Source organism: Acetobacter senegalensis, from assembly GCF_001499615.1.
GTDB lineage: Bacteria > Pseudomonadota > Alphaproteobacteria > Acetobacterales > Acetobacteraceae > Acetobacter > Acetobacter senegalensis.
This window is the reverse complement of sequence record NZ_LN606600.1, coordinates 2,436,114-2,666,799: the sequence shown is the minus strand read 5'-3', so window position 1 is coordinate 2,666,799 and position 230,686 is coordinate 2,436,114. Positions and strand designations below refer to the sequence as shown.

188 protein-coding genes, 3 tRNA genes, 16 pseudogenes and 1 riboswitch (1 of these 208 running past the window's edge) are annotated in these 230,686 nt (G+C 53.8%); of the genes and pseudogenes, 120 read left to right on the top strand and 87 right to left on the bottom strand.

Translation table 11 applies throughout. The features are described from left to right. A protein-coding gene (locus tag ASN_RS12495; protein ID WP_058988367.1) for a TonB-dependent receptor plug domain-containing protein crosses the window boundary here: on the top strand, positions 1-2,490 show its 3' portion. It extends 135 nt beyond the left edge of the window; the window shows 2,490 of its 2,625 coding nt (coding positions 136-2,625); the start codon falls outside the window, past its left edge; its stop codon occupies positions 2,488-2,490. Between the two features lie 330 nt (positions 2,491-2,820). Here ASN_RS12495 and ASN_RS12490 read toward each other — a convergent pair whose 3' ends face one another. Then, positions 2,821-3,720 (bottom strand): SDR family oxidoreductase, encoded by a 900-nt coding sequence (locus ASN_RS12490; protein ID WP_231948205.1) that lies wholly within the window; start codon positions 3,718-3,720, stop codon positions 2,821-2,823. 218 nt (positions 3,721-3,938) lie between these two features. Beyond that, positions 3,939-5,018, bottom strand: coding sequence for an IS5 family transposase (locus tag ASN_RS12485; RefSeq protein WP_058988266.1), 1,080 nt, complete (start codon positions 5,016-5,018; stop codon positions 3,939-3,941). A gap of 295 nt (positions 5,019-5,313) precedes the next feature. Here ASN_RS12485 and ASN_RS12480 point away from each other — a divergent pair, with 295 nt between their 5' ends. Both ASN_RS12480 and ASN_RS12475 read left to right on the top strand, forming a co-directional pair. After that, a complete protein-coding gene (locus ASN_RS12480) occupies positions 5,314-5,805 on the top strand; it encodes a MarR family winged helix-turn-helix transcriptional regulator (RefSeq protein ID WP_197603286.1) in 492 nt (163 codons plus the stop codon). Between the two features lie 13 nt (positions 5,806-5,818). After that, positions 5,819-8,047: an FUSC family protein gene (locus tag ASN_RS12475; RefSeq protein WP_058988365.1), complete on the top strand. Its 2,229-nt coding sequence runs from the start codon at positions 5,819-5,821 to the stop codon at positions 8,045-8,047. 11 nt (positions 8,048-8,058) lie between these two features. Here ASN_RS12475 and ASN_RS12470 read toward each other — a convergent pair whose 3' ends face one another. Beyond that, a complete protein-coding gene (locus ASN_RS12470) occupies positions 8,059-9,111 on the bottom strand; it encodes a glycosyltransferase family 61 protein (protein WP_058988364.1) in 1,053 nt (350 codons plus the stop codon). Positions 9,112-9,257: 146 nt separating this feature from the next. On the opposite strand from ASN_RS12470, the gene ASN_RS12465 reads away from it, so the two are divergent. Then, complete coding sequence (locus ASN_RS12465; protein WP_058988363.1) at positions 9,258-9,710, top strand: hypothetical protein; 453 nt, start codon at positions 9,258-9,260, stop codon at positions 9,708-9,710. Between the two features lie 186 nt (positions 9,711-9,896). Here ASN_RS12465 and ASN_RS12460 read toward each other — a convergent pair whose 3' ends face one another. After that, a complete protein-coding gene (locus ASN_RS12460) occupies positions 9,897-10,916 on the bottom strand; it encodes an enoyl-CoA hydratase/isomerase family protein (protein WP_058988362.1) in 1,020 nt (339 codons plus the stop codon). 60 nt (positions 10,917-10,976) lie between these two features. Between ASN_RS12460 and ASN_RS12455 the strand changes: the two genes are divergently transcribed. After that, the gene (locus ASN_RS12455; protein WP_039904848.1) at positions 10,977-11,471 is read left to right on the top strand and encodes a flavin reductase; all 495 of its coding nucleotides are present in this window, start codon (positions 10,977-10,979) and stop codon (positions 11,469-11,471) included. Between the two features lie 90 nt (positions 11,472-11,561). Next, complete coding sequence (locus ASN_RS20440; protein ID WP_254909380.1) at positions 11,562-11,693, top strand: hypothetical protein; 132 nt, start codon at positions 11,562-11,564, stop codon at positions 11,691-11,693. A 191-nt stretch (positions 11,694-11,884) separates the two neighbouring features. Here the strand turns inward: ASN_RS20440 and ASN_RS12450 are convergent, their stop codons facing one another. Genes ASN_RS12450 through ASN_RS12440 form a run of 3 tightly spaced genes read right to left on the bottom strand, consistent with a single transcriptional unit; the run spans position 11,885 to position 14,398 of the window. Beyond that, complete coding sequence (locus tag ASN_RS12450; protein WP_006559208.1) at positions 11,885-12,733, bottom strand: metal ABC transporter permease; 849 nt, start codon at positions 12,731-12,733, stop codon at positions 11,885-11,887. Beyond that, positions 12,726-13,538 (bottom strand): metal ABC transporter ATP-binding protein, encoded by an 813-nt coding sequence (locus ASN_RS12445; protein WP_058988361.1) that lies wholly within the window; start codon positions 13,536-13,538, stop codon positions 12,726-12,728. Before ASN_RS12445 ends, ASN_RS12450 begins: the two co-directional genes overlap by 8 nt. Then, on the bottom strand, positions 13,535-14,398 hold the full coding sequence (locus tag ASN_RS12440) for a metal ABC transporter solute-binding protein, Zn/Mn family (RefSeq protein ID WP_231948204.1): 864 nt from the start codon (positions 14,396-14,398) through the stop codon (positions 13,535-13,537). The genes ASN_RS12445 and ASN_RS12440 overlap by 4 nt, the downstream gene beginning before the upstream one ends. 346 nt (positions 14,399-14,744) lie before the next feature. Between ASN_RS12440 and ASN_RS12435 the strand changes: the two genes are divergently transcribed. Genes ASN_RS12435 through ASN_RS12425 form a run of 3 tightly spaced genes read left to right on the top strand, consistent with a single transcriptional unit; the run spans position 14,745 to position 16,951 of the window. Then, a complete protein-coding gene (locus ASN_RS12435) occupies positions 14,745-15,305 on the top strand; it encodes a Fur family transcriptional regulator (protein ID WP_058988359.1) in 561 nt (186 codons plus the stop codon). Between the two features lie 12 nt (positions 15,306-15,317). Beyond that, positions 15,318-15,917 (top strand): hypothetical protein, encoded by a 600-nt coding sequence (locus ASN_RS20260; RefSeq protein ID WP_231948203.1) that lies wholly within the window; start codon positions 15,318-15,320, stop codon positions 15,915-15,917. Between the two features lie 8 nt (positions 15,918-15,925). After that, positions 15,926-16,951, top strand: coding sequence for an asparaginase (locus tag ASN_RS12425; protein WP_058988358.1), 1,026 nt, complete (start codon positions 15,926-15,928; stop codon positions 16,949-16,951). A gap of 225 nt (positions 16,952-17,176) precedes the next feature. Here ASN_RS12425 and ASN_RS12420 read toward each other — a convergent pair whose 3' ends face one another. Continuing rightward, positions 17,177-17,851 (bottom strand): hypothetical protein, encoded by a 675-nt coding sequence (locus ASN_RS12420; RefSeq protein WP_058988357.1) that lies wholly within the window; start codon positions 17,849-17,851, stop codon positions 17,177-17,179. 303 nt (positions 17,852-18,154) lie between these two features. Here ASN_RS12420 and mtnA point away from each other — a divergent pair, with 303 nt between their 5' ends. The 3 genes from mtnA (at position 18,155) to ASN_RS12405 (ending at position 21,312) form a co-directional block, all read left to right on the top strand. Next, positions 18,155-19,249: an S-methyl-5-thioribose-1-phosphate isomerase gene (mtnA, locus tag ASN_RS12415; protein ID WP_058988356.1), complete on the top strand. Its 1,095-nt coding sequence runs from the start codon at positions 18,155-18,157 to the stop codon at positions 19,247-19,249. A 509-nt stretch (positions 19,250-19,758) separates the two neighbouring features. Next, entirely contained in the window at positions 19,759-20,253 is a 495-nt protein-coding gene (gene ybaK, locus ASN_RS12410) for a Cys-tRNA(Pro) deacylase (RefSeq protein ID WP_058988355.1), read from the top strand. A 159-nt stretch (positions 20,254-20,412) separates the two neighbouring features. After that, the gene (locus tag ASN_RS12405) at positions 20,413-21,312 is read left to right on the top strand and encodes a DUF2272 domain-containing protein (RefSeq protein WP_006558356.1); all 900 of its coding nucleotides are present in this window, start codon (positions 20,413-20,415) and stop codon (positions 21,310-21,312) included. 39 nt (positions 21,313-21,351) lie between these two features. On the opposite strand, the gene ASN_RS12400 is transcribed toward ASN_RS12405, so the two are convergent. Continuing rightward, positions 21,352-21,777 carry a rhodanese-like domain-containing protein gene (locus ASN_RS12400; protein ID WP_231948202.1) on the bottom strand — a complete coding sequence of 142 codons (426 nt, stop codon included), beginning with the start codon at positions 21,775-21,777 and terminating at the stop codon, positions 21,352-21,354. Between the two features lie 119 nt (positions 21,778-21,896). Here ASN_RS12400 and ASN_RS12395 point away from each other — a divergent pair, with 119 nt between their 5' ends. Continuing rightward, positions 21,897-22,937: a cysteine synthase A gene (locus ASN_RS12395; RefSeq protein WP_058988354.1), complete on the top strand. Its 1,041-nt coding sequence runs from the start codon at positions 21,897-21,899 to the stop codon at positions 22,935-22,937. 10 nt (positions 22,938-22,947) lie between these two features. Then, positions 22,948-23,532 (top strand): DUF3574 domain-containing protein, encoded by a 585-nt coding sequence (locus ASN_RS12390; RefSeq protein WP_167541316.1) that lies wholly within the window; start codon positions 22,948-22,950, stop codon positions 23,530-23,532. Positions 23,533-23,816: 284 nt separating this feature from the next. Here ASN_RS12390 and guaA read toward each other — a convergent pair whose 3' ends face one another. Further along, positions 23,817-25,400: a glutamine-hydrolyzing GMP synthase gene (gene guaA / locus ASN_RS12385; protein WP_457851328.1), complete on the bottom strand. Its 1,584-nt coding sequence runs from the start codon at positions 25,398-25,400 to the stop codon at positions 23,817-23,819. Positions 25,401-25,639: 239 nt separating this feature from the next. Here guaA and ASN_RS12380 point away from each other — a divergent pair, with 239 nt between their 5' ends. The 5 genes from ASN_RS12380 (at position 25,640) to ASN_RS12360 (ending at position 28,459) form a co-directional block, all read left to right on the top strand. Continuing rightward, a complete protein-coding gene (locus ASN_RS12380) occupies positions 25,640-26,107 on the top strand; it encodes a hypothetical protein (protein ID WP_099048312.1) in 468 nt (155 codons plus the stop codon). Positions 26,108-26,181: 74 nt separating this feature from the next. Further along, positions 26,182-26,258 (top strand) — tRNA-Arg (locus ASN_RS12375). 236 nt (positions 26,259-26,494) lie between these two features. Further along, positions 26,495-26,908, top strand: a complete 414-nt coding sequence (locus ASN_RS12370; protein WP_167541315.1) for a hypothetical protein — start codon at positions 26,495-26,497, stop codon at positions 26,906-26,908. 97 nt (positions 26,909-27,005) lie between these two features. Continuing rightward, positions 27,006-27,407, top strand: a complete 402-nt coding sequence (locus ASN_RS12365; RefSeq protein ID WP_006558347.1) for an Ivy family c-type lysozyme inhibitor — start codon at positions 27,006-27,008, stop codon at positions 27,405-27,407. 11 nt (positions 27,408-27,418) lie between these two features. Further along, on the top strand, positions 27,419-28,459 hold the full coding sequence (locus ASN_RS12360; protein ID WP_082666678.1) for an MBL fold metallo-hydrolase: 1,041 nt from the start codon (positions 27,419-27,421) through the stop codon (positions 28,457-28,459). A gap of 69 nt (positions 28,460-28,528) precedes the next feature. On the opposite strand, the gene ASN_RS12355 is transcribed toward ASN_RS12360, so the two are convergent. Next, entirely contained in the window at positions 28,529-29,911 is a 1,383-nt protein-coding gene (locus tag ASN_RS12355; protein WP_231948200.1) for a lytic transglycosylase domain-containing protein, read from the bottom strand. Between the two features lie 210 nt (positions 29,912-30,121). Between ASN_RS12355 and ASN_RS12350 the strand changes: the two genes are divergently transcribed. Further along, positions 30,122-31,720 (top strand): L-lactate permease, encoded by a 1,599-nt coding sequence (locus ASN_RS12350; RefSeq protein WP_058988350.1) that lies wholly within the window; start codon positions 30,122-30,124, stop codon positions 31,718-31,720. A 156-nt stretch (positions 31,721-31,876) separates the two neighbouring features. On the opposite strand, the gene ASN_RS12345 is transcribed toward ASN_RS12350, so the two are convergent. The 3 genes from ASN_RS12345 to ASN_RS12335 all read right to left on the bottom strand — a co-directional run bounded on the left by ASN_RS12345 (position 31,877) and on the right by ASN_RS12335 (position 33,880). Further along, entirely contained in the window at positions 31,877-32,179 is a 303-nt protein-coding gene (locus ASN_RS12345) for a putative quinol monooxygenase (RefSeq protein WP_006558342.1), read from the bottom strand. 177 nt (positions 32,180-32,356) lie between these two features. Then, positions 32,357-33,283 (bottom strand): TPM domain-containing protein, encoded by a 927-nt coding sequence (locus ASN_RS12340; protein WP_058988349.1) that lies wholly within the window; start codon positions 33,281-33,283, stop codon positions 32,357-32,359. Between the two features lie 3 nt (positions 33,284-33,286). After that, the gene (locus ASN_RS12335; RefSeq protein WP_035378161.1) at positions 33,287-33,880 is read right to left on the bottom strand and encodes a LemA family protein; all 594 of its coding nucleotides are present in this window, start codon (positions 33,878-33,880) and stop codon (positions 33,287-33,289) included. 239 nt (positions 33,881-34,119) lie between these two features. On the opposite strand from ASN_RS12335, the gene rfaD reads away from it, so the two are divergent. From rfaD to ASN_RS12310, 5 genes are read left to right on the top strand one after another with little or no spacing between them, the layout of a single operon-like run. After that, positions 34,120-35,100 carry an ADP-glyceromanno-heptose 6-epimerase gene (gene rfaD, locus ASN_RS12330; RefSeq protein ID WP_006558338.1) on the top strand — a complete coding sequence of 327 codons (981 nt, stop codon included), beginning with the start codon at positions 34,120-34,122 and terminating at the stop codon, positions 35,098-35,100. Positions 35,101-35,141: 41 nt separating this feature from the next. Then, positions 35,142-35,987: a prolipoprotein diacylglyceryl transferase gene (lgt, locus tag ASN_RS12325; RefSeq protein ID WP_006558337.1), complete on the top strand. Its 846-nt coding sequence runs from the start codon at positions 35,142-35,144 to the stop codon at positions 35,985-35,987. A gap of 11 nt (positions 35,988-35,998) precedes the next feature. After that, positions 35,999-37,027 (top strand): class I SAM-dependent methyltransferase, encoded by a 1,029-nt coding sequence (locus ASN_RS12320; RefSeq protein WP_058988348.1) that lies wholly within the window; start codon positions 35,999-36,001, stop codon positions 37,025-37,027. Then, a complete protein-coding gene (pgeF, locus tag ASN_RS12315; RefSeq protein WP_058988347.1) occupies positions 37,024-37,845 on the top strand; it encodes a peptidoglycan editing factor PgeF in 822 nt (273 codons plus the stop codon). Before ASN_RS12320 ends, pgeF begins: the two co-directional genes overlap by 4 nt. Beyond that, positions 37,842-38,783, top strand: coding sequence for a hypothetical protein (locus ASN_RS12310; RefSeq protein ID WP_058988346.1), 942 nt, complete (start codon positions 37,842-37,844; stop codon positions 38,781-38,783). Before pgeF ends, ASN_RS12310 begins: the two co-directional genes overlap by 4 nt. 357 nt (positions 38,784-39,140) lie before the next feature. Here ASN_RS12310 and ASN_RS12305 read toward each other — a convergent pair whose 3' ends face one another. Continuing rightward, entirely contained in the window at positions 39,141-40,565 is a 1,425-nt protein-coding gene (locus ASN_RS12305) for a transglycosylase SLT domain-containing protein (RefSeq protein ID WP_082666677.1), read from the bottom strand. A 192-nt stretch (positions 40,566-40,757) separates the two neighbouring features. Between ASN_RS12305 and ASN_RS12300 the strand changes: the two genes are divergently transcribed. Genes ASN_RS12300 through ASN_RS12290 form a run of 3 tightly spaced genes read left to right on the top strand, consistent with a single transcriptional unit; the run spans position 40,758 to position 42,832 of the window. Next, positions 40,758-41,648, top strand: a complete 891-nt coding sequence (locus tag ASN_RS12300) for an ABC transporter permease (protein WP_006558331.1) — start codon at positions 40,758-40,760, stop codon at positions 41,646-41,648. After that, positions 41,645-42,484 carry an ABC transporter ATP-binding protein gene (locus ASN_RS12295; protein WP_058988345.1) on the top strand — a complete coding sequence of 280 codons (840 nt, stop codon included), beginning with the start codon at positions 41,645-41,647 and terminating at the stop codon, positions 42,482-42,484. The genes ASN_RS12300 and ASN_RS12295 overlap by 4 nt, the downstream gene beginning before the upstream one ends. A gap of 12 nt (positions 42,485-42,496) precedes the next feature. Continuing rightward, entirely contained in the window at positions 42,497-42,832 is a 336-nt protein-coding gene (locus ASN_RS12290; RefSeq protein ID WP_058988344.1) for a YnfA family protein, read from the top strand. Positions 42,833-43,256: 424 nt separating this feature from the next. Here the strand turns inward: ASN_RS12290 and ASN_RS12285 are convergent, their stop codons facing one another. From ASN_RS12285 to ASN_RS12265, 5 genes are all read right to left on the bottom strand, one after another. Next, the gene (locus ASN_RS12285) at positions 43,257-44,612 is read right to left on the bottom strand and encodes an inorganic phosphate transporter (protein ID WP_058988343.1); all 1,356 of its coding nucleotides are present in this window, start codon (positions 44,610-44,612) and stop codon (positions 43,257-43,259) included. A gap of 339 nt (positions 44,613-44,951) precedes the next feature. Continuing rightward, positions 44,952-46,010 (bottom strand): transporter, encoded by a 1,059-nt coding sequence (locus tag ASN_RS12280; RefSeq protein WP_039904248.1) that lies wholly within the window; start codon positions 46,008-46,010, stop codon positions 44,952-44,954. 151 nt (positions 46,011-46,161) lie between these two features. Beyond that, on the bottom strand, positions 46,162-46,431 hold the full coding sequence (locus tag ASN_RS12275) for a hypothetical protein (RefSeq protein WP_058988342.1): 270 nt from the start codon (positions 46,429-46,431) through the stop codon (positions 46,162-46,164). Between the two features lie 175 nt (positions 46,432-46,606). Continuing rightward, positions 46,607-47,674 carry a histidinol-phosphate transaminase gene (hisC, locus tag ASN_RS12270; RefSeq protein ID WP_058988341.1) on the bottom strand — a complete coding sequence of 356 codons (1,068 nt, stop codon included), beginning with the start codon at positions 47,672-47,674 and terminating at the stop codon, positions 46,607-46,609. Positions 47,675-48,036: 362 nt separating this feature from the next. Beyond that, entirely contained in the window at positions 48,037-48,609 is a 573-nt protein-coding gene (locus tag ASN_RS12265) for an ankyrin repeat domain-containing protein (protein ID WP_082666676.1), read from the bottom strand. 578 nt (positions 48,610-49,187) lie between these two features. Here ASN_RS12265 and tkt point away from each other — a divergent pair. From tkt to ASN_RS20255, 8 genes and pseudogenes are all read left to right on the top strand, one after another. Beyond that, positions 49,188-51,290 (top strand): transketolase, encoded by a 2,103-nt coding sequence (gene tkt / locus ASN_RS12260; protein WP_058988340.1) that lies wholly within the window; start codon positions 49,188-49,190, stop codon positions 51,288-51,290. Between the two features lie 99 nt (positions 51,291-51,389). Next, entirely contained in the window at positions 51,390-54,245 is a 2,856-nt protein-coding gene (locus ASN_RS12255; protein WP_058988339.1) for a bifunctional transaldolase/phosoglucose isomerase, read from the top strand. Between the two features lie 23 nt (positions 54,246-54,268). Further along, the gene (gene gnd, locus ASN_RS12250) at positions 54,269-55,270 is read left to right on the top strand and encodes a phosphogluconate dehydrogenase (NAD(+)-dependent, decarboxylating) (protein WP_058988338.1); all 1,002 of its coding nucleotides are present in this window, start codon (positions 54,269-54,271) and stop codon (positions 55,268-55,270) included. Positions 55,271-55,370: 100 nt separating this feature from the next. Then, positions 55,371-56,276 carry a Cof-type HAD-IIB family hydrolase gene (locus tag ASN_RS12245; RefSeq protein ID WP_058988337.1) on the top strand — a complete coding sequence of 302 codons (906 nt, stop codon included), beginning with the start codon at positions 55,371-55,373 and terminating at the stop codon, positions 56,274-56,276. A gap of 4 nt (positions 56,277-56,280) precedes the next feature. Then, on the top strand, positions 56,281-57,099 hold the full coding sequence (locus ASN_RS12240) for a Cof-type HAD-IIB family hydrolase (protein WP_058988336.1): 819 nt from the start codon (positions 56,281-56,283) through the stop codon (positions 57,097-57,099). Positions 57,100-57,103: 4 nt separating this feature from the next. Continuing rightward, positions 57,104-57,844: a 6-phosphogluconolactonase gene (pgl, locus tag ASN_RS12235; protein WP_058988335.1), complete on the top strand. Its 741-nt coding sequence runs from the start codon at positions 57,104-57,106 to the stop codon at positions 57,842-57,844. Between the two features lie 31 nt (positions 57,845-57,875). Continuing rightward, positions 57,876-58,577: pseudogene (gene rpiA, locus ASN_RS12230) on the top strand (ribose-5-phosphate isomerase RpiA); the annotation flags it as partial. Positions 58,578-58,682: 105 nt separating this feature from the next. Further along, positions 58,683-59,165 carry a gluconokinase gene (locus tag ASN_RS20255; RefSeq protein ID WP_227004819.1) on the top strand — a complete coding sequence of 161 codons (483 nt, stop codon included), beginning with the start codon at positions 58,683-58,685 and terminating at the stop codon, positions 59,163-59,165. A gap of 32 nt (positions 59,166-59,197) precedes the next feature. Here the strand turns inward: ASN_RS20255 and ASN_RS12225 are convergent, their stop codons facing one another. Both ASN_RS12225 and ASN_RS12220 read right to left on the bottom strand, forming a co-directional pair. Continuing rightward, on the bottom strand, positions 59,198-59,425 hold the full coding sequence (locus ASN_RS12225; RefSeq protein WP_058988334.1) for a hypothetical protein: 228 nt from the start codon (positions 59,423-59,425) through the stop codon (positions 59,198-59,200). A gap of 183 nt (positions 59,426-59,608) precedes the next feature. Beyond that, positions 59,609-59,854, bottom strand: coding sequence for a hypothetical protein (locus tag ASN_RS12220; RefSeq protein WP_058988333.1), 246 nt, complete (start codon positions 59,852-59,854; stop codon positions 59,609-59,611). A 101-nt stretch (positions 59,855-59,955) separates the two neighbouring features. Here ASN_RS12220 and ASN_RS12215 point away from each other — a divergent pair, with 101 nt between their 5' ends. From ASN_RS12215 to ASN_RS12175, 8 genes and pseudogenes are all read left to right on the top strand, one after another. Then, positions 59,956-61,020, top strand: coding sequence for an ABC transporter substrate-binding protein (locus tag ASN_RS12215; RefSeq protein WP_231948199.1), 1,065 nt, complete (start codon positions 59,956-59,958; stop codon positions 61,018-61,020). Between the two features lie 322 nt (positions 61,021-61,342). Next, complete coding sequence (locus tag ASN_RS12205) at positions 61,343-63,112, top strand: chloride channel protein (RefSeq protein WP_058988331.1); 1,770 nt, start codon at positions 61,343-61,345, stop codon at positions 63,110-63,112. A 133-nt stretch (positions 63,113-63,245) separates the two neighbouring features. Beyond that, entirely contained in the window at positions 63,246-64,289 is a 1,044-nt protein-coding gene (locus tag ASN_RS12200; protein ID WP_197603285.1) for an NAD(P)H-quinone oxidoreductase, read from the top strand. 162 nt (positions 64,290-64,451) lie between these two features. Then, complete coding sequence (locus tag ASN_RS12195) at positions 64,452-65,135, top strand: YggS family pyridoxal phosphate-dependent enzyme (RefSeq protein ID WP_058988329.1); 684 nt, start codon at positions 64,452-64,454, stop codon at positions 65,133-65,135. Between the two features lie 95 nt (positions 65,136-65,230). Next, a complete protein-coding gene (locus ASN_RS12190) occupies positions 65,231-67,216 on the top strand; it encodes a potassium transporter Kup (RefSeq protein WP_058988328.1) in 1,986 nt (661 codons plus the stop codon). Beyond that, positions 67,213-68,373 (top strand): radical SAM family heme chaperone HemW, encoded by a 1,161-nt coding sequence (gene hemW, locus ASN_RS12185; RefSeq protein ID WP_058988327.1) that lies wholly within the window; start codon positions 67,213-67,215, stop codon positions 68,371-68,373. Before ASN_RS12190 ends, hemW begins: the two co-directional genes overlap by 4 nt. Positions 68,374-68,657: 284 nt before the next feature. Next, positions 68,658-69,769 (top strand): annotated as a pseudogene (locus ASN_RS12180) (nucleoside hydrolase). 104 nt (positions 69,770-69,873) lie between these two features. Beyond that, positions 69,874-70,299, top strand: a complete 426-nt coding sequence (locus ASN_RS12175) for a DUF1489 family protein (protein WP_058988326.1) — start codon at positions 69,874-69,876, stop codon at positions 70,297-70,299. Positions 70,300-70,508: 209 nt separating this feature from the next. Here ASN_RS12175 and ASN_RS12170 read toward each other — a convergent pair whose 3' ends face one another. Then, positions 70,509-73,250, bottom strand: a complete 2,742-nt coding sequence (locus ASN_RS12170; protein ID WP_082666675.1) for a TonB-dependent receptor domain-containing protein — start codon at positions 73,248-73,250, stop codon at positions 70,509-70,511. 616 nt (positions 73,251-73,866) lie between these two features. On the opposite strand from ASN_RS12170, the gene ASN_RS12165 reads away from it, so the two are divergent. Next, positions 73,867-76,017: a M3 family metallopeptidase gene (locus tag ASN_RS12165; protein WP_058988324.1), complete on the top strand. Its 2,151-nt coding sequence runs from the start codon at positions 73,867-73,869 to the stop codon at positions 76,015-76,017. A 767-nt stretch (positions 76,018-76,784) separates the two neighbouring features. Here ASN_RS12165 and ASN_RS12160 read toward each other — a convergent pair. Further along, positions 76,785-78,152: an Nramp family divalent metal transporter gene (locus ASN_RS12160; protein ID WP_058988323.1), complete on the bottom strand. Its 1,368-nt coding sequence runs from the start codon at positions 78,150-78,152 to the stop codon at positions 76,785-76,787. A gap of 212 nt (positions 78,153-78,364) precedes the next feature. On the opposite strand from ASN_RS12160, the gene mntR reads away from it, so the two are divergent. The 4 genes and pseudogenes from mntR (at position 78,365) to ASN_RS12135 (ending at position 81,906) form a co-directional block, all read left to right on the top strand. After that, on the top strand, positions 78,365-78,838 hold the full coding sequence (gene mntR / locus ASN_RS12155; RefSeq protein WP_058988322.1) for a manganese-binding transcriptional regulator MntR: 474 nt from the start codon (positions 78,365-78,367) through the stop codon (positions 78,836-78,838). Between the two features lie 461 nt (positions 78,839-79,299). Beyond that, a pseudogene (locus ASN_RS12145) lies at positions 79,300-80,393 on the top strand (IS5 family transposase). A 184-nt stretch (positions 80,394-80,577) separates the two neighbouring features. Next, positions 80,578-80,653: transfer RNA gene (locus tag ASN_RS12140), tRNA-Glu, on the top strand. A 143-nt stretch (positions 80,654-80,796) separates the two neighbouring features. Next, positions 80,797-81,906, top strand: coding sequence for an integrase (locus ASN_RS12135; protein WP_058988320.1), 1,110 nt, complete (start codon positions 80,797-80,799; stop codon positions 81,904-81,906). An 8-nt stretch (positions 81,907-81,914) separates the two neighbouring features. On the opposite strand, the gene ASN_RS12130 is transcribed toward ASN_RS12135, so the two are convergent. The 6 genes from ASN_RS12130 to ASN_RS19715 form a co-directional block, all read right to left on the bottom strand. Next, the gene (locus ASN_RS12130; RefSeq protein ID WP_058988319.1) at positions 81,915-82,256 is read right to left on the bottom strand and encodes a hypothetical protein; all 342 of its coding nucleotides are present in this window, start codon (positions 82,254-82,256) and stop codon (positions 81,915-81,917) included. Between the two features lie 334 nt (positions 82,257-82,590). Then, positions 82,591-83,226, bottom strand: a complete 636-nt coding sequence (locus ASN_RS12125) for a hypothetical protein (protein ID WP_058988318.1) — start codon at positions 83,224-83,226, stop codon at positions 82,591-82,593. Between the two features lie 86 nt (positions 83,227-83,312). Continuing rightward, positions 83,313-83,486: a hypothetical protein gene (locus ASN_RS12120; RefSeq protein ID WP_231948198.1), complete on the bottom strand. Its 174-nt coding sequence runs from the start codon at positions 83,484-83,486 to the stop codon at positions 83,313-83,315. Between the two features lie 306 nt (positions 83,487-83,792). Next, positions 83,793-84,149, bottom strand: coding sequence for a hypothetical protein (locus ASN_RS12115; RefSeq protein ID WP_157765179.1), 357 nt, complete (start codon positions 84,147-84,149; stop codon positions 83,793-83,795). A gap of 73 nt (positions 84,150-84,222) precedes the next feature. Next, a protein-coding gene (locus ASN_RS12110; protein WP_099048311.1) for an IS3 family transposase occupies positions 84,223-85,355 on the bottom strand; the annotation gives its coding sequence in 2 pieces (ribosomal slippage) (positions 84,223-85,118 and positions 85,118-85,355; 1,134 coding nt in all). Positions 85,356-85,359: 4 nt separating this feature from the next. Further along, the gene (locus ASN_RS19715) at positions 85,360-85,596 is read right to left on the bottom strand and encodes a hypothetical protein (protein ID WP_157765178.1); all 237 of its coding nucleotides are present in this window, start codon (positions 85,594-85,596) and stop codon (positions 85,360-85,362) included. A gap of 427 nt (positions 85,597-86,023) precedes the next feature. Between ASN_RS19715 and ASN_RS12090 the strand changes: the two genes are divergently transcribed. Beyond that, a protein-coding gene (locus tag ASN_RS12090) for an IS3 family transposase (protein WP_099048310.1) occupies positions 86,024-87,111 on the top strand; the annotation gives its coding sequence in 2 pieces (ribosomal slippage) (positions 86,024-86,285 and positions 86,285-87,111; 1,089 coding nt in all). A 40-nt stretch (positions 87,112-87,151) separates the two neighbouring features. Beyond that, positions 87,152-87,372 (top strand): annotated as a pseudogene (locus ASN_RS18955) (integrase core domain-containing protein); the annotation flags it as partial. Between the two features lie 68 nt (positions 87,373-87,440). On the opposite strand, the pseudogene ASN_RS20480 reads toward ASN_RS18955, so the two are convergent. The 8 genes and pseudogenes from ASN_RS20480 to ASN_RS12045 form a co-directional block, all read right to left on the bottom strand. After that, positions 87,441-88,327: pseudogene (locus ASN_RS20480) on the bottom strand (AEC family transporter). Positions 88,328-88,378: 51 nt separating this feature from the next. Continuing rightward, positions 88,379-89,257, bottom strand: coding sequence for a triphosphoribosyl-dephospho-CoA synthase CitG (gene citG / locus ASN_RS12075; RefSeq protein WP_025829309.1), 879 nt, complete (start codon positions 89,255-89,257; stop codon positions 88,379-88,381). Continuing rightward, entirely contained in the window at positions 89,254-89,811 is a 558-nt protein-coding gene (gene citX / locus ASN_RS12070; protein WP_025829311.1) for a citrate lyase holo-[acyl-carrier protein] synthase, read from the bottom strand. The genes citG and citX overlap by 4 nt, the downstream gene beginning before the upstream one ends. After that, positions 89,811-91,328 carry a citrate lyase subunit alpha gene (citF, locus tag ASN_RS12065; RefSeq protein WP_025829312.1) on the bottom strand — a complete coding sequence of 506 codons (1,518 nt, stop codon included), beginning with the start codon at positions 91,326-91,328 and terminating at the stop codon, positions 89,811-89,813. Before citF ends, citX begins: the two co-directional genes overlap by 1 nt. An 11-nt stretch (positions 91,329-91,339) precedes the next feature. Then, complete coding sequence (locus tag ASN_RS12060) at positions 91,340-92,188, bottom strand: aldolase/citrate lyase family protein (RefSeq protein WP_231888585.1); 849 nt, start codon at positions 92,186-92,188, stop codon at positions 91,340-91,342. Between the two features lie 14 nt (positions 92,189-92,202). Further along, a complete protein-coding gene (gene citD / locus ASN_RS12055) occupies positions 92,203-92,499 on the bottom strand; it encodes a citrate lyase acyl carrier protein (RefSeq protein WP_035374961.1) in 297 nt (98 codons plus the stop codon). Beyond that, positions 92,496-93,647, bottom strand: coding sequence for a [citrate (pro-3S)-lyase] ligase (citC, locus tag ASN_RS12050; protein WP_157765177.1), 1,152 nt, complete (start codon positions 93,645-93,647; stop codon positions 92,496-92,498). Before citC ends, citD begins: the two co-directional genes overlap by 4 nt. After that, positions 93,575-94,036: a lipocalin-like domain-containing protein gene (locus tag ASN_RS12045; protein WP_157765176.1), complete on the bottom strand. Its 462-nt coding sequence runs from the start codon at positions 94,034-94,036 to the stop codon at positions 93,575-93,577. The genes citC and ASN_RS12045 overlap by 73 nt, the downstream gene beginning before the upstream one ends. 161 nt (positions 94,037-94,197) lie before the next feature. On the opposite strand from ASN_RS12045, the gene ASN_RS12040 reads away from it, so the two are divergent. From ASN_RS12040 to ASN_RS12015, 4 genes and pseudogenes are all read left to right on the top strand, one after another. Then, on the top strand, positions 94,198-95,112 hold the full coding sequence (locus ASN_RS12040; RefSeq protein ID WP_025829317.1) for a LysR family transcriptional regulator: 915 nt from the start codon (positions 94,198-94,200) through the stop codon (positions 95,110-95,112). A 243-nt stretch (positions 95,113-95,355) separates the two neighbouring features. Further along, a pseudogene (locus ASN_RS12030) lies at positions 95,356-95,743 on the top strand (transposase); the annotation flags it as partial. Positions 95,744-95,804: 61 nt separating this feature from the next. Beyond that, positions 95,805-96,892, top strand: a protein-coding gene (locus tag ASN_RS12020; RefSeq protein ID WP_099048309.1) for an IS3 family transposase whose coding sequence is annotated in 2 segments (ribosomal slippage) — positions 95,805-96,066 and positions 96,066-96,892 — 1,089 coding nt in all. Because the reading frame shifts where the segments join, the coding sequence is not laid out codon by codon here. 109 nt (positions 96,893-97,001) lie between these two features. Next, positions 97,002-97,385, top strand: a pseudogene (locus ASN_RS12015) (integrase core domain-containing protein); the annotation flags it as partial. A gap of 637 nt (positions 97,386-98,022) precedes the next feature. Here ASN_RS12015 and ASN_RS12010 read toward each other — a convergent pair. Both ASN_RS12010 and ASN_RS12005 read right to left on the bottom strand, forming a co-directional pair. Next, a complete protein-coding gene (locus ASN_RS12010) occupies positions 98,023-98,448 on the bottom strand; it encodes a type II toxin-antitoxin system VapC family toxin (protein WP_058988310.1) in 426 nt (141 codons plus the stop codon). Next, a complete protein-coding gene (locus ASN_RS12005) occupies positions 98,445-98,687 on the bottom strand; it encodes a type II toxin-antitoxin system Phd/YefM family antitoxin (protein WP_058988309.1) in 243 nt (80 codons plus the stop codon). Before ASN_RS12005 ends, ASN_RS12010 begins: the two co-directional genes overlap by 4 nt. Positions 98,688-98,938: 251 nt before the next feature. On the opposite strand from ASN_RS12005, the gene ASN_RS19710 reads away from it, so the two are divergent. Together ASN_RS19710 and ASN_RS12000 are read left to right on the top strand one after the other, a co-directional pair. Beyond that, positions 98,939-99,023: transfer RNA gene (locus tag ASN_RS19710), tRNA-OTHER, on the top strand. A gap of 88 nt (positions 99,024-99,111) precedes the next feature. After that, positions 99,112-100,203: a site-specific integrase gene (locus ASN_RS12000; RefSeq protein ID WP_058988308.1), complete on the top strand. Its 1,092-nt coding sequence runs from the start codon at positions 99,112-99,114 to the stop codon at positions 100,201-100,203. A gap of 39 nt (positions 100,204-100,242) precedes the next feature. On the opposite strand, the gene ASN_RS11995 is transcribed toward ASN_RS12000, so the two are convergent. After that, a complete protein-coding gene (locus tag ASN_RS11995; RefSeq protein WP_231948197.1) occupies positions 100,243-100,641 on the bottom strand; it encodes a helix-turn-helix domain-containing protein in 399 nt (132 codons plus the stop codon). Positions 100,642-100,910: 269 nt separating this feature from the next. Here ASN_RS11995 and ASN_RS11990 point away from each other — a divergent pair, with 269 nt between their 5' ends. The 5 genes and pseudogenes from ASN_RS11990 to ASN_RS11970 all read left to right on the top strand — a co-directional run bounded on the left by ASN_RS11990 (position 100,911) and on the right by ASN_RS11970 (position 107,796). Continuing rightward, positions 100,911-102,287 carry an IS1182-like element ISGdi16 family transposase gene (locus tag ASN_RS11990; RefSeq protein ID WP_058988307.1) on the top strand — a complete coding sequence of 459 codons (1,377 nt, stop codon included), beginning with the start codon at positions 100,911-100,913 and terminating at the stop codon, positions 102,285-102,287. A 436-nt stretch (positions 102,288-102,723) separates the two neighbouring features. Next, complete coding sequence (locus ASN_RS11985) at positions 102,724-103,683, top strand: IS481 family transposase (protein WP_058988306.1); 960 nt, start codon at positions 102,724-102,726, stop codon at positions 103,681-103,683. After that, a pseudogene (locus tag ASN_RS11980) lies at positions 103,680-104,015 on the top strand (transposase); the annotation flags it as partial. The gene ASN_RS11985 and the pseudogene ASN_RS11980, both read left to right, overlap by 4 nt. A gap of 222 nt (positions 104,016-104,237) precedes the next feature. Further along, the gene (locus ASN_RS11975; RefSeq protein WP_058988304.1) at positions 104,238-106,673 is read left to right on the top strand and encodes a TonB-dependent receptor; all 2,436 of its coding nucleotides are present in this window, start codon (positions 104,238-104,240) and stop codon (positions 106,671-106,673) included. 10 nt (positions 106,674-106,683) lie between these two features. Next, positions 106,684-107,796, top strand: a complete 1,113-nt coding sequence (locus tag ASN_RS11970; protein WP_058988303.1) for a glycerophosphodiester phosphodiesterase — start codon at positions 106,684-106,686, stop codon at positions 107,794-107,796. A gap of 17 nt (positions 107,797-107,813) precedes the next feature. Here ASN_RS11970 and cobU read toward each other — a convergent pair whose 3' ends face one another. Beyond that, positions 107,814-108,365, bottom strand: coding sequence for a bifunctional adenosylcobinamide kinase/adenosylcobinamide-phosphate guanylyltransferase (gene cobU, locus ASN_RS11965; protein WP_231948196.1), 552 nt, complete (start codon positions 108,363-108,365; stop codon positions 107,814-107,816). A gap of 130 nt (positions 108,366-108,495) precedes the next feature. Here cobU and ASN_RS11960 point away from each other — a divergent pair, with 130 nt between their 5' ends. Both ASN_RS11960 and ASN_RS11955 read left to right on the top strand, forming a co-directional pair. Beyond that, positions 108,496-109,548 (top strand): IS110 family RNA-guided transposase, encoded by a 1,053-nt coding sequence (locus ASN_RS11960; protein WP_058988301.1) that lies wholly within the window; start codon positions 108,496-108,498, stop codon positions 109,546-109,548. A gap of 368 nt (positions 109,549-109,916) precedes the next feature. Further along, positions 109,917-111,530 carry an ISL3 family transposase gene (locus tag ASN_RS11955; protein WP_082666820.1) on the top strand — a complete coding sequence of 538 codons (1,614 nt, stop codon included), beginning with the start codon at positions 109,917-109,919 and terminating at the stop codon, positions 111,528-111,530. A gap of 310 nt (positions 111,531-111,840) precedes the next feature. Here the strand turns inward: ASN_RS11955 and ASN_RS11945 are convergent, their stop codons facing one another. Beyond that, on the bottom strand, positions 111,841-112,893 hold the full coding sequence (locus ASN_RS11945; RefSeq protein ID WP_058988301.1) for an IS110 family RNA-guided transposase: 1,053 nt from the start codon (positions 112,891-112,893) through the stop codon (positions 111,841-111,843). Positions 112,894-113,040: 147 nt separating this feature from the next. Continuing rightward, on the bottom strand, positions 113,041-114,012 hold the full coding sequence (locus tag ASN_RS11940) for a PDDEXK family nuclease (RefSeq protein ID WP_058988300.1): 972 nt from the start codon (positions 114,010-114,012) through the stop codon (positions 113,041-113,043). Positions 114,013-114,347: 335 nt separating this feature from the next. On the opposite strand from ASN_RS11940, the gene ASN_RS11935 reads away from it, so the two are divergent. The 3 genes from ASN_RS11935 to ASN_RS11920 all read left to right on the top strand — a co-directional run bounded on the left by ASN_RS11935 (position 114,348) and on the right by ASN_RS11920 (position 116,595). Beyond that, entirely contained in the window at positions 114,348-114,728 is a 381-nt protein-coding gene (locus ASN_RS11935) for a DUF4365 domain-containing protein (protein ID WP_058988299.1), read from the top strand. A gap of 45 nt (positions 114,729-114,773) precedes the next feature. Then, positions 114,774-116,125, top strand: a protein-coding gene (locus tag ASN_RS11925) for an IS3 family transposase (protein WP_099048284.1) whose coding sequence is annotated in 2 segments (ribosomal slippage) — positions 114,774-115,110 and positions 115,110-116,125 — 1,353 coding nt in all. Because the reading frame shifts where the segments join, the coding sequence is not laid out codon by codon here. 92 nt (positions 116,126-116,217) lie between these two features. Further along, positions 116,218-116,595 (top strand): LPD7 domain-containing protein, encoded by a 378-nt coding sequence (locus tag ASN_RS11920; RefSeq protein WP_058988298.1) that lies wholly within the window; start codon positions 116,218-116,220, stop codon positions 116,593-116,595. A 59-nt stretch (positions 116,596-116,654) separates the two neighbouring features. Here ASN_RS11920 and ASN_RS11915 read toward each other — a convergent pair. Further along, a protein-coding gene (locus tag ASN_RS11915) for an IS3 family transposase (RefSeq protein ID WP_407922313.1) occupies positions 116,655-117,859 on the bottom strand; the annotation gives its coding sequence in 2 pieces (ribosomal slippage) (positions 116,655-117,589 and positions 117,589-117,859; 1,206 coding nt in all). A gap of 67 nt (positions 117,860-117,926) precedes the next feature. On the opposite strand from ASN_RS11915, the gene tnpA reads away from it, so the two are divergent. The 3 genes from tnpA to tnpC (ASN_RS11895) all read left to right on the top strand — a co-directional run bounded on the left by tnpA (position 117,927) and on the right by tnpC (ASN_RS11895) (position 120,304). Further along, positions 117,927-118,286 carry an IS66-like element accessory protein TnpA gene (tnpA, locus tag ASN_RS19270; RefSeq protein ID WP_058986867.1) on the top strand — a complete coding sequence of 120 codons (360 nt, stop codon included), beginning with the start codon at positions 117,927-117,929 and terminating at the stop codon, positions 118,284-118,286. Continuing rightward, positions 118,283-118,630 carry an IS66 family insertion sequence element accessory protein TnpB gene (gene tnpB, locus ASN_RS11900; protein WP_010510701.1) on the top strand — a complete coding sequence of 116 codons (348 nt, stop codon included), beginning with the start codon at positions 118,283-118,285 and terminating at the stop codon, positions 118,628-118,630. The genes tnpA and tnpB overlap by 4 nt, the downstream gene beginning before the upstream one ends. Positions 118,631-118,693: 63 nt before the next feature. Then, complete coding sequence (tnpC, locus tag ASN_RS11895) at positions 118,694-120,304, top strand: IS66 family transposase (RefSeq protein ID WP_058986868.1); 1,611 nt, start codon at positions 118,694-118,696, stop codon at positions 120,302-120,304. A gap of 249 nt (positions 120,305-120,553) precedes the next feature. Here the strand turns inward: tnpC (ASN_RS11895) and ASN_RS11890 are convergent, their stop codons facing one another. Beyond that, positions 120,554-121,633: an IS5 family transposase gene (locus tag ASN_RS11890; protein ID WP_058988266.1), complete on the bottom strand. Its 1,080-nt coding sequence runs from the start codon at positions 121,631-121,633 to the stop codon at positions 120,554-120,556. A gap of 228 nt (positions 121,634-121,861) precedes the next feature. After that, positions 121,862-124,264 (bottom strand): TonB-dependent receptor, encoded by a 2,403-nt coding sequence (locus ASN_RS11885; RefSeq protein WP_082666669.1) that lies wholly within the window; start codon positions 124,262-124,264, stop codon positions 121,862-121,864. 295 nt (positions 124,265-124,559) lie between these two features. Here ASN_RS11885 and ASN_RS11880 point away from each other — a divergent pair, with 295 nt between their 5' ends. From ASN_RS11880 to ASN_RS19705, 4 genes are read left to right on the top strand one after another with little or no spacing between them, the layout of a single operon-like run. Further along, a complete protein-coding gene (locus tag ASN_RS11880; RefSeq protein ID WP_082666668.1) occupies positions 124,560-125,900 on the top strand; it encodes an aspartate aminotransferase family protein in 1,341 nt (446 codons plus the stop codon). Next, a complete protein-coding gene (locus ASN_RS18935) occupies positions 125,893-127,221 on the top strand; it encodes an amino acid permease (protein ID WP_082666667.1) in 1,329 nt (442 codons plus the stop codon). Before ASN_RS11880 ends, ASN_RS18935 begins: the two co-directional genes overlap by 8 nt. A gap of 1 nt (position 127,222) precedes the next feature. Next, positions 127,223-128,227: a C45 family autoproteolytic acyltransferase/hydolase gene (locus ASN_RS18930; protein ID WP_082666666.1), complete on the top strand. Its 1,005-nt coding sequence runs from the start codon at positions 127,223-127,225 to the stop codon at positions 128,225-128,227. A gap of 3 nt (positions 128,228-128,230) precedes the next feature. Continuing rightward, entirely contained in the window at positions 128,231-128,869 is a 639-nt protein-coding gene (locus ASN_RS19705; RefSeq protein WP_157765174.1) for an aspartate/glutamate racemase family protein, read from the top strand. 36 nt (positions 128,870-128,905) lie between these two features. On the opposite strand, the gene ASN_RS11875 is transcribed toward ASN_RS19705, so the two are convergent. Further along, entirely contained in the window at positions 128,906-129,787 is an 882-nt protein-coding gene (locus ASN_RS11875; RefSeq protein ID WP_058988296.1) for a MurR/RpiR family transcriptional regulator, read from the bottom strand. Between the two features lie 326 nt (positions 129,788-130,113). On the opposite strand from ASN_RS11875, the pseudogene ASN_RS18925 reads away from it, so the two are divergent. Both ASN_RS18925 and tnpC (ASN_RS20475) read left to right on the top strand, forming a co-directional pair. Beyond that, positions 130,114-130,359 (top strand): annotated as a pseudogene (locus ASN_RS18925) (transposase); the annotation flags it as partial. Between the two features lie 61 nt (positions 130,360-130,420). Next, positions 130,421-131,628: pseudogene (gene tnpC, locus ASN_RS20475) on the top strand (IS66 family transposase); the annotation flags it as partial. 68 nt (positions 131,629-131,696) lie between these two features. Here tnpC (ASN_RS20475) and ASN_RS11865 read toward each other — a convergent pair. Together ASN_RS11865 and ASN_RS19700 are read right to left on the bottom strand one after the other, a co-directional pair. Beyond that, entirely contained in the window at positions 131,697-132,776 is a 1,080-nt protein-coding gene (locus ASN_RS11865) for an IS5 family transposase (RefSeq protein ID WP_058988266.1), read from the bottom strand. Positions 132,777-132,989: 213 nt separating this feature from the next. After that, a pseudogene (locus tag ASN_RS19700) lies at positions 132,990-133,139 on the bottom strand (IS630 family transposase); the annotation flags it as partial. An 82-nt stretch (positions 133,140-133,221) separates the two neighbouring features. Here ASN_RS19700 and ASN_RS18920 point away from each other — a divergent pair. Further along, positions 133,222-133,968, top strand: a pseudogene (locus ASN_RS18920) (IS5 family transposase). A gap of 16 nt (positions 133,969-133,984) precedes the next feature. Here the strand turns inward: ASN_RS18920 and ASN_RS11845 are convergent. Both ASN_RS11845 and ASN_RS11840 read right to left on the bottom strand, forming a co-directional pair. Then, positions 133,985-134,882 (bottom strand): annotated as a pseudogene (locus tag ASN_RS11845) (IS630 family transposase); the annotation flags it as partial. A 9-nt stretch (positions 134,883-134,891) separates the two neighbouring features. Continuing rightward, positions 134,892-136,142, bottom strand: a complete 1,251-nt coding sequence (locus ASN_RS11840) for an acyl-CoA dehydrogenase family protein (RefSeq protein WP_197603284.1) — start codon at positions 136,140-136,142, stop codon at positions 134,892-134,894. Between the two features lie 248 nt (positions 136,143-136,390). On the opposite strand from ASN_RS11840, the pseudogene ASN_RS20235 reads away from it, so the two are divergent. From ASN_RS20235 to ASN_RS11800, 5 genes and pseudogenes are all read left to right on the top strand, one after another. Continuing rightward, a pseudogene (locus tag ASN_RS20235) lies at positions 136,391-137,156 on the top strand (IS630 family transposase); the annotation flags it as partial. A gap of 498 nt (positions 137,157-137,654) precedes the next feature. Continuing rightward, positions 137,655-138,803, top strand: coding sequence for a tyrosine-type recombinase/integrase (locus ASN_RS11825; protein WP_058989303.1), 1,149 nt, complete (start codon positions 137,655-137,657; stop codon positions 138,801-138,803). Between the two features lie 180 nt (positions 138,804-138,983). Then, on the top strand, positions 138,984-139,358 hold the full coding sequence (locus ASN_RS11820) for a helix-turn-helix transcriptional regulator (protein ID WP_157765172.1): 375 nt from the start codon (positions 138,984-138,986) through the stop codon (positions 139,356-139,358). A gap of 929 nt (positions 139,359-140,287) precedes the next feature. Beyond that, positions 140,288-141,375 (top strand): IS3 family transposase gene (locus tag ASN_RS11805; RefSeq protein WP_099048307.1). Its coding sequence is split into 2 segments (ribosomal slippage): positions 140,288-140,540 and positions 140,540-141,375, totalling 1,089 coding nucleotides; the frame shifts between segments, so codons are not numbered across the junction. Between the two features lie 76 nt (positions 141,376-141,451). Beyond that, a complete protein-coding gene (locus ASN_RS11800; RefSeq protein WP_058988291.1) occupies positions 141,452-142,342 on the top strand; it encodes a 3'-5' exonuclease in 891 nt (296 codons plus the stop codon). A gap of 173 nt (positions 142,343-142,515) precedes the next feature. On the opposite strand, the gene ASN_RS11795 is transcribed toward ASN_RS11800, so the two are convergent. Further along, entirely contained in the window at positions 142,516-143,409 is an 894-nt protein-coding gene (locus ASN_RS11795; protein WP_058988290.1) for a LysR family transcriptional regulator, read from the bottom strand. A gap of 150 nt (positions 143,410-143,559) precedes the next feature. On the opposite strand from ASN_RS11795, the gene ASN_RS11790 reads away from it, so the two are divergent. Continuing rightward, positions 143,560-144,543 carry an aldo/keto reductase gene (locus ASN_RS11790; protein ID WP_058988289.1) on the top strand — a complete coding sequence of 328 codons (984 nt, stop codon included), beginning with the start codon at positions 143,560-143,562 and terminating at the stop codon, positions 144,541-144,543. A 24-nt stretch (positions 144,544-144,567) separates the two neighbouring features. Beyond that, positions 144,568-145,428, top strand: coding sequence for an aldo/keto reductase (locus ASN_RS11785; RefSeq protein WP_058988288.1), 861 nt, complete (start codon positions 144,568-144,570; stop codon positions 145,426-145,428). A gap of 232 nt (positions 145,429-145,660) precedes the next feature. Here ASN_RS11785 and ASN_RS11780 read toward each other — a convergent pair whose 3' ends face one another. Further along, positions 145,661-147,079, bottom strand: a complete 1,419-nt coding sequence (locus ASN_RS11780) for a DHA2 family efflux MFS transporter permease subunit (RefSeq protein WP_058988287.1) — start codon at positions 147,077-147,079, stop codon at positions 145,661-145,663. 48 nt (positions 147,080-147,127) lie between these two features. After that, complete coding sequence (locus ASN_RS11775; RefSeq protein ID WP_042061681.1) at positions 147,128-147,694, bottom strand: hydrolase; 567 nt, start codon at positions 147,692-147,694, stop codon at positions 147,128-147,130. A gap of 108 nt (positions 147,695-147,802) precedes the next feature. On the opposite strand from ASN_RS11775, the gene ASN_RS11770 reads away from it, so the two are divergent. Together ASN_RS11770 and ASN_RS11765 are read left to right on the top strand one after the other, a co-directional pair. Then, a complete protein-coding gene (locus ASN_RS11770) occupies positions 147,803-148,459 on the top strand; it encodes a TetR/AcrR family transcriptional regulator (RefSeq protein ID WP_042061684.1) in 657 nt (218 codons plus the stop codon). 299 nt (positions 148,460-148,758) lie between these two features. Further along, entirely contained in the window at positions 148,759-149,559 is an 801-nt protein-coding gene (locus ASN_RS11765; protein WP_058988286.1) for a hypothetical protein, read from the top strand. Positions 149,560-149,971: 412 nt separating this feature from the next. On the opposite strand, the gene ASN_RS11760 is transcribed toward ASN_RS11765, so the two are convergent. Next, positions 149,972-150,334, bottom strand: coding sequence for a winged helix-turn-helix transcriptional regulator (locus ASN_RS11760; RefSeq protein WP_007284623.1), 363 nt, complete (start codon positions 150,332-150,334; stop codon positions 149,972-149,974). 130 nt (positions 150,335-150,464) lie between these two features. Here ASN_RS11760 and ASN_RS11755 point away from each other — a divergent pair, with 130 nt between their 5' ends. Further along, positions 150,465-151,316 carry an NAD(P)H-binding protein gene (locus tag ASN_RS11755; protein ID WP_231948193.1) on the top strand — a complete coding sequence of 284 codons (852 nt, stop codon included), beginning with the start codon at positions 150,465-150,467 and terminating at the stop codon, positions 151,314-151,316. 288 nt (positions 151,317-151,604) lie between these two features. On the opposite strand, the gene ASN_RS11750 is transcribed toward ASN_RS11755, so the two are convergent. Beyond that, a complete protein-coding gene (locus ASN_RS11750; RefSeq protein ID WP_231948517.1) occupies positions 151,605-151,970 on the bottom strand; it encodes a winged helix-turn-helix transcriptional regulator in 366 nt (121 codons plus the stop codon). Between ASN_RS11750 and ASN_RS20230 the strand changes: the two genes are divergently transcribed. Together ASN_RS20230 and ASN_RS11745 are read left to right on the top strand one after the other, a co-directional pair. Beyond that, the gene (locus ASN_RS20230; protein WP_231948534.1) at positions 151,914-152,099 is read left to right on the top strand and encodes a hypothetical protein; all 186 of its coding nucleotides are present in this window, start codon (positions 151,914-151,916) and stop codon (positions 152,097-152,099) included. The two genes, ASN_RS11750 and ASN_RS20230, sit on opposite strands and share 57 nt — an antisense overlap. A gap of 24 nt (positions 152,100-152,123) precedes the next feature. After that, positions 152,124-153,050 (top strand): aromatic alcohol reductase, encoded by a 927-nt coding sequence (locus tag ASN_RS11745; RefSeq protein WP_058988284.1) that lies wholly within the window; start codon positions 152,124-152,126, stop codon positions 153,048-153,050. 76 nt (positions 153,051-153,126) lie between these two features. Here ASN_RS11745 and ASN_RS11740 read toward each other — a convergent pair whose 3' ends face one another. Further along, complete coding sequence (locus ASN_RS11740) at positions 153,127-153,531, bottom strand: Rrf2 family transcriptional regulator (protein WP_058988283.1); 405 nt, start codon at positions 153,529-153,531, stop codon at positions 153,127-153,129. 151 nt (positions 153,532-153,682) lie between these two features. Here ASN_RS11740 and ASN_RS11735 point away from each other — a divergent pair, with 151 nt between their 5' ends. Continuing rightward, a complete protein-coding gene (locus ASN_RS11735; RefSeq protein ID WP_048845217.1) occupies positions 153,683-154,165 on the top strand; it encodes a DUF2938 family protein in 483 nt (160 codons plus the stop codon). Positions 154,166-154,184: 19 nt separating this feature from the next. On the opposite strand, the gene ASN_RS11730 is transcribed toward ASN_RS11735, so the two are convergent. Further along, positions 154,185-155,099 carry a helix-turn-helix domain-containing protein gene (locus tag ASN_RS11730; RefSeq protein ID WP_058988282.1) on the bottom strand — a complete coding sequence of 305 codons (915 nt, stop codon included), beginning with the start codon at positions 155,097-155,099 and terminating at the stop codon, positions 154,185-154,187. 149 nt (positions 155,100-155,248) lie between these two features. On the opposite strand from ASN_RS11730, the gene ASN_RS11725 reads away from it, so the two are divergent. After that, positions 155,249-155,995, top strand: a complete 747-nt coding sequence (locus ASN_RS11725; RefSeq protein WP_041240784.1) for an SDR family oxidoreductase — start codon at positions 155,249-155,251, stop codon at positions 155,993-155,995. A gap of 40 nt (positions 155,996-156,035) precedes the next feature. Here ASN_RS11725 and ASN_RS11720 read toward each other — a convergent pair whose 3' ends face one another. Continuing rightward, on the bottom strand, positions 156,036-156,947 hold the full coding sequence (locus ASN_RS11720; protein ID WP_058988281.1) for a LysR family transcriptional regulator: 912 nt from the start codon (positions 156,945-156,947) through the stop codon (positions 156,036-156,038). Positions 156,948-157,080: 133 nt separating this feature from the next. Then, positions 157,081-158,432 (bottom strand): IS3 family transposase gene (locus tag ASN_RS11715; RefSeq protein ID WP_099048284.1). Its coding sequence is split into 2 segments (ribosomal slippage): positions 157,081-158,096 and positions 158,096-158,432, totalling 1,353 coding nucleotides; the frame shifts between segments, so codons are not numbered across the junction. Positions 158,433-158,502: 70 nt separating this feature from the next. On the opposite strand from ASN_RS11715, the gene ASN_RS11705 reads away from it, so the two are divergent. From ASN_RS11705 to ASN_RS11685, 4 genes are all read left to right on the top strand, one after another. Next, positions 158,503-159,969, top strand: a complete 1,467-nt coding sequence (locus ASN_RS11705) for an amidase (RefSeq protein WP_082666659.1) — start codon at positions 158,503-158,505, stop codon at positions 159,967-159,969. After that, the gene (locus tag ASN_RS11700; protein ID WP_058988279.1) at positions 159,953-161,380 is read left to right on the top strand and encodes an amidohydrolase; all 1,428 of its coding nucleotides are present in this window, start codon (positions 159,953-159,955) and stop codon (positions 161,378-161,380) included. Before ASN_RS11705 ends, ASN_RS11700 begins: the two co-directional genes overlap by 17 nt. A 46-nt stretch (positions 161,381-161,426) precedes the next feature. Further along, entirely contained in the window at positions 161,427-162,812 is a 1,386-nt protein-coding gene (locus tag ASN_RS11695) for a GntP family permease (RefSeq protein WP_058988278.1), read from the top strand. Continuing rightward, positions 162,700-164,051 (top strand): IS3 family transposase gene (locus ASN_RS11685; RefSeq protein ID WP_099048284.1). Its coding sequence is split into 2 segments (ribosomal slippage): positions 162,700-163,036 and positions 163,036-164,051, totalling 1,353 coding nucleotides; the frame shifts between segments, so codons are not numbered across the junction. The genes ASN_RS11695 and ASN_RS11685 overlap by 113 nt, the downstream gene beginning before the upstream one ends. 30 nt (positions 164,052-164,081) lie before the next feature. Here ASN_RS11685 and ASN_RS11680 read toward each other — a convergent pair. The 4 genes from ASN_RS11680 to ASN_RS11665 form a co-directional block, all read right to left on the bottom strand. Beyond that, the gene (locus tag ASN_RS11680) at positions 164,082-164,786 is read right to left on the bottom strand and encodes a TonB-dependent receptor plug domain-containing protein (protein ID WP_231948192.1); all 705 of its coding nucleotides are present in this window, start codon (positions 164,784-164,786) and stop codon (positions 164,082-164,084) included. 833 nt (positions 164,787-165,619) lie between these two features. Next, positions 165,620-166,870, bottom strand: a complete 1,251-nt coding sequence (locus tag ASN_RS11675; protein WP_058988277.1) for a M20 family metallo-hydrolase — start codon at positions 166,868-166,870, stop codon at positions 165,620-165,622. A gap of 85 nt (positions 166,871-166,955) precedes the next feature. Then, entirely contained in the window at positions 166,956-167,897 is a 942-nt protein-coding gene (locus ASN_RS11670; protein WP_058988276.1) for a 2-hydroxyacid dehydrogenase, read from the bottom strand. 143 nt (positions 167,898-168,040) lie between these two features. Continuing rightward, positions 168,041-168,913: a dimethylarginine dimethylaminohydrolase family protein gene (locus ASN_RS11665; protein ID WP_058988275.1), complete on the bottom strand. Its 873-nt coding sequence runs from the start codon at positions 168,911-168,913 to the stop codon at positions 168,041-168,043. Positions 168,914-169,340: 427 nt separating this feature from the next. Between ASN_RS11665 and ASN_RS11660 the strand changes: the two genes are divergently transcribed. The 7 genes from ASN_RS11660 to ASN_RS11635 all read left to right on the top strand — a co-directional run bounded on the left by ASN_RS11660 (position 169,341) and on the right by ASN_RS11635 (position 175,882). After that, on the top strand, positions 169,341-170,321 hold the full coding sequence (locus ASN_RS11660; protein WP_058988274.1) for a LysR family transcriptional regulator: 981 nt from the start codon (positions 169,341-169,343) through the stop codon (positions 170,319-170,321). Continuing rightward, a complete protein-coding gene (locus ASN_RS11655) occupies positions 170,321-172,033 on the top strand; it encodes an ABC transporter substrate-binding protein/permease (RefSeq protein WP_231948191.1) in 1,713 nt (570 codons plus the stop codon). The genes ASN_RS11660 and ASN_RS11655 overlap by 1 nt, the downstream gene beginning before the upstream one ends. Before the next feature lie 64 nt (positions 172,034-172,097). After that, complete coding sequence (locus ASN_RS11650) at positions 172,098-172,823, top strand: amino acid ABC transporter ATP-binding protein (protein ID WP_058989300.1); 726 nt, start codon at positions 172,098-172,100, stop codon at positions 172,821-172,823. 134 nt (positions 172,824-172,957) lie between these two features. Next, a complete protein-coding gene (locus ASN_RS19695) occupies positions 172,958-173,176 on the top strand; it encodes a hypothetical protein (RefSeq protein WP_157765171.1) in 219 nt (72 codons plus the stop codon). After that, positions 173,166-174,017: a sugar phosphate isomerase/epimerase family protein gene (locus ASN_RS11645; RefSeq protein ID WP_058988273.1), complete on the top strand. Its 852-nt coding sequence runs from the start codon at positions 173,166-173,168 to the stop codon at positions 174,015-174,017. The genes ASN_RS19695 and ASN_RS11645 overlap by 11 nt, the downstream gene beginning before the upstream one ends. Positions 174,018-174,031: 14 nt before the next feature. Beyond that, positions 174,032-175,096: an isopenicillin N synthase family dioxygenase gene (locus ASN_RS11640; RefSeq protein ID WP_058988272.1), complete on the top strand. Its 1,065-nt coding sequence runs from the start codon at positions 174,032-174,034 to the stop codon at positions 175,094-175,096. A gap of 39 nt (positions 175,097-175,135) precedes the next feature. Beyond that, positions 175,136-175,882, top strand: a complete 747-nt coding sequence (locus tag ASN_RS11635; protein WP_006559020.1) for a class II aldolase/adducin family protein — start codon at positions 175,136-175,138, stop codon at positions 175,880-175,882. 262 nt (positions 175,883-176,144) lie between these two features. Here the strand turns inward: ASN_RS11635 and ASN_RS11630 are convergent, their stop codons facing one another. Continuing rightward, complete coding sequence (locus ASN_RS11630; protein WP_058988271.1) at positions 176,145-176,981, bottom strand: phytanoyl-CoA dioxygenase family protein; 837 nt, start codon at positions 176,979-176,981, stop codon at positions 176,145-176,147. A gap of 238 nt (positions 176,982-177,219) precedes the next feature. Between ASN_RS11630 and ASN_RS11625 the strand changes: the two genes are divergently transcribed. Then, positions 177,220-179,541 (top strand): TonB-dependent receptor, encoded by a 2,322-nt coding sequence (locus tag ASN_RS11625; RefSeq protein ID WP_082666658.1) that lies wholly within the window; start codon positions 177,220-177,222, stop codon positions 179,539-179,541. Between the two features lie 247 nt (positions 179,542-179,788). Here the strand turns inward: ASN_RS11625 and ASN_RS11620 are convergent, their stop codons facing one another. The 6 genes and pseudogenes from ASN_RS11620 to ASN_RS11595 form a co-directional block, all read right to left on the bottom strand. Then, entirely contained in the window at positions 179,789-180,397 is a 609-nt protein-coding gene (locus ASN_RS11620; RefSeq protein ID WP_157765170.1) for a DUF4405 domain-containing protein, read from the bottom strand. A gap of 40 nt (positions 180,398-180,437) precedes the next feature. Further along, positions 180,438-181,148, bottom strand: a complete 711-nt coding sequence (locus ASN_RS11615) for a tetratricopeptide repeat protein (protein WP_058988269.1) — start codon at positions 181,146-181,148, stop codon at positions 180,438-180,440. Continuing rightward, a complete protein-coding gene (locus tag ASN_RS11610; protein WP_058988268.1) occupies positions 181,148-183,439 on the bottom strand; it encodes a TonB-dependent receptor in 2,292 nt (763 codons plus the stop codon). The genes ASN_RS11615 and ASN_RS11610 overlap by 1 nt, the downstream gene beginning before the upstream one ends. Before the next feature lie 145 nt (positions 183,440-183,584). Next, positions 183,585-184,268 (bottom strand): Fe2+-dependent dioxygenase, encoded by a 684-nt coding sequence (locus tag ASN_RS11605; protein ID WP_039904696.1) that lies wholly within the window; start codon positions 184,266-184,268, stop codon positions 183,585-183,587. A gap of 435 nt (positions 184,269-184,703) precedes the next feature. Beyond that, a pseudogene (locus ASN_RS11600) lies at positions 184,704-185,302 on the bottom strand (IS5 family transposase); the annotation flags it as partial. A 134-nt stretch (positions 185,303-185,436) separates the two neighbouring features. Continuing rightward, a complete protein-coding gene (locus ASN_RS11595) occupies positions 185,437-186,516 on the bottom strand; it encodes an IS5 family transposase (RefSeq protein ID WP_058988266.1) in 1,080 nt (359 codons plus the stop codon). Between the two features lie 486 nt (positions 186,517-187,002). On the opposite strand from ASN_RS11595, the gene ASN_RS11590 reads away from it, so the two are divergent. Then, the gene (locus ASN_RS11590) at positions 187,003-188,484 is read left to right on the top strand and encodes a phosphomannomutase (protein WP_058988265.1); all 1,482 of its coding nucleotides are present in this window, start codon (positions 187,003-187,005) and stop codon (positions 188,482-188,484) included. A 63-nt stretch (positions 188,485-188,547) separates the two neighbouring features. Here the strand turns inward: ASN_RS11590 and ASN_RS11585 are convergent, their stop codons facing one another. The 4 genes from ASN_RS11585 to ASN_RS11565 all read right to left on the bottom strand — a co-directional run bounded on the left by ASN_RS11585 (position 188,548) and on the right by ASN_RS11565 (position 193,722). After that, positions 188,548-189,996, bottom strand: coding sequence for a hypothetical protein (locus ASN_RS11585; RefSeq protein WP_231948190.1), 1,449 nt, complete (start codon positions 189,994-189,996; stop codon positions 188,548-188,550). Positions 189,997-190,060: 64 nt separating this feature from the next. Beyond that, complete coding sequence (locus tag ASN_RS11580) at positions 190,061-190,834, bottom strand: glycosyltransferase (RefSeq protein WP_231948189.1); 774 nt, start codon at positions 190,832-190,834, stop codon at positions 190,061-190,063. Between the two features lie 275 nt (positions 190,835-191,109). Continuing rightward, a protein-coding gene (locus tag ASN_RS11575; protein WP_099048284.1) for an IS3 family transposase occupies positions 191,110-192,461 on the bottom strand; the annotation gives its coding sequence in 2 pieces (ribosomal slippage) (positions 191,110-192,125 and positions 192,125-192,461; 1,353 coding nt in all). 298 nt (positions 192,462-192,759) lie between these two features. Beyond that, entirely contained in the window at positions 192,760-193,722 is a 963-nt protein-coding gene (locus ASN_RS11565) for a hypothetical protein (protein WP_058988263.1), read from the bottom strand. A gap of 97 nt (positions 193,723-193,819) precedes the next feature. Between ASN_RS11565 and ASN_RS19975 the strand changes: the two genes are divergently transcribed. The 6 genes from ASN_RS19975 to ASN_RS11540 all read left to right on the top strand — a co-directional run bounded on the left by ASN_RS19975 (position 193,820) and on the right by ASN_RS11540 (position 200,725). Next, entirely contained in the window at positions 193,820-193,999 is a 180-nt protein-coding gene (locus ASN_RS19975; RefSeq protein WP_167541312.1) for a hypothetical protein, read from the top strand. A 164-nt stretch (positions 194,000-194,163) separates the two neighbouring features. Beyond that, the gene (locus ASN_RS11555) at positions 194,164-195,852 is read left to right on the top strand and encodes a Na+/H+ antiporter (RefSeq protein ID WP_006557999.1); all 1,689 of its coding nucleotides are present in this window, start codon (positions 194,164-194,166) and stop codon (positions 195,850-195,852) included. Between the two features lie 175 nt (positions 195,853-196,027). After that, a complete protein-coding gene (locus ASN_RS19690) occupies positions 196,028-196,174 on the top strand; it encodes a hypothetical protein (RefSeq protein ID WP_006557998.1) in 147 nt (48 codons plus the stop codon). A gap of 23 nt (positions 196,175-196,197) precedes the next feature. After that, on the top strand, positions 196,198-198,654 hold the full coding sequence (locus ASN_RS11550; RefSeq protein ID WP_006557997.1) for a membrane-bound PQQ-dependent dehydrogenase, glucose/quinate/shikimate family: 2,457 nt from the start codon (positions 196,198-196,200) through the stop codon (positions 198,652-198,654). Positions 198,655-198,719: 65 nt separating this feature from the next. Further along, positions 198,720-199,610: a transporter gene (locus tag ASN_RS11545; protein ID WP_006557996.1), complete on the top strand. Its 891-nt coding sequence runs from the start codon at positions 198,720-198,722 to the stop codon at positions 199,608-199,610. Positions 199,611-199,753: 143 nt separating this feature from the next. Next, complete coding sequence (locus tag ASN_RS11540; protein WP_058988261.1) at positions 199,754-200,725, top strand: helix-turn-helix domain-containing protein; 972 nt, start codon at positions 199,754-199,756, stop codon at positions 200,723-200,725. Here ASN_RS11540 and ASN_RS11535 read toward each other — a convergent pair. Genes ASN_RS11535 through ASN_RS11520 form a run of 4 tightly spaced genes read right to left on the bottom strand, consistent with a single transcriptional unit; the run spans position 200,709 to position 208,056 of the window. Further along, positions 200,709-201,728: a bifunctional enoyl-CoA hydratase/phosphate acetyltransferase gene (locus ASN_RS11535; RefSeq protein WP_058988260.1), complete on the bottom strand. Its 1,020-nt coding sequence runs from the start codon at positions 201,726-201,728 to the stop codon at positions 200,709-200,711. The two genes, ASN_RS11540 and ASN_RS11535, sit on opposite strands and share 17 nt — an antisense overlap. A gap of 21 nt (positions 201,729-201,749) precedes the next feature. Then, complete coding sequence (locus tag ASN_RS11530; protein ID WP_058988259.1) at positions 201,750-202,751, bottom strand: dihydroorotate dehydrogenase-like protein; 1,002 nt, start codon at positions 202,749-202,751, stop codon at positions 201,750-201,752. 23 nt (positions 202,752-202,774) lie between these two features. After that, on the bottom strand, positions 202,775-206,350 hold the full coding sequence (gene nifJ, locus ASN_RS11525; RefSeq protein ID WP_058988258.1) for a pyruvate:ferredoxin (flavodoxin) oxidoreductase: 3,576 nt from the start codon (positions 206,348-206,350) through the stop codon (positions 202,775-202,777). 14 nt (positions 206,351-206,364) lie between these two features. Then, on the bottom strand, positions 206,365-208,056 hold the full coding sequence (locus ASN_RS11520; protein WP_231948515.1) for an NAD(P)-binding protein: 1,692 nt from the start codon (positions 208,054-208,056) through the stop codon (positions 206,365-206,367). A gap of 453 nt (positions 208,057-208,509) precedes the next feature. Here ASN_RS11520 and ASN_RS11515 point away from each other — a divergent pair, with 453 nt between their 5' ends. Then, entirely contained in the window at positions 208,510-209,184 is a 675-nt protein-coding gene (locus ASN_RS11515) for a TetR/AcrR family transcriptional regulator (RefSeq protein WP_006557990.1), read from the top strand. Positions 209,185-209,218: 34 nt separating this feature from the next. On the opposite strand, the gene ASN_RS11510 is transcribed toward ASN_RS11515, so the two are convergent. The 4 genes from ASN_RS11510 to ASN_RS11495 are packed head-to-tail and all read right to left on the bottom strand — an operon-like array spanning position 209,219 to position 213,913. After that, positions 209,219-209,977: an ABC transporter ATP-binding protein gene (locus tag ASN_RS11510; RefSeq protein ID WP_058988257.1), complete on the bottom strand. Its 759-nt coding sequence runs from the start codon at positions 209,975-209,977 to the stop codon at positions 209,219-209,221. After that, positions 209,977-210,981 (bottom strand): FecCD family ABC transporter permease, encoded by a 1,005-nt coding sequence (locus ASN_RS11505; RefSeq protein WP_058988256.1) that lies wholly within the window; start codon positions 210,979-210,981, stop codon positions 209,977-209,979. The genes ASN_RS11510 and ASN_RS11505 overlap by 1 nt, the downstream gene beginning before the upstream one ends. After that, positions 210,978-211,826 carry an ABC transporter substrate-binding protein gene (locus tag ASN_RS11500; RefSeq protein ID WP_058988255.1) on the bottom strand — a complete coding sequence of 283 codons (849 nt, stop codon included), beginning with the start codon at positions 211,824-211,826 and terminating at the stop codon, positions 210,978-210,980. Before ASN_RS11500 ends, ASN_RS11505 begins: the two co-directional genes overlap by 4 nt. Beyond that, positions 211,826-213,913: a TonB-dependent receptor plug domain-containing protein gene (locus tag ASN_RS11495; RefSeq protein ID WP_167541338.1), complete on the bottom strand. Its 2,088-nt coding sequence runs from the start codon at positions 213,911-213,913 to the stop codon at positions 211,826-211,828. Before ASN_RS11495 ends, ASN_RS11500 begins: the two co-directional genes overlap by 1 nt. Positions 213,914-214,038: 125 nt before the next feature. Further along, positions 214,039-214,265: riboswitch (cobalamin riboswitch) on the bottom strand. Positions 214,266-214,413: 148 nt separating this feature from the next. Between ASN_RS11495 and zigA the strand changes: the two genes are divergently transcribed. The 3 genes and pseudogenes from zigA (at position 214,414) to ASN_RS11480 (ending at position 217,731) form a co-directional block, all read left to right on the top strand. Then, on the top strand, positions 214,414-215,628 hold the full coding sequence (gene zigA / locus ASN_RS11490; RefSeq protein WP_058988253.1) for a zinc metallochaperone GTPase ZigA: 1,215 nt from the start codon (positions 214,414-214,416) through the stop codon (positions 215,626-215,628). An 11-nt stretch (positions 215,629-215,639) separates the two neighbouring features. After that, positions 215,640-216,014 (top strand): annotated as a pseudogene (locus ASN_RS11485) (DUF6525 family protein); the annotation flags it as partial. A gap of 193 nt (positions 216,015-216,207) precedes the next feature. After that, positions 216,208-217,731: an adenosine deaminase family protein gene (locus ASN_RS11480; protein WP_058988252.1), complete on the top strand. Its 1,524-nt coding sequence runs from the start codon at positions 216,208-216,210 to the stop codon at positions 217,729-217,731. A gap of 84 nt (positions 217,732-217,815) precedes the next feature. Here the strand turns inward: ASN_RS11480 and ASN_RS11475 are convergent, their stop codons facing one another. Together ASN_RS11475 and ASN_RS11470 are read right to left on the bottom strand one after the other, a co-directional pair. Further along, a complete protein-coding gene (locus ASN_RS11475) occupies positions 217,816-219,894 on the bottom strand; it encodes a phosphocholine-specific phospholipase C (protein WP_058988251.1) in 2,079 nt (692 codons plus the stop codon). Positions 219,895-219,960: 66 nt separating this feature from the next. Beyond that, on the bottom strand, positions 219,961-222,387 hold the full coding sequence (locus tag ASN_RS11470; protein WP_082666817.1) for a TonB-dependent receptor: 2,427 nt from the start codon (positions 222,385-222,387) through the stop codon (positions 219,961-219,963). Between the two features lie 316 nt (positions 222,388-222,703). Between ASN_RS11470 and ASN_RS11465 the strand changes: the two genes are divergently transcribed. From ASN_RS11465 to ASN_RS11445, 5 genes are all read left to right on the top strand, one after another. Continuing rightward, positions 222,704-223,603 carry a S1/P1 nuclease gene (locus ASN_RS11465; RefSeq protein ID WP_058988250.1) on the top strand — a complete coding sequence of 300 codons (900 nt, stop codon included), beginning with the start codon at positions 222,704-222,706 and terminating at the stop codon, positions 223,601-223,603. 253 nt (positions 223,604-223,856) lie between these two features. Further along, entirely contained in the window at positions 223,857-224,231 is a 375-nt protein-coding gene (locus ASN_RS11460) for a hypothetical protein (RefSeq protein ID WP_058988249.1), read from the top strand. Between the two features lie 78 nt (positions 224,232-224,309). After that, positions 224,310-226,103, top strand: a complete 1,794-nt coding sequence (locus tag ASN_RS11455; RefSeq protein WP_058988248.1) for a copper resistance system multicopper oxidase — start codon at positions 224,310-224,312, stop codon at positions 226,101-226,103. Further along, complete coding sequence (locus ASN_RS11450; protein ID WP_058988247.1) at positions 226,100-226,879, top strand: copper resistance protein B; 780 nt, start codon at positions 226,100-226,102, stop codon at positions 226,877-226,879. The genes ASN_RS11455 and ASN_RS11450 overlap by 4 nt, the downstream gene beginning before the upstream one ends. A 29-nt stretch (positions 226,880-226,908) precedes the next feature. Beyond that, entirely contained in the window at positions 226,909-227,193 is a 285-nt protein-coding gene (locus ASN_RS11445; protein WP_058988246.1) for a hypothetical protein, read from the top strand. A gap of 156 nt (positions 227,194-227,349) precedes the next feature. Here ASN_RS11445 and ASN_RS11440 read toward each other — a convergent pair whose 3' ends face one another. Then, positions 227,350-227,697 carry a metal-sensitive transcriptional regulator gene (locus tag ASN_RS11440; protein WP_099048306.1) on the bottom strand — a complete coding sequence of 116 codons (348 nt, stop codon included), beginning with the start codon at positions 227,695-227,697 and terminating at the stop codon, positions 227,350-227,352. A 477-nt stretch (positions 227,698-228,174) separates the two neighbouring features. Here ASN_RS11440 and ASN_RS11435 point away from each other — a divergent pair, with 477 nt between their 5' ends. Continuing rightward, complete coding sequence (locus ASN_RS11435) at positions 228,175-230,553, top strand: heavy metal translocating P-type ATPase (RefSeq protein ID WP_058988245.1); 2,379 nt, start codon at positions 228,175-228,177, stop codon at positions 230,551-230,553. Positions 230,554-230,686: the final 133 nt, after the last annotated feature.

Below are 230,686 nucleotides of genomic sequence, written 5' to 3'. Positions count from 1 at the left end.
GATATTCCCCATACAGCCGGGGCGGCAACCGCCACCCGTGCAGCGGTGCCTGCCAGATCTTTGCCACGCCCAAGCCACCGGGTGTCAGATTCTGGTGAAAATGTGATTGTTACTGGCACACACTCGGAAAATCGTCATGCACGGCAGAGCATGAGCCCGGTTAAGGTGGTGAGCAGTGCAGTATTGCGTCGGTCCGGGCAGATGAACCTGGCAGATGCGTTGACCCGCACTTATGCGTCCGTCAACGTGGAAACCATGGGGACAGATGCCGCAGCCCTTGTTTCTTCCATTCATATGCGTGGCCTGAGCTCCAACCAGGTGCTGGTTCTGGTGGATGGAAAACGTCGGCATACAACAACAACGTTTACGGCTACCTCTGGTCCGAACTTTGGGACGACCGGCGTTGATCTCAACATGATCCCGGCCAATATGATTGATCATATTGAAGTGCTGGAAGATGGGGCCGCAGCCATGTATGGCTCTGACGCCATTGCCGGGGTGATCAACATTATTACCAAAAAGCAGGATCATGGCCTGAATGTTTCTGCCCAGACAGGGGCCAATGCTTATAACGGGGATGGCTGGCAGTATCAGTTCAATGCCGATGGCGGCATGAAACTGGGGAATGATGGCTACCTGCATCTTTCCGGCCAGATGTACCATACGGATCATATGGTGCCCAAGAATGTGCGCGATCATCGTCTGGTAGGGGAACAACCAGCGGATCACGATGTGGCCTCTTATGTCAGCACCGGGGCGCATATTCCTGCAACATCCAACAAAGTGCTGAGCACAGCGGAAGAAACGCGGGAAAGCTTTGGTCTGGACTGGGGTAAGCCGCTGAATGAAAACGTGATGTTCTATGGCAGCATCACTTACGCGCACCGTCATGCTGAAACGTATCAGAACTATCGCGTGCCAGACGTTGGGGGCGGGGTTGCGCTTTCCTACTGGCCGTGGGGCTTCACGCCGATTGAAACCGCGGAAGAAAATGATTACGCGGCAACCGTCGGGGCCAAGGGCGATCATCTTTTCGGGTTCCAGTGGGATGTTTCTTCCACTTATGGCGCGGATTACAACAAGGTTGGGAACAAGAACACCGTTAATACCGGGGTTCTACAGTCCACCTGTTCGACCGACCCGAATGCTGGCGCAAGTTATTCTCCCGTAGGGTGTGGGTCCAGCCCAACGGATGTCCGGGCTGAAAGCTTCAATATGGCGCAGTGGACAAACAACCTTGACCTGCGGCGCAATTTCAAGATTGCCGATACAGTCCCCATGGTGCTGGCGTTTGGTGGTGAGCACCGAATGGAATCCTACCAGATCTGGGCTGGCAATCCCTATTCCTATGCGCTGGGGGGCACGCAGGGTTTTGCAGGTCTGGCCCCGCAGAACGCGGGCAAGTGGTATCGTAACATCTGGGCTGCTTACGTGGATGGTGATTTCCATCTTCTCAAGAACTGGGAACTGGATTTTGCAGGGCGGTTTGAACACTACACAGACGTAGGCAATACGGAAAACGGCAAGGTTTCTACACGGTATGACATTACCAAACGCATTGCCGTGCGTGGTACAATCAGCACCGGTTTCCGCGCCCCCACGCTGGCTGAAGAGCACTACAGCGCCATGAACGTTTCCCCCAACGGGGCTTCCGGTTTGCTGGCGGCTGATTCTGCAGCGGCGCGTAGCCTTGGCGCACCTGGGCTGAAGCCGGAACGTTCAACCAACGTATCTGGCGGGATTGTGGTTGAGCCAGTTCGTGGCTTCCATGTGGAAGTGGATGTTTATCAGATCAATATTCGTGACCGCATTGTGCAGGGTGGAACAGTGAGCGGCCTGTCTGCTGTCTCGGCCATTCAGTCCATGGGCTTTACGCCCCCGGCGAATGATGCGTCACTGGACAATATTCAGGCCTATTATCTGTCAAACGGTGCCAGCACCCGTACGCAGGGGTTGGATATCAACGCGGACTACACGTTCCGCATGGGGAAATATGGCACCCTGACAACAACCATGGCGTTGGACCTCAACCGCACACGCCTGCATCATAACGGTCTGGGCACCAATGGGGAGGAACTGCTGAACGCCCAGAATATCGGTTACATCACCACAGCTTATCCGCGCAGCAAGATCATTCTGAATGCCTTCTACACGGTCGGAAACTGGGATGTGAATATTCGCCAGACCCGTTACGGTGAAACCACAAACATGCTCCAGTATCAGGATTGGGGGCCAAAGGCGCTGCAATATAGTGTGACCGATTTCTACCAGTTCAAAAATTCGCCCCGCTGGCTGACAGATCTGGAAATTGGGTATCGGGTCAACAAGAACTGGCATGTGGCAGTAGGTGGCAACAACCTGTTCAATATCCGCCCCCGGCGCGTGCCGCAAAGTGTGAACTACCTTGGTGCCTACATCTATGATCAGTCATCCTCTCAGGTGCCAATGACAGGTGGTTATTACTACGGACGCGTGAACGCGACGTTCTAAAGGGTTCTTACTTGAAGCGGCTGATAAAAGCCGCTTCTTTTCAGAGGATGGTGTCAGGAAACACTTTGAAGACCATTTTTTGAAAACCCGTTTATCGTGCAGGATAAAAGAAAGGCCATCTCTGTTAACGGAGATGGCCTTTTTTTGTGACCCTTTGCACAGCCCGTAAAGAGGGGATGGCGTGGGGTCATTGAAACCGGCAAGACAGGTTTGAGATCTTGGCGCAAGGATAACAGGATAAAAGCCGTTTCCTTCCCGTGGAGGAAACGGCTGGATTGCGTTTGCAGGCTTTTAAAGCTGCTTCATCCACGTAAGGGGCAATTTCTGGGGTTAGGGGAGGCCCACACCGCCATTTGCACCCACAACCTGGCCAGTGAGGTAGCTGCTCTCACTGGATGCCAGCATCACATAGACCGGGGCGAGTTCTACTGGCTGGCCCGGGCGCTTCATGGGAACAGTTTCACCAAATTTCTCGACATTTTCCATGGTCTGGCCACCACTGACCTGAAGGGCCGTCCAGAATGGACCGGGTGCTATGGCGTTCACCCGGATACCTTTTTCAACCAGTTGCTTGGCGAGCCCTTTGGCAAAATTGGAGATGCCTGCCTTTGTAATTGAATAGTCCAGAATATTAACTGAGGGCTCGTACGCATTGGTGGAGGAAGTGAAGATCATGGTTGAGCCCGGCTTCATGAGGGGAATGGCCGCTTTGCTGAGGCAGAACAGCGCGTAAAGATTGGTTTTGAGTGTCCAGTCGAACGCTTCGGTTGTCACATCCAGAATGCTGTCATGTGTTTGTTGGCGTCCGGCACAATTGACGAAGATATCCAGCCCACCAAGCTCTTCAGCGGCCCGCTTTACCAGATCCTGACAGAATTTTTCGTCACGCAGATCCCCGGGCAGTGCGACGAATTTGCGCCCTTCCTTGCGCACCAGTTCTGCCACTTCTTTGGCGTCCGCTTCTTCTTGCGGCAGATAGTTGATGGCGACATCCGCACCTTCGCGTGCGTAAGCAATGGCTGCGGCGCGGCCTAGACCGGAATCTCCGCCTGTAATCAGCGCTTTGCGTCCGGCAAGGCGTCCGCTGCCTTTATAGCTCTTTTCCCCGTGGTCTGGCAGTGGCGTCATTTTGGATGCAAGGCCGGGCCATTCCTGTGGTTGTGCCTTGAACGGTGCATGTGGATACAGGGAGCGCGGGTCTTCCAGCGGGGTATTGGAGGCATTGGGCATGGAAGCTCCTGTTTTCTGGGATGGCGCGGCAGAAGTGGAAAATGGCAAGGATGATGCCCCGGCAGCGGCTGCAATGCCGGCAACCTGGAGGGATCGAAGAACCGTCAATTGATGTGCGTGGCCCGTGATTTCTGGCTTTTGGCGATTTGATTGACGGTTTTTGCGATGGCATCCGGTCTGCGTTTTGAGCAGATTGGGCGCTGTTATCCGCTTGATAGCTACGCTGTGGTGCTGATCCGCTGCAGGAAGAGGAAGCGGCGCATGTTGTAGACGATATTGGCCAGGCCGATCCTCATGGTGGCTCGACTGATACCGACAGTCCGGACAAACAGCCCCGTCTGTGACTTCTGATCGGCAAAGACATGCTCGACACGCGAGCGGATGACCGACTTTCCAGCATTTGATTTCTGGATATGCCGGGGCATAGGCTTGAGATGCGGCTTTTTGCGATGAACCTTGGAAACAAATCCCTGCTTTTCCATGAAGTCTTCGTTGGCTTTTGAGCGATAGGCCGTGTCAGCCCAGACACTTGAGGCCGTATTGGTTTTATCCAGCAGCCCCTCTCTCAATCTCGCGCCATCACTGGCGGCGGCATGCGTTGTTTTCCATTTCCGGATGAACCGGTATTTCCGATCGATGGAAACATGCGATTTATAGCCAAAGAACGGGATGGCGAGATCACTGGATGGCATGGTTCCATCATCCTGCAGCTTCGCTTTGGTGAACTTTAGCGTCCAGCGCGCATGACGATCCTTGTGCGACAGCTTTGACGGCTTGTCCTGCCAGTCTTCAGGAATACGTCCTTCCCGAAGATCGGCTTTCTCTGCGTTGGTGTTCCGCTGCTTTGGAGCCGCTACCAGTGTGGCATCCAGGATCTGGCCGGACATCGGCAAATACCCGGCGTTGCGCAGGGTCGCATCAAAGCGGTTGAACAGCCCATCGATCGCACCCGCCTGGGTCAGACGCTCGCGAAACAGCCAGACCGTTTTGGCATCCGGCACCCGATCTGAAAGTCCCAGCCCAAGGAAACGCATAAAGGAGAGGCGATCGTTGATCAGATATTCCGTCCGCTCATCAGACAAATTGTTGAGCGTCTGGATCACCAGAATTTTGAACATCAGCACCGGATCAAATGGCGGTCGTCCGCCTTTGCTTCCGTCAGAATACGCCAGAACCTTCTCCAGGTCAGGGCGGAAGACTTCAAAATCCACAGTCCGGGAAAATGCTTCGAGCTGATCACCAAGCCCGCTCAGCCGGGCAAGCCGCTCTTCAACGTCAAAAAATCCCGCCTGCTTCATGATCCATACTCCAATCAACGCAAGGAAAATGGAATCACAGAGCAGACCTCAATACCAGAGGGTTTTTCGAACCCTCCAGATAATAGGCATCACAGGCCCTTATGCATTCTGCGTAAGGGCCTTTTCTATTGAAAGAGCAGTTTCAGTAAATGCACCCAACCAAACCCGCAGAGAACCGGATCGGGTAGTTCCCCCATAGCCTGACGAGAGGAAGATGCCAGCCTGTTGACCGCTCCGGCAGTTCTGATATATTCGTTTCAATATATTTTTCATGTCAAATATATTGATGCTAACAATGGAGCACCCCATGGAAGCCCTGCGTGGCCTTTCCGCCATTGATGAAACGCGTTTTCAGGACATGGCGCTGACATTTCGTGTCATGCGGCTGGCGGCAATATGGCGCACAAGGCTGGAACGCGCCCTGCGCCCACACGGCATGACTGTGGCACTCATGCGCCCCATGGCGTATCTGATGATGATGCCCGATGGCGCAACCCAGCGAGATCTGGCAAGCGCCATGGATACAGATTGTTCTGCTTTGGTGCGGGTGCTGGACCTTCTGGAAAAAGAGGGGTTGGTTTCCCGCCACACCGATCAGGAAGACCGGCGGGCAAAACGGCTTACCCTGACCGCAAAAGGCCAGAAAAAATGCGTGCTGTTCCATGAGGTTTCAGCACAGGTAGAACAAACCATCACTCAAGGCCTCCCCAAAGCGGATATCCGCAGCCTTATCCGCCAGCTTGACCAGATTCTGGACACCTGTTCCGCATTACCTGACCTTGCATGAAAACCGTCGCACCATGACAGACACACTTTCCGCACTGCTGCGCCCTTGCTTTCCCGCCATTTTTACGAATGATGAGCGCTGGCGCGCAACGCTGGCCACCGCTGCCTATACAGCACGTGTTTTTCTGGCGATCGGGATTGCCCTGTTTCTGGCATTCACCTTTCAGCTTCAATCCCCCATGAGCGCCGCCACAACCGTTCTGATTGTCGCTAACCCCACTGTTGGGGCCATGGTTTCCAAAAGCATGTGGCGTGTCATTGGTACGATTATTGGGGCAAGCATCAGCGTGGGTGTCATGGCGGCATTCGTGCAGTCTCCGGTGCTATATTATGCAGCACTCGCCTTTTTTGTGGGGCTGGCCTGTATGGTGGCCACATTCCTGCGGCTGTTCCGGGCCTACGCGGCTGTTCTGACCGGCTATACCATTGTTATTGTGTCCTCCCCTGCCTTTGCCAATCCGGACTCCATTTTTCTGGCAGCCATGGGGCGTCTCTCTGCCGTAACCACCGGGGTTGTGGTCACAGCCTTTGTGTTCATGGTGACATCACCCCGTAAACCTTCTCAGGTTCTGGTTACACTGGGTGATGTCTTCCGAGAAACGGTACGCCATGCGCTCTCTTTCCATTCGGCAGAAAGCAATCGGTCTTCTCCGGCTCAGGCGGCGGAAGCTATGGAAGATCAGATGCCGGGGTTGGAAAATACATCTTCCACCCCCGCCTTTCGGGGCCTACCCCAACCTTTGTATGACAGCCGGGGTCGCCTGCTGGCCCGCATGACGGGCCTTGGCCCCGCCATTGAATATGCTGCTGCGGATGATCGGGACATGCAGGCACGTGTCAGACGTCTTCGCATCGGCCTGAGCCGCCTGACAGGCCTGATTGTAACCTACCATCCCTACTGGCTCAATCTGTCTCTGGCCAATGGGGCCTCATGCCAGGTGCATCAGGAAGTTGCTGAAACCCTGAAGACTATTCTGGATCTGACAGAACAGCCCGGATGGCAGGACAACCCCAAACCTGTTTCAGACTGCATTCACGCCACGTTGGAAAAACTGGATCTTCTGGAACGCCAGAACCCCACCCCCACTGTTCTGGCCTCGCTCGACAACACGCGCGATGTGCTGGTGCATCTGGACATGGCGTTGCATGACATTACAACCCGCCGCCCCGGCCGCAGATCTGTCAAAATGGCAACCTATCTGGAATGGCCCATGGCAATGCGTAACGGCGCACGCGGCATGTTCATTGCCCTGCTGGCTGGCATGTTGTGGTATGTTCTCCACTGGAGTGCGGGACCAATGCTGATGCTGTACGTTGTGGCGGCATCAAGCCTGCTTTCCACCACGCCTTCAGCCGCAAAAACCAGCCCACTGATGGCCGTGGGCACCGCGCTTGCCATCCCGGCCAGTTTCCTCTGCCATGTTGTGGGCCTGCCAAGAATAGATGGCTACCCCCTGTTGTGGATGACAGTCTGCCTCTTCCTGCTGCCGGGCGTATGGCTGCAATTCCACCCCCGCTACAGCATCGGGGCATTCGGCTATGCCGTTTTCTTCACCATGATGCTGTCTGTCACCAATCCCATTGTCTATGATGACATGACACTGACCAATAACTGGATGACTATGGCCGCAGCCTGTGTGTTGCTGGTTCTGGTGTTCCGGGTCATTCTTCCGGCTGACCACAGGCTAGATGCCGCGCGGCTTGTCTCCTCTCTCACACGCAGTGTGCAGCAGCTTGCCGCCGCACCGCAAAACCGGCCCATTCTGTGGGTGGTGTGGGAAAGCCTGCAATTACAGAAAATTGCCCGTCTTATGATGCGGCTTTCTTTTCTTGATGAAAGCGTTGACCGCAAGGGCTATACGGACGCCGCATTCGCTGCAATTTCCCTTGGGCGGCTGATTGTGCGTCTGCGTTGGAACGCCGGGCATACTGTTCTGGCTCCCTCAGCGCATGATGCTCTGCTTGATGCCCTGAAATCTTTCAAAACCCTTCACCACGCACCAGAGCAGACTGCCGCAGAACTTCTGAAAACGGCACACCACATCAGCGCCATTCCGCACCCGGAAGCGGCCTGTCTGGCGCGAGAGCGTGTTGTATCCTGTCTGGAGCAGGCAGCCTATATCATCACATCCGTTCCGGGCTTCTTCCATCGGTATGGCCCCTTGCAGCTTTCCCGTGACATTCCCGGTGCCAATGCTGGCGTAACAGCGGTAGTGCCGCACCATAATCCGGTGTTCGGGTAAAGGGTCCGCAATTACCCTTCAAGAAGAGCGGCAAGTTGGGCGGCCATGATGGAGAAAGGTGCATCCCACCGGGTTGTCTCCGCATCCATCATCTGCCCTCGCAGTTCATGATACTCCAGACCACGCAGCCCGGCGATAAAGGCAAAAAACGTATCCGGCATGGTGGCGGGAGCCAGCGTTATCACCTTGGCACCCGGCGGGCAGAACAGGATATTGGTCATGCCAGCCCCCATCACCCCCACAACACATTCCGCATTTTTGAAAAGCTGAATCTGCTCCAGAAACGTTAGACCTGCCGGATCGACCACCCGAAAACCGTGACGGTGCAGCAAAGCAAGAAGGTTTTCCTCCTGCACGACACATCGCGGGCTACCGGGCCGCGCCACATACAGACGTTGCGGTGCAATCTGTGGAACAGCCTCACGCATTATGTCCGTTTTGGCAAAAGCCAGTGGCGACATGTAAACACCGTGATCAGTCAGTCCCTCAACAATGCTCAGTTCCTTGAAAAAACACACGGCCTGATTATCCAACGCCAAAAACTGATGCGGCCGGGCGGATGACAGCACAATGGAATCCCGTATCACATGGGTCATGGCGTGGTCTGCGTGCGGGACAACCAGAAGCTCCGGCGTCATGAACTGTTCCGCCAACCATAATCTGGGCAGCAGTTCCACCAGCCAGTGCCCATAATTATGGTCCCCCCGTTTCCGCAACAGTAAACTTGACGCGGTGACTTCAGGAACATCTTGCGCGCATCGAACACGCTCAAAAGCCCGCTCACATTCGTCCGGACTATGTTGGGTTATGGTCTGGGTGATCAGCTTCCTGTCATGCGTAAAAACAAGACCTTCCTCGGTCACGTACACATCAAACAGTTTGGTCAGGGTTACAGACCGTTCCGGATGCGTCCCTGTCAGCCAGCCTGCACGCATGGCTTCCAGCACCGGTTTTGGCACCAGATGAAGATTCTGCACACGCGGAACCGGCTGAACAAAACTGGGAGAGGTAACGGTTGCCACCTCATGCCGGTGCACACTTTGCAGATCCCTATATTCTAACACGCCGTGTTTCCTGCCTCATTCTTTCCCCCACAGTAAGACAGGGCGGCCCACTTCCCAACACCCCTCATCGCAGGCATCGAGATTGACGTAGTTAAATATTTTGTAGAGACTCAATTAAGAGTTTATTAACGAGTTTTATGACGGAGATGATCCCTTACGCTCTACTTTCCCGTGCTCTGGGTTACGATATTTTTGCTGCGGAAGAGGAAAATGTCTCAGTTCCTCACACTCTGCTGCTGTTCCTGCTGCAAGAATATGTGGCGCATGCCCCTTTTGACGAGGCGAGTTATCTGACAGCAAACCCGGATGTTGCCGCCGCAGTGGCAAGAGGAGATTTCAGCTCCGGCCGCCAGCACTTTCTCCAGCGCGGTTATCAGGAAGAACGTGAAGGACACCAGCCTGCTTTTTCTGAAGGCTGGTATTTGCAACAGAATCCGGATGTCGCCATCGCCGTGCAACTGGGAGACTGGCCTTCTGGCCAGGCTCATTATCAGGCCCACGGCAAAACGGAATGGCGCAGCCCTTCACCAGAGACGCAGCCTGCATACGCTCGGTGGCAATCCCTTTTTTCAACCAGTGCTGCCAGCCGAAACAGGTGATCCTTTTTTAAGGCACCCCACTGGCGCAGGAAAGGAGGAAGGTCGGCTGTCCGGGCCAATATGCCAACAGCAAGCTGGCATAACCGCCTCTTTTGCCCCGGAACTTCCTGCCACCTGCTCCCTGCTCCCTGCTCCCTGCTGCGGGCACTTCAAAACGCGGCCAACGAAAAACAGGAACGTCCGTCCTCAGTTCCGAAAACAGGCCTGAACCTCATCCAGATTGACTTCTGCCAGAGTGCCCGGGGTCCAACGTGGCTGATTATCCCGGTCTATCAGGCGCGCACGCACGCCTTCTACAAAATCTGCTCGGCGGATAAGGTGGTTGACCAAGGTCACTTCCTGCTGAAAGGCTTCGGTCAGGGAGGAGAGGTTCCGCGCCCGATGCCACGCTTCCCACGCCAGTTGTACGGAGAACGGGCAGGCGCATGAGAGCGCCAGCAGATCCTGCCGCGCTTCTTCCGTCCCACTTTCCGCCAGATTGCGCACTGCATGGGCCAAATCTGGCGCATCGTAACAGGCGTCCATCTCCTGAACATTGGCTAACTGAGGCAATGGGGGAACAAGGGCGAACACCTCTGCCGCAGACCGTGTTTCAAGCAGACCCAGCAAATCAGGCAGACTATCGGCAGGCACAAGCCGATCAGCAAAACCGATCATGACCGCCCCCACGCCATTCATGCGGTTGCCCGTAACGGCCAGCCTCAAACCGGAAAAGCCGGGCGCGCGGCTGAGAATCCAGGACCCTCCGGCATCCGGGGTCAGACCTATGCCGGTTTCAGGCATGGCCACAACAGAACGGTCGGTTACAATCCGGTAGCGCGTATGCCCGCCCAGGCCAATGCCGCCGCCCATGGCAATTCCGTCCATGAAGGAAATGGTTGGTTTGGGGTAGGCCGCAATCTGTTGCATGACCTGGTAAACACGGTTCATCTGCCGGAAGGCTTCATCCGCCCCTTCCATCTGGATCAGTTCACAGATTTTTTTCAGATCTCCGCCCGCACAAAACGCACGGGGAGCAGACCCTTCCAGCACTACATGCTGAACAGATGCATCGTCCAGCCAGGCCTCCAGCACGCGGGCAATGCCCTCTGCCATCTCCAGATCTACCGCATTCAATCGGTTGGGACGATCAAGGATAATACGGCCCATATGGCCTGCACGCCGTGTTTTGACAGTGGGGGTGCCTGAAAGAACGTCTTCAGTCATTGCTTTCCTTCTTTATTCATGCACAAAACACTCAGTCTGAACATGTTTGAAGGAGAGCAGATGTTGGCTCTGGAGACCAGCGCCTTCCGCGATGCCATGGCCAAACTTGGAGCGGCTGTGAACATTGTGACCACAGGAACGCAGGCACACCCGGTTGGTTTTACAGCATCAGCCGTGTGTTCTGTCACGGATACGCCTCCCACACTGTTGGTTTGCCTGAAACGGGAAAGCCGGGCACGCCCGGCCTTTACGGAAGGCGGACCGTTGTGCGTCAATGTGCTCTCTGCTGCCCAGCAGGCGTTATCCAGCCATTTTTCCGGCCCCACCACAATGGAAGACCGCTTTGCCGTAGGGCATTGGACCACACTGGCAACTGGTGCTCCGGTTCTGGAAGAAGCAGTTGCTACGTTTGACTGCCGCATCAGTCAGATTGTGGAAGTAGGCACCCATAGCGTCATGTTCGGGATTGTTGAGGCCCTGCGCATCAACCAGCATGTGGGCGGCCTAGTGTATTTCAACCGCGCCTATCACTCTCTGCCCCACACTGCTTCCTGATACCAGACAGCAGCCTCCGTTTTTTATTGATTTACCCTTTTGCTGGCCTCTTAAATACCCTTCACCAGCAAACAGGCAGGAGTGTTTTCCATGGCCCCGCCGCCTAAAAAAGATTTGTCAGACGTTCCGGTTATTACCCTTAAGGCGTTGATCCTCATCCATGTGGGGCTTGCCATCTTCCTGCTGTTCTGGGGTTGGCTGGACTGGTCCCTGCCGCAGTAAGAGACTGATCACAATCCTGCTAGGCCTGTTGGGCGAGACGTTTTCAGCGCCCGGCCTCAGGTATCGGGGGCCGGTTATGGCTCCCTTTTGCCATCAGGTTTTCAAATTGCATTTTTTTCAAGCGCCAGACACTTTCTGGCAGCCTCAAACTGCTGACTGACCACGCAGAACTCTACCGCAAAACCAGACTGTCAGACCTCGTTCAGATCAAGCGATGAGGCGTTGCTGAGGCGCTTTGCCTCAACCCTCCGGCTCACCCAGGATGCTACGGGGGCCGCCAGCAGAAACCCTGCCCCACCCAGCACAGAGATCCAGAAAGAGGTGGGGTAATCCGTCTGCCAGGACAGCATCAACCCACCCCACGCTTCCATCACTGCCAACCCGGCTGCACCCAAAAGGCCCACCAGAGGGGGCAATCCCAGGCGGAGAATGGTTGCGGCTGGCGCAACCATAAGCGTGAAAACCAGCAGCACTCCGGTAATCTGGGCGCACTCTGCCGTCGCAATAGCAACAAGCGCCAGAAACAGCACATCCAGCACAGCGATATGCACCCCTTTGGCTTCAGCCAGTTCTGGTTGCAGGGAGGCGAACAGAAGCGGGCGCGCCATGATTCCCAGCGCCAGCAGGCATCCGCCACTCAACGCGGCCAGCCAGCCGAGCATGGAAGAACTTATGCCCAGAATGTCCCCAAACAGCAGGGCCGTGGCTGCGCTGGCAGAATGGGTCAGAAAATGCAGGAACAATGCCCCCGCACCCATGGCGACCGACAGCACAAGCCCGATCATGACATCACGCCCTGCCACCCTGTCACCGGCCAAGCCCATTAGAACACCTGCACCCAACGCCCCCGCACTCAGGCCGGTAAGCGGCGAGAAGCCTAACAGCAGTGCTCCCGTAGCCCCTGCAAACCCAACATGCGAGAGAGCATGGCTGGCAAATGTCTGACCACGCAGAACCAGAAACCAGCCCACCGGGCCGCAGACCACGGCCACCAGAAAAGCAGCCAGAAAGGCCGTGCGCATGAAATCATACTCAAGCATGCGCGTGTCCTCCCAGACAGTCGTGAGGTTGCAGAATGGCACCGCCGCCCTCAGCCACGACAAAGACACGGCCCCCTGCCCGCACCACATCTACCGGCGCACCGTAAAGCGCCGTCAGCGCCTCGGTGGTCAGAACGTCTTCAACCTTGCCCAGCAGCGCCTTGCCACGAGCCAGATACAGCACATGGTCCATCAGCCCCAGCAACGGGTTGATATCATGAGCAGACATCAGAACCGTCATGTTACGGGACCGCGAGAGCGTATGGATTCTGACCGCTGTCTCCCGCATGCGGGCCGGGTCCAGACTGGCCAGCGGCTCATCCAGCAACAGCAGGGAGGGATCATCAAGAAGGGTTTGCGCCAGCAGCAGCCTTTGCCTCTGCCCACCTGAAAGGACAGCAACAGGTTTGCGGGCCAGATCAAGCGCATCCACCGCTTCCAGCGCCGCCTGCACGGCCTCTCGCCCCTTTCTGCCACACCAGGGCAAGCCCCAATGTTGCCCGCGCCGGGCAGCCGCAACCATGCTCCAGCCGCTTAACTGCCCTCCTATCAGCTTGCGCATCTGAGGCATGTACCCAACTGTGCTGTTGCCGCGCTTTACCGGCGCGCCATTTACACACAACACGCCCTGCCGCGCAGGCTCCAACCCCAAAAGCCCCCGGAACAAGGTTGTCTTGCCCGCGCCATTGGCCCCCAGAACCCCCACAAAGCTGCCTTTCGGCACGCTGAAGCTCACATCATTCAGAACAATCCGCCCACCACGCGCCAGCGTGACATGGGAAAGATCAAGAGCCGGGACACTCACGGTTCTTGCCCAAACGCCTGCGCTACCTGCGTCACCGTGTGCTGAACCCATGTCTGCCAATGTTGATCTGGTGGCATGATCTCCAGCACGGGCAAGACCGGTATTTTCTCCTGCCGCGCCTGCGCAATCAGGCGCTGGACGGAGGGCCTGTCAGCCTGTGCATTATAAGCCACCAACCGGACATGATGCTGGCTGATGTCCCGCTCAAACGCCGCAACGGCAGAAGCTGGAGGTTCAACGTCATTCATGATGGCCTGCTGAAAAGCCTGCTGCGTCATATGGAGACCAAGGCTGTCTGCCAAGGGCGTGAACACCGGTTCCGTTGCGGCCACCGGCTGCCCGACTGTTTTGGACCGCACTTCGACAACCTGCTGACGCACCTGATCCACTGCGGCAAGAAGCGTTTTCCCCCGCGCCTCGTAAGCCTGCGCGTGGGCTGGATCAACCTGCTGACACACCACAACAAACCGCCCCACGAAAGACGCCACGGCTGCCAGATTATACCAGAGATGAACGTTATCTCCCTCGTGCCAGCCGCTCCATCCATCAGCCCGCACTATGGGGACCTGTTTTCCCCCACGCGCCTGCGCCAGCCGATCTATCCATGCATCATACCCGGCCCCATTGGCCACAATAAGGGTGGCGTCATGCACCAGACGCCCTTCTGCCGGCCCGGGCTCATAAAGGTGGGGGTCCAAGGCCGGAGATGCGAGGATGGAATGAACATGCATGTCGGGCTCGGCCACCTGCGCAGCAAGATCCCCCCATGTATTTTCCGCTGCAACAACAATCGGGGCCTCAGCAGCCCGAACAGCCCCCATACAGGCGCATGCGGCAATAAGGCAGGAGAAAACTGACACGGCAAAACGCATAAAACAGACTCACACCCCAAATTCCGCCGCGCGAAAGACGCTCCGGCTCCAGCAAAGGCACCAAAAATCGGCCTACCGCGAAGCTGACAAGGCTCTCTTTTCGCGCCTGCCGAACATCTGATCCGCCCCGAAAGCCCTTGCCTTGCAGGTTCAGACACGCCACATCCCCGTTCACCACAATTCTTTACATTGCCCGCAGATATGTCGTGGTGAGCAGTTCTTATCAGCTTATGTGATAATATAACATACCTTTTCCCACCCGAAACCTTCTCTTCCGTACGCTTTGCCTTCCCTGTGCTGCATGGCTAAGATACGGGCAGAACGGATCGTAATCATGAAATCTGCCACTCAGTCTGCCCTTGTTTTTCCTGAAACACTCTCCCCCGCTACGCAGGCTCTGCTGGACAGGGCTGATGCCCTGTGCACACGGCAGGGCGCACGCCTGACACAGCAGCGCCGGGAAATTCTGGGGCTGATCCTGAGCGTGAATGCCCCCGTAGGGGCTTATGATCTACTGGAACAGATAAAAACGCCTGACCGCAGACCCGCTCCGCCTACAGTCTATCGGGCGCTGGATTTTCTGCTCGAACACGGGCTTATTCACCGCATTGAACGACTGTCAGCTTTTGTGCCCTGCACGCACCTTCTGCACGATGACCACGCAGCAGGCTGCAATCATGACCATGATCAGGACAGCATCTGCCTGCACACAGCCCAGTTCCTGATCTGCCGGTCCTGCAAAAGTGTGATTGAAATCACCAACCCCAGTATTCTGGATGCCGTTCGCACAACCTGCCGGGAGCAGGGATTTGTCATTCAAAGCTCGTCCATAGAAATTGAAGGCCTTTGCGCGCACTGTGCCGCACACCGCAAAACGCCTGCTCACCAGCATTAGTAACGGCGTTACTTGCCAAAACGGACACCTTCCGGCGCACCACGCCGCTCTCCCTCCCGGCAGCGCCAGTTCAAATTGCCTGTTGACCTTCCTGAACAGAAACCTGCGTCCTCATCTACTGAACCACGATCCCACCGTAAAAATAGCACGCAACAGACAAAGGTTTCGGCGCAGGATACCCCCGCTCCCCCTGCCAGCCCGCAGACTGACCTGTTTTCCTATCCCTTCCCGCCGCCGCCAGTGCCACCACGCACGCATTTTACGGCGGAGGAATTACGGCTCTCTTATACCCCGCCACAGAGTTTCACACCCCACACAGCACCGGATAGCTGGCTTTATTTCGTGACTGACCGTGAAGAGACCCACCATCTTCTGCATTCAGGTCTCCACCTGACCAGAAAAGCCCCACTTTTGCTGACAGAACGCAATGGCGTTTGTGCGTGGCTGGAGAAAATGGCAGAAGACCCGGCGGGGCCTGCTGCTTTCCCCTGCGTTCTGCGCTTACGCCGTACAATGGTGGCAGACATGCTGGAGCCAGACCCTGATCATAGCGCCGAATTTTCAGCAGAGTGCTATCTGCTAAGCGGCGCCACACACGAACAGAACAGGTAAAATCTGCAATGCCTCACGATGTGCTTTTGGCTGAAGCAACCCGCGGTAACCGGGTGGAATCCCGTCACTATGGCGCTGCCGTGGTTGTGGACGCCGCCGGAAAAACCGTTTTTGCCGCAGGGGATGTGGAGACCGCCATCTACCCCCGCTCCACCGTCAAAGCATTGCAGGCTCTGCCGCTGCTGACAGAAGGTGCCGCCGACAAATACGCTCTGGGGCCGGATGCTCTGGCCCTGGCCTGCGCATCCCACCAGGGTGAGCCAGCCCATATTGCCGTTGCCACTGAAATGCTGGCCCGCACGGGGCGCGATGCCACATCTCTGGAATGCGGCACCCACTGGCCGTTGGACGCCCGCGCAGCACGCGCTCTGGCGGCCAGCGGAGAGCAGGCGTGTGCGCTGCATAATTGCTGTTCAGGTAAGCATGCAGGCTTCGTCTGCCTGTCCTGCGCAACTGGGCATGATCCGGAGCATTACATCCGGCCAGAGCACCCCGTCATGCAAACAGTCGCCAGGACGCTGGAAGATGTAACAGGCGTTCCTCATACAGACGCCAACCGCGGCACGGATGGCTGCGCCATTCCCACATGGGCCATTCCTCTTCGCGCTCTGGCATTGGCTTACGCACGGTTTGCAACAGGCCAGAACCTGAATACGGACAGAGCGCAGGCTGCCGCCCAGTTACGATCCGCCATAGCCGCCAACCCGTTCATGATTGCCGGAACCAACCAGTTCGATACGCGCGTCATGCAAGATCTTGCGCCGCGAGTTTTCACCAAAATGGGTGCAGAAGGCGTGATGGTTGCCATGCTTCCTGAAAAAGGTCTTGGTATTGCCATCAAGTGCCGGGATGGCGGAGTGCGGGCGGCTGAAGCAACGGCTGCGGCCCTCATTGCCCGTTTTGGTAACGAAAGCAGTCCGGTGCTGACGCACTTCATGCGTCAAACCTTGAAAAACTGGAACGGGCAGAGTGTGGGTGAGTTCAGGGTTTCAGCAACACTGGCGGAAGACTGTTATCCATCTATAGCCTCATAACCTCCGCGTGTTTTTCTTTTGTTCTCGTTTGCATTTTTCAAAGCTGATACAAAAATAGCCCAGCGTTCTTCCCTGAGCCAATCACTCACCAAGGCCACCTGCGCGCACTGGTCTGCTTCCGCTACCCCTTGCGGAAGCGCCAGACAAGACACCATAAAAAAGGCCGAGGACCATAATGGTTCCCCGGCCTTGCTTTTTTCTGAACCGTTTTAAACGCTGAAAAACTTACGCCTTGCGCGCACGCGGCTTGCGGGCGGCTGTTGTTTTACGGGCGCGCGTTCCTTTGGTTGAGGTCGCTTTCTCCGTCTCGGCAGCTTCAGCAGCCAGACGATCATAGCGTTTCTGACGGCGCGTTTCCTGCACAATACGCAGCTTTTCAACTGCGGACAAACGCACTTTTTCTTCAGCCGGTGCTGCTTTTTTCGCACGCGCCTTTACAGGAGCCTCAGCAACAGGTTTTGCCACCTTGCGCTTGGCCTTGACCGGAGCAACCTCGGCAACTGCTGCGGCTTTCGGGCGACGGCCACGGGGTGCAGGCGTTACAACAACAGCTTCGACCTCAGCCGCCTTGCGGCGCGTTGTACGGGGGGCTGCCACAGGCTCTGCCACCTTGCGGGAGACGCGCTTTGTCGCTTTGGGCTTTTCTTCGCTCACAGCCGGAGCTTTTTTCACTGCAGCCGCTTTTGTTTCCTTGACGGCACGCGCAGGCTTGGCAGGTGCTGCAGGCACCTTCAGCGCCTTGCGGCGGGTCTTGGGAGCTTCCGCTTTAGCCACAATCTCTTCCTCAACCACATCTTTTTTTACGGCTGCTGCACGGGTGCGGCGTGCTGTAGCGGGCGCGGCGCGGGTTGCTGCAACTTTGGCGCGGGGGGCGGCGCGGCGCTTTTTCATCTCACTCATTCAGAACTCCTGTAATTCTACATTTTCAAAAATACAAGAACATACAAGCATGTTCCTCAAGACTACTTCTCCTGACACTTTCAGGGACACCTTGAAAAACAGGCTTCTGCACTTGGAACTTCAGCCCTTCATAACAAAAACGCCCAAAAATGCAAAAAATACTTTCGGCTTTCAAGAATAGTCATGACAGACATTACTTTCCCTTCATATCTTCCCACCGCCTTGCGGTTGAGAGACGGTAGCCTAGATTGGAAAGGATGCTTATTATCCATCTTGTTTGCTCCGAACCCTCAGGTGATACACATGAAAATTGCTGGCACTTCATACCGCAGCGTATGGGTGGATGAAAAAGATAGCTGGTCCATCCATATTTTTGATCAGACCCGCCTTCCCTTTTCTCTGGACATCCTGCAACTCACCACACCGGAAGACGTTGCACATGCCATCCGCACAATGCAGGTGCGCGGTGCACCGCTTATTGGTGCGGTGGCTGCCTATGGGCTGGCGCTTGCGCTCAGGCAGAACAGTTCCGATAGCGCCATGGAGGAACAGGCAAGTCTTCTGGCCGCAACACGCCCAACCGCCATCAACCTGCGCTGGGCTATTGAGCGTATGCTGTCTCATCTGCGTCCGTTATCACCTGACCAGCGCGTACAGGCCGCCTATGCTGAAGCAGGCCGCATCTGTGATGAAGACGCCGCACAGAATGAAGCCATTGGCCGCCACGGTCTTTCCCTGATTCAGGAGATTGCAAAAAACCGTCCGCCTGGCACACGCATTAACCTTCTGACACATTGCAACGCGGGCTGGATTGCAACGGTGGACTGGGGTACGGCTCTGGCCCCTATTTACATGGCGCATGATGCCGGGCTGAACGTGCATGTGTGGGTTGATGAAACACGCCCACGGAATCAGGGGGCTGCCCTGACAGCATGGGAGCTGGGCAGCCATGGCGTGCCGCATACCGTTATTGCAGACAATGCTGGCGGCCACCTGATGCAACATGGGCAGGTTGATCTGGTTATTGTCGGCACGGATCGCGTAACCCGCACTGGAGATGTTGCCAACAAGATTGGAACATATCTGAAAGCACTGGCAGCGCAGGATAACAGTGTGCCGTTCTGGGTGGCTCTGCCTTCCACCACCATTGACTGGACTGTTGGTGATGGCGTCCGAGAAATTCCCATTGAAGAACGTGCGGCTTCCGAGATTACGCATGTAGCGGGCCGCGCTGACGACGGCAGCCTGACAAAAGTGCAGATTACGCCAGATGGAAGTTCCGCCGCCAACCCTGCTTTTGATGTCACGCCCGCACGGCTTGTAACTGGCCTGATTACTGAACGCGGTGTCTGCCCGGCAACGGAAAGCGGCCTGCGTGGTCTGTTCCCGGAACAATAACACGTTCGTTTCCAACGCAGGCGGAACAGCAAGCCGCCTGCGCGCCACAAACCTTCCCCAAAGCAGAATGATCCGCGCAAAAGAATTGTGGGTTTCTTGATTTTCCTCTGACCACGCTCTGCTTTTCTTTCTGTTTCATATCCCGCAGAAAGATGAGAGGTCTGTTTTGAGGCAAATATCCGCCCGGACCGGGAAAACAGTTCTGGCGGCTTCTATTTGTAGCATTTCAGACATTTACGCGCCCCACTATGACTATAGTTAGGGCAGCTCCCTTTGATAAAACAAGAACATTTTGAGAACATACGATAAAAGCAGCTATTTTTCGTATTCTCGTGACCATCCTTTCGCACCATTCCATCCCTCCGAATAATGCACCGCCATTGCCCGCATGGCTTTGTGCATATGCCTATGCGCATCTCTTTTCTTGACGGGCCAAAGCCGCAGCCTGATAAGCAAAACGTGATTTTTTACGGTTCCGTACCGTCGAAGCATTCTGAAAGGACTGCGCGATGTCAGAGACAGCTATTGATACACCTTCAACCCGTTTTCTGACGGCGCACGGTATTGCCTATACTGTGCATGACTATGAGTATGTCTCCGAACCCGGTAAAATTGGCATACAGGCCGCCGCAGGGATCGGAATTGATCAGGAAAAGGTCTTCAAGACCCTGATGGTCGAAATCGATAAAAAGCAGATTGTCTGTGCGGTTATCCCCGTTCATCAGAAAATGAACCTCAAAAAGGTTGCTGCCCTGTTTGGGGGCAAGAATGCCCGCATGCTCAACGCGGAAAAGGCCGAAGCCCTCACCGGCTTTCAGGTGGGTGGCATCAGCCCCTTTGGGGCACGCACACAGGTGCCTGTTGTCTTTGAAAACGCAGCCTTGAAGCAGGATGTGATGTACATCAATGGCGGCGGCCGCGGCATTGTTGTCGGGCTTTCCCCCAAGGACGCCATTGCCTGCGTTAACGGACAGACGGCTGATCTGACGGTGAACGCGACCTGAAGGCATTGCCCTGAGCTTGACGAAAAGGGGGAGGAAAATTGCGCCCCCTCTTTTCGCTGATAGCGGAGCGGCTTATGGATAGGATCGGGGCTCTGCTGGTAAGGAGGGCTCCATGCACGCTTCGGGCCATCCGGGGCGACGTGTCTGAATGGAGACGAGATGTCACGTAAGCTCTCTGTTGCCCTGCTGGCGCCTCTGTGCCTGGCAGCCTGCGCTACCCAATCCACAGTGCCGGGTGCCACGCCCACCGCAAACGGGCAGAATACTGCTTCAGGGAGTGCTTACGGGTATTCCAGCCACGTTCCAGATTTTGCCACCCGTAATTTCGAGCCTTTCAATCGGCAGGATCTCGTGGCCATCGCCATGCGTGAATGGCGGCTGTTCGGTAGCCCGGTGAATGATGATGATCCGGAAGATCGCCCCGAACCCCAGACTGCTGCCGTCAAACCTGAACGCGCTCCCGGCCTGTGGGAACGGGTTGGTGAATATTGGTGGATCGGCATGGAGCCGGACACACCAGAAGCCTCATGGACCGGCAAGCACGACAATAATGGCCAGCTCACAAATTTTGTGCAGGATGGCAATTATGCGTGGTCGGCCGCCTTTATCTCCTATGTTATGCGGGTTTCCGGCGCCAACAGCCGCTTTCCCTACTCCCAGAATCATTCAACCTATATCAATGCGGCAGCTTCCGGGCAGTCTCCCATCCTGCGAGCGCATGATCCGGCCAGCTACACCCCCAAGCTGGGAGACCTGATCTGCGTTGCCCGTGGACGCGCCAAAACCATGGTCCGGTTTTCCAGCCTCCCTACCTCTTACGGCTTTCCCGCCCATTGTGGGTATGTCGTGGCAACCGGTCAGAACGGTCAGCCTTTTGGCAGGCAACTGAGCATTATTGGCGGCAATATTGACGACGCCGTTGCCCTGACCCACGTGCCGACAGATACGCAGGGCCGCATCTCCTCCCCTTCCGGCCAGAGCTATGACACGCGCTACCCATGGTGCGCCGTGCTGGAAGTGCTCTTTGACGCAGAAGCCGAACCAGACGCCGGCATGTAACCGGAAGCGCAGGACCGACCCCTGCGCATGGACTGAACCTTAGTTCTGCCGCCATGGCAGGGCTGAGGCTTTCCAACCCGCAGTAGAACCGCGGTAGCCATGGATATCTAATGGCCCCTCAAACCCATCCGCCACATTATAGACCGTCCGGTAACCCGCCTGCCGCGCAACCTGCGCCGCAGAGAGGCTCCGCACGCCTGACCGGCAAATGAAATAGACAGGCGCGTCTTTTCTGACGCCCACCTGCTCCAAATCTTCCGCAAAGCGCGCATTTGGCGTTCCATCCAGATCCTGCCAACTGACCAACACCAGTCTTTGGCCAAGTGATGCCAGATCAGGCACCCCCACCAGTTGCCATTCCGCCATGGTTCTCACATCCACCAGTACGGCCTGATCATTCTTTTCGAGTTCTGCCCACACATACTGGGGTGAGACATCTTCAATCATCGTGGTATCCTGTTTCATGACATGGTGGACTCTGCCTCCGTCTGCTCAGGCCTGCTCCTTCATGAAAGGAGAAGCAGAACCGCCTGACACCAGAGAAAAGGAAGCGGGGTCCGTTGATAAAGAGAAGGTGCAACTGGATGACTGAAAGCGCAATTCCCGCCTCCCTTCCCGGCTGGGAATCACCCTCCGCAGATATGCCCGCAGCCGTTGGTGGCACACCACTGGTCCGGCTGCGCAAGGCATCGGACGCTACGGGATGCGACATTTACGGCAAGGCCGAATTCATGAACCCTGGTGGGTCCGTGAAAGACCGCGCTGCCCTTGCCATTATTGAAGATGCTGAACGCCGGGGCATTCTGAAACCCGGCGGCACCTTGGTAGAAGGCACAGCGGGGAATACAGGCATTGGGCTGACACTGGTTGCCAACGCGCGCGGGTATCGCTGCATTATTGTGATGCCGGAAACCCAGAGCCGTGAAAAAATTGATTTTCTGCGCATGATCGGCGCAGACCTGCGGCTGGTTCCGGCCAAACCGTATAAAGATCCGGGCAATTATGTGCACGTCTCCCGCCGTCTGGCAGAAGAAGGCGGATATGTGTGGGCCAACCAGTTCGACAACCTTGCCAACCGTGAAGGGCATCGCCTGACCACCGCCCCGGAAATCTGGCATCAACTGGACGGTAAAGTGGATGCGTTCACCTGCGCCTGCGGCACAGGCGGCACACTGGCAGGTACTGCCATAGGGCTGCATGAGGCCGCAAAAAAGGCGGGAGTCAAAGCGCCCCATATCGTGCTGGCAGACCCTGAAGGCTCTGGTCTGTATGGATGGGTCAAAAACAATGATCTTTCCGTAACCGGGTCCTCCATCACGGAAGGCATCGGTCAATCACGGGTCACGGGTAATCTGGAAGGCGCGCCGATTGATGATGCAGAGCGTATTCCTGACCCCGAAGCACTTGAAATTATATACAGCCTGCTGATTGACGAAGGGCTTTCTGTTGGTGGGTCATCCGGCATCAATGTGGCTGCCGCCATTCGCACGGCACGCAAACTGGGTCCGGGCCACACGATTGTGACTATCCTGTGTGACGGTGGCGCGCGTTATCAGTCCAAACTGTTCAACCCGGAATTTCTGCGCGGCAAAGATCTGCCCGTAGCACCGTGGCTTGATAAATAAAGGATAGACTGTGCCTGCCAGATTCAGATCAGATTTACTCCCTCATCTTCTGGCAGGGAGCACCATGTTGGTCATGTTGAGCGCCTGCACCGGAGAAAACGCTCAGCATGATCCTACACTTCATAACCCCCACCACACGCTCTCCACCCAGCTTGGCGGACACTCTTTCCATCCCCCCAACACAACACCGGACGTTTTTTTAGCAACATCCAAAAACGCTGAGCAGGAAATCCAGACACGGTCAGACGTATGCAGGGCCCTGACAGCAGAGCCAACGCTGACGATTACCCTCATGTTTGGCCTGAAGCGCCCTCATGGGGTGGATATCACGCCACATGAATGGCAGGATTTTGTAGAAACCACCATCACGCCCCGTTTCCCGTCCGGACTTTCAGTTCTTCCCGTTGAAGGCCAGTGGCAGGACAGAGTGACAGGAAAAATCGGGCAGGAACCATCCCGCTTTGTCCTGATTGCAGCGCCACCTTCCACCCCTCATCTGGCCCAGAAACTTACGGATATCCGCTCCAGCTATCAGCGCCGGTTTGATCAGCAAGCCGTTGGCGTAACCATAACGCCCTCCTGCTCCGCCTTTTAAATATGAGAGGCTTTTTGCTTTAAAAACTGCGCCACATTACAGAAACGACCGAGATTTTAACGCAAAGCTTGCCGACAATGCCAAGCAAGCAGACGCCGGAACCACATTCTCTGGTCTGTCCGGCTCAAAGCCCACCCGCATGCCGAGCCCGTTTCTGAAACCAAAACACCACGTTTCTAAGCCCAAAACAAAAAACGGCTTGCCAGATCGTTCCGTCTGGCAAGCCGCATAAGCTCAATCCTGAACCAGATCGACCAAAAGCCGCCTGGAAAAGGCGTGTGCTTTTATTCCCATTCAATCGTGCCGGGCGGTTTGGACGTAATATCATACGTGACACGGTTGATACCGCGCACTTCGTTGACGATACGGCTCGCCACCCGGTTCAGGAAGCCCATGTCAAACGGATAGACATCCGCCGTCATGCCATCCGTGCTGGTCACAGCGCGCAGAGCACAGGCTTGGTCGTATGTGCGGCCATCGCCCATCACCCCTACAGTGCGCACGGGGAGCAACACGGCAAATGCCTGCCAGATGGCATCATACAACCCTGCCGCACGGATTTCTTCCAGGAAGACAGAATCCACACGCCGGAGCAGATCCAGCTTTTCACGCGTGATGTTGCCCGGAATCCGGATAGCAAGCCCTGGCCCAGGGAAGGGGTGCCGCCCGACGATGGTTTCAGGAATATCAAGTTCACGGCCCAGTTCGCGCACTTCATCCTTGAACAGTTCACGCAGGGGTTCCACCAGTTGCATGTTCATGCGTTCCGGTAGGCCGCCCACATTATGATGGGATTTGATGGTGACGGACGGACCACCCGTAAAGCTGACACTTTCAATCACGTCCGGATAAAGCGTGCCCTGCGCCAGGAACTGCGCACCACCCAGTTTGACAGCCTCTTCTTCAAACACTTCCACAAACAGGCGACCAATGGTCTTGCGTTTGATTTCAGGGTCCGTCACGCCATCCAGCGCGTTCAGGAACAGATCAGACGCATCCCGATGCACAAGCTGAATGTTGAAACGGCCACGGAAGGTTTCTACCACTTCCTCGGCTTCACCCGCGCGCAGCATGCCGTGATCAACAAAAATGCAGGTAAGCTGGTCGCCAATGGCTTCATGGATCAGCACAGCAGCAACGGACGAATCCACCCCGCCGGAAAGACCGCAGATAACGCGGCCACTGCCCACCTGTTCACGGATGCGGGCTATTTCCATGTCGCGGAAACCAGCCATGGTCCATGTGCCAGTGCAACCCGCCACATTATGGGTGAAGTTCCGCAACAACGCAGCACCATGAGGCGTATGCACCACCTCCGGATGGAACTGCACGCCATATAGGCGGCGGCCTTCATCAGCGATAACGGCAAAAGGTGCGCCTTCGCTAACCGCCACAATGCGGAAGCCGGGGGGCAGTTCCGTTACACGGTCACCGTGGCTCATCCACACCTGTTCACGGCCGCCGCGCGCCCACGCACCACGGAACAGCGCGCAATCTTCAAGAATATCGACAAAGGCGCGGCCAAATTCGCGGTGGTCGGAACTTTCAACCTGCCCGCCCAGTTGCAGACACATGGCCTGCTGACCGTAACAGATTCCCAGAACCGGAATGGCCATATCAAACACCACTTCCGGAATACGAGGGGCATCCGGGCTGAGGACACTGGCAGGGCCGCCGGAGAGAATAATGCCACGCGGTGCAAAAGCACGAATACGCTCAGCATCTGCGGTAAAAGGCCAGATTTCGCAATACACGCCACTCTCACGCACGCGGCGGGCAATAAGCTGTGTCACCTGACTGCCAAAATCCAGAATCAGAATACGGTCCTGATGCAGAGTTTCATCCAGTTTGGCGGTGGCAGCGGGCATGGTGTTCTCAACAGGCATGAGCTACTGGTCTTTCTGGTCAGCGCCTGAACGGCTTTTCAGGTAAAAAACAACCGCCCTGGCGCAAGGCAGTTGCGTGCTAAACAGCGGATATAAAGCGGCGCAGGCGTGCCGTCACCCTATAAATAAGCATTTCGCCTGCCAATCAGCCTTCCTGCCCTGGCGGTGGCGCGTCTTGCGCCACGGGCGCTTCCGCCTCACATCATAACCACAACAGGAGTGTGTTCATGATAACAGATGCGTCCAAACACCGTTCTCCCTTGCCCCATAGCCGGAAATCCTTTGCCACCCTGGCCACCGGCCTTACGGTGGTCGCGGCCCTGTGCGGTGCAGCAGCACCAGCGGCGGATGATCCGTATGGAGACTGGGTCGGCACTCTGGTGAAGGACCAGGGCCATAATTGCCCGGTCAACGGCACATCCCTGCTCCAGATCCAGCCCAAACGCATGATTTTCACGCCAGAGATGGGGTCACTGGTTCTGCGTGGCAAACCAGACAAGGCAAAGCAGCATTATCATGCCCAGCTTGTGATGGAAGACGCAAACCACAAGCCGCTCCCCATGGTTTTTGAAGCGCATCCGGTGGGGGACACGTTTGAAGGCGTGTACGGCACACCGGAATGCCGGGCCCATATCACGCTGAAAAGGCCGGAAAGCCGCAGCTGGAAAAACTTCCTCGGGAACGACTGATAAAAAAAATCATAAAAATTTCAAAAGGGGGGTTGCCAGCCCCCCCATATCTCGACTAGAAACCGCCTCACGGCGCACCCGTAGCTCAACTGGATAGAGCACCAGACTACGAATCTGGGGGTTAGAGGTTCGAGTCCTTTCGGGTGCGCCAGAATTTTCCCGCAAAATTCAAAAATGGCGTTTCAGGCAAACATTCTTCAATAATGTCTCCTTCCGCAGCAGACTGATCTCTGTTGTCAGCCTTCTGCCTCTCGCTATCTCCAAAATGAAAATCTGGACGGAATATTTGCCGCATCCGCTCCATCGGGCATACTCTCCCACAATGTGGGCTGGAGACCTGTCTCCTGAGCCCGGTTGCCTGATGTGAATGGAAGTTACCGCGCCCTGATGAGACAGAACGCAACGGCATACACCGTGGCATGCCTGCTCCTGACAAACTGCCACAGCGTCGCCCATAAGGCCCGGACGGATCTTATCGGGCTAACCCGCCCCGAACTTCTCTCCTGTGCAGGCGTTCCTGATGCAGCCGAAACACGGGATGGCCAGGAAGTGCTTGTATGGAAACAGGATCAGAATGTGGATGGCGGGGTTTCCGTCAGCACGCCTTTCCTGATTGGTGTTTCAATCGCTGGTCGAGGCACATGCCATTTTGTGGCCACCCTGCGGGATGGAAAAGTCAGCCGTGTCTCCTACACTGGCCCGTCCCAGACCCTTTACGGCCCCCTCGCTGCCTGTGAACCGCTGATCCGGGATTGCGAACATTATGCACAGACAGAACGAACCCCTGCCGCACCCGGATAGCAGGGCCCGCATTGTAGTATTCAGGCACGTTCTTCACGAATGCAGATCATATTTTCTGCTGCAACACGCGGGCCAAACCAGAAAAAGGACCAACACCATGCGCTGCCTCAAGATCACCCTTCTGACGCTTTGCCTCGCCACACCGGCACTGGCCCAGAACGGTACCTACACAGCGGAACTGGCTCACGGTCCGAAATTCGCCAAGGCCTATCAGAAAATGGCTCAGCTTCCCGCATGGGTCACTGGTAAGGATGTTGTCTCTGTTCCCACCAAAGCCATAACTCTTTCAGGCCATTCCTATACTGTAGGGCATTTATGCAAACCGCACGATTGCGGGGATAATCAACTGGATATTGTCTTCGCGGATGACGGAAAAGCCACATGGGGCTTACTCTCCCGCACATATGGCAAAACCCTGTATCAGATGCCACTGGGCGAGCCGGAACCTGCCATTCTGGATGCCCTGCAAGCCTCCTACCGTAGCAACAATCCAAACTGAGCCTGTTTTCCATGTCTTTTACAAAAAGCATTGCCTGCTTGCTTGGGGTCGCTCTGGCAGGGAATGCTTTTTGGGCACAACCTTCCTGGTCAGAAAACGCTCCTTCCCCTGCATCTGCACGCACGGGGTTTGATATTCTGGTTCTGGGTGCGCGCGGTGGTGTGCAGGACGGCAATCTTTCAGCCTACATGATCAGCCCGCACGGTGACCATCGCGCAATCCTGTGTGATGCCGGAACAGTTGTAAATGGGCTAAATGAAGCGGATCATCTTGGAAAATTAACCGATTTTTCCAAATCCAACCAAACAGAACTCACACCTGCCGGTTATGTGCTGCATCATGTTATTCAGGGTTATCTGATCAGCCACGCCCATCTCGACCATATTGCCGGTCTTGCCATCAGCGCGCCGGATGATACGCCCAAACCGCTTTACGCCCTTCAATCTACCTTGGATGATCTGAGCCAGTATGTATTTAACTGGCACATATGGCCTAATTTTTCAGACCATGGGAACGCCCCATTTCTAAAAACCTATACATATCAGCCATTGATACCGACACATTCTCAGCCCCTGCAAAACACCGCAATGAACGTCACAGCATGGCCGCTCAGCCATGGCCCCGTCACATCCACTGCATTTTTGATAAAATCTGGCTCGGACGCCCTTCTCTATCTGGGTGATACAGGCCCAGACCCCGTAGAAAAAACACATAAACTTCAAACACTATGGCGTGCAGTGGCCTCGGATGTTCAGAAACATCAGTTGAAGGCCATTATTATGGAAGCCTCTTATGATAACAGCCGTCCAGACAATGTTCTTTTTGGGCATCTGACACCCCATTGGGTGTTGAAAAGCTTACATGATCTGGCACAGGAAACAGGAGACGCCACCAGCCTGCAGGGGCTGACCGTGGTGATTAGCCATATCAAATACACCCTGAACACAGGTGCAAAGATACAGGAAACCATAAAGCGGCAACTCGATACCGAGAATGATCTGGGTGTCAACTTTGTTATTGCAGAACAGGGCTTACGCCTGCATGTGCATTAAACGTTGCTGATTTTCTTAACCTTGCGTGCAACGTCTCTTTTGAAACCTGTGTTTCTCAACTACGCGTCGTCAGCTTTTTCTGACTGGAATACACGGAACAGACTCAGATTGCAGGATCTGACAGACACCCGCTGGCCCTTGCGTATTTTCGGCAACCAACTGCGCACGGTAGAACGATCTTCCTGAAACCTGAACAGAAGCAACCTTTGGCGTGGCCTTCAATGCACGGGAAGCCAGTACCCGTGTGCCCTGATCTGCAACCCGTCTGGCCTCCGCATAAGAAGAAAATGCTCCTACCTGCACCATGGATGCCGTTCCGCTTCCAAGCGTGCCTGTGCTGGAAAAATCTGCTTTCTGCCTGACTGATGGCAGAGCCAGAACATGCGCAGGATGTCCTATGCTACCAGAGCCAGTTTTGGGCGCAGTCCCATAGGGCACAAATGCCACCGCAGGCTGAAGACGGGCCGTAGCCTCCCGCCTCTGCTCCGCCAACGCAGCGGCTCGCCCTTCTGTTCCTGCCTGATTGGCAGAAGCCGTAAGCGATGCAGTTACAATCTGTGCCCGATCGGCTTGGGCGGGAAACGCTGCCTGATCTGGCGCAGTCTCTTCTGCAACCAGAACCGGTGCAGCCGTATTAGGCACAGGATCAGGATGCGGCGTATCCCTGTCCATCAGGCAGGGACCTGTTGGATCATAGGCTGCGTTAGGATCACGCAGACAGCCATCGGCTGTACGGGTAAGGTCCGCACGGGCATAGAACGCATCAGGTTCCGTGCTCGTGGCACCAGTCTCACTTGCTGGCACAGGGGCCCATTGCCCTCTTACAGCAACACCACCGCCCAGATTGGGCGTGATGGCTGCAACGTAATTGACTGTTTCATCCGGCAAGGGGCGGCCTGAATTGAGATAGGCATCTACCCTGTCCGGCCCCGCATTATAGGCAGCCAGAAAACCCGGTGCGCCGTACCGATCATACATCAGACGAATATAAGCCGCTCCCGCCCGAATATTGTCTCGTGGATCGTACGGGTCAGAACCCAGACCGTACTGGCTCTGCATATCCGCATAGGTTGCGGGCATAAGCTGCATCAGCCCCATTGCCCCTGCCCCGGATGTTGTCAAATCTCCATTCAGATACTGCTTTCCACCCGATTCCTGATGCATGACGGCACGAATCCATGTTTCGGGAATGGAAAACCGCCGGGCCGCATCCTGAATATACGGCCCCCATGGATCACTGGCAGGCCCGGGTGGGCGGTACGTTGGAGAAGATGGGCGCGCCACAAAGCCTCTTGAAGCCCACGCTTGAGAAACTGACTGATACAGACTGTAAGACGCCGCATATCCCCGCACAGGCACCATGGTCGCACAGACCAGAAGGGCCAACGCACCAGCTATCCGCCTCTCTTTCGGCGCGCCTGCAATTCCTTTTTTCTCTGTCGGCCTGTGCATTATCATACACCATTTTTATGTCTGCTTTATGCAGGCTATCTGTGTTGGCTGATCTTTCCGGCAAATTTTCGGCAGCCAGCACGCCATAGCGTCATACTAACCCTGCATGGTGTATCACACAGAAACGTGACGTTACCTTTATTGCATACCAGCCATTATACTGTGCGACCTTCCTCGTGCAGGAAGCAACACTGCCTTGAAGAGACGCTTATGTTTACCCAGCCTCTTGTGCCTGTTGGGAACAATCTTGTTCTCTCTTTTCTTCTTGCTGCCTCGCCTATTATCGTCACGCTTATTTTAATGGGTGTTTTACGCCGCCCGGCATGGCAAGCCACCCTTGGGGGGCTGATTATTGGCCTTGTCATGGCTGTTGCCGTGTGGGGCATTCCGTCATCACTGGCGTTTGCAAGCGTCAGCAATGGCATGGTGTTTTCCATCCTGCCTGTCATGTGGATTGCACTCAGTGCCCTGTTCCTGTTCAACATTGCCATCCAGACAGGCCGGTTTGATGCCTTTCGCATGTGGATCATCACCCACCTGCCCAATGACAGACGCATTATGCTGGTTGTTCTGGGCTTCTGCTTCAGCGCGGCACTTGAAGGCGTGGCGGGATTTGGCACGCCGGTCGCCATCACCAGCGCCCTGCTGATCATGCTTGGCTTCCCCGCGCTGGAAGCCCTGACATATGTGCTGATTTTCAATTCCGCGCCGGTCGCCTTTGGCGGGCTGGGCATCCCCATTACGGTTTTGGCGTCCATTACCGGCCTGCCTGCCACCACTCTGGGCAGCACCATCGGCCTACAGCTTGCGCCGTTTGCGTGCCTGATCCCGTTTTACGTAATGGCGCTTTATGCTGGCTGGCGTTCCGTCAAGCAGTTGTGGCCCGTTCTGCTTGTGGCTGGCGGTAGTTTTGCCGTCACCATGGTGGTTGTCTCTACATGGATCACCTACAGCCTGAGCAACGTGCTGTCTTCCAGCATTTCTCTGGTGGCCACCATTCTGTTCCTCAAATTCTGGCAGCCCGTGCCTGATCCGGCCTACGCTGTTGATGAAGCCTATCTGGCGCAGGCCCCGGCCCAGACAGGACACTGGAGCGGACCACACTGGCAGGGCTGGATTCCGTGGATTGTTGTCGTTCTGGTTGTGATCGTGTGGGATTCCCTCCACATCGCCAAGATTGGGGCAACACCTGTGCACTGGCCGGGGCTGGACCAGCAGGTCTTTATCTCCCTCTATCAAAAACCCTACGCAGCCGTGTGGAACTTTGAGCCTCTGGGCACCGGCACGGCCATTCTGGTTTCTGCGTTGCTGACGGCACTGATCACCCGCATTTCTCCCCAGAAATTCTGGGCTGCACTAAAAACAACCGCCAGACAGGGGTGGTTGGCGGTTATCACCGTAGCGCTCACCATCGGGCTGGCCTTCCTGATGAATTACTCGGGCATGACCTACACACTCGGCTATGCCGTAGCCTCCACCGGTATCCTCTTTCCCTTTGTTTCCGTTTTTCTGGGATGGATCGCCGTTTTTCTTACGGGGAGCGATACCTCTGGCAACGCGCTCTTTGGCAACCTGCAGGTTGCTGCGGCGCACCAGCTTTCTCTGGACCCCGTGCTGTTCGCCTCAGCCAACTCGGCCGGGGGTGTTATGGGTAAAATGATTTCACCCCAGAACATCACCACTGGCGTGGCTGTCACCTCCCTCAAAGGGCAGGAGGGCGTAGTCCTGGCCCGTACCTTCAAGCACAGTATTTTCCTTACGCTGCTGATGGGCCTTGTGGTTGTTTTTCAGCAATACGTTCTGCATTAGCCCGTACCTGCGGCTGGTAGAACCCAACTAAACGGCACAAAAAAACCGGGCACAGCCTTGTGGCTATGCCCGGTTTGAGAGTGGCTTCACAGCCCCGGCCCGGTAGAAACAAAGGCTAGACCTTCTCCTGCCGTCCCATTCCGCCCTCTGCTTTTATTATTCGGCTACCAACGGTTGCAGAATGCGCAAGGAGATCGGTTCAGCTACGCTGTCTTTAATGCTCTCGGCCAATGTCTTGAAATGCGGCGTTTCCATATGGTCCTGCAACGCCTGCCGGCTGGCCCAACGTTCAATAAAGACAAAGGTCTGCGGATCATCCAGATCACGATTGGGAACGTACTGAATGTTGGTCGCTTCTGCGCGTGACGCCGGAACACAGGCTGCCATGGCATCCGCCACAATTTTTTCCTGACCCTTCTTGGCCTTGACCACAGCCACGACGGTAATTTCCTGAGACATCGTTTTCCCCTGTTCTTGCAACCTAGTCTGATCATGGCAGACCCGTTGGTCTGATGGTCCTTTACGGCCCCAGAACCACCTCACCCGCCTTCTTCTGCTGAGATATCAAATACCTATCGGCCAGCTACGCCCTGTATATTACGGGCAAGCCAGCCAGATCACCACCGCACTGTGCTCTCACCAGCTATCCCGTGCGCCGCCCCCGCCGGAATCCCCTCCGCCGGGCCGGAATGGATCAGATGGCCCGCTGCCTCCTCCACCGCCGCCACGGCGGCCCCCGCCGCTTTGCAAAAACGCAGAGAGAAGGTTGAGCCCTATATTCAACGCCAGAGACCAACCCGGGCTGGGTTGACGGTTTTCCGGCGGCACATATCCACCCGGATACCGCATGGCCCGCTTTCTGGCGCGGCGCATCATGATGAAGGGCAGCACAACAAACAGGCCAATCACCACAACCAGCCCCACAAGCGCTTCCACCGCATCTGTTGACGGATCAACCTGCGATGCCGCACTCACACTGGCAGGGTTGGATGGTTCGGCATGGACCAGAATATCTGCCAGCGCATCCACTATTCCGTTCAGCGCCTGCGCATACTGGCCCGCTTGAAGGGCTGGCCGGGCGGCGCGGAGAATGTCGGAACTCTGAAGGTCCGTCAGAACGCCTTCCAGTCCGTATCCCACTTCTATGCGGGACTGACGGTCCGGAATATCCAGAACAATCAGAACACCATTATCTTCGCCCTTGCGGCCCAACCCCGTGGCGTGGAAGGCCTCATTCGCATAACTATCAATATCATCCACATGCCCCGGCAGAGAGACGGCAATCTGCGGATGGCCGGGAAGTGTCTGGGAGAGCGAAAACAGCTTGTGGGTCAACGCCTCCGCATCCTGCGCGGAAAGCACCTGCTGCGGATCATTCACCCATTGGCTTAATGGAGCGGCGTCCTGCGCCTGTGCTGGCAGCAAGGATAAAACCCCCGCTACCGAGAGAACGCACAGCGCCAGAGCAACGCGGAACACGCCGCATAAAATACGCACAGGCCGGAGCACGGCATCACGGGATATGGAAACCTGCAACATGGCCTGCGCCCTACTGAACAGCACGGATCAGTGCTTGGAGAAATCAACCACCGGCGGTGTCTGCGCTGCCGGAGAAGCTTCATAATAAACGCGGGTATGGTAGCCCAGAATGCCAGCCAGCAGATTACCGGGGAAACGCGCTACTGTCTGGTTATAGGCCAGAATGGCCTGCTGCAGCCGCTGACGTGCAACGGTAATGCGGTTCTGTGAGCCTTCAAGCTGCACCATCAGGCGGGTAAAATCCTGATTAGCCTGCAACTGGGGGGACTGTTCCACCACAGCGTTGATGGCCTTGATTTCCTGTGCGTTCCGGGTCTGGGCCTCCAGAATTTTTTCCTGCAGGGTTTTGTCATCCACAGTGCGCGGATCAATCTTATTCAGCGCGGTCTCACCCGTGCGGGCCCCCGCATAGTCTGTCAGCGTGTCATGCTCATGCGTGGCATAGCCCTTTACCGTATTCACCAGATTGGGAATCAGGTCAGACTGACGCTGCACTTCGTTCTGCAACTGCCCCATCTGTTCCTGCACGCGCTGATCCGCGCTCATGAACCGGTTATAACTTGTTCCAAATATAAAAATCAGACCGACGATGAGAATCGCGGGAACAAGAAGCTTCTTCATCAAGAAATCCTTTAGAAACAGAGGAGGCACACCCGAGTACAGAGCCATGTAAAGCCCGGTGATGCCCCCATTCCGCTCTTCATTAAGGCAAAAACCGCTCAAACGCCTCCCAATTCTGACTATCCTTGCCTATTGGCCCACCCTGATGCAGGCACACCACAGCGGTTGGGAAGCCAAAAACAGGCCTGGCCCCCTTGGCAGCTTGGAGCGTGAGAGAGACCCCTTTATACTCCGCCGCCATGATTATCATCACCGGTGGCGCCGGTTTCATTGGCTCCTGTCTTCAGGCTGCTCTCGCCAAGCGAGGGCAGGATACTCTTGTTGTGGATTGGCTGGGCTCCGACCTCAAATGGCGGAATCTGGCCCGGCACGCCCCCGCGCGGCTCATTCCCCCGGAAGAGCTTGACGCTTTTCTGGAAACCAACCCCAAAGTGGACGCCGTGTTCCATATGGGAGCGATCAGTGAAACCACCGCGCGGGATGCGGATCTGGTGTGGCGCACCAACATCGCCCTTTCCCGCCGCCTCTGGCACTGGTGTGCGCGCAATAACACCCGCTTCATCTATGCCTCCTCCGCTGCCACCTATGGCGCGGCAGACAGGCCGGAACTGTTTTCGGATGACCCCGCCAAGCTGAACACGCTTGAACCGCTGAACCTGTACGGGTGGTCCAAGCATGTCTTTGACCAACACGTCATGAAAGCACTGAAGCAGCGTGCTCCCCGGCCTCCGCAATGGGCGGGGCTGAAGTTCTTCAACGTTTATGGCCCTAACGAATACCACAAAGGCAAGATGATCTCTGTGGTGAAGGTGAAGTATGATGAGGTGATGGCCGGAAACCCGGCCCGCCTGTTCCGCTCTGATCGCCCGGACATTGCCAATGGTGCGCAGGCGCGTGATTTCATCTGGGTGGAAGATGTGGTGAAGGTCATGCTCTGGCTGTATGACAACCCCGCCGTTTGCGGCCTGTTCAACTGCGGCAGCGGCACGGCGCGCACCTATCTGGATCTGGCCCACGCCGTGTGTGATGCGGCTGGTGTTGCCCGCAAGGTGGAGTTCATAGACATGCCGGAAAGTCTGCGCGGACAGTATCAGTCCTACACACAGGCGGACCTTACGCGCCTGCGCGCTGCAGGCTATACGGAGGCGTTTACACCCCTTGAAGAGGGAATCCGCCGGTACGTGCAGGACTATCTGGCCACCGGCAATCCGTACCTGTAACGCCTGCCCTTCCTCCTCAGCCTTACTGGATCATCCTCTGCATGCTGCCTGTTCTTCTCTTTCCCCAGTTTGACCCTGTACTGGTGCATCTGGGGCCGCTTACCATCCGCTGGTATGCTCTCTCCTATATTGCAGGCATCGTGCTGGGCATCGCCCTGCTTCGGCGGCTCGTCAGGCTGGCGCCCCGAGCGGGCACAGCAGAACAGGCTGACGATTTTCTAGGGTGGGTCACCCTTGGCGTGCTGTTGGGCGGACGGCTCGGCTATATCCTCTTCTACCAGCCGGGCTATTACCTCACGCATCCTCTCGCCATTCTCAAAGTCTGGCAGGGTGGCATGTCCTTCCATGGTGGAGCACTTGGCGTGATTATCGCGATGGCGCTGTTTACCTGGTACAATCGCATCAATTTTCTTGCCTTTGCTGACCGCGTTACGGTGGCCGTGCCAATCGGGCTGGGGCTGGGCCGGATTGCCAACTTCATCAATGGCGAACTCTGGGGGCGGGAAGCGCCAGCCAGCCTGCCCTGGGCCATGATTTTTCCGGATGCCGGGGGCATTCCCCGCCATCCCTCCGAACTGTATGAAGCGCTGACAGAAGGGCTGCTGCTGTTTCTGGTCATGTTCGCAGCTTCTCGCAAACAGAGCCTGCGCGAACGCCCCGGCTTTCTGGCCGGACTGTTTCTTGTGGGTTACGGCTGTGCCCGCAGTTTCTGCGAATTTTTCCGTGAACCAGATTCCTTTCTCGGCTTCCTGCCAGGCGGGCTGACCATGGGGCAATTGCTGTGCATTCCCATGATTATCGCTGGTGGTGCGCTGATCATGCATGCCCGCCGCAGCCCCGTTTATGCAGGTTTGCCGCTTACGGATGCTGAAACCGCTGAATCCTGAGACTGCGAACCATGCCTCCCCTCCCCCCCGAAGCCGAACGGCTGGATGTGTTCATGGCGCGCGCCAATGCCCGCTATTACGCAACGCACCCCTTGCTATCGGACTTCATCACTGCGCCTGAAATCTCGCAGGTCTTCGGGGAACTTCTGGGGGCATGGGCCGCCATGGTCTGGATCAGCATGGGCCGCCCGAACCGCATCATTCTTGCAGAAGCAGGACCCGGGCGCGGCACGTTAATGGCGGACGCCCTACGGTTGATTTCCAAGCAGGTGCCAGCTTTTGCCCAGTCCCTTGAGGTGCATCTGATTGAAACCTCGCCGCTGATGCGGAAAGCTCAGCAGGCCGCCTTGGCACGCTACACGCACCCCACCTGGCATGACACGCTGGAAAGCCTGCCTGACGGACCGATGATCCTGCTGGCCAATGAATTTCTCGATGCCCTCCCCATCCGCCAGTTTGAACACAACCCCAAGAACGGCTGGCAGGAACGCTATGTACAAGGTGCATCGTTCTGCCTGGCTCCCTGCCCCCCACCAGTTCTGCCAGACGGCCGAACATTAGAAGACAACAGCGTGGTGGAGGTTTGTGAACCTGCCCTCGCTGTGGCCCAGATGCTCGGCCAGCGCTTCTGCCACACACCGGGAGCAGCTCTGTTTCTTGATTACGGCCATTCTTCCAGCCTGACCGGAGACTCCCTGCAGGCATTGCGGCATGCTCGCCCGGCCCACCCCCTTGAAGCCGCCGGGGAAGCCGACCTGACCGCCCATGTTGATTTCACAGCTTTTGCCGCACAAGCAAAGCAAGCGGGTGCTCAAACTTACGGGGCGGTCACACAAGGGACGTTTTTACGTGCTTTAGGGCTGATGAAACGGACCGAACAGCTTGCAACCCATGCCAGCGAGGAAGACGCCGCCATGCTTCGCAGTGGTGCACAACGCTTGGCGGCACCGGAAAAAATGGGGCACCTTTTCCGCGTTCTGGCGCTCACCAGCCCCACCCTGCCTGCGCCTCCCGGCTTTATGAAAGGACCGGCTGCATGACCTCCGGCATCCGCCCCAGCACCTCTCAGCCTTCTGGCACTAAGCCTTCCCCTTTGACCAGCCCCTTGCTGTCCGGCACGCGGCACGGGTTTTTTACGCGTGAAGGCGGGGTCTCCACCGGCCCCTATGCCAGCCTTAACTGCTCAACCCGCGCGGGGGATGATCCGGCCAATCTGGCGGAAAACCGCCGCCGTGTTGCGCAGTGGATCGGTGTATCCGCAGACAATCTGCTCGGCGTTACGCAGGTTCACGGCAAGCGCGTTATCACGGTAACTGAGCCCTGGCCGTTTGGAGCGGGAGAAGAAGCTGATGCCATGGTCACCACACGCCCGGATGTTGCGCTAGGCACCATAACCGCAGATTGCGCTCCCGTGCTGTTTGCCTCCGCCGATGGTCGTGTGGTGGGGGCAGCCCATGCCGGATGGCGTGGTGCATTGGCCGGAGTTCTTGAAGCAACCCTGAACGCCATGCAGGATCTGGGCGCAACCCCGACAGACATACGGGCCGTAGTTGGCCCCTGCATTGTGCAGGAAAGCTATGAAACAGGCGAGGACATGCACCACGCCATTGTTTCCGCTGACCCACAGGCTGCCCGTTTTTTTGCGCCGGGCCAGCGCCCTAACCATTACCAGTTTGATCTGGCCGGATGGTGCGTGTTCCGGCTTGAACGTGCAGGCATTGGCCATGCCGCTGCTCTGGGTGTTGATACCATGCGTGATGACAAACGCTTTTTCAGCCACCGGAGACGTACACTGGCTGGTGGCGGGCCTATCGGCCACCAGATTTCCGTTATTGCACCAGGAGTCCTGAACGGATGACATCTTTCTTGCGTCAGACAGCCCTTCCTCTCTCTGCTCTGCTTTTGCTGGCTGGCTGTCTGGATGTCCCTCATCCGTTTTCCAACCCGGGGAAAGAAGCCAAGCAGCTTGCGGCGAATGCTCCGCCTTCCCGTCTGGATATTCCTACCCCTGCGGACTCTCTTCTCCCCAATGATGGCGCGCAGGTGTGGGCCAAGGATCTGGCAACAGAACTGCTGCAACAGACCATTCCCGCCATGGCCCAACCGGTACGCAAGGGGGACTGGTGGCTAAAAGTGCGGGCGGAAATGCGCGGCGATCAAGTTGTACCTGTTTATATGGTCATGACCCCCAAAAACGAGATCCGCGCAACGCAGGAAGGCGCACCTGTGCCCGCGCAACAATGGTCAACAGCCGATGCCCAGATGCTGAACCTTGTGGCAGCGGATGCCGCCCCCCGCATTGCTTCTGTCCTGACCGGCATTCAGGCGGACGACATGGAAAAAGACCCGCATAGCCTGAAGCATCGTGCCGCACGGGTTTATTTTACCGGAGTTACCGGCGCACCGGGGGATGGTGATATCTCCCTCTCCCGCGCGTTCGCCGCATCCTTCCGCAATACGCCAGACACGTTGCAGAACTCACCTGAAAATGCGGATTTCACGGTGAAGGGACACGTCAAGCTCACACCTGGCCCCACAGGCACCACAGGCCACCCGCAAGATCACATTGAGATTGTGTGGCAGGTTTTGGATAAAGCAGGCAAGGAAGCCGGTGCCGCCACCCAGTTGCATGATATCGATGCTCATTCTCTGGACCAGTATTGGGGCGATGTCGCGGTAGTGGCCGCGCAGGAAGCCGCTGCTGCGGTGGACCAGATTATTGACCGCTATTCAGGCAGGGAAAACGCGCCCTTGCCAGCAGGAACTCCAAAATCCAAAAATCAGGACAAGAAATAAGACTCTCACCCATCACGGTCGAACTGTGGAGCATAAAGCCGCCACCATGCTCCACGGTCGGCGTTCCCGGCAGTTTGCCCTCATCAAGACTGCCGCTGCTCCGCCCCTCGCCTTTGGCAAGCGATATTTCCTGTCCGGCATCTCCCCTTGCTCCGCTTGAGCCATGCTCCATTCCCAAAAAATGGAATAAGTCATCAGGTCAGTCCACTTGATCGGTGCAGGACCATAAAAAAGCCTGTCAGGTGATCTGACAGGCTTTTCAAGACGTCTGACCTAAAAGGTAGGTATCTCTTTAAACACCATAAGGGGCGTTGGCTTTTCGCTCTGCCTCTCTTCTTCGAACTGGCCCGAAAAATTTCAGGACCGGGAAGACGGAGAAACCACCACACACCCGCTTAGACGACGGCACGCCGCAACCGCATCTTCATGCGAAAGATTTGTGAGCCGCGCACGGTAAAGACGGCTTTTGTTCACCTGCACCGCCGCCACCTGCGCCTTGGCCCCAGAGAGCGAGGCGTTTGCACGTGTTCTCGCCTGCCCTGTGGCCTGCTGAGCCATGGATGCTGATCCAAATGCGCCCACTTGAATGGCCCAGTCCCGCGCCGCGGCTGTACGGGCTTTGCGGGTCAACAAAGGAGCCGGTTCGGCCATGGCTGGCGTGACCAGATGAAAATTATGGCTGCTCTGCGGGGCAGAAGGCGCTGGCGTAGAGGCCGCTACGCGCACAACATGCGCTGGGGCCGCCTCTTCCTGCTCAGGGTCCGCAATGGGGTTATCGACAGGTTCGGAAGAATCGACCGCCTGAGCCACCTGAACCGGCTCGGACTCTGTTGCGGCTGCGCCCGCTCCCAGCCGTTTGGCCCATGCGGCGCTTACATCATTCCGGGCAGTGGCTGCTGCAATGCTGGACCCCGAATGCCCAACTGGATGCCAGTCCGCCCCATAGGAAGGCGTTACAGGCGGATTACCATCACTGGCGGCTTCCGCCACCTGTACTGGCTGCGTGCTGGCAGCACTTCCACCCTGTCGGCGGGCCCATGCCGTGCGCACGGCACTTGTTTCAGGATTGGTCTGCACAGGCTGATAGGCAAGGGCCATGGAATCGTGGCTGGCGACCAGAATATCTGCCTGAGACCGATTGGACGGAGAAATCCCGACAATCTTGCGCCCGATGGAGGCCACATAATTGCGGGTCTCACGCGGCAGAGTACGGTTGCGCGTCAAAAAATCTTCAAGCCGACCCGGCCCCGCATTGTAGGCGGCCAGAAACCCGGGAGACCCGTAGATATCATACATCTGCCGCAGATAAGCCGTTCCCGCCATGATGTTGTCATGCGGTTCATAGGGGTCATCCCCCAGATTGTAGGCGTAACGCATTTCATCATAGGTGGGTGGCATCAACTGCATCAGCCCCATGGCACCGGGAACCGATGTAACAAACTGACCGTTATGGAACAGGCGGCCTCCTGATTCCTGCTGCATTACAGCCCGAACCCAGGCTTCCGGCACGTCAAACCGTTTGGCGGCCTCCTGAATATACGGCCCCCACGGATCTTCCGGCGGACCGGGTGGCGCATAATAGGACCGCGCATGCGCCCGGTATTGGGCAGCTTCCTCGGCTACCGGCATGGACGGAGCATCACCAGGGCGGGGCTGGCCCGCGCACGCCGCCAGCAAGGCCAGAAGCCCAAGTGCTGGAGATGTGCTGAGAACACGACGCAGCATTCTGCCACTGCGCCGGGCCAGAAAAGCGCCGGAACAGAAAGATGGCCTGGATGTCATGGATTATATCCGCCCTGCCTGAAAGACGAGGAGCACCGGCCGACCCGGAAACCCTCCTGAAAGTGTTTGGAAAAAATCTTTTTTAAATGTTTATAACGCCATTCTTTTCCATGCAACACGTCATGCGCACAGAGCATAGGGCGTAAGAGCCGAGAGTTGCAGGCATAAGCCTGATCGGATAGGCGAGAAGGCATGATGGTCAGTTCCTCCCCCCCTGAGCAGACATTCGGAGCAGATCTTTCTGCCCCTGCCCCACACAACTCTGGAGAACCAGAGAAATGGGGCGTGAAAAAATCCCGCATTCTGCTTGCCTGCCAGGATATTGCAGATGCATGTGCTCTGTGGCGTCTGGCAACAACGCTGGGGTGGCTGGATGTCCGGCTGCAATATAGCGGCTCAACCTTCGGGCCTTTCTGGCTCACGCTTACAACAGCGGTTATGGTTGGTGCCATGGGGGTTATCTATTCTCAGCTTTTTCATCTAAACATTCACGATTACCTGCCCTACATCTCAATTTCGCTGATTCTGTGGCAGAATGGGCTCTCCACGCTTATTCAGGAAAGCTGCAATACGTTCACCAACGCAGCCAATACACTGCGCTCTGTCACAATGCCGTATACCGTGCAGGCTTTGCGCACCACCATCCGCTGCGGCATCATGTTCAGCTATACTGTTGTTGTGCCGGTGGGGGTCTTCATCATGATGGGGGTCTGGCCGGGTGTCACCATGCTCCTTGCCCTCCCGGCCCTTGCCTTATGGCTTCTGGACTGTGTGGCTTTTTGCCTGCTTCTGGGGTCGGTCTGCGCACGCTTTCGGGATATTCCACCTATTGTGGGCAGCCTTCTTCAGATCCTGTTTTACGTGACACCCATCATTTGGGAGCCCAAGCAGATTGGCGCTGCAGCATGGTGGCTTTATCTGAACCCCTTCTATTCGCTGCTGGAAATCGTGCGCAGACCCTTTCTGGGTCAGCTGCCCAGCGGAATGGCATGGATAATCGCCCTTGCCGCCAGCGTGCTGCTGTGCCTGCTGGCACTGTTCACATTCTCCCGCTCCCGCAACAGGCTGGCATTCTGGGTATGAGCACATCTCCTCTTGAGGCGCGGCGCGTACCCCGCGGCACATCCCGCATTGATATTGATCACCTCTCCCTTGATTTTCCCATTTTTCATGGGGGAGCACGTTCCCTCAAGAAAATGCTGTTCAAGCGGGGAAAGTCCATTCTGAACCACGCCACCGGCCCCCGTACCGGCGGCCAGGTGCAGATGAGGCCAGGGGAAAGCGGTACGGTTTACGTGCAGGCGCTGGAAGATGTCTCACTGCATATCCGCGCAGGGGAACGCGTGGGGCTGATTGGCCATAACGGGGCTGGAAAATCCACCCTGCTGCGTGTTCTGGCCAGCATCTACATGCCTGATGCCCCGAATGTGCACATTCATGGTCAGGTTGCGGCTCTGCTGGATGTCAATTCCGGAATGAACCAGGAACTGACAGGGCGGGAGAACATCACCCTGATGGGCCGTCACAAGGGAATGACAACCGCGCAGATCAAACAGTTGGAGCAGGATGTAGAAGCCTTTGCCCAACTTGAAACCTTTATGGATCTGCCGGTTCGCCTTTATTCCACCGGCATGCGCATTCGGCTGGGGTTTGGGATTGCCACCACCATGACCCCGCAAATCCTGCTGATGGATGAATGGTTCATGGCAGGCGATGCCCATTTTCAGAAACGGGCTGAAGAACGTCTCGCCACCGTGGTAAACGGCACCGATATTCTGGTCATCACCTCCCATGCGCTGGATGTGCTGGAAAAATGGTGTACCCGGCTAGTGTGGATGGAAGCAGGCCGCATCCATATGGATGGTCCGACCCAAGACGTCATGCAGGCTTATCGCGCGTCTGCCGCCCCTCCAGCCTGAAAGACGGGTTTGATGCTGCTCCTGAAACCTCTGGTTATTTATCTGGCAGCAGGTTTTGCCGAAATTGCCGGGTGTTTTGCCGTCTGGCTGTGGCTCAAGGAGGGCCGTTCCGTCTGGCTTCTGGTTCCGGGGCTGTTGAGCCTTATCCTGTTTGCCACACTCCTCACCCGTATCGATTCAGACAGCGCAGGCCGCGCCTATGCCGCTTACGGCGGTGTCTATATCACCGCTTCCCTGCTGTGGATGCGGCTGGTGGAAGGCAGAAGCCCGGACAGGTGGGAAATACTGGGTGCGCTGATCTGCCTGGGGGGCGCCCTGATGATCCTTCTGGCTCCCCGCAGCGCGTAACGCTCTCTCTGCCCGCGCTTTTCAAATTTGAACGCTTTTCCGGACACTTGACCTGCTGAGGCTTCTTACCTCTGCACACCTGTTCGCCGTCTTTCCGAGATGGAAGCCCCATCGGCCGGAGGAATGAGGGCCTCTTTTGTCCTCTCGTGGTGGCCGTTTAAAAAATCAGCATGTGATAACAGGCAGGTGTTCTTTGAGCCAAAAGGTAAGCTTGAAGGCACGAGACAGGGCCATCGACACGGAATTCCAACGTATTAGTATTAGCCTCAGCCCCTCCCGTGCTTAAACAATGCGCCTTTCAAAACAGTCTCTTCCCTAAAATGCAGTAACGTGACGACCGCTTCCGGCAAGAAAAAACCCTGCCTGACAAAGTCAGACAGGGTTCCAAAATGCAGTCATTGCACCTGTGCAGGCACGCCTGTTCTTACATGCTCATGACATAAAACAGAGAAGCTGCAATCGCGATGGTAATGGGCAATGTGAAAATCCACGCCAGCGCAATTTTGGTCAGCATGGCCGGGTTGATGCCGCTTCCTGAACCTATCATGGTGCCAGCAATACCAGCCGTGATAATGTGCGTGGTTGATACGGGCAGGCCAGTATAACCAGCCGTGGCGATCAGACCTGCACCCACCAGTTCTGCCGAAGCGCCCTGTGCCGGTGTAAGATGGGTGTTGCCAATTTTCTCACCCAACGTATGGACGATACGTTTGTAGCCGATCATCGTGCCCAGACCGAGGCACAGCGCGCTGAGCAGACGCACCCACCAAGGGGCATATTCCACAGTGGGGCGCAGGGTAGCACTGATATCCTTGGCTGTTTTCTTATCAGCAGCAGAGGCATCCGGATTGTTGGTCACGGCTTTCAGGCCAGCAATAACCTCGTAAATATCAGCCCGCAGCATGGAAGGAATAACCTTTGCAGGGTCCGTGTTCTGCAAACGGTTGGCTGAAAGCACAGCTTCATCACGCAGGCCATCATGATCGTACTTGTCGATCAGCGGAGCAGCAATGACGGCCTGAGGCGCGATCTGGGCAATATGCGGTGCCGCATTGGGGCTGAGCGCAAAGGTAGCGGGCAGAATACCGATAATGGTCAACATGATCAGGCCGATACTTTTCTGACCATCATTGCTGCCGTGGGAGAAGCTGACACCCGTGCAGGTCAGGATCAGCAGACCACGCACAAATTTATGCGGCGGCTTTTCACCCTGCGGCGGCTGATACAGTTCCGGGTCCTTTATCACCAGTTTCATGAGGGTGTAGAGCAGCCCGGCCCCCACCAACCCAAGAATGGGGGAAATTGCCAGCGCCCGCAGCACTTTCCAGATCTGGGACCAGTCAACACTGTTGCCCAATCCACGGGCATGCAGAAACGCATCCCCAATCGCCACACCAATCAGAGCGCCAATGACGCAGTGTGAACTGGAATTGGGAATACCAAACCACCAGGTAAACAGGTTCCACGCCAGCGCCGTGCCAAACAGGGCGATCAGCATGGGCACGGCGGGGTCACCGTTAGGGGGCGAGAGCACGTCTGCGGGAAGCAGTTCAACAAGGCCGTAAGCCACGCTGATACCGCCAGCCAACACCCCGATGAAGTTCATGAGGCCAGACCAGAGCACGGCCTGCTTGGGCTTGAGGGAATGCGTGTAAATAACCGTTGCAACGGCATTGGCCGTATCATGAAAGCCGTTAACAAATTCAAAAACACAGACCAACAGGAAACAGATGGTCAGTGCCAGAAGGGAAAGCACCGAGTACGGAGCAAAATGGAGCATGGGAACCACGAGCTGAGTTGCGATGCCCGTATTAAACGCGGAATACCGCGCATTTCACCTGTACCACCCGGTATTTCATAAAAGATTAACCGACCCTTTACCTCTCGGTCAGCAGAACATTCCCTGTCTCAAAACACCTGATTTGCAGTCTCAAAAGAAAAAAAACGATTTTTCTTCTTTTGTCAGAAGTGATTATCAGGTTTCCGATACGTTCTCTCCCTGAGAACATCGCATATGTCAGCATTCCCCTGACATGCGTGCGGAACCACTGGTCGCAAGCCCGCGTTTAGCAGACACGCAGCACTGTGAAGCGCACGAATCCGTGCGCTGGCGTCCTGATCAGAGCAGCTTTGTCACCTTGAGAACCAGCCAGGTGCCAAGCATGATGATGAAGCACAGCCCTCCGGCCTCCACCGTGCCCCAGGATCCATCGGTCAGGAACATGCCGCCCGTATTCATGCCGAAAAAGCCGGTTACAAACGTGGCAGGCAGCATCAATGTTGTGCCAACGGACACGATATACAGCCGACGGTTGGTTTCTTCCGCCTGATTGGACGTCAGTTCGTCCTGAAGGGAGCGGGCACGGTCCTGCAACGCCAGAAGGTCATCCAGCGCAGCATGAACCTGCCGTTGGGAACGGTCACGCAGGTCATCCTCTGCCCATTCCGGCAGCTCAAGTTCTTCATCACGAAAAATACGGTCAACAGGAGCCAGAACGCGCCGCAGTTCCGTCGAGCGCCGTCTGACAAGACCAAGAAGCCCGCTCATACGTCCCAGGTCCGTATCCCGGTCCAGCATCAGCAGAACATCTTCCGCCCGGTCTAACTGATCATCCAGTCGGGCAAAATCACGGCGCAACGTATCGGCAAATTCCAGCAGGGCTCGGTCAACCAGATTGGCCGGAGAACGCGGCACAAGCCCACGCTGCAATTCATGATACACCACCCCCAGCGCAGGGATGGGATGCCTGCGGGTAGTGATCAGCAAATCAGGCTGAAGCGCAAACCGCCATGTGCTGACATTGCGGTCATCATCCGTGGTGGTGTCATCAAACGCGGGTAGCGCGCCGAACACCGTTTCCTCTTCATTGTCCAGACGGATGCTGCGTTCCAGATTGGTGAGAACCTGCCGCACTTCTTCCGGCAGGGAGGGAATACTTTCGATCTGTGCGCGGGAGAGGGTATGGACAATATCAAAATGGAACCATGCCCAGCCTTCCATGGCTGCAATTTCAGGCGGGAAAACGCCCGTTGCCAGCCTATGGGAAACCACATCCCGGTCAAGCTCCAGAGGCTCCTGTCCTGCCCGGCAGAAAATGGCCCAGATCAGGCCATCACGCAGCAAAGTGCCGCCTTCTGAGAGAAAGTCAGGCATAGCGGACGAGGTGGTTCCGGCCATCACTCTACTCCTACTTCCCGAAATGATGACCTTTGCTCCCGAGACGACTGAACTGCTTTCTGAAAAACCAGTCCAGCCTGCCTTTGCAGAGTCGCCAGCTACATATCACGAGGTGGCGGGGTTACAAAATGGCTGTACCCCGCCCGGCCTCTTATTTTCCCCGCATAGGCCGGCGCCCCTGCGGCGCTCCCGTCCCCTGACGAGGGGCAGAAGCTTTCTTGGCAGATTTCAAGACCGGAGCCGCGCTGATTTCCGCTTCAAGCTGGGCAATACGCTTCCGCACGCTCTCCTTCAGGGCCGGAGAGGTGTGAGACTTCATGCCCGCCAGAGTTTCCTTGAGATCGCGCAGCTGTTTCTGCTTTTCAGCCAGATTGCGCCGAATGGGCTGGTTGTCAGAAAGCTGACCATGAAAGGCACGCATGGGGGTAAACTCCATCTCTCAAACACGCCCTTATGTGGCACCACACCACACAGAGCACACAAATAACGAGCTTCCTCTCCCGCTTTTGGCAAAGGGGAGAAAAAACATCCTGATTATTGATACAGAAAACACGCCCGACCGCCGGAGCCTGATCTGGCCGACGGTAAAAGCGTGCTCAGGTATTGCGGTGCAGGATATCCCGCAAGGCAGAGAGCAGCATAGCGCACTGCTGGTCTGTCCCAACCGTAATACGCAACCACGATGATGTGCGCGGACCACGCAAGTGGCGAACAATTATGGCGCGCTCCCGCAGGGCCGCCGCCAGTTGCACCGCATCACGATCAGCATGGTGAGCATAAACAAAATTGGCTTGTGAAGGCAAGACGTCAAACCCCAGCCCCTGCAAGCCTGAGGTCAAACTGGTGCGGGACGCAATAACCTTCTGAACGGACTGCTCAAACCACGCTTCATCTTCAACGGAAGCCGTTGCACCCGCCTGCGCAATGCGGTCAAGCGGGTAGGAATTAAAGCTGTCCTTGACGCGCACCAGCGCTTCAATCAGGTCCGGCTGACCGAATGCAAACCCCACGCGCGCACCAGCCAGAGCCCGAGACTTGGAGAACGTCTGCACCACCAGAAGATTGGGATAGTCTTTCACCAAGGTTACAGCGCTTTCCGCACCAAAATCCACATAGGCTTCATCCACCAGCACAACGCGGTCAGGATGCATGGCCAACAAGGCCTTGATATCATCAAGCCCCAGAGCAACCCCGGTAGGCGCATTGGGGTTGGCCAGGACAACGCCACTGCATGATCCGGTGTAATCCTGCACCCGAACGCGCATGTCTTCCGTCAGCGGCACAAGCCGGTATGGCAGGGAATAGAGACCACAATAAACTTTGTAGAAACTGTAGGTCACATCCGCAAACAGCAGCGGGTCCCCATGCGCGAACAACGCCTGAAACGCATGTGCCAGCACCTCATCAGACCCGTTCCCGACAAACACATACTCGGGCGGCAACCCAACACGCTTCCCCAGCGCCGTGCGCAGGGCCAGACATTCCGGGTCAGGATACAGGCGCATGCTCTCATCCGCTGAGGCCCGCATGGCCTCCAACGCACGCGGAGACGGACCATAGGGAGATTCATTGGTGTTCAGCTTGATCAGATCAGCCAGTTTTGGCTGCTCACCCGGCACATAGGGCGTCAGACTATGGACAAGGGGGCTCCAGAAACGGCTCATGCTGAACTATCCGCAAAAAAAAGAGGCGACCCGAAAGTGGCCGCCCTTTCCCCTACCTGATGCTGCCCTGACTGAAAACCCTGCCAATCAAGAAGCAGATCCCTCCGCCCTATATCCTACGCGGAATGGGCTCTGTTACGCCTGACGCTACTCTGATCACGCACAGACGCTGCCGGAAAATCTGCGACACAGGCATGAGGAAGAATTTTGCAGAACCTAAAAAAGCAGTTTTAAAGATCTACACGACCCATAGGGACAAAACCCTCAGTATTCAGCTACGGAACCTCCGCCAGACCAGCCTGACGGCTATTCCAAACTGACGGACGATCTTTTCAATCCGCGTCTCGACACGCCCAGTTCCGTCAGGAGGCTGCGCGTGTTTCCTGTTTCATCAGGCCTGCAAGCACGGTGTTCCCCTGCCTGCGCGCAAGATCCTGCGCGTTCAGCCCTTCTCCATCACGGCGGGTTGGGCAGGCGCCTGCTTTCAGCAGCAGCTTGGCCATGTCATCCCGCCCGAACATTACGGCAAACATCAGCGGCGTACGGCCAACACTATTGGGCACATCGACCCCGGCCCCTGCTTCCAGCAGAAGGCGCGCGATCGGCAGATTGCCTTTAAAGGCCACCCCAGCCAGTGCAGTTGCCCCTTTTTCATCTTGCAGGTCAGGCTTGGCTCCGCCTTTCAGCAAGGCTGAAACAGCATCTATATTGCCGTTGTAAGCCGCCAGAATAAGGGGCGTATATCCTTTTTCAGCGCGCAGGTTGGGGTCCATTCCGGCTTCAAGAAAACTTGCCAGAAGTTCTGCATCCCCTTCACGCGCGGCGTTAATGAACAAGGCTTCAATCTGCTGTTGTGTAAACCCACTTGCCGCTGCCTCTGCGCCTGCGGACATGGAGTCCTGCAAACGGGGGTCCTGAGAAGAAACCTCTGTCATGACCAACCTCCGGTTAAAGTGTTTGCGGGTTGCAAAACAAGCGCGCAGTCAGCGACGCACACCAAGGTAAGATTGCACCGCGTATAAAACTCTATAACGCAAACGCACCATCCTGTGCAGCGTTTCCTTCCCGCAGAGCAGATTACACTCTCGCGAGTATGATGCGTCGCGCCTCATCAGACCGTCATCACGGGTTTGTGATAACATCCCCCTCTGCTCAATCTTCCCTCACCTGATCAGGCTATCCGCCCCAACAAAGGCACCAAGCTCCCATTAAAGAGGGCTCCCCTAGTTTTCTTCCGCGCACCACCTAGGTTCAGATGCAGAAAAATAACGGCCCCATGCCCTGAGTTCTCATGCAGCCCGCAGGTTTTTCGGGCGTTACATCAGAAGACCATTCCGCATTTTATGTCCCTGCTTCATCAGGATTGCGCCTGCTCTCTTGCCGAGCAACACCTGACCGTGTGAATGTGCGGAGCCTTGAGGAGCCAGCAGCCGCTTTTTGTTCTATAAAGCGGTGTACGGGCTCCAGAATATTTTGCGGGCCGGAAGAAGCCCACTCTGGAGGATAGGTTAGCATGCGTGCCTTATTTCCCACCCCTCTCCGCGCACCAGACGGTGCGGAAGCCGGCGGGACGGCCAGTCTCGATAACCTGTGCATCAACACCATCCGCACCCTTTCCATGGATGCTGTGCAGAAAGCCAATTCCGGGCACCCGGGCACAGCCATGGCCTTGGCTCCTGTTGCCTATACCCTGTGGCAGGATGTGCTGAATTACGATCCAGCAGACCCGCTGTGGCCGAACCGTGACCGCTTTGTGCTGTCCATCGGCCATGCATCCATGCTGATCTATTCCCTCATTTATCTGGCCGGGGTTCGGCAGGTCAAACAGGGCAAGGTCACCAACGCCCCCGCCCTGACGGTGGAAGACCTTGAGCAGTTCCGCCAGCTTGATTCCAAAACACCCGGGCATCCGGAATACGGCCACACCACGGGCGTTGAAACCACAACCGGCCCGCTGGGTCAGGGTTGTGGCAATTCGGTGGGTATGGCCATGGCCGAGAAATGGCTGGCCGCGCGCTACAACAAGCCGGGTTTTGAGCTATTCAACCACCATGTCTATACCCTGTGTGGGGATGGCGACATGATGGAAGGAATCTCCAGCGAGGCCGCCTCAACCGCCGGACATCTGAAACTGGGCAACCTGATCTGGATGTACGATGCCAACCGTATCTCCATTGAAGGGTCCACCGATATCGCCCTGACAGAAAATGTGGGTGAACGGTTTGCCGCCTATGGCTGGCAGGTGCTGGAACTGAAGGATGCGAACGATACCGCAGCCCTGAAAGACCTTCTGGCCAAAGCCAAAGCGGAGACAACCCGCCCCACCTTTATCCTTATACATTCTGTTATTGCCTGGGGCGCACCGCATAAGGCTGGCACGGCCGCAGCCCATGGCGAGCCGCTGGGTGTGGAAGAAATTCGGGAAACCAAGAAAGCCTACGGCTGGCCAGAAGACAAAAGCTTCTATGTGCCTGATGGCGTTCTGCCCCACATGCAGCAGGGCCTTGGCGCACGTGGCGCAACCGCCCGCGCAGCGTGGGAAAAACTGTTCGCGGCTTACCGCAAGGATTACCCGGAACTGGCCGCTGAACTGGATGGTATTTTCGGCGGCACCCTGCCGGAGGGCTGGGATGCAGACATCCCGACCTATGAGGCCAGCGAAAAAGGCGTTGCCTCGCGCGCCAGCTCTGGTGAAGTGCTGAACGCCGTGGCGGGTCGCCTGCCGTGGCTGCTGGGTGGCTCTGCTGACCTTGCCCCCTCCACCAAAACCCTTCTCAAAGGCGAGCAAAGCTTCCAGCCCAAGGAATGGAACGGCTCCTATGCAGGGCGGAACCTCCATTTCGGTGTGCGTGAACACGCCATGGGGGCCATTGTAAACGGCATGGCCCTCTATGGTCTGCGTCCGTTCTGCGCCGGGTTCCTGATTTTCTCTGATTACATGAAGGCACCCATCCGTCTGGCGTCCCTCATGCAGCAGCCGGTCACGTATGTCTTCACCCATGATTCCATCGGGGTGGGTGAAGACGGGCCAACCCATCAGCCAATCGAACAGCTTGTGCAGCTTCGTGCCACACCGGGCATGACCACCATCCGCCCCGGTGATGCAAATGAAGTTGCGGAAGCGTGGCGCTTTCTGATTGCCAAGCAGGATGGCCCGGTCGCTCTGGCACTCAGCCGCCAAAACCTGCCTACGCTGGATCGCAGCCGTTACGCTCCGGCCTCCGGCGTTGCGAAAGGCGCTTATGTGCTGGCAGACAGCAAGGAAACACCCAAGGTGATCCTGATTGCCTCGGGCAGTGAACTGTCTCTGGCTGTCTCTGCCTATGAAGCCCTGAGCAAAGACGGCATTCCGGCCCGCGTGGTCTCCATGCCAAGCTGGGAACTGTTTGAAGCCCAGCCACAATCCTACCGTGATAGCGTGCTACCGCCTTCCATAACGGGCCGTGTCGCCATTGAAGCTGCCTCCCCTATCGGGTGGGACCGCTACACTGGCTTCAGGGGGGAGATCATTGCCATGCACGGATTTGGGGCCTCCGCCCCGGCGGGCAAACTGATGGCAAAGTTCGGCTTTACACCAGAAGCCGTTCTGGAAGCCGCGCGCCGTCAGGCCCGTTAAAGCCGGGCGTGGTTCCACCACGCGCCATACAGAATGCACGTAGAATGCGCTCCTGCCCGCCATTTCAGGCGGGAGCGCAGCAGAGAAGGGACGTTACGCATGACTGCTTCACACACTCAGGTGGCAAACCCGCTACAGGCTCTGGCAGCGGTTCAACAGTCTCCATGGCTGGACTTCATCCGCCGCTCCTTTGTGGAAGATGGGTCTCTGGCACGTCTGGTGCAGACTGATGATGTGCGTGGCGTGACGTCCAACCCGGCCATCTTCCAGAAAGCCATGGGAGAAGGCACGGAATACGACCCCCAGATCAAAACCATTCTGGCGGAAGAAATCGTCTCCCCCGGTGAGCTGTATGAAAAACTCGCCGTGCAGGACATCAAGAAGGCCGCCCATGTTCTGGCCCCGGTTTATGAGCAGACCAAGCGGCGAGATGGCTTTGTAAGCCTTGAAGTCTCCCCCTATCTCGCACGGGACGAAAAAGCCACGGCCCATGAAGCAGCCCGCCTGTGGGCCGATGTGGCCGAACCCAATCTGATGATCAAGATTCCGGCCACACCGGAAAGCATCCCCGCCATTCGGGAAACCATCGCAGCGGGCATCAATGTCAACGTAACGCTCATTTTTGCGCTTTCCGCCTACAAAGCAGTGGTGGATGCATGGCTCTCCGGGTTGGAAGACCTGCATAAAAAAGGAGGAGACATCTCCCGTGTGGCCTCCGTGGCCTCGTTCTTTGTCAGCCGCATTGACGGCAAGATTGATGCGGAAATAGACCGCCGCGTCAAAGCCGGAGATGCGGAAGCCGAGGCCCTGAAGGCCCTGCGTGGCAAGGTGGCCATCGCCAACGCCAAACTGGCTTACGTGTATTGGCAGGAAATTATCCAGACCCCGCGCTGGAAAACGCTGGAAGCAGCCGGTGCACAGCCACAGCGCCTGTTGTGGGCGTCTACCGGCACCAAGGATAAGGCTTACAGCGATGTGCTGTATGTAGACAGCCTGATCGGCCCGCACACGGTTAACACCCTGCCCCCCGCCACCATGGATGCCTTCCGTGATCATGGTACGGTCAAGGAAACCCTGGGCACCGGAATTGATGCCGCACGCCACGTTCTGGCGGAAGCTGAACGGCTTGGCCTGAACCTGGATGGCGTTACGCGCATTCTGGTTGATGAAGGTGTGACCTCCTTTGCAGAGGCTTTTGATGGTCTTCTGGGGTCTGTGGCCACCAAGCAGAAGGCCCTGCTGGGTGAGAAGCTGACGGACATCAAGACAGCCCTTCCGGCAGACCTCGAAAATGCCGTGCAAAAAGGTCTGAAAGACTGGTGCAAGGATGGCACTATCCGCAAACTGTGGAACAAGGATGCCTCCGTCTGGACCGGCGGTGAGGAAGCCAAATGGCTGAAATGGCTGGACACGGTTGATGAACGCCTTGCCCACGTTGCCGAACTGGAAAGCTTTCAGGCTGAAGTCAAAGCCCGTGGTTTCAAACAGGTTCTGCTGATGGGCATGGGCGGCTCAAGCCTTGGTCCGGAAGTGCTGGCGGAAACATTCGGCAAGCATGAAGGCTTTGGCCACCTGTATGTGCTGGACAGCACGGACCCGCAGCAGGTTGCGACCTACGCCAAGAAGATTGACCCGGCCAATACGCTGTTCATCGTTGCCTCCAAATCTGGCGGCACGCTTGAACCCAACATCATGCTGGCCTATTTTCATGACCTCGCCAAAAAGGCGCTGGGCGAGAAAGTTGGCAGCCATTTTGTCGCGATTACAGACCCCGGCTCCAAGCTGGAAGCCCTTGCCAAGAAAGAAGGTTTCTGGAAAATTTTTGCTGGCGAACCGCAGATTGGTGGCCGGTATTCCGTGCTCTCCAATTTCGGTCTGGTTCCCGCCGCAGCCTCTGGCATTCCGGTCAAACTGTTTCTGGAAGACGCTCTGCGCGGCGTGCGCATGAGCGATGCCAGCGTGCCCCCTGCCCAGAACCCCGGCGTATTGCTTGGCACCATTCTGGGCGTTGCCGCAACGCAGTTCGGGCATGACAAACTGACCGTTATCGCCACACCGCAGATTGCCGATTTTGGCGCCTGGCTGGAACAGCTTGTGGCGGAATCCACCGGCAAGCACGGCAAGGGCATTATCCCCATTGATGAAGAAACACTGGGCGGCCCCAAACGCTATGGCACGGATCGTCTGTTTGTTTACCTGCGTCTGGCACCAGAACACCGGCATGAGCAGGATGAAGCCATTGCCACGTTGATTGACGCCGGGCAGCCGGTAGTGAACATCACGTTGCACAGCAAACGCCAGATTGCGCAGGAATTCTTCCGGTGGGAACTGGCTACTGCGGTCGCAGGCGCGTTTCTGGGCATTGATCCGTTTGACCAGCCGGATGTGGAAGCCAGCAAGGTTGAAACCCGCAAGCTGACCGATGCCTACAACAAAACCGGCAAACTACCTGCCGAACAGCCTTTTGCGGAACACGGCCCGTTTGCTTTCTTTGCAGACAAGACCAATGCCGCTGCCCTGAAAGGCGATAGCGCTGAAGCCATTCTGAAGGCCCATTTCGATCGTGTGAAAGCCGGGGATTATGTCGCCCTGCTGGCCTATATCGAACGGGACGCCGCAACGCGGGAATGGATTCAGCACACACGCCTGAAAATCCGTGACGCCAAAACCGTAGCAACAGCGGCCGAGTTTGGTCCCCGTTTTCTGCACTCCACCGGGCAGGCCTACAAAGGCGGCCCCAACACCGGCGTTTTCCTGCAAATTACAGCCGATGATGCCCATGACCTGCCGGTTCCTGGCGAGAACTACTCCTTCGGGGTTGTCAAAGCGGCTCAGGCGCGGGGAGATTTTGATGTGCTGGCCGAACGTGGTCGCCGGGCTCTGCGCGTGCATATTCGGGGCAGCCTGAAAGACGGTCTGGCCGAACTGGCCAAAGCCGTGCACCAAGCAGTCTGATAACAGAACAGAAGGAACGCAGCATGCAGATCGGCATCGTCGGGCTTGGTAGAATGGGCGGCAATATTGCCGTCCGCCTGACACGACACGGGCATGACGTGGTGGTGTATGATCGTGACACCTCCGCCGTGGAAAAAATTGTGGCCCGAGCAGAAGCTGGGCGTGCCACAGCAGCCAGCAATCTGGCCGACGTGGTGGCCAAGCTGAACGGCCCGAAAAAGATTGTCTGGTCCATGCTGCCTGCTGGCGAGATTACGGAAGAAACCGTGATGTCTCTGTGCGGCCTGCTACAGCGCGGCGATATCGTGATTGATGGGGGCAACACCTATTACAAGGACGATATCCGCCGCGCCAAAGTTCTGGGTGAAAAAGGCATTGATTATATTGATGTCGGCACGTCCGGCGGCGTGTGGGGTCTGGAACGCGGCTATTGCATGATGTATGGCGGCCCCAAGGCCGCAGCCGACCATATTGATCCGATCCTTGCCGCACTGGCACCCGGAATTGGCGATATTCCGCGCACCCCCGGCCGTGACGAAGGGGAAAACCTCGATCCTCGGGCTGAGCAGGGTTATCTGTATTGTGGCCCGGCGGGATCAGGCCATTTTGTCAAAATGGTTCATAACGGCATTGAATACGGCATGATGCAGGCCTTTGCAGAAGGGTTTGACGTCATGTACCGCAAGGATTCTCCACTTCTGGCTGAAGACGAACGTTTCTCTCTGAACATGGCGGATATTGCTGAAGTCTGGCGCCGTGGAAGTGTCGTCTCCTCCTGGCTGCTTGACCTCACGGCGCAAGCCATGACCAAAAATGGTGAACTTTCCGAATTCTCCGGGGAAGTGAATGATTCCGGCGAAGGCCGCTGGACCATTGAAGCCGCTATTGAGGAATCTGTGCCCGTGCCGGTCATGACGGCAGCCCTCTTTACCCGTTTCCGCTCACGCTCCGGCAATACCTACGCGGAAAAAGTGTTGTCTGCCATGCGCTTCGGCTTTGGTGGCCATGTTGAAACCAAAGACTAACGCGGTATTTTAACGGCATCCTTTACCGGTGCGGCTTTCCTTTCAGCCTGACAGGCAAAGCCGCACCCTATTTTCTGATGTGATCGGGAGTTGAAGCTGCATGATGGTTAACGAAAACGCCCGTCAGGCTGCCCTCCCGCCCCCGGCATCCCGCATCAAACTTGTGGTGTCCGATATGGACGGCACATTGCTCACGCCAGAAAAACAGGTCACGCACCACAGCATCGCGGCGATCAAAGCCTTGAACGAGGCTGGCGTTCCAGTCTGTCTTGTCAGCAGCCGTCCGCCCAATGGCATGGAAATGTATTTTGAAGTGCTGGGCATTGATACACCCTATGGCGCGCTGAATGGCGGCACCATTTTCAACGCCGACCGCACCATTCGCTCCCAGCTTTCTCTCGACCCGGAAGCCGTGCAGGAAGCGCTGGACATGCTGAAAGTGCATCACATTGATGCATGGCTGTTCCGTGGCCATGAATGGCTGGTGGAAAACGAAACAGGGGCTTATGTGGAGCCCGAAAAACGCGCCATTCACATGCAGCCGCATATTGTGTCCTCATTCGCCGGCTCCCTGAACGGAATTGGCAAAATCACCGGCTCCAGCGCAGATTACGAGGCACTTGAACGGCAGGAACTGGAAATTGGCTCCCTGCTGGAAGGCCGCGCCAGCGTTGCCCGGTCCAGTTCATGGTTTCTGGACATAACCCCATCCGACGCCAACAAGGGCCACGCCCTGCGTCAGCTTGCGGCCTTCTACGGTATTTCCCCATCGGAAGTGGCATGCATCGGGGACATGAACAACGATATCCCCATGCTGAAACTGGCCGGTCTGGCCATCGCCATGGGGCAGGCAACGGACCATGTGCGCTCGCACGCGCATTTCGTGACCGACAGCAACGATCACGACGGCTGGGCCAAGGCCATGGAGCAACTGGTCCTGCCGCGCGTGGAAAAACCCACGTCCGACAAAACAGCCCCTGAGGCCACTACTCCCCACGGAGCCTGACATCATGGCCACCCCCCAGCATGATATCCGTCTTGTGCTGGCGGATGTCGATGGTACGCTGGTCACGCGGGAAAAAATCCTGACGCCGCGTGCCATTCGGGCCGTTCATGCGCTGCGGGAGAAGAATATCATTTTCGCCATTACCTCCGGCAGACCTCCGCGAGGAATGGAAATGCTGGTGCAGCCCCTAGCACTTTCCGCCCCTTTGGCCGGGTTCAATGGCGGCATGATGGTACATCCGGACCTCAGCCTGATTGAGGCCCTCCGCCTGCCCCGCAGCACTGCGCAAAAAACATTGGACCTGTTGAAAGACCATCAGGTTCCCGCCTGGATTTACACCAGCACGGAATGGCTGGTGCCTGATGCCCATGGCCCGCATGTGGCGCGGGAAGAATGGACCGTGAAGTTCTCCCCGCGTGAAACACAGGATCTTGACGCAGCGCTTGATGATGTCGTGAAAATTACCGGCGTGAGTGATGATGCGGCTCTGATGCAGTCAGTAGCGAGCACATTGCAGCGAGAACTGGGAACAGAAGCCTCCGCCGCGCTTTCTCAGCCCTACTATGTTGACATCACTCACCCGCACGCCAACAAGGGCGGCGTTGTGCATACACTTGAACGGCTGCTGGGCGTTCCGGCCACCGCCATGCTGACAGTGGGTGATCAACCCAATGATGTGCTGATGTTCCGTGCCAGTGGCGTATCCATTGCCATGGGGCAGGCCACAGAAGACGTGAAGGCAAGTGCCACATGGACAACCGCATCCTCTGAGGAGGAAGGGTTCGCCCGAGGCATAGAGCGCTTTGTGCTAGGAGAGGACTAAAACCATGGCAGGACAGGATACTCGGACAGGAAGTGTGAGTGTTTTTGCAGACCGGGAGGAAGCCACACGGCATCTGGCAGACTGGCTGCTGCAACTTGCCACGGAAAAAACCGAAGGCCCTTTCGCCATCGCCCTTTCAGGAGGCAGTACGCCACAAAGCCTGTATAGCCTGATGGCGACCGAACCCTATGCCAGCCGTTTTCCATGGGCGCGGATGCAGTTCTTTCTGGGCGATGACCGTTTCCTGCCGCATGACCATGAGGACAGCAATTTCGGCATGATGCAGCGCCTGCTCTTCTCGCGCGTGCCAGTCCCCGCCGAAAACCTGCACCCCATGCCCGGCATTGGCACAGCCGAAGATGCCGCCCGCTCTTATGAAACGCGATTGAAGCAGTTCTATGGGGCAGACACGTTTGAAGCAGATCGTCCGCTCTTTGACGTCAACCTGCTTGGCTTGGGCAGCGATGGTCATACCGCCTCCCTCTTTCCGGGCCAGCCGGTTCTGAAGGAACAGACAGCCTGGGTTGCCACCTGTGTGCCGCCTGCTGCCCCTTATACCCGCATCACCCTCACCTATCCGGCCATTCATGCAAGCCGCCATGTGGTGTTTCTGGTAGAAGGCGCAGGCAAGAAAGAAGCTGTTGCCAAAGTGCGTGCGCAAGACCCCTCCTGCCCGGCCAGCGCCATTACTGCTATGGGGGACCTGCGCTGGGTGCTGGACCGCGCCGCCAGCCCTGACGCATAACGAGACAAAGAAGAAAAACTAGGAAAACGCCATGACCGGAACGCAACTTGATCCTGCCGCACAGTTCAAACAGCAGGCTGCCATCAGGGCAGCTTCCCTGGTGCAGGATGGCATGGCCGTAGGCCTGGGCACAGGATCAACAGCGGTCTTTGTTGTAGCGGAACTTGGCCGCCGTATGCGGGAGGAAGGGTTGCGCATCTGCGCCATTCCAACCTCTGACGCCACAGAAGCGCAGGCCCGCGAGGAAGGGATTCCTCTTACCGATTTTGGCCGACACCCTGATCTGGACATTGCCATTGATGGCGCGGATGAAATCGAACCCGGCACATTAAATCTGGTCAAGGGCCGCGGCGGTGCGTTGCTGCGTGAAAAAATTGTGGCTTCTGCTGCCCGCCAGTTTGTGGTTGTGGCCGACAACAGCAAATATGTGGACCATCTGGGCACACTCTGCCCCGTTCCTGTTGAGGTTGTGCCGTTTGGATGGGAAAGTGCCGCCGCCCGGCTTGCGCGCCTTGGCGCACAGGTGGCACCCCGCAAAAAACGGGATGGCTCCTTCTATCTGACAGATGAAAAAAATCTGATCATGGATTGTGTGTTCGGTCGCATTGAAGACCCCGATACGCTGAGCCAGAACATTTACAATATTGTGGGCGTTATTGAGCACGGCCTGTTTCTCCACATGGCCACCCAGACCATTACAGCCGGGCCAGAAGGCATTCGCATTCTGCATCCCGGCGAGAGATCTGCCGCACAGTTAAGCAGCGAAATTCTGGGCAGCCAGCAGGTTCTACCCACCCAACCGGCGGCAGAAGGCATCAAGAAGCATCTTCTGGTCATCATGGGGGTATCCGGCTGCGGCAAAACCACAGTCGCTGAAGGGCTGCGCAATGAACTGGGCTGGCCGTTTCAGGAAGGAGACGCCCTACACCCCTCCGCCAATGTGCAGAAAATGGCCGCAGGCATTCCTTTGAATGATGAGGATCGCTGGCCGTGGCTGGAACGTTGCCACGCATGGCTGGCGCAATGTGAGCAGAACGGAACAGGCGGCATTCTGACATGCTCCGCCCTCAAACGCTCCTACCGTGATGTGCTCCGGCGGGAGGGGCTGAATCCGTTGTTTATCTATCTGCATGTCGATCAAGCCGTTCTGGCCCAGCGCCTGCAAACACGCACCGGGCATTACATGCCGGCCAGCCTGCTTCCCAGCCAGTTGCAAACACTGGAACCCCCGGCAGCCGATGAACACGCCATCAGCGTATCCGTAGCCACCCCGCCGCCCCAGACTATTGCGGAAATTCTCTCAAAACTGAAAAGTCTTTAAAACTTTAAAAGAAGTAAGGCTGACTGACAGCCTTACACCATCACTGTTCGGTTACGCCGCCAGGTGTCTTCCAGGGCATCGGCGGGGTCCATATGCTCATCACTCCATGCGCCATCGGTATCCGGCGCATGAGCAAGGGCTCGCCATACCGCCGTCCCTGTCTGGCGCTCCAGCTTGATTACCCATGATGGTGGAATACGGCTGAGAAGACGTTCAATTTTTTGGCCTGATGTCAGCGGTTTTGCATAATTATGGCCCATGGCGTTGCCTCGGTCTTTGTTTGGTGCTGCTTCTGGTTCAAAAACCCTGCCAAATCTGCAAGGCCAGCTAAGGCAGTATGCATGCCCTCTTGCGCAGGAAAAGGGGGCTCAAAGCACATCTGGGTCTTGGCAACGATCTAGGGGCAATGATCATGACACCTCTGAAATACGCGCGCTGTCGACTCACGAGGCACTATCGTCCGTAGCGGAACGGTGCGGGCCAACTCCATTCCGACATGATGGCTTCTTATAGGGCTGACCTGTCAGGGCGTTGATGCGAACACTCCTCGGTTTCTTTGCTGTGGTGTCCGGCACCACATAACAGGCCACTCCTTCTGCCTGACGCGCCTGAGCAAAACGCCTAGCGTGAGAAAGCTGAGCCGCCTGATACAGCACCTTATCTCCCAACATCACTTTGTGCTGGCGCATGCTTTACTCTCCTTTTACCGGGCAACAGTCTGGTGGTGCCGCACATTGCACCCCGCCGCACCATATTCTATAATATATACTTAAATCTTATTGAGGTTCGTATGCGCGCCCTTCCGCTCTCAGGCTCTAAAAACCGCCGTTCTTTTCTTCTGGCTGGCCTGTTGGGCACGGCACTGGCTGGCGTCCTCCTTTCTCCTCTTTCTGCCCATTCCGCGCAGGCCCGTACTGTTGTGGATATGAGCGGCACCCCCGTTGAGATCAAGGATAACCCCACCGCCATTGCTGATCTGTGGTTTGCGCATAATGAGCTTCTGGTCATGTTGGGGGCTGCGGACAAAATCAAGGTGACTGCGGAAAAACCGTCAGACCGCCCTTGGTTATTCAAAATCGCACCAGTGTTGCTGAAAGCCGAAACCGGTGTCCACCCGGATACGGTCAATCCGGAAGACCTTCTCGCCCGCCATATTGATCTGGTCATCGTGCCCCAGCGTGGGCAGGCGGATGCCTTGCGCAAACTGGGGCTGCCAACTCTGCACGCGCAATACACCACCGTGCCCCAGATGCTCCAGTCTATTGACATGACTGCCGAAGCTCTCGGCACCCAGCAGGCCCGTGAGGTCGCGGGCGTCTATCGGCAGAAAATGGACGCCCTCATCACCCTGCTGCACAGCCGGGTTGCCAAACTGCCAGCCGCAAGCCGCCCACGGGTGCTGCATATCGCCACTCTGAACCCGCTCCAGATAGATGGCCAGAACACCATGATTGATACATGGATCAAAGCAGCGGGAGGGGAAAACGCAGCTACTGTCTCCGGCAACCATCGCCCCACCACGTTTGAGCAGATTGCAACCTGGAATCCGGATATCGTTATTGTAGGACCAACGGTGGGAGAACTTGATGCCTCTTCCCCCTTCCGTTCCCTTCCGGCTTTTCAGAAAGGGAAATGGGTTCGTAATCCACAAGGCGTCTTTCCGTGGGACCGGTACGGGTGTGAAGAACTGCTTCAGTTGGAATGGGCGGCCAAGCTGTTCCATCCCGCAGAATTTGCTGATCTGGATATGCGGCAGGATCTCCGCAATTTCTATCAGACCTTCTTCCATTACGCTCTGACGGATGATGACATCACCCGGATTCTGGCCGCCCAACCGCCAGCATCCACGCCCTGAAGCGCGTCCTCTTTTCTCCTTTTCTTTCCATGCTGAATGAACGCTTCTGAACCGGCAGCATTCTTCCGGTTCAGCTTTTGGTTTTCAACCGCAAAGGAACGAAAACCGGTTGATTATCTGTCAGGATGAGCCTGACATGCGGCTTTTTTCACATTCTCACAGCCCGCAGCCGGAATATTTTTAAAATATCACTCAATTCAGAGCATATCTCGCGCTATCAGGCCGATATGCGCAAAAAACCTTTGCTCCTCTGCCCCAAAACAGGCACCGTCATCCTCGTGACACAGTGGATGGACCTTCACCAGCCAGTCCTGCCGCAACCATGACGGGCTTTCTGGGCCACATACGCACCCACGCCACCCTGCCCGGTTTTCTGGCAGCGGTCAGAGCACTTGTGCGCACGGATACCCTCTGGCTGGTTGCCCTCGCCGCCGTTGTCGGCCTTCTGGCGGGGGGAACTGTCAGCCTTATGACAGCCGCCACCTTTCTGGCACACCATTTACTGGCGCCCGGATCAAACCGCCTTTCCGGGCTGACATCTATCATGCCCGCGCGTGCCCTGCTGGTGCCAAGCCTTGGCGGCCTGCTGCTGGGGCTGGGGGGATATGCGCTTGCCCGCAAAACACGGTTCAGACCGGTAGACCCCGTGGAAGCCAATGCTTTGCATGGGGGGCGCATGTCCCTGCGTGACAGTCTGATCGTAGGTGCGCAGACCGTGCTGTCCAACGGTTGCGGTGCTTCCCTTGGGCTGGAAGCCGGATTCAGCCAGCTTGGCGCCGCCTTCGGGTCTCGCCTTGGCCGCCAGTTACGCATGCATCGGGCGGATGTACGCCTGTTGGTCGGATGCGGCGCTGCTGGCGCGATCGGCGCGGCGTTTGATGCTCCTCTGGCTGGCTCGTTCTATGCTTTTGAGCTGATTATCGGTTCCTACACCTTTACGGCCTTGGCCCCAGTGGCACTTGCCGCAGTGGTCGCCATTGGTGTGGTGCATCTGACCGGTATGGTGCTGCCACCCGTCAGCGTACTGACGCCTCCCGCCATTCCACCCCTGGCCTATCTTCCCATCACGTTGCTCGGGGCCGTGGCCGCACTGGTCGCTGTTGCGCTTATGAAAGGCGTCACCCTTACAGAACGCGCCCTGCACGCCCTGCCCGTTCCCATCTGGCTACGGCCCGCCATCGGAGGGCTGCTGGTTGGGCTGCTGGCGCTTATCTCCCCCTCCGTGCTGTCCTCCGGGCACATGGCCATGCGCTCCAGCCTGAGCGACACTCCTCCCTTTCTGATAGCGCTCGGCCTGTTAGGGCTTAAGGCGCTGGCATCCGCCATTTCCATCGGGTCAGGTTTCCGGGGTGGGCTGTTTTTTGCTTCGCTGTATCTTGGCGTGCTCACGGGCGCTGTTTTTGCCGGGATTATCTCCCCTCTCATCACGCTGCCGGTTTCGGTCTGTGCCGTGGTCGGAATGTGCGCTCTGGCGGTCGCTGTCATCGGCGGCCCCATGACCATGATCTTTCTGGCGCTGGAAACAACAGGCAGCCTGCCGCTGACAAGCGCCGTCATGGTCTCGGCCATTGTCTCTTCCATCACTGTAAGGCGTACGTTTGGCTATTCCTTCGCCACATGGCGTTTCCATCTGCGAGGGGAAAATATCCGCTCCGGGGTCGATATCGGGTGGATGCGCAGCCTGACCGTGGAGCGGATGATGCGCACGGAAGTGGTAACGTTCCCTGCCAGCGAGACTGTTGCCGGGGCACGCCTGGCTTTTCCCTCCCATACGCCGCGTTACATCATTCTGCGTGACGAACAGGGCCACTATAAAGGGCTGGTGGAAAACGTTTCCTTCCACGCCACCCGCTACACAGACATGACCCCCCTGCTGGATCTGGTTCCGGCGGATGATGAAGCGCTTCTGCCAGAAACATCTCTTTCCGCCGCTCTGGCCTGTTTCGAGCGCACCAGCCGCCCGGCCTGCGCTGTCATCAACCAGAAGAAACAGGTGCTCGGCCTGCTGAGCGAGCGCTATGTCCTGCGCCGCTATGCGGAAGAACTGGAACGCACCCGCCGCGAACTGGCGGGAGAGAAATACAGACCCTGAGCCTTGCGGAAAGGCTCACTCTCTGCGCTTTCGCCTCACCTCCCTATCCGAGACGTGAAGCCCCCGGCCCTTTTGGTTTGAAACAAAATAAGGCTTGATGCGCTTCCTGCTCTGTTCAACCGGTAGGCATATCATGACCGTTTCAACCAACACGCACCCGTCAGGCACGATGAAAGCCGTCTGTTTTACAGAACCCGGCGCGCCCGACGTCATGCAGATTGAAACACTCCCCATTCCACAGCCTGGGCGGGGGGAGGTTCTGGTGCGCGTAATCGCCGCAGGTGTTAACCGCCCGGATATCATGCAACGGAAAGGGCTGTACCCCCCTCCGCCGGGAGCCAACCCGCGCCTGGGCCTGGAAATTGCAGGCGAAGTTGTTTCCTGCGGTACAGCCTTGGCAGATCAGACCATGCCCGCCATAGGCAGCAAAGTGTGTGCTCTGGCCAATGGCGGTGGCTATGCGGAATATTGCCTTGTGCCCGCAGGCCAATGCCTGCCATGGCCGGACGGGTTTGACGCCGTGCAGGCCGCCGCTCTGCCAGAAACATTTTTCACGGTGTGGTCCAACCTCTTCATGCCCGCCCCCATCTCCAAAGGGGAGAAGGTGCTTATCCACGGTGGTTCAAGCGGAATCGGCACCACAGCCATCCAGCTTGTCAAAGCATTTGGGGGCATTCCTTACGTCACCGCAGGCACAGCCGAGAAATGCGCCCTGTGCGAAACGCTGGGTGCCACCGCCATTAACTACAAGGACGAAGACTTTGCCGAGCGCCTGCGTGAGCTGACGGAAGGCAAAGGCGTTAACCTCATTCTGGATATGATTGGCGGCGCCTATCTGGACCGCAATCTCCGCTCTCTTGCCGTGGATGGCAAGCTGGTGATCATCGCCCTGCAGGGGGGAGCCAAAGCGGAAAAAGCGGATCTTGCCCGGATCATGACCCGGCGGCTGATTGTTACGGGCAGCACCTTGCGGGCGCGCGATATCACCACCAAAAGCCGTATTGCGCGCCAACTTGAAGAACAGGCCTGGCCGCTGCTGGCAAACGGTACCATTCGCCCCATTATCCATGCCACTTTTCCGTTCACGGATGTCGTCAAGGCCCATCAGGAAATGGAAAGTGGGCAGCATTCCGGCAAAATCATTCTCACATTCGATCCTCTGCCCAAACCTGAATAACAGTCTCTCAGCACAGCCACGGAGAGGGAGGGTGCCCTTCTCGGCCATTGTCGGCTAAAGTGGCAAAAGAAGGACGCGCCCGCCTTTTCCTTGCCCATTTTCCAGATGGTCAGGGAAGATGGAGCACGGCCTTATCCTTGTTGTTTGAGAAGCTTTGTTTTTATGGCCCCATCATCCTCCCTTGCGGACAGGCTTGAACATGTCCGCGCCAGTATTGACGCCGCCGCGCGCAATGCCGGGCGAGACCCCGCCTCCGTAACACTGGTGGCTGTTTCCAAATTCCATCCCGCCAGCAGCATTCAAGATGCCATAGCGGCGGGCCAACGCGTTTTTGGTGAAAACCGGGTGCAGGAAGCAGCCGCCAAGTTTCCGCCATTGCGGGAAGAGACGCCTGATCTGCGCCTCCATCTGATTGGAGGCCTGCAAACCAACAAGGCGCGCGATGCTGTGCGGTTGGCGGACATGATTGAAAGTCTGGACCGCCCTGCCCTGGCCGATGCTCTGGCCCATGCGGCAGAAACCGTGGGCCGCCTGCCTGACCTTCTGATTGAAGTAAACACGGGCGATGAACCACAGAAATTCGGCGTCCCGCGTGAGGACGCTGATGCGTTTATCCGCACCTGCCGCCAGCGTTTTGGAAACAAACTGCGGGGATTGATGTGCATTCCCCCGGCGCAGGAAGACCCCACACCCCACTTCCAGCTTCTCCGCAGCATGGCGCACGAACATGGCCTGCCTGTGCTCTCCATGGGTATGTCCGCTGATTATCCTGTGGCCATTGCACAGGGGGCAACCATGGTCCGGGTGGGAACTGCCATTTTTGGCCCCCGCCCGGCTTCCCCCTGACGGATATCCAGTGATGACTTGCCTCTTTATGGAAACCCGCCTTATGCAGACCGCCGGGAGTGACCTCCCACGCGCCACGTGGAGCCAGAACTGACATGACCGATCCAACCAGCACACCCGCCGGGGCCGATTCCGGTAAATCCACGCAGCCCCATGCGGCCGAGCAGCCAGCGCCACGTCATATTACCGAATTTGATGCGGACCAACCACAACACACCGCCGCCCCCGTAGGGTTTGCTGCTCTTCTGGGCGTGCTGGGCGTGGTGTATGGCGATATCGGCACCAGCCCGCTCTACGCCTTCCGCTCCACTGTGGAAGTCATCTCCGGCCATCACTCCGTTGCACCGTGGGAGATCATGGGCGTCGCCAGTCTAATTTTCTGGACGCTCATCCTCATCGTGACGGTCAAATATGTCCTGCTCATCATGCGGGCCGACCATAATGGAGAGGGCGGTATTCTTGCCATCACCTCTCTCGCCCAGCGCGTGGCCACCAGCACCAAGGTCAGAACCGCATTGGGGCTGGTTGGTATTGTCGGGGCCTGTCTGTTCTTTGGGGATGGCATCATTACTCCTGCCATCTCGGTGCTCTCCGCCATTGAAGGGGTGGAGGTCAGTGTTCCGGCGGCACATGATTTTGTCATCCCCCTCGCCATCATCGTCATTATAAGCCTGTTCAGTGTCCAGTGGATCGGCACAGGCAAAGTTGGGGCCATATTCGGGCCTGTGATGCTGCTATGGTTTGGCACTCTGGGCGTTCTGGGGCTGCTGGAAATCCTGCATCACCCGGCCATTCTCATGGCGCTTTCCCCCACCTATGCGCTGGAGTTCGTCTTTTATCACGGCAAGCTTTCCTTCCTTGCCCTAGGGTCCGTGGTGCTGTGCGTAACCGGGGCGGAAGCCCTGTATGCCGATATGGGGCATTTTGGCCGTGCGCCCATCCGTTATGCGTGGCTGTTTTTTGTACTGCCCATGCTGGTGCTGAACTATTTCGGGCAGGCGGCGCTGGTCATTTCCGACCCCAAAGCGTTGGTAAACCCGTTCTTCCTGCTGTGCCCGCACTGGATGCAGGCCCCCATGATCGTGCTGTCCACACTGGCAACGGTTATTGCCAGCCAGGCCGGTATTTCTGGTGGGTTCTCCATCTGCCGTCAGCTTATCCAGCTTGGTTACATGCCGCGGCTGCGCATTACCCACACCAATGCGGAAGAAGAAGGCCAGATCTACCTGCCAGACTTCAACCGCTTTCTGGCAGTGGGAGCCGTGCTTCTGGTTGTAGCCTTCCGTAGTTCTGATGCGCTGGCCTCAGCTTACGGCATCGCTGTTACCGGCACCTTCATTTGCACCTCCATTCTGGCCATTGTGGTCTTCCGCCGCCACTTCAAGTGGTCACGCTACAAAGTCGCCGCCGTGTTCGGCAGCTTCCTGCTGCTTGACCTCACCTTCTTTTCCGCCAACGCGCTCAAAATTCCAGATGGTGGCTGGGTGCCGGTCTTACTGGGCTGTGTTCTGACCCTGATGATGACCACATGGAAAAAAGGACGCGGCCTGATTGTCAGCCGTCAACGGCAGGACAGTCTGCCTATGGGCTCCTTTATTGCGCGGCTGCCCCAGTCCCGCATTATCCGCGTGCCCGGCATGGCCGTGTTCATGACAGGCACGCCGGACTTTGTGCCCCCGTGCCTGCTGCACAATCTGCGGCATAACAAGATCCTGCATGACCATGTGCTGTTTGTGACCGTGCAGAACCTTGATCAGCCGGAAGCAGACCGAGGCCACCGTGTTTCTGTTGAAGAACTGGCTCCCAACATCTACCGCGTGATCCTGCGTTACGGGTTTATGGAAATGCCCAATATCCCGCGGGCACTGGAAGATCTGAAGGCCAATGGCGTGGATTTTGACGCCCTCCAGGCCTCCTATTTCACGTCACGCGAACTCATCACCCGGTCTTCCGTGCCGCGCCTGTCCCACTGGCGCATGTCCCTGTTCATGTTCATGGCGCGCAATTCCACATCCAGCATGGAGTTCTTCCGCATCCCGCCTGATCGCGTGGTGCAGTTGGGCGTCAAGGTGGCTATCTGACCCAGTCCACCGAACCCCTTGCGCTCTACATCCACTGGCCATTCTGTCTGGCCAAGTGCCCGTACTGTGATTTCAACTCACACGTACGGGAAAGGATGCCGGAAGCCCGCTTTGCTCAAGCGCTGCGCACAGAACTCGCGCACGATGCCGCACGCCTTGGCCGTCGCAAACTCGGCTCCATCTTCTTTGGCGGAGGCACGCCATCCCTGATGGCGCCGGAGAGCGTGGCGGCCCTGATAGAAGACGCCACCAGCCTGTTTGAACCCCTGCCGAACATGGAAATCACACTGGAGGCCAACCCCACCAGTGTGGAAGCAAGCCGCCTGAACGCCTTCCGTCAGGCAGGCGTCAACCGGGTTTCTCTGGGCATACAGGCGCTGGATGATGCATCACTCCAGTTTCTAGGGCGGCAACATTCCGCCCGGCAGGCACTCGCCGCACTGGAAACAGCCCGCACCCTGTTCCCGCGCATCACGTTTGATCTGATCTACGCTCGCCCCAGCCAATCTCTGGCAGACTGGAAAGCCGAACTGGATACCGCCCTGCAGCTAGTGGCGGACCATGTTTCTCTCTACCAACTGACCATCGAACCCGGCACCAAATTTGAAGCCTTATATCGCACCGGTGCCTTTACCCTGCCAGATGAAGACCAGGCCGCCGCCTTATATGAGGAAACCGCAACCGTCACTGGCCGCCATGGGCTCGCCGGGTATGAGGTCTCCAATTATGCAAAGCCGGGCAGTGAAAGCCGCCATAACCTGACATACTGGCGCTACGGAGATTATCTGGGGCTTGGCCCCGGCGCACACGGGCGCGTCACGCAAGGCACGGACCTGTTCGCCACCCGCCGCCACCGCGCCCCGGAACCATGGGCTGATCTGGTAGAACGCACAGGCACCGGCCAGACCTCTCAGGAAGCCCTCGTGCCATTGGAACGGGCGCGTGAAATGCTGCTGATGGGCCTACGTGTCAGCGAGGGTCTGACACTTCCCCGCTTTGAAGCGCGCACAGGCCTGACACTGGAACAGGCCACAGACCCAACCATTCTGGCCGCCGCTATTGAAGAAGAGTATCTGCAACGCAGCGCCACAACCCTACGCGCTACGCCGGAAGGCCGCCTGCGGCTGGAAGCCCTTCTGCACGCGCTGGTGCTGTAAAAAGTTCCAAGGGCTCAAGAAAACCACCACACATCTTTTTACAAAGCCAGACGCACCCCGCGCCTCCTGCCCCTCAGGCGCGGCTATGACCAGCCTCTTCCTGATCATGCTTTCCTGCACCCAGATCAGCCTCTATCCCCACTCACGCTATGAGACGAGCCGGGCTTCCGCGCTTTTTTGCCGCCTTTCTCGTGATACTGCTTTTGATGCCCCTCCACATCTCTCTATAGTGCGTCTCGGTTCTCTCCGGAGGGCTGCCATTCTTCTCAAAACCGAGGCTCCGCATGCGTTCGCCCTCTTTCTTTCGTCGTTCAGCTCTGCGGTTGACAACCGCCCTTGCAACAGCACTGGCCCTGCTCTCCACAGCGCAGCCCCATGCCCACGCCGAGGGAACGCAGGAGCCCGCCCTTGTCATTGAAGATAATGATTTTCTGGGGCCGGGTGGGTCAGATATCCAGTCTGTCATCCCCCTGTTGGCCAACCCGCACATCAAGGTGCTGGGTTTTACTGTCAGCACAGGAGATGACTGGGAAAACGCAGAGTCCGCACATCTGCGGCGCTTTCTGGAAATTGCCAACAAAAGCGAGATTCCGGTCGCGGATGGCGCAGTCTATCCTCTAATCAACAGCGTTCCGCTCATGAAACTGCGTGAACAGCAGTTCGGTCGTATTCCGTGGAAAGGCGCGTGGGGCGGCCTGGGCTCCATGGACAAAGTACCCGACACACAGCCGGATCTCCCAAAACTGGCTGAAGGCGCACCCAAAACGCCTGCCGCGGCAGAAAGCGCCGCCCTGTTCATGATTCGCATGGTGCATGAACATCCGCATCAGGTTACCATTCTTGAGGCAGGGCCCATGACCAATCTGGCGCTTGCCATTCGGCTTGACCCCTCTTTTGCCGCCACCGCCAAACAGCTTGTTTTATGGGTGGGCTGCTGGACACCAACATGATGTCCATTACCGGCAACGCGGATTTCGCTTCTGATTTCAATATGATTTTTGACCCGGAAGCAGCCCATATTACCCTGACCGCGCCATGGGCTTCCATCACCGTGGTGGGCAATATCTCGAACGATGTGATGATGACCAAAGATTACATGGCCAAAATTACCAAAAAGGCCACACCTGTTACCGGCTACCTGAGCAAATACTACTCCCCCTTACCCATGTGGGATGAAATGGCAGCCGCGATTACCGCAGACCCTTCTCTGGTGCAGCAGTCCGTCAAAGCCTACATGGATATTGATATCAGCAAGGGTATCCACTATGGCCACGCCCATGTCTGGCCCAAGGATCTCGCCCCACGCACCATGCATGTGCGCGAAGTAACCATTGTGCAGAAAATTGATGCAGAGCGCTTCCTGACCAGCTTTGTGCAACAGGCGCAATCTCTCTAATACACCCGACACACCCCTCCCTCCGCTGTCTTGATAAAAAGACAGCGGAGCATGACTGCAAAATCGGAATGTTCCTTGGTCCCGGTTTGTTCTAGACTAAGACCATGCTTAACCTGATCAAACTTGTTGTGGGTGTCAGTTCACTGGAAGAGTTGATAGAGCGGCAGAAAAAGCCGCTCAACAGCCGCCTCCACCCGGAGCACGGCGCTCTGCCGGTAGTTCATACCCGCTCCTACCCCCGCCGTGCCGCCGACATTCTGGAAGGTGGCTCTCTCTATCGGGTTATCAGCGGCCTTATCCAATGCCGCCAGCGCGTCTTGGATATTCAGACAGAAACGCGTCCCGATGGCACTCAGGGCACTCTTTTTCTGCTTTCTCCAGAAATCATCCGCGTGGAACCCCGCGCCCTGCGCCCCTTTCAGGGCTGGCGGTATCTGGAAAGCAAAGACGCGCCCAAAGACCTGACAGCATCCCAGATCTCCAACCTACCACCACACCTGCAAAAAGAGCTTACGCTGCTGGGGCTTTAAAAGCTTTAAGAATAATGAACTCATCTTACCCGAAGCGAGAGAGGTAAAAACAAGCAGTATACTCTCTGCTGTCTATATTGGTTCGATGATGAGAGGATAGAAGCGAGCGTCTATCCTGTGTGATCAAAATTCTCGATCACACAAAAAGATATTTTAAAATCACAATAAAAAACCTAAACCTCCCGGCTTTTCAGCCGGGAGGTCATAGGTCAGAAATTCATGCCTGCCTGCAAAAGAAAGGTGCGGCCTGCATACCAACCACCATAAGTAGAGTCATTACTGTTACTTGACGTATTAACAAGGAAGGGAGGCTGCTTGTCCGTCAGGTTCTGAATCTCGAACTGGAAGTTCCAGCGTTTCAGGTTGTAGTTGAATGTCAGATCCTGCAGCACCATTGAGGGTGTGCTGACACGACCGTAACCATCAGCCTTATGAATGGTATAGGTGCCGTCATTCCAGTGCATGCCGCTGATATACTGCATCATGTACGTTACACTGAAGTTGTTATGATGCCAGCTCAATGTTGCGTAGTCACGTACTGTTGGGTTGGAAGTGCCCTGAGACTGATAAGTAATGGACCCAAGATAGTTATAATGGGGGCCACCAGGTGTCATCTGCTGCTTAAAGCTTACAAGGCGCTGGAAATTATTCTCAACCATAAACCAGTCAGCCTCTGAAACCCGGAAGCGATAGCTCAGGTCCCAATCCACACCGCTGGTCGTCATGCTACCCAAGTTAGCATTCAATGCAGAAACCGTATTGATCTGACCGTTGGACAAACGGGTAATATTATTACACATGCTGGGGTCACTACCCGTGTAGCAGCTATCAAGCACATACTGTGTGCTCAGTGCGCTAATGGTATGAGACACATTGTAATGCCAGAAAGATGCACTGGTGCTCAAACCCGGGATCCAATGTGGCGTAAAGGTAGCACCAAATGTGTAGGTACGGCCAGTTTCAGGCTGGAGCTTGGAGTTGCCACCATTGAGAGTTGGCACCTGACCTGAGCCAGACTGCTGGAAAGTAGATGGGTTAATGCCCCTATTCATGCAGTTTGCCATAACAGCAGCCTGACGACCGCCGTAAGTGGTGATCTGCGACATATCGCACGGATCATTTGCGCCGTTATAGCTCATGAGCGTGCCGCCATACAGCTCAGACACACTTGGCTGACGGAAGGACGTACCCAATGTACCGCGGAAAGCAACATCACGCACTGGCGCCCAGTTTATACCGGCTTTCCAGTTATAGGTGCTGCCAAAGGTATTGTAGCTGGAATAACGGCCCTGACCATCAACAGAAAGGTTTTTGGCAAATGGCACGTTGTGCAATAGGGTCAGGTTACCTTCAAGGTACGCTTCTGACACGTTAAAACCGCCGCCTGTTGGCAGAACAGTATTGGTTAGAGAACCACCCGACGCAATAAGCGGGTCCGGATGGTAGCTCATTTGCTCGCCACGATGTTCCATACCAAGAGCGATACCAAGATCACCACCGCCCTTATAAGGCATTTTCACAACGTGGTCGTTATGAATGCGTGCGTTAAAGTCACGCATGGTGTACTGTGAATGATCGTGTTCCGTGTAGTTGGCATATTTTGCTGCTTCTGGAGACAGCGCAGCCAATGCGCTTGACTGCACGCAACCAGTATAACCAACGCATGAATTCGGGTTATACATTAGGTCCGAGCCGGAATCACCAGGGGTTACGGCATCAAGGCCCCATTCGCGCAGCAGTTTAGAGTAGTCACCCACACCAGAGGTCTGAAAGCTGGACATGGTGGAACCAAAGGTAAAGGACGCATCATACATCCAGTTCGCAATGATCTCTCCACTGGCACCGACTTTGGCGGTCAGGCTGTCCACAGCCGTTTCGGTTTTACGGTTACCAAACTCAGCCATACGGCGGTACATCTGGAGTTCCTCACCAGACGTGTTTCCAGGATAATTTTCTGGGATCCAAATAGCACTTGGCAACGTAGAAGGCGCCACACTACCCATTGCAGGCATAGGGGCCATCTGGGTCCAAGAGGTTTTGTGGCTGTACATAACGTTAGAGTACAGCGTGAAGTGCTTGTTGAAGTCATAATGGGCATCACCCATCAGGCTTCCGTTCTGCGTATTATTCAGCAGAGACGTGTCTTTGTTGTAATTGTAACGGTTAGCCGCGCTATACGGCACCAAACCACCTTGGTTGTTGCTGTTCCACGTATCGCTACCAAAGTAAGTACCACGAGTTGAAATGATAGACCCGTAGCTGACACTGGCAGGATCGGCTGGATCGTTTGACTGCGGATTACGGGACCAAGCGCGATCTTTCATCATCACGCCACCTTGGGTGTCGTACTGCCCCATAATGGTGATGTTGCCGCGGTCATGGTCAAAATTCCAGCCTTTGTAGCCAGAAATCAGACCTGTACGATTATCGCCGCGCTGCGTGATGTTGCCACGCACGTTAATGCCGCCGGTGTTGATATTATGGCGCATCTTGATGTTAATAACGCCGGAAACAGCGTCAGCACCATACAATTCAGAACCACCATCTTTCAGGATCTCAATAGACTGAATCGCCATAACAGGAATGGTGTTCATGTCTACGCAGGAGCCGCCGCTCATGCCGGTCTGAGTTACGCGCTTGCCATCAATCAGGACCAAAACACGACTGCTGCCAAGGTTGCGCAAATCTGTACAAGACACCCCATCGCCACCGTTGGTATCCGCATTGCCTAGACCGCTGGAACCAATGGAAGGCATCCGCTGCAGGAAGTCCCCTACGTTCGTGATACCAGTCTGCTGAATATCTTTTGAACTGATAATCTGCACGGGATTAGGGCTAGTATTACGCCCCTGCCGCAGGAAAGAACCTGTAACCGTTACAGCTTCAGTACCGCCCGCTGCGCTATCTGCAGTACGAGCCTGCTGGATTGTTTTAGAAGAAGAGGGGACCACCTTTGACGGGGCTACTTTCTTCGCAGTCAATTTTTTAGGTGTAGAAGCCGACGTCGCTGTGCTGTCAGACTGAGCAGTAGCAGTCGTAGCCGCATTCACTGCACTGGGCAAACCAGCTACCAGAACGGGCAAAACGTAGAGCAAAGAGAAGGAAAGCGAACTCCCCTTCTTCCTACGATGTCCATGTATCATTCAAAACAGTCCCGAAACTTAAAGGTTAAATGCTTTTTAAAAAGCGGTGCCCCTATTAAGAGGCAATTTCCCAATCGGTCGATCCCAAAATTCCGGGTGTGCAATATTTTGCTCAAGAAATGCTGCATTTTTGACACAGTTTTCGTCATCGCAATGCATAGCTATAGGGAATTCATGCACTCTATTCATGTCTCGAGAAGCATCTAACGCTCGAAATAGAGTGTGCAGAGCGTCTTTATTCAATTTTTCTGCTTTTTGCGAGGCCCAAAAGGCCTGATTCTCTCCGTTCTTTTATCCTGTATCATAAAAGACACAGGGCTGCCTTGACACCCTTGTTTCTGCCCCATAACCCGGAGGAAGCATGCCTTGGAATGACTGACGTTATACCGGATTGACCAAGGGTCCGGGCCTCAAGGAGAACAGTATGATCCGCCGTTCCTGGCTGTCCGCCATGACAGCCGCCACCTGCCTGACAGGCTGGACTTTCACTGCGAATGCCGCCCCCCTACCGGCCTCAAATCCGTTCGCGGCAGAAAGCCCCCTCCCCTACCATGCCCCTCCCTTTAATCTGATCAAGGATTCAGATTACCAACCCGCGTTTGAACAGGGCATGGTGGAACAGGCGGAAGAAATAAACCGCATCGCCAACAACCCGGAAGCCGCAAGCTTTGAAAACACCATTGCCGCCATGGAGCGCTCCGGGCGGTTGCTTGACCGGGTGAATGAAGCTTTTAGCGGTGTGTACTCCGCCAACACAAATCCGACTCTGGACAAAGTGCAGGAAATCATTGGGCCCAAGCTCTCTGCACATGAGGACAGTATTTACCTCAACCCCAAACTGTTCGCCCGCGTACAATATCTGCACGCACGGCAGGACGCGCTGGGCCTGAATGCCGAACAAAAGCAGGTGCTGGATGTCTATTATCAGGCCTTCATCCACGCAGGTGCTCAGCTTTCTGATGCAGACAAAGCCAAACTGCGCGATCTGAACACCCGGCTTTCCAAGCTGGAAACACTCTTCCAGCAAAAGCTTCTGGCAGCCACAAAAGCCGCCGCTCTGGTTGTTTCAGACAAAGCCAAACTGGCAGGGCTTGATGATGCTGCCCTGACCAATGCCCTGAACGCCGCCAAAGACCGCAAGCTAACGGACAAATGGCTCCTGCCCCTACAGAACACCACGCAGCAACCTCAACTGGCAGCGCTGACAGACCGGGAAACGCGTCAGGCACTGTTCGAGCAATCCTGGAACCGTGCAGAAAAGGGTGGTGAGAACGACACCCGTGAAACCATCGCCACGCTGGCGCAACTGCGCGCGCAAAAGGCGGCTCTGTTCGGCTACCCGAATTACGCCAGCTATGTTCTTTTTGACCAGATGGCCAAAACGCCAGAAGCCGTTCACAGCTTCATTTCACAGATCGTTCCTGCCCTTGCCACAGAGCAAAAACGGGAAGTCCGTGACCTGCAAAGCCTGATAGAGCGAAGCACCCCCAAGGGCAGCACGTCTTTCCAGCTCAAGCCTTGGGATTGGTCTTACTATGCAGACCAACTCCGCAAGGAAAAGTTCAACTTTGATGAAAATCAGGTCAAACCATATTTTGAACTGAATACTGTACTTCAGGATGGTGTTTTCTTTGCCGCTAACCGTCTATACGGTATTACTTTCAAACGCCGCACGGATATTCCCGTCTATAATCCCGATGTGATGGTTTTTGAAGTTTTTGACAAAGATGGTTCGGCACTGGGGCTGATCTATTTTGATTACTTCCAGCGTGACAATAAAAATGGCGGCGCCTGGATGTCCAACTTTGTTGGCCAGTCCACTCTGCTAGGCACAAAGCCGGTTGTCTATAACGTCGCCAACTTTGCCAAACCAGCCACAGGCCAGCCTGCCCTCATCTCGTTTGATGATGTCACAACCATGTTTCATGAATTCGGGCATGCGCTGCATGGGCTGTTTGCCAGCCAGACTTACCCGATTGTCTCGGGCACATCCGTGGCACGAGACTTTGTGGAATTCCCCTCCCAGTTCAATGAACACTGGGCACTGGATGCCACAGTGCTGAACCACTACGCCCGCCATTACAAGACAGGGGCGGCCATGCCCGCCACCCTCGTTGCGCAGTTAAAAAAGGCCGCAAAATTCAATCAGGGTTACAAGTTTGGTGAAGTTGTGAGCGCAGCGGAACTGGATATGGACTGGCACAGCCTAAGCGCTTCAGCGCCCAAACAGGATGTGGATACGTTTGAAAAAACAGCCCTTGCCAAGATGGGCTTGGATACAGAAAACGTTCCTCCCCGTTACCGCTCCAGCTACTTCCTGCATATCTGGGCTAACGGTTATTCCGCAGGCTATTACGCCTATCTGTGGACAGAAATGCTGGATGACGACACATTCGCATGGTTTGAAAAGCACGGTGGTCTGACACGCCAGAACGGTCAACGCTTCCGTGACATGATCCTCTCTCGTGGCCATACGCAGGACTACGGCCCCATGTTCCGCGCTTTCTATGGCAAAGATCCTGATATTGGCCCCATGCTGGCCTCTCGCGGTCTGGCTGACGACACTCAAAAATAGTTCACACACACAACAAGGCGGTCATTGCAACTCCGGTTGCAAGACCGCCTTTCCTGTATAAGGGCCATAGCAAAATCGGATCTGGCCAAGCGTCATATCGCATTGCTCATAAAGGCCTGATTGCATTTTTGTCAGACTTCGCCCTGTGTACGGAGCCTGACAAAAAGAAACAGCCCCAAGGCTGATCTTGCAAACACGAAATACACCTGACTGTTTTATCACTGCCTGCCCAGAATAGGGTTGTTGGCAGAAAACAGGCTGCCCCAGAGAAAAGTGGCACGTCCGTATAGGGACGTTACGCAAAATATCTTCGGCATAAGCGGGTATCCCGGCACCCATTATCAAAAGCAAATGTGCGAGCAACAAAAAGTCCCACGGGTTCCAACGTAACAAGATGCTGTTCATTCCCCAGCATACTCTGCTCTTTCGGCCGAAACAGGTCTCTTCCCAAACAACCATCCGCCTCGGCTCCGTACAAAAAACAGCCTCATCATAGGATCATAAGCTGCCTGACTATCCAGCTCCCCGCCCGACAAAGCGCAAACGGTGGGTGTAACCCGTTCAGAAGCAGAAGGCTGGATTCTCATGACCGACACACTACCGGTCACACAGACACACAACAAAAACGCGTGGCCTACGCCTGAGCTACTGATGAAACCACCTGCATATCTTTCAAAGAAGCCCCAATTACAAAATAGCGGCCGCTACGGTTTCTGATGGACGCAACACAGCCCCCTTTGCAGAAGAAACCCAAAAGGATGGAGCACCTAGAAAATCGTGTCGTACAGCAGCTTGAAGTTAAGAAGTAAGATAAGCGATGCAACAACCCAGGAGAGAACGGCACTTTTACGGGAGATAACAAACTCCCCCATTTTTCTCCGGTCAGAAACGAACATGACCAGCGGAATAACCGCAAAAGGCAGTTGCATGGACAGAATAACCTGACTGAGCAGCAGCAGTTCTCCTACCCCCTTGCTACCGTACAGAGATGTCACCACAATCACCGGAACAATCGCCAGCCCCCGCGTCAATAAACGGCGCGCCCAATGCGGAATATGCAGGCGCAGAAAGCCTTCCATAATGATCTGGCCAGCCAATGTGCCGGTTATGGTGGAGTTGGTCCCTGCGGCAAGAAGAGCGACTGCAAAAAGGGTAGACGCAATTCCAAGCCCCAGAATGGGGGAAAGAAGCCGATAGGCATCCTCAATTTCCGCAACATCCTGATGGCCCGTCGTATGAAAGGCAGCAGCAGCGACAATCAGTATTGAAGCGTTAATAAAAAGGGCAAGCATCAGCGCTATGGTGCTATCCCATGTTGCCCAGCGAATGGCCTCACGCCGCCCGGAAGATGTACGTTCGAACGCACGCGTCTGCACAATGGAGGAATGGAGGTAAAGATTATGGGGCATGACTGTCGCCCCAATAATACCAATAGCAATATAAAGCATGCGGCTATTGATCACGATCTGCGAAGACGGCAGAAACCCTTTCATTATTCCAGCCAATGGTGGAGCCGCCGCCACAACCTGCACCGCAAAGCAGATGGCAATAATGCTCAAAAGTCCGATGATAAAGGCTTCCAGATAGCGAAAGCCACGGTTCATCAGAAACAGGACAATAAAGGCATCCAGCACAGAAATAACGGCACCCCCCACCAAGGGAATACCAAAAAGCAATTGCAGGGCCACAGCCGTACCAATGACCTCTGCCAGATCACACGCTATGATCGCCAGTTCACATGCCAGCCACAAGACAGTATTCAGGCCGGGTGGAAAATGGTCGCGGCAGGCTTGCGCCAGATCACGGCCCGTCGCAATCCCCAACCGTGCAGACAAAGCCTGAAGCAGAATAGCCATCAGGTTGGACAGCATGATCACAGCCAGCAGCGTGTAGCCAAACTGCGCGCCACCTTGCAGATCTGTCGCCCAGTTTCCCGGATCCATATACCCGACGGAAACCATATAGCCCGGCCCCACAAATGCCAGAAAACGCCGGAACCAGGACGCATTTTCCCCCGGCAGCCGCACACTGGCAAAAACTTCAGGCAGGCTACTGCTATCGGCTTCAGTAGGCCTAGCAAAACGCCAGCCAGATTTTTCTGAAGCAACACAATTGGGAGGAGAGGAGTTAGACATAATGACAGACTAGAGCTTAACTCGCTATGATATGCAATATGCTATATTAAAAAGTATTGGCAAAGCACCATCAAAATGACGTCACATCTCCTTCAGCTTGATATTCCATGCGTGATAAATTATTCTCTCGGGAATAATGATGGACAGGCTGTCTCTCAACGTTCTCCGGCGTCCGTCCTCCACAGACTAAGATCAATAGGCCGCAACACCGTATGAATTCATTCGATATTCTCCCCGATGCAGAAACACATTCGGAAGGATTTCGCGCCAACCGCGCAGCAAGGCAGAATGTTCTGGTAGAAGACTACGTAGAACTGATTGCCGACCTTCTGGATGAAGGCCAGGAAGCCCGGCAGGTCGATCTGGCTGAACGTCTTGGTGTTTCCCAACCAACAGTCGCCAAAATGCTCACTCGCCTTACAGATGAAGGGTTTGTCGCCCGTAAGCCATACCGAGGCATCTTTCTCACGCCTACCGGCCGAATACTGGCGGAAGAAGTCCGCAACCGTCATCGTATTGTTGAAGCATTCCTCCTCGCACTTGGTGTAAGTCCTGAAAACGCACGCATTGATGCAGAAGGCTTGGAACATTATGTGGGAGCAGAAACTCTTGCTGCATTCCAGACAGCCATTAACGCTGGTCTTAGCAAGTTCATGACAAACGCCCGAAACAAGGGGCCATTATAAAATAAGCCCCGTTTCTCTGCTTACTTAAGCGATCCCCAATCGACCAGACAAAACATCTTTCCATCCCCAAAAGACCATCTCCTGCACCTCCCTCTTACAATGCCAGCAGGTTACATTTTCATTATGTCGTATCGTCCAGGCGTGATGAACAACAGCATCAGCCGCCGCAAATTGGTCGACATACCTCGGGTCATAGTGTGACCGATCTTCTGTCCAGAAAAAATATTGCAAACCTTCCGAAATCATCAGAAAAATTTTCATCCATATTTATTTTAAATAATAATTCAAATTCACAAAAATATAACGCTTATTATTTACACATAATCATATCCCTTTAAATATACATAATATTACCCCCCATCACCGTCTCAGAACCATCACGTGGAGGGTTCAAAAAACCCTCTGGTTTTGGGTCTTTCTCTGTGATTCCCTCTCTTGTGTGATGACTGGAGGAGTGGCTCATGACGCAGTCTGGTTTCTTTGATGTTGAAGAGCGGCTTGCTCGGTTGAGTGGGCTTGGTGACCAACTTGAAGCGTTTTCCCGTACTGTCGAGTTTGAGGTGTTCCGTCCGGAGCTGAACAAGGCGTTGGCCTATTCAGGCGGAAGCAAAGGCGGTCGTCCTCCGTTTGATCCAGTGCTGATGTTCAAAATTCTGGTCATCCAGACGCTGAACAACCTGTCGGACGAACGGACAGAATACCTGATCAATGACCGTCTTTCCTTCATGCGTTTCCTTGGTCTGGGACTGTCTGAGCGCATGCCTGATGCCAAGACCGTGTGGCTGTTTCGTGAGCGTCTGACACAGGCGGGAGCAATTGATGTTTTGTTCAACCGCTTTGATGCGATCCTGCGGAATGCCGGTTATCTGCCGATGTCAGGCCAGTCCTGGGCGCTACGCTGGTAGCGGCCCCAAAGCAGCGCAATACCAATGGGGAGAAGGCCGATCTGCGGGAAGGACGGATCCCACAGGATTGGCGGGACAAGCCTTCAAAGCTGTCCCATAAAGATCGTCATGCACGCTGGACCCTGAAATTCACCAAGGCAAAGCGTCAGGATGACGGGACGATCCCGTCTACGGATCTCGCCATCCCTTTCTTTGGCTATAAATCGCATAGTTCCATCGACCGAAAGTTTCGGCTGATCCGCAAATGGAAGACGACGGATGCCGCCGCCAGCGATGGTGTCAGACTACGTGAGGGGCTTCTTGATCACAGCAATACGGCGTCTGATGTCTGGGCAGATACAGCCTACCGCTCAAAAGCCAATGAGGATTTCATGGAAAAGCATGGCTTTGTCTCGAAGGTTCACAGGAAAAAGCCTTATCTCAAGCCCTTGCCACGACATATCCAGAAATCGAATGCAGGAAAGTCCGTTATCCGGTCGCGTGTCGAACATGTTTTTGCCGATCAGAAAGCGCAGACAGGACTGTTCATACGAACCGTAGGCATAACGCGAGCCACCATGAGGATCGGGCTGGCCAATATCGTCTATAATATGCGCCGCTTTCTCCTCCTGGAGCGGATTAACGCCGCCGCGTCGCAATCCAGAGCATGAGACTTTCACTCTGCTCAAAACGCAGAGTGAAAATCAGGTCAACAAACCAGCAAGCAACACGCAAAAAAAGAACCAATTAACGGTTCTTCGATCCCTCCACCTCTCCTATTTCTGACAAAAACCACACAAGACGGCTTGACGACCGTTTCAAACATCTCTAGATCAAAGCCCAACGCAGCCTCCAGTCCCGTTCGTCTAGAGGCCTAGGACACCGCCCTTTCACGGCGGCAACACGGGTTCGAATCCCGTACGGGACGCCAATCTTTCCAATGACTTAGAGTTTTGGTCGCGGAATGATTGACTGCTTTTGGGCCCACCTTGGGCCCATCGCCAAAAAAGACGATAAGCGCATGGTCCCAATGGGCCCATGAAAAGGCTATGCTGGGCCCAAGCGAGGCTCACCATGAAAGATCGAATCACTTCTGCTAAAATTGATCCAGCGACAGGGCGTCCGCTCCCTGCCGGAGTTGAATATCGCGGCAAGGGCCAGTATCGAGCCCGCAAGCGCATTGCAGGCGGAGAGCGGATCCATCAAACCTTCACCTCGGCCAAACTGGCCCGACGCTGGCTGGACACGACGTCCGCCAAGCTGGAACTCGGACAGTTTGAGGACACGCGACCGCTGGAACGTCAGACAGTCCGCGAACTGGTCGACCGTTATGTGCGCGAAGAGATGCAGACCCGGGAGAATGATCGCAAAGGTCACATCCCCGCCATCCTTCAGGACGAGATCGCACAACTGCCACTGGTCGATCTGACCCCGACGGCAGTCCGTGGTTTCCGGGATCGGCTGGCTGAAAAATACAGCGCCGCAACGGTGGTCAAACGCCTCAACCTGCTCGCTGCGATCTGCCAGCATGCGATCGCGGAGTGGGACCTGCCCTTTTCAAAAAACCCGGCTGCCGCAACGGCAGTCAAGCGGCCCGCTGGCGCGGACAAGAAGCGCAACCGTCGTCTGATTGGCGATGAATACGACCGCCTGCTGGAAGCCATGGCAACATCGCCCTGGCCTGATGATGTAACCTTCGTCCAGTTTGCCATTGAACAAGGCACCCGACGGGAGGAAGCCCTGACACTCCGCTGGCGTGACATTGACTTTGATCGTCACGCCTTGTCCTTGGGAAAAACGAAAACCATGCATCGCGCCATCGAACGTGGCCCGGAAATCCGTCCCCTGACACCCGGTGCGGCCCGCCTGCTGCGGACTCTTCAGGCACAACGCAAATCCAGCCGGCCCGGAGATCTCGTCTTTGATATTGGGAGCAAAGATGCTTTTTCGGTCCGGTTCGGACGTATGACGAAGAAAGCTGGCCTTCGGGATCTCACCTTCCATGACCTTCGACATGAGGCGACGAGCCGCCTCGCAAAGATTTACACGAACCCGCTCGAACTCCGCCGCGTGACGGGTCACAAAGATATCAAGTCTCTGGACCGGTACTATCAACCCCACACGGAAGATCTTGCCGCCAAAGCCATCGCATATGAAAAGCGTAACTTTGCCGACAAGGACTAGCGTTTCCGTCAGGCTGTCAGGAAGGACAGCCTGACCAGAACCACAAGCAGTAGGGCCGCGATCACAAGCCAGAAACTGAAATCCGGACTGAAGAGCAAACTCTCCCCGCGCCCCCGCCGCTTTTTCCGGAGCTGCTTTCTCTCTGTTTCCAGAATCTTCCTCGCAATAAAATCATCCAGATCCTCTATACGAAAACACCGGACCCGGCCAATTTTCAACGACCGAATTCCCAGCGTCTCATGCTGGTTCCGCAACGTTCCTTCAGCGATGCCGATATACGCCGCAGCAGCCGCGTAACGTAACGACCCACGAGACTCTATTGCGACAGTTTTTCTTTTAGCCGCTGACATGATGATGCTCCGGTTTTGGGAAACCGATTGAACATCGGATCCGGCGAGGCAGTGCTTTCAGATCTCCGTCATCCGCTGTTGTTCCGGACATTGTCACAACCTCCATGAAGGGAAGCTGACTTCACTCGATGCTCGGGGCTTGAGCCTCGAATCATGCGCCAGTTTCCCTGTTACAATCAGGGTATGAGACATTCCTGAAACAGCAAGACGGTTTTTTCGCGATTTTTGACACCGTTCGGTTCCTCGCCGGATACCAAAACTGATGTCTTGCGCTACCATTCCTGGCGCGGGAGCTCCAGTTCCGGTCGTCCCACGCCTCAGACATCGGTCCTTCTTAGAGCGACATCTCTTTGTCACGCCCGTCGTCAGCGATCCGGTCCACCAGAGACTGGCAGAGTGCCTTCAGGTCTTCCGGGCGCGCCAAAAGATCGAGAAAGATGCAGACTGGGGTGATGCCAACACGGCGGTAGAAGGCTTCACGCCGCTCGAAGCGCTCCAATCCCCGCAACTCGTGGTCGTTCCGGGTAATGCGGTTGGGTCCACAGGAACCAATGACCTCGATAAAGCAGGCAGCACTTCTCCTGCGCAATGTCAGGTCCGCCTTCTCCGCCCCGACGTCAGCCATAATCGGCTGATGGAGATCGATTTCCATATCCTCGTGCTTCAAGGACTCAAGGATCTGGTAAACGACACGTTCGGGAAGGGATTCCAAGATCTTGCCGTTGGAAGCCATCTTCCCTGTCGGTGGCAGATCAGGCCAGCGAGCCCTCGCTTGGGCATCGACGCGGGCCCAGTCCCGCTGACCAGACTCACCGATGAAGACCAGATGCTGGCCGGCCGGCCCGAGATACCGGCAGATGGCCTCACTCGGTGGGGCACCGAGAGCACGAGCAAGGTCCCGATAGGTGATCAGATCAGCTTCAGTGGGGTGAAAACGGGAGGGCGTAGCGTCTTCTGAAGAGCGAAACATTCTTTATTTTCCTAATGAAACGAGAACAGGCGCGATTTGAGCGCGCCTGTTAAGGGAAGAAGGGGATATGAGTGAGGAGGAGAGCGTCAGTCGCAGCCGGAGCTTTCGCCATCCAGAATCTTGCTGGTCACGCACCGGACCTTGCGACCGATCATGCGCGTCAGAATGACGACGCCCTCCAAGATACGGTCGTCCGTATTGCCTTCGAGCGATTGGCTTATGGCAAAGTCAAGCAGCCGGTGCAGGGCCACGAGCTGCATAAGATCCGCCTCCACTACAGAAGAAGTAGTTGTATGATCAGACATTGATTTTCTCGTTTACAAGTATTGCGGGACGAGGAACCCACACGCAAAAAACCGATACCAGATCGGATAAGAACAAAATCCTTTGGGGAATTTAGGGTGTGAGACCTCAAAGCCTGGGAAAAATCAGGATCAGATCACACAATAAAAACAGACCAAGAAATACTACACCGTTAACTCTGCCAGAGCGCGCAAGACTCGTTTCTGAAAAATACCAGCTTAAGCCGTTATAGATTCGAACTGATCGTATCAGTCTGAAAAGCGTTACTGTTTTTTGGAGCGCTGGCGTGCCCGCTTCCGCGCGGCCGCGACCTGGGTGTTCTTTGCAACGTCCGTCCGCTGGGCTTCAGACATCAGGGCGGCGATCACACGGCTTCGTACACTGGCATCCGTCCCCTCGATGCGCCTGCCGGCAATACCAGCCTTTTCGTCGAGGATCGTGTTGATGTTGGCGAGTTTTTCAATCAGCACCTTTGCCACATATTCATCCAGATTCTGCCTGTCCGGCATATGCGCCAGCAGAGTGATGATGTGATAGCCTTTCGCCGTCTGACCTGCCCGGTGTCCGCGATCCTCAGCCTGATGCATCGCCGCCGGCACCCAGTCGAGTTCCACAAACACACAGGTATCAGCACGATGGAGAGTCAGAGCCTCACTGGACTTGTAACGGTTTTGTGCCGGTATGTAATTTCTTTTACGCGGCTTTGGCCTCGAAAGCGAGTGGGCTGATACTCCCGAGATAGGAGTGGCGCCGTCGCGAGTTATAGAAGCCGTTGATGTATTGAAAGATGGCGGCTGTTGCCTGACGCCGTGTTGGCCAACATTGTCTCCAAAGCATTTCAGCCTTCAGGCTCTTGAAAAAGGTCTCGACCACGGCGTTGTCATAGCAGTTTCCCTTGCCGGACATGGACGGTATCATCCTGTATTTGGTCAGTTTCTTCTGAAAATCATGGGAGCAATATTGGCTGCCGCGATCAGAATGGAAAATACAGCCAGATGGTGGGTTGCGTAGACGCATCGCCATATCGAGTGCCCTGATAGCGATATCCTTTTTCATCCGGTTACTGGCGGCCCAACCGATAACGCGGCGGCTAAACAGGTCAATGACGACGGCAAGGTAAAGCCAGCCTTCACTGGTCCAGATATAACTGATGTCGCCCGCCCATTTGCGATTGGGGGCATCGGCCATGAAGGCGCGGTCCAGAATATTGTCAGCAAAACCAAGAGAATGCCGACTATCGGTCGTGACTTTGTGCCGACGTGTCCGTACGGGACGAATACCGTTGGCTTTCATCAGTCGTCCCACACGGCGTTCACCAACAGCAAGCCCTGCTTCCTTGAGTTCCATGGTCATCCGCGGACGGCCATAGGTCCGGTTGCTCAGGGCATAATGCTCGCGGATATGCGCCAGAACCTTCAGATCGGTGCGCTGGCGCTCGCACATGGGCCGGGAAACCCATGCGCGGTAGCCACGCGTCGAGACCTGCAGAACCCGACACAGATCGGCGATAGGCCAACGGTCACGATGTGCCCTGATAAACGCAAACCTCACGTCTTTTGGCTCGCGAAGAACTGCGTGGCTTTTTTTAATATTTCCCTCTCCTCCCGCAGGACACGGTTTTCCAGGCGAAGACGTTCATTTTCCCGGATGAGGTCCGTCGACGCTTCAGGCACTGTTAGATCAGTCGACCGATACTGCGAAATCCAGTGGCTCAGCGTTGATTTGCCAATCCCCAGATCCGCCGCAACCCGTGTCCTGGACAAACCGCTGCTCAGCGCGATCCTGACCGCCTCGCGTCGAAACTCTTCTGTCTGCTTCATTGCCATGGTCTCATGCCTTTCCTGTTGAAAGCTTTAAACGCTCAGTCAACCGGCACAAAACCGTTACAAGTCCAGTCTCAATGACATGGGCTTCCCGCCGTCGGTCCGTGCGGTCTCCCGGTCGCATACGCCAGTTTTTCTCAGCAAGAAGGCAGCGGAACGTCTTCAGGTCATTTCCGGACTGTTCCCAAAACGCCATGATCTCGCGTCTGGCAGTGGGGAGATCAAAACCCTGACGTTCTGTCATCCGCCTCGCTTCTGACGTATAGGCGGCGACAGGAGGTGATGTTTTCTCAGTCGGAATCAGGGCTTCAACTTTTCTGGCAGCGTCATGCTCACCACCCTCTTTAAGAGCTTTGACGATAGCTTTGTCATGCCTACTCGGCACCAAAGCGTGCCCCAGCTTTATCTCAGTCAGACGGGCCAGTTTCTCCAACCTAACCCATGAAAACTTGCTGCTGAGAACGTGAGAATTCTGCTACTCGGGAAGCAGGAGATGGCCATGGGTTTTTCCGTCTTTCTGATGAATCACGAAGGTGGTTCGTTCGGGATCAGCCCCAAGCTCCTCGCAGATGTCTCCTGCAAAGTCAGAGAGCTGCTGGTCCGGTAATCCCCCCATAAAAAGAGTGGCTTTTGAATGAGAATTTTCTCAGCGTGAGGATGAGGAGATTCTGATGAAGAGTGATCGCTTTACGGACGCCCAGATTATGGGCGTGATCCGCCAGGCTGAGGGCGGCGTCTCTGTTCCTGACCTGTGCCGGGAGCACGGGATCAGCAACGCCACGTTTTACCGATGGCGCGCGAAATATGGCGGCATGGATGCGTCAATGATCAGTCAGATGAAGGCTCTGGAAGAGGAGAACCGTCGGCTGAAGCGGATGTATGCGGATCTGAGCATGCAGACGGATATCCTGAAGGAGGCTTTGGGAAAAAAATGAAGCGGCCAGCCCAGCGCCGGGAACTGGCCGCACAGGCTGTGGCGCATCACGGGGTCAGCATTGCGCTGGCCTGCCGGATTTTTGGGATATCGGAGACCTGCTTTCGCTATCGTCCACGACTGGCGGCGGAGAACGACAGGATTGCCGATCTTCTGGTAGGACTGACCCAGGTTCACAGGAGATGGGGATTTGGCCTGTGTTTCCTGTATCTGCGCAATGTGCAGGGACGTGTCTGGAATCATAAGCGGGTTTATCGGATCTATCGGGAACTGGAACTCAACCTGCGGATTAAATCCCGCAGGCGCCTGGTTCGCGAAAAGCCCGAAAAGCTGTCGGTCCCAGCACTTCCCAACGAAGTCTGGTCCATGGATTTCATGGCGGACAGACTTTTGGATGGACGTGCTTTTCGGCTCCTGAACATTCTGGATGATTTCAATCGTGAAGGACTGGCGATTGAGGTTGATTTTTCCCTGCCGGCCTGTCGGGTTGTCCGCTGTCTGGAGCAGGTTATGGAGTGGCGCGGCAGGCCCGAGGCTATCCGAATGGACAATGGCCCTGAATATGTCAGTCATACGTTGGTTTCATGGGCCGAAAAGCAGGGGATTACCCTGATCTATACACAACCGGGCAATCCGCAGCAGAACGCCTATATTGAACGCTACAACAGGACTGTCCGGCAGGAATGGCTGGAGCAGCATCTGTTTGAAAGCATCCAGGACGTACAGGAAGTCGCAACACAATGGCTCTGGACATATAACCATGACAGACCCAACATGGGGAACGGCGGGTTCACACCCGCTCAGAAACTAAAAGTAGCTGCCTGAATTCTCAGTCAGAACCCCACTAAAAAAGGGGGGATTACCGCTGAAATACGAATGCATCTACCTGCACGCGTTCGAGACCGGATCGGAGCTACGGACCGCGCTTGCCGGATGGATTGTGCATTACAACGGACAGCGGCTTCATTCAGCATTGGCTGGACGTAAGCCCGATAAGGCGTATCATGACGTGCCGCCGCCCTCTGGTCCGGGGGGTTAACCCCGGACCAGAGGGCCAACAGCGGCGCCGTCAGAATGGCAGCATAACAACAACCGGGTTATAGCTTATTCAACCCAAAAACTGTCCGAATACCTCTGGACGCTACAGAAGATCTTCAGGATGTCAGCGCGATCAGAGCGCCCATACTAAAAACAGCGGCGATGGTGGAGAAAAACACCGTAGATGCGGCCTCACGCTCCCCCTTTTTAATTTGACTCGATAGAATCACGATGACAGAGGCCGACGGCATCGCAAATGTCAGAACGACTTCCCGCAGATAAAACGGCGACAGATGCGCCACGAGTGCAAGGCCCCAAGCACCGAGTGGCACGACAACGTTTCTGATCACAACCGACGTGATGACCATTCTGTTCAACACAGGTTTCATCAGGCACAATAAAATACCGGCGGAAAACATTGCGGTTCCCCCAGTCGTTTTACCGAGCATGATCAAGGAAGTGTCCAAAAGCTTTGGGACGGGCACGCCGGACAGAACCCAGAAAAATGCCAGAAGCGGCGCGAGGACGACTGGCTGCTTGAAGGCCTGCTTGAGATGCGAGGTCCATCCTCCCTCACCTCCGAGCGTCTCCCTATTATCGCTGGCCAGAAGAAAAAAACAATTGGTATCAAGACAACATTAATGGTCAGGCTTGCCAAAGACACGGCGAGCGCGCTTTTTTCACCAAATAGAAAACCCAATACAGCCGAACCAACGAATGGAACTGAAGGGTTTCCAACGGCAAGTGCCTGAAGCGTGCTCAAGGAGACGGAGCGCTTGAAGACAAAGCGCGAAAGCCAGTACGTCAGCAGAAAGCTGACAATCATCCAGCCAATAATAATTGCCGCAAAGCTACCAGAATTGAGAATTTGCTGACGGTCAATTTTGGAAATACCGACAAACAGATCCATCGGCAGTGCGAATTTCAGTACCATTCGGTTGAGAGCGGTTGCTTGATCGCGATTGAACATACCACAGGCGGCACCCAAGTATCCCAACGCCATGGAGAGGACCACAGGGAAGACAGCCCCACAAATAGTCTCTAACATACGACCTCACATTTTTGAAAAAGCTGCCTCAACATCCGTCAAGAAAAACAACACCGACAAAAGATCGGCGCTTCCACCCGGGCTAATATTTTTATCAATAAATATCTTATTTATATTAAAAACATTTTCAAAAAAAACCTCATCATCAATAGAAGATGGAATATTCAACACCTTTTCTGCACATTTTCTGGAGAAATCAAGCCCAGCCAGACCCGCTCTGGAGATAATATTTGTATCTCCATTTTTGGATATCAGAGTCAGCAATGCGACAAGGTCTGCGCGACCGGATGGGCCATGTTCGGAAAGAGCCGAGAGATAAGCAGGCAGCGCATATGTCCGAACAGTGACAAAACCAGATTCCGCCTCTCCTCTAGCCCCGGCCAATCCGTATCGTCGATAAATCTTCTCGCCCGCCGTCGCACTGGATGTGTTGCCCTGGCATCCGAAATCATTCAAGACGATATCCTTAGAGATATACGCGACTTCTGTGCAGATTCGTTCAATGCTCAGTTCTTGCCCACCAGCCACGACTCTCCCGACAGCCCCACACAGGAGGCCGAGAGAGAAAATACTCCCCTTATGTGTATTAATCCCGCCTGTTTTCTGAAACATACGCCGTTCGCACGCGAGACCAGTCGCGCGCAGAGCCGACAGTGTCCGATCAGCCGGTTGAAAGGCCGTTTCACATCCCTGCTGATAGAAACGCTCTAAAAAGGGCGAAATTGCTTCGATACTACACAGGAAAAGTGGGTAATCCATATCACGGTGGGCACCGCTATCATGGCGATCGACGAGACCGGGCTTGGGGGTCAGATCAATCTCTCTGACCAAAGCTTTTCGCGCTATCTCCGAGACTCTCTCGCCGATTGTCATGACGGCGGTCATACCGATACGCCCTCTTCATAGAGGGATAGAATCCGCTTCATACTGGTCTCCAGAACCGGCAAGGGGTGCTGACGGTTGCGTGCACAGAAATGTGCGTTTTCCTGGCAGGCTAAGCATCGCCGCGCTGGCAGGCCAAACTGCTCCCGCGACAGAACATTCATGCCTGGCTCGATCACATCCAGATCCCACAGCCGCCCGAGCGGATGCGTATCTTCGAGGTTCACGGCGATCTGCTTCAGCGCCTCGGATTCGATCCCTCTGACGACACAGAGCGCCTCCGGTCCTGCTGCCGAATGTGAGAAACGCTGCGTATCGATCCTCAGACCAGCACCGTCACACGCCGCATGGAGTGTCGTCACTCCGACATGAAACACTTTATCGATCAATAGAGACGATTTGACCGGACCCGGAGACACGATCGTCAGCGAAATCAGAGGACACTCACAGTCCTCCAGCAGGAGATACTGCCTGTACGCGCGCGCTTCCCTTGCCGCCAGCAGGGCAGAAAATGGGACAGAGCCATCCGCCAACGCATCAGGCCGATCTCTCGTCATTATCGGGCCACCTGGCGCACCACATCCATGACACTGCCATCACGATACCGTACGACCGCAACGATCTTGTCCGTGTAGGCGATCGGTTCCGGCTTGCCGGCGCGGCTGATGGCGAGATCTTTCAGTTCCTCGATACTCAAGACCGGAAGCTTCGCGTCGCGGAGACGTTTTTCGAGAGCTTGATTATTGGGATTCACCGCTATTCCGTGGTCAGTTACAACGACATCCACGGTGCTGCCCGGAGTCACGACCGTATTGACATGCTCGACTACACACGGCATCCGCGACCTGAGCAACGGCGTCACGATAACCGTCAAATTGGCTGCAGCGGCAACATCGCAATGACCACCTGACGCACCACGCAGCACTCCATCAGAGCCTGTCAGCACATTGACATTGAAATCGATATCAACCTCCAACGCACTCAGCAACACGACGTCGACACGATCGACATAAGCGCCCTTGGATGATGAATTCGCATATTCATTCGCCGAAATCTCGCAATGTGCAGCATTCTCTCTCAATGACTGTGCTGCGGTCACATCAAACGACTGCACGTCTGCAATCGCGCCGATCATGCCTTTGTTCAGCAGATCCACGATGGGGCCCGTCACGCCACCCAAGGCAAAACTCGCTTTGATATTTTTTTCGACCATCTTTTCCCCGAGAAAGATGGTCGTTGCGGTAGCGGCTCCTCCTGATCCTGTCTGCATGGAAAAGCCGGTTTTGAACGATCCTGAATGCTCGATTACAGAGGCGGCGATACGGGCCAGAAGCAAGTCGCGGGGGTTCTTCGTCAACCGTGCAGCCCCAACGCTGATCAGAGACGGATCGCCCACCTCGTCCACCGTGACGACCGCATCTACCTGATCCTGGGAAAGGCTGGCGGGATAGTTCGGAAAATCCACCAGTTCCTGAGCCATCGCGATAACATACCGCGCGTGCGCAGCATCCACCTTGGCATAGCCGAGCGAACCACAACTCAGTTCGCCATGACTGCCATTCGCGTTGCCAAACTCATCGGATGACGCCACCCCGAGGAATGCAACATCAATGGAAATTTCGCCCGTTTGAATCAGATGAACACGGCCGCCATGAGAATGAACCTGCACCGGCACATCCATCAAACCTTTGGAAACAGCCTCGCCCAGTTCACCTCGCAAGCCCGATGTAAAGATTTTAGCGATCACGCCGGAGCGGATATACTCAACCAGGCCATCATGGCAGTTCAGCAAAGAACTTGGTGCAATCGTCAGATTTTTAAAACCGAGATCGGATAACGTCTTGATGACATGCATCAAAACCTTATCGCCCTCCCGGAAGGCGTGATGAAAGGACACCGTACTGCCATCCCGCAAACCCGACGTACGAATTGCCTCTTCAAGAGACGGAAAAAGCTTTCTGTGGCGCTTCGTGGACGGGCTCGCGAGTTGCGGCGATTTCGCAAATACACCTTCAAATTCTGGAAGGTTATTTCTGGAAGCGTATTCTGCGGTGCACTGTTGATTGTATGACATTGAACCCTCCCTCACGAGTGATCGGATAGAAGAATGACGCGCTGAGCCTCGTGAATAACCGGCGGATCAATCATTTTTCCATCAAGGGAAACGACGCCCAGATTTTTTTCTTCGGCGTCTTTCGCAGCCTGAATGACCTTCCGGGCGTGATCGACCTCGCCCGTCGTTGGGGCATAGGCCTTATGGAGAAGCTCAATCTGGCGCGGATGAATGAGGGACTTTCCATTAAAACCAAGATTTTTGGCAATGGCGACCTCTCTCAGGAATCCCTCTTCATCATTGACGTTTCCATAAGCAACATCGAATGCATCGATTTTTGCAGCGCGCGCAGCATGCAACACGGCCGCACGTGCATAGAACAATTCGGGTTCACTTCCGGAGCTCCGCGATGTCTGCATATCCACCAGGTAGTCAAATCCCGCAAGGGCAATGGCGATCATGCGGGGCGTACATGATGCAATAGAAACTGCATTGACGACACCACATGCAGATTCGATAGCTGCCATGATTTTCGTATCACCTATGGGACGACCACAAGATTTTTCTATATTTTCAATACGATTTTCAATTTCTTTTACGTCGGCAACGCTTTCCGTCTTGGGCAGACGGATGACCTCGACACCGCCGCGGACAGCCATGTCAAGATCATCTTCCCAGAACGGAGTTTCGACACCATTGATGCGTACGACAGTTTCGATGCCACCGTAGAGGTTGGCTTTCAGCGTATTGAAAACCAGAAGGCGCGCCGTATCCTTCTCGGCCAGGCTGACGGCATCTTCCAGATCGAACATGACGGAATCAGGTCGATAAATATAGGAATTGGAGAGCATTCCAGCGCTGTCACCCGGAATGAACATCATGCTCCGGCGCAATCTCATGACACAACCTCGAAATTCACTTTATTTTCTCCTGCGGCCCGAAAGACAGCAGCCTGGACACGAGCCCGAATGACACAATCCAGAGCTCCCTGATCCTTCACATCGACAGCAACTCCAGTTACGCCGAGCTTTTCCAGCGTCTCTGTCACAAGCTGTCGGATGGCCGCACCGTACTGTTTTTCAACTTTGCTCTGAAGCATGAGTTGAACCTCATTTCCGTCATCAGGAGAAACCACGACTAGGATGTCACTCGACTCCAACGTACCGGCTATTCCTCGTTGCTTGATCTTCATGATGATGCATCCTTCTTTTTGTCCGAACTCATGAAATTCTGCTTGATAAAAGCAAACGTTGAACATGGCACCAGAGACCGGACAGATTCATATTGATGTTCTTTAATCAGCTCTCTAACGCGGGACGCTGAAACAACTTTGCCATCACATTTTATTCTTACAATTTCTTCAAGCTGTATTGATTTCTGCACGCATAACGATTCTGAAAGATATTTTTTCAAAACTCTATTATACATTCGAGTCGTTTTATCCAGCGGCTCGGTACCAACATATCTGACAGTGATACCGAGCGCCGGACCAATATACTGGCGAAACATCAGTGCATCGACGGCAGAAGCCTGCTGGTTTACCTGATCATCATCTTTAAGAAAATACTGGGGAAATGTAACGTGAGAGACGATATAGTCGGAGCCCTCATGGATGATGACGTTCGCAATATCGCAAAGCCCTTCTCGTACAAGATTGAGGCGATCCTGGTATGAGAAATAAGACACATCTTCCTTGACCAGAAAGACATGCACCCAATCACACTCCCTGCATGCCCTTTCGACCAGATAACGATGCCCGTTCGTAAACGGGTTGGCATTCATGACGACACTACCGACCCGACCACCTTCTTTCTTTTTTCTGGAAAGATTTTCCAGATAATCGGACAGTCTGTTTCTATTATACTCCATGAATGTGACAGCCCCTGGAATCTCCACCAGGGGGGAAAAGCCCCACCCACGAAACTTTTTAGAGTTTTCTTGTTTTGTATAAAGAAACAGATCGTCGTACCGTGCCTCGAGTCCCTGCTTGACGATCTCGGTACCGACTTTGAGACTTAACTCCGTACCCCGATATTTCTTATCGACGCATACACATTTAATAACATTTTCATCAAGCCCGGCGCTGGCAACAATTCGTCCGTCGTCCAGGCTTGTTGCCAGCACGAATTTTTTGATCGCCCTATCTATTTTCAATTCATTCTCAAGCAGAAACCGTTCGATGTCGAGCCAGAGGAATTTAAGATCCATCCCATTGACCACGCGCAATTTCGCATCGGTGAAGAGGGACCGTGTTGCGAGTGACAACATCACTGCGCGCGAGCGAACCTGATGATGCTGCGTGACATCTGATCTTTCGCCCAGTTTGGCATCTTGCGCCACGGTGTCACAACCTGTGCGTCGTTACCCGTGATCGTGACCGTACGACGCTGCTCGGTTCCGACCCATTCCGGGGCCCACGCCGTCTGTACACTGGTTACCCACTGATTGCCTTCGATCCTGTAACGCCCGATATAGGCGACAAGGGTGCTCATCAGATGAGCGCGCTCTTCGTCTGTCGTGGCAGCCTCACGTCCGGTCCCTTCAAGATTGAAAGCAACCCAACCATCTTTAGTGAAAATGACTCGTCCTCGCGGATGGTCTCCCATGGCATCGATAAATTCGCCGGTTGCCTGCAACTCCACTTGATACGAAACCAGCGTCCAGGTTCCCACGATCTCTTGTGCCAGTGCTTTTTCCTGCTCAGGCTTGACCTGTAGCGCGACGCTCATCTTCGATGTCCCATCAATTTTTCTCAAGCTGGATCATATTCAGAACGAGTCGCTTGGCCACCGGCTTTGGGCGCAAATAACTATTGCGTGTGATACAAGTATTTTTTGTGTCATCATCCTATAAGGACAATGCGACTACGACCCGCTTCAGGAACAGAAACATGGCTTTGGACGATCTGACGGATGTCGCTTTTTTCATGCATCTGGTTAATGCCGGCGGTGTAACGGCTACAGGCAAGCGACTGGGTGCCTCTCCGGCGGCCGTTTCCCGAAGGCTGAGGCGACTGGAGGCACGGCTGGATATCGCTCTCGTCATACGCAATACACGGCACTTTCATCTCAGTGACGCCGGGCAATTATATTATGATGGTGGAAAAAAAATCGTTGAAGAAACCGATCGGCTTGAGGCCGAAGTGATCCAATCGGATCAACTCCTCCAAGGGGCGCTCAGCATCGGGGCCCCCCTCGAATTCGGGCGAAACAAGCTGGCGCCGTTCATTGCGGACTTTCATGAGAAATACCATGGCCTTCAGCTTAATCTTGCTGTTGCTTCCGAAGGATCTTACGATTTTGCCGATTATCTCGACATCATCATTCGTGTCGGCTTGCCGGAAGCGACCGGCACGATCGTTACGAAAATCGCCTCAACTGTCCGGGTGCTCTGCGCATCCCCTGAATATATCATAAAAAACGGCGAGCCACGCACACCGAACGAATTACGTCAGCATACCTGCCTTTGCCTGAGACGTTACAAAACCATGGAAGTGATCAATCAGTGGGTTCTGGAAAACAAAGAGCATTCTCACGTTCTCACCGTCACGCCTTCGCTCAGCAGTACAAACGCGGAAATCATCCACGACTGGGCTTTATCGGGCAAAGGCATTGCATATAAACTCTTATGCGATGCACATGAAAATCTACAGAATGGCAGCCTTGTACGCATTCTGCCGGAATATCAGGGCGAAGCGATATCCCTCTATGCCGTTCTTCCATCTAGGAGCCACATCAAGAAGAGCGTGCGCTTGCTCCTTGACGAGTTGAAAAAATACATAAAAAAATCGATGGTTTTCGACTGAAATCCAGAAAATCATTTATTTTTCGTCAGATTTTAATATCCGGCATAGCGACCCGGCCGATGGAACGTTGCCACGCCCCCGCTGATGGCGGACAGCCCGACATGAGCGAGGTCGATGGTCAGGGTAGAGAGCCCCAGGATAAAGCAATCGATCCCGATTTGGACCTGGAGGGTTCGAAAAACTCTCTGGTTTTGATAATGCCTTTGTGATTTCATTTCCCCTGAGTTGATTGGGGTATGGATCATGAAACAGCCCGTTTTTTTGATGTTGAAGAGCAACTTGCCCGGCTGAGCGGGCTTAGTGACCAACTCGAAGCGTTTTCCCGAACTGTGGATTTTGAAGTGTTCCGCCCGGATCTGGAGCAAGCTTTGGCCTATTCGGACGGGAGCAAAAGCGGACGCCCCCGTTTGATCCGATACTGATGTTCAAAATTCTGATGATCCAGACGCTGAACAATTTGTCCGACGAACGGATGGAGTATCTGATCAACGACCGTCTGTCGTTCATGCGTTTTCTGGGATTGGGGCTGTCGGACCATGTGCCTGATGCCAAAACGGTGTAGCTGTTCCGTGAACGCCTGACACAGGCAGGGGCCATTGAAAGACTGTTTGAGCGCTTTGATGCGGTAATCCCCCATAAAAAGAGTGGCGTTTGAATGAGAATTTTCTCAACGTGAGGATGAGGAGATTCTGATGAAGAGTGATCGCTTTACGGACGCCCAGATCATGGGCGTGATCCGCCAGGCTGAAGGTGGCGTCTCGGTTCCTGACCTGTGCCGGGAGCATGGGATCAGCAACGCGACGTTTTACCGGTGGCGCGCGAAATATGGCGGCATGGATGCCTCGATGATCAGTCAGATGAAGGCTCTGGAAGAAGAGAACCGTCGGCTGAAGCGGATGTATGCGGATCTGAGCATGCAGACGGATATCCTGAAGGAAGCCCTGGGAAAAAAATGAAGCGGCCAGCCCAGCGCCGGGAACTGGCCGCACAGGCTGTGGCGCATCACGGGGTCAGCATTGCGCTGGCCTGTCGGATTTTTGGGATATCCGAGACCTGCTTTCGCTATCGTCCACGACTGGCAGCGGAGAACGACAGGATTGCCGATCTTCTGGTGGGACTGACCCAGGCTCACAGGAGATGGGGATTTGGCCTGTGTTTTCTGTATCTGCGTAACGTGCAGGGACAGGTCTGGAATCATAAGCGGGTTTATCGGATTTATCGGGAACTGGAACTCAACCTGCGGATTAAACCCCGCAGGCGTCTGGTTCGCGAAAAGCCTGAAAAGCTGTCGGTTCCGCTCCTTCCCAACACGGTCTGGTCCATGGATTTTATGGCGGACAGACTTTTGGATGGACGCGCTTTTCGGCTCCTGAACATTCTGGATGACTTCAATCGTGAAGGACTGGCGATAGAGGTCGATTTTTCCCTGCCGGCCTGTCGGGTTGTCCGCTGTCTGGAGCAGGTTATGGAGTGGCGTGGCAGGCCAGAGGCTATCCGAATGGACAATGGCCCGGAATATGTCAGTCATACGTTGGTTTCATGGGCCGAAAAGAAGGGGATTACCCTGATCTATACGCAACCGGGTAATCCGCAGCAGAACGCCTATATTGAACGCTACAACAGGACTGTCCGGCAGGAATGGCTGGAGCAGCATCTGTTTGAAAGCATTCAGGACGTACAGGAGGTCGCAACACAATGGCTCTGGACATATAACAATGACAGACCCAACATGGGGAACGGCGGGTTCACGCCCGTCCAGAAACTAAAAGCAGCTGCCTGAATTCTCAGTCAGAACCCCACTAAAAATGGGGGGATTACCCTGCTTAAAAAAAGCATGATCGGGGATGGGGAGACCCCGCATGAGATATATGGCTTCGGAAAAGCTCGAGATCAGACACCGGCCGCGACTGCTCTCCGATAACGGCCCCTGTTATGTTGCTGACGAACTCGCGAAATGGCTAAATCAGAACAGCATGGATCATGTGCGTGGCGCTCCCAATCATCCCCAGACACAGGGAAAGATCGAGCGTTGGCACCAGACGCTCAAGAACCGCGTGCTTCTTGAGCATTATTATCTGCATGGAGATCTCGAAAGCCAGATCAAGGCATTCGTCGAAAACTATAATCAGCGCCGCTATCACGAGAGCCTCAATAATCTCACGCCGGCCGATGTCTGGTTCGGACGGGGGCAGACAATCCTGCTCGAACGTGAGCGCATCAAAAGAGCTACCATCCAGAAACGACGCTTGCTTCATCAGCAGCGCGCCGCCTAAACATCATAATCAGATGGGCCAGACCCTCCGTTATCTCACACCATCCATAGTCCCAAATCTTTCGACGACGGACACAAAAGTAAGCTTGTGTGTCACAATATTTGCTTCCCTTAAAAACCTTAACCGATTTCACACAAAGTCTTACATAAGCATTCAGAATATTGTTTGGAAACAATATGTTACGGATTGTACGATTTACTTCAGTGGGTTTGAGCCCCGCAGTTCGTACGCCTCAACACATTGATTTTATTAAAAAATTATTCCGATTTTGCTATGAGAATCTAAAGCCATCGCAACCCAATGACTCTGATGCCTATCTGCTCGGAGTCATGCCATCGAATCTAACCTGCTGGGACAGCGCTTCTCCGCAACCGCCATCAATAAGAAATGGACGGTGGATATCACATGCTACATCAATTATTTTTACAATTCGTAGAAGCTACATTCCACACTCCGATAGGAAAGTCCTCTGGATCATGATGGATGCCATCTTGTGAACGTCACTCCATCATCCCAAAGAGAATTCCTTATCTGGAAGCTGTGGCCTTAATATTGACGCTGGAGCGTAGATCCCGATAAACATTCTCATTTCCGAACAGGAAAGAAATATCAGTGCTACAGCTACGGCCAATTTCGATTACAGCAGCATAGTTGCCAGACCGACCTGCGGGCCTGCATCGGCAAGGCGGCGATCCAGAGTGCACAGTGTCACGCCCTGATCCGCACAAACCGCCAAATGAAGGGCATCTCCGGCCCGCAGACCCAGAGCATACTGGTCTGAAAACCTTGCCGCCGTCCGGAAATTCTGACTAGTCACTGGCAACACCCCGATACTGTCAGCACACAGACGTGTGAACATGGCCAGGCTATTCGCGCGATCGGTAACGGTAATTTGCCCCGTTCGAAGCTTGATCGACAGCGCAGAGGAAAATTCCGTCACGACCCAATCGCTGATGAAAAGATCTTCAGGTGTCTGAGCGCCAAGCCAGTCCTGCATCCGGGAAGTTTCCCGCTCATTGGTAAGGGCCGCCACCAGAACCGATGTATCAATATAGACGCTCAATATCTCGCCTCGTCACGCATGTCGCGGACAGCGGTTGCGGCAGACTCTGTTTGCAGCGTCATAGCGTCGGTCAGTGAGCGCAGAGCACTCACGACAATCCGTTTACGCACGGGCTCAGGTTTTACGAGTTGCGCAACCACCTTGCCGCGACGCAGAATACGGACGGACTCTCCATCCTTTGCCAGGTCGACCAGACGACTGAGATGAGCTTTAGCCTCCACCAGATTGACGGTCTGCATCGTAGACTCCGAACCATGAAACTGGTCACATTATAGCGTAAAACAGTCGGCATGCCTATTAGAATATGTATGTGGTGGTAAGCGATGGGCCTCTCTCACACCCTCAAATGAGGTAGCGCCAACTCACAGAGATGTCGTTAGATACCCCAAAAGAGCGGTAACTTCCTGGGCCCAGCTTGGGCCCACCCTGATGTGATATCCAGTTGTATCTAGTGACAGTCAATGATATTAAATATCCTGCTATCAACAAGTTAAATGGGATGACCCAGTCAGTTAGCCACTACTTATCGCCCTTTCACGGCGGCAACACGGGTTCGAATCCCGTACGGGACACCAAGTTTTTCAAAGACTTGCAGCAGGTTAATCTGAAAATCGTTGATTTTTGAGCCAATCCCGAGCCAAACTGGGAGAGGATCGAATAACGATGACCAAATCACCAAAAGAGACCCTCAAAGACCCTGTAACAGGGAAACCGTTGCCCAAGGGCGTCTGGTATCGTGGCCCCGGCCAGTATCAGGCCCGCAGGATGGTGAACGGCAAACGTCACCGCGAAACCTTCGCGTCAGCCAGTCTTGCCCGCCGCTGGCTCCAGGACGTAAGCGCCAAGGCGCATGTGGGCCAGCTTGAGCCACCCGCACGCAAGAGAAACCAGATTACTTTTGGCGAACTCTTTGAGCGCTTCGGCCGGGAGCGCATGACAGAACGCGATGCTGATCGTATGGGCCATCTTCCGGCCCTTCTTGGGTCCAACATTGCCTCATTGAAAATCGACAAATGGACCAATGGGGATGTCCGGGACTTTCGTGACGCCATGCTGGCAGCGGGACTGGCCAAGGGGACCGTCGTCAAACGCCTGAACATGATTGCGGCCATCATCGAATACGCCAACTCGGAATGGGACACGACCATCCTCAATCATGCTTCCGCCAAACGGACCAAACGACCCGAAGGAGCAGATCGCAAGAGAAACCGGAGATTAAAGGATGGCGAAGAAGACGAACTTCTGCGGGCCGCCTCTCAGCCCGATGGAGTTTTCAAGCATTACCCTGATGTGGTGTGGCTCATCAGGTGGTCAATCGAGCAAGGCTGCCGGCTGGGGGAATCCCTCAGTCTGCGCTGGCAGGATATTGATTTTCGTAGACAGACCATTTCCCTCGCCCGCGTGAAGAGCGACCGGCATAGAGAAGAACTTGGTCCCGAGATCCGCCCCATGACCAAGGGCGCACAACGCGTCCTCATGGAAAAGCGGGCCACCATGGAAAAGGTGCCTGACCGAAAAGACATTGTCTTTTCGGTCGGAGAGAGAAAAATCTTTTCTGTCCTGTTCGGTCGCATGACCCGGCAGGCCGGAATTCAGGACCTGACCTTTCATGACTTGCGTCATGAGGCGACATCGCGTCTGGCCCGCTATCTGAACCCGATTGAACTGACCCGGGTCACGGGTCATCGCGACTTAAAATCATTAAATCGCTACTACCAGCCCGTGCCCGGAGATATTGCAGACAAGACACGGTAGCTGCCAGTCAGGATGACCAGAAACAGCCAGACCGCGTTTTTACTGAAAGCTTACGACGCTGGTGAAGAGGAAGACTGCCAACGCCAGAGCCATCACGGAGAAGAGAAACAGATCAGGATACGGGCAGGTCAACACCAGTGCACCCCGTCCGCGCTGACGGCGACGACGTTTTTCAAAGCGTTCGGTTTCAAAAAGCTTTTCTTCAATAAAGCGATCAAGATCTTCCTGGCGAAACAGCCGCATGCTGCCGATCTTGATGGACCGTGGGCCAACCCGCAGCGAGACCCAGTTGGCCAGCGTTCCTTTAGCGATCCCGAGGTAATCCGCTGCCTCCTGATAGCGCATCAATCCCCGCCTTACGTAGGCGGAGATACGTTGTGAGCCTGATGTCTGTTCCAGACGATCCGGTTGAGGCAAGCGTTGTGCATTTCGTGACATGATGACCCTCTGACATGGCCAGATCCGTGACACCCACGAATCACTTTCTCCTTTAATGATAACCCACAAATTTGAAACCACCAGCGATGGATGGAAACTGGCTGAGAATGATACCCCAATTTTCTGAGCCAAAAATGCTTACATCAAGCGCTGCGTCTCCTTCTGAAATAATCGCTCAGGAAAGGCCGTAATGGGGGGATAGTGTTGAAAAAGTCGCGCTTGCTTTGAGAGTGAAGCACTGATTCACTCTTCGCAGGAGGAACCTGCAAATGATGGGTGATCGAACGAAAATACAGGAGGCACTGTTCTACGAGTTCCGTCTTGAAGATCATGTGCCAGCTGGCCACCTTTTGCGTTCAATTGATCGCTTTGTCGATCTGGACGGCCTGCGTGAGCATCTTCGCCCATTTTACAGCGGCACGGGGCGGCCTTCAATTGATCCCGAGCTGATCATCAGGATGTTAATCGTTGGCTACGTGATGGGTATTCGGTCCGAGCGACGGCTATGTGAAGAAGTCCATCTTAACCTGGCCTACCGGTGGTTCTGTGGCCTTGGTCTCAACGGCCCTGTGCCTGATCATTCGACATTCTCGAAAAACCGGCACGGACGCTTCCGGGAGAGTGATCTGCTTCGCCAAATGTTCGAAATGACCGTCCGGCAGTGCATCGCCAAGGGACTGGTGGGCGGTGAAGGCTTTGCGGTCGATGCCAGCACGATCAAGGCCGACGCTAATCGGCAGCGCAGTGTTCCGAGCCCAGACAAGCTGCCAATCGAGGCAGCCCATCGTGCTGTGCGGGAGTATTTCTCGGTGCTGGACGATGCTGCATTTGGGTCTGCTACGCCCGTACAACCAAAATATATCTCTCCGGTCGATCCTGCGGCACGTTGGAACGCTGCAAGCGGTGGCCTTGCTTATTATGCCTACTGCACAAATTACCTCATCGACCTTAAATCGGCTGTCATCATGGATGTAGAAACCACGACAGCCATCCGGCAGGCCGAGGTTACGGCGCAACGCAGAATGATAGAGCGTACGCAGGAAACATTTGGAATATGGCCCGAAAGGCTTGCTGCGGATACAGCTTATGGATCCGCTGAAAATCTTGCGTGGCTGGTTCATGAGCGTGGCATCGAACCTCACATTCCGGTCTTCGACAAATCTGCCCGGCAGGACGGGACTTTCGAACGTCGAGATTTCACATATGACCACGTGCACGATCTTTACATCTGTCCTGGAGGACAGGAACTGAAGCAGCAGTGGCGCAAGATCAACTCGGATCAACCAAATGCCTCTCCCGACAACCTACTTCGATACCGTTCGTCGAAACTGGCGTGCGACGTATGCACTCTCAAACCAAAATGCTGCCCCAATCAGCCCAATCGTAAGGTTCTGCGCTCTATTCATGAAGGCGCTCGTGATATGGCCCGCGACATTGCTTTAACCGACGCCTATATTATCTCCAGACGAGAACGAAAGAAGGTCGAAATGCTGTTTGCTCACCTCAAGCGCATTTTGAAGATCGATCGGTTGAGGCTCAGAGGACCAAACGGTGCCCGTGATGAGTTCCATCTCGCCGCAGCTGCCCAAAATCTCCGCAAAATGGCGAAACTGATACCTCCCGGAGCGCCTGCCTTATCCACCTGAGGCAAGAAAGCTGCACTTATGTCGAAGTAGCTTGGCAACACTTTCACTCTTCACCATGAGTTTTTCAACACTATGGGGGGGGAGCGGAATGTCCGGTATCGGGAAGCGATAGCCTAAAGTAGCCATTCGCAGTGCTCACGTTCATGACGGCAGCCGACCAGATATCACCGTCCAGCAGATCGCGACGGCGTCCTAAAGCCGATCACCTCAGCCTCGCACACCGGGCTTTCCATCGGAATAGACAGGCCGCATCAATGCTGCCAAATTCGTTAGATGCAGCTCAATCCGATCCACGTTACCGTATTCAAACTTCTTGAAGGCCGACTCTTCCGCATACCTGGCTATCAACGATCCTATTCCTGGGGCCGGCATCAGCGGGCTGTTTAGTCCCGTTGTTTGATGGGGTATTATTTTCACGCGAGTGGAAGGAAGCCTTATGGGACAGATACGTCATGGCAGCGCCACGACCACGCACGCCGTGCGAGCAGCAATACAGCGATCGCAGGCTTCGCTCGCGACGCTGAGCAAGGAGTTCGGGGTTAACCCGAAAACAGTTGCAAAGTGGCGGAAGCGTCAAACGGTTGAGGATCAGAAGACAGGTCCCAAAGAGCCGCGATCCACGGTTCTGTCCGAGACGGACGAAGCGATGATCGTGGCGTTTCGCCGGCATACGTTGCTGCCGCTGGATGACTGCCTTTATGCCCTGCAGGCCAGCATTCCCCATCTGACACGCTCGGCCCTGCATCGTTGCCTGCAGCGCCACGGGATATCCCGGCTTCCGGATATCGAGGGAGACAAGCCCAGACGACAACGTTTCAAACGCTATCCCATCGGCTTTTTTCACATCGATATTGCCGAGGTCCAAACTGCTGAAGGCAAGCTGTATCTCTTCGTCGCCATCGATCGGACCAGCAAGTTCGCTGTCACACAACTGGTTGAGAAAGCCGATCGGAAGACCGCCTGGGAATTCCTCGAATATCTCCTGAGCATCATTCCTTACCGGATCCATACCATTCTGACCGATAACGGCATCCAGTTCGCTGACCAGCCCCGCAATCGCAATACGGCGTGGTCGCGTCCAATGCGCTTCGACATGATCTGCGAAGCCCACGGGATCGAACACCGTCTGACAAAACCCAACCATCCCTGGACGAACGGTCAGGTTGAACGGATGAACCGGACAATCAAGGAAGCAACTGTCAAACGCTTCCATTACGACAGTCATGAGCAGTTGAGGACACACCTCAGCGACTTCATGGCAGCCTATAATTTCGGGCGAAGACTCAAGACCCTCAGTGGCCTTACCCCTTACGAATACGTCTGCAAAATCTGGACTTCAGAGCCAGAAAGATTCATCATTAATCCAACCCATCAAATCCCGGGACTAAACACCTAGCCCCAGGACAGGCTCATGAACTGCCACAGGCGCCAGCCATGCTTGACAGCCTTCCCGCCGTTCCCCTGTGGGTCGTTGCAGACAAGGGCTACGCGTCGGATGCCTTCCGTGAGCGTATCTGGGACATGGGAGCCCGACCGGCCATTCCCGCGAAACGACGCGATGCACCTGTTGCCTGCCCCAAATGGGCCTATCGGTGCCGGCATCTCGTGGAAAACCTCTGGGCTCGCCTCAAGGAGTGGCGCGCTGTCGCAACCAGATACGAAAAAACAGCGGCGTCATTCCTTGCCGTCATACACATCGCTGCTGCTGCAGACTGGATCAAGTGCTAACAGACCCTAATTGAGCTTTCATAAAGAAAATTAAAATTTGTTCATGAGATGATGTGATCTTTTAACTCCTGAAAATAAGGCCAAGCCGCTCTACCTTGCACCTTTTATTTCATAAAATAGATTTTAGAAAATTTGCAACAAAACTGTCACACCAATTTCAGGCACTGTCTCCTAAGAGACCGTGCTGGGACCCACCGACTTTTTTAGGATTGTTTTATCTCCATGCGCCTTTTCCCTGTGTCTCGTCGGGCCGCCCTGTGGCTCTTCTGCTCCCCTCTGGCCTTTTCAACCGGATATGCTGCGCCGGTTTCTAAAAACCATAGAGAAGTAAAGCCAGCTTCTGTCAAAATTATTCCTGCAAATGGAACGCGTGGCGCTACGAGGCGGACAGTGAAAACATCCGGCCCGGCACATGCCAAGGAATCAGAACAGATTATTGCAACTGCCCGCCACAGCCGATCTGAACAGACGGTAGGTCATGCGGAAATGCAACGCATTCTGCCGGGGATCAACCCGCTCAAAGCGTTGGAAATTCTGCCGGGTGTTGTGTTTAACAACGCTGACCCATGGGGAAATAACGAACAGAACTCCTCTCTGTTCATTCATGGTTTTGCACAAAACCAGCTTGGCTACACACTGGACGGCGTACCACTGGGTGCCCAGGATTACGGCAACTTTAACGGCCTGAGCCCCCAGCGGGCTGCAATCAGTGAAAATATCGGCTCGGCTTCCGTGGCGACAGGCGCGGGTGCGTTGGGTACTGCGTCCACCAGTAACCTGGGCGGCACGTTGCAGTTCACCACGCAAGACCCGTTACACCATGCAGGAGGTCAGCTCAATCAGACCTTTGGTAGCTGGTCCACCTTCCGCACTTTTGCCCGGGTTGATACCGGGGATTTGGGCCACGGTAACTCTGCCTATGTCTCATGGGGCCGTCAGGATGCGCGGGCGTGGGATTTTGCTGGCCATCAGGGGGGTAATCAAGTCAACGCCAAGTTTGTGCATGAAGACGAGAAAAACAAAGTCAGCGTGTTTTTTGACTGGGCGCAGAAGGTTGAACCGAACGAAGACGGCATTGTCATGCCGAATGGCGGCTCCCTCTATGTTCGCCCGTTCATGTATCCCAACCTGTCTGAAGCTATAAATTACTACAACAACTCTTCAGCTTACAAAAATGCTGGCCTGAACTACCGGAATTATTATTCTGCAGCCCAGCGTGAAGACTTTTTGATGTATGCCAAATGGTCTCATGATTTCACTAAAAATCTGAAATGGGACACACAGATCTATTACCATCATGATCTGGGTGAAGGCGTTGTCGCTGGCCCTATTACTGCAGCAGGCCTGCCTGCTCTGTTTTCCTCCTACTTCCCCAGCCAGAGTTCTGCCCAGCTCTCCAACGTCTTCGGTGGCTCTGGGATCGCGACCCGCACCACGGAATATTGGGATAATCGTGGCGGGATTATGACCAACCTGCATTATCATATTGGGCATCACACCATTGAGCTTGGTGGCTGGTACGAGCGCAACAACAACACGCAGGCACGTCGCTGGTATCCGTTTGACGCAAGCAACCCCACAACTCCATATGATCGTCAACAGAACGCGTTAATTGACCAGTACACCAACAATTTTTATACCAACACTTGGACAACGCATCTGCAGGACACATGGCAGGTCAGTAAAAACTTTACGCTGAATGCCGGGTTTAAGTCCGAACTGGTTTATACCAACGGTACGCTGCCTGTAGCCGGCCTACCGGGCTCTCTCTCTCCTAAAACCGCTATTACGGTCCCCGGTGGCACCATTGCGACCGCCAAGCCGTTCCTGCCAGCGTTTGGTGCGCTGTGGAATATTACAAAACATGAACAGTGGTTTGCCAATATTCAGGAAAATATGCGCTCATTTGAAGCCGCAGGCTATGGTAACGCTACCCCATGGGGTGTGACCAGCCAGCAGGCGTTTGATGAATTCCGCAAGCATGGCAAGCCGGAAACATCATGGACCTATGAAACGGGCTTCCGCACCAACCGCCGCCTGAATGCTGGCCCACTGACCAACATTAGCGGCCAGCTTGAATATTACCACGTGCATTTCTCAAACCGTCTGCTGGCTGTTGCAACAACGCAGACGCTCTCTTCCATTGTGGGTAGTGCCACGACACTGACCAACGTGGGCTCTGTCTCCACAGACGGGATGGACTTCTCCTTCACCGCGCAGTTTGGGCCGCACTTCTCGTTCTACAACGCGCTGTCCTACAACAAATCGATTTACAACGATAACTACATGAACGGCACGACTGCGGTACACACCGCAGGCAAAAATGTGGCCGGTGTGCCGAACTGGACGGAAAAATTCGTGGCCTCCACACGCTGGGGCAATTTTGACGCGCAGTTTGTTGGGGATGTGGTGGGTAAACGCTACACGACCTTCACCAATGATCTCCATGCCAGTGCTTATGCGCTCTTCAGCCTGAATGCTGGGTATGACTTTACTGGTATTCCGCACATCCGATCTCTACGTGTGCAAGGGAACATTACCAACCTGACAAATGAAAAAGGTTGGTCTACGCTGAACACCAACAACGCCTCCAGCCAGTATACGGCATTCCCCATTGCGCCACGGATGTATTTCCTGACGCTGAGCACCACGTTCTAAGGTTGTTCTGATGCAGCGTTTTTCTCGCCGTTCCGTTCTGCTTGCCTCCTGCGCCGCAGCGTTATGCGGCGGTGTGCGGCGGGCGGGTGCGGCACCCTCCATCGCCCCGCGCCCTCTGGTGTTTGCACACCGGGGGGCATCCGCCCAGCGGCCGGAACATACTCTGGCATCCTACGCAAAAGCCATTGCTGATGGAGCAGATTTTGTCGAGCCAGATTTGGTGCTGACCAAAGATGGTGTGATGGTCTGCCGCCATGAAACCAACATTGCCGAGACAACGGACGTAGCCCAGCGGCCAGAATTTGCCAGCCGCAAGCGCACCGCGACCATTGATGGCAGAACGGTAACCGGCTGGTTTACGACTGACTTTACCCTTGCAGAACTCAAAACCCTGCGGGCCAAGGAACGCCTAGCCACCCTGCGCGTACACAATACGCGCTATGATGGGCATTTTGACATTCCCACCTTTGAGGAAATGATTGATTTTGTGGCAGCGGAATCTGCCGCACGGGGGCGGGTTTTAGGGCTTATTCCTGAAATCAAACATTCCACGCATTTCCATGCGCTGGGGTTTGACCCGGAAGCTCTGTTCCTGCACACTATTGCCGCGCACGATTACACCCGCACAGCACCGCTGGAAGTGCAGTCTTTTGAGACCGGGAACCTCCAGCGCATTGGTGCGGATGTCCGCGCTATCAACACACAAGCACGGCTGATACTGCTGATGGGTGAACGGACGAATATCCCGCCGGACCTCGCGGCCAAAGGACAAAAAACCACCTTTGGTGACTTGATGACCCCGGCAGGCCTAAAAGACGTGCGGCGTTATGCAGATGTCATCGGGCCATCTCTGACAGACCTGATCCCGCGTGATGCACAGGGGGCATGGCTTACGCCGTCTTCTCTGGTGGATGATGCTCATGCGGCAGGCCTTCTGGTGCATGCTTATACCTGCCGCCCGGAAAACTATTTTCTGCCGCGCCAGTTACGCAATGCGGACGGGGCTACGGCCCGCAATGTGGCGGGGTCTGTTGCAGAAATCCGCCGGTATCTGGATATGGGTCTGGACGGGTTCTTTACGGATGACCCAGCCATTGGCCGCATGGCGGTTGACCAGATCTGACAGAATACGCCGCCGGTCTAGCCCGCCGGTGGTGCCTTTAAGACCAGCGGCAACCCTGCCGCAATAAACAGGACCTGCCCCACCTGTGCTGCCAGACGCTGGTGGAGGAGGCCTGCTTCATCCCGAAATTGTCTGGCGAGTTTGTGTTCCGGCACGATCCCCAGACCGACCTCGTTCCCTACCAGCACAGTCGGTGCGCGACGTTCCTCCAGAGCGGCAAGAAGCGCCTGCGTGGCCTCTGGAATATTCCGCTCTGCCAGCAACAGGTTGGTCAGCCACAGGGTCAGGCAGTCCAGCAGCACCGGGCGGCTGGCATGAGCGCGTAGAACATCGGCTACGGCAAAAGGTTCTTCTTCCGTACACCACCCCTCCGGCCGACTGGCACGATGGTGGGCAATACGCTCCTGCATTTCCGCATCAAACGCACGCCCTGTGGCCAGATAAACCCATGGAAGCGGCAGGGCCGTTATCAGCGCCTCAGCGTAACGGCTTTTGCCGGAGCGCGCGCCCCCCAGCACCAGCGTTGTGCCGGGCAAGCCCACAAGCGGGGAAGCTTCGCTTTCCTGCACCGCTGTCCTTACAGCGAGAGGCTCTGAAGAGTGCTGGTTGTTGATTTTCACTGAGAACTGATGGTGTGGACGGCTCGCAGCGGTCCTGAGAGGATACTGAAGAGCTGAGTGTCCAGTGGAGGAAACCATCATGTCCCAGTTGATCCGTATCGGCATGGATACGTCGAAAAAAGTGTTCCAGCTTCATGGCGTGGATGCCGATGAGCGGGTTGTTCTGAGCCGGAAACTGAGCCGACATCAGATGATCCGGTTTTTCGCGAACCTTCCGCCCACAGTAATTGGCATTGAAGCCTGTGGAGCGTCCCATCACTGGGCCAGAACCCTTGGTGCACTTGGCCACGAGGTGCGGCTGATGGCGCCACAGCTTGTCAAACCCTACGTCAGACGCAGCAAGAATGATGCGGCAGATGCCGAGGCCCTCTGTGAGGCGATGAGCCGGCCGACCATGCGTTTTGTACCTGTCAAAACCGTTGGGCAGCAGGCAGCCCTCATGCTTGTCGGCATGCGGGAGCGGCTCATTGGCAGGCGGACCCAGCTGGCCAATTCCATTCGGGGCTATGCCGCAGAATTTGGAGTGACCGCCCCTGTGGGTCTCTCCCGTGTGGCCCCGTTCCTTCAGCAGATTGCGTCTGAAGAAACGCTGCCACCTCTAGCACGTGATCTGTTTGCGCAGATGGCAGAAGAGTATGAAGGTCTGATGGAACAGATCAGGGATCTCGATAAAAAGCTGGCCACATGGCATCGAAGTCAGGAGGTGAGCCGCAGGCTGTCCGGAATTCCGGGCATCGGTCCTCTGGCTGCTGCTCTTCTGCTCATGAAGGCGCCGGATCCGCACCTGTTCCGCTCAGGGCGGGATTTCGCGGCGTGGATAGGCCTCACTCCTCGTGATCATTCCTCAGGTGGCAAGGTCAGGCATGGCGGGATCACCAGGGCTGGAGACAGCCGCCTGAGAAGCACGCTGGTGGTTGGCGCGACCACCGTGCTCCGGCATGTCAGGCAGAACGGACAGAGCCGTCTCGCCACGCCGTGGCTTCTCAGTCTTCTGAGCAGAAAGAAGCCGAAACCCGCTGCTGTGGCTCTGGCCAACAGGATGGCACGCATTGCATGGAAGCTGATGACCAGCGGCGAAACATATCGCAAACCGATGGATGCTGTTGCGCTGGCAGCGGCAGCCGCCTGCTGACGAGATTGGCCAACACGATGCACGGAAAAAGAACGTGATCGTGTGAGCCGATACCGCAGTCCTGCAAAGAGGAGATGGGGAGATCGTTCGATCTGAATGGAAGACACTCCGCAAGAGCCCGTGGTTTTCAAAAACCGCAGAACTGAATGGAACTTCCATCGCAGAAACCATCTTGGTCAGCAGTCTGAACACTGCAAAAACAGGCCGGACATATGGGTGCAAACGACACGGTCACACCGCTATTTTCCCCTTGCAAGACAGAGCCGTCCACATATGGGTTCTTCCGCACTTTTCGTGATGGGTATCTTGTACTGAGGTTCCGGAACTGGGAAATCCAGAAAGTCGTTCCCTTTCATGGATATTCCCCAGTGTCACGCCTTCGGTCTCTTGATCTTCCCCGTTCCCTCGTCGTTCGTCGTGTTGTTGCACTGGACAACAGAGTGGAGATCGAAGTCGGTCTGCGAAAGCGGAGTGCAGTGTGTCCGGACTGTCAGTGCCCGACACAACGCATTCACAGTTTCTATCAGAGAAAACTTGCGGATCTTCCATGGCAGGGCCGTCCAGCCACGCTGATCGTTTCTGTGCCGCGCTTTTTCTGCCAGACGATGCTTTGTCCACGTCGGACGTTTGTCATGCCCCTTGAGGGGATAACCGTGCGTCATGGCAGACAGACCACACGTCTTACCGATCTTCATTATTATATCGCCCATACCCTGGGCGGTTCCGCTGGTGCGCGAATGACCGTGCGCCTGTGTTGCCCCATCAGCGCCGATACTCTTGTCCGCCGTCTTCTCTCACGTGCGCAGAACACCACAAAAGGCACGGCCCGTACACGTGTGGTGGGGGTGGATGACTGGGCATGGCGGCGGGGACATCACTATGGAACGATTGTGGTCGATCTTGAGAAAAATGATGTCATTGACCTCCTGCCAGATCGGGACGCTGATACCCTTGCCCGATGGCTGCAGGTTCACCCCGGTATTGAAATCATTGCCAGAGACCGTGCCGGTGCTTATGCAGACGGATGCCGCAGAGGCGCACCATCCGCTCTTCAGGTGACAGACCGCTGGCATCTGCTGAAGAACCTGTCAGACGCTTTTGTCAGCATTCTGGACCGTTTTACGACGACTGTCAGGACCCTGACACGACAGCTGAACATATCAACGATAGTAAGCAAAATATCTGAAACAATCAGAACGCATCCAGAAGAGGCGCAGGCGGTCGTCAGGTCAGCCTCTGGAGAACGACGTGACATTCTTTTCAAGGAAGCTCTTGCCCTGAAAGCAGCGGGACACAGCATTCAGGCTATCGCCACAACGATCGGGGTAGAGAGAAAAACCGTGCGGCGCTGGTTTCAGCAGGGCCATGCACCACCATGGAAAAGGACGGTTCCGCCACGCAGCATACTCGTGCCTTACACAGCCCACCTGGAAAAGAGATGGTCCGAAGGATGTCGCAATAGTCGTCAGCTATGGCGGGAACTCCTGGAGCAGGGCTTTGCAGGACAATATGGCACCGTCTGGAAATGGGTGGTAACGCGACAGGGATGTTCCGCGAAACCCGTTTCTTCCGCGCATGTCGCTCCACCTTTGGGACGCAGACTTGCGCGGCTTCTCCTTGCAGATGATCCGTTATCTGCCGGACAGGAGGGACTGCTGGTTCCTGCCCTTCTGGAAGCCGAACCGCACCTTGCCGTCACACTCTGCTGGCTCAGGAAAATGCAGGCCCTGCTCTGTAAAAAGGGAGACACAGGCACGGAAGGCGATCTGAAGGCTTTGCTCAAAGAAGGAAAGACGACGCTGCTGTCACGTCTAATTCCCGCGCTTGAACGGGATGCGGCTGCCATTAAAGCGTCTCTCGTCACACCATGGACAACCAGCCCGGTTGAAGGACAGATCAGCCGACTGAAAATGATCAAACGCACCATGTTCGGAAGAGCGGGCTTTGAACTTCTCAGGGCCCGTGTCCTCAAGCCCGCATAATCAAAAACATCATCACGAAAAGTGCGGAAGAACCCATATGTGGACGGCTCTGTCTTGCAAGGGGAAAATAGCGGTGTGACCGTGTCGTTTGCACCCATATGTCCGGCCTGTTTTTGCAGTGTTCAGACTGCTGACCAAGATGGTTTCTGCGATGGAAGTTCCATTCAGTTCTGCGGTTTTTGAAAACCACGGGCTCTTGCGGAGTGTCTTCCATTCAGATCGAACGATCTCCCCATCTCCTCTTTGCAGGACTGCGGTATCGGCTCACACGATCACGTTCTTTTTCCGTGCATCGTGTTGGCCAATCTCGTCAGCAGGCGGCTGCCGCTGCCAGCGCAACAGCATCCATCGGTTTGCGATATGTTTCGCCGCTGGTCATCAGCTTCCATGCAATGCGTGCCATCCTGTTGGCCAGAGCCACAGCAGCGGGTTTCGGCTTCTTTCTGCTCAGAAGACTGAGAAGCCACGGCGTGGCGAGACGGCTCTGTCCGTTCTGCCTGACATGCCGGAGCACGGTGGTCGCGCCAACCACCAGCGTGCTTCTCAGGCGGCTGTCTCCAGCCCTGGTGATCCCGCCATGCCTGACCTTGCCACCTGAGGAATGATCACGAGGAGTGAGGCCTATCCACGCCGCGAAATCCCGCCCTGAGCGGAACAGGTGCGGATCCGGCGCCTTCATGAGCAGAAGAGCAGCAGCCAGAGGACCGATGCCCGGAATTCCGGACAGCCTGCGGCTCACCTCCTGACTTCGATGCCATGTGGCCAGCTTTTTATCGAGATCCCTGATCTGTTCCATCAGACCTTCATACTCTTCTGCCATCTGCGCAAACAGATCACGTGCTAGAGGTGGCAGCGTTTCTTCAGACGCAATCTGCTGAAGGAACGGGGCCACACGGGAGAGACCCACAGGGGCGGTCACTCCAAATTCTGCGGCATAGCCCCGAATGGAATTGGCCAGCTGGGTCCGCCTGCCAATGAGCCGCTCCCGCATGCCGACAAGCATGAGGGCTGCCTGCTGCCCAACGGTTTTGACAGGTACAAAACGCATGGTCGGCCGGCTCATCGCCTCACAGAGGGCCTCGGCATCTGCCGCATCATTCTTGCTGCGTCTGACGTAGGGTTTGACAAGCTGTGGCGCCATCAGCCGCACCTCGTGGCCAAGTGCACCAAGGGTTCTGGCCCAGTGATGGGACGCTCCACAGGCTTCAATGCCAATTACTGTGGGCGGAAGGTTCGCGAAAAACCGGATCATCTGATGTCGGCTCAGTTTCCGGCTCAGAACAACCCGCTCATCGGCATCCACGCCATGAAGCTGGAACACTTTTTTCGACGTATCCATGCCGATACGGATCAACTGGGACATGATGGTTTCCTCCACTGGACACTCAGCTCTTCAGTATCCTCTCAGGACCGCTGCGAGCCGTCCACACCATCAGTTCTCAGTGAAAATCAACACAGTGTTGTCAGATGAGTGTAGAAAGTCGGATTTCAGCATCCTTACATGAAAAAATTAGAAAGAGACATCTTCCATATCCCATGACGAGGTCGGTGGGAGAGCGCCCTTTGGAAGCGGTAGGTTTGTCACCACGAACAAATTCAAGATGTCGTCGCGATCCATGAACATGACTTGAGAGCGCTTACTAGCGTCGAGTTTGTTACCGATCCAATTACGCGCTTGCTTTGTTATTTCGCCGCCTGCGACGATGAATGCATGATCAACGAGGACACGTCGGCTGGTCTCTGGGTCAAAAATTTCGTGTCCAAGCATCATTGTGAGCTGAGTATAGATCTCGGCGACATTGCGAGTGCTGATGCCCGAAGCATCAAGCTTTCCTTTTTTGGCCTGAATGCCAAAATATAATACGTGAAGCGTGGGCAGAGTGTATTTCATCCATACATCTTTGCCGTATTCGAGTGCTTTATCTTTATGACCCGCGGCTGTGATGCGATGAAAGCCGAGTTGCCGGAATAACGGAATAAGGACATCCTCGATCAGTTCGTCTTCGGAGCAGCGATTGAGGTATCCAATGAGCTGATCACGACGCTGCAGCTCGGATGGAGTAAAAGGCCGGTGAGGATTGGCTATCTGTGCGATAGTATTGGTCGCGATATGTTTGATCTGACCGATGCCATGCTCATCATAAAATGCGCTCCACCCCTCTCGCGCGAGAACGGTATTGAGGGATGCTAAAGCGAGGCTGCGTTCAGCATCGTCATTTACGCCTTCACTTCGGTCGAGCAAGCGTCTAATCACATGCACGAATGGATCAGGCATAGCGATGGGTGATGCGCTTGGCATTGCCAAGATTTCCGCGATCTTTTCAGCGGCCCAAATCGAGCGTGTTTCACCTTGGTGCACATATTCGAGGTCACAATCCTCAAAGAATTCTGTGATATACTTGCTGGAGCGGTAATGGAAATGCTCGGCATCCCCTACCACCATTTGAGCGAACTCTCGTAGATTGCGCGGTTTCCATTTCATTAGAAGAATATAGCCTGACAGTAGATTGCAATGCACCCACCTTCGTCACTGCTACACTACAATGTCTGCTTACAGGATGATTTTACTTAAGAAAGCACGTCTGCAATGAAGGCGATAGCCGCTTGTCTGCTCATGTATTGCTGAGCAGACAGGCAGATCAGGGGGACAGCAGAATGTCGGCTCTCGGGATGAAGCGACAAGAAAGCTAACATTTTCGTCTGCTCCTCTTAAGGTCCCTCGCAGAACTTCTACGAAATCTATACTCAACGCAGTGTGATTCAACCCTCGAATCGGTAATAACCGTATGGGGAATCTAAAAACTGGAAGTCTGGACCATGCCGAGAAACTACGCGACCGAACGAAAGGGCATTGCCGCTATTCAGTCCAAGTTGGCGGAACTTGAATTAATTTGGCGAGAAACTTCGACCGGAGATTTTGGCATCGACGGGCACATAGAGTTTCTTGACGAAAACAGCGAACCGACCGGTATGATGGTAGGTGTTCAAGTGAAATCAGGACAGTCGTATTTTCGTGGTGAAACGGACGACACCGTGCCCTACACCGCAAACGACAAACACCAGAAATATTGGGAGCATTATCCTGTGCCCGTGCTCCTCATTCTTTATCACCCTGATCGTAAGGAAACTTTGTGGGTAGATGCCCGTCAGGAGTTTCTGTCCGCCGTCAGGATCTATGGGACGAAATTGGTGAATTGAATAATGGAGGATTTCTGGCTCATCGTAACGACGAAGGAGTGAAGTATGAGCCAGAAATCCTTGCCGGAGACGACATCGGGGGAACGGTTGATCCGCGATATCCGCCGGGCGACGCGTCGGCAGTATTCGGCGGAAGAGAAGATCCGCATTGTGCTTGATGGCCTGCGGGGCGAGAGCAGCATAGCTGAGCTGTGCCGCCGTGAAGGTATTGCCGAAAGCCTGTATTATTCCTGGTCGAAGGAGTTTCTTGAAGCCGGGAAGAAACGACTTGCGGGCGATACGGCGCGTAACGCCACAACCAGTGAAGTCCGTCATCTGCGTGACGAGGCGCGGGCCCTGAAAGAGGTCGTGGCCGAGCAGACACTGGAACTGCGCCTGCTTAAAAAAAGCATGATCGGGGCTGGGGGAGACCCCGCATGAGATATATGGCTTCGGAAAAGCTCGAGATCATCCGCCTTGTCGAGCAATCAGCCCTGCCGGTTCGGCAGGTTCTCGGCAAGATTGGTATCCCGCGTTCAACCTTTCACCGCTGGTGCGATCTCTATCGGACGGGCGGCCCGGAAGCCCTGGCGGACAAACCCTCTGGACCCAATCGGATATGGAACCGCATCGCGGACGATATCCGTGCACAGATCATTGATCTGGCGCTGGAGACGCCGGAACTGTCGCCTCGTGAAATTGCCGTGCGGTTCACCGACGAGCAGGGCTATTTCGTCTCGGAAGCCTCGGTCTATCGCCTGCTCAAGGCCCATGACCTGATCACCAGTCCGAAATTCATCGTCATCAAGGCGGCGGAGAGCTTCCATACAAAAACAACAGCGCCGAACCAGCTCTGGCAGACGGATTTCACCTATCTCAAGGTTATCGGATGGGGATGGTTCTATCTGTCGACCATCCTTGATGATTTCTCACGCTACATCATCGCCTGGAAGTTGTGCACGACCATGGCCGCATCCGATGTGACGCAAACGCTGGAACTCGCCTTGCAGGCATCAGGGCTTCATCAAGCCACGGTCAGACACCGGCCGCGACTGCTCTCCGATAACGGCCCCTGTTATGTTGCTGACGAACTCGCGAAATGGCTAAATCAGAACAGCATCGATCATGTGCGTGGCGCTCCCAACCATCCCCAGACACAGGGGAAGATCGAACGTTGGCACCAGACGCTCAAGAACCGCGTGCTTCTTGAGCATTATTATCTGCCTGGAGATCTCGAAAGCCAGATCGAGGCATTCGTCGAAAACTATAATCAGCGCCGCTATCACGAGAGCCTCAACAATCTCACGCCGGCAGATGTCTGGTTCGGACGGGGGCAGACAATCCTGCTCGAACGTGAGCGCATCAAAAGAGCTACCATCCAGAAACGACGCTTGCTTCATCAGCAGCGTGCCGCCTAAACATCATAATCAGATGGGCCAGACCCTCCGTTATTTCACACCATCCATAGTCCCAAATCTTTCGACGACGGACACCGGGCTTCAGGTCTGTCGTGCGGGGAGCCTATGTCCATTATTGCAGACTTACCGATCCAGAACATATTGCCTTTTCCGATCGTGGCGATCGGATCGATGTCTGCGACACCACAGATCGGGAAATCATCCTGGCATCCTTGCAACTAGCAGCCAGCAGATGGGGTCAAGTCAAAATTACCGGGACCGATGAGTTCAAAGCGCGCGTTGTGGACCTTGCCGTTGAGTACGGCTTTCGGTTGAAGAACGAGGATCTTCGCCAGACCGTCGAAAAAAAACGGAAAGAGGCAGAAAAACTCAAAATTTCAGCGCGAAAGGAAAGAGAAGAAAAAGAAGGGCAGTCCTCCTCCACAAAACGCTCACTCTCCCATAAATCTTCACAGCAGTTTGAACGATGACAAAAAGAGGTGGACCCGTCTGTTCGGACAGTTTTTGGGTTTGAATAAGCTATACCCGGTTATTGGTATGCCGCCATTCTGACGGCGTTGCTGTTGGCCCTCTGGTCCTGGGTTACCCCCGGACCAGAGGTCGTCGGCGCGCCATGATACGCCTCATCGGGCGTGCGTCCAGCCAGTACCGTATGCGGTCGCCTTTCGTTACAATGGGCGATCCACCTGCCAAGCCCGGCCCTCAGCTCTGATCCGGTCTCGAATGCGTGCAGGTAGACGCATTCGTATTTCAGCGACCGCCACAGACGCTCAATGAACACGTTGTCCAGCCAGCGCCCACGTCCATCCATGCTGATGCGGATCTGACGCTCTTCCAGGAGCCCGGTGAAACGGGGCGTCGTAAACTGCGACCCTTGGTCAGTATTGAAAATTTCCGGGGCGCCATAGCGCGTAAAGGCATCCTGTAGCGCCTCGATACAGAACTCCGTGTCCATCGTGTTCGACAGACGCCAGGACAGCACCTTGCGCGTGAACCAGTCCATGATCGCCACAAGGTATAGGAAGCCCTTGCGCATCGAGATGTAGGTGATGTCTGAGCACCAGACCTGATTGGGACGATCAATGACCAGATCCCGCAGCAGATACGGATATTTCCGATGCTCCGGATGGGGCACACTCGTGCACGGCTTCTGGTAGATCGCCCGCAGACCCATAATCGCCATGAGCCGCCGGACACGCTTGCGCCCCACTTCATGTCCGAGGCAGCGCAGATGCCATGTCATCTGCCGCGAGCCATAATACGGCGTTTCCAGGAACTGAGCGTCGATCAGCCGCATCAACGCCAGATTGGCCTCGTTCTGTAGCACAGGCCGATAGTACACGCCCGACCGGTTGAGTTGTAGCAGCGTGCATTGCCGGATGATCGGCAGACGCGCTCGCTTCGGGTCAATCATCTGCCGCCTCTGATCACGCCCAACCGAGCAGAGGCATCGCGTAAAAAATCCCGTTCCACGAGAAGCTCGCCTATCTTCGCGTGCAGTTTCTCCACATCAGCCGGACTGACCGGAGGCTCAGACACCCTCTTTCCGGAAAAGGTCGCTGCCATCCCCTCGATCGCCTGCCGTTTCCATTGAGCGATCATCGTCTGATGCACGCCATGTTTCGACGCCAGTTCCGCCAGCGTCAGTTCGCTACGGATCGCTTCCAAGGCAACCCGTGATTTGAACTCCGCTGCATATCTCTTGTAACCGGCCGTTTGAGGCCGCCTTATGATTAAAGATTGTGACTGGTAACTTACCGTCGTTAACGACGTCGTTATTGACGTCATTTGAGAGGTAAGAATGGCCCAGGAAATCCTGATTGGTGTTGAACGCCGTCGCCGCTGGTCGGATGAACGCAAACTGGCGATACTGTCTGAAGTTGGTGTGGATGGAGCGAGTGTATCGGATGTGGCACGTCGGCATGACCTGACCCGCCAACACCTTTACCAATGGCGGAGTTCATTCCGTCAAAGACTATCTTCGCCAGATCAGTCTGTGGCGTTTATTCCTGTTGCTTCAGTGACGACACCTGCTGTGACATCTGGCGGTGGACCTGACGAACTGGCCATAGTGCTGCGCAATGGCCGTAGTATCAGGGTGACGGGACATCCTGCCGAAGATCTTCTGGCCCGGGTCATCCAGATTGCGGAGACGGCATGATTGGCGTGGGCAACGGCGTGCGTGTCTATCTGGCCTGCGGGGTGACCGATATGCGCAAGGGCATATCGGGTCTGGCAGCACTGGCACAGGACGTGCTGCGTCAGAACCCGACATCAGGGGCGCTCTTTGCTTTTCGTGGTCGCCGTGGCGACAGGATCAAGCTTCTGATGTGGGACGGTCAGGGGTTCTGTCTTTATTACAAGGTGCTTGAGAAGGGACGTTTTCCATGGCCGTCTCCGGCAGAGGGCGTTGCACGCCTGACGACAGCACAGATGGCCATGCTGTGGGAAGGCATGGAGTGGAGACGCCCTTCCTGGTCTGCACCACCGTCTCGCGTAGCCTGATTTTTATGGCGTGATCGTGTAGAACCTTTTGAATTTTCTTAGATTTTCTGCTATTTTTTCATAATGACGCCTGCACCCGTGGTCCTGCCTGATGATCCGGATATCCTGAGGGAAATGATTGTTTCCCTGCAGACCGAAGTGGCCCGGCTTTCTGCGTCGGCCCGTGCGTATGAGGCTCTTGTCCAGTCTCTCAAAATCCGGATCGCACGCCTTCAGAAACAGAAATTCGGGGCCAGTTCAGAAAAGATAGACCGTGAGATTGAACAGCTCGAACTGCTCCTTGAAGATGTAAAAATCGCCATCGCGGCAGCCGATCCTTCTCCTGATATCAGGGAGCATGATGTCAGCGATGATGCAGTCTCTCCCCCACGGCAGCGTGGCAAACCACAGGTTTCTGACACGACACCACGGGAGCGTATTGTTCTCGACCCGGGTGAGGCCTGTCCTGCCTGTGGCGGTCCTCTGCGTCTTGTAGGCGAAGATGTCACCGAAATACTGGACTTTATTGCGGCAAAACTGAAAGTTGTCGAAACGGCACGGCTGAAGAAATCCTGCCGCCATTGCGAAACGATGGTGCAGCCTGAAGCACCGTCGCGCCCTGTTCCACGGGGGATGGCTGGCCCCGGGCTTCTGGCCCATATCCTGGTCTCGAAATTCGATGACCATATCCCGCTTTATCGTCAGAACGAGATCTTTGCCCGTCAGGGTGTGGACATTCCCCGTTCAACCCTGATCGACTGGTGTGGTCAGGCCGTTGCCGTTCTGCGTCCTCTCACAGATCTGATCCGTCAGGATGTCGTAAAGGCAGACCTGCTGCATGCCGATGATACACCCATCCAGGTTCTTGATTCCCGTCTGCGCCAGGCTGGGAAACCACGTGGTGTGAAGGAAGGGCGGATCTGGACCTATCTGCGCGATCCCCGCCCCTGGGGCGGGAGTGATCCGCCCGCCGTGGCCTACTGGTTCTCTCCCGATCGCAAGGGGATCAATCCCCAGACCCATCTGGCACAGTTCCGGGGCATTCTGCAGGCTGACGCCTACGCGGGGTTCAGGGATCTGTATAAACCCGATGCAACGGGAACCGTGCATGTGCGCGAAGCGGCCTGCTGGGCTCATCTCCGCAGGGCCTTCCATGATGTCTGGAAGGGCAGTGATTCGACAATCGCAAGGGAAGCACTCGAGCAGATCGGGGAACTCTACGATATCGAGCGGCAGCTCACCGGGTCTCCTGCTCCGTATCGTCTGGCTGTCCGACAGGAAAAAAGCCGCCCTCGTGTCACAGCATTCCACGCATGGTGCGAAACACAGCTCGCCCGTATCCCTGGCAAGGGGGAACTGGCAAAAGCAATCCGTTATGCGCTCAACCGGTGGGCAGCCTTTACCCTCTTCCTCGAAGATGGTCGTGTTGCCATCGACAACAATCCTGCCGAACGGGCCATACGACCGGTATGCGTCGGGCGGAAAAACTATCTGTTTGCCGGTTCAGACGCCGGGGGCGACAACATCGCTGATGCCATGACGCTTATCGAAAGCGCAAAACTTTCAGGCCTCAACCCGCACGATTACCTCGCCGATGTTCTCGCCCGCATCAACGAACACAAGATCAACCGCCTCCACGAATTGTTGCCATGGAACTGGCAACCCGCGAATACGCTTCACAAAAAGGCCGCATAATCAAGGCGGCACAGAACGGCCGGTTACTATCTCTTGCGCGTAACCTTGCCCATAAAACCCGTCCTCTTTCAGGTCGGATTATAGCTTAGACACCTGTCCGAAGAACGGGGTCCACCTGGAGGGATCGAAGAACCGTCAATTGATGTGCGTGGCCCGTGATTTCTGGCTTTTGGCGATTTGATTGACGGTTTTTGCGATGGCATCCGGTCTGCGTTTTGAGCAGATTGGGCGCTGTTATCCGCTTGATAGCTACGCTGTGGTGCTGATCCGCTGCAGGAAGAGGAAGCGGCGCATGTTGTAGACGATATTGGCCAGGCCGATCCTCATGGTGGCTCGACTGATACCGACAGTCCGGACAAACAGCCCCGTCTGTGACTTCTGATCGGCAAAGACATGCTCGACACGCGAGCGGATGACCGACTTTCCAGCATTTGATTTCTGGATATGCCGGGGCATAGGCTTGAGATGCGGCTTTTTGCGATGAACCTTGGAAACAAATCCCTGCTTTTCCATGAAGTCTTCGTTGGCTTTTGAGCGATAGGCCGTGTCAGCCCAGACACTTGAGGCCGTATTGGTTTTATCCAGCAGCCCCTCTCTCAATCTCGCGCCATCACTGGCGGCGGCATGCGTTGTTTTCCATTTCCGGATGAACCGGTATTTCCGATCGATGGAAACATGCGATTTATAGCCAAAGAACGGGATGGCGAGATCACTGGATGGCATGGTTCCATCATCCTGCAGCTTCGCTTTGGTGAACTTTAGCGTCCAGCGCGCATGACGATCCTTGTGCGACAGCTTTGACGGCTTGTCCTGCCAGTCTTCAGGAATACGTCCTTCCCGAAGATCGGCTTTCTCTGCGTTGGTGTTCCGCTGCTTTGGAGCCGCTACCAGTGTGGCATCCAGGATCTGGCCGGACATCGGCAAATACCCGGCGTTGCGCAGGGTCGCATCAAAGCGGTTGAACAGCCCATCGATCGCACCCGCCTGGGTCAGACGCTCGCGAAACAGCCAGACCGTTTTGGCATCCGGCACCCGATCTGAAAGTCCCAGCCCAAGGAAACGCATAAAGGAGAGGCGATCGTTGATCAGATATTCCGTCCGCTCATCAGACAAATTGTTGAGCGTCTGGATCACCAGAATTTTGAACATCAGCACCGGATCAAATGGCGGTCGTCCGCCTTTGCTTCCGTCAGAATACGCCAGAACCTTCTCCAGGTCAGGGCGGAAGACTTCAAAATCCACAGTCCGGGAAAATGCTTCGAGCTGATCACCAAGCCCGCTCAGCCGGGCAAGCCGCTCTTCAACGTCAAAAAATCCCGCCTGCTTCATGATCCATACTCCAATCAACGCAAGGAAAATGGAATCACAGAGCAGACCTCAATACCAGAGGGTTTTTCGAACCCTCCACCTCTCTATGATAGCAATAGATGATAAAAGAAAAGACGGCTTATGAGACATAATAGCTCTCAAAAGCCGCCTTCAAACGTTAGTTGATCTCTTTTATTTCTAATCGTGTTACAAAATAAATAAGAGCATACAAGCGCGAGATAGAGAATTTTAGAAGTCAATTCGTAAAGCGCCAAAGAACATTCTTGGTGCGCCAGGAAGCAAGGATTGTGTAGTCAAGGCACCAGACGAGATACTCATTGGGTTCCCGCTTTCGCCCATCGTAGAAATGTATTTTGTGTTAGTCAGATTAGAAATATCAAAAGAAAGTTCGATATTTTCTACTCCTTTAGGAAGTTTTATAATTCCGCCGCGAGGTGCTCCAAGCTTGTATTTAATGCCCATATTAGTCATCCAATACGATGGAACTTTGACGTCGCCTACGTAGGAGTAGTTTCTTGATCCCATGTATTCAGCATCAATATGTGCCATTACGGCACCGTAGGTATAAGACATGCTAGAATTATACATAAAATGTGGATAATTGACGACTTGCTTTCCTTTGGTCGCATAAACACTACCGCCGTCAGACATATTCTGGTCATATGTTGCATGATTGTAACTTATTGAATTAGAAATATGGAAATTCTCAAAAGGTGTAATTGTCAGTCCTGCATCTACGCCATTCATGGTCACACCACCGACATTCGAAACAGTCGAGATCGGGTTGATAAGAGAACCAGCTGTAATTTGTTGTAGCCGATTATTGAAGTTGGTTCTGTAGGCGTAAACAGAGGCAGCTATGAGTTTATCTGTATAGCGATAACCTACGGCATATGTCCATGCAGTTTCAGGCTTGAAAGAGTTCTTACCGAGGTCAAAGGCGGTTTGCGAAATGGCAAATGGAGAATTAGATAAATGATAGCCCGATTGCGCATAAGTATGCATATTTTCGGAAATATCAAAAAATAATTCGTGATTCTTCAAGAATCTCCAGTCTGCTCCAATATGAGGTAAAAATGCTTTTGCAGACGTAAGGCTTTCGCTACTGGTAATAGTGGATCCTGCACCATAATAACCCTGATTGATGTAACCGTCTCCTACCCGTGTAGTGCTTAAAATTGACTTGAAACCAAAATGTAATGCTAGATTCTTAATAGGTTTATAGGTGTCGTTCACAAATGCTGTCATAGTATTTGTGCTATAATTTTGGTTATATATTTTCGCAAAGGGGCTACGCCACCACACACGCCCATTTGGTACGCTTCCTTCGATAACTCCATTTGTAACTAATGGCATAGAATAGGCATACATAGGGGAAAGATATGTATTATTTTCATACCAAACGCCTGCGCCAATCTGATTTTTAGCCACATCGTAGTGAATGGCGGAAAGAATGCCAAACCTTCGAATAGCCGGCTGCTTTGAAAGTTCGCTCAAAGGTGCACCATTCGGAGAAGGAAAATAAGGTGTAGTCCAATGTGTTTGGTTTGTTTCTCCATGTCCGTAAGCTGTTGTAGACCATGTCAGATTATGAGCAAGGTTGATGTCTGCTTTTGCTCCGCCAAAATAATCAGATGAGCTTGTGGCGCCATCATAATAAGAAGCATCAGCAGGATCGGAAAGTTTGTTATAACCGGCTGGGTAGTTACCAAGAGCCGCCTGATATGCAGCAAGATAACCGCTTGCTTTGCCATTGTAGTAGTTTGAGACTCTTTGGCCTAATTTACTGATAATTTCCGGTGAAAGATCCTGATAACCATCGTTATGAAGGTCACTCCAATCAAAGAAAACCGACAGTTTACCTCTTCGGCCCAGGGGTTGGACTAATTTGGCATTAAGTTGCTGCATGAAGTTCTCACCGCCTCCTCGCCAATAGCGATTATCATTTCTCATATATGATACAAAAAACTTCGTTCCCGAAGAATTAAGGCGACCGCTATCGAAACGTGCAAACGTGTGATAAAGTCCATATGATCCAAAACCTTGTCGTAACGTACCGCCAAGCTTGTCTTTTGGGTCAACGGAATGATAACTGAGTGATCCTCCTAAATTACTGGTCGAGGCAATTTCTTCCGCCCCGGCAGATTGGGAGACGTCAATTCTTTCAACATTTTCTGAAGATACTGCCGTGATTGGATTGAGACCGTTATAGTTACGGTAAGTTACTTCTCCTAAGGGCATACCATCTAATGTCATGCCTAACTCTTGTTGCTGGAAGCCATGCATAAACACCTGGCTAGACCAAACATCTACACCTTGAGCATCAGCTGATTGATACATAATGCCGGGTAGTCGTGCTAAAGCTTTTAAAGGGTTAGATCCTGGAGGCTGTTCTGCAATTCTATTCTGCCCGAGCGAAACAATTGTCCCATGCACTCTTCGGGCACCACTGACGGATAGACTTTCCTCTTGGGCTGCGAGACTACTTGATGCATGTCTTTTTGCAGATATTTTCCTTAGTTGTGGTGAAGCTGGTTTATATTTTTCACTTTTTGCATACGCATATGAAAAACTAAGGACTGTCGACGTAACAAGCATAGCTGAGAAAAAAAATTTCTTTTGTATTTTCATTTCTTTATATGCCTAACCTCTTCTAACGATCACATTAGAAAACATGATCATTGCCATTCCGATATCAAAATATTTAAGGAGGCTGGCATCAGGAGTCAATACATATGTTGCATTTCTATAAAAAAATGATACGAGTGTTTCATGTTCGATTTTGTATGCCCCACCAGGGCGTGCTGCATAGTTTAGGAGAGAAAAAATGATGAACTTTGTAATAATATAAATATTAAACGCAACAGACAATAAAGTTAAGACTATGCAATGACTCGCGCTGCATAGTAAAAATAAGGAATTAGTTATGACTTATTTATTTCACCGCTCTTTAAACAACACACCTCCTGCCATTGTCGGTGGATTAGGAATAAATCTATGGGATAGTGCAGGTAATACTTATATCGATGCTTCTGGAGGTGCTGCTGTGTCATGCCTAGGTCACGGTCATCCAGCAGTTATCGCTGCCATAAAAAAACAGGTCGACGAAATCGCCTATGCACATACGGGTTTTTTTACATCGGAACCAGCTGAAAAGCTTGCTGCAAATTTAGTCCAATCAGCTCCGAATGGACTTAATCATGTTTTATTGGTGAGCGGTGGTTCCGAAGCGGTTGAAGCAGCAATTAAAATGGCACGTCAGTATTATATTGAGAAAGGATATCCTCAGCGTTACAACATCATAGCAAGAAAGCAAAGCTACCACGGAAACACACTAGGCGCTCTTGCTACGGGAGGAAACATTCCCCGACGTGAAAATTTCTTACCTTTATTGATACAAACGCATCATATAGATCCCTGCTTTTATTTTCGATACAGTTATGATCAAGAAGACGAGGCATGTTATGCAGAGCGAGCAGCAAGATCTCTAGAAAACAAGATTCTTGAACTGGGACCGGAAACTGTTATGGCATTCGTTGCAGAAACAGTTGTTGGTGCAACAAGTGGCGCAGTACCTGCTGTTCTAGATTATTTCAAAAAAATACGCGAGATTTGTGACAGATATGGAATCCTCTTGATTTTAGACGAGGTTATGTGTGGCATGGGCCGCACTGGCTATCAGTGGGCATTCGAAGCTGAAGGAATACAACCTGATATTTGCACTATTGCGAAAGGTCTGGGCGGTGGCTATCAGCCGATCGGAGCAGTGATCGCGACTGATGAAATTTACGACGCAATGAAGCTTGGGTCGGGTAGTTTTCAGCACGGGCACACTTACATGGCGCACCCTACTGCAGCAGCCGCAGCTTTAGCCGTTCAAGAAACAATCCAGCGGGAGAATTTGCTTTCAGCAGTGAAGGAAAGGGGAGATTATTTTGCGCAAATGCTCCGTAATTCTTTAGAAGATCTTGACTGTGTGGGAGACATCCGGGGAAGGGGTCTTCTATGGGGAGTGGAGTTAGTTCAAAATAAAAAAGACGGTAACCGCCCATTTTCTCCGTCAGTAAATTTGGCTACAAAATTAAAAAAAACAGCCTTTAAAAATGGATTAATAATATACCCAAATAGTGGAACCATAAATGGAAGAGACGGCGATCATATATTGCTAGCCCCTCCATTTATAATTAGTCATAATGAAATTGATAACGTTATTGCAATTTTAAAAAATAGCATAAAAGAGACAATGATGGATATTGATAATGTATGATAACGATCCTCCTCATGGAAACGAATTATCTTCGAATTTACAATCAAAACATGTTGTCATGATTGCGCTAGGAGGCGTAATTGGAGCCGGCTTCTTCGTAGGTTCATCAACGGCAATTGCCCAAGCTGGGCCTATTGTGTTGCTAGCTTATGCTGTCGCAGGTATTCTGGTTTTTTTTGTGAACGTTATGATGAAGGATCTAGCTTTATATTTTCCCGGAAAACAGTCTTTTCTTGGTCACATTGAGCTTACATTAGGAGGAAGAGCAGCTTTTCTCGCTGCATGGAGTTACTGGCTTATATGGGTAACAGTCGTTGCGATAGAAGCAATCGCGATGGCAAATATTTTAAGTGTCTTTATTGATTTTCCGAAAACGCCTATAGAGTTAACTTTTATTTTTATTATTACGGTAATGAACTGTTTATCCGTGGAAAATTATGGATTTTTAGAGTATGTGTTATCATTTATTAAAATAGCCGCAATTCTATTGTTTTTAATTATATGTATGGGATATGTCTGTAACGATTTTTCTATTGTTAAGAAAAATTTGCTGGTGTCGCAGGGTATAGCGCCGAATGGTTGGATTTCAATGGTTTGTGCGATTCCTACAATCGTATTTTCCATGGGGGGAAGCGAAATTGCGACAATAGCTGCAGTTGAATCCGGTGAAGACCGCAAGTCAATTTCAAATAGTATAAAATCAGTTGCATTAAGAATAGGAGGTTTATATCTGACATCTATTGTTTTTATTATTATCTGCATTCCATGGACTTCTATAAAATCTGGTCATTCTCCGTTTTTAGAAGTTCTGAAACAAATTGGCATTCCCTATGCGCAAATATTAATGGCATGTGTAATATTTATAGCTGCTCTTTCAGCGTTGAATTCAGGTGTGTATGTAACATCTCGTGTTCTGCATAATCTTGCTGTATCAGGAAATTCTTTAAAATATTTTGAAAAAACATCTGATAAAAATAAAATACCATTACGTGCTCTTATTTTTTCTTCGCTAACTTCGTCTATTATACTTTTAAGTAGTTTTTTTTCTTATTCCGAAATATTTTCTGTTCTCATGAGAGCAACAGGAATTTTCACAATATTTAATTATTTCCTTATAGCACTGGCAGCAAGGAAAATAAAAAATAATAATTATTATGCCTATTTTTCTATTTTTTTATTATGTTCTATTTTATTTTTTATGTCTTTAGTTGAAGACATGCGCGGCGATATACTTATTGGTTTAATCGCTTATTCTATAATACTCTTTATGTTGTTTATTAAAGAGCGAGTTGTAACCGCAAATAATATCCGGAGATCATGACATGTCGTCAATCATTCATAAGAAAATACAAGGCTCCCACTTTGAGATTGGACTGCAACTGGGTACAATTGGTAGAGATACTGTTCAGTCATACCTTATTAATTCGCCAAATTGGAAATTCCTTATGAATTTTCGTAAGGATCCAAGAGTGGCAGATATTCAAAGACAAGTAGAATATCATTTCCCTGAATATTATCAGGAATTAAAAGGTATGGCTGATGCCTGCGACGTTTCTTTAAACGATCTTTTCTTATGGAATTGTCGAGGAGATATTTTTCCAATATCTGGAGATGGTTGTACGACTGTTCAGGTTCCAGGAACCACTAAATTGGTGGCGCATAACGAAGATGGGGATCCTAATTTATATTTGGGGTGCGCGTATGTAACTGTCTCTCTGCCACAGGGAAATTCGTTCACCTGTTTTGTATATCCTGGTTCCATTCCTGGACACACATTTGGCGTCAATAATTTTAAACTAGTATCGACAATCAATAATATTCGTTCGCAAGAAATTGGAACAGGCATTCCAAGAATGATAATTACAAGAGCTATTCTTGATTGTTCTAATATAGAAAATGCTCTTAAACTATTGAAAAAATATTCTAGAGCTGGTGCTTTTCATATGACTCTTTCAACGCCTGTAGATAAACACATAAAAAGCGTTGAATTTACGCATACACAATCATCTTCAAGAGAAATCAATTCTACATCAGTCCACTCTAATCATCTCATACATGAAAAAATGTTTCGGTTGCCTCAAATCATTACAGCATCTTCGTACATCAGACAAAAGAAATCAGAAAATATAATTCGGAGTTCTTTTAATAATCCCTTAGATGTGCTCTGGAATAACTCTGATGCGGACTTTCCCACGTTTAGATCCTGTCCTGACGATCCTGATTTTGAGAATACTCTGTCTACAGCTGTTTTCGATATAGGTGATCGGAATGTAAATTTTCGTTTTTATGACAGAGATAAAAAAGAAGCACTCAACGGAGTAATATAAAAAATGAGCAAAATACATAAAATAAGAAAAATTGCTTTAATTCATGCTATGACAGCATCTAAATTACCCATAGAAAAAGCTTTTAAAACAGAATGGCCTGAAGTTTTAACTTTTAATATATTAGATGATAGTCTTCCTACAGATATTAGTAATATAAATAAAATTATTGATCTTAAATTTCTTTCATTGGTTGAATATTGTATTAAGAGCAAGGCAGATGCTGCTCTTTTTACATGTTCAGCATTTGAAAGTTCAATTGCACTATGTAAACGTGTCTACTCAGATTTTCCTATTTTCGGTCCATATGAGGGAGCACTACCACTCACCAAATCATATGGAAAAAAAATTGCTATTCTAGCTTCTTTTGAACCTACTCTTGAATCATTACCCCGATTATTTTCTCCAGACTACCAAATTGAGAAAATTTATGTAAAAGGCGCCCTACAAGCATTGAGGGAGGGCAATATATCTCTTCATAATCAGATCATCGGGCAAACTGTTGAAAAAATAAAAAATGTAGATGCTATATTACTAGCTCAATATAGCATGGCGTCTGCGAAAAAAGATGCCTCGGAATTAACAAATATACCTATAATTACAACACCAGAGAGTAATGTTTCTTTTATACGTAAGACTTTATAAATATTGCTTCTCTCTAATTTTATAAATTAAAAAGTCTTAACCTTTTTTATCTGATACAAATGTTGAGAGTTTTGATAGGCGTTTTTCTGTTTCGTGGAGTTGCTTCAAAGTGTCTTCGCCTCCTATTGCAAAAGAGGCAGACACGAGTGCTTGGACAATGGCAAATGCACCGGTCAGACTAGGGAAAAACCCAGGACTTTGTGCTGGGCTAAAAAGAAGGACGTGACATGCTCCTTCTGTAATAGGTGCAGCTAAACTGTCGACTATTGCAATAATCTTACAGCCTATGGATTGAGCCATTCGAGCTGTTCCCACGATTGATCTAGAATATGGAGCAAAGCTGATAAGAATAATTGTGTCTTCTTGCTCAATCGCTCCCATGTCGAGGTCTTCCGGTGTTCCGGCACCAATTAGACGAATATCTTTGGGTCTAAACAAACGAAGTTGGTAGTGCAGAGATTGAGCAATGGCGTGGCAGGAACGAAAACCGGCGAGCCAAATCCGTGGTGCTTGCATAATCTGCTTAGCTGCGCGGTCGATAGAAACAGGATCTAGCTGCTGGACTGCCACAGTATCGGCTAATAAAACCTCTCGAGCAATTTCAGCACTGAAAGAAATTTCGCCATGTTCATTTCTTTTTGAAGGATACTGTAATCGACTTGAAAAAGGTGCTGCGATATTAGCTCGTTCATATTCGATTAAATCTTCTCGTAAGGCCTCCCACCCTGTGTAGTTGACTGCACGTGCTAGCCTTGTAAATGTTGCTGGGCTAATGGCAGCAGCTGCTGCGATCTCACGCATTGAATGCGTTACAACATCGTACTGGTTATTTATGACATATCGTGCGGCAGCTTGCAGCCGTGTTGAAAGATTAGGCAAGTCCATACGAATGCAATCAATAGGGTTTTTTTTGATCATAATTCACGCATTTCATAAAAAATATACTTTATCAAACTAAAAACTAAATATTATTCAAGCCCATTTGGTTAGGGTGCCACAGGAAAAAACTCTTTCAAATGAAATTTACATTTAGCTCATCAAGACGTCAAGAACAATTGGCAACTTTGAAGTGTAGATTTTATCGAGAAAAAAATCTACTTCTATAATATAAATATATTGGATAAAAATATTTATATTGGAATCATTCTAACTGTTTTTCTTCATCCTAACGTGCCCCTCTTTTTGTATCCACTCAAAAGGAGAGTTCCCGTTTTTTATGTCTTAGGGTTGATGGGGCAAGTGTATCGGATGTGGCACGTCGACATGACCTGACCCGCGAACATCTTTACCAGTGGAGGACATCATTCCGTCAAAGACTATCTTCCCCAGATCAGTCTGTGGCGTTTGTTCCTGTTGCTTCATTGACGACACCTACTGTGGCATCTGGCGGTAATCCTGCCGAAGATCTTCTGGCCCGGTTCATCCGGATTGTGGAGACGGCACGATTGGCGTGGGCAACGGCATGCGTGTCTATCTGGCCTGCGGCGTGACCGATATGCGCAAGGTCATATGGTAATCCCCCCACTAAAAATGGGGGGATTACCATATCTCCAGCTCGAACTACTTCTTGATGATGTGAAAATCGCCATTGCGGCAGCCGATCCTTCTCCTGATCTCTGGGAGCATGAGGTCAGCGATGGTGAGGCCTGTCCCATCTGTGACGGCCCCCTGCGCCTCGTTGGTGAAGATGTCGCCGGAATACTGAACTTTATTGTGGCAAAACTGAAAATTGTCGAAACGGCACGACTGAAGAAATCCTGCCGTCAGTGCGAAACAATGGTGCAGCCTGAAGCACCATCGCGCCCTGTCCCACGGGGGATGGCTGGCCCCAGGCTTCTGGCCCATATCCTGGTCTCAAAATTCGATGACCACATTCCGCGTTATCGTCAGAACGAGATTTTTGCCCGTCAGGGTTTGGACATTCCCCGTTTAACCCTGATCGACTAGTGTGGTCAGGCCGTTGCCGTTCTGCGTCCTCTGACAGATCTGATCCGTCAGGATGTCGTAAAGGCAGATCTGCTGCATGCTGATGATACACCCATCCAGATTCTTGATCCCTGTCTGCGTCAGGCTGGGAAACCATGGGGGGTGAAGGAGGGGCGGATCTGGACCTCTCTGCGCGATCCCCGCCCATAGGGCGTGAGTGATCCGCCCGCCGGTTTCTCTCTCGATCGCAAGGGGATCAATCCCAGACCCATCTGGCACAGCTCCAGGGCATTCCACAGGCTGATGCCTAAGCCGGGTTCAGGGATCTGTATAAACCCGATGAAACCGGCACCGTGCGCGTGCGCGAAGCGGCCTGCTGGGCTCATCTGCGTCGAGCATTCCACGCATGGTGCGAAACACAGCTTGCCCGCATCCCCGGGAAGAGGAAACTGGCAAAAGCAATTCGTTATGTGCTCAACCGATGGATAGACTTTACCCTGTTCCTCGAAGATAGTCGTGTCGCCATTGATAACAATCCTGCCGAACGCGCCATACGGCCCGTGTGCATGGGGCGGAAAAACTATCTGTTTGCCTGGTCCTACACTGGTGGCGATAATATCGCTGACGCCATGACGCTTATCGAAAGAGCAAAACTCTCCGGGCTTAACCCGCACGATTACCTTGCCGATGTTCTGGCCTTTATCAACGAGCACAAAATCAACCAGCTCCACGGACTGTTGCCATGGAACTGGAAACCCGTGACATATCTGGGGGGATCGAAGAACCGTCAATTGATGTGCGTGGCCCGTGATTTCTGGCTTTTGGCGATTTGATTGACGGTTTTTGCGATGGCATCCGGTCTGCGTTTTGAGCAGATTGGGCGCTGTTATCCGCTTGATAGCTACGCTGTGGTGCTGATCCGCTGCAGGAAGAGGAAGCGGCGCATGTTGTAGACGATATTGGCCAGGCCGATCCTCATGGTGGCTCGACTGATACCGACAGTCCGGACAAACAGCCCCGTCTGTGACTTCTGATCGGCAAAGACATGCTCGACACGCGAGCGGATGACCGACTTTCCAGCATTTGATTTCTGGATATGCCGGGGCATAGGCTTGAGATGCGGCTTTTTGCGATGAACCTTGGAAACAAATCCCTGCTTTTCCATGAAGTCTTCGTTGGCTTTTGAGCGATAGGCCGTGTCAGCCCAGACACTTGAGGCCGTATTGGTTTTATCCAGCAGCCCCTCTCTCAATCTCGCGCCATCACTGGCGGCGGCATGCGTTGTTTTCCATTTCCGGATGAACCGGTATTTCCGATCGATGGAAACATGCGATTTATAGCCAAAGAACGGGATGGCGAGATCACTGGATGGCATGGTTCCATCATCCTGCAGCTTCGCTTTGGTGAACTTTAGCGTCCAGCGCGCATGACGATCCTTGTGCGACAGCTTTGACGGCTTGTCCTGCCAGTCTTCAGGAATACGTCCTTCCCGAAGATCGGCTTTCTCTGCGTTGGTGTTCCGCTGCTTTGGAGCCGCTACCAGTGTGGCATCCAGGATCTGGCCGGACATCGGCAAATACCCGGCGTTGCGCAGGGTCGCATCAAAGCGGTTGAACAGCCCATCGATCGCACCCGCCTGGGTCAGACGCTCGCGAAACAGCCAGACCGTTTTGGCATCCGGCACCCGATCTGAAAGTCCCAGCCCAAGGAAACGCATAAAGGAGAGGCGATCGTTGATCAGATATTCCGTCCGCTCATCAGACAAATTGTTGAGCGTCTGGATCACCAGAATTTTGAACATCAGCACCGGATCAAATGGCGGTCGTCCGCCTTTGCTTCCGTCAGAATACGCCAGAACCTTCTCCAGGTCAGGGCGGAAGACTTCAAAATCCACAGTCCGGGAAAATGCTTCGAGCTGATCACCAAGCCCGCTCAGCCGGGCAAGCCGCTCTTCAACGTCAAAAAATCCCGCCTGCTTCATGATCCATACTCCAATCAACGCAAGGAAAATGGAATCACAGAGCAGACCTCAATACCAGAGGGTTTTTCGAACCCTCCACTTGTAACGGTTTTGTGCCGGTTGAGTGAGCGTTTACAGCATTCAACAGGAAAGGCATGAGACCATGGGATTGAAGCAGACAGAAGAGTTTCGCCGCGAGGCGATCAGGACCGCACTTATACCAGTTTGTCTTTGCTATAACCTATGAGTCCAGTCCCGTAATCCGAGAGACATGCTTCTCCATGGCTGGTCGATAAGATGGTTCCGTGCGTGACAGCAGATATCGATGATATCGTTATAGGTTTTGAAAATTCTGTTTGAGAGCCATGTGTTACGCATGAACTGCCTAGGGCCAATCGACATTCAGGATTCCCAAATAGGCTAATCGCTGCTTCATAGGTCTCCGTGTTGATGGGGAGAGCGTGCGATGGGGATCAAGCGATACGAATTGAGCACAGCGCAGTGGGAGCAGATCAGGGTTCTGTTGCCTGGGAAAGCGAGTGATCCTGGGCGGACTGGATCGGATAACCGTTTGTTCGTAAACGGATGTTTATGGGTATTGCGATCCGGCGCCCACTGGTGCGACCTGCCTGAACGCTATGGAAACTGGAAGACGGTCCACCGGCGCTTTAGTCGTTGGTGCCATGCGGGCGTGTGGGAGCGGGTATTCACTGCGCTGACCGCCGATCGTGACAACGCGTACCTGATGATCGATAGCACCATTGTCCGTGCCCACCAGCACGCGGCGACCGGAAAAAGGGGGCGCAAAATCAGGCGCTGGGGCGTTCCCGAGGTGGATTAACCACCAAGATCGACATGCTGGCCGACGCCCTGGGTCGACCGTTACAGTTCATTATCACCGGCAGTCAGGTTCATGACGCCACCCAGGCATCTGCATTGCTCGAAGGCCAGACTGCGCGCCGATAAGGCTTATGACAGCAATGGGTTCCGTGAAAAGATTGCTGTCATGAACGCAGAGGCTGTCATTCCGTCAAAACGGAACCGTAAGGCGTTCATCCCGCACGACCAGGCTCTTTACAAAGACCGGAACCGTATAGAGCGATGCTTCAATCGCCTCAAACATTTTCGTCGTTTCGCAACGCGCTACGATCGCAGAACCATCCATTTCACAGGCTTCATCTATCTCGCAGCAGCCATGATCTGGATCGCTTGAATGTCGATTAGCCCTAGACGTTTTCAACCGGATTAAGTTCAGGAGAGCGCAGCGGCATAATGGTGATGTTCGCGGGAACCGTCAGTTTCAGACTGGTATGCCATGCGGCCTGATCAAGGATGAGGACAGCATGACTTTGCGATGCAACAACCTGAGCGATTTCCTGCAGGTGGACATTCATGGCATGGATGTTGCAGGAGGGGAGAACAAGAGCCGCCCCTTTCCCCTGAGCGGGGCAGATGGCCCCGAAAATCCAGGCAGATCTTGTCCGCAGATCGGCTGTTACACGGGGGCGGGTACCACGCTTCGCCAGCGCCGTGTCAGCTTTGTTTTCTGGCCGATCCTCGCTTCGTCCGCCCACCACAGTTCGATATCTTTCCCGGAATGACGGGCCCTGATGGCAGCAAGGGCGTCAGGGAGGTTTTTTTTAAAATGCTCTGGACATCCGGGTTCTGATCATCCTGTCGGGGACGTGCCGTCAGCAGACGAAAACCCTCACTCCGAACAATCCTGCTCAACCAGGATACTGACAGGCTGACCCCCATGTTCTTCATGCAGCCACGCGCACAGATCATGCAATCGCCAGCGCACCATGAGCAGCAGGAATGGGACCTTCTTCAAACCGCTATGCCAGAGCCTCCATGACGGAAGGCGTGATGCGGCGGGCAGCACCCCCACCATGACGATCAATCAGACCCGCAGGTCCGTGCGCGTTAAAGCGCAGAACCCAGTCCCGAACGATCTGTCGGTCCGTTCCCTGCAAGACGGGCCGCTTCACCAAGCGTCGACCCGTCATAAATCACCGCGAGCGCCAGAAGGCGCCGGAACTGGGCCGCGTGTCTGCTTCGTCGGGCAAAACTACGCACCCTCGCAGCGTCATAATCCTCGCGAAGTGCAATAGCCTTGCTCTTCAGGGATACCTTTCAAGGATAAGAAAAATCAGGTGAAGTTCCTGAAAATAGTGCGCCAGAAGCTTCAAAAATACTGTCGTTTAAGGACGCATGCTGAGTTACGACCATTGTGTCACGTACAATATGCTGGAGACGGTTTTCACGATGTATTGCAGACATTCCGACAACACGATACACATTCTGAACCACTCTGGCGCCGGTATGCGCTGCATGCGCCGCGCTCAGGCGCAGAAGATTGCTCTGGTGCTGACTGACTGGGTCCCCCTTCAAAACAGTCTCCCAAGCATTTCGTGAAGCATCATAAAAGAAAAGACGGGCACTCCGCAGTTCAGCTTCCCCGTGCGCTAACGCACTCCGAAAATAAGCCCGATCACCTAAACCAGACACACCGGGCACCGTGCGGAACCTTCTGGACGAAGCGATCGCATCATCAAGCGCCGCACGGGCCAGACCAAGGCTACAGGCCGCATGTACTTCGGCTTGATATGCCAGAACAGGATAACGAAAAAGAGGCTCATCAATAGTCGCTTTGGCACCGCGAAGACAAGTCCATTCATTGCTAACAAATTTGTCAATGACCTGTGTGTCGTGACTACCGGTACCCTGCATACCCACGACGTTCCAATTCGGGATAATCTCAACTTCATTTGCCGGACAAACAGCTATAATCGGCTGAGAACTTATTAGAGTATTTGTATCTACAGCGTCCCCTTTAAGACCTACTCCAATCCAATCCGCGCCCATACAACCGCTGGCAAATTTCCATCTACCACTGACCATCCAGCCACCAGGCACCGCATGAGCCTTCTGCAAAGGATAAAGACCACCTGAAAATATTTGATCCGGACTGTTTACATATATTTTTCGCTGAGTATCAACCGGCAACGCAGCCAGATAGGTATTGGCAGAACCAAAGCCCGCCACCCATGCCGCAGAGCCATCTACTGTGGCGATTTTTTCTACCAACTGAAGGAATTTTGCTGGCTCCAGCGCGCTTCCACCAAACAGTTTCGGTGTACTGGCTCTGAATATGCCAACACCTTTCATTAACGCGATGATGTCCAGAGGAATATGAGAAAGTATTTCGAAATCAGCACGCCGGGCAGCAATTGCATCCAGAAGTTGCTCCATTGTTGGCGGTGTCAATGAGGCTGAAATGGTAGAGGCCTTTGACACAGTCATTTTAAAAACCTTTCTATTATTTCTTATGGTATTGTATTGATACAGCGGGAATATTCCGTATATCAAATGAATATGCATCATTCATAAAATGCACTGGAATAATACAACGCCATTTGGCAGTTTTGGAGGAGGCTTGGCTGCTGCCACGATCACGCATGGACGTGTCCCGGTATAATTCCGGACCATGGTTATCTGTTGAGCGGCCTTGCGCTCGTGGGCCAGAGGACTTTTTCCACTGATACTAATTTGTTGTGGCTGTGACTCATTGGGGTACCCAAAAGGGTAGAAATGTGATTCACCGGATACCATTATTGAAGGAAGGTATCCTGATGGGCAAGGCTATTGCACTTCGCGAGGATTATGACGCTGCGAGGGTGCGTAGTTTTGCCCGACGAAGCAGACACGCGGCCCAGTTCCGGCGCCTTCTGGCGCTCGCGGTGATTTATGACGGGTCGACGCTTGGTGAAGCGGCCCGTCTTGCAGGGAACGGACCGACAGATCGTTCGGGACTGGGTTCTGCGCTTTAACGCGCACGGACCTGCGGGTCTGATTGATCGTCATGGTGGGGGTGCTGCCCGCCGCATCACGCCTTCCGTCATGGAGGCTCTGGCATAGCGGTTTGAAGAAGGTCCCATTCCTGCTGCTCATGGTGCGCTGGCGATTGCATGATCTGTGCGCGTGGCTGCATGAAGAACATGGGGGTCAGCCTGTCAGTATCCTGGTTGAGCAGGATTGTTCGGAGTGAGGGTTTTCGTCTGCTGACGGCACGTCCCCGACAGGATGATCAGAACCCGGATGTCCAGAGCATTTTAAAAAAAACCTCCCTGACGCCCTTGCTGCCATCAGGGCCCGTCATTCCGGGAAAGATATCGAACTGTGGTGGGCGGACGAAGCGAGGATCGGCCAGAAAACAAAGCTGACACGGCGCTGGCGAAGCGTGGTACCCGCCCCCGTGTAACAGCCGATCTGCGGACAAGATCTGCCTGGATTTTCGGGGCCATCTGCCCCGCTCAGGGGAAAGGGGCGGCTCTTGTTCTCCCCTCCTGCAACATCCATGCCATGAATGTCCACCTGCAGGAAACCACTGTAGTCATTTATGAATATGACCTCACTGCGAGAGAATGCTAGTGATCCGAGACCACCCGCAATTCTAATCAATTTATTCAGAACGCATCCCGGAAGCGTCATTCCTCAAGGGACACAGCATCACGATAAACGCTCTTTCCCCCTCAAATGAGGCAGCGTCAATTTACAAAATATGAGTTAGAGAACCAAAGAGGGCGGCAACTACTTGGGCCCAATATGGGCCCACCCTGATGTGATATCCAGTTGTATCCAGTGACAGTCAGTGATATTAAATTCCCTGTTATCAACAATTTAAACGGAATAGCCCAGCCATTTAGCCACTACTTATCGCCCTTTCACGGCGGCAACACGGGTTCGAATCCCGTACGGGACACCATTGTTTTCATTGGCTTTTTTGGCGAAACTCTTCCAAAAAATATTAGTTTTTGCACCATTTTTGCACCATCGCGAGGAACGTCGTAGTATCTTCTCATGGTGGAAGATATCAACACGCCAGCAGGTGATGTCATGAGCGGGCGCACGGACCCCGCCACAGGCAAGGCTTTACCGCGCGGTGTGAGCTATCGTGGCCCCAAACAATACATGACCCGTAAGGTGGTCGATGGTCGCCGGGTGCAGCAGACTTTTTCTACTGCGGCACAGGCCCGACGCTGGCTCAATGAAACAGCCGCCAAAGCAGAGCTTGGCCAGTTCACAGATACACGCCCTCTCGACAAGATGACGATTGGCACACTGGTTGAACGGTATCGCGAGGAGTGCATGGCCGATCGGAAAGCCGACAGGATCGGGCATATCCCAGCCATTCTGCGCGACACCGCCCTCTCTTCGGTACGGTTATCGAAATTCTCAGCCGCAGACGTCCGTGGCTTCCGTGAACACATGACAGCGGCCGGATATGCAGCCGCGACTGTGGTGAAACGCCTTAATCTTTTGGCCTCTATTCTTCAGCATGCCATCTCGGAATGGGATATCGCCATCGTCAATCATGCGTCTGGCCGCGTTGTAAAACGACCCGAGGGGGCTGACAAAAAGCGGAACCGACGCCTCAAGGAAAATCGGGACTCTTCCCTCCCTGGAGAATTTGAACGCCTAATTGAAGCCGTCAGCGCCTCCCCTCACCCGGATGATGTCTGGCTTGTGCGATGGTCGATCGAGCAGGGCACACGCCGGGGCGAAGCCCTCCAGCTTCGCTGGGGCGACATTGACCTTCAGCGTCGCACCCTGAAGCTGGGCGGCGAAAGCGGAAAGACCAAGACGCATCGTCATCAGGAGGAGCACGGGCCAGAGATACGCCCCCTCACACCGGGCGCACGCCGCCTCCTGATCGAGAAGCTTGCAACACTTCCTCATCAGCCCAAACCAACACAACTCCTCTTTGATGTCGGGACTGAAGCAGCGTTCAGTGTTCGATATGGCCGTATGGTGCGAGAGGCCGGGCTGAAAGATCTGACCTTTCACGACCTGAGACATGAAGCAACCAGCCGGTTAGCAAAATTGCTGCCCAATCCGCTCGACCTCAAACGCGTGACTGGTCATCGCGATCTGAAATCACTGGATCGCTATTACCAGCCCGCTCCTGAAGACATCAGTCGTCAGATTGAGGAGGCTGAACGTGTGTTGGGTATGCTGTCAGAAGAGAAGCAGCGGAAAGACTGAGGTCTCTTCATCTCCCGTCAGTTCCCCGTCGCTTCATCAGAAAATGAAATGAAAAATCAGAGAAAGAATTTTCTTTCTCTGATCTCTCATCCTGTGCTATCAGGTTTTCACGGTTCAACACCGTTCTTCTCCCCAAAAAAACAATCTGAAATCTTGTATCTTTTGGGGAGTCCTGCATCCTTGGCCCAATCACCCGTCACGCCTAAAGTTTTGCGCTATCGCGATGCCGCAACCTATCTGGGCATTAGCCATGGTCGATTACGGAATCTGGTCAGCGAAGGACGTGGTCCAGCTTCCGTAACCTATGGCAAACGGGACAGGGCTTTTCCAATTGCCGCTCTGGATGCGTTTATCGACCAGCGGACCACTGGCTATCAACCCGCTACGCCAGAACCCATCACGGTCAAACGTCGACCAGGCCGTCCCCGCAAGACCGAACAACGCAGTCAGAAACAAATGGCGCATTGGACCGCAGTCATGATGGCACTGTTCATGACCTATCTTCTTTGGGCCTATGGTTTTCTTGGTCTTGCAACAGGTTTCATGACAAACTGAGAACCATTAAAAAAACAGCACTCCTCGCTTTTGCCCGCGAGAAAACAAGCCTGTCATATCCGGAAGGTTCTGTTCGCTCTCTGGTTACAATACAGATGCATCAGATATTCTGACGATCACCAAAATGTACACTGAAGATAACTTCCGCTTACGTCTCTACGGAATTCAGAAACACCGGCCTCTCTTTCTTCATTGAAGTGCCTATCTCCAATTTCGGGGTACGGGAGCCAATTTTAACCTGACCTTTTCCCAACATAAACGGCACCTGAACAAGCCAACGCAGGTCACCCTTCATTCCTTTCGCCATCTGGTTTCAACAACGCTCAGAAATCAGGAAAGTCACATTCGAGAGCTTTGGCTTCATGACCTGTTAGGCCGTGAAGCCACCCATAACAGCCAGGACACAACCCAAAGAAAGATTCACCTTCGCTCAACCGAACACCTCTTTCCAATCAATGTATGACAGGAAATCGGTCGCTTAATTCAAGGCCCAACAGCGTGACGTCGGCACATTCTGATCTGTCTGGGGATTAGGTGCAGTTAACACACACAACACCGTCTGCTTACGCCCTTCTATTGTTAAAAGAACCCCTTGCCCCGAATAGTCCGTCGTGCTGATGACCTTGAAGCCCTTGTTCAATAACTCGGTCAAAGACATCGGGAGCGGTTTCAACATCGTGGGAACCGCTAAAGGACTATAGGGAGATTTCACACCTGATTGTGGCAACCAGTCCCCCGATGACTGGGCAAAACAACCAACAGGCCCTAAAAGACCAAGAGCTGTCGCGAGGATAAAACTGGCTTTTCGCATGAGACTTTTCCCTTCTAATGCTGCCATAGCCTGTAACGGACTGTCTCCTGGTAATCCCCCCATAAAAAGAGTGGCTTTTGAATGAGAATTTTCTCAGCGTGAGGATGAGGAGATTCTGATGAAGAGTGATCGCTTTACGGACGCCCAGATTATGGGCGTGATCCGCCAGGCTGAGGGCGGCGTCTCTGTTCCTGACCTGTGCCGGGAGCACGGGATCAGCAACGCCACGTTTTACCGATGGCGCGCGAAATATGGCGGCATGGATGCGTCAATGATCAGTCAGATGAAGGCTCTGGAAGAGGAGAACCGTCGGCTGAAGCGGATGTATGCGGATCTGAGCATGCAGACGGATATCCTGAAGGAGGCTTTGGGAAAAAAATGAAGCGGCCAGCCCAGCGCCGGGAACTGGCCGCACAGGCTGTGGCGCATCACGGGGTCAGCATTGCGCTGGCCTGTCGGATTTTTGGGATATCCGAGACCTGCTTTCGCTATCGTCCACGACTGGCAGCGGAGAACGACAGGATTGCCGATCTTCTGGTGGGACTGACCCAAGCTCACAGGAGATGGGGATTTGGTCTGTGTTTCCTGTATCTGCGCAATGTGCAGGGACAGCTCTGGAATCATAAGCGGGTTTATCGGATCTATCGGGAACTGGAACTCAACCTGCGGATTAAACCCCGCAAGCGTCTGGTTCGCGAAAAGCCTGAAAAGCTGTCGGTTCCGGCCCTTCCCAACACGGTCTGGTCCATGGACTTCATGGCGGACAGACTTTTGGATGGACGCGCTTTTCGGCTTCTGAACATTCTGGATGACTTCAATCGTGAAGGACTGGCGATTGAGGTTGATTTTTCCTTACCCGCCTGCCGGGTTGTTCGCTGTCTGGAACAGGTTATGGAGTGGCGCGGCAGGCCCGAGGCTATCCGAATGGACAATGGCCCTGAATATGTCAGTCATACGGTGGTTTCATGGGCCGAAAAGAAGGGGATTACCCTGATCTATACGCAACCGGGCAATCCGCAGCAGAACGCCTATATCGAACGCTACAACAGGACTGTCCGGCAGGAATGGCTGGAGCAGCATCTATTTGAAAGCATTCAGGACGTGCAGGAAGTCGCAACACAATGGCTCTGGACATATAACCATGACAGACCCAACATGGGGAACGGCGGGTTCACACCCGCCCAGAAACTAAAAGCAACTGTCTAAATTCTCAGTCAGAACCCCACTAAAAAAGGGGAGATTACCTCCTGTCTATCATACCAGACTGTAAGGGAGAACTTCTGTGAAACACGCGCCTTTGGAAGCCCAAGCACGCACCTTGGAAGCCACGGGCGCTTACCGGGTCTTACGTCGTATCGCGCCCCTTCCGCTTGAGACGCAGGGGCCACGTGATCACACCCGTATAGGCCTTTTTCTGGATCTGGAAACGACCGGCCTCGACCCGGCCTGTCATGAAATCATCGAATTCGGGATGGTGCCGTTTGTCTATACGCTGGATGGCCGCATTCTCGGCACCTTACCAGCCTTCAATCGTCTGAGAGAGCCTTCCCACCCCATCCCTCCCGAAATAACCGCCCTCACCGGCATCACACAGGAGATGGTTGCAGGTAAAACCATAGCCCCTGAAGAGGTCGCCCAGTTCGCGACGCAGGCAGCCCTCATCGTTGCCCATAATGCCAGATTTGACAGGCTGTTTGCCGAACGCTTCTGGGAGGGGTTTTCCACAGTGCCCTGGGCCTGCTCCATGGAAGATGTGCCCTGGCAGGCAGAAGGCTTTGAAGGGCGCAGCCTTGGCTATCTCGTCATGCAGGCCGGATGGTTTTTTGATGGACACCGGGCCGCCGATGATTGTCTGGCTGGTGTTACCCTGCTCACCACACGTCTGCCTAAAACACAGACCCTAGCCCTCTCCGCCCTGCTTCAGGAAGCGCGGCAACCCCGCTGGCAGATCTGGGCAGAAAATGCGCCCTTTGATCTCAAAGAGAAACTCAAGGCCCGTGGCTACCGCTGGAATGACGGCACCGATGGTCGCCCCAAAGCGTGGTTTACGGAAGTGCCACAAGCCCAAAAAGAAGACGAACTGCATTTCCTGAAAACGGAAATCTATCTTCGTGAGGTCGCTCTACTCACCCGTGAAATTACCGCATGGGATCGTTTCTCACACCGCGCCTGAAACACACCTTTCCATTCTCATCCTCCCTTACTCTTCGGCATGACAACAGCAGACTGACGGCAATCGCCTACATCTCGGTCATTTGAGCGTTTATAGTGGTTGCCCGAAAGCGGACATTGTTACGCGAAGCGCGACAGACGGAACGTGGGACTGTCGTCTCTGACAAAGCTTATTCATCCCTTGTAACGCAAAGCATCCAGAACAAGGCTAAATGCTGGCGAGGGCTGACGCCTGCTTGGGTAATATAGATAATAGCCGTCGAATGGCTCGCACCACTCTTCAAGAATTCGCACCAGGCTTCCGGAAGAAAGGTGATCTTTGACATGATCCTCAAGCATGAAAGCAATGCCGTGCCCGGTGAGGGCGGCTTCCATAATCAGATTGATATCATTGAACACAAGCTGTCCTCGTGTTTTAACCCGGATATCTTTGCCATCGCGCTCAAACTCCCAAGCGTATAATCCACCAGCAGTCGGCAAGCGCAGATTGATGCAGTTATGTTGCGCCAGATCGTACGGCGTTTCCGGAATGCTCTTTCCGCTCAGATATGATGGGGAGACCACAGCAGCCATCCGAAGACGTGGGCTGATTGGTATCGCAATCATGTCCTGCTCCAGTCTTTCTCCAAGCCTTATCCCGGCGTCATATCGTTCAGCCACGATGTCGACGAGGCCTCCTTCGATATTGATTTCTACATTGATGTCAGGATTTTCGGCAGTGAGACGATCAATAGCTGGCCAGAGCACTGCGCGCGCCGCATGAGCACTTGCTGTGATCCGAATGTTACCAGCCGGGCGGTCCCGCAACTCGGTCAGAGCGGCAAGCTTCTGATCAATCTCCTCAAGGGCAGGACGTAGTGTTTCTATAAGGCGCTCACCAGCCAATGTAGGTGCGACACTCCTGGTTGTACGTGTAAGGAGCCGGAGGCCCAATCTGGCTTCGAGCCGCCGAAGAGAATGACTGAGCGCAGATTGTGAAATGCCAAGCTTGCCTGCGGCCTTGGTAAAACTGCCTTCATCAGCAACTGCCATGAACATAGCCAGACTTCCAAGCTCTTCACGCCGCATTATGCTCAGGCCTTCTCACAGGTTTCATGACTAAAAGTCATAGACCCAAGAAATTTACCTTGTCTAATCGATTTATAAGTCTGGGCTTATGATTGGCGTGTTCAGAGCCTTGGCAGACGCCCAAGGATAAAACACGCGGGATCAAGAAACATGCAGAAACGTCTGTTAGGCCAGAGTGGTCTGGAAGTATCAGCGCTTGGGTTCGGCTGCATGGGCCTGAGCTATGGCTATGGCCCTGCCACCGATCGCAAGGATGCTATTGCCCTGATCCGCGCAGCATATGAACGTGGGGTCACTTTCTTCGATACTGCCGAAGCTTATGGACCTGGCATTAATGAAGAAGTAGTTGGGGAGGCGCTAGAGCCGGTTCGTGATCAGGTCGTGATTGCCACCAAGTTTGGTTTTGTAAACGGCGTGCCAGCACAGGGATTGGATAGTCGGCCGGAGCGTATTCGACAGGTTGCAGATGAAGCCCTGAAGCGCCTGCGGACTGACAGAATTGATCTCTTTTACCAACATCGCGTCGATCCAAACGTGCCGGTCGAAGATGTTGCCGGAACGGTGAAAGACCTTATCGCAGCAGGCAAGGTCAAGCATTTTGGCATGTCTGAAGCCGGGACGGATTCAATCCGTCGTGCACACGCCGTACAGCCGGTTGCCGCTCTCCAGAGTGAATATTCGATGTTCTGGCGCGAACCTGAACTGGAAATCCTGCCGCTTCTTGAGGAACTGGGTATCGGCTTCGTGCCATTTGCGCCTCTTGGCAAAGGATTTCTGACTGGAAAACTCGACCCGAAAACCGTGTTTCCCAAGGATGATTTCCGCAGCACCGTTCCTCGTTTCCAGGCTGAGGCACTGGCCGCGAACCAGGCTCTTGTTGATCTTGTCAAAGCCATCGCATCTGAAAAATCCTGCACGCCTGCGCAGATCGCCTTGGCGTGGCTTTTGGCTCAGAAGCCCTGGATTGTTCCCATCCCCGGTACAACCAAACTTCACCGCCTAGAAGAAAATCTGGGAGGGGCTGATGTCATTCTGACGCAGGATGATCTGGCCCGCATTGAACGGTCCCTCAATGACATCCCGCTTCAAGGGGCTCGTTATCCTGCTTCATATCAGAACCTGATCAATCGCTGAGCCACGACCGCGGAGAGAATAGTTATGACAATCACCACTCCTGCCGTGATGCTGAACAATGGGATCCACATGCCCTCTCTTGGCTTCGGCGTATTTCAGGTTCCTGACCCTGCCGAGTGTGAACGCAGTGTTCGGGACGCCATTGATGTCGGTTATCGGCTTCTCGATACAGCAACGTCCTATGGCAACGAGGAAGCAGTCGGTCATGCGATTCGCAACCACGGGATCGACCGTAGCGATTTATTCGTCACTACCAAACTTTGGATTGAAGATGCTAGCTATGAGGGAGCCAAGGCTGCTTTTGAGCGCTCGTTGAACAAACTTCAGACGGACTATCTCGATCTCTGGTTGATCCATCAACCATACGGGGACGTCTATGGGGCATGGCGCGCAATGGAAGAACTGTATCGTGCGGGCCGTATCCGCGCGATCGGCGTCAGCAACTTCTATCCTGACCGACTGGTGGATTTCGTGCTGCACAACGAAATCCCACCAGCGATCAATCAGATTGAGCTCCATCCTTTTCATCAACAGGACGATGCGCTGAAAATCCTGAAGCAATACGATGTTCAGGCGGAAGCCTGGGGACCGTTTGCAGAGGGACGAAACGGACTGTTCTCGAATGATCTGCTTCAGTCAATTGCGCAGAAGCATGGCAAGACCATCGCTCAGGTTGTGCTGCATTGGTTGAACCAGCGCGGAATTGTCGCAATCCCCAAGTCAGTACGCAAAGAACGTATGGCCGAAAACTTCGCTATTTTCGACTTTATGTTGGACGATGCTGATGTTGAGGCAATTGCCACGCTTGACCAGAAAGCCAGCAGTTTCTTCGATCACCGCGATCCGGAGAAAGTCCGCTGGCTGGGGACAAGAAGTTTAGGGTGAGAAGTATCGTCTCAGGGGTGTCTGTGTGAATTGAGATTGTTGCGGATCTTATTCAAATCAAGTGAATGTTTTTTCGATCCATACGAGTTAAAGGGAATGTCCTGGTATCGACAATTTCGCCTACATGTCGGACAATCCGAAACACAAACGAATGACCGCAAAGCGGACGATGCAGGCCCATCTTGCCTGGGTGATTTTTATTTTCTCAGGCGAGTATCAATGCCCGCCAGATTCAGTTCGATCCGAACTGGCGTTTCTTTTCCGAAGGCCTGATGAAGCGCGTGGCGAGCAACAGAGTACCATGAAATAACGCGAGCAATCCAAATGTTTCGGCATAAGCCTCTGACACGACATGAGACGGAGCGACTGTCGCAAGCCGCCACCCAAGGAATGTGGCGCACGCTGTAATCAATGTCGGCCCTCCGATCCTTTGCATGATGTTCAGCGCAGTTGTCGCCATCGGAATATCCGCGCGGGCGATCGAAGCGTATCCCGCGCTCATCGCCGGAATGCCGACGGCACCCCCGCCGCCGCCACGCAGCAACAATGCTATGCTCAGCAGGGCAACGTTCAGACCGCTATAGGCAAGCACCACCAAAATCACTGTTCCGACCAACGAGATAAGAGCCCCGCAACCGGTCAGATCGCGCGCGTCAAACCGGTCACTCAGACGCCCAATGAGCGGATAGACGCACATCATCCCCAGACCCAGGGGTGCCATGAACAGGCCCGTCCGCTCGGGCGAGACACCGCAGGAGTGGATCAGCCATATGGGTAGAAGCATCTGACCAGCGAACGATACCCCGTTCGTCAGAAACATGATGATCGCCGACACCGAAAAGGCAGGCGCACGCAGCAGGCGCAGGTCGATCAGCGCGTCATCACCCTTGCGTCGCGCGGATCGGACATACAGGACGAACAGCACGAGGGAGGCGCCTAAGGTCGCCTGTCCATAAGGCCGGGCGACATGATCCATGCCGTAAAGAAACGAGACGAGAGCGGGCGCGAGAAATCCTAGCCCTGTCAGGTCAAGTGGACGGGGGCGCTCGTCATGCCGATCGTCAGGGAGAAACAGAACGGCAAGGGCAAAAGCCGCAAGCCCGACCGGCACATTGAGAAGAAAGATCCATCGCCAGGACGCGATGGAGAGAATGGCACCGGCGACGACGGGTCCAAGAAGCGGCGCGAGCAGAACAGGTGCCGTCATCGCGCTCGCGACCCTCGGCATCTGTCGGCCCGCCACACGAGCTACCGTCATCTGAGCCATAGGGGCGAGCAGTCCGCCCGCCATGCCTTGCAGCAGACGGAATACGATCAGGGACGGCGCAGACCACGCTAGTGCGCACAGGCCTGATGTCAGCGTGAAGGCACCGAAGCACCATAAATAGACCGCTCGCCCCCCGAGGCGGCTTACGAGCCATCCATTCAGTGGCAACGTCAGGGCGAGCGCCAGCAGATAGCCGCTGACCACCCATTGAATGTGTGAAAACGGAGCGTGCAGGGTCGCGACGAGATCTGGTAGCGACACATTGACGATCGTGGCGTCCAGTTGCGCCATGAAAGATCCGACCGCCGCGACGCTCACGATTTTCCAGGTGCCCGGAGGCAGTTGATCCGGGTCTAAGGCTGGCAACGACGTTCTGGCGTTCATGAATGATCTCGCGGGAAACCGTGAGACGCGCAGACATGAGCCATGCGTTTACGCATCCAGCGCGATCGCGTCGCTCGTCGTCACCCGGCCAAGACGGGGAAAAATCTCTTCGCAGGCAAAGCGCTGCATCTCTTCGGTGAATGTGGACATGACATCCTCGACGAGCACGACGTTATATCCGTGCTCATGCGCCGCTCTGGCGGTAGATTCCACACCCAGATTGGTGGCGATTCCACCGACCACGATGGTCGTGATCCCGCGTCGCCGCAGTTGGAGGTCAAGATCCGTGCCGTAGAAGGCACCCCACTGCCGTTTCGTGATGCGCAGATCGGTTGGTTCGGCAAGCCCGTCGACCAGTTCCATCCAGTCGGGTGCAAAACCGCCTGGCGGCGAAAAGGAGCGATCGACGACCGTATGCACCGCGTCCGCAAAGTCCAGCGCGAACGCGACGTTGACCAGAATGACCGGAGCGCCGGCAGTTCGGAAACGCGCCGTGAGTTCTTTCGATCGCTCAACAATCAAAGCACCCGGTGTCGGAGCCAGGGGAAGCCCCGTAATGCCCTTCTGGAGATCGATCAGGACAAGAGCCGTCTTGGTGGCTTGAAGCGAAATCATGGAGAAACATCCCTGTCGGCGTTAGAACCGCCATCCCGAACCATTGTCCGGAACACGCGGTAACGTTAGTAAGTTGAGTAGACACTCAAGCAGGAGAATTATTTGAGGATGGACTCAAATTCGTCAAGGGGTAAAAGAACGTCTCTTCAGCCGCTGCGTGCGGCTGGGCGTCAGCGCGTTGAGGAATTGCTGGAGGCCGCGTCTGATCTCATGGCGGAACGAGGGTACGAGGCCACGACCATGGCGGAGATCGCCGCGCGCGCCGGGGCGAAGATCGGCTCACTCTATCGTTTCTTTCCAAACAAGGAGGCGGTCGCGGACGCTTTGGTGCAGCGGCATATCGCCGTTCTGGAAGACGAATACGCGGCACTCGCCAAACGTGCCGCCACGCTGTCGCCCGAAGCATTGGCGGACGTCCTGATCGAGTTGCTTGTCACGCTTTATCCTCGCGTGAAATCCCTGTCCGCGCTGATGGAGGCCCGGACCGACAGGATGGAGATTCGCGAACGTGCACGAGGACATGCGATAGCTGGAATTGCGGCTGCGTTGCGTGTCTGTGCACCAGGGTTGGGTGAGATGCTGGCGAAAGACATTTCTGCGGTCGTTCTGAACACTATGAAAGTGTTGCGCGGTATGCTCTCGAAGGACGCGCCCACGATGCCAGGTGCGCCTGACGAATTGCGGCGGATGCACCGTCTTTATCTCGCGGACCGGCTGGAGCCGTTTCGGCGCACTTTAGACAGTATAACGGAGGCGGAGCCATAATTTCGCGGATTGGTGCAGTATTCGCCCCACGACCTAAGAGCCTTGGCGCTGTCCCGGAGAGCGAGATGTCATGGCAGCTTATGCCTCCATGCCGGCTATACAGCCGTTAAGGTTGTTCGCCTGAAAACGGACTTTATTACAAGGTTGATTTTGGGGAACCAAAATTAATCCTTGTGTCCACAGGAATTACGCGGTCGTGTATGATACAAATACCAAGAAACCCGCATGTGATGCAAAGTCGTGTGTGCAGGCCAACTTTGCGTTACGCAGATATAAATTGAGATAGTAAGATTAAGATAATGAGTGTTCCTTACATTGCAACATCGGAAGAACGTGCTCTGCATCAAGCAATCAGTAATCTTACGTTGAAAATTGCACGTCCTCTAATTCGATATAATGACAAAAAATCCTGGCCAAAACTGCTATCAGGAGGATCGTGTTTTATCTTACGCTTTGATTGCGGGTTAATTGGCGTGACTGCGAATCATGTTGTTGAGGTATTTGAGGCAGATAGAGAAGAAAACGTAAGCAACACATGCCTGCTCAGGACTGTTCGTTTCGATCTTCTGAACAAGATTATTGACCGGAATACAGATCTCGATATTGCAACATTTTCGGTCACCGAAAATGAATTGGCTGAAAGTGAAGCGCAGGCGCTGGATTGTCGTGGCGCGAACTGGCCGCCCCCAAAGCCTCTTGAGAGCGCCCCTATCAGCTTTGGCGGCTTTCCGGAAGAATGTGCAATACCGTCACTGCCAACCAACGCTGTGTTTGCCGGATTTGTATCACTTACCTATGTGCAAGATATAACCCAGCGCGAAATTATTGCGACCTATGACTCGAACCGAGATAGTCGAGTTATAATTGATGAACGCTTACCAGATGTCGGGGCCAATCTTAGTGGTTGCAGCGGTGGTCCGGTAATTGTGCATTATGAACGCAATATGACTCATCACTATTGTCCGGTTGGTATGATAATAGTCGGAGCAAAAGGAGAGGGCACCGGCTTGATGGCAGGATGGGATATGTATCGTTTTCGTCGCATCCATTTTATTCAGCCCGACGGTTCAATCCTCATCCAGCCTAGTAACAGTTTCTGAACCAATCGGATTTTCGCGAAACGTCCGCTTTTTTTGCCCAACTCACCTGACAGCGGACTGTCCGCGTACCCCCTCCCGATCTGCCTGTCTGCTCAATGAATGGCAGCAGACAGCCTGTAGCCGCCTTCATCCTCGACATACAAGGCGCGATAAAGATTTCCAAAACCGGACATGTGCGCGTGGCAAGTCCGACATACTCGCGTATGCCGTCACCGTTGTTCCCGTCTGCCAGTAATTTCCGCTCATGTGCCTCACGATGCTGCGCATATTGGTAATTATACTGTAGCAAAATGAACCGACATCTCTGGACAAACACCTGAGCGAGCGCATGGTTAAGTGGTTCAACTTGATGGAATGATGCCCCGCATGCGCCGCTGATTGACGGCGCGCTTCATCACACCTCAACGCCAGTTCAGTCCTGCGCGGCACGACGATCAAATGCGGCGCGGGCCTGTTCAAGGGCGGGACGGTTCTCGCGTGCCCAACTTGCCAGGGCTGCCAGAGGTCCTGTCAGGCTTTGCCCCAATGGGGTCAGACAGTACTCAACCTTCGGCGGGACGGTAGCATAGGCTTTGCGAGCCACCAGTCCATCGCGTTCGAGCCCGCGCAGAGTGATGGTCAGCATCCGGTGCGAGATGCCGGGGATGCGGTGCTTCAACGCATTGAAACGATGGGTGCCTTCTGAGAGATGGCCACAGACCATGACCGTCCACTTGTCGCCAATGCGTGCAATCACCTCTGCTAGTCCGCGACATTCAGCTTCTACATTTTCCATTGCTACTCCTTGGGGCGACAGGAACCTGGGTGTTCTTGACGCATGAATTCATGCGTACTTGTTAGCTTATAGGAACAAATTTATCCTAAAGAACCATAAATAACCATGGAATCTGATGATGAAAATAGGTGTGAGCGGTGCCAGCGGCCAGCTCGGTAGCGCAGTTGTTCAGGCGTTGGCGGAAACGGTTGCGGCCGAAAACTTGGTGGCGATTTCGCGCACCCCCAACACCGATCGAAACTACGCAGGTCGCTTAGGAGACTACGACCAATCCGAGACATTGGTGGCGGCCTACCAGGGCCTGGATCGCCTGTTGTTGATTCCTGGGGCTGATCTGCGGCCGGGGATTCGTTCGCGCCAGATGTTGGCGGCCGTGGATGCCGCTGCACAGGCCGAGGTCGGTCACGTCTTCCTGTTGTCGGCAACCGGGACGCAGCGTGAGGGGGAGTCCGCCGTTGGGGCGGCGTATTGGCACAGTGAGCAGGCGTTGATCAAGAGCGCGATCCCCGCATGGACGATACTGCGTATGAGCTATTTTTCCGAGACGCTGGTCGAAGAGGTGCGGATGTCTTTGACGGCAGGCGGGCTTGCGATGCTTGAGGACAGCCGCGTCAGTTTCGTTTCGCGCGGCGACGTGGCCAAAGCTGCCGCCGCCGCATTGACCAGCGAGGGCCACGAGGGCGCCATATATCAGCTGACAGGCTCTGAAGCCCTGCGTGGCGAAGCGGTCTGCAGACTGGTCGGGCAGCAGATCCAGCGGCCCTTTGCCTTGAACGTTATGCCCGCCGAGGTGTTGCGAGCCGGGTTGCTCAAAGCGGGTCTGCCTGACGTGGTTGCCGATGCCGTGGTATCGATGAAGGCGCGGCAGGCGCGTGGCGCCTACGACATCGTCAGCGGTGACATCGTGCGTTTGACCGGAGGCACGCCGTGTTCCCTAGCCGAAATTCTGGCGAGTATCGCAGGAGGACTGGGGCAGTCGTAGCACCGCACTTGCTGGGTGCTTTGCTGCGCCATTCGACGGAGGTCCGCGCCACCGGTGCAAGTAGGCTTGGAATTGCGGGTACATGACCACGCTGGTGGCGTAGTTCAACAGGAGGTCAGGTCCAACTGGATGTCGGCGTTGCAGGGCACTCGACCAGATGGCTTTCCAGGGCGATGGCGTCCGGGGCGGCTAGCAACTGTGTTTGAGCGGCCTCTCGTCACAATCACCAACGCTATCCTCAAAAGCGGAGTGCCATGGCGCATTAGCTCCGCCGCTTAAACACTGTTGCTAATTCAGACCGTCACGAGGCTCAACGAAAGTGCTATTCCTCTCATTGTCGAACCGATCGCGTGCCGTTCTGAATGCAGGAGCGTTGTCAACAATCCACCGCCAAAGTGGCATCATTCCTACGAGAAGGCCTTTTCCTAAAGGAGTGAGAGTATAATCCACTCGTGGCGGGACCTCACCATAATCATGGCGAATAATGAGACCGTCGCGTTCTAACTGACGAAGAGAGCGCGTCAACATACGCTGCGTAACCCCATCAAGCCGTCGCGCCAGTTCAGCATGCCGCAGTGTGCCAGCGACACCGAGAAGATGGACAATACCGAGAGACCATCTGTTGCCGGCATGCGCAAGTACTTCTCGCTTCAACCCGCCATCATCGTCACTGAGAGCGTCGCAGGCAGCCTGCGACTGAGCCATCACGGCATCGAAGTCCAGATTATCGAACGGTATCACTCGTGTACCTTCTTCGCTTTCCCGCATCGCGTCTTATTTTAACTTCATAACCAGAAGGAATTCCTGATGCCAGCGATGAAGACCCCTGTCATTGAAACCCTTGTCATCGGCGCCGGAGAGCTTGGTCAGGCCGTCATCACCGGCCTGCTTGAACAGAAACCGGAATGCGCCCGATCGATCAGCGTTCTTCTCAGACCATCAAGCGGAAGCACCAGGACGGATATTGCGCGACAATTAAAGCAAAAAGGCCTGCAGATCGTTTATGCTGATCTTGCGACGGAAACGGTGGAGGACCTCTCCGTCCTCTTCGCCAAGTTCAATACGATTATATGTTGTACCGGGTTTGTTGGTGGTCCCGGTACACAGCGTAAAATTACCAGTGCCGTCCTGAAGGCTGGGGTGGACTGTTATGTGCCGTGGCAGTTTGGTGTCGATTACGATGTTGTTGGACGTGGCAGCGGGCAGCCAGTATTTGATGAGCAATCAGACGTAAGGGACATGCTGCGCGGTCAATCTGCGACCCGATGGATAATCGTTTCGACAGGAATTTTCACCAGCTTTCTGTTTGAGCCAGCTTTCGGTTTGGTGGATCTTCAAGGTGCCAAGGTTCGCGCACTCGGCAGTTGGGATAACCGCCTGACCGTGACCACTTCCGAAGATATAGGACGACTTACAGCGAGCATCCTCGCCCATAAACCGCCGATCCAGAACGAGGTGGTTTACGTTGCCGGGGATACGTTTTCCTACGCTCAGCTCGCCGGAAAGATGGAGCACTATCTCAGCCGCCCTGTCACTCGGGAGTTGTGGGAAATCGACTGGCTACGCGCAGAAGTCGCTGCACACCCTGACGATGGAATACGGAAATACCGTCTTGCTTTCGCACGCGATACGGGCGTGGCTTGGGACAAGGTTCGGACTTTTAACGCTTTACAGGGCATTGAGGTGACCGACGCCATAGCCTGGCTAAAACACCAGCAACGTCATGTAGCGTAAACATCTCACTGTTTGCGACATCTGAATTCCGGGAGACACAAGGTCTGCATCAATCCTAGCCATTCGCCCCCTTAGTTTACTTGCAGAGCGTCGCCGGAGCATGCCGTTCTGCTAGCCTCTGATGGAAGTCAGCATGAAGTGCTGCAAGTGTAATCTGGCCAAAACGCGCGAGAAGTTGGGCCTTAACATCCGCAAGGACGCCACTCATGGCGTGGTTAACGGCTTCTTCGACAAGGCACTCAGTCTCCACACTCCGGTTCCCTATGGCGAATAATCTTGGAGCATCAAGAGCCTCGTAAATATCTTGCAGCGTTACCTGATCCAACTGGCATGAAAGCGTCCACCCGCCGCCATGTCCTTTTTCGGAGTGTACATATCCATGCTCACGCAGACCGCCCATAAGACGTCGCACAACCACGGGGTTGGTGTTAAGGGCGCGAGCCAGAGCTTCTGACGTCATGGGACCACCTGCTTCTGCCATATGCAGGAGTACGTGGAGCACACAGGATAATCTGTTATCTTGTCTCATGTAACTTCATGTGTTGCTAGAGTGTAATTTCGTCAGTATATCATGAAACTCGAAAAGTGACATGAAAGTGCGTGCGAACACTCTTACTTCGAGGACATGCTGTATGAATTTGCTCGAAATTCTGACAGTCGGCGTCGTGGCGACTGCTGCATCCGATATCTGGCAACAGGCCCAGAAACCATTGACTGGAATTCCTGCAGCCAACTGGCCTGTCACCGGCCGCTGGGTCATAGGGTGGCGCGATGGCAGGATCTATGACCCAATGATTGGAAAAAGACCCTCCCTGAAAGGAGAGGCACCTGTCGGCTGGGCATTTCATTATCTGATTGGTGCTGTTTATGCCGCACTGTACCTCAGTTTTGTGGTGGTTATAGCAAAGACAGTCCCCACACTGCTAAATGGTCTACTCTTCGGACTTGTTACCCTTTTAGCCCCTTTTCTGTTTATGAAACCTGCTCTGGGCGGCGGTTTTTTCGGGCTTAGAGCCCCCAATCCTGAAAAAGGACTATTCCTCAGTATAAGCGCTCATGCTGTCTTTGGAATGGGATTGTATTTAGGTGAACTTTTTTACCAAGGTCTTTTCTAAAACATTATTCATATCGTGATTATAGTTTTCTATAATCACGAGGACTGACACCTGTCACTCTGCGGAAGACCTGAGCAAAGTGACTTGGATTGTTGTATCCGATCTCCAAAGCAATCTCGATAATGGAAAGATTGGTCTTACGAAGCATTTCTGATGCTTTCTGGACGCGGCGCTGCATGAACCAATCAGAGGGGGTTTGTCCCGTGGTTGTACGGAATGAGCGACTGGTGTGAAAACGGCTCATGCCACACAAAGCAGCAAGACAATCCAAATCGAATGGTTCAGCCAGATGTGCTTCCATATGATCAAGAACTCTACGCAGTTTCCATGTGGGCAAGAGAGTGGATCGTCGCTTTATCTTAGCTCTGGCATCAGCATACTGTCTTAAAAGATGAACTGTCAGACTTTCCAGAAGGCCAATTACAAATAAGGGATTTGCAATAACGGAAGATTGCATTTCAGCTATCAGGCCACTCAAAATTCCTGATATGAAAGCATCTTCCCCGCCCGAAACATCCCGCATTCGAATACGGGATGAATTCAGATTTAATGACATGGCAGCTCGATCGACAAGCTCAAGTCCAAGATAAAGATGCAACACTTCAAAACAAGTGCCTCCCTTGCCCTGCCAACGCATCAGATAGGGTGTGTCCGTCTGCGTGAGGTAAAATGTTCCTGCTCTTGCCTTGCTCTGTTCCCAAGGCCCTGTCAGCTCACGCTCTTCGACATTTGCTTCTCCGCGGATAACCCAGACAAGCAAGGGTTCTGCGACGGCAGGCACAAGAATTTCGTCTTCTTGTACCGGGCGAGTGAATATCTGGACGTCAACATCCTTCCAGACATCCCCATCACTTTGCGCGACTTTCTCCCCGGGCAGAAGTTGCTCCAGTGTCAAACTGGCAGCACGCCGAGAAGGAAGGCAGGATAAAACCATCCGCTACACTCTCTCATTTCCATGCGCGACTATCTATAGCGCAAAATCGCAATAGTTTCAGCAAGAAGCCAAGCGAGATATCTTCTGGCATAATTTACACCTCCTTCGACAATTAAGGCCGATTGAAGGCTCGTCGTGTGGAGAAGATTATGAATATTGCAGGAAAAATTGCTCTGGTGACCGGAGCATCCAGTGGCATTGGTGCGGCAACAGCGCGCAAACTTGCAGCAGAAGGAATGACAGTCGGCCTGGCGGCACGTCGTCATGATCGCCTGGAGACGCTTGTTAGTGAAATTACCAAGGCTGGCGGTCGAGCCATTCCTCTGGTGACGGACGTTACTGATCTTGTCTCGTGTCAAGAAGCGGCAAAGAGCTTGATCGCCCAATTTGGAAGGATTGATGTTCTGGTCAACAATGCGGGCCTGATGCCCCTATCCAGCGTTGACAGCCTGAAAGTGGACGAATGGCAGCAGATGGTGGACGTCAATATATCTGGTGTTCTTAATGCAACGGCAGCCGTTCTTCCGCAGATGATCGCACAGCATTCGGGCCATATTTTCAACATGTCCTCGATTGCAGGCCGGAAAGTCTTTACGGGTCTCGCCGTTTATTGTGCCACCAAGGCTGCGGTGACAGCGTTTTCAGACGGCCTAAGAATGGAGATCGGACCAAAGCATAATATCCGCGTTACCTGCATTCAGCCGGGAGCCGTAAAATCAGAGCTTTACGATCACATTACAGATGCTGATTACCGCAAACAGATGGATGACCTTGCAGCGTCCATGACCTTTCTCGAGGGCGAGGACATAGCAGACAGTATCCTTTTTGCTCTGAAATCACCTGCACGTATGGATGTTGCAGAACTGTTTGTTCTTCCGACTGAACAGGGATGGTGAACAGGAACTGATTGCCAACTGAGCTTAGGAGTCAGGCACCCTACCGTCGAAAAGAGGCTTCAGGCTGGAAAGCCTCTTGAAGCTCGGTCACAAAGACCCGCAGCTTTGGTGTCATAACCGGACCTGCGTTATAGAGCAGGTGCACGGGCCTGTCCGGAACTTTCCACCTGGGCATAAGCCGGACAAGCCGTTTGCTTTTAATATCTGGAAGCAGAGCCTGCTCATATCCCACCAGAATACCATCGCCAGCAAGTGCTGCAGAATGCAGAACACTTGAATCATTACTGATTATCCTCCCGGAAACGGTGACTGGCCGCGTAACGCTGCCTTGAGAAAAGTGCCAGGTCGTTACAGGGCCGCCGGAATTTTCATACACGAGACACTCGTGGCGCATCAGATCTTCGGGCTGCTCTGGAAAACCGTGTTTTTCCAGATAGGTTTGAGCTGCACAGATGACCCGACGATAGGCCGTCAAAGGGCGACTGACCACTGTAAGGTCCGTCTCAAGTTCACCAATTCGGATCACAGCCTCATGACAGTCCATTGTGGGGTGAATCAGTTGGTCTGTCAGTGACAAATGGACTTGAATTTCTGGATATCTTTTCTGAAAATTGTGAACAAATGGCAGCAATACTGTTCGCCCGAAAGTGACGGGTACACTGACAGATAATGTACCGCGGGGTGTGCCAAGCGTATTGGCTGCCAGACTGTCAGCTCGTTCAGCAGCCTGCAGAACAAGCCGACATTGCTCGCAATAGAGCCGTCCTGTTTCAGTCAGACTTTGCCGACGTGTCGTTCGATGCAACAGACGTGCACCAAGGTGATGCTCCAGAGCCTCTATATGCTTGGCCACCATCTGCGGCGACAAAGTCAGATGCTGGGAGGCCGCAGCAAAAGATCCCAATTCCACAACCTTGATAAAAATCTTCATGCTGGTTAACCGGTCAAGCATTCACCATCCTCAGTTGTGACTGATGTCTTGTATCGACAATTTATCCAGCGAAAAAGAGGTGTCCGTCGTCGAAAGATTTGGGACTATGGATGGTGTGAAATAACGGAGGGTCTGGCCCATCTGATTATGATGTTTAGGCGGCACGCTGCTGATGAAGCAAGCGTCGTTTCTGGATGGTAGCTCTTTTGATGCGCTCACGTTCGAGCAGGATTGTCTGCCCCCGTCCGAACCAGACATCTGCCGGCGTGAGATTGTTGAGGCTCTCGTGATAGCGGCGCTGATTATAGTTTTCGACGAATGCCTCGATCTGGCTTTCGAGATCTCCAGGCAGATAATAATGCTCAAGAAGCACGCGGTTCTTGAGCGTCTGGTGCCAACGTTCGATCTTCCCCTGTGTCTGGGGATGGTTGGGAGCGCCACGCACATGATCGATGCTGTTCTGATTTAGCCATTTCGCGAGTTCGTCAGCAACATAACAGGGGCCGTTATCGGAGAGCAGTCGCGGCCGGTGTCTGACCGTGGCTTGATGAAGCCCTGATGCCTGCAAGGCGAGTTCCAGCGTTTGCGTCACATCGGATGCGGCCATGGTCGTGCACAACTTCCAGGCGATGATGTAGCGTGAGAAATCATCAAGGATGGTCGACAGATAGAACCATCCCCATCCGATAACCTTGAGATAGGTGAAATCCGTCTGCCAGAGCTGGTTCGGCGCTGTTGTTTTTGTATGGAAGCTCTCCGCCGCCTTGATGACGATGAATTTCGGACTGGTGATCAGGTCATGGGCCTTGAGCAGGCGATAGACCGAGGCTTCCGAGACGAAATAGCCCTGCTCGTCGGTGAACCGCACGGCAATTTCACGAGGCGACAGTTCCGGCGTCTCCAGCGCCAGATCAATGATCTGTGCACGGATATCGTCCGCGATGCGGTTCCATATCCGATTGGGTCCAGAGGGTTTGTCCGCCAGGGCTTCCGGGCCGCCCGTCCGATAGAGATCGCACCAGCGGTGAAAGGTTGAACGCGGGATACCAATCTTGCCGAGAACCTGCCGAACCGGCAGGGCTGATTGCTCGACAAGGCGGATGATCTCGAGCTTTTCCGAAGCCATATATCTCATGCGGGGTCTCCCCCAGCCCCGATCATGCTTTTTTTAAGCAGGCGCAGTTCCAGTGTCTGCTCGGCCACGACCTCTTTCAGGGCCCGCGCCTCGTCACGCAGATGACGGACTTCACTGGTTGTGGCGTTACGCGCCGTATCGCCCGCAAGTCGTTTCTTCCCGGCTTCAAGAAACTCCTTCGACCAGGAATAATACAGGCTTTCGGCAATACCTTCACGGCGGCACAGCTCAGCTATGCTGCTCTCGCCCCGCAGGCCATCAAGCACAATGCGGATCTTCTCTTCCGCCGAATACTGCCGACGCGTCGCCCGGCGGATATCGCGGATCAACCGTTCCCCCGATGTCGTCTCCGGCAAGGATTTCTGGCTCATACTTCACTCCTTCGTCGTTACGATGAGCCAGAAATCCTCCATTATTCAATTCACCAATTTCGTCCCATAGATCCTGACGGCGGACACGGACAACGTCAATCCAGCCGTCAACGCGATTGTCTGTGAAGACCGAGAAGCAGCAGCAAAAGCCGCAAAAATGGCGGATGAAGCCTGGAGACGGGGAGAACCGACTGGCGCTCTGTGCGGAATTCCACTGGCCGTCAAAGATACTCATGTCACGAAAGGCATGACCACAACCTTCGGCAGTCCATTGTTCCGAGAATGGGTGCCGGAGAAGGATCAGAATTTTGTCGCTCGCCTGCGCGCTTCCGGGGCCGTTATCACCGGCAAAACCAACGTTCCGGAATGGGCTGCTGGAGGAACCAGTCGGAATCCGGTCTATGGCGCAACAGGAAATCCCTTCAACCCCGCGCTGAATGCCGCAGGATCCTCCGGCGGATCGGCCACCGCTCTGGCCTGTGGGATGGCCACACTGGCCACGGGTTCGGACACAGGCGGTAGCCTGAGGAATCCTGCGGCATTCAATGGTATTGTCGGCATGAGGCCCTCAGGGGGGCTGATGGCCAGCGAAAGGCGACCGCTGGGCTGGTCTACCCTTTCCGTTGATGGCCCGATGGCCAGGACGGTGACTGATACGGCGCTTATGCTGTCAGCCTGCGCCAGCGATGACAGGCTTGATCCTCTTGCCTATACGCTGCCGGGCGAAACGGTGCAGGCTTCGAAAGGACGGTTTTTTCCTCTGAAACCTGTTAATCTGAAAGGACTTCGACTAGCGGCGACAGAGGATTTCGGGAGTGCCCCAGTCGAGGCCATTGTGCGACGCGCCTTCCGCAACAAACTTCCTGCGATAGCGGCGCTGTTCGGTTCCATGGAGATGACAGAACCTGACAGCACAGACGCGGACCGGGTGTTCGCGATCCTCCGGGCTTCCGTCTTCTATGCTGCTCACGCAGAGCGCTACCGCGATCATTTCGACCAGCTTGGTCCGAACATTCGCGCCAATGTCGAAGAAGCACAGGGATATTCTCTGGCCGACTATACTTGGGCTGCAAAACAGCAAACAGTTATTTATCGCTCCTATCAGTATTTTTTTGAGAATCACGATATTCTGATCAGTCCGGCCATCACAGTTTCGCCGCGCCCTTGGACAGAAATGTATCCGTCCGAGATCGATGGCACTGCAACAACAAGTTATTTCCACTGGCTTGCCATGGCCTACAACGTCACACTCTCAGGTCATCCCGCCATCAGCATCCCCGTCGGTGTAGATGAGCGCGGTATGCCGTTTGGTCTTCAGATCGTAGGACCACGTGGCGGAGATGCGCTGCTTCTGCAGGTTGCAGCCATGATTGAGGCGGCTTTCGCCGATGATCCGGATCTGCGCCGACCAGTGCCGGATCTCAAAGCGCTTGCTGCAATGCCACCGATCGCATCACGACCTGGCTTCATGCCGCCTGTAAGCACGGCAAACAGATCTTCCTCTATCAAGGATATTTCTTATGCGAAACAGCCATGAAATATGGGGGCGTGTTGACGCCATCAGTCCGGATTTCACTGACCTTTCCGACCGCATCTGGGATAAGCCCGAACTGGCCTATGATGAATTCAGTGCCGTAACAGAGTATTCCGCCATGCTGAAGGCACAGGGATTCCGGGTAACAGAAGGCATAGCCGGAATTCCTACGGCAGTGATGGGCGAGCATGGAGAGGATGGGCCAGTCATCGCCATACTGGGCGAGTATGATGCTCTGCCCGGACTGAGTCAGGCAGCTGGCCTCGCCCGCCCTTCTCCGCTTCCCGGACCGGGAACAGGACATGGTTGCGGCCACAATTTGCTTGGTGCTTCCGCACTACTCGCGGCTACGGCGGTAAAGGATTATCTGAAAGCACACGGGCTGAAAGGACGTATCCGCTACTATGGCTGTCCGGCCGAGGAAGGTGGTGCGGCCAAGACATTCATGGTGCGGGAAGGCGCTTTTACGGATGTGGATGCAGCGATCTCCTGGCATCCGTCTTCGTTTTCGGGAGTTAATGCGCCATTCTCTCTGGCCAATACGCGGATCGATTTTACTTTTGAGGGTAAGGCCGCTCACGCAGCGGCAGCACCACATCTTGGCCGATCAGCGCTCGACGCAGCCGAACTGATGAATGTCGGGGCGAATTATCTACGCGAACACATGCCTCAGGGAGCACGGCTTCATTACGCCTATATCGACGCAGGTGGCACGGCGCCAAATGTCGTCCAATCAAACGTAACCATCCGTTATCTGATCCGTTCCGAGACGCTGCCAGAACTGATGGAACTGGTGGAACGGGTAAGAAAAATCGCGACAGGAGCCGCGATGATGACGGAGACACACGTCTCCGAGAAAGTCGTCAGCGCAGTTTCCAATCTGATGGGCAACAGCCCTCTTGAAGCGGCGATGCATCGTAATTTCGAAAATCTGGGGCCGCCACAATTTGATGATGCAGACCGCAAAGTCGCAGCGGAATTTGTCGCGACCCTCACGAAGGAAGACAAGCTTGCTGCTTACCGACGCATGGGTATTCCCTACGATCCTGATGCCGTCTTATGTGATCTGATCGCCCCACCTTGCGCAGAAGGCGATATGAGCGCGGGTTCGACGGATGTGGGGGATGTAAGCTGGGCGGTGCCTACGGTTCAGGCCCGAGGCGCGACCTGTGCTATCGGCACGCCACTGCATTCCTGGCAGATGACAGCACAGGGCAAAGCTGCCCATGCACATAAAGGCATGATACATACAGCAAAAATCATGGCGGCAACCGCACTGGATGCCCTCACGGATGACATACTCCTTGAACAGGCCAGAGCGGAACACGCAGCCCGGTTGGCGGAAACACCCTATATCTGTCCCCTTCCCGCCACCGTAAAACCACCGGCACGCCGGAAACAGGCAGCGGCGTGAGCACTCCTTCCGCAAAAAGGTTTGGCGTTCCTGACCGGATCTGTGCATGAACCCCGGTTTTACGATAGCCACAGGCGCCGTCGCCATTCTCGCTGTTATCATCCTCATCGCCCGGTTCCGCCTTGAGCCGGTGATGACACTGTTCGGCATAGCCATCGCAGTCGGGTTGGCTGCCGGACATTCACCAGCAGAGGCAGTGGCTTCGTTCGAGGATGGGGCCGGTCATACACTGGGGCATATTGCCTTCATCATCGCTTTCGGGACGATGCTGGGACGGATCATCACCGAGAGCGGTGCAGCGGAGCGGATTGCCGAAACCCTGATCCGGGGGTTCGGGGCGCGCAACATTCACTGGGCCATGATGATCATCGGCCTGATCGTTGGACTGCCTGTGTTTTTCGATGTCGGGTTCGTGCTGCTGGCACCGCTGGCCTTTGTTGCGGCCCGCGCAGCAGGGCAGCCGATTCTGCTGGCCGCCCTGCCACTGGCAGCCAGTCTTTCAGTAGCCCATGCGCTGATGCCGCCGCATCCGGCGATCATGATCGCGGTGCAGGCCTATCATGCCAGCATGCCGCTTATGCTTTTACTCGGGGCTCTGGTTGCCGTGCCTACAGCAGTACTGACCGGGCCTGTCTTCGCGCATTTCATCGTGCCGCGTCTGACAGTGCGGGGCGTCAGTTCTCTCGAAGAACAGTTTTTCAATAACGGCCCGGTACAGGAAATGCCACCCTTCTGGCTTTCAGTGCTCGCCGTGCTCATGCCGGTCCTGCTAATTCTGGCGGGGCTTATTATCAGCAGTCTTTTTCCCGGCACGACAGGCCAGACTATGGGCGGACTGGTTGGTTCAACCGATGTGGCTCTGGTCCTGTCTACAGTGTTTGCCTGCGTCGCTCTAACACGCACGCGCGGACTATCAAAAGATGAGATCTCCCGCCACCTGAGCGCCTGTCTGGCACCAATTGCCTTCGTTGTGCTGCTGGTCGGAGCAGGCGGCGGATTTGGCCGGGCGCTTATAGATGCTGGTGTGTCGCGCGTTCTGACCGGGCTCGCCATCAACTGGCATATGCCGCCTCTGCTGCTAGCTTGCGGAATTGCAGCCGTCGTGCGGCTGGCTACGGGCTCCGCCACGGTGGCAATGAGCACGGCAGCACCCGTTCTGGCACCCTTTACCCATCAGGCGGGTCTGGTCTCGCCAGAGGCCATGGTTCTGGCGACGGGTGCCGGATCAGTGGCTGTCCGCCGTCAGGATCTATGGGACGAAATTGGTGAATTGAATAATGGAGGATTTCTGGCTCATCGTAACGACGAAGGAGTGAAGTATGAGCCAGAAATCCTTGCCGGAGACGACATCGGGGGAACGGTTGATCCGCGATATCCGCCGGGCGACGCGTCGGCAGTATTCGGCGGAAGAGAAGATCCGCATTGTGCTTGATGGCCTGCGGGGCGAGAGCAGCATAGCTGAGCTGTGCCGCCGTGAAGGTATTGCCGAAAGCCTGTATTATTCCTGGTCGAAGGAGTTTCTTGAAGCCGGGAAGAAACGACTTGCGGGCGATACGGCGCGTAACGCCACAACCAGTGAAGTCCGTCATCTGCGTGACGAGGCGCGGGCCCTGAAAGAGGTCGTGGCCGAGCAGACACTGGAACTGCGCCTGCTTAAAAAAAGCATGATCGGGGCTGGGGGAGACCCCGCATGAGATATATGGCTTCGGAAAAGCTCGAGATCATCCGCCTTGTCGAGCAATCAGCCCTGCCGGTTCGGCAGGTTCTCGGCAAGATTGGTATCCCGCGTTCAACCTTTCACCGCTGGTGCGATCTCTATCGGACGGGCGGCCCGGAAGCCCTGGCGGACAAACCCTCTGGACCCAATCGGATATGGAACCGCATCGCGGACGATATCCGTGCACAGATCATTGATCTGGCGCTGGAGACGCCGGAACTGTCGCCTCGTGAAATTGCCGTGCGGTTCACCGACGAGCAGGGCTATTTCGTCTCGGAAGCCTCGGTCTATCGCCTGCTCAAGGCCCATGACCTGATCACCAGTCCGAAATTCATCGTCATCAAGGCGGCGGAGAGCTTCCATACAAAAACAACAGCGCCGAACCAGCTCTGGCAGACGGATTTCACCTATCTCAAGGTTATCGGATGGGGATGGTTCTATCTGTCGACCATCCTTGATGATTTCTCACGCTACATCATCGCCTGGAAGTTGTGCACGACCATGGCCGCATCCGATGTGACGCAAACGCTGGAACTCGCCTTGCAGGCATCAGGGCTTCATCAAGCCACGGTCAGACACCGGCCGCGACTGCTCTCCGATAACGGCCCCTGTTATGTTGCTGACGAACTCGCGAAATGGCTAAATCAGAACAGCATCGATCATGTGCGTGGCGCTCCCAACCATCCCCAGACACAGGGGAAGATCGAACGTTGGCACCAGACGCTCAAGAACCGCGTGCTTCTTGAGCATTATTATCTGCCTGGAGATCTCGAAAGCCAGATCGAGGCATTCGTCGAAAACTATAATCAGCGCCGCTATCACGAGAGCCTCAACAATCTCACGCCGGCAGATGTCTGGTTCGGACGGGGGCAGACAATCCTGCTCGAACGTGAGCGCATCAAAAGAGCTACCATCCAGAAACGACGCTTGCTTCATCAGCAGCGTGCCGCCTAAACATCATAATCAGATGGGCCAGACCCTCCGTTATTTCACACCATCCATAGTCCCAAATCTTTCGACGACGGACACCCACTGCTTGGTCAGAGCAGAATCAACATGCCATCTTTCGATATCACCCACACCACGCCACATATCCCCGCGGGAATAAGAGCCAGACGCAAAAGCACGCACGCCGGTATGGCCAATTTCTCCAGTGTCATACCGGATGAAATCCTTGTTTGTTCCGTAGGAACCACCAGACCCCGCAACATGCACATGCTGATGATCCGCAGGACCTCTTATGCTGGCAGAAATCTCGGCACCGGTTGCATTATATGTGGGAGAATTGATGTCAACTGCCCCCTGCATAACGTTGACCTGGCCCATATTTTGGCTGTCAACAAGAGAGGGAGTGTAGGTGCTATATGTGAAAGGATTGGCCGCAGGCATGCCTTCAAACGTCACGCCAATTTCAGCCTGTGCCATACCGCGAATATGAAGAGTAGAAAAAGAAGTCGTCAGCGGACCTTCGCTTGCTGAAACAACGCCGGGCAACGTCGAAATCAGAGACTCAATAGTGGAAGTCGGCGACTGCATCTCTATATAATTATGAGAAAGTGAACTGACCGTTTTAGCTATTGTGTGCCGTACCATCATGCCACCACCAGCCACTTTGCGGCGTTCAGTTACATCAATGGTTTCGTTTCTATTTTTAGAGCGTGCGGCGTCTTTTTTCTGACTACCTGACATTTTCTTGTGTGATGGATTTTGATCTGCGCTGCTCTGAGCCCGTGCCGGTATAGCAACGTTCTGGAAACACAAACAGCACGTTGTGAGAAACAAGATTTTTTTCATGGTAGCCCGTCCAATGAACCAAAGGTCGGCCCCCAACTCCCCGAAAACCTTTCTCCGTTCAACCCCATCCAGGAAAGTTCATTATAACAAAACCAAAGTGTCACAGAACTTTAACAATGTTACGAATGGAAGCAGTTTTATCAAACAATCTGAGGCTTCCGAATATGAACAGATGGATTATTGGACTAACCGATCAGAGTCCGGAATGATATTCCAAGGGAGAATCTTACCACTTTTCCCTTGCGGGTTGTTCCAGACTAAGATTCAATCTGTATATATATTGGAATACAGTGGCATTTTCTAACTTCTATGTAATAAATTACTTCTTCAGGATAGTCTTGTGACGCGCGTTGCAGATGCACTATTGGTTCATCCAACCTTTGTTGCCAGCCGTTTGATGAAACGGATAATGCTGAGCAATACGCCTTATATAAGCTCAGGTTCACAACGGTATCCCTCTCCGTGGAGCGGAGAAGTACTTTCTCAGCTTCGGCCCGTCTATAAATTTGGGATGAGGTTTTTTAGCGCTGCGTCATTTGAAAGGTGTGATTATTGATGCCTGAGCAAGGTTTTTTGCAGCAAGGAAACAGATTAAAAGCCTTGATGCCAAAGTATCAGAAAGAAAACCCAATAGCTCCAGCCTAAAAAAAGCCTGCCAGATGGACCTGGTAGGCTTTTCAAAACCTCTTGAATATTTCTCAACTCCACCCAAGGAACATATGCCGCCCTCAGGCATCCAGTCGAGCGTCAGCGGCCAGAACAGCATGAAGCAAGACATTGGCGCCAGCTTTGGCATCTTCGGGTTCCGCACTTTCTGCCTCGTTATGGCTAATGCCTTTCCAACACGGCACAAAGATCATGGCGGTAGGGGCTACCTTTGCCACGTACACGGCATCATGCCCTGCCCCGGATACAATATCCCGCATGGAATAGCCAAGCGCGTGCGCACTGTCACGCACGCATTCCACGCAAAGCGGATCAAAATGAACAGCCGCAGAAACCCAGGTCGGAGTAATCTCCATTTCCACACCGCACAGTGAAGCCAGACGTTCCATACGTTGACGAAACTCTCTTTCCATCTTTGCAAGAACACCGTCAGAAGGATGGCGTAAATCAACAGTAAAAGAGACTTCCCCCGGCACCACATTACTACTGGATGGCAAACACTCGATAATACCCACGGTACCCAGTCCATCAGGAGCGTGATCCATCACAACCTGATGCACCTCATCAATCATGCGGGCAGCAGCCCACAGGGCGTCAGACCGCATGGTCATGGGTGTTGTACCGGCATGAGCATCATGCCCTTTTACGGTCACGCTGTACCAGCGCATTCCTTGTACGCCCTGCACAACGCCAATCGTCCGTTTCTCTGCTTCCAGAACAGGCCCTTGTTCAATATGCAGTTCAAAATACGCTGCCGCCGGGTGCGCACCGCAGGTTTCTTCCCCACTATAGCCTATTTTATCCAGCGCTTCGCCCAACTTCACGCCGGCACGATCCGTCCGGCTTTGAGCAAATTCCTGTGTAAATACTCCGCCAAACACACCAGATGCCAACATAGGGGGCGTAAAGCGCGCGCCTTCCTCGTTGGTCCAGTTAACTATTTCTATAGGGTGCCGTGTGGTCAATCCGGCATCTCGCAGCGCACGTAGTACGGCAATGCCGCCCATTACACCTAGAATACCATCGAATTTTCCGCCGGTAGGTTGGGTATCCAGATGGCTGCCAATCATGATGGGGGCAAGACCATCCTCCTCACCAGCCTTCCGTGCAAACTGGTTCCCCATGGAATCGTAGCTAACAACACACCCCAGAGCCTCGCAGGTGCGGGTAAACCACTCTCTTACCCTCGCATCTTCCTCAGACAACGCGAGACGACAGATTCCTCCCTTAGGTGTACCACCAAACTTCGCCGTTTCCATCAAATCCAACCACAAAGCAGATCCATCCACCACAATATTACTTTGAGCAACCATGTGCTTCCCTCCGCTTTTTCAGTGATTTCTTCTGATGGACCATCATCAGGAATTTTTTATTCCAACTCGTGAAAAGTCTGTATTTTCAGTATCCCTTATCAGGATCACACAGCAAAGCCGGGCGTTCACCACGCTCCATCTGAGCAATAGTCTCAGCAACGTAACGTGCCTGCATGATTCTGGAGGCTTCCGAGGCAACATGGGGCGTCAGCGTAATACGTGGGTGCGCCCACAGCCCAGATTCCGCAGACAGGGGTTCGGGTGTCACCACATCCAACACAGCACCGCTGATCAGCCCATCATCCAGCGCACGCACCAGATCAGCCTGAACCACATGGTCTCCACGGCCTACGTTAATAAAACCAGCACCGCGCGGAAGCGCACTCAGAAAATGATAGGTTACCAACCCACGCGTTTCAGGCGTGCTTGGCAGAAGATTAACCAGAATATCGGCTGTTTTCAGAAAATCAGCCAACGCCTCTTTTCCAGAATACACCTCCACACCAACAACACTACCACCTGAACGACGCCAGCCCGAAACCTGAAACCCTATCCGCGCCAGATGAGCCGCCACATGGCTCCCCAAATGTCCAAGCCCCATGACGCCTATCCGGGTTTCACCACTTGTTCGCGCAACACCATTATATGACCATACGCGCTCAGCCTGCTGAAGGGCCCATGTCCGGGCATCACGTATCAAACCGATGGCAGCCCACGTTACGTAATCCGCCATCAGGCCAGCCGTTTGCTCTCCTCCCATGCGCACCAAGGGAACATGACGCGGGAACTGCGGCGCACGTAGCAGGTGATCAACCCCTGCCCCGGTACATAAAATACCCTTTACCGAAGAAAAATGTTCAAAATGGTCTTCTTCAGGCGTCCAGACCAACACATAATCGGCCGCAGATGGCTGCACGGAAGGCTCATACCATGAGCAGACATCAAGATCTGGCGACACTTCAGAGAACGCTTTTTTCCAGCTCTCAAATTTGTCTGCGCCATCGGCACTGACAATCAGCCTGACCATGGTTTACTCCCCTGCTGCCCTTATCTCTGCCCCAACATAGCAAACCCCGCCTCTTGCCGTGCAAGACACAGGGCTTGGCTACTGGGTTATCTCAGCCCCTGCCCGGTAATAAACCGGCGCATCCGGTCAAAGGCAGTTTTGACTCAGCTTGACTGAAGCGATTTTCTACGCAACGGCATGGTCATGCAGTGCACACTCCCTCCGCCCCGAGAAAACTGGTTGAGTTCCGGATCAAGCACTGTCAGCCCTTCAGCCCGCAGCATCTGATTAATGCGCGTTGAATGATGCGGGCTTACAACCCGATCGCGCCCCAGGGCCAGCACATTACACCCCATGTCACGCATCGCTTCTTTATAGGACACCGGCAGAAGACGAATCCCCTGCGCCCGGAACCAGTCCAGATCCTCGTCAGCAATGCAGTCAACAGCGGCAATAGCCAGATTTTCGGCTACCATCGTGAAAATCACATCGAGGTGCAGGAAATGCTCAGGGAAGCGGATCATGCGGCAGGTCCAGCCCGCTTCTTCAAACCAGCTGATGAATTCGGCTGCGCCGGCTTCATCAGTCCGTCCGCCACTTACCCCTACGGCCAGCAGCCCCGGACGGATGATATGAATGTCGCCGCCTTCAATGTTTCCCTTTGTGCAGGTCTTCCAGATCTCATCCGATCCATAGAAAGACCGGATTTCCGTTTCTTCTCCAACACGTTCAGGACGGGAAAGACGCGTGACCACCGTGCCAAACGGCGTGGTCTGTGAGCTATCACGCGTATAGACCTGATATGGCATCCCTTCCTGCGGCTTCAGGAAATGGCAGGAAACATCTGCTCCCTGCAGGGTAGAAACCAGTTCGGCAAATTGGGTGTTCAGGGCAGTGCGGTCAATCGCCCCACCGTGCGCCATGGTCTGGATGGCAATATCGTTGCTGGGAATCCACTGATAATACTCAGGCGGGCAGAGGAGCACATCAGCCAGATCACCGGTCTCGCTATCAATAAACCACCGGTTCGCTTTCATTCCTGAAATCCTTAGATTGCTGAATTTCTCTTGACCCTACCCAATTTAAAACGGTTCCAAAATAAGAATAAACCGTAGTTCACTTTATCAATTTGTTAATCATCATGCCGGGCCTTCTGAACAGCACCCTGCTGTTTATGAAAACATCTTTGCTTGCCCGTTCAAACTGTAAAACCCTTCCCCTTAAACCCGCTCTCTCACCGCATCCACCAGCTTGGAAGATGGTCATTACCCTCTTGCATCTTTTTTTCGGAAGCCGCAGGCTCAGTCTTCACGGCCACGCTGAAAAGTACAGGAGAACAGACTGCCCCCTTGTTCACAAAATAACAGGAAAGCTTACCTCCACTCCCGGCACCGGAACCTTGCTTCACATCCTGTTGTTATCTCTCCAGCATGTTACATCTGACAGAGGACACGCCAGATCCACATGATACGATCAGCCTCTCCCCCGCCAGCAAAAACATCTTCAGCGTTCCGCTCCCCCAAACATAGACGCAGCAGCGGCTTTCAGGGGCAGGTTTCAGAGGTGGATCTGCGGCTGCTACGGGTGTTTCACACCGTAGCCGAACAGGGCGGGTTTTCTGCGGCGGAGATCGCCCTGGGTAAAAGCAAATCCTCCATCAGTCTGGATATTTCAGCCCTTGAAACCCGGCTTGGCCTCAAACTCTGCCTGCGTGGCCGCAGTGGGTTTGCGCTGACAGGCGAAGGCCGCGCCCTGCTGGAAGCCACCAAGAGCCTGTTGCTGGATATTCAGCGCTTCCAGCAGCGAATCAACCAGATCAGCGGCGTGTTATCCGGCATTTTCCGCCTTTATGTGCCTGACAACATCCAGGCGCATGGGGAAACCCCGCTGGTGCGAGCCATAGAGACGTTTACCTCCCAACATCCCAACGTCTTCATGACCGTCCATTCCGCCTCCACGCGCGAAGTGGAAGTCGCCGTCATGAATGGTCAAGCCACGGCTGGCATCGCCCTCTACCCGCAGGATATGCCGGACGTAAAAGGCACCCCTCTGGTGGCAGAAGCCCTCAATCTTTATTGCGGCGCACGTCATCCGTTATTTGCTGTGCCGGAAGAGAGCATCTCGCTGGAAACCCTGACCGCCCAGCGCATGATTGCGGTGGCAGAAGCAGCCACGTCTCCACAATGGAACGAACTCCGCTCCCATTTCTCCTTTCACGCTGCAGCGGAGAATGTGGATGCCCGAGCCCTCCTGATCCTGTCCGGCAATTTTATTGGTTTTCTGCCTGAGGCCTTCGCCAAACCACTGGTTGACCGCGGATTGCTGCGACGCATTGCGTTTCACAACCTGCAACTGCTCACCTGTTTTCATTTTCTGGCACGCACCTCTCCCGAAACGGGATTGATGGTTGAAACATTCCGCGCCCTTCTGGAAGAATCCTACTGATGCCCTCATCGCCATGGCTTTCTGGGTCTTCACATCCTGAGCCACCTTTTATCGCCCCCACACCAGCCTCGCGGGCATCCGTGGGAACGCTTTCCGCTGCCGGGAACGGCTTTTTGCGGCAGCACTTCTCTGGTGTCGGGCGCTTCCGTTCACGGAAACCGCTGCACCACATCGGAACCTCTTGCCTGCTTGCATTCGGGCTTCTCGTGGCCGGACCAAGCGTGGTTCATGCCCAGACTGCTCGAACGGACGTTCCCTCTTTTGCGCAGAATGACACCCTGACCGTCTGCACCAACCCCACCCTGCCTCCCATGACCTTTGTCAAAGGGTCGGACGCCAGCAAGCCGGAAGGAATGGACCTTGATGTCGCCCGCGCGCTGGCTGAACGGTGGCACGCCACACTCTCCATCATCCCCATGGATTTTACGGGCCTGTTCCCCAGCCTTGGCGCACAACGCTGCGGCATGGTAATCAGCGGCATTATCCAGTTGCCGGACCGGGAAAAGAATTTTGATGCTGTTGCCTATCAGGACACGGCACTCACAGTTGTGGCACGCGCCAATACCGCGCCCATCAACAGCATGGCCGATCTATCCGGCAAAACCATAGCCGTGCAGTCTGGCACCAGTTACGCAGCCCGCATCAACCGGGAAAACGAGGCCCTGACCGCCGCGGGCAAGCTGCCCATTATCATCCAGCAATACCCCACAGAAGATCAGGTTGTACAGCAGGTGCTGATTGGCCGTGTGTTTGCCTTTGTCAGCCAAGATGTGGAACTTTATTTCCGGCAGAAGCAACTGCATGGCAAGGTCCGTATTATTCTGAAACCGGACTATTCGGACTACAGACACTTCGCCATCTACCTGCGCAAGAACGCACAGGACCGCACATTGGTCCAAAATGCCATTTCCACCCTTGAGCAGGATGGTACCCTTACCGCCTATCGCCAGAAATGGTCTATCTCATCCCAGACTGAACAGGCGCTTACACAAGATAACAGCGCACCAGCCTTCAATTGGGGGGCTTTTTTCTCTGCGCTAACCTCCATGGCCTTCCTGCGGGGCGCGTTTATTACTCTTGCCGTAGCGCTCTTATCCCACGCCATTGCCATTGTGATTTCCATCCCCATGGCCATTACCCTCAATGGACGCGGCAACTCCCTGCTCAAAGCCGTTCTGAAAACCTACGTCTCGGTCTTCAGGGGAGCCCCCACACTCCTGCAGCTTCTGTTCATCTGGAACGCGCTACCCCAGTTCTTTCCCATCTTTCGGGAACAATGGTTTACGCCCTTTCTGGCAACTCTGGTTGCCCTTTCCATCAATGAATCCGCCTATCAGGTGGAAATCAACCGGTCAGCCCTGAGCGCGGTGGATGGTGGCCAGGAACTGGCGGCGGACGCACTGGGCATGAGCCGCCGGCAAGTCTACCGCTACGTGATCTTCCCTCAGGCGCTTCGCATAGCACTTCCCCCCACCATCAATGACTTCATCAGTCTCTTGAAAACCACATCTCTGGCTTCCGTAATTTCCCTGCAGGAACTTCTGGCCATTACGCAGGTGCAGGTGGCGCGCACGTTCGAATTTACGGAATATTACGCTGCGGCTCTCGTCTATTATCTGGCCATGGTGTTCTTTTTCCTGTTCCTGCAGAAACGGGTAGAGCGTCGCTTCTCCTGGGCTGACCGCAAGAAAGCTTCCGCCAATGCATCCTGAACCCGATCTATCCGGCGCAGCCCCCGTTACTCCAGACGCTGTTGGTACGCCCTCGGATGACGCCATGATTTCCGTACGAAACATGAGCAAACTCTATGGGGACTTTGTCGCGCTCGACCGGCTGAATTTTGATGTCCAGCGTGGGGAAAAGATTGTTGTGCTTGGGCCATCAGGTTCGGGCAAATCCACCCTGATCCGCACCTTCAACAGAATTGAACCCCATGACAGCGGCAGCATTCTGATTGATGGCACCCTGATTGATGACAAGACCAACCTTACCCAGCTTCGGTGCATGGTCGGCATGGTGTTCCAGAACTACAATCTGTTCCCTCATCTGAGTGTAGTAGACAACTGCACCCTTGCCCCTCAGCTTGTGCGGTCCCTCTCCCGCAAGGAAGCGAAGGATATGGCCCTCCACTTTCTGCGACAGGTGGGCATACCGGAACAGGCTAACAAATACCCCATTCAGCTTTCAGGCGGTCAGCAGCAACGTGTGGCCATTGCCCGCGCCCTTTGCATGCAGCCTGAGGTGATGCTGTTTGATGAACCGACCGCTGCCCTTGATCCGGAAGCCATTACCGGCGTGGTCAGCATCATGAACACCTTGGCAGAACAAGGTATCACCACCCTGTGTGTGACACATGAGATGGCTTTCAGCCGCCATATTGCTGATAAGATCATTTTCATGGACCGTGGCCGCATTCTGGAAATCACGCCGCCGGAAGAGTTTTTCACAACGCCGCAGACAGAACGAGCCCAGAACTTCCTGAACCAGATGATTCGCTACTGAGGCACATCCAAACCCAAGCCCTGCCAAAAGTAAGGTTTGCAACATTTCAAACGAAAACTCGTCCACTTCATTATTAACTGGAAATGAAGTCTTTACCCGGGCAGGTTCGCCTGCTCCCGCTTACAGGGGATATCATGACCGCCTGTTCTGTGCGCCTTTTCGTGAAAAACGGGTTGGCACATCCCGCCGCGGATTTCTGTCTGCCAACACCCCAAAGCAGCCAGACATCCTCCCTCCACAGGCACCGTGCCTACCGGGAATGGACTTCCCGTACAGTGACTGATCACCAACACGCTCCAGTTCTGACACTACCGGAATGGAGCCCCCTTTCAGGATCTTCCCATGCGTCTTGATGTTTTCAAAACATTATGGGGAGATTTCCGTCCCTGGGGTGCCGCAATAAAGGATATGACGAAGGCAGGCTTTACCGGCATTGAAGCCCGTATTCCCGCTTCAATGGACGATGCGCGCCAAAACGCGGATGTGCTGGCTGGAGAAGGCATCCCCTATATTGCCATCGCCATGACAGGTGGCGGTGTGATCCCACAGCAAGCGGCCACCATTGAAGATCATCTGGCTGATCTTCAATCCGCTCTTGAACGCGCGCTGTGCATGAAACCGCGCTTCATCAACGTGCTGGGAGGAAATGACCGCTGGTCCGCCCCCCAGCAGGCCGAGTTCATAAACCGGGCCCATGCCATCGGTCAGGAAATGGGACTGCTCTGCAGTTTTGAAACACATCGCTCCCGTATTCTGGCCACCCCGTGGATCACAATGGATGTGCTCCCCCAACTTGCCGACGATATCCTGTTTACGGCCGATATCAGCCACTGGGTTGTCAGTTGTGAGCGGCTTCTGGACGACCCGCTTGATGATTTCTCAACTTTTCTGAGCCGCGTTCATCACGTTCAGGCACGTATCGGCTATGATCAGGGGCCGCAGGTACCGCATCCCGCTGCCCCGGAATATGAACCAGCCTTGCGCTTCCACCAGCACATCTGGGAACAGATCTGGCTGGCGCAAAAGAAACGTGGGTACGCCGTTACCACCCTGACGCCAGAATGCGGGCCTGATGGCTACCTGCACACTCTGCCTTTCACCAACGCCCCCATTGCCGATTTGTGGAGCCTGAATGTGTGGATGGGCCAAACAGAACAAGCTCATTTCAAACAGTTCATGACCCTCTGCCCCTAACCGGAGATCCCGACATGACATCAAACACCCCTCAGGCAGAACAGACTGAAACCTTCACGTCCATCCCGGTTGTCAATATTGCGGGGCTGTATAGTGAAAACCCGCAAGACCGTCAGGCCGTAGCAGAAGAACTCGGGCAAGCCGCCCGGAATGTCGGCTTCCTCTATATCTCTGGCCATCAAGTGCCCGATGATCTGATCAAAGGCGTGCGCGAGGCCGCGAAAAACTTCTTCGCCCTGCCCTTTGAGCGCAAGATGGATTATTACATTGGCACATCCGCCACCCACAAAGGCTTTGTGCCTGAAGGGGAAGAAGTTTACGGCTCCGGGCGGCCAGACCACAAGGAAGCCTTTGATATCGGCTTTGAAGTTCCGGCAGATAACCCATTGGTCAAGGCCGGTACACCGCTTCTGGGCCCGAACAACTGGCCCACAGTTCCCGGTTTCAAGGAAGCCGCACAGGCTTACTACAAAGCAGTATTCGCACTCGGGCGGACACTGTTCAGGGGCTTTGCATTGGCCCTTGGCCTGCCCGAACACTACTTTGACGACCACGCAAATTTCCCACCGTCAAAACTGCGTATGATCCACTACCCTTATGACGCCGAAGCCCAGGACGCCCCCGGCATCGGGGCTCATACGGATTACGAGTGCTTCACCATTCTGCTGGCTGACCAGCCGGGGCTGGAAGTGATGAACGGGCACGGAGACTGGATTGACGCCCCGCCCATTCCCGGCGCTTTTGTGGTCAATATCGGAGATATGCTGGAAGTCATGACAGCCGGGGCCTTTGTGGCAACAGCGCACCGCGTACGGAGCGTCAAGGAAGAACGGTATTCCTTCCCTTTGTTCTATGCCTGTGATTATCATACCCAAATTCGTCCTCTTCCCGCCTTTGCCACAGGGAAGGAGGATTACGAAACCATTACCATTGGCGAGCATATGTGGGCGCAGGCTTTGCAAACCTATCAGTATCTGGTGCGCCGCGTGCAGGAAGGCAAACTTACCCTGCCTGAAGGCGCACGCAAAACCGCCACCTTTGGCCATTTCAAACGGGCCAAATCTGAACCTGCCGCCTGAAAAAATGGTGCGTGTCTTAGAAAAACAGGACGTATTTTAATGTCTCTTGCCTCTGCTGCCCCCACAGAACAGGCTCTGCGTGAAGAACTGGCTGCCGCCTACCGTCTTATGGCGCTCTTCAACATGACCGATCTGGTTTACACGCATCTATCCGTACGGTTGCCCGGTGAAAGCCATCGTTATCTGGTCAACCCTTATGGGCTGCTTTTTGAAGAAATCACCGCCAGTTCTCTGGTGATTGTGGATGCTGATGGTCAGCCCCGACAGGAAACATCCTGGCCGGTCAACCCTGCCGGGTTTGTCATTCACTCCGCCATTCATCGCAGCAGGCCTGATGCAGCATGCGTCATGCATAGCCACACTGTAGCAGGCATGGTTGTTGCCGCGCAGGACCAGAAAATTCTTCCCCTGAACCAGATGAATATCGAATTTTATGGTGCTGTGGGCTTTCATGGTTATGAAGGCATTGCTGCGGATGACAACCTGAGCGAGCGTGAACGCCTGGTGCGCGATCTTGGCAACCATTGTGGGCTCATCCTGCAAAATCACGGCTTACTCACTGTGGGTACAACCGTAGCGCAGGCCTTTTACCGGATGTACTATATGGAGCAGGCATGCCGTATCCAGATTGCGGCACAGGCGACAGGGATGCCATTGCATATCCCATCCGAAGAAAAAATTCTTCGTACCAAAAAGCAGTTTGATGATGACCCTGATCAGGGCCAGCTTATCTGGCAGGCACTCCGCCGCAAACTGGACAGAGAACAACCTGACTACAAAGACTAACTCAGGCTTAGAAACAGATACCGGAACACGCACAAGGGCCAGCCGTTATGCGACTGCGCCCATCTGCCTGTTCCTGCATGAATGCCGGGGACTATACTTCCCCCAGAATCTGCCTTCTTGATTTGCTGATGCACGGGAACAAGCCTGCCCCTTTCTCCTTTATCGCAGCCATAGAAGTGCCTGCCGCAACTTTTTCCATACGCAAAAATATCGGAAAAAGATCAGGCATTACCCCGCCACGGCGGGGTAACAACACAAAACCTCAAGCCGCAGTGGGTGCCGGAAGGATCTGTGGGAAAGTGGCACAGGTAAGCGGCCCTCCTGCCACCAGATTGTCACCTTTGACAGGCGGCGCAAGATCGCTTTTGATTTCCATGTAACGCGCATCATCGCCGGCCCAGCAAGTGGACAGCACACGGCGCGATCGATTGGGATTGATATTGCCCGGTGCAGCGTGCAACGTACGGCAGTGGAACACAAGGCAGTCACCGGGTTTCAAGGCCCATTTCAGAATCTCATGATCTGCCCGTGCAGCATCGATATCCGGAACTGCAGGGCGGTTATCGCGACTGCCATTGAAGCGACTGGCGCTGTCAAAGGGCACGGCTTCATAAAGTGTGTTCCAAAGATGTGACCCACGCACAAATTCCAAAGACGTTTCAAGCGGAATCTCATCCAACGGCATCCATACCGTCAGCGCCTGAGAACCATCCACACACCAATAAGATTGATCCTGATGCCATGGCGTCCGTTTAGAGGTGCCACCTTCCTTAATCAGCAGAAAATCATGATAAAATGTGACGGTACGAGAATGCATCAAGGCACCCGCAACATGAGACAACGGACCGGTCCAAACAAAATCACGAAAAGCAGGAACACGCTGCCACACCAGAACATCTCCGAAAAAACCACCTTTTTCTTCCGGGTTCCCAAACTTGAAATGATGCGGGCCAGCGGCGGCAATGGCTTGTGGCAACGCCTCTGTAAGTGATTGTAGTGTTTCAGCCGGTATCACGTTACGCAGGCAAAGCGCTCCATCCTGTTGAAACTGAGTGAATTGCGCTTCAGATATGAATGGAGAGGTAATAAAGGGAGACATCACGAATCACGTCCTTCTTGCGGCTCTGTGACTGATATCATGCCAGAAAAAGCCATCTTCCTCTGTTAATCATTTCGAAAAGTGAACTTTTTCTGTTTGATAACTGAAACGCCTGAAAAGCGCTCCTTCTCCAGATAAATTCTGTTACTCTTCCGGAAGAAAATGCAGACTGGCCACACCGCCTGCCAGATCTTGCTGGTTCTTCAACACAGATTTGAGGATAAGGAAACCACAGATCATGATGTCTGGTCGTTGTCAGCCTTCCGGAAGAACCGGGCTACGCCGAAAGAAGCTTCTCCTCTGTTGCGCCGTTTTTGTCGGGGCAGAATGGGGGCATATAAATCTCTCTTCTCATGCAAATGCGCAGTCTGCACCAGCCGTTACGGGTAAGGTGGGAGGCGTAAAAAAACAGGTACCCGTCACAAAACGCAAACCTGCACCCCGCCCGCGTTCCATTGAAGGCGCTGTAGAAGATCTGGAAGTCCGCACCAGCCACAGAAACGCTGCCCTGCATACTGCCGGAGCCGTTACGTCCATTGGAGGCGCGGAAATTCGGGCCCTCAACCTTAACAACCCCAAGGATATTGCAGGATTTGTGCCTGGGCTCAGTGCGGTCGAGGCCACATCCGGCAGTGTCCCTATTTTCAGTATCCGCGGCGTAGGGCTCGATGATTTCAATGCCTCGAACATGAGCGGCATTGGAATGTATTTTGATGGTATTTACTCGCCCTTTCCTGTTTTCTACTCCGGCCAAATGCTCGACATCCAGCATGTAGATGTCATGAAAGGGCCGCAAGGGTTTGACTACGGTCGAAGCGCGACCGGCGGTGCCATAAATTATGAATCTGTGAAACCCACAGACCAATTTGGTGGTTATCTGACATGGGGGTACAGCAGTTATGCGACCAACACCGCCAAAGGGGCCATCAATGGGGCGCTGACAGACCGCATTACAGATCGTTTTGCCTTTTCCTATCGCAATGGGGATGGCTGGCAGAAAGATCTGCATAACGGAAACCGCTATGGCGCGAGCGATCTCCTTGCTTTGCGCAACATGACAAAGTTTGAACTGGATGACAAAACATCCCTTCTGCTGAACATTCATTACACCCGCAATTACGGCACACCAAACTCTCCGCAGAATACAACAACAGATAGCCTGATGGGTTTACCTGTGGGCACCAATGGTGTTTCTGGGTCCAACCGTGATGCAACCCGCGTAAACGTGGGAGATTTTCCCGTAAGCCGCAGAGAAAATGGGGGCGGCGCAGCGCTAACCCTGCGGCATGACTTCAGTTTTGCCACGCTGGTAGCAACCTCAGCCGTGGATGCCTACTCCCGCCGTATCTATGATAACTTTGACGGATCACGGCTGGAGCGGTCAGACTATTACTTCCGAGACAATTATTTTGTGCAGTCTCAGGACATCCACTTGACGTCCAGAACCGCATCTCCTGTGCGCTGGACTGTCGGATTGTTCGAATCATTCGATCATATCGATGGTCTTTATAAACATATGGAAAAAGACCTGTATGAACTGCCAAGCGCCAATTTCACATCTGACTATCGGCAGCAGAACGTTTCCTTTGGTGTTTACACCAACAACGTTGTAAAAGTAACCAACAAGTTCCGCCTCATTTTTGGCGGTCGCTACTCCATGGATCAACGGTCCTATTTTGGCGGCACGGTTGATAATGATGGAGCCGTGAGCGGTGTGCCCATGGCCAACCTGACCCATATCAGCCAGACACGCTACAACAATCGCTTTACCGGAAAAGTGGGGGCGGAGTATCAGGTGACACCCGATGTGCTCCTTTATGCCACCATTTCCAACGGCTATAAACCCGGCACCTATTACTCCGCCGCAGTGGGTAGCCAGCAGGCCCTCTCTTATGTACGGCCCGAAAATCTGGTCGCTTACGAGGTCGGCGCCAAGGCAGCACTCTTCAATCGCACCCTCACTCTGCAAGGTGCGTTGTTTGATTATGAATACCATAACAGACAGACATTGGTGGTCGCCAACACGCTGACTGGTGTTGCGGGAACACTCGGCAACATTCCGCGTGCCCGTTCTCGTGGGGGGGAATTACAGGCACGATGGGTCACCCCTATCAAGGGTCTCGATTTTAACGCCGGTTTTTCCTACATGGATGGCATCATTCTCAAGGCCCCGTCGTCAGTACGCGGTATGAGCCTGATTGCCCCCATTTCCAACAACACGGTTTTACCGTTCTCCCCCCGTTTTTCATGGGACGCAGTGGCACGGTACCAATGGAACCTGTCTAAAAACTACACCATGGCGTACCAGGTCAGCTACACATGGAAAGATAATCAGATTGACGGCCTGGCAGACCCTAATGGCATTACCGATAAAATCAGTACCATGGGCATGCGGCTGGCTCTCCGTCCCGCCAACAGCAAATGGGAAGCCTCCGTCTGGGTGGATAACCTGCTGAACAAGCATGGTAATACCTATTCATTCTCCAGCAACGACAATTCTCGTGTGGAATACAGACAGACACCCCGATGGATTGGTGGAGATCTGACTTACAATTTCTAGTTTTTTGGAAAATCAGTTAGAGATTACCGGGGGACGATAATGGCAGGCCCCGTGCCTGCCAGAATTCAGCCCGGTCCACGAGCATATCGCTCGTCAGCGCTGCATAACGTGCTAATCCGCCCATCAAGCGGAGTGACAAAAGATGTGACATGGCAAGGAGGAGCGCAAAATCTCCCCTTGCATCACATAACTTCAAAATACTCAGAAAAACTCTTTGTTCATTCTTGATGCAAAGAGAAATAACAACTTACCCCTTCCTATGGCGTCCATGCTCAGAATTTTCGGGTTTTCCCGGCATGAGTGCCATCAGGACATCATTAGGCATGCGGTTGCTTGCCTGCGCCACCTGATCAACTGTCTCATCATCTGTCGTGACCACAAACTGATGAGCGCGCAGTCGGCCAAGAGCACCTTCCGCGTCAGTACCAAAAAGAGGCGCCAGTTGCCCGATCGGCGCTTTGGTTGCCATTGCAGCAAGCCGAAAAGCAACCTGCTTTCCTCCGGCTGATTTTCCCGTGGGCTGCAGAAAAAAATAGACACAGGACAGAACGCCTATGAGCACAGGGATATACAACAAGCCACGACGGCCATAATTCACCAAAGGCGTCCAGTTTTTAAGCAGGTGTAATGCAAAAGCCAGCAACAGAACCATGCTGAGCCATTCATGCATTGGATGAAATGCGCCCGGGCCCCAATGAAAAAATAATGCTACACCCGTCACTGTCGAGATTAAAAAGAAAATGGTTGTAAACGGGGTACCATACTTGTTCATGAATTTTGCGAACGGTCCCCGTGAACGAGACGTCGAGGCCGCAGGTGTCGCTGTTGCAGAAACTTCGGGGGGCATTGTGAACAACCTTTGATAGCAGGGTTAAAAGTGAAATGTGGAGTTGATCCTATCCTGGCAAAACGGACTGCTTCCCACGTCCAGATGGTCCTGCAATAAGCTCTCGCGCTTTAGCAGAAACTTTTAGAAAAAGTGGCAACCTTGTTTTAGAGAGAAAAACCTCAAGCATCTGCCAGTAAGCAGGAAAACCGTAAGATAAGGAACGTTCAAACCAGTATAAGGCTTTTTTGTCGTTCTTTTCTTCCAGACAGATACGCCCTATGTTGAACGCCGCCCAGCAATCCTCGGCCTCCGCACCAGCCTGAAAGTAAAGACAAGCTTTTTCTTTATCAGGCTGCCCTGTAGCCAATCCGCTCTCGCAAAGGGTTCCCAACATATTAAGAGCCTTGTTGACACCACTGCGTGCTGCCTGAACATAATACCTGAAGGCCAGTTGCGGGTTGGCCTCTACGCCATCCCCAGCAAGGTACAGATCCCCAAGATTGAAACAGGCCCAACCGTCTCCCTGGTCTGCGGCGGACTCAAAATATTTGATGGCGTGGGCCACGCTTCGCGTAACACCCCACCCTTGCTCATAAGCGCGACCAAGCATGTTCAGGGTCTGCGGTTGGCCGCTTTGCGCCGCCACCACAAACATATCAAAAGCTTCTGTAAATGCACCTTTGTTGAGATACATTTGCCCTATCAGCAACTGAACCTCAACATTATCCGGCTGTTTTCTGGTGAGGGACGTATCCCTCACCAGATCATTTGTTTCCATCAGAAGGTTAAACCTACGTTCCCAATGAAGGAGCGGCCTGGCCCCGGCACTGCACGACTGGTGCTGAAGGAGGACGCATAATTCAGATGGTTCGTAATGTTGTTCGCATTAAACGAAATACGATAATGCTGTGCCTCCCATGAGATCATACCATTCAGTGAGAACTGGTAAGGAATACGGGCCGTGTTACTGAAATCTCCATTTGCCCAATAGCCAGAAGCATATTGCGCGCCGCCTGCAATCTTCAGGTGACCTGTTTCAGGTCGGAAAAGGTGATCAGTCAGATCATAGGATGTCCACACCGAGAAATTGTTATGTGAAACGCCGGGCGCTTCCTTTCCACGATAGGTCGCATTGTTCCTGATCTTGCCGTCCATCCAGGAATATGCACCATAAATGTCCCAGTTTTTCGTAATTTTCCCAGTCAGGTTCAGCTCCACACCGCGTGTGCGCAGACCAACGCCAGAATCACTAAAACCTGTTACAACATCGCCATTTTCATCATAATAGTAGGAATTGTTTTGATTGATCTGAAAGAACGCCACCCCTAAACCCAGACGCTTATGCAGGAAATCGGTCTTGTTCCCAAATTCAAACAGATCGCTCCGCTGCGGTTTAAAGTCCGCACCATTTTGCGGCGTATCACTAGGCAGAATGGTAACCTGAGAGGAAACATCTGTCCCGATAGGCTTGTAGGATCTAGAGAACGTAAAGTAGAAAGAAGATTTTTTCAAAGGTGTATACATAATGCTTCCGGATGGACTCCACCGGTCAGCATTCTGTTTCTGACGAGGCACAGGCGTTGCTGACAACTGGTAGCCTGCGAATGTTGATTGGAACGCATCCCAACGAACAGATCCAAACAGCGCCAGTTCTTTTGTCAACTGGATATGGTCTGAAAGAAACAGGCCGACATCACGTTGATCAGAATTGGCCATATTCGCTTTAGGGAAGCGAAGATAGGCACCGTTAGCAGAGTGAGAGGCATTACGGATCGTCTGGTTGTTGACCCGCCCATACCATGTCCCAACGTAACGATTTTCATCCTGGTAGTTGACATCAACACCAAATTTCAAATCATGCTTCATGTTCCATGTCGTAAAGCGTGCCGCCCCCATGAGAACATTTTCTGCGCCCCACCCTTTTGACAGGTAAGCAGCACCGCCTCCGGCACCATAACTTAAGGCGGGATTTCCTCCTGCCATAAATTGGCTCACACAGGCCGCCGTACTACATGCAGCAGGTGTCGTCGCTGCATAATTACGTTCGTATTTAGTCAAGCGGGTATTGTTACTAAGCGTGAACCAGGATGAAATTTTAGATTTAAGCGAAGACGTTAGGCTATGAATATCTGAGTTATCCCTGTCTTCGCTCCGAGCGAATGTTGTATTCCGTGCAAGACCTTCACTGGTCATGGGGCGGTATGTACCATTCGCCATTTTGATCATACCGACACCATAATCTGGCATACTGTCAGTATGCAGCCACCGCCAATTCAGATGCCAGGACGTATTACTACGTAACCCCACCCCGAGATCGGCAGATGCGCCATAACGGTTTGAATAGACGTAATCTCTGTCCGCCACCCCTGCCCGGTTGTACATACCGTTAATGCGCAGAGCGACATCTTTATTAAACTGGTAATTTACATCCCCTTGACCACGATACATGCTGGCGCTGCCAAAAGCCTGATCGTAATTATAAGATGTTCCCTCATGGGCTTTTTTAAGGGACTCATTGATAAGTCCACCTAGGTTGGCTGCGCCAAAATACTCACCCGCAGGCCCCTTAATGGCTTCAACATTTTCAATATCAAAAATATCACGCGTATATGTACCGAAGTCTTTTAGTCCATCGGTGTAAATATCGCCGCGGGCCTGCTGACCACGGATGCGGAACTGGTCCCCATTCAGGCCACCTCTCCCTTCCCCTGTGGAAAGAGTAATACCTGGCACGTTTGCAAGTGCCTGATCCAACGTATAAAGCCGCTGTTGCTTGATGATTTCCTGCGGAACAACATTGATAACCTGCGGGGTATCACGCACTGAAGTCGGCATGCGCCCAATATCAAGTACTGTCGCATTTATATTGGGAATTTCAGCCGGCCCCTTGGTCTCACCTTTTACCCGAACGGCAGGAAGTTTGATGTTAGTGTCAGTTGCTGCCGGCTCGGTTTTTGTCTCCTGAGCCTCTGCTTCTTTATCTGTCCAACTCAGGCCTGCCGAAAGACCTATGGCAACTGCCGCACCAAGACGAACTTTAGGGGAAAGAGCACGGTCACACCGTTTCATTATGATCTCCTGAAGGATGCAATCATCCAACACTGATACGCAGCACAATTTGTTTTAGCCGCCCCCTTATGATGTTATTGACTCTCGTTCGCAACTCGAGATCATTCTTCACATCGAAAAAAGTCGGAAGACTGTTGCCTTTCCGTCACAGCTCAGCCCATTTACGCACCAGATTATGGTAAGTGGAAGTCAAGCCAAGGATAGCCGGGGTCGTGTCTGGTATAAGCTGCCGCACAGATCTAATTGACTGATCCAGTTCATAAAGAAGCGTCCTGCAACCGTCATCCTTCACCATAGATTGGGTCCAGAAAAAGGAAGCCCACCTACTCCCTCGGGTGACACGATTGACTTTATGCAGGCTTGTTGACGGATAAAGAACAAGATCACCTGCTGGGAATTTAACAGAATGAGTGCCGTAGGTGTCCTGGATGACAAGTTCTCCACCGTCATACTCATCAGGTCCACTCAAAAACAAAGTGGAAGAAACATCAGTACGGATACGGAACCCTGTTTCGGGGTCGGGACGGATACTATTATCAACGTGGTATTCAAATTCCATTCCCGCGTCGTACCTGTTAAACAACGGAGGAAATACACGTAACGGCAATGCTGCGCTGGTAAACAGCTCGTTTCTTGCCAGAGCATTCAGGACAAGTGTCCCAAGCTTCCGCCCGACCTCTGAATCCTGAGCGATCTGAAGATTTGTCTTAGCTTTGGCTGACTGATCACCCGCTGTAACCTTACCATCAACCCATTGGCTCGCACCAAGCTGGCGCAAACAATAAAGGACTTCATCTGATGTCAATACACGCGGTATGTGGATCAGCATTCTTTTACTCACTTGGAAAACGAGAGACAGTCGTGATATGCGAACAAGTCTTAGTTGCATATTTTTCAGCTCGACACCATAGGCGTTAAAAGCTCTCTTTTTATCTCCCTGTCGGCCGAGTGAATAACGCGCACCTAATCGGGAAGCCTTGGATGGTCTGCCTAAAAGGTTCCGTCGCTTTCACAGCGATTTACGCCTCTCTCAACCATCTTGCCAAATTCGCCAATGAGCAAAGTGGACAGGACAAAACCAGTTGGAGCACTCTAAAAAACCTTTGGTTTTGAAAAGTTTTTTTGTTTCGCTCTCCTAGACTTGATTGAAAAAGATTGAACGTAACAATCCGATTTGTTTAATATTGAAGAGCGTCTGTCTCGCTGGGTGGTCTTGGCAATTAACTACGCGAAGTATTTCCCAGACATTAGGGCTAATCGACATTCATGCGATCCAGATCATGGCTGCTGCGAGATAGATGAAGCCGGTGAAATGGATGGTTCTGCGATCGTAGCGCGTTGCGAAACGACGAAAATACTTGAGGCGATTGAAGCATCGCTCGATACGGTTTCGGTCTTTGTAAAGAGCCTGGTCGTGCGGGATGAACACCTTGCGGTTCCGTTTTGACGGAATGACAGCCTCTGCGTTCATGACAGCAATCTTTTCGCGGAGCCCATTGCTGTCATAAGCCTTATCGGCGATGACTGCACTCGCAGTCTGGCCTTCGAGCAATGCAGATACCTGGGTGGCGTCATGAACCTGACCGCCGGTGATAATGAACCGTAACGGTCGCCCCAGAGCGTCGGCCAGCATGTGGATCTTGGTGGTTAATCCCCCTCGGGAACGCCCCAGCGCCTGATTTTGCGCCCCCCTTTTCCGGTTGCCGCGTGCTGGTGGGCACGAACAATGGTGCTATCGATCATCAGATACTCGTTGTCACGATCGGCGGTCAGCGCAGTGAATACCCGCTCCCATACGCCCGCATGGCACCAACGACTGAAGCGCCGGTGGACCGTCTTCCAGTTTCCATAGCGTTCAGGCAGATGGAGGGATCGAAGAACCGTCAATTGATGTGCGTGGCCCGTGATTTCTGGCTTTTGGCGATTTGATTGACGGTTTTTGCGATGGCATCCGGTCTGCGTTTTGAGCAGATTGGGCGCTGTTATCCGCTTGATAGCTACGCTGTGGTGCTGATCCGCTGCAGGAAGAGGAAGCGGCGCATGTTGTAGACGATATTGGCCAGGCCGATCCTCATGGTGGCTCGACTGATACCGACAGTCCGGACAAACAGCCCCGTCTGTGACTTCTGATCGGCAAAGACATGCTCGACACGCGAGCGGATGACCGACTTTCCAGCATTTGATTTCTGGATATGCCGGGGCATAGGCTTGAGATGCGGCTTTTTGCGATGAACCTTGGAAACAAATCCCTGCTTTTCCATGAAGTCTTCGTTGGCTTTTGAGCGATAGGCCGTGTCAGCCCAGACACTTGAGGCCGTATTGGTTTTATCCAGCAGCCCCTCTCTCAATCTCGCGCCATCACTGGCGGCGGCATGCGTTGTTTTCCATTTCCGGATGAACCGGTATTTCCGATCGATGGAAACATGCGATTTATAGCCAAAGAACGGGATGGCGAGATCACTGGATGGCATGGTTCCATCATCCTGCAGCTTCGCTTTGGTGAACTTTAGCGTCCAGCGCGCATGACGATCCTTGTGCGACAGCTTTGACGGCTTGTCCTGCCAGTCTTCAGGAATACGTCCTTCCCGAAGATCGGCTTTCTCTGCGTTGGTGTTCCGCTGCTTTGGAGCCGCTACCAGTGTGGCATCCAGGATCTGGCCGGACATCGGCAAATACCCGGCGTTGCGCAGGGTCGCATCAAAGCGGTTGAACAGCCCATCGATCGCACCCGCCTGGGTCAGACGCTCGCGAAACAGCCAGACCGTTTTGGCATCCGGCACCCGATCTGAAAGTCCCAGCCCAAGGAAACGCATAAAGGAGAGGCGATCGTTGATCAGATATTCCGTCCGCTCATCAGACAAATTGTTGAGCGTCTGGATCACCAGAATTTTGAACATCAGCACCGGATCAAATGGCGGTCGTCCGCCTTTGCTTCCGTCAGAATACGCCAGAACCTTCTCCAGGTCAGGGCGGAAGACTTCAAAATCCACAGTCCGGGAAAATGCTTCGAGCTGATCACCAAGCCCGCTCAGCCGGGCAAGCCGCTCTTCAACGTCAAAAAATCCCGCCTGCTTCATGATCCATACTCCAATCAACGCAAGGAAAATGGAATCACAGAGCAGACCTCAATACCAGAGGGTTTTTCGAACCCTCCATCTTTGACAGATGCGCTACGTGATGAAGTGAACGCGAAAGGCGTAAGGGTCATTTCTATTATGCCCGGCACGACAGCGACGCCTCGCCAGGAAGCTATTTATCAAACAGCCGGTAAACCCTATAATCCAGATATTCTTCTGCAACCACAGGATGTCGCCGTCGCGTTATGTAATAGTCTCCTCCTGCCACGAACAGCAGAGACAACAGACATTTTTATCAGGCCTATGCAAAAATTCGACGTTCCACGCGAGGAAAAGTAAGCTCATGCATTTAGAGATTAAGAAGACATACTTATGAAAGATAACGGCTCCCTTTACATATATTTACAGTATAGAATTATCCGCTAAATCAAAAAACAATCTTTAGATGAATACAGTAAGGAGGAAACCGTGAAAATATCCCAATGGATGGAACAATCTGGTGTTGTTTTTGGTACAAGTGGCGCGCGTGGCTTGGCTGACAACATGAGTGATATGGTCTGCTTTGCCTATACAATGGGGTACCTTCAGCATCTGGCTACGATAGGTGAATTTTCTCCGCACACCATGGTTGCTGTTGCCGGAGATCTGCGCCCCAGCACGCCACGCATCATGGGCGCCTGTATCGCGGCAATCAAGTATATGGGAGGAGAGCCTGTATTTTGTGGGTTTGTTCCCAGCCCTACTCTGTGCCATTACGCTTTCTCTTTGAGAATTCCCTCTCTTATGGTGACAGGAAGCCATATCCCTGCAGACCGCAATGGTATCAAGTTCAACCGGGCTCAGGGCGAATTTCTCAAGGACGACGAATTGGCCATGAGAGATCAAAACATAGAGCTTCCTGAAGAGATGTTTAATGTAAATGGCAAGCTTATAAAGCCAGTCGCGTTTCCTCCCGTTACAAACATCATTCCGAGTTTTATTGCCCGTTACCGTGATTTTTTTGGTGCCGATGCTTTATCTGGTCTATGCCTCGGGGTTTACCAGCATTCCGCCGTTGGGCGAGATGTTCTAACCGATATTGTGGAAGCTCTTGGCGGTGAAGCCATACCCCTTGGTAGATCTAAAAATTTTGTAGCTGTTGACACCGAAGCTGTGCGTCCTGAAGACGTTTCCTTGGCCAATCAATGGGCCGCCCAAGGAAAATTTGACGCCATCCTAACAACTGATGGCGACTCTGATCGTCCGTTGCTGGCAGATAAGCATGGAAATTGGCTCCGAGGAGACATATTAGGGATTCTGGCTGCTCGTTTTCTCCAGGCTGCTTCCGTCACTACCCCAATCAGCAGCAATACAGCCTTGGAAAAATCCGAGTTTGCTCGGCACACTCAACGTACGCGCATTGGCTCCCCTTTTGTGGTGGCGGAAATGATGAAAGCTGCTGCCGCAGGGATAGTTCCTGCTGTTGGCTATGAAGCAAATGGTGGCTTCCTGCTCGGAACTAATGTGACATTTGAAGAGCGTACTCTTTCGGCATTACCCACCCGTGATTCCGTTCTTCCAATGATATGTGCACTGGTTGCCGCTCGGCGGGAACAACACGGTCTTGCTGGATTGGTTGAAAATCTACCGCCGCGCTTTACACAAAGTGACCGTTTGGCCGATATGCCGACAGAAAGAAGTCTTTCGCATCTTGCGCTGCTACAGGAAAATCCTGATGAAAGTCTGGAAAACCTTGGCTTTTCCAAGATATGTGGACTACTGGCACATATTGATAAGACAGATGGCATACGAATGACTTTTCGCAATAGCGATATTGTACATCTGCGCCCATCAGGAAATGCACCGGAACTCCGTATATACGTTGAGACCAGCAGCCCGGAGCGAACTGAAGAACTTCTTCGAATTGGTATGAAGATCCTAGAAAAATGGAGAAACCCAAGCACTGAAAAACAGTTCCTGACCTCATAATAAATAATGCTCATTAAATCGAAAAATTACAGATAAGCCTGATACACCCAGTGTATTTTATTTCTAGAGCATTTTTGTCAAAAGGCGTGGTTTTTCTTCCGCGTCCGCAAGATGCTCTTGAAATTCCGCAACGGAGTTCTGAACAACTGTTTCACGAGACTGCAGATCAACGCGAGCAATGGCTGCAATTAGCATGCCAATCAATAAGTAGAAATTCAGAAGCCCTAATGTTGGACTTGAAATGCAGGCCGCGACAATGCCTCCGGCCAAAGCAGAAAGCATTCCATCTATTACCAGACGTTCTGGCCCTGGAGGAACAGTGCGTCGGGCGTGCATGGCTGCTCTCAAAAGTAATCCATCAAAAATGAGAAGCCCGATCCCGCCTATTATCCCTATTGTCGATAACAGGCTTGGAATAAGGCTGGAGGCCCTGTTGCTTCCCCACCCTACCCCTAAGCCATAGGTCTCTCCAACCAAAGCCATTGAATCACTGTCCGCTTGTGAACGGTCTTGGTACGATTGGCTCTGCTGTTTTTCTGTAGTGGATTGATAGACATTTTGGGCGGCTGGCACAACTTGCGGAACGGCTGTTACCAACACAAGAATACCACAGCCCACGACTGCGGCCCCGCCGACAACCAACCGTAGAATGTTACCCATTAATCGTGTTGCTCCTGTCAGCATGATGGCGACAGGCAGGAGACAAAGACCAACCGCCACTGTCGCAAACCCTGTGGTTGATGTTGTGCAGGCCAGTGCAAAAGCAGACGCCGGAATCAGCCACTTTGCTCCTGCTATGGAATAGCCCTGCAGGACAATCCAGACACAGGAGAACAAAATCTGGCACAGAAACATTGCGCAGGCAGCTGGTTCCGAAAAGGATGCATTGATACGCGGGACCGGACCTGCCATCTGGGTATTGAGAACAGCCCAACCCGGATTGGAATAGAAAAAGATATCGGGATAAGGCACACCTGCAAGACGATGGGCTAATTGCCACATGCAAATTATGACAACTCCCCAGCCTGACAGAAGAAACGTGCGATAAAGTTTCTCGATAGAGACATCATTCCGCGTTAAAAATCGTGCAGAAATCACCATTAAAGATGTGTTGATAATCAGATAAATATCCTGAGAAATATTCCCAAAATTTGGAGAAAGTAAAACACGCCCCCCGACAGTATCGCCTTTCTGAGGCCAGACCATAACCTGATTCATGAACAACCGAGGCATGATCAATGATCCCACGACGGTCCACACGACAACAAGAATAAAAGGAAAACACAAAGCCATGACTGTTCTGTCACCGGGGTAGCGCACTCCCATGATCCACTGCAACAGAACAAAACTTATAAAAGCCAAGGCCGGAACCATGGCGGGTTGTACCCCCAACCCACCAACAATAAGAGCGGCCGCAGCAGGAAGAACGCCAGCAAACAACAAAATATGCAACATGGTTGTAGGGCGGGCCCACAACAGCAAACACAAGGGAAAAAGGATCATCCCCACCATCGGCACGGTCATTTTCCCACCTTTTTATTTTTATATATTGCGAACAATCTTGTTTAAAGGCGTCCTATTGTTCGTTCTGTAGTGCCATAGCATTTTCCACAACATGAAACATATTCTGGCGAAAAGCCTCTTCAGAAAACCGTTGGGCATTGGTATGGCAAAGCTGTGCATCAATGGGCGGCACTGTCGCTTCAAATTGTTCGACAGCGGCAACAATTGCCTCTGCACTCTGTTCACTGAAAAATATACCTGTGGGGCCAGCTATATCATTGTCTTGCCGAACAATGTCGCGTGCGCCGCCGCGGTTGAAAACAATCAGCGGGGTTCCACATGCCTGCGCTTCCACCATTGTGATGCCAAAGTCTTCTTCAGCCGCAAACACAAAAGCTTTCGCATGACACATGTAATTCTCGACATCTGCATCACTTAAACGGCCATGCAGGATAATATTAGGGGCATGAGTTGCCAAATGCGCTATTTTTTCACGCTCTGGTCCATCTCCCACAACATGCAGAACCCTATCTGGCATACGGGAAAAAGCCTCAACAACCAGATCAATACGTTTATAAGGCACCATTCTTGAGACGACGACATAATCCTGCCGTACAGAGGGCAGATTTTTCCATGGTCGCACTTCTACCGGTGGATAAACTACTTGAGCCTGCCGACGATAAACTTTTCTAATCCGACGGGCAATGTAATTGGAGTTGGCTACAAATACATCCACACCAGATGCCGAGCGTACATCCCAGTTTCTCATATGATGCAGGAGCCAACGTGCATATAGGCTACGCACTCCACGCTCCATATTGCTTTGGCGCAGGTAGGCAGCCTGCATGTCCCACGCATACCGCATAGGTGAATGGACGTAACAAATATGAATCTGATCTGGTCCGGTGATCACGCCCTTGGCAACTGCGTGGTTGCTGGAAATAATCAGGTCAAAGCCCGAAAGATCCAACTGTTCAACAGCAATTGGCATGAGGCCGAGATAGTAACGGAAAAAACGCCGTGCGAAAGGAAGCCGTTGAATAAATGTTGTCCGTCGTCGAAAGATTTGGGACTATGGATGGTGTGAAATAACGGAGGGTCTGGCCCATCTGATTATGATGTTTAGGCGGCACGCTGCTGATGAAGCAAGCGTCGTTTCTGGATGGTAGCTCTTTTGATGCGCTCACGTTCGAGCAGGATTGTCTGCCCCCGTCCGAACCAGACATCTGCCGGCGTGAGATTGTTGAGGCTCTCGTGATAGCGGCGCTGATTATAGTTTTCGACGAATGCCTCGATCTGGCTTTCGAGATCTCCAGGCAGATAATAATGCTCAAGAAGCACGCGGTTCTTGAGCGTCTGGTGCCAACGTTCGATCTTCCCCTGTGTCTGGGGATGGTTGGGAGCGCCACGCACATGATCGATGCTGTTCTGATTTAGCCATTTCGCGAGTTCGTCAGCAACATAACAGGGGCCGTTATCGGAGAGCAGTCGCGGCCGGTGTCTGACCGTGGCTTGATGAAGCCCTGATGCCTGCAAGGCGAGTTCCAGCGTTTGCGTCACATCGGATGCGGCCATGGTCGTGCACAACTTCCAGGCGATGATGTAGCGTGAGAAATCATCAAGGATGGTCGACAGATAGAACCATCCCCATCCGATAACCTTGAGATAGGTGAAATCCGTCTGCCAGAGCTGGTTCGGCGCTGTTGTTTTTGTATGGAAGCTCTCCGCCGCCTTGATGACGATGAATTTCGGACTGGTGATCAGGTCATGGGCCTTGAGCAGGCGATAGACCGAGGCTTCCGAGACGAAATAGCCCTGCTCGTCGGTGAACCGCACGGCAATTTCACGAGGCGACAGTTCCGGCGTCTCCAGCGCCAGATCAATGATCTGTGCACGGATATCGTCCGCGATGCGGTTCCATATCCGATTGGGTCCAGAGGGTTTGTCCGCCAGGGCTTCCGGGCCGCCCGTCCGATAGAGATCGCACCAGCGGTGAAAGGTTGAACGCGGGATACCAATCTTGCCGAGAACCTGCCGAACCGGCAGGGCTGATTGCTCGACAAGGCGGATGATCTCGAGCTTTTCCGAAGCCATATATCTCATGCGGGGTCTCCCCCAGCCCCGATCATGCTTTTTTTAAGCAGGCGCAGTTCCAGTGTCTGCTCGGCCACGACCTCTTTCAGGGCCCGCGCCTCGTCACGCAGATGACGGACTTCACTGGTTGTGGCGTTACGCGCCGTATCGCCCGCAAGTCGTTTCTTCCCGGCTTCAAGAAACTCCTTCGACCAGGAATAATACAGGCTTTCGGCAATACCTTCACGGCGGCACAGCTCAGCTATGCTGCTCTCGCCCCGCAGGCCATCAAGCACAATGCGGATCTTCTCTTCCGCCGAATACTGCCGACGCGTCGCCCGGCGGATATCGCGGATCAACCGTTCCCCCGATGTCGTCTCCGGCAAGGATTTCTGGCTCATACTTCACTCCTTCGTCGTTACGATGAGCCAGAAATCCTCCATTATTCAATTCACCAATTTCGTCCCATAGATCCTGACGGCGGACATTGTTATCTGTTTGATTGGACTGGTACTTTTTTATGGCATAATCTGGATGCAGGCGATCACGCCTGAAGAAAGAACCTCCCTCTTTCATATACTCCTGCATCTGAAAACAATCGGACGCAAAACCCTCTCCCGCGGTCGTGCGGATTAGTCATCTTCAAAGAAGCCTCTTGAATTGGCGTCTGATTAAAGTGCGCTTCTTTCTCTTATCACCTTACATTTTATCGGTTATTTTCCTGTAATCCTGCCCGTCCCATGTCACAACTTTTCCTGGGTCACACACTGCCCCCTTCGTGCCGCCAAAGCCAAAAAGAGTGGCCGGGATCTTGATATTATTGTACGGGAGGCTGGTTTCAACATAACATGGTTGCTTGGGATTTTTTGCGTCCCATCCATCCACTGTTATCGTTGACCCTGGACTCATATAGAGTGAACCAGCAGGCACACCAACAAGTGCAGACAAGACTATTTCCGGTTTTTCTGTTTCAGAATTTTCAATATGCCCTGTAAAGGATGTAGGGCCCCGGAGAATCATTTGCTGGGTATTGAAATCGAAGCTGGTACCTTCAAAATCAAATTCCCAACAAGATTCCTCATCAATTCCGGCAATGGCATTGTTATAAATTGTTCCGCCCACAAACGTTGAACGCTCGCCGGCATTATAGACGCCCGGTTGGGTGTAAATACCAATATTTCCGTTTCCAATAACAACGTTGAACATATCAACGCCCCATACATTATCACCAAAGGATAGCCCATGGTTGAATCCCTGGATGGAAACACTGGATAATGTAATTTCAGCGTTGATATTATGATTCTTGTTATCAGTATAATTCATTGTTATGCCATCAATGGATTTGTTTCCATGTAGCGTTATATTTTCCAGTTTGTTTATGCTTTCCTTCTGCGCACGGGGAAACCCTTCCTGTGACACATAAAAACAGGTGCCGCTTTTCATGGCACATTCAAATGTGCCGTTTTTGATCGTCACCAGATCGGGGTTGATTTTTAAGGGGCGGGTTAAGGTTTTTGTTTTCCCCTGAAGATCAAAAAGGCAGCTTCGCTTGCCTGCGTAACAGCTATTAAGCTCGTCTTGCAGGTCTGCACCATCATCAGCCAGAGCAGCCGCAAGAGGTATAAAGAGACCAAGCGTCGTCAGACACGCAAAGATTTTCATCGCAAACCCACCTCACAATGAGAAGCGTCTGTGCATCCGAAAAACTCCGCCCCGGTAAGAGGCGAGAATAGTCTTTCCTGCGTTTTTGGCTGGGTGCATGACACTTGATTTATCTGAAAGCCAGTCTGCTGCCCTAAGTTCCCATGCGGCGGCAAGAAACAGGCTTTCAAGGCACAAGCCTGCACAAAAACCTCTTCCTATTGGCGGAGAGATTTTTTTGGAAAAGAGCATCCCGCCTGTAAAACGGACAGAAGCGAAATCTGTCTTGAAAGGATAATGCTCAAAATAGGCCAACGTGCCATGCCCGGCCGTCAAGTGTGGCCCTGCCCCAGACCACCTCATCATTGTGACCTTTTTTCTACATAATGTGACCCTATAGTCGCATAAATTTCGGTATGGGCTTGGGCCGATGGGTGGTTCTGGACGGGATAAGAGAGCTTTATGAACATCTTATTTATTGTGCTTGCGTTGCTGACTGTTACCGGCCTGACTGCTTTATTGGCAAAAATCTGCCGCATTCCGCTCCCCCTGCCTCTGATACAGATTGCCATAGGCAGCCTGACCGCACTTGGCGGCTTACAGGTTGGTTTTGATCCTGATATTTTTCTGCTCCTGTTTATTCCCCCTCTGCTGTTTGCAGATGCCTACCGCATGCCGATGCGCGAGTTTGGGGAATTGCGGAATGTGATTATCTTCCTGGCCCTCGGGCTGGTTGTTTTCACCACCATCGGGTGTGGTTATTTTATCCATTGGCTTATCCCGCCCATTATTCTGCCAGCCGCTTTTGCTTTGGCTGCCGTCCTTTCCCCCACAGATGCCGTTTCTGTTGGCAGCATGATTGAAGGGGGGAAAGCCCCTGCCCGCGTTGTGCATATTCTGCATGGTGAAGCCCTGCTGAACGATGCCTCTGGTCTAGTGTGCTTCAAGTTTGCAGTGGTTGCCGCCATGACAGGAATTTTTTCTTTCCAGCATGCGCTGGAGGTATTTTTCATCATGTCTGTTGGCGGCGTACTGATTGGGTGCGCTCTGGCTTGGGCGGCCTGCCGGGCGGAACATCTGCTGCTGGTGCGCGGGTATGATGATGCCCCCACCCACATTACGCTTGCCATGATTCTGCCCTTTGCAATTTACCTTATTGCGGACAGCCTGCATTGTTCAGGCATCCTCGCAGCCGTTGCCGGGGGTATGACCGTAAAATTCACAGGGGTCATGAACGAAGCCACCACAGAAACGCGCCTGCGTGCCGCTACGGTGTGGGACATGGTGAACTTCACCTTCAATGCGGCCATCTTTCTGCTTCTGGGCCTGCAATTACCGCAACTGGTGCGCAACGGCTTTCAGCTTGCGCGTGAAGGGGGCGTTTCTCCGTGGAAATTGCTTGTCGCCATTCTCCTGATCCAGCTCATCATGAGCGTCACCCGTTTTTTCTGGATCTGGCTTTCCACAACCGCACGCCGCATCATTGCGCGGATAAGGCACCGTAATACGGTTATCCCGTCCCTCCGCACCATGGCGGTCATGACTGTAGCAGGAACGCGGGGTGCCCTGACACTGGCGGCCATCCTTTCCCTTCCTGTTGCGACAGCGGCTTCAACCGGCTTTCCGGGCCGGGACCTTCTGGTAACACTGGCAGCAGGGGTGATCATCTGTTCGCTACTTCTGGCAAGCATGACCATGCCGCCGCTTCTGGCGGGATTAGCCCCGGACGACAATGACCCGACCCAGCGGGAACTCAGCGCCATGCGGATCGAACTGGCGCAGGTGGCGTTGCATTTTCTTCACAAACAACAAAGTGAACTGGCTGAGCGTGATGAGGATGAGAACGAGTCGCATGATTTGAAGCAGGAGGCCATCTCGCGACTGCTTCATGAATATCAGGACATGCAGAAACGTCTGGACGATACGGAAGCGGCGGAAGATGAAATTCGACTGACAGCCATTCGTGAAAAAAGGACTGAATTGTCATTACGATTTCATATTATTCGTACAATGCGGGAACTGCTGCATAAACGTGTTGTTGAAAAACGCATTAATGATGAAACGGAATGGACAATTCGTCAGGAACTCGATTTCATGGAGCGTGAACTTCAGATTGAAGCAAAAGCACTTCCTTCCACACATGATGCCTGACACTCGGCTTTTATTACGCCTGAAGCACTTACGTCCCTTTTTTCACGTCTCCGAGACTGTTTTCCGCAGAAGGTGGTAGCACACCGCTCGTCCCACAGGGAAAAGAGTCTCCGTGTGAAGCCTCCCCACTGCATACGGGGCAAAAGTGTGTCAGACCGTCTGAAGTGTCTCATCCGTGAAACAGTTCCGGTTTTTTGCTACAAACATCGGTGACCAACCCTCTTTCAGTAGTGACAATTTCAAGGCACTTCCTGTTCATCAGACACGCTGGTCGCTGACAGACGTGGAACTGATTGCTTCACAGGCTGCTCTGGCCGATTGAACACACTCTGAGAGAAACACATCATGCAAGAGAGTAATAAGGGGTTAATTTCCATAATAACCTCAGCCTTACTGACTCTTATTGGGCTGTTCCTGTTTCTGGGAGGGGCTGAACTGCTCTTCCTTGGCGGGTCCTGGTTCTATATTCTGGCAGGCGGTGTACTGCTTGCCATTGTCTTCAGTAGCTTCAAAAACCCAAAACTGGCCGCCCGCCTGTATGCAGCCCTGCTGCTGGTGGCCACCATTTGGTCCCTCTTTGAAGTTGGCTTCAATATCTGGGGGCTGGAAGTTCGTCTTCTTACCCTGATTGGCCTTGGTGTCTGGTTGCTGCTCCCCTGGGTGTGGCGCACGGGCGCAAGCTGGCTTACGGACAAACGCGAAGTGCTGGGTGCGGTTGCCGTCTCCACCTTTGTTGTTTTCGCCAGTTGCTTCTCTTCCTACTCCATCAATGGCAGCGTGCCGGCTGACCGCATGAACGCGCAGGGCCAGAGCGACATGGCCTCTGATGGCGTGCCGGATGGAGACTGGTCTGCCTATGGCCGTACAGTGGGCGGAGACCGTTATTCTCCTCTGGGCCAGATCACCACTGCCAATGTCAGCCACCTGAAACGGGCTTGGACGACGCGCACGGGTGATGTGCAGCAGGAAGGTGAAGGAACGGTTGCGGGCCCGGACCAGGGCCATGAGTTCAACCTGGAACTGACCCCCATCAAGGTTGGGGACACACTTTATATGTGTACCCCCCATAGCTGGGTGATGGCTGTGGATGCAGCTACCGGCAAGATCAAATGGAAGTTCGACCCCAAGCCCAACACGGCTGATCTGGACAAGAATGTCTATCTGGCCTGCCGTGGCGTGTCCTACTACCACATTCCTGATGAAATCCAGACAAGCTGCCGCAACCGTATCTACTCTCCTGTAGCAGACGTGCGGATGGTGGCGGTCAACGCGGAAACCGGCAAACCGTGTGATGATTTTGGCGATCACGGGTTCATCTCCCTGCGCCAGTATCTGGGCCACGTGCCGCTGGGCTTCCACTTTGTCACCTCTCCGCCCATGGTGGCGAAGAACCGGGTTATTACCGGCGGCTGGATTTTTGATAACCAGGCAAACTTTGAACCCTCTGGCGCCATCCGTGCGTTCAATGCCACCACGGGTGAAATTGAATGGGCATGGGATGCAGGACATACCCCGGAAACCTGGAAACCCGGCCCGGATGATGTGCTGACGCGCGATACCCCCAACGCCTGGGGTGTTTACACGGCGGACCTCAATCTCGGTCTGGTTTACATTCCCACCGGTAACTCTCCGCCGGACAACTGGGGTGGATCACGCCGTCCGTTTGATGATGCCACCTCCTCCGCCACCATTGCACTTGATATTGAAACCGGTGAACGCCGCTGGACGTATCAGACCGTGCATCATGACCTGTGGGATATGGACCTTCCGTCCGGCCCTTCCATGGTTGATCTGCCCGGCCCGAACGGGGAGAACGTTCCTGCCCTGGTGCAAAGCACCAAACGCGGGGAATTCTTTGTGCTTGACCGTCGCACTGGCCAGCCTGTGCCCGGTTATCCGGTGGAAGAAAAGCCGGTCCCGACCGCAGGTATTGCTCCGGATGACCGCGTATCTCCCACGCAGCCCTATCCGACAGCCATGCCTTCCCTTACGCCGCCTGACCTGAAAGAAACGGACATGTGGGGTGCAACCCTGCTGGATCAGATGATCTGCCGTATCGAGTATCGTCAGTCTGCTTATGAAGGGCAGTTCACGCCACCGCATGTTGGCAAGACAACCATTGTCTATCCGGCATTCTATGGCGTAGTGGACTGGCAGGGCATCACCATTGACCCGCAGCGCAAGATCCTGCTGGCCAATGCAAGCTATCTGCCGTTCCGTATCAAGCTGGACAAGCGCTCCACGCTGGAAGAAACCGGCAAGCTGCCTAAATGGACAGGTCAGGGTGAAGAACCTGCCGCAAAGGGTGACGCTCTTTCTGTCTCCCCGGATTACGGCACACCTTACATTGCCTATACCAATCCCTGGCTGAACCCGCTGCAGATTCCCTGCAAAGGGCCGGTATGGGGCACGCTGACTGCAATTGACCTCGTTACGAAGAAGATTGTTTGGCAGCACCCTGTTGGCACAACGCGGGATACGGGGCCTTTCCGGACCCACAACAACCTGCCGCTGCCTACCGGGATGTATAATATTGGTGGCAATATTGTAACCAAAGGTGGCGTGGTATTCATGGGTGCCACAGCGGATGACTATCTCCGCGCCTTTGACCTTTCCACCGGCAAGGTGATCTGGCGTGATCGTCTGCCCGCTGGCGGACAGGCAACACCCATGTCTTACGAAGTCGGTGGCAAGCAGTATGTGCTGATTGCTGCTGGTGGCCATGGCGGCCTGGGCACACGCAGTGGTGATTACATCATTGCCTATACGCTCGATGGCGCTCAGGGCTCCAACGCCCAATAAGTAGACATATTGCGGGGCTCCCGGTTCTGACCGGAGCCCCGTTTCTTTTTACGGAAATTCTTCTCATGCGTCTGACAGAAAAGCCGGAGCGGCTGCGCTCTCTGCTTCGTTTGGTCATACCCAGTATGGCACTGGTTTATGCCTCTTCAGCCCGTGCGGCAGACATTACACTCGGAATTATCGGTCCCCACGAATATGATCTGCCGGTTGATTTCAAGCCCTTCAACGTTCTGGTGCAGTACGGGGACGGTAACGCCGCCGGTAACTCTTACAATAGCGTGGGGCAGCGGGAAGCGCGTGGCGGCAGCCACACCTGGTCAGGCATGACCAAATACGTGCATTTCCGTAGCTTTGACGCCATTCCGCATGTGGGGTTTGCCTTTGAGCTTATTCAAAGCGAAAGCTTCACGCTTGCTGATGGCTCAAATTATGGTGGGTTCGGACCGACCATTGTAGGGCCTGCAGCGTGGTTCAAACCTAATGCGCACAGTACCTTCGGGTTTCAGACCTTCATGCAGACCCCTGTTGGCACACGGGATGCAACATCCCCCAATTACTGGTCCAACATTTCCAGTTTTATCTTTGATTATGAGTGGAAACATTTCAGCTTTGATGGCGATGCAGGAACTGTAACGGGTTCTACAAAACACATCAAAGGGCAACACAGCTATTCCCCTGGTGTTGTATTTTACACAAACCTGCGTTTCAGCTGGAAAGCCACCCAGAAGATCGAACCATTTCTAGCGTTTGACTGGCAGAATGTAACTGGCACGTATGATAATACATCTGGCCATTATCTGGATAATTCGAACAGCCGGGAAATTGCAATGGGCCCGGGCATCATGTTCAATATCTCGAAGCATGTTTCCTTCACCGCCCGCTACTCTCACTCTCTGGAAGGACGCAATACCCCGGAAACAAACGCTTACTACATGAAGTTCGTGTATCTCTGGTAAAGGCACGCGCGCTGCCCCCCTACTTCCCTCACAGAATTTTCTTTAACATATATCGTGAGGTATAGTATCAGGTAGGCCAAAGCTCAAAAAACGGTCTCTTTGCTTCAACAAGGAGGATAAAAAACGAGTTGGCTGGTAACTGCATGAATGGTAAGCAAAAATCTGTATCAGAGACGGAAAGTGATAGCCTTTCCCGCCGCCTAACCTACCCTGTTGCGCCCCTGAATGCGCCGCATGTCCAGCAATCGTGGCAGCGCTGTATGTCTGCTTACAATCTGGACCCTGCTCAGGGATGGACAGCCGATGTGCTCTCATCCGCCGAGTTCCTGCATATCAGTAGTCGTTCCGCCATTCTGCTGAAATCCGCCATGGGCGAGATGCGCAGGCTGTTCAAGCTTGTGCAAGGTATGGGCCTGATGGTGTTGCTGGCTGATCCGGACGCCACCATTCTGGCACGCTGTGCGGATGAAACGCATCTTTCCGTCTGCCGCCGCCTGTATCTGCGAAAAGGGGCCATCTGGAACGAAGCTGTCGCGGGAACAAATGGCGTTGGCACCTGCATAAAAGAGCAATGCCCCATTTTTCTGGGACAAGGCGACCATTGGCGTTTCTGTTTCTCCCTTCTGGCCAGTTACGCCGTACCTCTGTTTGATGCGCAAGGCCAACTTGCAGGCGCGCTTAACCTTGCTGCGTTGAGCGGAAATACCACCCGCCCTTATGCCGCGCTGGTGACAGAAACACTGATGCTGTCAGGACGCCGGATTGAAGAACAGCTTTTCCGCACACGCTATGAGGGAGACAGAATTCTCACTCTTGGCCCTGCTGAAGACTGCTCCTCCCCTCTGGTTGCAATCAACACCGATGGGGAAGTGACGGGCGCAACCCATGCCGCCCGCTCCCTGATGGGCTGGACGGACGATATGATCCAGGACCATCCCCACCTGTTGGGCGAGCTGAATTCAGAAGGTGCCGTCAGTTTTGAAAAAGCGGAAGAAAGTGTGATCCGTTCCGCCTTGGCTGGCTGTCAGGGTAACGTAAGCGCCACGGCTCAAAGCCTGGGTGTGAGCCGTGCCACGCTTTACCGTAAAATGAAGGCGCTCAATATTTCTGACTGACGTTGTTACGCGCCAGATAATCCGCATACAGCGCCCCCACAGCAACAGAAGCCAGCCGCGCCTGAACACTATCTGCCCTGCTGGTTAACAGAATGGGAACTTTTGCCCCCAGAACAATACCAGCAGACTCTGCATGGGACATAAAAATCATGTTCTTTGCGAGCATGTTTCCTGATTCAAGATCAGGAGAAACAAGGACCTGGGCGCGGCCCGCCACTGGGGATTCAATACCCTTGATGCGCGCGGCCTCTATGTTGACCGCGTTATCCATGGCAAGCGGACCGTCCAGTATTCCTCCCTGAATCTGCTTCCTTTCCGCCATCTTGCATAAACAGGCAGCATCGACCGTGCCGGGAATTTTGGGGTTCACAACTTCTACCGCAGATAAAAGAGCAACTCTGGGCTCTCCCAGTCCCAACCCGATATGCAGATCAATCGCGTTTTGAACAATATCGCGCTTTGCTTCCAGATCAGGAAAAATATTGATGGCAGCATCTGTTACAAAAACAAGATCACTATAATCTGGAATAGCCAATAAAAAGACGTGGCTAACACGCCGATTTGTTCTCAATCCCTGATCTGGGGCAATAACGGCATGCATCAGAATATCTGTGTGCAGGCTTCCCTTCATTAAGGTACGCAGCCGCCCTTCCCGGACCAGAGACACACCCTGTGCTGCGGCTGCTTCCGGCGTAGAAACATCAATAATTTCTGCTTTACCCAGATCACAATGACGCGCTTCCGCCAACTGGGTTATGGTCCGTTTATCGCCAATCAGAACCGGCTGCATGAGGCCATGCTCCGCTGCATCCAGCGCGCCTTCAAGAGCGTGCTGCTCGCAAGGCCAGATAACACCGGTTGGCATGGGAGATGATAATCTGGCCGCCCGCGCAATGAGACTTTCAAAAAGCTGATGACTTTTTTGAGCTGCGGGCACCGTCATCTCTGCTGCATCCTGAACATACCCGCAGGACACACTCTCTTTTGAAAAGACCTCAGTCATAATTGACCTTTCAGAAGACATTTATATTTTTTGAGAAGATGCAGTCATCAGAATGCTTCGGTATTCTTCCCGCAGGAACTGCGCCTGATGAGCTGGTGTGCCACGTGCCGCCAAACGGCCACGGACAGAAGCAATACTCTCTACCCCTTTCTGCTCCATCCAGCAGCGCACCTCTTCCAGCATTGTCTGAATATGCCATGGACCATACTGTAACAGAGCGGATGTGACCATGGTGACATTAGCCCCGGCCAACATGCAACGGATCACATCCGCTCCAGAATTAACCCCTGTTGAAACCGCAAAATCCGTAGAAAAATGGCCAGACAGCAATCCCGTCCACATCAGCGGGAGACGGAGGTCATAGGAAGAACTGAACCGGAAATCTTCTTCAATACTCATGGAAACAGGGTTAAATCCGGGTTCGTAGAAACGATTGAACAATACCAGACCATCTGCCCCCGCTTCAGCAAGGCGTTTGGCCATATTGCCGGGAGCACTCAGAAAAGGGGACAGTTTTACACTGACCGGAATGGCCACACGAGCTTTTACGGCACGCAAAATAGTAAGGTAAAGCGCTTCAACCTCTTGCCCGCTCTCATTAAAATCTGTCGGGACACGCCAGAAATTCAGTTCGATTGCGGCAGCCCCTGCCTGTTCCATCTTGCTGGCAAAATCCACCCAGCCTGCCAGCGTACACCCATTCAGGCTGGCAATAATGGGCACACCTGCCCGTTCGGCCGCGCGCTGTAACACAGTCAACCGTGCATCCAGCGGCGTGCCATAGGAGAGAGACGGAAAATAGCCAGACGCCTCAGGCTGGGACTCCTCTCCCATTTCAAACAGAGCTGCTTCTGCCATTTCCTCCCGCGCAATGTCCTCTTCATAGACAGAGGCCATGACAATGGCGGCTGCACCTGCATCCACCACGCGCAGAATACCGTCCAGATCTTTTGTCAGTGGCGATGCGGATGCAACAACGGGGTGTTTGAGATCAAGCCCAAGATACCGGGTGGTCAGATCCATTGTGTCTGTCTCCGTTCCCCCGCTCACTTTACATCCTCCCAATGGGGCAGAAAGCGGCTTCCATCGCGCGCGGCCATATCTTCATAAACCCGATAGCGTTCATTGGCGGCTGCCTGTGCCTGATCCAACAAGTGCCCGGCTGCTTCCGGATGGGTGCGAGAGAGAATTTTGTAGCGCAGTTCCCGATACGCATAATCCTTCAAAGGAATACGGGGGCGCGTTGAATCCAGCCGGAAAGGATTCAGCCCGTTTTTGCGCATGGTCGGATCAAACCGGAACAGTGGCCAGTATCCTGATGCAACAGCCCGCGCCTGCTGTTTCATGCCTGTGCTCATATCAATACCGTGCGCAATACACTGGGAATAAGCAAGCACCAGCGATGGGCCATCATAGGCTTCCGCCTCTCGCATGGCGATAACGGCCTGCTCCGGGTTAGCACCCAGGGCAATCTGCGCAACATACACGTTGCCATAGGAAATTGCCTGCAATGCCAGATCTTTTCTGGGCACACGCTTTCCGGCTGCGGCAAATTTGGCGGAAGCCCCCAGCGGCGTAGCCTTGGAAGATTGACCACCCGTATTGGAATAAACCTCCGTATCCAGAACCAGAACATTCACGTTCCGCCCTTGTGCAAGCACATGGTCCAGGCCGCCATAATCAATATCATATGCCCAGCCGTCACCCCCGATAATCCAGATGGACCGATGCACAAGAAAATCGGCTACTGAAAGAAGCATGATTGCATCTGGCGTTTTAACACCATTCAGCTTTTCTTTTAGTAACGCAACCCTACGCCGCTGCTCCCCAAGTTCAGCTTCCGTGTGCTGGGTCGAGGCAAGAAGGGCGTTTACCAGTTCCTCTCCAACAACAGCGGACAGCTTCTGCAAAAGCTGGCGGGCAAGAGAGGCCTGTTTGTCCGCCGCTACCCGAAACCCCAATCCAAATTCTGCATTATCTTCAAACAGTGAATTAGACCATGCAACGCCTCGCCCTTCTGCATTGGCTTTCCATGCGTGGGCCGGTGTATTCCCTGCAAAGATGGCGGAACAGCCGGTGGCATTGGCAATCTGAAGTCTGTCTCCAAATAATTGGGACACAAGTTTCAGATAAGGTGCTTCGCCACACCCGGCACACGCACCACTGAATTCAAACAGGGGTTCCAGAAACTGAATACCGCGCACATTGGCCTCATTGATTGAGGCACGATCCATGTCCGGAAGTTTTTCAAAAAATGCAATATTCTGCCGTTCCTGATTCAGGATGGGCAGTTTTTCTCCCATATTGATCGCCCGTTTTGAGCCATCTTCCGTTATGGCCGGACAATTTTCCACACAGACACTGCACCCAGTACAATCTTCCACATAGAACTGAAGTGTAAAGCGGGACGATGGATACCCACGGGCATTGACTGGTGCAGATTTGAAAGAGTCCGGTGCGTCTACCAGTTCGTCTTCATCATACATTTTGGCGCGTATGACACTATGGGGGCAAACAATGCTGCACTGCCCACACTGAAGGCAGCTATCAGGGTCCCACACTGGTACTTCAACAGCAATATTGCGCTTTTCATACTGCGTGGTACCACCGGGAAATGTTCCATCAACCGGCATATGGCTGACAGGAATCAGGTCCCCCCGCCCTGCCATGATTTCACCCGTTACCTGCTGCACAAACAAGGGAGCATCCGCAGGAACAATTGGCGGCATAGGCACATTGCCCATAGCCTGATCTGGAACAGTTACCTCGTGCAATGCCGCTATTGCTGCATCAACGGCTGCATAATTCAGCCTGACAACAGCATCACCTTTTGCGCCATATGTTTTCTGAATGGCCTTCTTGATTTCTGCAATGGCTTCTTCTGAGGGCAGAACATTGGAAAGATGGAAAAAGCAGGTCTGCAATATGGTGTTAACCCGTGGCCCCAACCCAAGCCTGAGAGCAACATCAGACGCATTGATCACAAAAAAGCGGAGCTTCTTGCTGACAATCTGATCCTGCACCTTGCGTGGAAGCTGGTCCCATACATCTTCAACGGAGTACGGACTGTTGAGGAGAAATGTAGCGCCAGAGTTGGCCGCCCCCAGAACATCCCGCCGGAACAGAAAATCAAACTTGTGGCAGGCAACAAAATCAGCATGACGGATCAGGTAAGGAGCCGTGATGGGCTGCTTGCCAAAACGCACGTGTGAGACTGTCTGGCCGCCAGATTTATGGGAGTCATAATCAAAATAGGCCTGAGCATACCAGCCGGGCTTTTCGCTTAGAATTTTGACGCTGTTCTTGTTTGCACCAACGGTACCATCGGCACCAAGACCATAAAACAGACAGCGCACAGTACCAGCAGGTTCAATATCAAATGTCTCATCATACTCCAGATGGGTATGACCAACATCGTCAATAATACCGACTGTAAATCGGTTTTTTGGCACAGGTTTTGAGAGTTCATCAAAAACCGCACGGGCCATGCCGGGATTGAAATCACGGGAGGAGAGACCATAGCGTCCGCCTATCACCTTAGGCATGTGCGGGAATGCGCCATCGGCCACGGCTTCCGCCAGAACACTCACCACATCTGCATGCAGGGGTTCCATCGGCGCGCCTGGCTCCTTGGTACGGTCCAAAACCGCGATGGACGTCACACTTTTCGGTAACGCCGCAACAAAATGTTTTGCTGAAAAAGGCCGATACAACCTGACCTGCAGGCACCCGACCTTTTCACCCCGCTGGTACAACCATTTTGCCGTCTCCCGCACCACCTCAGCGCCGGACCCCATGCAGATCACCACACGGTCCGGATCTGGTGCGCCATCATACTGGAAAAGATCGTAAGACCGGCCGGTGAGTGTGGCAAAACGCTGCATGGCGGCCTGCACATGATCAGGCACACGCTCATAAAACGGGTTAACCGACTCTCTTGTCTGAAAATATGTATCCGGGTTCTGCCATGTCCCCCGAATAAACGGGTGTTCCGGGCTCAACGCACGCTGCCGGTGTGCCAGAACATGCGTTTCATCAATCATGGCGCGGATGACATCATCTGGCACCAGCGTGACGCCGTTATATTCGTGAGATGTCCGGAAACCATCTGCAAAATGAATAAACGGAACCCGCGCCACCAGCGTTGCCGCCTGAGCGATAAGGGCGAGATCATGGGCTTCCTGCACGGAACTGGCACCCAGAAGCGCAAAGCCCGTTGTGCGGGCCACCATGATATCCTGATGATCACCAAAAATGGAGGATGCGCCAGCAGCAAGTGCCCGTGCGGCAACATGGAAGACTGTTGATGTCAGTTCACCTGCAATCTTGAACATGTTGGGCAGCATGAGCATCAGCCCCTGCGAGGAGGTAAAAGTGGTGGTCAACGCACCAGATTGCAGGGAACCATGCACACACCCTGCGGCACCCCCTTCCGCCTGCATTTCCTGCACAAGAGGGATTTCTCCCCAGATGTTCTGCACACCCTGATCTGACCAGGTATCCGCCAGTTCCGCCATGGGGGAAGAGGGGGTGATAGGATAAATGGCGCAAACCTCATTGACCCGATAGGCAATGTGGGCAACTGCGGTGTTTCCATCTGTTGTGATTGTCTGTTCGGTCATCACCCGTTCCCTCCTTATGCCCGCACTTTGAACTGCGTTGGCGTAATGGGCTCTCCAAGGCTGCCAACAGGTGCTGCTGCATCTGTTGGTTCAGGCATCATTTCTATGGCATGGCAGGGGCATTGTTCCGCACACACGGCACAGCCGGAGCACAGATCGAGAGAGACAGAATATCCGTTTCCGTGCCCCAACCGGGTTATGGCCTGCTCCGGGCAGGCAGCGTAACAATTATCGCACTCATAGCAATTACCGCAGGAAAGGCAGCGACCAGCTTCATAACGGGCCGCCTTTTCCGTAAGCCCTCCGGTTATTTCTGAAAAATCCTTTCGATCTTCACTGTCTTTGACAGGCTGCTTTTGGCGTGCAGCCTCCCTGTAATCAGGCAGATGCAGCATATCTGCTGTCACCAACGGATGCGTATCAGGGTGCTGGTATCGCCTGCCAGCCAGATAGGCATCTATTGCGCGAGCAGCGCGTTTTCCGTGGCCGGTTGCGGCGGTCATGGTTCGTGCGCCACCGATGCAGTCTCCGCCAGCAAAAATACCGGGGTGCCCCGTCATCAGGCCTGCCGGATCAACATCAATCGTATCATGTGTGTTGACCGTAACTCCGGGCACTTTTTTCACAAGGGAGAGGTCACTATGTTGGCCAACCGCCATCACCACGGCATCGGCGGGTAGATGTGTGGTTTCTCCTGTTGGGGTAACGCTGCCGTCCGGGTTCAGCGTCACTTTTTCTATGGTCACGCCATCCGTGCCAAAATGGTCAACAACACTGAGCCATTTGATTTTCACCCCCTCGGCAAATGCCTCGGCGGCTTCCGCCGGAAGGGCCTCCATATGCGCTGCATCGTAACGGAAAACCAGAACCGTATCCTGCGCACCCAGCCGCTCAACTGTTCGGGCCGCATCCATAGCGACATTGCCACCGCCGACAACCGCTACCGAACGCCCGAGGAATGGTCTGCCGCCCTTGCTCACATCCGCCAGCATATCCACCGCATCGATCATGCGTTTACCATCTGATGCCGGGATGTTCAGATGATTAGCAAGTTGCGCACCCACACCCACAAAAACAGCATCAAAACCACCGTCCTTCTGGGCTTTCAAAACATCATCCACGGCTTCACCACACCGCAAGCTAACGCCCGGCATACCAGTGATGCGGGCAATTTCCGCCTGAAGCGGCGCACGCGGGAGACGATAGGCGGGAATACCGTGCATCATCATGCCGCCCGGTTCAGCCGCAGCATCCCGAATTTCCACCTGATGCCCTAACCGTGCCAGATGATAGGCGCAGGACAACCCAGCCGGCCCAGCCCCAACAACCAAGACTTTCTTGCCTGTTGGCGGAGCGGCCTGAAAACTCCAGCCATTCTGAAGCGCCAGATCTCCCAGAAAACGTTCCACAGCATGAATGGCCACTGGCGCATCCAGATCGCCCCGGTTGCAGCTATTTTCACAAGGGTGATAACAGGCGCGCCCATGAACAGACGGCATAGGATTATTGGCTACCAGTGCCTGCCATGCCTTTTGGTACTCACCGGCCTGAGCATGTGAGAGCCAGCCCTGAATATCCTCACCAGCAGGGCAGGCATGGTTACAGGGCGGAAGAAAATCCCGGTAAACTGGCCTCTGCCAGCGTTTACTCCCGACACCACGCCGGGTTGTTTCCTGCATGGTTTGGGTCATGTCATGACATTTCATCGGCACGTCGCGCTCTCCCCGATTTTTTGTCGCAAGGAAACGCAGAGCGTGCTGCTCGCTCCAGCAGAAAGCTGCCCCATATGGCGCAGCACCCCGACAGGCTTTCTTCCCTACGCCCAAATCGCTATCCCGTGAGCACCATACAATTTGCGACTTTGACGTCAACTTTTTTGGTGGGATTTCATTTTTATTTATTATTAAATTTGGAACCGAATTCCAAAAATAGACACGCAGATTTAAGTATATAACCTTGTTTTTAATACAATTCCAAAATCAGAACCTATTTTGTCCTCTATTTTCTATTAAAACGCATAGATTTATAATTTTGACATATTAGTCATAATTATAAGACATCGCCTATGAGGCCGGAGCCATGCTCCTGCGGCTATACTTGTTTGACGTTTTGTGGAAATCTTTAACGTATTGAGGGATTAGCAAGGAGTGTGAACACCGTTGGCACGGCAACAACAGGATAAACTTTCTGAGGACAGTGCAGCTGGCGCCAAAAAGCGTGGAGCTTATCGTGCGTCTCAAAAGCGCGAAATGACGAAAGCCTTCAAGCAGGACGCTCTGGAAAGCGCCGCATGGAAAGTTTTTTCCACTCTTGGTTTTGATGCCGCCACCATACGGGACATTGTTTCCGTCAGCACGGTCTCACCTGGCAGCTTCTATAATTACTACAAAACCAAAGATGTCATTTTTGATCTGCTTCTGATCAAAATTATCCAGCGGGTTCGGAGTGCCATTCTACAATCCCGGTGTGAGACGGATAAGCTGGAGGAGATGCTTGTCAGAAGCCATAATGCTGTGTTGCGCGAGCTACTGAGTATTAGCGGCGCACCCCGTTTTTTTGAACTAAACCAGCACCATGTCCGAGCGCGCCTGTTCAGCATGCCAGAAACAAGCGAGATGCTGGATGATCTGAAAAAAAAGCTGATCCAGACTGTCAGCATGCAGCATATTTCCCCCGATCGCATGAACTTTATTGCGTCCACGGTCCTGACAACCGGGCTGGAAGCATTGCTCTATATCTCCCATAACCCGCTTATGGATATTCAGGATGTTGCCGATCTGAGCGCAAAAATGTCAGCCGCGAGCATTCGTGCGGCCAGCGCCAGAGGAGCCTGAAAAACCGGCTCAAGCGTCTGGAACCACCACTCTCTCACCGGGAAGCTTTTGCCAGATCCCACGGAACCCATCCCTGCTCAATCCGGCGGGTGGTGACACCATAAACAGACTGAAGAATGTCTTCCGTCAGGCCTGATGGTGGCAGGCTTCTTACGGTTTCTCCGTCCTTCATCAGTACCAGTTGATCACAGAACCGCGTTGCCAAAAGCAAATCGTGAATAACCAGCACAATGCAGCGGCCCTCCGCCGCAAGCGCCCGCAGAAGATGCATGACCGATAGCGCGTGGGCCGGATCAAGCGCGGCCACTGCCTCATCCGCCAGCAATACGGGCGTCTCTGTGCTCAAAGCCCGCGCCAGCATCAGGCGGGCTCTTTCTCCCCCTGAAAGCTGATCTGCAGCACGTCCTGCCAAAGCCCGCAAACCGGTCAGCGCCAGAGCACGACCAACAGCGGGGTGATGCTCGGCCTGACTGGCTCCTTCGCCATATGGCAGACGCCCCAGAGATGCGATTTCACGCACAGGCATAGGCGGAAACGGCGGAATATCCTGCGGCATATAGGCCAGTAACCGGGCACGCTCCATTGGCGTGAGCGCTGCAAGGGGATGGCCCTGCACCAAAACAGTCCCTGTGGTGGGCACGGTCAGCCCCGCCATGATACGCAAAAGGGTGCTTTTGCCCGCACCATTAGGGCCGATAAGCCCCGTCACACATCCTGCGGGAAAAGTAGCAGACGCGGAACGGAGCAACGTATTCTGGCCAATCTGGCAGGAGAGAGCGGTAACGGTCAGCATCAGAACCCTCCGCGCTTTCTGAACTGGATCACCCTGTGGAAAAACACCGGAGCCCCAATAAGGGCCGTCACAACGCCAATCTGTAATTCCTTGTGTGTGGCGGCCAAACGCACCACCACATCCGCCCCCAAAAGCAGTGTTGCGCCACCAAGGAAGGCGGGCAGCAACAGGCGTGATGGCCGATGGCCCGCAAGCCCGCGCAGCAGGTGCGGAACAACAAGCCCCACAAACCCGATTGCACCAGAGACGGCAACACAGGACCCCACGGCAAGAGACGTACCCATAACAATACGCATCTGCACGCCTGAGATGCCTTTCAACTGGAAACCGAGCGTTGTGGCGACATCTTCCCCCATGGTCAGAGCATCAAGCGCCCGAGCGGAAGACGCCATAAGAAGAGTGCCCAGGACAACACCGGGCAACACCAGCAGGACATCCAACATGGTACGATCGGTCAGAGACCCCATAAGCCAGCGCATGATTTCAAAAGACGCATAAGGGCTTGGCACCAGATTGAGCACCATGGCTGTCAGTGCTGCTGTAAAACTACTGAGTGCCGCACCGGCAAGCAGCAAGACCAAGGCCCCACCCCGCCCCACCAGCATGACCAGCAGGGCGGCAGCCACAAGTGCCCCGGCAAGCCCACCCAGCGGCAGAATAGCAAGCCCCAGTTGCGCGAGCCCCGTATAAAACACGCACACCGCACCCAGTGCGGCTCCCCCTGACACCCCGAGCAACCCGGGGTCTGCCAACGGATTACGCAGATAGCCCTGCAACACAGCACCAGAAAGCCCTAGGCTTCCCCCCACCATGATAGCCAGCAGCATACGCGGCAGGCGCAGTTCCCCTAGGATAACAGCCTCTGCCGTATGCTGCCCAGCCAGCCATTCCCGCAATGCTTGCGTGAACGAAAACGCATGTTCCCCCCACAACAGGGACACGGCGGAGAGCGCTATAATGCAGGCCACCAGCCCACCATTCAGTATCCAGCCGCGGGTTTTCATTGTGTCCCCTCCGTCTGTATCAGGCCCTCACGCGCCTGACGCAGGAGGTCAACGGCATCCAGTGTCTGAGGCAGGCCGCACAACCAGAGGGAGGCGGGAATATCCACCACATGTTTTTTTGAAAAAAACTGTTTCAACACCGGATTATCCAGCATGGCCTGCGCAAGGGAATAACCCTGGCCTGATCTGTCACGCACCAGAAGATCTGGCTGCTGCGCCAGCAAGGTTTCAAGTGGCACCCTTCCCGCAGCAGTAATACCTGCCACCGTTGAGAGATTACGCAAACCGGCATGTGCCAGCACATCATCTGGCAGGGAGTTTGAACCGCCCACAAAGCCGTTGGCTTCATACACCACAGCCACGGGATCATCCGGATGACGCGCCAGACTGAGTTCAGCAAGACGCTTCTGGAAGGCTTCAACCATCTGCCTGCCCCGTTCAGGATGCCCTACCACCTGCGCCACCTGCATGATCTGGACAGGAATATCCGCGAGAGAAGAAGCCGGAGGGAGTGTGAGGACATGCGCCCCGATCTCCCGCGCGGCTTTTACCGCCACCCGAGCGGTAAACTGCCCTGCCAGCACGACATCAGGGTGGGCACCAATCACGTTTTCCGCCGTAGGAGCAAGAACTGGCATATCCTGCGCTTTTTGGCAGAGCACCGAACCAGAGCAATCCCGCGCCAACGGGCTGAGCCCTGCAATCTCGGCCCGATCCGCCAGCATCAAACTCAACTGATCCGTACAAAGGTTCAGAGACACAATCCGCGTAGCCGCTTTTACTGGAGCAGGAAGCACCATGCACAGCAGGCCATACAGCCCCAGCCGAAGCAGCCACTGGTACATCAGTAGCTCAGTGTCACGCCGCCATATCCCCCTCGACCGGGCTGAAGATAGCCGATTGGCTCTTCATACTGCCGGTTCAGCAGGTTATCGGCGCGCGCAAAAATGCTGACATAACGGTTAATCTTGTAATTTGCGGCTATATCTATGGTGAAATAACCATGCCCCTTGCCGCAGGTGCTGCAATAGGATGTTCCTATAACAGGAAGATCGCGCCAGCCACTGACATAAAGAATATTCCCTGAGAACGTCAGATCCTGAATGGGGGTCCAGGTGGTGTTGAAGTTGAATTTGTGCTGCGGTCGGCGCTGCAAAGGCAGATTGCTGCTCAGATCGCGTGCATGAGTCCAGGTATAATTCAGATTGAAATCAAGCGTTTTAAGCGCCTTCCAGTCCAGAAAGGCTTCCACGCCATACATGCGCGCACGCGCCACGTTGCCATAGGAATACTGATAATAGGGATACCCCCCTACCATCTGAACATTTTCCGTGGACTGGATCAGGTTTTTAACGCGGTTGTCATACCATGTTGCGCCAAAATGCAGTTTGTCGCCCAATAGCTTCTGTTCTACCCCAGCATCATATCCGATCAGTCTTTCTGCCCGCAGGTTCGGGTTACCTGTCTGGGAATAACTGGACCCCACCTGATTGGAAAAAAGCTGATACAGTGTAGGGCCGTGAAAACCTGACCCGGCACTGGCTTTGATGATGGTGCCGGTGTGGGGAATATGGATGGAGGGGGCTACCCGCCATGTCACGTAATTTCCGTAACGGGAATTGGAATCATACCGGATATTGGCTGCCCCATACAGAATATGGTTCCAGTTCCCCTGATACTGACCATATCCTGCCGTAGTATCCATGCTGGCCTGTGTATGGTAGCCGGTATCATAGGCAGAAGCGGCCGTATGGCTGGAATCAAACGTATCATGAAAATGTTCGGCGCCAATAAGCAGTGTGCCGTATTTTCTGAAATCAAACGTGCCATGCCAGTCAATTTTGAGGCGGCTTGAGCGATAATAGTCCGGCCCGGTGGCATAAAGGCCCGTTTCGTTCCACCGGTTGCGGTTGGTCATGTAGCCAAGACCGATGACCTGATCAAAAAAACCATTGAAAGACACCAGATGCGCCGTACCCCGCACCACGGCCTGATTCATATTGTTCTGTTCCCGCACATTTCCACCGCCATAGGCCTCGCTTTGCAGATCGTACAGGGAATATGTGTGGTAGTTGCTTTGGATCAGACGTGCAGTCAGGCCCAGATCAAAGTTCCGGGTCACATCATAACCAAGCCGGATATTGGCAGACCGGTTATCATTACGGTTGCCTTTGTGCCGCTGCTCCTGCGTGGCACCATAATAGCGCTCAATATATCGCGGGATAGAATGGAAGCCTTCCATGCGGTAGTGGGACAATTCCACATTATAATGGAAGCGCCCTTTGCTGCCGCGCGCGCCTATCACCTGATTGAAGGTGCCATATGATCCGCCTTCTATCCGGACAAACGGTTTGAAACGCCCCTGCCCCTGCGCCGTGGTCATATCAATCACCCCTGCCATGGCATCAGCGCCGTAAAGACCACTTTGTGGGCCACGCAGAATTTCTATCCGACCGAGACCATCCGTTACAAACTGCCCGGCATCAAACATGCCGCTGGCGGAGCTGCCATCGTTCACGTCCATGCCGTCCAGCCGCACCTTTACCTCATTGGCATTGTTGCCGCGCATAAAAATGGCCGTTGTCGCCCCAAACCCGCCAGAGCGCACCACATTCAGCCCCGGCTGACGTGCCAGAATATCTGGCAACGTGCGGCGCTGCTGGGTCAGCATCTGTTCTTCCGTAATGATGGTAAGAGCCGTGCCGATATCATCCGTTCGGGTAGGCGTGCGAGCTGCACTGACTGTTATCAGTTCCGATACCGCCTGACTGGAGAGTGGCTGAGAGGCGGAGGACGCCGATACAGCCACAATCTGTTTTTTGGCAGGCAGACCTTTCTGTGGCTTTGAAACAGGTGCATCAGCCGCCAGTGCGATGCCTCCCCACAGAGTGAAGACGCTGGAACTGACCAGAAGTGTTTTGCGGAACATCAGAGAAAAAGGCCTCGCGGTAAAAAGACGTCGCCACGAGAGTAAAGCCTGACCCTGGTTGCTCCCGTCTCTCAGGAACACCCATGGTCCAGTCTGCCTGCTGACACCCCCCGATCAGCATTTCCCGTCTGCGACCCCAGCTGATGGCAGGTTTCCTGGCTTGCGGTAGTCCACTCTGCCCAAGCCTTCCCAGGAGAACCTCCCAGTGGCCTGACTTATCAGCCAGTAGGCAGAGCATGCCGCTTACAGTTGCGGGGACAGCCCGGGCCTTGATGTCCACGCAACGCGGCACCGCACCCGGTTCCCTTTTACATCGCTCCCCAACGGAGAGAGAACCATCAAGCCGGGTTGATGCCGCCAAAACGCGCAGAGTGTCAAGAAAACAGCGCTTCCTTCCCCATGCAGCACCAACATTGCAGACGATTGAACGATCAGGATATGTTATGTTATACTATAACACATAAGGCGGACTACGCCTCTTCCAGCTTCAGGGAGCCCCCTCCATGCCCGCATTGCTGCCCGTTACCGTTCTTTCCGGCTTTCTTGGAGCCGGAAAGACAACAGTGCTGAACCACATTCTCAACAACCGGGAAGGCCGCAAGGTGGCCGTTATTGTGAATGACATGAGCGAAGTGAATATTGACGCTGATCTTGTGCGAGAAGGCGGAGGCGATCTTTCCCGCACCGATGAAAAACTGGTGGAAATGACCAATGGCTGCATTTGCTGCACCCTGCGGGATGATCTTTTGCAGGAGGTTCATCGGCTGGCATCGGAGGGGAAATTTGATTATCTGCTGATTGAATCCACTGGCATTGCAGAACCCCTGCCCGTTGCCGCAACCTTTGAGTTCCGGGATGAAGATGGCAACAGCCTGAGCGACAGCGCAAGGCTTGATACTATGGTAACAGTGGTGGACGCCGTAAACCTGCTCAAGGATTATGCTTCCACCGATTTCCTGAAAGACAGAGGAGAAACAGCGGGCGAGGAAGATGATCGCGCGCTGGTGGATCTGCTGGTTGAACAGATTGAATTTGCCGATGTTGTGGTGATCAACAAGGTCTCCACCGCCACACCGGAACAGGTAGAGGCGGCACGCCAGATTGTACTGGCCCTGAACCCTGATGCCGATGTGATTGAGACGGACATGGGCCAGGTTCCCCTTGAGCGTGTTCTGAACACAGGCCGATTTGATTATGAGAAAGCACACCAGCATCCGCTCTGGTTCAAGGAACTCTACGGCTTTCAGGACCATACCCCAGAGACCGAGGAATACGGCATCCGCAGTTTTGTCTACCGTGCGCGCAGACCATTCGAACCCGCAAAATTCAAGCATTTTCTGGATGCCAACTGGCCGGGTGTGGTCCGGGCCAAAGGGCATTTCTGGCTGGCCACACGCCCTGACTGGGTAGGAGAACTGGGGCAGGCTGGGGCATTGGTGCGTAATCAGGCCATCGGGTTGTGGTGGGCAGCCATCCCCAAAAGTCAGTGGCCCGATACAGACCAGTGGCGCGACTTTGTGCTGAGCAAATGGGACCCTGTGTTTGGAGACCGGCGGCAGGAAATTGTGTTCATTGGTACGCAGGACATGGATGAAAGCGCCCTGCGCGCTGCTTTGGACGACTGCTTGATACCGGAAGATGGCGCTCCCCGCTTTGAGCCCGAACGCTATACGCACCTGCCGGACCCTTTTCCCATCTGGAAGCGTCAAGCGGCATGATGGGCAAGGGCATGTCCGCTTATCAGCCTTGGTTGTCCACACCCAGCCAGCGCCCTCATCCGCAGCCCCCTCCGTCAAACGAGCGGACGGTGCGTCATGAAATCTGGCAACGTCATGAGGGAGACGAGTGGTCTGCTTTTGAACAACTGCCTCCGTCCATTCGCCAGAGGCTAAGGGAACATGCGTATGATGCGTGGTCCGTCAATGCGCTGATTCTGTGGCGACATTATAAACGGGTGCATGGCCCCACGCGCAGAGCCGAAAGAGCACTGATCCGGTATCTGGACTATTGCGAACGGTTGGAGCGGGAAGCCTTTGCCACGCGCTATCATAGCTCTTATGGCACCCCTCTGCCGCACGATGCCGCTGTTGCCAGCATTCTCCGCTATACCCCGGCCAATACCCCGACAAATCAGGCATCTCTCTGCGCAAACAAGCCCCGGAGGACAAGCTCAGGGCAACACGGTTCCTCATGAGTTTGAAAGGTGGCCTGACTTCTGTATAAATCCGATATTGGAGTGGAATGATTTCTGTTACCCAGCAATGATAAACCACGTCTTTCCCGGATGGTGTTCCTGTATGTTTGTTCGTGCTCTGCTTCTGGCCTCTGCCATTCTGACAACACCGTTTTCCCTTTGTCAGGCAGCCACACCAGACGAGCAGAAAACGGCACATATTTTCAGCAGCCTGCAATCAGACCCCGTACGGCTACCTGTGTTCATGCGCCAGTTCCCCAAAGGGGCTGACCTGCATAACCATCTGGTTGGAGCCATTTATGCGGAAAGTTATCTGAAGTGGGCCGCACAGGATGGGCTTTGCATTTCGGTGGAACAGGGAACCATCCTGCCCCGAGCCTGCGCCGCCACCCCGGCAAAAGGAGAATGGCCTGCCACGGCGCTTCCGGCGAATGAAGCTGCCGAAAACCGTATGATTGATGCCCTTTCCATGCGGGATTTTGTGCCCACGGCCAATGATCGCTCCGGCCATGACCATTTCTTTGCCACCTTCGCCGGCTTTGGGCCTGCTGCTGACAAACACGCAGGAGACAGTCTGGCCGAGGCGCTTGATCGCGCCGCGCAGGATCATATCACCTACGTAGAACTGATGATCTCACCCGGACTGGGCAGTATGATTGCCAGCGGAAACGCCCACCCCTTGCATGATGAGAATTATGCTGACGCCATGCAGGCGCTTAAGGCAGACCTGCCCGCACTGGTTGCCACGGCACGCCATGAAACTGACAACATGGAACAGCAGGCCCAGCATGTGTTGCAATGTGGCACGCCACAAGCGCACCCAGGCTGCAAGGTGGCCGTGCATTATCTTTACCAGACCCTCCGCATCGTGGCGCCATCGGCTGTGTTTGCGCAACTTTATGCTGGATACGAAATTGCCCATACTGACCCACGGTTTGTAGGCGTCAATTTTGTTTGCCCGGAAGATGATCCTGTTTCCATGCGCGATTATGACCAGCATATGCGCATGTTTCAGGCCCTCAACAGCGTGTATCCTGATGTTAAACTGAGCCTGCATGCTGGTGAACTGACGCCGGGCCTTGTACCGCCGGAGGGCCTGACCCACCATATCCGCTCCGCTGTAGAGATAGCAGGAGCACGCCGTATCGGGCACGGGGTGGACATCATGTGGGAAAATGATGCTACCGGCCTGCTGAAAGAAATGGCTCAGAAAAAAATCATGGTGGAAATCAACCTGACCAGCAACGATGTTATTCTAAACATCAAAGGCAAGGCTCATCCTTTTGCATTGTATCGGCGGGCCGCTGTTCCTGTCTCTCTTTCCACCGATGATGAAGGGGTATCACGGGGAGACCTGACCCAGGAATATCTGCGGGCCGCTACAACTTGGCCGTTGAGCTATCAGGATATGAAGCAACTTTCCCGCAATGGGTTGGAGTATGCGTTCATTCCGGGCGCAAGCTTGTGGCATGATGGGAAAATTCTTCCTGCCTGCCAGATGCCTGACACATCAGAATGCCGCGCTTTCCTTGGCAAAAATGAAAAAGCCCGTCTGCAAATGGCGCTGGAGAACAATTTCAAACAATTTGAGGCTGAAACCGCCCATAACCCGCTTCTTGCTGATTAAAAAAACAGGCCGCACCAGAATACCCAGTGCGACCTGAAATAATGAGGACAGATCAGTTCTTCAACTCTCTGTCCGGACTTTCAGTTATTGCAGAACAGGAGCACCCAAAGCCGGATCGGTCCGGCTGGGTTTTCCGGTTTCAACATGGCCAGCAAACCGGCTTTCCGTTTTGGATTCCGACGCGACACGCACGCTAATATCATACCAGTGGTCACTATGGGCAAGCGCAAGTGCTTTATGCGCCACCCCATTCGCTGGCACCGTTACGCTCTGCTGCGGTTGGCCATAAGCCGTATCATGCAAATGCAGTATGTGCTGATGAGCCGTCCGATTGGCAAATGTCATCATCAGCTCACCAGTCTGCGGATTATCCTGAGCCGTTACAAGCACTGATGTTCGGCTTGGGCGATGGAAATACCGTGCGAAACCGTTGGGCCCAATAACGGTAAGATGCAGTTCATACCCTTCGGCCTGACGCCACTCATCCTGAAGGGATGCCCCAGCCCCCACCGTGTAACGACGCGGCTTTTCACTGGTTTTTTCCTGATAAACGTAGAAACACGCACCTACTGTTCCATGGTTTTCAAACTGAAGCGTCACGCTTCCCTGCGGACCATTCACCTCATTAACCGCCAGAACATAGGGGAGCGGCCGAGCGGGCCGAGGGCCTGCTTCCTGTTCTCCAATATCAGACAGGTTACTTTGCACCGGCACGGCCGGGTCAGGCAGTTTGCACGACTGGTCAACCTGTTGCTTGTAATCTGCCGTATCAGGCAGGCCGTTCTTAAGGCCCTGCTTTCGTGAAAAATCAAATGCGCTGGTCAGATCACCGCAAATGGAGCGCCGCCATGGTGTGATATTCTCTTCACGCACACCGAAACGGGCTTCAATAAACCGCAGGACAGACGTGTGATCAAATACTTCTGAACACACAAAACCACCTGCGCTCCAGGGTGACAGCGCCAGCATGGGAACGCGTGGCCCCAAACCGTAAGGCAGCATATCCGCCGTATAACGCTTGGGTTCATAGGGTGTAATCCGGTCATGGATTTCACCGCGCGTATCCACGGTGCTTTTACCGGGCAACACGGGTGTTGGCGGCTGCGGCGGAGGCACGTGATCAAAATACCCGTCATTTTCATCATACATGACAAGCAGAACGGTCTTGGCCCACACTTGCGGGTTTGCTGTCAAGGCATTCAGCACCCGAGCGATATATGTTGCACCATATCCCGGCGTCCAGCGTGGATGCTCAGAATAAGCCGCAGGGGGCAACAGCCAGGAAACCTGAGGCAGACGATCCGCCATTACATCCTGCCGTAGATCATCCAAGGTACGCTTTGTCATGGCGCGCTGATGCAGAGGAGACCCTTCCGGTGCTTCCACATAATTACGGAAATTCATCAGCACATTGGTGCCAAAATTTCCGTTTTCCACATCAGAAGGAGAAAGGCCCTGTTGGTAGACCTGCCAACTGACACCGGCAGCTTCAAGGCGCTCGGGATAGGTTGTCCAGTTGAACGGGCCGGGCACCTCCGGATAAAAGGCGCGATCCACCCAGTCCACATTATCCAGAACCGGGCCGCCGCCTACGCCCTCCGCATCGACCGTTCCTGTCATGAGGTAAAAACGGTTCGGGTGCGTTTGGGTGGGGGTTGAACAGAAATAATGGTCACAAACGGTAAAGGCATCGGCCAGCGCGTAATGATATGGAATATCATCCCGCGTGTAATACCCCATTGTCATGTCGGTTTTATGCCGGGGCCACTGATCATTCCATCCGGCATTGATGGCCGCGTGGGTTGGTGTCCAGTTATGATCAAGATCAAGCACGCACTGCGCACTTGTTACATGGGTGCGTAACTGGAAGGGCATGATCCGCCCTTCCCCCGCCTGTTTGCGCCATTGAGACCACACAGGCGTCCCGTCCGGGGAACGGACAGGATGACGGTCCCCCACGCCACGCACACCATTCAGATGGCCGAAATAATGGTCAAAGGAGCGGTTTTCCTGCATGAGCACCACAATGTGCTCCACATCCTCAAGCGTGCCACTCCGACGCTCCGCCGGAATGGCCAACGCCCGATTGATGGACGCCAGAAGGCCTGCCGTTATTAACCCACCGCCACTTTTCAACAGCCCTCTACGTCCGATAACCGGCATGGTTTTCCTCTCAGTCAATACAAGGCCGTTACAATAGCCCGTTTGAGAGACCCAGACCAGTTCTCCTTAGAAATCACTACTTATGGTTGCAATCGCGGCAAAAGGTGACGCAATTTTATAAGTAGCTGATTTTCCACCAATCGTATTCCCGAAGATACCCGTTGCAGTTTTTGCATTGACCTGAGTGGCGTTAATCCAGCCCAGATACCGCTCGTTAGAGATATTCTGCAGGTTCAGGCGGATGGTCGGGCTTTTGAAAATACCGATTTTGGGCAGACGGTAGCCCACATTGACGTTCATCCGCACATATCCCGGAATGTGCTCATCATTCATGAATGTAGAATACTGCTTGGCCACATATTTCAGGTTGAACCCTACAAACCGGTGTCCATCATCATAATCCAGACCAAACCCAACCTGATATGCCGGAGCCTGGGGCGCTACTTTACCTTTGGTATGCATGTAATCTGTTACCGCGCCTGAAGAGACCGGCAGGTTACTATCACTCACAGCATGCAGATATTCAAAGGAGACATAAGGACGAATATGATAGATGGGCCGCGTGCCGATTTCCGCATCAACACCATCTGAATGTTCGCCACCACCGTTGATATTGGTTGTCCAATACTGGCCGTTATCGTTGGTAATGGTTTGCGTAAACAGGCGGTTTGTAAAGTTATAATGGAAATAGGTAATGGAACTGGAGATCAAGTCGCCCTGATAACGCCAACCAGCCTCTTCCGAAATGGAGATTTCAGGCCGCTGATCAGGGTTGGCTTTTGTTGAATAGCCCGACCCAGCTACATAAGAACCGGAATCATACAATGCATAGTTCTGTGGCATACGATAATTTGTTGCGACAGACACAAAAACCTGATTGTGGGTATCGATCTTGTAACGGACCGCAGCCGTTGGCAGAGCCTGATAGTAGTTTGTATTGACGTATTTCTGGCCAACATCAGGCAGATAGTTCGTGCCCCGCCGCTTCACGATGGAATATTTTAGGCCCGCGTCAAGTGTCAGCTTTCCATGCAGGAGAGAAAGGCTATCCCCGATAAAGGGCGTATGCACTTCCGTCTGGGTCAGCGTATTACGATACTGAGCTTTTTCGCCATTACTGAGAATAACGTTATTGCTGTCGCCCCACATGCTCAAGGGCGTGCCATCACTGCTCACTTCGCTATAAGGTGCAGTCTGGCGCTGCTTGGAATACTCGAACCAGTACCCCACCATCAAACGGTTGATGCCCGCTGTCCATGTCAGCTTGGTGGTCGCACCCGGACGATAGGTTTCCGTCAGGGACGGATTATACAACATAACCTTTCCCGTAGGTGTTTCCCCATTTATGGAACCAGGCAGTGTCTGGCTACCATAAGACATTTTGGTCATGTCTGTTGAATAACCACCACCACCGTTTCCGTAACCATACCAGAAATAGGGGGTTTCGGTCAGCACCAGATGGTCGGTCAGCTTGAACGTGGACGGCATGGACGCATAAATGTTTGTGAACGGATTGGGGCGCAGCTTGTAATAATTGCTGTCCCCTTTCACATAATGGCGTTCATAAACGGTGTTTGCCGGATCTCCTGATTTCAGACCGCTGCTGCCTACCGGGTTATCAAAACCGATACCCCACCGATCCCAGCTTGCCTTTGTCACGCTCGGGTACGCGTTGTTTTTCAGAGAGTTACCAACAACAGCGAGAGAAATACGGTTTCCATCACCCCAGTCGTTCACAATCTTCATTTCGCCGTGTTTCTTGTTTTCCCAACCGGGACCGCGCCAGTGGTCCTGACGCCCCTGCGAATAGGAAAAATAAGCACGTAGATTGGTATTTCCAATGTAACCCGTATCAAACCGGGCAAACCCGCGGGTGGCGTTGTAGGACCCGTAGGTCATGTCCACATGCCCACCCATGACCTTCTTGGGGTCGATCATATACATATCAACCACGCCACCAGACGCGCTGATGTGTGGGCTATCAAGATCAGCCGATCCTTGTGCCAGCCGAACAGTTTTCAGGTTTTCTGCGTCAACAATTTCCTGCGGATAGACAGCAAAATTCCCGATATCATTGATTGGAAACCCTTCCAGCGTAAAGCCCATCTGGGAATCCGTCAGGCCACGGACAGACATGTTGCCGCCTGTCATACCCAAAGGATCACTGTCAGAAACGTTGGCGCCCGGCAGAAGCTGAACCAACTGCATGGGGTTCAGGGCCGGGTTCTGTTTTGCAATGTAATCACGGGTAACAGCAGAAACAGATTTGGGAGAATCCGTTGGTGTCATCAGCCCCCCACCAAACGCCCTGCCTGTATCACCATCCCCCAGATCACGTGTATGACCGCGCACTTCCACATTTTCATCGGTAGGAGACGTTTGCCCCAGCATGGTTGGAAGAGGCTGGGCCTGCTCATCCGACTTGGCCGCCTGAGCCGGGCGCTGTTTGTGTGTAACACCCGCTGCCTTCTTTTCAGACACCGTGTCAGCCATTGCAACGAGAGGTGACGACAGAACAGTCGAACAGATCAGGCAAGCGAAAACTGAAAAGTGCCGCTGGGGAAACATCAAATCCTACTTTCATCAAGGAAATATGGGGGAACCTGCGGCACAGTTTATTCAGTTATTTTTCTAATAGAAGACATTCATAATAATTTCATATTCTTTCTGATACATATTGCCCCAGTTTTTTCACAAAACGTTATTCCGTTTTTGAGTCAAAACGGTTGGGGGATTTTCTTATGGCTGTCCTCCTCAAAAGCCACTACATTTTGGGCGACACAAAACAATTACAGAAAAGTAACATTGTATGACAATACGGATTGGTTCGCTCTCGTTGGCCGCAAGCGTAATGCTTGGGCTGGCCACCACCAGCACACAAGCTCTTGCCTGGGGCCGGGAAGGCCATCAGGTTGTCGCCGCACTTGCCTGGGACTACCTGACGCCTGAGGCCCGCAACACCATCAACCTTATCCTCCGTCAGGACAAAGACACCCTGACCCCGCCGGATTTTATGTCCCGCTCTACATGGGCTGATGCTTGGCGTGCGGCAGGACACAAGGAAACCGGAGAATGGCATTTTGTTGATATTGAGCTAGACCACCCAGATCTGGCTCAGGCGTGTTATAATTTTCCGACACAGGATGGACCTGCCAGCAAGGGACCAGCCAAGGACTGCATTGTAAACAAGATTCCTCAATTTGAGAAAGAATTGGCAGATCCTAAAACGCCGCCTGCAGAACGCATTCTGGCGCTAAAATATGTTGTGCATTTTGTAGGCGATCTGCACCAGCCTTTGCATGCGTCTGATAACCATGACAAAGGCGGAAACTGTGTCCGCGTTGCCCTTGGCGGCCCCCGCACCACAAATCTCCATTCTTACTGGGACACGGCTTTGGTGTCTGAGCTTGATCCCGATCCGAACAGTCTGGCGAACAAGCTCTTCACGCAGATTACATATGATGACAAGCAGAAGTGGCAACAGGGCACTCCCGCAGACTGGGCACAGGAAAGTTTCTCGTTCGCCCAGAAATATGCATACCAACTGGATAGCCAACCCGGCTGTTCACAGGATAGCGCTCCGATCACGCTGCCCCCGGGATATGATGCAGCCGCCCAAACCGTGGTGCGGGAACAGCTTATGAAGGCGGGTGTTCGTCTCGCTTATGTCCTGAACACAGCTCTCACTCCCTCTTCAGCCCAACCCTGAAGATAGGCAACGCCAGCATCTCTTCCCGTATCAAAGCATGAGAACGGGCAGACTGTTCTGTGCCGCGTATTGAGGTCCGTTTAAACGTCCCTTCCCTCCTTTTGTGCATGAAAACGCATACAGAAAGAGGGAAGGTCAAAGTCCGTATAATACGACGTCTGCCCCACTCAGACATAAAAGCTTTTCCAGTATGCCCCCCATGGGTATAATCGTCACAATGTTCGTGGTGACTGCATAAGGAAAGGAGCGCTGGATGGTCAGAATATATGGCCGGACCATTATCGGTCTGCTTGCGTGCCTATTCATGCAGATTGGATTGATTACCGGCGCGTCTCCCGTTCAGGCACGAAGCCACGAAGCGCGGACAATGATGATTTCCTGTCATGACAAAGCGAAAATGCAGTGTCATGGCGCGCATCATGCCCTGCATGCAGTGGCAGTCCATCACCACGAAAAATGTTGTGATGTGCATGCGGCATCATCAGATATTCCTCCTCCGGCCGCACCTGTCATGGTTGCATATGCCCCTGTGATCAGCAGCCAGCCCTTTCTTGTCTCCAGATCTACCGGATTTGTCGGAGCAGATCGGCTTCCCCTCCTTCCCCCTCCCAAAATCAGCACATTCTGACTGCCCGATATGTGAAACGTGTCCTGATGTCCTGACGGATAGAAAGGGCGTTCTCTATTTTCAGTTCGGATTTTGCTGATGTCCATTTCGTTTCCTCAACGGAGTGGGTTGACACGTCGTCGGTTTATCAATGGGTTGGGGGCAGGATGTGTGGCGGCAGCGTTGCCACATCCGGCTTCTGCCATGGCAAGCGCGTCTGGCATTGTGCCTGCGCAGGCCTCCTCCCTATGGAACCTGACGGTCGATCACACCCGTATAAGCATTGATAACAAGAGCCTGAACGCCCCCTGTATTGGTGGGAGTGTTCCCGGTCCCATTCTGCGCTGGCAACAGGGAGATACTGTTTCCATCTCTGTTACGAACAGACTCAGGCATGAAGATACCTCCATTCATTGGCACGGCGTCCGTGTGCCGTCTGATATGGATGGTGTGCCGGGGTTAAGCTTTGCCGGCATCAAGCCGGGAGACACATTTACCTATCGGTTCCGTGTGCATCAGAGTGGGACCTACTGGTATCACAGTCATTCCGGCATGCAGGAAGCACAGGGGCTATACGGGGCGATTGTTATTGATCCTGTTCACCCTGACCCGAACCAGTGTGACCGAGATTACGTGATTGTGCTGTCTGAATGGACGGATGTGTCCCCCATGGACATGATCAGTAATCTCAAGATGCAGGATGACTATTACACGTTCAAACAACGCACAGCGGCCTCTTTCCCCAAGGAAGCTCGGGAAGCAGGAAATGCATGGGCGGCTCTTAAGGATCGCCTTGCCTGGTCCCGCATGCGGATGGCCGCAACTGATATCTCGGATGTAAGCGGCGTTATTTATACCTATCTCCTGAACGGCCATGCACCGGGCATGAACTGGAATGGTCTCTTTCGCCCAGGTGAAAGGGTCCGGCTTCGCTTCATCAATGCGTCTTCCATGACCTTGTTTGATGTGCGTATTCCTGGTCTGGAAATGCTGGTCGTGCAGGCGGATGGGAACGACGTGGAGCCCGTGCCGGTTGATGAATTCCGCATTGGTGTGGCGGAAACCTATGATGTGATTATACGCCCGCAGGACGAGCGGCCCTATACCATTTTTGCCCAGAGTGAAGACCGCACGGGCTATGCATGCGGCACTCTCGCGCCGCGCCAAGGCATGATCGGCACCATTCCCCCCATGGACCCACGACCTGTTCGCACCATGATCGACATGGGCATGGGGACCATGAAACCCGGCGAAACTATGGATGATATGTCCATGTCCGGGCACGATATGCCCGCAATGGATATGCCTGAAATGAGCGCTGACCATACGGGGCATATGCACCACATGGGCCCCATGGCCATGCCGCCGATGGAAGTGGATGATCCTGGTCCTCCCCCGTTGAATGTGGAAAACCAGAATGTGGCCGTCATGCCGGTTGACCGGTTAGGCAGCCCCGGGGATGGGCTGGAAGATAACGGTCGACGTGTTCTGAATTATAAACAGTTGCGGGCAACCCGGCCCGGTGCTGATCCACGCCCACCAACGCGTGAAATTATCCTACATCTCACCGGCAACATGGAGCGCTACATCTGGGGCTTCAATGGTCGCAAATATTCAGAATCCGGCCCTATTCGTTTGAAAAAAGGAGAACGTGTCCGCTTCACGCTGATTAACGACACGATGATGGAGCATCCCATTCATCTCCATGGATTGTGGAGTGAGCTGGAAAACGGACAAGGAGAATTTCGTCCCTACAAGCACACCATTATTGCACAACCCGGTTCCCGCCTGAGCTATCTGGTCACGGCGGACGTTGCCGGAACGTGGGCTTACCATTGCCACCTTATGCTGCATATGGATCTGGGCATGTTTCGCACGGTGATTGTGGAATGAAACAGATTTTACGGCTTACGGCCCTTTTGATCATCTCCTTGGCAAAGGCCAAAACCGTATGGGCCGCGCAAACAACCTACCATGCTGCCGATGCACCGTCTGACACACCCATGGTGTCTGTTGGTCATATTTCTCCCGTCATGGATCAGGGCCGTTATTTCCACGGCATTCTTGATGAATTTGAAGGCCGTTATGCTGCGTCTGGAACGGATTTCCGTTGGGACGGAGAAGCCTGGTATGGCTCAGATTACAATAAGCTCTGGCTGAAGACAGAAGGTACTCTGGAACGCGGTCGCCTGCATGATGGAGACCATGAACTTCTGTATAGCCGTGCCATTTCCCCCTATTTTGATATTCAGGGCGGCGTGCGGGCAGACATAGATGATGGACCAACACGCACATGGGGCGCATTAGGCATTCAGGGGCTTGCCCTCTATCAATTTGAAGTTCAGGCAACAGCCTATGTCAGTGATCGCGGACGTTTTGCCGCCCGCTTTGAGGGGTCTTACGATTTTCTATTAACCAATCGCCTGATTTTGCAGCCTCAGGCAGAACTGAATCTTTACACCAAATCTGATACCGGAAGACAGGTTGGAGCAGGTCTATCGGATGTTGATACCGGCTTACGGCTTCGGTACGAACTCTGGCGTAAATTTGCCCCTTACATCGCCTTTACATACGCAGGTTATCTTACGCAGGCCCGCAGAATTGCCCACGACCACGGAGAAGAAACCGGATCCTTAAGACTGACTGTTGGCATAAGAAGCTGGTTCTAATCCCTTACTTTCATCAGGAATATCTTGCCATGTCCCCTCTTTATGTTGGTTTCCTTGCTTTCTTTTTCATAAATGTTGCGTATGCAGAGCCGCGGAACAAAGTAGGCATCAGCACTCCGCCATCAAAACAAGGAAAAATGATACACCTTACGATGGATCAACAAATGGCATTGTGCGCCAAGATTGAGGCTTGGCAAAAGCAGGGAAAATCTCTGCCACCCGAAATGCAGCAGGAAGAAACAGCCTGCCAGAAAATGGACATGGGGCAGCCTTCGTCTACCTTGCCCCAGCCATTAGAAACTTTGGAGCGATAGGGATATCTGAAAAATTACTGACAGAACAGTGATGACAATAAATGGGGAGGGAAAATATGCGAAAAGAAGCAATGTAGAAATCGCGCCCCTGAAAGCCCAGTTTCCTTTCTTTAATATCGTAATCCCCCCAACCGTTTGACAGAGAATTTTCCAATATTATCGTATCATTTTTCGAATAACACCCAGAAGTTCATCTATTGCTTCGGCTCCGTCATCTTCTTTTACAGCCTTCCTTACACAGCCATTGGCATGGGCGGATAAAATCTGAATTGCAACACCATCAAGAGCCGACTTGACCGCAGAGATCTGCATCAGGATATCTACGCAGTAACGGTCATCTTCCACCATACTCAGAACGCCACCAATCTGGCCTTCTATTCTACGCAAACGGTTAACAAGAGCCTTCTTACCCGGCTGTTGCACGCGCTTGTCCGGCAGGCTCTCTGAAGAAGAACATGCTTCGCACTCTACTGAAGAAGCGGATGTCTGAGGGGCTCTTCCCATGGGTTTTCCATTCTGTTGCCGCATATTTGTAACAGATTGCGTCTGCTAATCTATCAGAATATCCACGCCTTTAATAATATAGACTACCTAAAGGATCACCATACAGATCTGACGCCCAGAACTGACTGGTCAATGCGGTCGGAACTTCATAACAATCATCTGAAGAGTGTACCCTTACGGGAGGGCACGAAAAACCCTCTTTCCCTAACCGAATGACGACCATAACTCCCTGATATTTCAATAAGCGGGAAAATCTGAAGGGTGGTTTCGAACCCTCCACGCTCTCTCTGCGCTTCATCGTATGGATACCCCGTTCTAAGAGAGAGAATGAAAAAGCGTTCCTCTGTTTTCTCTGTGTCAAAAGGAAGTGGAAGTTAGTCGCGGTGTGGACTCTCCTCTAGCCAGAAGTGAGAACTAGAGATAAGCTCCAAAATACGGGTAAGGGGTATATTTCCACCAAAGCGTTCTTAAGGAGCGATGATCGTGTCAGACGCTATCAATTTTTCCGTTGGAGGCATGACATGCGCAGCCTGCTCTACCCGTATTGAAAAAATTCTGAACCGTCTTGAAGGGGTAAAAGCCACCGTCAATCTGGCTTCTGAGAGAGTGCAGATCCTGCTTGATGAATCAGCCCCCCCCATCAATACGATTATCGATGCGGTCCGCAAAGCAGGCTTCACGGTAGACGAAAACAGCCTGATCCTTTCCCTGTCCGGCATGACCTGCGCCGTCTGCGCCACCCGCATTGAAAAAATTCTCAACAGACTCCCAGCAACACGTGCAACTGTTAACTTTGCGACAGAGCAAGCTCATATTGAATTTGTTCCCGGTGTTATCGAACCAGAAAATTTTGTGGCGGCCATTGAAAAAGCAGGCTATGGCGCACATCCTTTACAAGAAGAAAAGCCCGAAAGCCTGCGCACAAAGCGCGAAGAATTATGGCGCAAAGAGCGCAATCATTTTCTGTTAACGGCTTTTTTCGCAGTTCCATTCCTCGTTCAGATGGTCAGCATGTTTTTCAGCCATGCTGGCATGATGCCCGGATGGATACAGCTTTTTCTGGCCACCCCCGTGCAATTTTTCTGTGGCGGACGGTTTTATAGACAAGCCTGGAACGCACTCCGTGGCGGAGCCGCCAACATGGATGTGCTGATTGTTTTAGGCACAAGCATCGCTTATTTCTTCAGTGCTGTTGTGGTGTTATTCCAACTGAATCAGCCGCTTTATTTTGAAGCCAGTGTTTCCATTATTACACTGATTTCTCTTGGAAAATTAATGGAAATGCGCGCCAGACGTCAAACTGGTGCAGGACTAGAAAGTCTGTTGCAGCTTCAACCACAAATAGCACATGTGGAAAGCAATGGTGCGATCTCTGACCGTCCTGTGGCCGATGTCTCTGTTGGCGATATCTTTCTGGTTCGTCCTGGTGAAACTGTCCCTGTTGACGGAACAGTTCTTGACGGCACATCAGAAGTAGATGAAGCCATGCTCACAGGGGAGAGTGTGCCTGTCTTAAAGCAGAAAGCTGATCAGGTTTTTGGCGGCACCATGAATGCTAATGGTCTACTGCGCGTAAAAGCGACAGGAGTTGGCGCGAATACGGCTCTGGCGCATATTGTCAAAATGGTTGAGCAGGCACAGGGCTCCAAGGCAAGCGTCCAGAGGCTGGCAGACAAGGTTTCCGGAATTTTTGTACCTGCAATTGTTCTCGTTGCAGCCACAACATTTCTGGTCGGTTGGGCTATAACAGGCAGTGCGACATGGAGCCTGGTTTCTGCAGTATCGGTGCTTGTTATTGCATGCCCCTGCTCTTTGGGGCTGGCAACGCCTACAGCCATTATGGTCGGTACAGGACTAGGAGCACAGGCCGGCATTTTGTTTCGGAATGCAGATGCGCTTGAACAGGCACAGAAGCTGACCACTTTGATTGTTGATAAAACAGGCACTTTAACAAAGGGAAAACCAACAGTCTCTGATGTGATACCCGCAGTCGGTATTGAGCAAGATGCTCTGCTTTCAGTGGCATCTACATTGGAAGCCGGATCTGAACACCCTCTTGCACGTGCGATTGTAGACTACGCCGCCGCAAAAGGGATGAAAACTCAATCTGTAAATAGCTTCAAAGCCATCCCTGGTAAAGGCGTTACAGGTCAGATTGATGGCGTTTCCGCTTTTCTTGGGTCGCCATTTTTCCTGAAAGATAACGGTTTTTTAGAAACGGATAGTATCAGTTCTGATCTGGAACAGAATGGGAAAACCGTTGTTGGCGTAGGAAAAGGAGAACAGTTTCTCGGGTTTATCGCCTTGTCTGACACTCTTCGTCCTGATGCCGTTTCAACCATTCAGGCTCTAAAAAAAGCTGGTATTAGCATTATTATGCTAACAGGCGATAACGAACGTACCGCCAGGGTAGTCGCGCAAGAGGTTGGGATAGATGATTACATTGCGGGTGTATTGCCAGCCAACAAGGCAGACACCGTAAAAAAATATCGCGCCACAGGAGAGTGTGTCGGTATGGTCGGAGATGGCATTAACGATGCTCCAGCACTCGTGGCCGCGGATGTTAGCTTCGCTATTGGCGCAGGAGCAGATATTGCACGAGACACGGCAGACATCATTTTGATGAAGAGCGATCTGACCAGTGTGCTTGATGCAATTTCACTTTCACATGCAACACTTTCCAAGATCAGACAAAATCTTTTCTTTGCGTTTATTTATAATATTTTGGGCGTACCTCTTGCGGCCTTTGGTCTACTCAGCCCCATTGTCGCAGGCGCAGCCATGGCCATGAGTTCCGTGTCAGTCGTAAGCAATGCCCTGCTTCTCAATTCATGGAAACCGCACCCTCGCCCTTAAATATCTTTTCCTCTAACCCAGATTACCACATAGGCCTTATTATTAAGGCACCGGTGGTATTGGAGAGTTTTACCTTCGGTACAGGCCCTATCATAACCCCATCGACTGCAGAAACTGCGCTTTGTAGAGACTA

Bases quoted from the DNA above. Each gene is read 5' to 3' on its own strand.
- ASN_RS12345 (WP_006558342.1), bottom strand. From the start codon at position 32,179: ATGTCTCAGGAAATTACCGTCGTGGCTGTGGTCAAGGCCAAGAAGGGT.
- ASN_RS12405 (WP_006558356.1), top strand. From the start codon at position 20,413: ATGTCACGTAAGCTCTCTGTTGCCCTGCTGGCGCCTCTGTGCCTGGCA.
- ASN_RS19705 (WP_157765174.1), top strand. From the start codon at position 128,231: ATGAGCAAAATACATAAAATAAGAAAAATTGCTTTAATTCATGCTATG.
- ASN_RS12125 (WP_058988318.1), bottom strand. From the start codon at position 83,226: ATGTTTCGCTCTTCAGAAGACGCTACGCCCTCCCGTTTTCACCCCACT.
- ASN_RS12490 (WP_231948205.1), bottom strand. From the start codon at position 3,720: ATGCCCAATGCCTCCAATACCCCGCTGGAAGACCCGCGCTCCCTGTAT.
- ASN_RS20255 (WP_227004819.1), top strand. From the start codon at position 58,683: ATGGGGGTATCCGGCTGCGGCAAAACCACAGTCGCTGAAGGGCTGCGC.
- ASN_RS11970 (WP_058988303.1), top strand. From the start codon at position 106,684: ATGCAGCGTTTTTCTCGCCGTTCCGTTCTGCTTGCCTCCTGCGCCGCA.
- ASN_RS12120 (WP_231948198.1), bottom strand. From the start codon at position 83,486: ATGCAGCTCGTGGCCCTGCACCGGCTGCTTGACTTTGCCATAAGCCAA.
- ASN_RS12310 (WP_058988346.1), top strand. From the start codon at position 37,842: ATGACATCTTTCTTGCGTCAGACAGCCCTTCCTCTCTCTGCTCTGCTT.
- ASN_RS11745 (WP_058988284.1), top strand. From the start codon at position 152,124: ATGCCAGCGATGAAGACCCCTGTCATTGAAACCCTTGTCATCGGCGCC.
- ASN_RS11580 (WP_231948189.1), bottom strand. From the start codon at position 190,834: ATGCAGGCTGCCTACCTGCGCCAAAGCAATATGGAGCGTGGAGTGCGT.
- ASN_RS11545 (WP_006557996.1), top strand. From the start codon at position 198,720: ATGCGTCTGACAGAAAAGCCGGAGCGGCTGCGCTCTCTGCTTCGTTTG.
- ASN_RS12350 (WP_058988350.1), top strand. From the start codon at position 30,122: ATGTTTACCCAGCCTCTTGTGCCTGTTGGGAACAATCTTGTTCTCTCT.
- ASN_RS11450 (WP_058988247.1), top strand. From the start codon at position 226,100: ATGAAACAGATTTTACGGCTTACGGCCCTTTTGATCATCTCCTTGGCA.
- ASN_RS11695 (WP_058988278.1), top strand. From the start codon at position 161,427: ATGAACCCCGGTTTTACGATAGCCACAGGCGCCGTCGCCATTCTCGCT.
- ASN_RS11630 (WP_058988271.1), bottom strand. From the start codon at position 176,981: ATGTCTCCCTTTATTACCTCTCCATTCATATCTGAAGCGCAATTCACT.
- ASN_RS11615 (WP_058988269.1), bottom strand. From the start codon at position 181,148: ATGGAAACAAATGATCTGGTGAGGGATACGTCCCTCACCAGAAAACAG.
- pgl (WP_058988335.1), top strand. From the start codon at position 57,104: ATGGCAGGACAGGATACTCGGACAGGAAGTGTGAGTGTTTTTGCAGAC.
- citG (WP_025829309.1), bottom strand. From the start codon at position 89,257: ATGACCGCCGTCATGACAATCGGCGAGAGAGTCTCGGAGATAGCGCGA.
- ASN_RS11880 (WP_082666668.1), top strand. From the start codon at position 124,560: ATGACTTATTTATTTCACCGCTCTTTAAACAACACACCTCCTGCCATT.
- ASN_RS12280 (WP_039904248.1), bottom strand. From the start codon at position 46,010: ATGGCCGGAACCACCTCGTCCGCTATGCCTGACTTTCTCTCAGAAGGC.
- ASN_RS11990 (WP_058988307.1), top strand. From the start codon at position 100,911: ATGATGGGTGATCGAACGAAAATACAGGAGGCACTGTTCTACGAGTTC.
- ASN_RS11740 (WP_058988283.1), bottom strand. From the start codon at position 153,531: ATGGCAGAAGCAGGTGGTCCCATGACGTCAGAAGCTCTGGCTCGCGCC.
- ASN_RS12130 (WP_058988319.1), bottom strand. From the start codon at position 82,256: ATGTCAGCGGCTAAAAGAAAAACTGTCGCAATAGAGTCTCGTGGGTCG.
- ASN_RS11445 (WP_058988246.1), top strand. From the start codon at position 226,909: ATGTCCCCTCTTTATGTTGGTTTCCTTGCTTTCTTTTTCATAAATGTT.
- ASN_RS18935 (WP_082666667.1), top strand. From the start codon at position 125,893: ATGTATGATAACGATCCTCCTCATGGAAACGAATTATCTTCGAATTTA.
- tkt (WP_058988340.1), top strand. From the start codon at position 49,188: ATGCGTGCCTTATTTCCCACCCCTCTCCGCGCACCAGACGGTGCGGAA.
- ASN_RS12040 (WP_025829317.1), top strand. From the start codon at position 94,198: ATGGCTTTGGACGATCTGACGGATGTCGCTTTTTTCATGCATCTGGTT.
- lgt (WP_006558337.1), top strand. From the start codon at position 35,142: ATGCTGCCTGTTCTTCTCTTTCCCCAGTTTGACCCTGTACTGGTGCAT.
- ASN_RS11655 (WP_231948191.1), top strand. From the start codon at position 170,321: ATGCCCTCATCGCCATGGCTTTCTGGGTCTTCACATCCTGAGCCACCT.
- ASN_RS11720 (WP_058988281.1), bottom strand. From the start codon at position 156,947: ATGCTTGACCGGTTAACCAGCATGAAGATTTTTATCAAGGTTGTGGAA.
- ASN_RS11840 (WP_197603284.1), bottom strand. From the start codon at position 136,142: ATGATGCATATTCATTTGATATACGGAATATTCCCGCTGTATCAATAC.
- ASN_RS12450 (WP_006559208.1), bottom strand. From the start codon at position 12,733: ATGCTTGAGTATGATTTCATGCGCACGGCCTTTCTGGCTGCTTTTCTG.
- ASN_RS11790 (WP_058988289.1), top strand. From the start codon at position 143,560: ATGCAGAAACGTCTGTTAGGCCAGAGTGGTCTGGAAGTATCAGCGCTT.
- ASN_RS12475 (WP_058988365.1), top strand. From the start codon at position 5,819: ATGACAGACACACTTTCCGCACTGCTGCGCCCTTGCTTTCCCGCCATT.
- ASN_RS11470 (WP_082666817.1), bottom strand. From the start codon at position 222,387: ATGGCTGACACGGTGTCTGAAAAGAAGGCAGCGGGTGTTACACACAAA.
- ASN_RS12335 (WP_035378161.1), bottom strand. From the start codon at position 33,880: ATGAAGAAGCTTCTTGTTCCCGCGATTCTCATCGTCGGTCTGATTTTT.
- ASN_RS12365 (WP_006558347.1), top strand. From the start codon at position 27,006: ATGCGCTGCCTCAAGATCACCCTTCTGACGCTTTGCCTCGCCACACCG.
- ASN_RS12465 (WP_058988363.1), top strand. From the start codon at position 9,258: ATGATCCCTTACGCTCTACTTTCCCGTGCTCTGGGTTACGATATTTTT.
- ASN_RS12225 (WP_058988334.1), bottom strand. From the start codon at position 59,425: ATGGGCCATAATTATGCAAAACCGCTGACATCAGGCCAAAAAATTGAA.
- ASN_RS12420 (WP_058988357.1), bottom strand. From the start codon at position 17,851: ATGAGTGAGATGAAAAAGCGCCGCGCCGCCCCCCGCGCCAAAGTTGCA.
- ybaK (WP_058988355.1), top strand. From the start codon at position 19,759: ATGTCAGAGACAGCTATTGATACACCTTCAACCCGTTTTCTGACGGCG.
- ASN_RS11530 (WP_058988259.1), bottom strand. From the start codon at position 202,751: ATGGATCTGACCACCCGGTATCTTGGGCTTGATCTCAAACACCCCGTT.
- ASN_RS11465 (WP_058988250.1), top strand. From the start codon at position 222,704: ATGACAATACGGATTGGTTCGCTCTCGTTGGCCGCAAGCGTAATGCTT.
- ASN_RS12240 (WP_058988336.1), top strand. From the start codon at position 56,281: ATGGCCACCCCCCAGCATGATATCCGTCTTGTGCTGGCGGATGTCGAT.
- ASN_RS11585 (WP_231948190.1), bottom strand. From the start codon at position 189,996: ATGGTGGGGATGATCCTTTTTCCCTTGTGTTTGCTGTTGTGGGCCCGC.
- ASN_RS12060 (WP_231888585.1), bottom strand. From the start codon at position 92,188: ATGATGTTCATTCCGGGTGACAGCGCTGGAATGCTCTCCAATTCCTAT.
- ASN_RS11785 (WP_058988288.1), top strand. From the start codon at position 144,568: ATGACAATCACCACTCCTGCCGTGATGCTGAACAATGGGATCCACATG.
- ASN_RS11995 (WP_231948197.1), bottom strand. From the start codon at position 100,641: ATGTCACGAAATGCACAACGCTTGCCTCAACCGGATCGTCTGGAACAG.
- ASN_RS11480 (WP_058988252.1), top strand. From the start codon at position 216,208: ATGTTTGTTCGTGCTCTGCTTCTGGCCTCTGCCATTCTGACAACACCG.
- ASN_RS11775 (WP_042061681.1), bottom strand. From the start codon at position 147,694: ATGATTTCGCTTCAAGCCACCAAGACGGCTCTTGTCCTGATCGATCTC.
- ASN_RS20440 (WP_254909380.1), top strand. From the start codon at position 11,562: ATGGCCCCGCCGCCTAAAAAAGATTTGTCAGACGTTCCGGTTATTACC.
- tnpB (WP_010510701.1), top strand. From the start codon at position 118,283: ATGATTGGCGTGGGCAACGGCGTGCGTGTCTATCTGGCCTGCGGGGTG.
- ASN_RS11520 (WP_231948515.1), bottom strand. From the start codon at position 208,056: ATGAAATGTCATGACATGACCCAAACCATGCAGGAAACAACCCGGCGT.
- ASN_RS12135 (WP_058988320.1), top strand. From the start codon at position 80,797: ATGAAAGATCGAATCACTTCTGCTAAAATTGATCCAGCGACAGGGCGT.
- ASN_RS12045 (WP_157765176.1), bottom strand. From the start codon at position 94,036: ATGAGCGTCGCGCTACAGGTCAAGCCTGAGCAGGAAAAAGCACTGGCA.
- ASN_RS11960 (WP_058988301.1), top strand. From the start codon at position 108,496: ATGTCCCAGTTGATCCGTATCGGCATGGATACGTCGAAAAAAGTGTTC.
- ASN_RS11645 (WP_058988273.1), top strand. From the start codon at position 173,166: ATGCGTCTTGATGTTTTCAAAACATTATGGGGAGATTTCCGTCCCTGG.
- ASN_RS12255 (WP_058988339.1), top strand. From the start codon at position 51,390: ATGACTGCTTCACACACTCAGGTGGCAAACCCGCTACAGGCTCTGGCA.
- gnd (WP_058988338.1), top strand. From the start codon at position 54,269: ATGCAGATCGGCATCGTCGGGCTTGGTAGAATGGGCGGCAATATTGCC.
- ASN_RS12300 (WP_006558331.1), top strand. From the start codon at position 40,758: ATGATGGTCAGTTCCTCCCCCCCTGAGCAGACATTCGGAGCAGATCTT.
- mtnA (WP_058988356.1), top strand. From the start codon at position 18,155: ATGAAAATTGCTGGCACTTCATACCGCAGCGTATGGGTGGATGAAAAA.
- hisC (WP_058988341.1), bottom strand. From the start codon at position 47,674: ATGAGCCGTTTCTGGAGCCCCCTTGTCCATAGTCTGACGCCCTATGTG.
- ASN_RS11435 (WP_058988245.1), top strand. From the start codon at position 228,175: ATGATCGTGTCAGACGCTATCAATTTTTCCGTTGGAGGCATGACATGC.
- ASN_RS11780 (WP_058988287.1), bottom strand. From the start codon at position 147,079: ATGAACGCCAGAACGTCGTTGCCAGCCTTAGACCCGGATCAACTGCCT.
- ASN_RS12000 (WP_058988308.1), top strand. From the start codon at position 99,112: ATGACCAAATCACCAAAAGAGACCCTCAAAGACCCTGTAACAGGGAAA.
- ASN_RS11670 (WP_058988276.1), bottom strand. From the start codon at position 167,897: ATGGTCAGGCTGATTGTCAGTGCCGATGGCGCAGACAAATTTGAGAGC.
- ASN_RS12165 (WP_058988324.1), top strand. From the start codon at position 73,867: ATGATCCGCCGTTCCTGGCTGTCCGCCATGACAGCCGCCACCTGCCTG.
- ASN_RS11595 (WP_058988266.1), bottom strand. From the start codon at position 186,516: ATGAAGCAGGCGGGATTTTTTGACGTTGAAGAGCGGCTTGCCCGGCTG.
- ASN_RS11680 (WP_231948192.1), bottom strand. From the start codon at position 164,786: ATGTCAGGTAGTCAGAAAAAAGACGCCGCACGCTCTAAAAATAGAAAC.
- ASN_RS11765 (WP_058988286.1), top strand. From the start codon at position 148,759: ATGAGTGTTCCTTACATTGCAACATCGGAAGAACGTGCTCTGCATCAA.
- ASN_RS12295 (WP_058988345.1), top strand. From the start codon at position 41,645: ATGAGCACATCTCCTCTTGAGGCGCGGCGCGTACCCCGCGGCACATCC.
- ASN_RS11440 (WP_099048306.1), bottom strand. From the start codon at position 227,697: ATGGGAAGAGCCCCTCAGACATCCGCTTCTTCAGTAGAGTGCGAAGCA.
- ASN_RS11500 (WP_058988255.1), bottom strand. From the start codon at position 211,826: ATGTACCAGTGGCTGCTTCGGCTGGGGCTGTATGGCCTGCTGTGCATG.
- ASN_RS12320 (WP_058988348.1), top strand. From the start codon at position 35,999: ATGCCTCCCCTCCCCCCCGAAGCCGAACGGCTGGATGTGTTCATGGCG.
- ASN_RS11885 (WP_082666669.1), bottom strand. From the start codon at position 124,264: ATGAAAATACAAAAGAAATTTTTTTTCTCAGCTATGCTTGTTACGTCG.
- ASN_RS11725 (WP_041240784.1), top strand. From the start codon at position 155,249: ATGAATATTGCAGGAAAAATTGCTCTGGTGACCGGAGCATCCAGTGGC.
- ASN_RS11475 (WP_058988251.1), bottom strand. From the start codon at position 219,894: ATGCCGGTTATCGGACGTAGAGGGCTGTTGAAAAGTGGCGGTGGGTTA.
- ASN_RS11825 (WP_058989303.1), top strand. From the start codon at position 137,655: ATGAGCGGGCGCACGGACCCCGCCACAGGCAAGGCTTTACCGCGCGGT.
- ASN_RS12370 (WP_167541315.1), top strand. From the start codon at position 26,495: ATGAGACAGAACGCAACGGCATACACCGTGGCATGCCTGCTCCTGACA.
- ASN_RS12460 (WP_058988362.1), bottom strand. From the start codon at position 10,916: ATGACTGAAGACGTTCTTTCAGGCACCCCCACTGTCAAAACACGGCGT.
- ASN_RS11510 (WP_058988257.1), bottom strand. From the start codon at position 209,977: ATGCTGACCGTTACCGCTCTCTCCTGCCAGATTGGCCAGAATACGTTG.
- ASN_RS12480 (WP_197603286.1), top strand. From the start codon at position 5,314: ATGGAGCACCCCATGGAAGCCCTGCGTGGCCTTTCCGCCATTGATGAA.
- ASN_RS11890 (WP_058988266.1), bottom strand. From the start codon at position 121,633: ATGAAGCAGGCGGGATTTTTTGACGTTGAAGAGCGGCTTGCCCGGCTG.
- ASN_RS11505 (WP_058988256.1), bottom strand. From the start codon at position 210,981: ATGAAAACCCGCGGCTGGATACTGAATGGTGGGCTGGTGGCCTGCATT.
- ASN_RS11865 (WP_058988266.1), bottom strand. From the start codon at position 132,776: ATGAAGCAGGCGGGATTTTTTGACGTTGAAGAGCGGCTTGCCCGGCTG.
- ASN_RS19975 (WP_167541312.1), top strand. From the start codon at position 193,820: ATGACACTTGATTTATCTGAAAGCCAGTCTGCTGCCCTAAGTTCCCAT.
- pgeF (WP_058988347.1), top strand. From the start codon at position 37,024: ATGACCTCCGGCATCCGCCCCAGCACCTCTCAGCCTTCTGGCACTAAG.
- ASN_RS11540 (WP_058988261.1), top strand. From the start codon at position 199,754: ATGAATGGTAAGCAAAAATCTGTATCAGAGACGGAAAGTGATAGCCTT.
- ASN_RS11735 (WP_048845217.1), top strand. From the start codon at position 153,683: ATGAATTTGCTCGAAATTCTGACAGTCGGCGTCGTGGCGACTGCTGCA.
- guaA (WP_457851328.1), bottom strand. From the start codon at position 25,400: ATGCCCGCTGCCACCGCCAAACTGGATGAAACTCTGCATCAGGACCGT.
- ASN_RS12400 (WP_231948202.1), bottom strand. From the start codon at position 21,777: ATGAAACAGGATACCACGATGATTGAAGATGTCTCACCCCAGTATGTG.
- ASN_RS12425 (WP_058988358.1), top strand. From the start codon at position 15,926: ATGCCTCACGATGTGCTTTTGGCTGAAGCAACCCGCGGTAACCGGGTG.
- ASN_RS11455 (WP_058988248.1), top strand. From the start codon at position 224,310: ATGTCCATTTCGTTTCCTCAACGGAGTGGGTTGACACGTCGTCGGTTT.
- tnpC (WP_058986868.1), top strand. From the start codon at position 118,694: ATGACGCCTGCACCCGTGGTCCTGCCTGATGATCCGGATATCCTGAGG.
- ASN_RS20230 (WP_231948534.1), top strand. From the start codon at position 151,914: ATGGACAATACCGAGAGACCATCTGTTGCCGGCATGCGCAAGTACTTC.
- ASN_RS11795 (WP_058988290.1), bottom strand. From the start codon at position 143,409: ATGCGGCGTGAAGAGCTTGGAAGTCTGGCTATGTTCATGGCAGTTGCT.
- ASN_RS18930 (WP_082666666.1), top strand. From the start codon at position 127,223: ATGTCGTCAATCATTCATAAGAAAATACAAGGCTCCCACTTTGAGATT.
- ASN_RS11555 (WP_006557999.1), top strand. From the start codon at position 194,164: ATGAACATCTTATTTATTGTGCTTGCGTTGCTGACTGTTACCGGCCTG.
- nifJ (WP_058988258.1), bottom strand. From the start codon at position 206,350: ATGACCGAACAGACAATCACAACAGATGGAAACACCGCAGTTGCCCAC.
- mntR (WP_058988322.1), top strand. From the start codon at position 78,365: ATGAATTCATTCGATATTCTCCCCGATGCAGAAACACATTCGGAAGGA.
- ASN_RS11590 (WP_058988265.1), top strand. From the start codon at position 187,003: ATGGAACAATCTGGTGTTGTTTTTGGTACAAGTGGCGCGCGTGGCTTG.
- ASN_RS11945 (WP_058988301.1), bottom strand. From the start codon at position 112,893: ATGTCCCAGTTGATCCGTATCGGCATGGATACGTCGAAAAAAGTGTTC.
- ASN_RS12220 (WP_058988333.1), bottom strand. From the start codon at position 59,854: ATGCGCCAGCACAAAGTGATGTTGGGAGATAAGGTGCTGTATCAGGCG.
- ASN_RS11975 (WP_058988304.1), top strand. From the start codon at position 104,238: ATGCGCCTTTTCCCTGTGTCTCGTCGGGCCGCCCTGTGGCTCTTCTGC.
- ASN_RS12245 (WP_058988337.1), top strand. From the start codon at position 55,371: ATGATGGTTAACGAAAACGCCCGTCAGGCTGCCCTCCCGCCCCCGGCA.
- ASN_RS11985 (WP_058988306.1), top strand. From the start codon at position 102,724: ATGGGACAGATACGTCATGGCAGCGCCACGACCACGCACGCCGTGCGA.
- ASN_RS19695 (WP_157765171.1), top strand. From the start codon at position 172,958: ATGACCGCCTGTTCTGTGCGCCTTTTCGTGAAAAACGGGTTGGCACAT.
- ASN_RS12485 (WP_058988266.1), bottom strand. From the start codon at position 5,018: ATGAAGCAGGCGGGATTTTTTGACGTTGAAGAGCGGCTTGCCCGGCTG.
- ASN_RS11730 (WP_058988282.1), bottom strand. From the start codon at position 155,099: ATGGTTTTATCCTGCCTTCCTTCTCGGCGTGCTGCCAGTTTGACACTG.
- ASN_RS12200 (WP_197603285.1), top strand. From the start codon at position 63,246: ATGACCGTTTCAACCAACACGCACCCGTCAGGCACGATGAAAGCCGTC.
- ASN_RS12195 (WP_058988329.1), top strand. From the start codon at position 64,452: ATGGCCCCATCATCCTCCCTTGCGGACAGGCTTGAACATGTCCGCGCC.
- ASN_RS12190 (WP_058988328.1), top strand. From the start codon at position 65,231: ATGACCGATCCAACCAGCACACCCGCCGGGGCCGATTCCGGTAAATCC.
- ASN_RS12285 (WP_058988343.1), bottom strand. From the start codon at position 44,612: ATGCTCCATTTTGCTCCGTACTCGGTGCTTTCCCTTCTGGCACTGACC.
- ASN_RS11650 (WP_058989300.1), top strand. From the start codon at position 172,098: ATGATTTCCGTACGAAACATGAGCAAACTCTATGGGGACTTTGTCGCG.
- citD (WP_035374961.1), bottom strand. From the start codon at position 92,499: ATGAAGATCAAGCAACGAGGAATAGCCGGTACGTTGGAGTCGAGTGAC.
- ASN_RS11760 (WP_007284623.1), bottom strand. From the start codon at position 150,334: ATGGAAAATGTAGAAGCTGAATGTCGCGGACTAGCAGAGGTGATTGCA.
- ASN_RS12265 (WP_082666676.1), bottom strand. From the start codon at position 48,609: ATGACAGAGGTTTCTTCTCAGGACCCCCGTTTGCAGGACTCCATGTCC.
- ASN_RS11635 (WP_006559020.1), top strand. From the start codon at position 175,136: ATGTCTCTTGCCTCTGCTGCCCCCACAGAACAGGCTCTGCGTGAAGAA.
- ASN_RS12355 (WP_231948200.1), bottom strand. From the start codon at position 29,911: ATGCACAGGCCGACAGAGAAAAAAGGAATTGCAGGCGCGCCGAAAGAG.
- ASN_RS11665 (WP_058988275.1), bottom strand. From the start codon at position 168,913: ATGAAAGCGAACCGGTGGTTTATTGATAGCGAGACCGGTGATCTGGCT.
- ASN_RS11770 (WP_042061684.1), top strand. From the start codon at position 147,803: ATGGACTCAAATTCGTCAAGGGGTAAAAGAACGTCTCTTCAGCCGCTG.
- ASN_RS11640 (WP_058988272.1), top strand. From the start codon at position 174,032: ATGACATCAAACACCCCTCAGGCAGAACAGACTGAAACCTTCACGTCC.
- ASN_RS11460 (WP_058988249.1), top strand. From the start codon at position 223,857: ATGGTCAGAATATATGGCCGGACCATTATCGGTCTGCTTGCGTGCCTA.
- ASN_RS12205 (WP_058988331.1), top strand. From the start codon at position 61,343: ATGACGGGCTTTCTGGGCCACATACGCACCCACGCCACCCTGCCCGGT.
- ASN_RS11935 (WP_058988299.1), top strand. From the start codon at position 114,348: ATGCCGAGAAACTACGCGACCGAACGAAAGGGCATTGCCGCTATTCAG.
- ASN_RS11660 (WP_058988274.1), top strand. From the start codon at position 169,341: ATGATACGATCAGCCTCTCCCCCGCCAGCAAAAACATCTTCAGCGTTC.
- ASN_RS12290 (WP_058988344.1), top strand. From the start codon at position 42,497: ATGCTGCTCCTGAAACCTCTGGTTATTTATCTGGCAGCAGGTTTTGCC.
- ASN_RS11605 (WP_039904696.1), bottom strand. From the start codon at position 184,268: ATGCTGATCCACATACCGCGTGTATTGACATCAGATGAAGTCCTTTAT.
- tnpA (WP_058986867.1), top strand. From the start codon at position 117,927: ATGGCCCAGGAAATCCTGATTGGTGTTGAACGCCGTCGCCGCTGGTCG.
- ASN_RS12275 (WP_058988342.1), bottom strand. From the start codon at position 46,431: ATGCGTGCCTTTCATGGTCAGCTTTCTGACAACCAGCCCATTCGGCGC.
- ASN_RS12005 (WP_058988309.1), bottom strand. From the start codon at position 98,687: ATGCAGACCGTCAATCTGGTGGAGGCTAAAGCTCATCTCAGTCGTCTG.
- ASN_RS12395 (WP_058988354.1), top strand. From the start codon at position 21,897: ATGACTGAAAGCGCAATTCCCGCCTCCCTTCCCGGCTGGGAATCACCC.
- ASN_RS11610 (WP_058988268.1), bottom strand. From the start codon at position 183,439: ATGAAACGGTGTGACCGTGCTCTTTCCCCTAAAGTTCGTCTTGGTGCG.
- ASN_RS11700 (WP_058988279.1), top strand. From the start codon at position 159,953: ATGCGAAACAGCCATGAAATATGGGGGCGTGTTGACGCCATCAGTCCG.
- zigA (WP_058988253.1), top strand. From the start codon at position 214,414: ATGCCCGCATTGCTGCCCGTTACCGTTCTTTCCGGCTTTCTTGGAGCC.
- ASN_RS12360 (WP_082666678.1), top strand. From the start codon at position 27,419: ATGTCTTTTACAAAAAGCATTGCCTGCTTGCTTGGGGTCGCTCTGGCA.
- ASN_RS19715 (WP_157765178.1), bottom strand. From the start codon at position 85,596: ATGACAGAACGTCAGGGTTTTGATCTCCCCACTGCCAGACGCGAGATC.
- ASN_RS11565 (WP_058988263.1), bottom strand. From the start codon at position 193,722: ATGAAAATCTTTGCGTGTCTGACGACGCTTGGTCTCTTTATACCTCTT.
- ASN_RS11550 (WP_006557997.1), top strand. From the start codon at position 196,198: ATGCAAGAGAGTAATAAGGGGTTAATTTCCATAATAACCTCAGCCTTA.
- ASN_RS12435 (WP_058988359.1), top strand. From the start codon at position 14,745: ATGAAATCTGCCACTCAGTCTGCCCTTGTTTTTCCTGAAACACTCTCC.
- ASN_RS12215 (WP_231948199.1), top strand. From the start codon at position 59,956: ATGCGCGCCCTTCCGCTCTCAGGCTCTAAAAACCGCCGTTCTTTTCTT.
- ASN_RS11875 (WP_058988296.1), bottom strand. From the start codon at position 129,787: ATGATCAAAAAAAACCCTATTGATTGCATTCGTATGGACTTGCCTAAT.
- ASN_RS11940 (WP_058988300.1), bottom strand. From the start codon at position 114,012: ATGAAATGGAAACCGCGCAATCTACGAGAGTTCGCTCAAATGGTGGTA.
- citF (WP_025829312.1), bottom strand. From the start codon at position 91,328: ATGTCATACAATCAACAGTGCACCGCAGAATACGCTTCCAGAAATAAC.
- ASN_RS11625 (WP_082666658.1), top strand. From the start codon at position 177,220: ATGATGTCTGGTCGTTGTCAGCCTTCCGGAAGAACCGGGCTACGCCGA.
- ASN_RS12455 (WP_039904848.1), top strand. From the start codon at position 10,977: ATGTTGGCTCTGGAGACCAGCGCCTTCCGCGATGCCATGGCCAAACTT.
- ASN_RS11535 (WP_058988260.1), bottom strand. From the start codon at position 201,728: ATGACTGAGGTCTTTTCAAAAGAGAGTGTGTCCTGCGGGTATGTTCAG.
- citX (WP_025829311.1), bottom strand. From the start codon at position 89,811: ATGACGAGAGATCGGCCTGATGCGTTGGCGGATGGCTCTGTCCCATTT.
- ASN_RS12160 (WP_058988323.1), bottom strand. From the start codon at position 78,152: ATGTCTAACTCCTCTCCTCCCAATTGTGTTGCTTCAGAAAAATCTGGC.
- ASN_RS12175 (WP_058988326.1), top strand. From the start codon at position 69,874: ATGCTTAACCTGATCAAACTTGTTGTGGGTGTCAGTTCACTGGAAGAG.
- rfaD (WP_006558338.1), top strand. From the start codon at position 34,120: ATGATTATCATCACCGGTGGCGCCGGTTTCATTGGCTCCTGTCTTCAG.
- ASN_RS12305 (WP_082666677.1), bottom strand. From the start codon at position 40,565: ATGACATCCAGGCCATCTTTCTGTTCCGGCGCTTTTCTGGCCCGGCGC.
- ASN_RS11675 (WP_058988277.1), bottom strand. From the start codon at position 166,870: ATGGTTGCTCAAAGTAATATTGTGGTGGATGGATCTGCTTTGTGGTTG.